Raw genomic sequence first — 230,686 nt, forward strand, 5'->3', positions numbered from 1 at the left:
GTCCTTCGACTTGCCGAAGCAGATCGTCAACGGACCTATCCAGGGCAAGGGTTTCGAGCATCCTGGCGATACGCAGACCTTCATGCACATCGCTTTCGACATGCCGCTCATCGGCCATGTCGAGATTTTTCAGGGCGTGCAGCTGACGCGCATGTGGATGCTCGTTGCGCTGAGCATGGTGTTTTTGGCGCTTGTCGTGCTCAATGGCCTTTTCAAACTCTATATCAATACCTACAAGGGACGTCTGGGCGAGCGCATGCTCCGCCGCATCCGCTTCGAGCTGATCGACCGGGTCTTGCGGTTTCCGCCGTCGCATTTCAAGCGGGTCAAGCCCGCCGAAATCGCCACCATGATCAAGGACGAAGTGGAGCCGATGGGCGGCTTTACGGGCGATGCCTTCGTGCAGCCCGCCCTTCTCGGCGGCCAGGCGGTAACGGCGCTCGTCTTCATCATCATGCAGAATTTCTGGCTCGGTATGATTGCCGCGGCCATCGTCGCCGTGCAGGCCATCGTCATTCCCCGCATGCGCAAGCGGCTCCTGGAGCTCGGGCGCCAGCGGCAGCTGACGGCGCGTGAGCTTTCCGGCCGCGTCGGCGAGATCGTCGATGGCATCGGCACCATCCATGCCAACGATACCACGAACCTGGAGCGCGCCGACATTGCGCACCGGCTCGGATTGATCTTCTCGATCCGTACGATCTTTACCAGTGGAAGTTCCTGGTCAAATTCATCAATAACTTCCTCGCTCAGGTGACGCCGTTCCTGTTCTACCTCATCGGCGGCTTCCTGGCCTTGCAGGGCCGGCTGGACATCGGTCAGCTCGTCGCCGTCATCAATGCTTATAAGGACCTGCCCGGGCCGCTGAAAGAGCTGATCGACTGGGACCAGTCGCGTCAGGACGTCCAGGTAAAATACAATCAGGTAGTCGAACAGTTCAGCGTCGACCATCTGATCGATCCGAAAATCCAGGCGGTTTCGCCCGCGCCCGCCGCCCGCATCACCCATTCTCTCGTCGCGACCAATCTGACCATCGTCGACGACAGCGGTGCGCGCGTGCTGGACCACGTTTCGGTTGAAATTCATCCGGGCGAAAGGGTGGCGATCGTCGGCGACAGCGGTGCGGGCGGCGAATATCTTGCAGAGGCGTTCGGACGCCTGATCTGGCCGGATAGCGGCCGCATCTCGATCGACGGCCACGATATTCTGGAACTGCCGGAATCGCTCATCGGGCGACGCATCGCCTATGCCTCGTCCGAAACGTTCTTCTTTCACGGCACTTTGCGCAGCAATCTCCTCTATGGGCTCAAGCATGCGCCGCTCGTTGCCCCTGTCTACAGCGAGGATGAGGCGGCAAAGGTCAAATGGAGCATGGCCGAGGCACGGCGTGCCGCCAATCCGGAATTCGATCTCAATAGCGACTGGGTGGACTATGCCGCCGCCGGGGCGACGGGGCCGGATGATATCTACTCTGCCATCCGTCCGGTTCTCGATGCCGTCGCCATGTCGCAGGATATTTTCGACATGGCCTTGCGCTCGAATGTCGATGCCACGGCACATCAGGATCTGACGTCGCGCATCGTCGAGCTGCGACAGGCATTGCGATCGCGGCTTGAGGAGGAAAAACTCGCGGATCTCGTGGTTCCCTTCGAGTTCGATGCTTATAATCCGCAAGCGACCGTTGGTGAAAATCTGCTTTTCGGTACGCTGAAGCGGCCGCAGATGACCAACCGCAAACTGGCGGCTCATCCCTATTTCCAGCAGATATTCGCCGAGACGGGTCTGGTATCCGATTTGTACGATATGGGGCTAGAGATTGCCGAAAACGCAGTCGAACTCTTCACGGACCTGCCGCCGGACCATCCGTTCTTCCAGCAGCTGACCTTCATGACGGCGGAAGACATCCCGACGTATGAGGCGCTGCTGCAGAAGCTCAACGGCAAGGGCTATGAGGCGGCGACCGACGATGAGCGTGCGGCCATCATCCGGCTGAGCTTCTCCTATATCGAACCGCGTCACCGCTTCGGCCTTCTGACGCAGGTGCTGATGGAAAAGATCGTGCAGGCGCGCGCGAAGTTCTACGAGAATATTCCGGCCGATCTCGCCAAGGTCATCGAGCGCTACGATCCGGAGCGCTTCACTGCGTCTGCCACCTTGATGGACAACGTGCTGTTCGGCCGCATCGCGCATCAGCAGGCGAACGCGCCGGAGCGCATCCACCAGATCATGTATGATGTGTTCGGGCGTCTTGGCATGCATGATGGCGTTCTGTCGATCGGGCTGGATTTCGACGTAGGCTCAGGCGGCAAGCGCCTGACCAATGTGCAGCGCCAGAAGCTCAATCTTGGTCGCGCTCTTTTGAAACGAGCCGATTACATCATCTGCAATCGCCCGCTGCCGGCGCTCGACCATCGCGTCCAGGATCAGATCGCGAGAGCCATTCTGGGCGAACTCCATAGCGGCGATTATGCACCAGCGATCATCTGGGTTCTCTCCAACCCCAGTTTTGCCGAATTGTTCGACCGTGTCATGGTTTTCGATCACGGCAGCCTCGTCGAAAACGGCTCTACCACCGATCTTTTAGAGAAAAACGGTATGTTCAAAGAACTGTTATCGTAATATCCTATCTCGACAGTGGCGTCTGGGGCCGAACACTGGGGGTACCGAAGCTCATGCTTCTGAAGGACGAAGTTGAAATGCTGAAGCGGGTGCCGATTTTTTCGCGCATTGCACCCGCAAAATTGAAACTCTTGGCGTTTACGTCCGATCGGGTCAGCTACAATGCTGGCCAAACCCTGTTTCATCAGGGCGATCAAGGTGATGCGGCCTATGTTGTTCTTTCAGGAACTGCTGATATTCTCGTCGATAGCCCAGCCGGCGAGATCAAGGTTGCCGAAGTCGACCTCAATTCCATCGTCGGCGAAATTGCCATCCTCTGCGATGTCTCCCGTACAGCCACGGTGAAAGCGACTTCCAGGCTGGAAGCCTTGAAGATCAGCAAGGAGCATTTCCTGAAGCTACTCAGCGATTTCCCGGAGATGGCCGTCGAGATCATGCGCGTGCTCGCAGATCGCCTCAACCACACGACTTCGGAACTGACCGCCGTCCGAAGCCGCCTCAACCAGCCGCAATCGATGTCCACCCATTGAGATTGAGGGGGCAGGGGCTCGTGCATTTGGGAAGCGGGCGCCCCATTTCAATATGGCGAACTCAATTCCGAAATATGCGCGGCCTGAATATGAACGCCGATTTCTTCTCAGCGACATTCCAGATCTTTCCGGTCTAGCATCTCGGCTGATCGAAGATCTTTATCTCGATGACACCCGGCTACGCCTGCGCAAGATCATCAGCGAAGATGGAGACGAGCAATACAAGCTCTGCAAGAAGTACCCCGGCCCGAGCGCCAATCCGCTCGCAATCGTCAATATCTACCTGACATCGCAGGAATATGATCTTCTTTCAGCGCTGAACGGCAAAGGTATTCGGAAGAGGCGGTACAATATCGCCTCGTCCCCGCTTTGCCTCGATGTTTTCGAGGGTCAGCTTGCCGGCCTGGTTCTATGCGAGATCGAGGCGGAGTCCGTCGCGTCGCTCGAAGCGCATACATTGCCTCACTGGATTGGACGGGACGTTTCAGACGATCCGTTTTTCACCGGCGGCAATCTTGCTTCTATCGATGCTGCACAACTGTCGGCGAGACTGGCATCGCTGGGATCTTGCGCTTAGTCGTCAACGATCTCGCCGGCAATGAAGAAGTCCCACGGTAGGCAGCGCGTTCTTACCGTGAAGAATATTGACAATATATGCTACCAACTCCGCAATTGAGGTGGAATGGAAGGATAGTTCCGATGGCGTCGGGTAGCGTTCATGTGAAGGTCAGCGGTGCGCTGCAAGATCACATTCAGCGGCAGATCGGCGATAATGGTCTTTATGATAACGCCAGCGAATATATTCGCGCCTTGATCCGTCGCGACCTTCAAACCCGTAATCAGGCGTGGGGTGCGCTCCAAAAGAGCTTGCGCCGGCCATGCGCGCGGATGACAGCGAGTTTATCGCAGTTTCCGCCGAAGATGTCATTCGCCGCAATACGCGTCGCTGATCATGGTGGTGTATCGCTTTTATCCGCGCGCGGATGCAGCGCAGGACAAGACTTGGCGGGGTACAGGAGAGAAGCAGGCGGTGACGTATATCACCGGCTTGCATACCCGTTTGCAGCGGCTATGCGAGGAAAGGGTGATATGGCGCAAGCTTCCGCAGCGTCTTGCAGTTCCCGCCGACGTGAAACACGAGGCGTATTTCAGCCGCTGCGAGCATCATTATGTCTTTTTCCGGGAGCTCGGTAATGGCGATCTCGGCGTGATGAGCATCTTGCATGAGTGCATGGATCTTCCCGTGCGCCTTGCCGAGGATCTGGCGGCGCTTTCCGGGAGAGCGGGATCTTTCAAGGCGTAGGGTCGGTGTGGCCAATTTGCCTTTGAAGTCTCAGATCAATCCTCGCCGGGCGAGGTTGCGCATCAGATGCGAGGCGCCGAAGGTCCAGGGCGGGCATTCGGTCGACAGCAGCACGCGGTTCTTCAGCGATCCCAGCTTGTCGTTGGAGATGGTGACGATGTCGCCGACCTTGTGGGTGAAGCCTTGGCCGGGCGTGTCGCGATCCTCGACTGGGGCAAATAGCGTTCCCATGAACAGCACGAAGCCGTCGGGATACTGATGGTGACGGCCTATGGTCTGGGAGACGAGATCGAGCGGATCGCGGCTGATTTCCTTCATCGATGAGCGGCCGTGCAGCACATAACCGTCCTCACCTTCGACTTTGAGGTCGAGATCGGCGTTGCGGACGTCATCAAGATTATAGGTCTCGTCGAACAGGCGGATGAACGGCCCGATCGAGCAGGAAGCGTTGTTGTCCTTGGCCTTGCCGAGGAGCAGGGCGGAGCGGCCTTCCACGTCGCGCAGGTTGACGTCGTTGCCGAGGGTGGCGCCCTTCACACGGCCCTGGCTATCGACTGCCAGCACGATTTCCGGCTCGGGATTGTTCCACTTGGAGATCGGATGCAGTCCGACATCCGCACCTTGCCCAACCGACGACATGACCTGCGATTTGGAAAAGACTTCCGCGTCCGGTCCAATGCCGACTTCGAGATATTGCGACCAGACGCCTTCCTCGATCAGCGCTGCCTTGACCTTGGCCGCTTCCGGTGAACCGGCCTTCAAGTTGCGCAGGCTGTCGCCGATCAGCGCCGTCACTTTGCCGCGGATCGCTTCGGCAAGGTCCGGATTGCCGGCAGCGCGCTCCTCGATGACGCGCTCCAGCATCGAGCGGGCAAAGGTGACGCCACAGGCCTTGATCGCCTGCAAGTCGATGGGGGCGAGAAGGTGGATGGCCGCGTGGTCGGCCTTGGCGGTAAGCAAATCGCCGAGTTTGACGATGGCTTCGCCTTTCTGCGTGCGAATGAAAGCCACCGGATCATCTTTTTCCAGAAGGTCGCGCATGGTCGGAGTTTCCTTCGAGGTGATGTCATAGAGCGTGCCATCGCGAACGGTGACGAGAGCAGGGCCTTCCACATCCGGGCGCCAGATGCGGCCGACGAATGTTCCGGTGGTGAATGTGTTCGAGTTGGCCATGTCGTTCGTCTCCTCCAAACTGCGTGTGTTTTCTAACCCAGGCGAAGGTGCTTTGCCATGGGTTATCGAGGCGATATTCGCCCGCATATTGGATTTTCATCTTTTCCTGGAAGCTAAAAATGTAAGGCCCCGCGGCGCCACCGCGAGGCCCTTTGGGCCGCAAGCCGGGAGAGAGGGCTTTACGCGGCCTGAACCTTGCGATTGCCGCGCGCCCATTCCGGCAGCCAGTCGCCGTGGGCTGCCAACAGCTCATCGACCAGCGACCAGATCTGATCGAGATCGAGTTCTGCTGCCGTATGCGGGTCCATCATCGCGGCATGGTAGATGTGCTCGCGGTTCTCGGTCATCAGAGCCTTTACGGTCAGTTCCTGCACGTTGATGTTGGTGCGGATCAAGGCCGTCAGCTGCGGCGGCAGATCGCCGACATAGGTCGGCTGAATGCCGGAGGCATCGACCAGGCAGGCGACTTCGGCCGCGCAATTATAGGGCAGCGAGGTGATGCAGCCATTGTTGCGGACGTTGCCGTAGATGACGGAGGGTTCGCCGGTCCAGACGGAATTAATGATCGAGGAGGCATATTCCTTCGACTGCTTGACCTCGATCTTTTCCGCCGTGCGATATTCCTCGGCCTGGTTCTTCCAGCGCGCCACCTGCTCGATGCAGCGCTTCGGATATTCGTCGAGCGGAATGCCGAACTTCTCGATCAGGTCCTCGCGGCCTTCCTTGATGAAGTAGGGTGTATATTCGGCGAAATGCTCGGAGCTTTCCGTGACGAAATAGCCGAGGCGGGTCAGCATCTCATAGCGCACCTTGTTAGGGCAGCGCGGGTTCCAGCCGGGCTTCGGGGCGCGTCCTTCGCGATAGGCGCGAACGAGATCCGGATAGAGGTTGCGGTAGGAACCATCCGGCTGGCGATGCTCGAATTCGAGATAGAAGGCCATGTGGTTGATGCCGGCCGAGCGGTAGCGGATCTCGTTGTAGGGAATGTCGAGATCGTGCGCCAGTTCCATCGCCGTGCCCTGCACCGAATGGCAAAGACCGACCTGCTTGATCGTCGGGTACTTCTCCCCGATCGCCCAGGTATTGATCGCCATCGGGTTCACATATTGCAGCATGATCGCGTTCGGGCAGACGGCGAGCATGTCCTCGCAAATCTTCCAGAGATGCGGAACCGTGCGCAGGCCGCGCATGATGCCGCCGACGCCGAGCGTGTCGGCGATCGTCTGGCGCAGGCCATATTTCTTCGGCACTTCGAAATCGGTGACGGTGCAGGGCTCGTAGCCACCGATCTGGAAAGCGACGACGACGAAATGCGCGCCGTCGAGCGCCTTGCGCTGATCGGTAAAAGTTTCGACCGTCGCGGAAGTGCCCAGCGTCGAGGCCAGCTTGCGGGCAACGATGGCGCTTTCGTCCAGCCGCTGCGGATTGATATCCATTAGCGCGATCCTGGCGCCGGCAAGGGCGGGCCGCTGCAAGACGTCGCCGATGATATTCTTCATGAAGACGGTCGAGCCGGCGCCGATGAAGGTGATCTTGGGAGTGCCTGTCATTTCAAAATCTCCTGGGATGCTACGAAGCTACTTCGAACGCCGCTCTGACAAGGCGTTCTGTGTAAGCCGTCTTGGGATGGGACAGAACCTCTTCGACCGGCCCTTGCTCCATGATCTTGCCATGCTGCATGACGATGACGCGATGGCAAAGGGCGCGGACGACCTTGAGGTCGTGAGAAATGAAAAGATAGCTCAGACCTTTCTCGTCCTGCAGCTTTCGCAGGAGGTCGATGATCTGGGCCTGAACGGAAAGATCGAGTGCGGAGGTCGGCTCGTCGAGAAGGATGAATTCCGGCTCGAGCGCGATGGCGCGGGCAATGGCGATACGCTGGCGTTGGCCGCCGGAAAACTCGTGCGGAAAGCGCGAGAGAATGTTGGACGGCATGCCGGCGCTGACGAGCGCCTCCTTGACGCGCTCCAGGCGCTCCGCCTTGTTGGAACCGAGATTATTGACAATCAGCCCCTCGCAAATGATCTGGCCGATGGTCATGCGCGGATTGAGCGACGAGAAAGGATCCTGAAAGACGATCTGCATGCGCGAGCGCAACGGCCGCATCTCGGCGCGAGACCGGCCATGGATCGGCTGCCTGTCGAAGAAAATTTCGCCGCCATCGGCATCGATCAGCCGCAGCAGCGCCTGGCCGAAAGTGGTCTTGCCCGAGCCGGATTCACCGACAAGGCCCAGCGTCTCGTGGCGGCGCAGTTCGATATTGAGGCTGTCGACAGCGACGAGTTCGCGCATGTCGGGTTTGAAGAAGCTGCCGTGACGCAGCATGAACGCCACCTTGACGGACTTGCCTTCGAGAATCGTGTCGCAGTTCGGCGGCAGCGGCTTTGCCTGTCCACGTGGCTCCGAGGTCAGCAGGTGCTGCGTATAGGGATGCTGCGGATTGGCGAAGAGTGCTTCGGTCGTATTGTGCTCGCGCATTTCGCCATGCTGCATCACATAGACATAGTCGGAGAACTGGCGCACGACCGTCAGGTCGTGGGTGATCAGGATCACGGCCATGCCCAGCTGCTTTTGCAGGTTGCGGATGAGGTTCAGGATCTGCGCCTGCACGGTGACGTCGAGCGCCGTGGTCGGTTCGTCGGCAATCAGTACGTCCGGGTTATTGGCGAGCGCCATGGCGATCATCACGCGCTGACGCTGGCCACCGGAGAGCTGGTGCGGATATTGCTTCAGCCGCGCTTCCGGATCGGGAATCTGAACCTGCTTCAGGAGGTCGAGCGCCCGCTTTTCCGCGTCGCGGCGGCTGACCTTGCGATGAACCCTTATGGCTTCGACGATCTGGCTGCCGATCGTGTAGATCGGGTTGAGCGAGCTCATCGGCTCCTGGAAGATCATTGAGATACGATCACCGCGCAGCTGCCGGCGCGCGCGTTCGGAGAATTTCAGCACGTTCTTGCCGTCGTAGTGAACAGCGGACCTGTTAGAGACGACAGCGCGCTTGGTCAGGAGGCCCATCACCGTGCGGGCGGTCACCGATTTTCCCGATCCGGATTCACCGACGATGGCGATGGTTTCGCCGCGATAAAGCTGGAAGGTGATGTCCTTGACGGCATCGACCATGCCGTCTTCCACCTTGAACTTGACGGCAATATTGCGGGCGTCGATGACAGGCGCGGCCGTCTTGTTCGCGGCATCGAGCCGCCTGTCAGGAGCGAAGGAATTGACGAGTGCAAGAGCCATATCCGTTCTCCTCTCAATAAGGATCGATCGCGTCGCGCAGGCCGTCGCCAAGGGCGTTGAAGGCGAAGACGGTGACGAGAACGAAGGCGACGGGAGTAAGGATCCAGGGATAGGAGCCGATGACCGAATAGGTCGACGTATCCTGCAGCATCAGACCCCAGGAGATCAGCGGCGGTTTGACGGCAAAGCCAAGGAAGCCGAGGAAGGATTCCAACAGCACGACGCTTGGGATCGCGAGCGTCACGGTCACGATCACGTGGCTCATGACGTTCGGGAAAATATGCTGCAGGATGATGCGCCGGTCGGTCGCGCCGACCGCCATTGCCGCCCGTACATAATCGATCCGCGCGAGAGCCAGCGTCTTGCCGCGCACCTCGCGCGACATCTGCGCCCAGCCGAGCGCCGACATGACGACGATGACGAAGGCGAGGAAGACGTTGGTCGGAGCCGTCACGGGAATCAGTGAGGTCAGTGCCAGGTAGAGCGGCAGTTGCGGGAAAGCCAATACCACTTCGACGAAACGCTGAATCCAGGCATCAAGCGTGCCGCCGAAATAACCTGATATCATGCCGACCGCAGTGCCGACGGCGGTGACGATGGCAACCACCGTCAGGGCGATCATCAGGGAGATGCGCGAACCGTAGATGGCGCGAGACAGCACATCCCGGCCGAATTTGTCCGTGCCGAGGAAATGGACGGGACCGCCATCGGTGGCGCCGAAGAGATGCCGGTTACCGGGGATCAGGCCAAAGAGATGATAGGGGTCACCTTTGACGAAGAGACCAAGCAGGCGAGGGTGATCGTAATCCGGTCCGACGATCGGTTGGAACGTGACCGGATCGAGGTCGCTGGTCTCGGCGAGCGCGTAGACCCGGGGCTGGAGGACGAAATTACCATCCTTGTCGTGAAAGCTGATGACCTGCGGCGGCGCGAAGCCGGTGTCGGTCGCCTTGGGATCGAGCGGTGCGATGAATTCGGCGAAGATCGCCATCAGCAGGAGTAGGACGACGAGGGTAAGGCCACCCATGCCGGTCCAGGAACGCTTCAGGCGACGCCAGACCAGCGCGAGGTAGCTCTCGTTGCCGCTCTTCTGTTTGATCTTCTCTTCGGGTGGCGGCGGGGAGTTGCTGAAGGCTAGCATCAGTGGATCCCTCCTTGTTGACGCACACGTGGATCGAGCAGGGCAAGCAACATGTCGGCGATGATGTTGCCGACGATGAGGGTTGCCGAAAGCACCATCATGAAGGTTGCGGTCACGTAGACGTCGCCGACCGCCATCGAGCCGACGATCGCCGGCCCGACCGTCGGCAGCGTGAAGATGATCGCGGTCTCGATTTCGCCGGTCAGCATATAGGGCAGAACCACGCCCTGATACATGATCAGAGGATGCAGCGCATTCGGCACGGCATGGCGCATGACGACAGCGCTGCCTGAAAGCCCCTTGGCGCGCGCCGTCTCGACATATTGGGCATTCAGCGTATCGAGCAGGTTGCCGCGCATGATGCGCATATTGTAGGCGAGGCCGCCGAAGGTGGCGATCGCGACGACCGGCCAGACATGCTTGACGAGATCGACGAATTTGGCCCAGGACCAGGGCGCGCCGCCATATTGCGGCGAGAAGAAGCTGCCGATCTCCGAGACGTTGAGCTGGAAGACGAGGAGATAGACGATGATCAGCGCCATCAGGAAGCGCGGCACCGTCATGCCGAGAAAGGAGATGCCGGCAAGCAGATTGTCGATCCAGCTATATTGCCGCGTCGCCGCCCATATGCCGAAGCCGATGCCGAGAACGGACGCCAGGATGTGGCATACGAGTGCCAAGGCCAGCGTTCGCGGCAGGCGCTCGCCGACGACATCGGCCACCGGCTTGTTGTAGACCATGCTGTAGCCGAAATCGCCCTTGGTGACGATGCCACCGATCCAGTTGAAATACTGGACGATCATCGGCTTGTCCAAGCCATGTTCCTTGCGATAGGCCTGCGCCTGGGCATCCGCCTGTTCGAAGGACGCACCGCCCTGGTTCATCAGTTGCGAGCGGATGTAATCGGCATAATCGCCTGGCGGCGCCTGGATGATGGCAAACGTCACCACGCTCAGGATCAGGAGCACGGGAATGGCGGAGGCTATGCGAACGAGCAGGAATCGTAACATGGGACGGTTCGCTTCTCTTGATGCTGTCGACTGTCCCATTCTCCAGGAACGACATCGCCAGCGCTTCATTTAACCCGGCGATAGCTGATCGCTGGATGTTTCAGGTCCCATGGCAACCGGCATCATACCGGCTGCCATGGGGTTGGTTGAGACCTTATTTGATCGGGCCGGCGCTGCCTGGGGCACCCGGCAATTCCTCTGGGAACAGCTCGTATTTGCCCTGTTTGTCTGCCGCTACCCAGAGCCGCTCGCGGATGATCGAATCTTCTGCCCAGTTGAACAGGAAGATCGGCGTGCCCGGAGGAACGTTGGAGAAGCGCTTGTTGATGATGAGAGCGCCTGGATATTCGGTCAGGCCAATATTGTAGAGATGCCCGGTCGAGATCTTCTGGAACTGCTTCATCAAGGCCACGCGCTCGTCGTTATCCTTCGACGTGATGAACTTGTTGACGACATCGACCATGTCTTTTTCGAAGGGCATCAGGTCCAGCTGACCGCTTTCCGGGGCGCGGTGGTTCCAGCTGGTACGCGGGCCGACCGGTGCAAGCTGTTCGGTATTCTGCACGACCGAGGCAAGCTCCGTGCTGTTGCGGCGGACCATCCAGTCGAAGCGGCCGCTGTAGTTGGCATCGTCGCGCTTGGGACCAACGAGCGAGTTTATGATCACCCGAAGCCCGAGCTTTTCCATCTGGCTGACGACGCCCTCGGCGAGGCTCTTGTCGGTAGTGTAGTCGCTGTTGACGAGAAGGGTGATCTCGACATCCTTGCCGCCATTGACGCCGGCAGGGAAGTTGACGATGCCGTCGCCATCCGTGTCCTTCAGGCCGGCTTTTGTAAGCTCGGCCTTCGCCGCTGCGAGATCGAACGGGTAGTAAACCGTGGAATTGCGATCATAGAAGCTGCTGCCGGAGGATAGGCCGCCCGGATAGATCGCCGTGAACGGTCCCTTGACAAGCGACTCCCCGAGCGCTTTGCGATCAAGCGCCATGGTCACGGCCTTACGGAAATCCTCGTTGCGATTCAACTCGCGCACCGCCTGGGCACGCTCGTCCGGACTGCCCCAGCCATTTGCGGAGAAATTCATCTGCAGATTATAGCCGATGAGGCGGGGACCGAAGGCGAGACGGGCCGGAGCATCTGGTTGTGCGGCGCGCTTCAGAGAGGCGACGAAGTTTTCCGGCTGCTCGAGGTTCGACAGGTCGCCGGAGCCGGCAACTGCCTGTACGTCGCGGTCTGCCCAAGTCGAGAGCTTGTAATGCAGCTCGTTGAGGTAAGGCAGCTGATTGCCCTTTTCGTCGACCTTCCAATAATAGGGATTGCGGCGCATGACGATGATATCGTCGGAACGGTATTCGACCGGGACCCAGGCACCCATGACCGGCATGTTCATATATTCCGGCGGGAAGGCATTCTTGAACTGGTCGTAGGTGTTCTTGGAATATTTCGGGTGCTGCGGCTTCAAAAGATGCGACGGGCCTGGGCAGAAATTGGGATAGGCCATCGTGTAGAGATATTGCTTCGGGAAGGCGTCCTTGAAGGTCCACTCGATTGTGTAATCGTCAATCTTCTTGAGGGTCGTTCCTTCGCCGAAAGCTTCCGGAGATGCACCGCCGCCAAGCGGCGAGACATTCGGATCGATGACCTCGTCATCCCAGTAGAACATGATGTCATCGGCGTTGAAGGGCACGCCGTCGGACCATTTTGCACCTTCGATCAGGTGCATGGTGAGCTTATGGCCGTCCGGCGACCATTCCCAGCTCTTGGCGAGGTTCGGCAGCGGTTCGGTGTCCTTCGCTTCCACCTGGAAGAGGGGAGCCGTGCGCGTCAGGCACTCCGAAAGGCCGATGTCGATGCCGCCCCAGCCCTGCGTCTGGCCGGCGCCGTAGTTCCAGCCTTCCGGCCGGCCGCCGATGACATGGCGCAGCGTGTCGCCATAGACACCGATGCCGTCGGGCATGTTGCCGGTTTTGAACACGAGCGGCTCTTTCGGCAGGCGATCCTTGACGGGCGGCAGTTTGCCGGTCTTGACGAACTTCTCCGTCATCCAGGTAGGCTCGTGGTATTCCGGCAGCGCCTTGAATTCTAGAATGGAATTGCGCTCGACATATTTGATCTTTCCTTCCGCCGGGAAGACCGGTGGAACGGGCGGCACAGTCGCGTCGGCTGCATGGGCGCTGATCGCGATTGCGGATGTGGCAATCGTCAACGCAGCCAGAAGGCCGATCGGTCGAAAATGTCTCATCTTTTCTCTCTCCCTAAATCGCGAGCGTTCCGTTCGAGACCTCGCGTTCCTCCTTTGAAACGAAAGATGGCTGGTTGAAGCGGGACATCCCCTTAAGATCCCGCCTCAACCTCCACCTTCCGGCCTGCCTGCTCGTCAGCCAGCCTGTTTCAAGGCTGCTTTCTCCGCGCGCAACTCCTCGATCGAGCGAACGTTGCGGCTCGCCGCGCCCTTCCAGTCGCGTGTCTTGACCTTGCCGCGCGACAGGCGCTCCTTCGCCTCGTCCACGGCATGCGCATATTGCGGCAGCCAGCGCGCTTCCGCGACGACCATTTCGTCGACCATCTGCCAGACCTCCTCCGGCGTGGCGACGGCGCCGACCAGCGGGTCGTGCAATACGGCGAGTTTCAAGAGATCGATATCGCCGCTGATGGCCGCATGGACTGACATGCGCTGAACGTTAATCGAGGAAATGCAGGTGGCAGCGCACGCCTCAGGCAAGGTGATGCCCGCCACCATGTTGATGCCGAAGCGATCGACGAAGCCGGGCGACTCGATGATGGCATCATTAGGCAAATTGGTGATGACGCCATTGTTCTTGACGTTGAAATGACCGCGATAGACGCGGTTGGTTTCCAGCGCTTCGAGAATATGGCTGGCATGCTCGTTGGAGCGGCGGGCCGGGTCGATCGGCTGCGAGGCGCTGTCGAGGATCTGCGGGAATTCCGTCTCGAACCAGTTGCGCGTCTCGGTGGAGTGGCGCAGATAGCCGCCGGTCTCGCCGTGGATCCAATCCGACATGTCGATCCACCGGTTGATCTCGTCGGGACGCTTGCGGTACCAGGGCAGGTATTCCGACAGGTGACCGTTGCTCTCGGTCGAATAGACGCCGAAACGCTTCAACACGTCGATGCGTAGCTTTTCCTGCTGCGAATAGACAGGATGCGCCTCGAAGGCGGCGATCAGCTCATCCTTGCCGATCTTGCGGCCGTTGAGGCGGAGATCGACGAACCAGGTCTGGTGGTTGATGCCCGAGCAGATATAGTCGAGTTCGCTCTTGTCCTTGGCGCCAAGCACTTCAGCGATCTGTTCGGCGCCGTGCTGGACGCCGTGGCAAAGGCCGATCGTGTCGACCTTGCCGTATTCGATGGCCGCCCAGGTGTTCATCGCCATCGGGTTGGCATAGTTCAGGAATTTGGCGCCGCTCTCGGCGACCTCGCGGATATCCTTGCAGAAATCCAGAATGACCGGGATATTGCGCTGGCCGTAGAGGATTCCGCCGGCACAGATCGTATCGCCGACGCACTGGTCGATGCCGTACTTCAGCGGAATGCGGATATCCTCGGCATAAGCTTCCAGGCCACCCACGCGCACGCAGCTGATAACGTAGCGCGCGCCTTCCAGAGCCTTGCGGCGATCCGTGGTCGCCGTGACACGCGTCGGCAGCCTGTTGGATTCAACGATCCGGTCGAGGATCGCCTTGATCATCGTCAGATTGTGCTCACTCACATCGGTCAGCGCGAATTCGACGTCGCGGAATTCCGGCACGCAGAGAATGTCGGTGAACAGCTTTTTCGTGAAGCCGACGCTGCCGGCGCCGATAATAGCGATTTTGAAACTCATGATCCTCACCTTCAAGTCGATCAAACAAGCAGCGGCAGGGGAAATCGACGGCATTTTCCTCCAGTGCCGAATCGGCTGCGGAATAGGCCGAAATCGAGATTTTTCCTCCGATCGCCGTTCCTCGCCGGCGAGCATGCGCTGTTTTCTGGCGGGATTATGCCTATAATCGGCGAGGCGAACAGAGAACTATTATGCTTTTGAGGGTAATTTTGTGCTGCAAGAATTGATCGATAACGGACAGGTCATGCGGACGGTTTCCCTGCCGCGTGGACGCCACCGATTGCATGCCATGCCGACCAGTGCCGGATATGAAGTCCGCGAAGACGAACCCTATGATTGGGATGGACGACGACGCGGCCTCACACCATTCACCGTGCTGCAGCACACGATCAGCGGCACAGGTCGGCTGCGCTATGAGAGCCGTAACTATCGCGTCAATGCCGGCGATACGCTGCTCGTTCTCGTGCCGCATAACCACCGCTATTGGCTGGAGAAGGGGGAGCGCTGGGAATATTTCTGGATCTCCATGAACGGCGAGGAAGCGCTGCGTATCCATCGCCTGATACTCGCTGCCGCCGGCCCCGTCCTGAAGCTGCAGCAAGCGACGATCGATCATCTTGCCGATTGCAGCCTTCGGCTCGTGAAGGGCGCCTCGACGCCGGCTTCGGCTTCTGCCATCGCCTATGAGGCCGCCATGGCGCTCTATGACGACGTTTTCGGCTCACATGCCTTTGCCGCCGACCGCTCCGTCATGCAGATCGTCATCGACCACATCAATGCCAATCTCGACAAGCCGCTGCCGGTCGAAGAGCTTGCGAAGGTGGGTGGTCTCAGCCGCGCGCATTTTTCGCGAGTCTTCGCCGAGAGCGAAGGGGTGCCGCCGGCGGAATTCGTGCTGCAACAGCGCATGCAGCGCGCGGCGAAGCTGCTGACGAAGGCTGCCTTCATACCGGTCAAGGAAGTCGCGATCATGTCGGGCTTCGACGATGCCAATTATTTCTCCAAGGTATTTCGCCGCATCTACGGCATCAATCCAACCGAGTTCCGTACCACCGGCATGTATGCCGCGGTGCGCAGTCCGGTCGAGGAGACGAAGAACGGGCGGAGCCGATAGATCCGTGATAGGTCGGCTCCTTGCTATCGCTTGCTTGTCTTGAAAATGGAAATCCGCCAACCGGTCGCATTGCGCAACGGTGGCGAGCCTGTATAGATATCGCCCCGCGGCGTCCCGCCTGCCTCGCCGCGCGCCTGACTTCCCAGCAACATCTGTTCGTCATCCGATGCGACGGGCTTAATCGATAGGATTGAATATGCGTTCTGTTGTCGCCTTCAATGAATCCTGGACGTTTCATGAAGGGTTCTCGCCCGGGGATGCCGCCCGCCCGCAGGATGGACAGCAGGTCACTCTGCCGCATACGGCCGTCGAACTGCCCTTCAATTATTTCGACGAGAAATCCTATCAGCGAGCCTTCACCTATCAGAAAATCGTCAATTGGGATGAGAGCTTCGCAGGCCGTGAGGTATCGCTGATCTTCGATGCGGCCATGGCCGATGCCGTCGTCTATCTTAACGGCGAGGAGATTGTTGCTCATAAGGATGGCTACACGCCGTTCGAGGCGCGCCTGACTGGCCGCCTGCATAAGGGTGAGAACCTGATCACGGTCAAGATCGATGGCAGCGAGAACCCGGAGATCCCGCCTTTCGGCGGCCGGATCGATTACCTGACCTATGCCGGCATCTATCGTGATGTCTGGTTGAAGCTGACCGATCCGGTCTCGGTTGCCAACATCAAGGTCGAAACCGCAGATGTCCTTTCCGACCGCAAATCCGCGACGGTGCGCTGCGACATCTCCAATCCTCAAAATCTCGCTTTCAAGGGTACGGTGACGGTTACTTTGCGCTCTGCCGATGGCGCAGCCATCGCTTCCGGTCAGGCTGACACATCGGGTGAAAGCGTGAAGCTCAGCTTTGCCGCGCTTTCCGGTCTTTCGCTCTGGGAACTCGACAATCCCGTTCTTTATTCGGCCGAAGTGGAGCTTGTGAGCGAGCATGGAGCGGACCGTCACGCCGCGACTTTCGGCTTCCGCGCGGCGAGCTTCACAGCGGAAGGCTTTCTGTTGAATGGCAGGAAGCTGAAGCTGCGCGGTCTCAACCGCCATCAGGCCTTCCCCTATGTCGGCTATGCGATGGGCCGTTCCGCACAGGAGCGTGATGCTGAAATCATGAAGCGCACGCTGAAATGCAATATCGTGCGCACCTCGCACTATCCGCAATCGAAGTGGTTCCTCGACCATTGCGACCGCATCGGCCTGCTGGTCTTCGAGGAAATCCCCGGCTGGCAGCATATCGGCGATAAGGAATGGCAGCAGGAATCGATCCGCAACGTGCGTCGAATGATCGAACGCGACTGGAACCATCCCTCGATCGTCATCTGGGGTGTGCGTATCAACGAATCCCAGGATTCCCATCATTTCTACGCCGAGACGAACCGCCTGGCCCGCGAGCTCGATCCGACGCGCCAGACGGGCGGCGTTCGTTATATCACCGAGAGCGAGATGCTCGAGGACGTCTACACGATGAATGATTTCATCCTCGGCAACGAAGAACTGCCGGGTGCCAACCGGCCGCGCACGCCGCTCAGGCCGCAGCAGGAAAATACCGGCCTTTCCAAGGACGTACCCTATCTGATCACCGAATTCGGCGGCCATATGTACCCGACGAAGATCTACGATCAGGAGCAGCGCCAGGCCGAGCATGTGCGCCGACATCTGGAAGTGCTGAATGCCGCCTATGGCGACCCGTCGATATCAGGCGCCATCGGCTGGTGCATGTTCGATTACAACACGCATAGCGATTTCGGCTCGGGTGACCGCATCTGCTATCACGGCGTCATGGATATGTTCCGCGAGCCGAAATTCGCCGCTTATGTCTATGCCAGCCAGTGCGAGCCTTCCGAAGAGGTTGTCATGAAGCCGGTGACGATCTGGGCGCGTGGCGAGCGCAATATCGGCGGCGCCCTGCCACTGATCGTGCTCACCAATTGCGACGAGATCGAGCTGCGCTACGGTTCTCTGACCAAGCGTCTCGGCCCGGACAGGGAGACTTTCCCGCACCTGCCGCATCCTCCCGTCGTTTTCGATCACCGCTCCTTCACACCGGACGAACTCGGCGTATGGGGGATGGAGTGGGAGGACGTGCATTTCACCGGTTACATCAATGGCAAGCCGGTGGCGCAGCAGCATATGGTCGCCAATCCGCTGCCGACCTCGCTGCAGGTAGAAGCCGATGCAAATATTCTCCGCGCGGATGAGCGTGACACGGTGCGCGTCATCGTGCGTGCCCTCGATCAGGCGGGCTTGCGTCTGGCTTTTCTCAATGAAGCCATTACGGTCAAGATCGATGGCCCGGGCAAGCTCCTCGGACCACAAACGGTGGCATTCCAGGGTGGAACCACGGGTTTCTGGTTGCAGGCAACGGGCAAGGCTGGGACGATCAACCTCGAAATCTCATCCCCGCGCTTTGCCAGCCAAAGCTTGAGCTTTACTGCAAAGTGAGCGAGCAGCCGGCTCTTGCCGTCAGGCGGCAGAGCCGGCAACTTCGCCCGCACCCTGCGGGATCGACTGTAACAGCGTCTGCCGCGCCGAGGCGAGATGCCGGCGGCACGCGGCGTCGATCCTTCGCTGGTCGCGCGATTGCAGGGCCTCGATATAGTCGAGGTGTTCGGTCACGGCGCGGGCATTGCGCTCGCGGGCGAACGTCTTGTTCCACTGATAGTGATAGTGAAAGATGATGGCGATGACGTCGTAGAAATCGGCGATGAAGCGGTTCCCTGAGGCGCGATGGATAAGAAGGTGAAACTTTTCATCGAGACGCGAGAAATCGCGGTAATGCGCATCGAAATCCTCAAGCAGGGCGTGATGCTCCTGTTCGATCGCCTTGAGATCCTCCCAGGCGCGGTGATTGGCGGGCAGGCGGCCGAATTCCGCGGCTGAATGCAGCTCGAACATTTCGCGCACGTCGGCGAGCTCAAGCGCAAATTCGCTGGTGAAGCCCTTGAGGATCCAATGGCTGTTCGGCCGCTTTTCGATCAGGCCGAAGCGGCTGAAGCGAATGAGGAATTCGCGCACGACCGAGGTGCCGGTGCCGATCTCGCGCGCCAGTTCCAGCTCGTTGATCTGCATGCCGGGCTGTGCTTCATCGGACATGATGCGCATCATGAAACTGCGTTCGATGATGTCATGTAGTGAATCGGTCTCTTCCTTCGGGAAGAAGTCGTCCTCCGTCGGCCGGCGCAGAACCGTCTTCTGTCGCTTGTTCCAGAGAATGATGCCGGCGTCACTTAGACGCATGAGGATCGCGCGCGCCGTACTGCGGCTGACGCCGAGTTCGGCGGCGATTTCCGGCTCGCTCGGCAGCTCGGTATCGGGCTTCAGGCGCGCCGCATAGCGATTGTAAGCCTCCTTGAAGAGCGTGTTTTGCCTTGCCATTTCCCCCTCGCGTATCGTCGCCGCTCTTTACCGGCGGCGCTGTCTGAACCATGATCGAATGGCAGTCAATTGCAGGAGTGTTGACGGAGCGCACTGGCCGCCTTCCTCCAAGGCGTCAGGCGATTTGCTCGTTGACACCAAAATGTTTATTGTAGATAAAAAACAAAATCAATTGGGGGATGGACTATCGGGAGCTGACCGCCACCAATGGCGAAGGAGGAATGGGAGCGGCCCGCTTGGATCGCTCCGACAGGGATACAAGAGCGCCGGAAATGCGCTCACCGGAAATTGCGTGGCAGCCATCACAAGGGAGAGGTGATGCAAACAAGAACAATCGGCAGGACGGACCTCAAGGTCACGGAGATCAGCTTCGGCGCTGCGGCGCTGGGCGGCCTCTATCGTGCCTGTCCGCGCGACCAGGCAATGGCGACACTTCAGGCCGCCTGGGACAGCGGTATCCGCTATTTCGACGCTGCGCCCTGGTATGGCTTTGGCCTTGGCGAACGCCGCGTCGGTGATTTTCTGCGAGACCAGCCCGAGGACAGCTATGTACTGTCGACCAAGGTCGGTCGTCTCATGCGCCCGGTGCCGACCGACAAGGTGCCGAATTACGGCTATGTCGATCCTCTGCCCTTCGATGCCGATTACGACTACTCCTATGATGGCATCATGCGCTCGGTCGAGTTCAGCTATGCCCGTCTCGGGCTCAATCGCATCGATATTCTCTATGTCCACGATATCGGCGGCTATACGCACGGCAAAGCCCTGAACGAGCATTACCTTGGGCAGCTCCTGGGGTCGGGATTGAAAGCTCTGGAGGAGCTGAAGTCGTCCGGCGCGATCAAGGCCTATGGTCTCGGCGTCAACGAAGTGCCGGTCTGCCTGGATGTGATGAACGCGGCCGATATCGACTGCATTCTGCTTGCAGGCCGCTACACGCTGCTGGACCGTTCGGCGGTTGCCGAGCTGCTGCCGCTTTGCGAGAAGAAGGGAACGTCGCTCATCGTGGGCGGCGTCTTTAACTCCGGTATTCTGGCGACTGGCCCCGTGCCTGGCGCGCATTTCGACTATCTGCCGGCGACACCGGATATTCTGGCCAAGGTGGGGGCGATGGAGGAGATCGCCCGCAAGCATGGCGTTCCGCTTGCTCAGCCGGCGCTTCAGTTCCCGCTGCGCAGTCCTTGCGTGGCGTCGGTACTGATCGGTACGGCGAAGCCGGAAAGTCTTGTCCGCAACATGCAGCTCGTGGAGCCAAGGCTTCCCGACAGTCTCTATGCGGAGTTCGAAGGTTTGACTGTGGTCGCGCCTCCATTGGGAGACGAGGCGGTCAGAGTCTAGCAGATTGGGAGCTATCGAGCCGTCGGGAGAGACGGCCTCGAAGAGGAGGAAAGCCTGTTTTGGCGTCGGTGGCCTTTCCGCCGCGCGATGCGTGATGCCGCAAGGCGTTGCGATACCAGCCGTAAGCGTTCAACGGCGGGTGTGCAGGAGAACAGAGCGCGTTGAGAGGAGAAGCAGATGAAAATTGCCAAGTCACTTCTGTCCCGCCGCAGCTTTACCGGCCTTGCCGGCGCTGCCATCATAGCGATGGCGATGCCCGTGCAGTCCTTCGCGGCCGACGTGACCATCCCGATTATCGTCAAGGATACGACATCCTTCTACTGGCAGATCGTTCTTGCCGGCGCTCGCCAGGCAGGCAAGGATCTCGGTGTGAAGGTGCCGGAACTCGGCGCACAGTCGGAATCCGACATCAACGGCCAGATCAGCATTCTCGAAAACGCCGTTGCCGGCAAGCCGGCCGCTGTCGTCATTTCGCCGACCGAGTTCAAGGCGCTCGGCAAGCCCGTGGATGAAGCCGCCAAGTCCGTGCCGGTCGTCGGTATCGACTCTGCTGCCGATTCCAAGTCCTTCGTCTCGTTCCTGACGACCGACAACGTCCAGGGCGGCCGTATCGCTGCAGACGGTCTTGCGGCCGCAATCAAGGGCATGACCGGCAAGGAAGAGGGTGAGATCGCCATCATCACCAGCCTGCCGGGCGTCGGTTCTCTCGACCAGCGCCGTCAGGGCTTCCTGGAAGAGGTGAAGAACAAGTATCCGGGCCTGAAGGTTGTTGCCGACAAATATGCGGACGGTCAGGCCACGACCGGTCTCAACATCATGACCGACTTGATCACGGCCAATCCGAAGCTGGTCGGCGTCTTCGCCTCCAACCTGATCATGGCGCAGGGTGTGGGCCAAGCGATTGCGGAAAACAAGCTCGGCGACAAGATCAAGGTCATCGGCTTCGACAATGACGACAAGACGGTTGGCTTCCTGAAGTCGGGCGTTCTTGCCGGCCTCGTGGTGCAGGACCCCTATCGCATGGGTTATGACGGCATCAAAACGGCGCTCGCCGCTTCCAAGAAGGAAAAGGTCGAGGCCAATGTCGACACCGGCGCCAATCTCGTCACCAAGGCGAACATGAGCGATCCGAAGATCGACGCGCTCTTGAACCCGAAGGTCAAGTAAGGCTTGAGGCCGCGCCCCCGCAAAGCGGGCGCGGCCTTTTCGTCTGGCCGCTTCTCCGAGGCGGTCGCGTGGCGATGCGAGAGGGAGGAGACCTCATGACGAGCCTTGAAGAAATCAGCCATCGGCACGACGATACCGTCAAGACGGAAGCAAACCGCATTCCGCCAGGCTCGCCCATCCTGGAACTCAAGGGCTTGCAGAAGCGCTATGGCTTCGTCGAGGCGCTGAAGCCGGCGACCGTCACGTTTCTGGCCGGAGAGATTCATGCGATCGTCGGCGAAAATGGCGCGGGCAAATCGACCCTCATCAAGCTCCTGACCGGCGTCATCACGAGGACGGCGGGCGAAATTTTCTGGTGCGGGCATCCTGTGGCGCTCGCAACGCCGAATGAGGCGATCGCCCGCGGTATCAATGCGGTGCATCAGGAGGTGGTGCTCTGCCCGCATCTGACGGTCGCTGCCAATCTTTTCCTTGGCGATGAAGTCAATCGTTTCGGCCTGATGCGCAAAAAGCAGATGGTGGCGCTGGCGCAAACCGTGCTCGACGATCTCGGCTTCGGACTGCCGGCGGGCGAACTCCTAAGCTCGCTCACCATCGGCCAGCAGCAGCTCGTGGCAACGGCAAGAGCCGCGATGCGCGGCACCCAATTCCTGATTTTCGACGAGCCGACCGCCTATCTCACCCGCCAGGAATCGGCGCAATTGTTCAAGCTGATCCGCCGTCTGCAGGGCGAGGGCGTAACGATCGTCTATATCAGCCATCGCATGGAAGAGGTGTTCGAACTGGCCGATCGCGTCTCGGTCTTGCGCGACGGCACGCATGTCGGCACGCGCACGATCGCCGAAACCAACGAGGACGAGCTGATCAAGCTGATGATCAATCGTTCCATCGAGCAGATCTACCACAAGGAGGAGATCCCGATCGGCGATACCATCCTCGATGCCCGCGGTCTTTCCGGCCCCGGCTTCGAGAATGTTTCGCTCAGCGTCCGTGCCGGCGAGATCGTTGGCCTTTACGGGCTGATCGGTGCCGGCCGCAGCGAATTCGCGCTGGGTCTTTATGGTCGCCAGCCGCTTTCTGCGGGCGAAATCTACTGGCAGGGACGCAAGGTCAACATCCGCAACGAGCGTGACGCGATGGAGCTCGGTATTGCGCTGGCACCGGAGAGCCGACGCGATCAGGGCCTCTGCCTCAACCTACCGATCGGGCTCAACATCAATTTACCCGTGTTCCGGCGGCTGAGCAGCGGTCCGATCATCAATAACAAGAGCGAAGCGGCCAATGCCGACAAGCAGATCCGCGATCTCAGCATCAAGACACCGAGCCGGCGGGTTCTGGTTTCCGCCATGTCCGGCGGCAATCAGCAGAAAGTGGTCATCGGCAAATGGCTGAGCCACGGCGCCAAGCTCTTCATCTTCGACGAGCCGACCGTCGGCGTCGATGTCGGAACGAAGGCGGAGATCTATCGGCTATTTGCCAAGCTGCTGCGCGCCGGCGCCGGCATCATCGTCATTTCGTCCTATCTGCCCGAGGTTTACGAGCTTGCGGATCGTCTGCACGTCTTCCGCCACGGCCAGCTGGTCGCCAGCCATGATTTCCATGCCGCGACGCATGAGGAAGTCCTCGGCGAGGCGATTGGCGTCTGAACAATAAACAAGTCTAAAGAGGGAGAACAAAAATGGCCGCGAATACGACAGAAGGCCCGACCGTTGCGCCGCGGCGCAAGATGAACATCCTCTTCAGCTTGACGCTGATTCTGCTATTGCTGGCGCTCTGGGTCGTGCTCGGACTCTGGACCGACAAGTTCTGGACGCCGCTCAACATCACCAATCTGATGCGTCAGGGCTCGATGACGGCCATTCTTGCGCTTGGGCAAACCTTCGTCATCATCACCGCGGGCATCGATCTTTCCGTCGGCGCGATCGTCGGCTTCTGCACCGTCATCATCGCCTGGCTGCTGCAGGCCGGGTTTCCGGTCTGGGCGGCCATCCTTATCACCTTGCTGTTCGGGGTCTTGATCGGGGCGTTCCATGGTTTCGGCATCGTGCGCATGGGCCTGCCACCCTTCATCATCACGCTCGCGACATTGACATCGCTTCGTGGTATCGGCCTGCTGATTACCAACGGTTCGACGATCAACATCGTCAATGATGATTTCACCAATTTCGCCGTCTCGGATTTTTTGGGAATCCCGAGCCTGTTTTGGATGGTGATCCTGGTGGCGATCCCGGCCGTGATCTTTCTGCATCTCAGCCGTTGGGGGCGCTATCTCTTCGCGGTCGGCTCCAATCGCGAGGCAGCCCGGCTTTCCGGCGTTAACGTCAACTGGATGATCTACCTCGCCTATATCCTTTCAGGGACCTGTGCGGCGTTCGTCGGCATTCTTCTTGCCTCGCGTATCGCCATCGGCAATGCCACGCAGGCCGATGGTTGGGAGTTGCAGGCGATCGCCTCGTCGGTGATCGGCGGCACCAGCTTGTTCGGCGCGGTCGGAACGGTCTACGGCCCGCTGATCGGCGCCTTCATCCTGGCGACCATCAACAACGGCGCCAACCTGCTGAACCTGAATTCCTTCTGGCAGCGCATCATCACCGGCGTCTTGATCATCGTCATCGTTTATTTCGACCAGCTGCGGCGCCGCCGGGCCTAGGGCAGCGACAGAGCGAGGCATGGGGCGACAATCGAGCGGGCGCTACCCGTTTGATTGCCACCATACTTGTCGTCAAGGAAGGTCGAGCGCCGCGGGCATCTGACGTATCTGGGCAAGCTCCGTTTTGGACGCTCGCAGGCAGAAGTAGGCATCAGTCTACCGCACAAGCTACGCCGGAATCGACAAAATGCCCTTTAGGAGACGTGTAAGCATCCGCGAGCGTATGCGCACGGGTTGTGCGGGCGTGGGCCTCAGGCCGGTGAGGGGCGCGATCTCTGCCAGCTCAGGTTCTTCAGCAGATTGCGCAGCGGCTTTTCGACGGCTTCGTAGGCGCAGATGCCGAGAATGGTGCCGATGATGACGCCGACGAAGGTGATGGCGTCCGAGGGTATCTGCATCCGCGCCATCAACTTGACGACCACCGAAATGGCCAATGTGTGCCAGAGGTAGATCGAATAGGAGGCGTTGCCGAGATAGGTAAGGAGCGGAATGGAGGGCAACTTGCCGCTGCGCTCCACCGACACCGTGCCGAGCACGAGGGCAACAGCGAGCGGTCCGCAGGTCACTTCGTTGAAATCCAGGCTCAGAATCTGGATCGCGGCAAAGCCCGACAATGCGACGGCGATCAGGGCAAGACCGAGGCCTGCCCCCGGCACATGTCCGGATAGCCAGAGGCGTCCGAGGATTGCGCCGGCGACGAATTCCAGGATGATCGGCCGCGTATAGGTCAAGAGCAACGACGACTGTGGATCGATGATGCCGCCGGCAAGGACGAAGGCGAGGAAGATCGCCGTCATGCCGGCAAGCCGCAGTCGTTGTGGCAGAAGCAGGCAGGCCGCGAAGATGACGTAGAAGAACATCTCGAAATTCAGCGTCCATCCCTGCACCAGAACCGGCCAGATCTCGCTACCGCCCGTACTTGGCGAGCGGACGGGAATAAACAGCAGCGAGCCGAGAATATGGTTTGCCGTCAGCTTCATGTTCGGAAACAGGCCGATGGCGGCGCCGGCGATCATGATGGCGGTCACGATCCAGTAGGATGGCGCGATGCGCTGCAGCCGATCGAGCGCAAAGCGCAAGGGCGTCACCGGCCGACGCTCGCTCATGGTCCACATGATGAAGCCGCTGATGACGAAGAAGACGTCGACGCCGGCGGCTCCGATGCGGAAATGGCCGCCGCTGCGCTCGGCTGCGTGAAACAACACTACGGCGAGCGCGGCGAAGGCACGGAGATATTGGATGCCGTAGAGTGTCTTCATTGGCCCGTTCGCGGCTCCCAGTTGACGGGTGGCGCGAATGGTATCTGCTCGTCCGTTCGCGACGGCGTGTTCGCCGGCATCCGCGCTCGCATGGAAAGCTTTCCTGCTGTGAAATAGAACAGGAAGGACCCGACATGGTACGGATTGAGAATATCGATCTCGACGAAGGAGCGGATCAGCAACAGGGTCGCGACACCCAGAAGGATGTAGGATTCATCGTTTCTGATGTCGCTTAGAAAGCGGCTGATGTGGCCGATGAAAGCCGTCAGCAGGATCGAGGCTAGCAGGAAGACGCCGATGAGTCCGGTTTCGACCGTCGTTTCGATATAGGTATTATGGAAATGGAAGCCGGCGCGGGAAGCGATAAAAAACTCATCCCACAGTCGCTCGGGCTCGGAGAAACCCTGGACCCAGTAAGCTTGATAGCCGACGCCGAAGAAAGGGTTCTGCTGTGCGGCTGCGATGCCCTGCTGCCAAAGATAGGTACGCCCGGTAAGCGTGGAATCCTTACCAAAGGCACCGAGAACGAGATCGACCGCACCGAGATAGACGCCGGCAACCGCTAGGATGACGCCGGAGACGGCCGCTGTCACAAACAGCCTTTTACGCTGCTTGGGTGACAGATACAGGATGACGCGCAGGCTTATGCACAAGGCTACGACCAGTCCCGTCGTCAGCACCGATGTTGCCGATGCCGAAGCATGGAGGCAATAGGCGGACAGCAGGCCGGCAAATCCTGCACCCAGCATCCAAATCCGACGTTCGCCAAGGACGAAGACGGCTGCGAAGGCGAAATAGATGCCGAGCGAGGCATAAAAGCCGAGCTGGTTCTTGGAATCGAAGGCGCCGACGAAGCTGTAGCTTCCGTCGATCGGATCATAGGCGTAATAGCCGAACAATATCGAATAGATGAGCACGATGGCGGTGCCCGCGATCGCGCCGCGTGTCAGCGTGCGGATATCGAGCGTGCGCATGGCGATCAGGGCGCAGAAGATATGCGTCATGTACTGGATCGCCGCGCGTGCCGTCACGGACGGGACGACCGACCAGAAGATCGAGAGGCAGGTGAAAACGCCGAACGTGAAGAGCCAGAGCTGTCTATTATAACTGCCGAGCACGTTCCGGTAATCCATCATGACGAGCGGAAACCAGAGGGCGTAGTAGAGCAGAATCGAGGGCTGGCCGAAGCGGGAGGAATAGGCAAACACGAAGAAGGAGAGAGCAATCGCCACCGCCCCATAGGTGGCGTTGCTGCCTGGCCGCACAAAGATCGATTTGGCTATCCGCATCGACTTTCCTATCGGATGGCAAGGCCGGTAGTGACCTTGATCAGGTCGCCCGGCAGTACCTGCGTGTTCTCCTGAGCCTGGATTTCCTTCGATTGGCCGTTCTCGTCACGAATGATGGTGTAGGAGATGCTGACACCCGGTCCGCTTGGATCGAGGTTGCTGGCGTCGGCGGATTGGGCCACGGCTTCCTGCATGAGCGATTGGCTGGTCGACAGCTTGAGCTGTAGCGTTTCCAGCTGCGTGTCCGTATCCTGCATGTCCTGGGCCAACGAGCTCTGCCAGTCGTTGTGCAGAGTGATCTCGTCCTGATTGGCCTTGTTGATATCCTGTTTGGCTTTTAGGGACGCGGTTTCCGTATCGAGAAGCGTCGCTTCCAGGTCGGAGGCGCGCTGTTCAGCGGAGATCCTGCGAGAGGCAAGCTCTAGGCCGCGTTCCGTCAGGCTTTCGACTTTGTCGCGGTCGGCCTTGGCCAGATCGAGCTGGCGGCTCTGCGTGTCGTTCTTCTTCGAAAGCGCCTCGACTTCGTTCTGCAGGAGCGCCTTCAGATCTTCCAGTGATTTTAGCTGCGTCGTCATGCGCTTGGCGCGCGTGTCCATCAGCGCTTTCTCGCTTGCGAGCAAACTTGCCGTTTGGGGCAATTGCTTGAGCTCTGGCGGCACTTCGATATCATCCTTGCCAGCCAATTCGGCCAGCAGGCGCGCCTTGCGCATCAACAGGCGACTGCGTTCCGCCATGTAGACGACGGCGTCGCCTTTGGCATTGATGAAATCGCGCGCAAAGCGCTGTCCGGCATCGGCACGGCGCATGCCGCCGCCGAGGCTTACGGCTTTCAGCACGGTCAGGTTGGGCGCGAACGGATATTCACCCGGATTCTGCACTTCCCCTGAAAGGTAGATCGGCCGGAACTGCGACATCTCCACTGAAGCCGATGGGCGATCACGCAGGCCGAACTGCTTCTGCAGCCCGAGGCCGATGGCATCGGCGATCTGATCCGTGGTCTTGCCGACTGCGGGCATGTCCCCGATGAAGGGAATGGATATCGAGCCGGAAGGGCCGACCGTATAGTCGCCCGAAATGGTGGACCAGTCACGAACCGTGCCTTCGGCGGTCTGCCATTCGGCGACGCGCACATGCAGCTTGTCCATGACGCCCAAATGATATCCGGGAAGGTTTTCGGCCGAAGCCGAGACGGAAGCTACGCAAAGGCTGAGAGCAACGATAGTTGCACAGCACAGCGATGTATTGACACGTACAAGCCTCTTGGAAGGCCGAAATTCAATCATGCAGGATCTTCCCTGTTATTGGTAGGCAGCCCGCAAGACGCGGGAAAACCGCAGGAAACCTCCCGCGGTATCTGCCAGTCATCATCAATAGCTGCCGCGCGAGAGGCAGACTGCAGGAATGGTTTTGGCGATGATCACCATGTCGCTGCTAAGCGACCAGTTCTTCACATAATGCGTGTCGAAGGCGACACGGCTTTCATAGGAGACGTCGTTGCGGCCGCTGACCTGCCACAGACCGGTCAGGCCCGGACGGGACTGCAAATAATAGATTGCCGCGGTCTCGTAGCGTTCGAGCTCGTCTTCCACGACCGGCCGTGGTCCGACGACACTCATTTCGCCGCGAATGATGTTGATAAGCTGCGGCAGCTCGTCGAGGCTGAGTTTGCGCAGGACGGCCCCGACGGTGGTGACGCGGGGGTCGTTCTGCAGTTTGCGCGTTGCGCGCCACTCTTCCATTGCTCTCGGATTGGCCTGCAGATGCGCATGCAGCACCTTGTCGCCATCGACGACCATGGTGCGGAACTTCAGGCAACGGAAGGTCTTGCCGTTATGGCCGATACGGCGATGACCGTAGAAAGCGGGGCCGCGGTCTGTAAGTTTCACCAACAGCATCAGCAGCAGAAAGAGCGGGCTGATGAGAATCAAAGCGAGCATAGCGGTAGAGACGTCGAAAACACGCTTCAGTACTCCACCAGTGGGCGGAAAGACGTCGCTTTCCGCGGCGCTGAAAAAAGCCGATGTGGCCGATCTCGTCGCAGACTTCATAGAGAAAACTCCATTCATGTTGACGATTGGTCGGAAATTCTCGGACGCGTAATTAGAGCCGGGATGATCGGAGTGTAGGTTCCGATTTGGACTTTTTAAGCCAAACTTTTGTAGCGATATGACATGGCGGTATACATTTACCGCATCAGTGGTGACTTGGTTTAAATCAGTGATCAATTATAGATGAGTTGTACTGTATCATGTTGCGTATAATGGCACGGTTGATAGCTCTGCCACGTCATAGTCGACGATTTCTAAGGATGTTATAGGCATCGAACGTTAAGTTGTTCATTATCATTGGCTTCGGTAGCCTGTGTTCGGTTTCCCCTCAGCTATATGGCATTCTGATTTCTTCATAGGATATATTGCGCTGCAGCAATATTTTGCGGTGCACATACTGAGATCGGATTTTTCAGAACTTTGTAATAAAAGTTGATTGAATTGATGATGAAACCATGGAGGTGTGGCTGACCTCATGCTTCGCAAAAGTTGCATTATTTCATTATACCTCCATATAATTGCGAAGAGAAAGATGAACAAATTCAATTGTAATTATAATCGACGTGTAGTTTTAACAGGCTGGGGGTTACGGTCGTCTCAAATCGCAACGGATCTGGGTAACTTGGTTGAATCTCAATGAATCATAAAATATATTTAAGACTTAGGTCTGATAAGGGAGGAAAGACCTTGATCATTTTTCATTTGATGGTCGAGCGGGCGGGGTAAGATTATGTATGCGCCCCGCGTTTTCATTAGCATGCTAGGCACGCTGCTCGTATTTGCCATCGCAACATATTTCCTGACGAACTCGCTTTCGACCACCCTGATCGAAACGGTCATCTGTGCCGTCCTTCTGCAGATCGGCTATTTCCTGGGCGTGCTTTACCTTGTCTGGAAAGAGCGCAAGGCGCACGCGGCCCTGTCGAGCGAAGACAAGGTGCCGGCATCGGGCCAGGAGGACACCAAGGTCGCCGGTCTGTCCGCCTCCAGTTTAAAGCGGTCGGAGCCGTTCAACCCCTGAACCGGCTGGACGATTAGATCTTTTGATGATCCGGCGGTTGTCGGATCGTAGCCATGTCCTAAGTCTCCGCCTGAACCATTGGAGGCTGACGTGACCGACAGTGCAGAAAAAAGCGTCTGCGTAATCATTGCCGCAAAGAATGCCAGCGACACCATCGGGCTGGCTGTTGCCTCAGCCCTTCGCGAGCCTGAAGTGGCGGAAGTCGTTGTCATTGACGACGGCTCGACGGATGGGACCGCCTCTGCCGCGGCCCAGGCCGATGACGGCAGCGGCAGGCTGACGATCCAGGAATTCGAAAAGAACCGCGGGCCGGCCGCAGCACGAAATCACGCGATCGACATATCCAAGGCCCCGTTGATCGGCATTCTCGATGCCGACGATTTTTTCTTTCCGGGGCGTTTTGCTGCGCTGCTTGCCGCTGACGATTGGGATTTCGTCGCAGACAACATCGCCTTCGTCAGTGCCGACACCGTTCCTGACGCCCATGCGCGGCTCGATCATTTCGACGCGAAGCCGCGTTTTCTCGATCTTGCTGCTTTCGTTGAGGGCAATATTTCCAAGCGCGGCGTGCGCCGCGGCGAGATCGGCTTCCTGAAGCCCTTGATGCGGCGCTCCTTTCTGGATGCGCATGGCCTGCGCTATAATGAGGCGCTGCGCCTCGGCGAGGACTATGACCTTTACGCCCGTGCTCTTGCCAGGCGCGCACGTTACAAGATCATCCATAGCTGCGGGTACGGCGCGGTCGTGCGCAGCGATTCCCTGAGTGGACGGCACAGGACAGAGGATTTGCGCCGCCTCTATGAGGCTGACCGGACCATTCTTGCCAAGGGCGGGCTTTCTTCAAAAGACGCAGCGGTGATCCGCCGTCATGAGCAGCATATCCGCGATCGCTACGAGCTCAGGCATTTCCTCGACATCAAGTCACAATCGGGGCTCCTGTCTGCCGCGATCCATGCGCTTTCGCATCCCTTCGCCGTCCCGGCGATTGCCGGCGGCATTCTGGCCGACAAGACCGAGCGCTTCCGCAAGCGGAGCGGAGCGCCCATTGCCCATGCCGGTGCAAACGGCCTGCGCTATCTTCTGCAGGCCGCTCCGAAATAGCGGTATCGCAGCTTACAGATAATCGCGGCGAACGCCTTCGATCGCATCGAGGAGGCGCTCCTTGCAGGCCGCAAGCGCGCTATCCTTGCTCAGCTGCGGCCTTGCCTTGCTTGCCTGCCACAGAGCCAGGGCGGAAGGCATGGCAAGTGCCTGCTTTGCCATGATGCGCAGCGTGGTCTGCTCGGGATCGGCAAGCATGACGTTTTCCCCGTAGCGCTGCTTTCCGAGCTCGGCTGCTGCCTGCGTGCTGCGCTCGAAGCCAACGCCCCAGAACTTCGCACCCTTGGCGATCGCCTCGGCGCGGGTCGAAACGGGGATGTGCTTGGGCTGGTAGGTGACGCCGAGCGAGCGAGCCCAGTCGTTCCATTTGAAGCTGTTGATGGAGCGCGAGGAGCTGACTGCAATCCATGGAACGCGGAAGGCATCGGCAAGGATGGCGCCGTGCATGGATTCCGCCACGATCAGTTCGGAGGCGGCAATTTCGCGGATCACGGCCTTCGCCTCGCCGCGGGGGTCAAGATAGGAAAGGCCGACGGTCTTGCAGATTTCAGGCCAGAGACCGGCGGCAGCCGATTCCCAATGCGGAATGAAGGTGCGCTTGCCGTTTTTGGAAATGTTCTGGAATTCGGGCATTTCCGTTACCAGGACGGCGGGATCGACAATGCCCATGATGGCAGGCAAGCCAGCCTTTTCCGCCGTCAGCGGGCCGCGTACGCTGCGGATATCCCATTGCGACGTGTCGCGCATGTCTGGAAGGGAGCCATAACCGAAGCCGCTGCCGATGACGAGTTTGCGTCCCTCGTCGGGCAGGATCTCCGTGTTGAGGACGGTTCCGACTCCGACCAGCAATGTTTCCTGGTGAGCATCGCGAAGGCCGGGAAGTAGGAAATCCCAGAGCCAGAGATTGAGATCGTCACCGAAATTGCCATGGGTGGATTCCCAGTGGAACGGCTTCATACAGGACTCCTTGCTGATCCAAACGATAGCGGGGCATGCCGTGGCTCTTCGATGTGGCATGCGCAGCTCATGCTGCGCTGCAAAATCTAGGGCGCGAGTTTGCCGACGGCAAGCTGCATGACGCTTTGTAAAATCGCCGGGTCGCGCAAGGCCCATTTTGCCAGCAGGCCAAATTGCGGCAGACGCCGCTGCCGCATCTGCCGCGCCTGGCTCCAGAGCGCCTGCCGCCGGGCGCGGTTTTTATAGAGACGGATGGACTCGACATCCTGCGGCCGCCGAGAAAATCTCTGCTCCAGTGTGTTGAGCGCCGTCCATGTGTTGAATTGCTGACGCAGAAATTGCGGGGAATCGTTATCGATGCTGTGAAAGATATTTACGCCTTCGCCACGCAGTGCACCGGCATTTTCACACAGCAATACCCGCTTGGCTGCGAGAATGCAGTCGCAGAAGAACAAGACATCCTCTGCCGCCAGCCGCAATGACGGCTCGAAACGAATCTTTTCGAAGACCGCCCGTCCGATCACCATGCAGGACATGTGCAAAAAGCTCCAATCCTGAAGCATGACACTGGCAATGTTCGGAATTTCGATGACGGCGGGCCTGTCCGACAATCGTATCGTATCGACCGACTTTCCGAGTTCGGCGATGCTGAAATGATAATAGAACTCCTTGCCGCCATCGATGGAGTCCCAGTAGCAATCGGCGTTGTAATGGGTCAGCGTTCCGAAGGCGTTGCTGAGATGCTCCGGTGCCCATTCGTCATCGGAATCCAGGAACGCCACGAATCGGCTCTCGGCGGGCACGCTGTTGAGGCCGGTATTGCGCGCGCCGCCGGGACCCGCGTTGGTCTGACGGATCACACGGATGCGCTTTCTTTCTTCATTGCTCAGCGACTGCAGTTCGTCTTCCGCCGGAAGCGGCGATGCATCATCGACGATGAGGATATCGAAATCCTGAAATGTCTGCCGGGATATTGACCTCAACGCGCGCAATAGAACGCCGCTTTGCTTCTGATAGAACGGAATAACAATTGTGATAGACGCCATTTTCCCGCCTTTACGGTTTTGATTCAGGGGCTTGCGGTCTCATTCCCGAGGGCATGATCATTGGCTTTCCAACGGCATCCGCGGCAATTTTCCGGCCGATTGACCCATAACGGAAGTCGTTGTGACGCCAACAGGTAGCGTCCAATCGGTGTCGAGCAATGTTGAGAAACGAGATTTTCCGAAACTTTATCCCAGCGCGAAAGCATCCAGATCATCCCGCCGAGGGATCCCAGACCATCCCGCGAGGGAACATTGTGACACATAGCGCACCATAATCTGACATTTATGCACTCATGAGGGGAGCAACGTAAGTCGCTTTTCTTATATGGATTGAAATGCTGTCGCATTTTGGTCATGGTTCGCCTACCAAACTCTGCTGCGCTGCAAAAAATCTTCACCTTCCAGTAAAAAAACAACGCGGGTCGAACCCTTCGCCGGAAACCGGCATCGGAAGACCGAGCGGGCGTCTAAGTGCTTTTCACAGAAGAGCTTTTCTCCAATTCAAATCGATTATTCCATGCTCAAAGGCATGCAAACAGGTGTTTTCAGCACTGGTCCGCATATGATTTTTTACTCATTTTTGCTGCGGTGCCATATTCCCTTTCCAAAGAGCGCCCTAGGTTAAGTCTGCGAGCTCTGCTGTGCTCTGTTTGAAATGGCTGCAAGGGGGGATGCAGCACGAAGAAGGGGTGACAGACATCGTGAATGTGACTGCCAACGTGTCTTCGCGGATAAACCTCATGCGTATCGTGCTCATCTCGGGCATAATCTTTGTCCATATACCGTTCGATCCGCATAGCAGCCCATTCAACGGCGCCTATGGCTTTTTCGATTGGCTGCGAGTGTTCCTGCGTGACAGCTTGTTCCGTGTAGGTGTTCCCTGCCTGAGCGTAATCTCCGGATACTTGCTGTTTCGAAATGGAAAGGCACCGCAGAGCTATACGGAGACCATCAGCCGGAAGACAAAGACAGTTATTCTGCCATTCCTGTTGTGGAACAGCGCGTTCTTCCTCTTCGTACTTCTTCTTCAGTATTACGGTATCGGTGATGGATATCTTCCCGATCTGTCGGAAGCTAATCCGCATGTAATATCAAATCTCCTTCTGGCTATCGATGGCGAACCGATAAATCTGCCGCTCTATTTTCTCCGCGATCTTTTTGTTTGCATTTTGCTGTCGCCAGTTCTGGCTTTTCTTATTCGTCGTGCTCCGTTACCGACATTGGTCTTTCTGCTTTTGCTGGCGGCATGGCCCATATCTATCGGGATAGTGTTGCGGAACTCCATCCTCTTCAGCTTCAGCTTCGGAATCTACCTGAGCCTCCATCGTATCGACGTGACGCTCATAGATCGCTATGCCGCCCTGATCGCGCCTGCCTTCATCGCGCTTGCAGCGCTTCTGGCAACGGCTGCCTACATGACAGGGCCTGGATTGCCGTTGTGGCTTGAAGTTTGTCGCAATCTGATGGTGTTGGTGGGTATTCCCGGGTTCTGGGCAGTATCGGCAATCTTCATCCGTAGCCGCATCGGGCAGGGCCTGGCAGGAACCGGCAGCCTCAGCTTCTGGATTTTTTGCGCCCATTATCCGCTGCTCTTCTGTCTGTGGGTTCTTTGGAACCGCGGCGGCAGCGAACTCTATCCGATTTTCTATCTTTTGGCAGCCGCGCTTACCTTGCTGCTGCTGCCCTTGACCAATGGTATGGCGCGTTACGCCCTGCCAAACTTCCACAACCTGCTGACTGGCAGCCGGGTACGCCCGCAAGCCCAAACCAGTGCTGTCCAGAACCGCGCCGCCGAAGATCGGCAAGTGCGTTCGAAGCAAAGGTGATGCCATGACGACATCGAAAAGAAGTTACATGCAAAGACTTGGTCTTGTCTCAATCGCTCTCATGAGCGCGTGCTTCCTGTCACAGGCTGTGTCCGCCCAGGATGATCAGGCGACCGGCCAGTCATTCGTCGACAATTTCGAACGTCTGGATACCGGCCGCTGGTATATTTCCGATGGCTGGAACAATGGGGCGTATCAGAATTGCACCTGGTCGCGGAAACAGGTGAGCGTCAAGGATGGGACGCTGCAACTGCAGTTCACCCAGTCCAAGACCGGTGATCGCAATTATGCTTGCGGCGAAATCCAGACGATGAAACGTTACGGCTACGGCACCTACGAAGCGCGTTATCGCACAGCTAAGGGGCCCGGTCTCAACTCTGCCTTCTTCACCTATATCGGTCCGACCGACAAGAAGCCGCACGACGAGATCGATTTCGAAGTGCTCGGCAAGAATCCCGGCCAAGTCCAGGTCAACCAATATATTTCCGCCAAGGGCGGCAACGAAAAGCTGGTGCCGGTTGCAGGCGGTGCCGACCAGGACTTCAACGATTATGCCTTCGTCTGGGAAAAGGATCGTCTGCGCTACTACGTGAACGGCAAGCTCGTTCAGGAAGTCACCGATCCTTCGAAGATACCGACGAATGCGCAGAAGATCTTCTTCAGCCTCTGGGGCACCGATACGCTCAGCGGCTGGATGGGCAAGTTCGCCTATAGTGGCGAGCCGGCAACCATGGAGATCAAGCGCGTCGCCTTCACCGCGCCGGGAGAGAAGTGCCTGTTCCCGGAATCGATCACCTGCAAGCTCGATTGAACATGGCCGGCCGCGTGGCATCTCGCGCGGTCGGTTGCAATGCCATCATGCAACACCAACCACACAAGGCGCCGGGTCCCGGCCGGGCGCAAAAGCGGAAATTTTGATGCTGCATATACTGTATTTCGTCCATGATCTTGCCGACCCGGCTGTGCGCAGGCGGGTGCTGATGCTGCAGGCCGGCGGGGCACTCGTGACGCTCGCGGGGTTCCGGCGCGATGACAATGCGCTGGCTGCCATCCCTGGTGTCGAACCGATCGAGCTTGGCAAGACGCAGGATGCCCGGTTTGCGCAGCGTATCGCGGCGGTGGCCAAATCGGGTGCGAAACTGCGTGGTGCGCTGCGCTCCGTCGCAAGGCCGGACCTCATCATCGGCCGCAATCTCGAAATGCTGGTGCTGGCCCACCGCGCCAAGTCCATTTTTGGCGGCGATATGCCTGTTGTCTATGAATGCCTCGATATCCATCGGCTGCTGCTGCGCGACGATGTCGTGGGCAGCGCCCTTCGCAGTGCGGAACGCTATTTCGGTTCGCAGGCGGCATTGCTGGTGACCAGTTCGCCAGCCTTCATCGAACGTTATTTCCGCCCGCGCTCCGGGCTGCATGTGCCGGTCATGCTGCTGGAAAACAAGGTGCTGGCGCTTGAGCCTGCGGCGCGCGCCATCGCATCGGCAGCAAGGCCGCCGGCTGCGGGCAAACCATGGAAGATTGGCTGGTTCGGCGCCCTTCGCTGCCGCAAGTCCTTGGCCTTGCTCGATCAATTCTCGCGCCGGATGGAAGGCGGTTTCGAGATCGTCCTGCGGGGCCGCCCAGCCTATTCCGAGTTCGACGACTTCGATCGCACCGTCCGCGATGCACCCTTCATGCATTTTGCCGGCGCCTACAAGAACCCTGAGGATCTCTCGGCGATCTATGGCGAAGTCCAGTTCTCCTGGGCGATCGATTTTTTCGAAGAAGGCTTGAATTCCAGCTGGCTACTGCCAAACCGCCTCTACGAAGGCGGCCTTTACGGCACCGTGCCGATCGCGATCAGGGAGACCGAGACGGCAAGATTTCTCGCGAGCAGAAGGATCGGGTTTACGCTCGACGAGGCTGATGTCGAGCATCTGGCGGCGCTTTTGGGCGAGATGGACACAAAGCGTTATCTCGACGCTTTCGAGGCAGTGGCTTCCCAGGATCGCAAGCAATGGATGATGGATCGCGCCGACTGTCAGGGGCTGGTGCAGCGGCTGGCGTCGCTGACGCGCGCCAATGAGCAGATTGCCGAAGTACAGGCGCTCCCACAACTGCATCGCAATAGAGGTGGATTGCAATGACGACCGAAAGCTCTGGGGATATGCGCTGCATAATCGTTATTCCTTGCCTCAACGAGGAAAAGCATATCGAGCCGCTGATCGGCAAACTCGGGCAGGCTCTGAACGAACTCGACGCCAGGATCGTGGTGGCTGATGGCGGCAGCACCGATCGCACGCGTGAGATCGTCCGGGATATAGCCGTAAGAGATCCCCGCGTTTTGCTGCTCGACAATCCGAAGCGGCTGCAAAGCGCAGCGATCAATCTCGCCATCGAGACGTTCGGCGACGATCATGAGTATTTCATCCGTATCGATGCCCATGGCGATTATCCCGACGATTACTGCCAGACACTGGTGCAAGAGGCCGGTGCGACGGGTGCGGATTCCGTCGTCGTTGCCATGCGCACCATGGGTTTCAGCGCTTTCCAGAAGGCAACGGCCGTCGCGCAGAACTCCAAGCTCGGCAATGGCGGCTCCAAACATCGCGAAGGAGCCAAGGGCCATTGGGCGGAGCATGGGCATCACGCGCTGATGCGCGTTGCCGCCTTCCGTGCAGTCGGCGGCTACGACGAAACTTTCAGCCATAACGAGGATGCCGAACTGGATTATCGGTTGAACAAGGCGGGGTATCGGATCTGGCTGACCGACAAGACCGCCATGACCTACTATCCGCGCTCCAGCGTCCCGACGCTCTTCAAGCAATATCTCGGTTATGGCCGCGGCCGCGCGCGCAATATTCTCAAGCATCGCAGCATGCCGAGCCTGCGCCAGATGCTGCCGCTTGCGGTCGTGCCGATTTTCATCGGTGCCTTCCTGGCGGTCCTTAACTGGATTGCGGTTATTCCGGTTGGTCTGTGGGCTGTGGCCTGCATCGCCTACGGTTTCTGGATCGCTCTCGGCCAGAAGAACCCCTACGGCCCTCTGGCCGCGATCTCCGCCATGGTCATGCATTTCGCCTGGTCCATGGGCTTCTGGATGGAAGTTTTTAGCTTCCGCAATCGCAGGGTCGCGTCATGACACAAGTCCATCGACGCCCCATTAAGATCGACATAGCGGTCTGCACCTATCGGCGAGCAGAGCTCGATCAGACGCTGCTGTCGCTTGCCGTGCTCAACGTCCCCACAGGTGCGGTCATCCGGATCATCGTCGCCGACAATGATGTGACGCCGAGCGCCCGGGGCCGTGTCGACGCCATGCGTTCGGCCGTACCCTTCGAGATCGTCTATGTCCATTGCCCGGCATCGAACATCTCGATTGCCCGCAATGCCTGCCTCGATCATGCAAGCGGCGATTTCCTCGCCTTTATCGATGATGACGAGACCGCTTCGGAAGACTGGCTGACGGAAATGCTCATCATGGCCGACACGACCGGCGCCGACGCCGTTCTCGGCCCCGTGCAGGCGGTTTACGCGAATGTCGCCCCGGCATGGATGCAGCAGGGCGATTTCCATTCGACTCTGCCGGTCTGGGTCGCGGGAGAAATCCTGACCGGTTACACCTGCAATGTATTGCTGCGCCGCGGCGCGCCTTCGCTTGCCGGGCGGCGTTTCAATATCGCGCTCGGGCGCAGCGGCGGCGAAGATACCGAATTCTTCACCCATATGCACAAGGCGGGCGGCAGGATCGCCTATGCCGCGGATGCGCTGGTCTACGAACCCGTTCCCAATGGGCGGGCAACCGTCTCCTGGCTCTCGAAGCGCCGGTATCGCATGGGGCAGACGCATGGCCGCATGCTGCTGGAAGCCAGGGGTGGCTTCGGGCGTTGGCGAGCGATCGCGCTTGCAGGCACGAAATCTGCCTATTGCTTCGTCGCCGCGGCGTTGCTCTCGGCATCGCCCATCAAGCGCCATCGCTATGGCCTGCGCGGCATCATGCATGCCGGCGTCGTCAGCGGCCTCTTCGGAGTTCGCGAAATAGAACAATACGGAAATCTGGAGAAGGCACCGCAATGACGGATTTCATCCCCGATGTCAGCTTCGTCATCGCTGCCTATAATGCCGAGGAAACGCTCGAGCGCGCCATCGACAGTGCACTGGCGCAAGGCGCCGTCAGCATGGAAGTCATCGTCGTCGACGATTGCTCGACGGACGGCACGCGCGAGATCGCCGGCAACCATCCCGATCCGCGCGTACGACTCGTCGCCATGGCCCGCAATGGCGGCCCGGGCGCTGCCCGCAATGCGGGGCTCGATGCGGCTAGGGGCCGCTGGGTGGCCGTGCTCGATTCCGATGATGCCCTGCGTCCAGACCGTATGGCCCGCCTGATCGGCAGGGCGGAAAAGGCCGAGGCGCAGATCGCGGTCGACAATCTCGACGTCATCCGCGAGGACGTGGGCACGATACTGCCGATGTTCCCGGAGGCGATGCTGGCACGCATGCCGACGCTGACGCTGGCAAAGTTCATCGCCTCCAACATGATTTTCCAGTCGGAGCACAATTTCGGCTATATGAAGCCGGTCTTCGAGCGAGCCTTCGTCGAGAAGCATCGCCTGCGCTTCGATGAGACCCTGCGGATCGGCGAGGATTACATTTTCCTCGCTTCCGCGCTCGCCCGTGGCGGCCTCTGCGTCGTCGAGCCGACCGTAGGCTACTTGTATTACATTCGCGATGGATCGATCTCGCGTGTTCTCAGGCAAGACCATGTCGAAGCCATGCTTGCCGCAGACACCAGATTCTTCGCCGAACATCCCTTCGGGGCCGCGGCCCTTGCCGCACAGCGGCGACGCACGCGCAATCTGAAGGACGTCATCGCGTTCCTGAAACTGGTCGACAGCATCAAGGAACGTGAATTGCAGGCGATGCTCAAGATCGCATGCCTCAACCCGCGGGCGGTGCGCCATCTCAGCATGCCGATCTTTGCGCGTTTTCGTCGGTTGGCCGCATCTCTGCGGAGCGGTCGCCAGCCGTCGCCTACCTCCCAACTTTCCTCCCCCCTGCCCAACATGGGCGCAGGCCCTCACTCTAACAAAGGATAGAGCCATGGACCCCAAACGTCGTGTGAGAAAAGCAGTCATCCCGGTTGCCGGCAATGGAACGCGCTTCCTGCCCGCCACCAAGGCGATGCCAAAGGAGATGCTGACGATCGTCGATCGTCCGGTCGTGCAATATGCCGTCGATGAAGCCATCGAAGCCGGCATCGAGCACATCGTCTTTGTCACCAGCCGCAACAAGTCGGCGATCGAAGACCATTTCGACGACACGCCGGAGCTGATTTCTTCGCTGCAAAGGGCAGGCAAGAGCCACCAGGTCAGCGAGCTGGAACGCCTCCTGCCGCGGCCGGGCGCTGTCAGTTTCACCCGCCAGCAGGCTCCGCTCGGCCTCGGCCACGCCGTCTGGTGTGCCCGCGACCTCATTGGCAACGAGCCTTTCGCACTGCTTTTGCCTGACATGCTCTGCTACGGCATTCGCGGCTGCATGGCCGGCTTGATGGACCTCTATAATGAGACCGGCGGCAACATCGTCGCCGTCGAGGAATGCGCTCCGGAAGAAACCTCGAAATACGGCATCATCGGCAAGGGCGAGTCCGTGCGCCATGGCTTTGCCGTAACCAAAATGGTCGAGAAGCCGCATCCGTCCGAGGCGCCTTCAAACTTTTACCTCAATGGCCGTTATATTCTGCAGCCTGAGATTTTCGACATCCTGGCCCGTCAGGAGCGCGGCGCCGGCAATGAGATCCAGCTGACCGACGGCATGCTGCGCCTTTCCGAGACGCAGACCTTCCATGCCCAGGTCTATAGCGGACGCACGTTCGACTGCGGGTCCAAGCACGGTTTCATCGAAGCGAACGTCGCCTTCGCGCTCGCTCGCTCCGATATCGGCAGCTTGGTCTATGACTCGATCCGCAACATGGTCGTCTCGCACGAAGCGCAGATGACCGCCGCTTAAGCCTGTTCACATTGTGGCCTGCGGCCGGTAAGGCCGCGGGCTATGGCTATTGTTCATTCGGGCTTCTCCGACAAGGTGGTCGCCATGCATCAGAAGAACTTCACTTTCCACAGCGCTCTTCCGCAAGCGGAGTCGCAGGATAGCTTTATCGATCTCGATCGGCTCATGGCCGTCGTGGTCCGGCGCATCCGCACCATCATTTTCGCCGTGGCCGCCTTTGTCATCCTGGCCGTCGTCTATCTGTTGACGGCCACCTCGAGCTATACGTCGATGACGCAGATATTGCTCGACGAAAGCATGACGAAATATGCCGAGGATCAGCCGCCGGCGGCAAGCAGCCAGCAGGCGGACATGGAGATCGCCAGCGCGGTCGAAATCCTCAAATCGAACGAGATGGCGCTGCGCGTCGTCGACACGGCAGGCCTTGCGGACAACAATACTCTGCTCAATCCGCCCGTATCTCCGGCGGCCTTGCTCAAATCCGGCGTCAGCCTGATCGTCAGCGTCTTCACGCCTGGTCGCCCGCCTATGACGCCCGAGGAACAGCGGGAAGCCCAGCGTCAGAAGGTTGCTGCCGTTCTGCAGGATAATTTGAAGGTCGAGCGCGTCACGCGAAGCTCGGTCGTAGCCGTCTCCTTCAGTTCGACGGACAAGCGTCTCGCCGCCAAGGTTACGAGCGCTTATGCCGAAGCTTATCTGACCGACCAGCTGAACGCCAATTTCGACGCAACCGAACGCGCTTCCGTCTGGTTGCAGGAACGCTTGAACGACCTGCGCCAGCGCGCTCAGGAGGCTTCGCTGGAAGTCGAGAAATACAAGGCGGACAATGGCCTGACGTCAACCGGCGGCGAGCTGATGTCGGAACAGCAGATTTCCGACCTCAACAAGCAGCTGATCATCGCCCAGGCCGACACGGCCAGCGCCGCCGCCCGTTACAATCAATATAAATCGATCATCGACCAGGGCCCTGACAACGCCGTCAAGAACGCAACCATCTCGTCGAGCTCGACTGACAATTCGGTACTGCAGGATCTGAAAACCCGCTATCTCGCCGTCGAAAAGCGCGAACAGGATGTCACGCAAAATTTCGGCGCCGATCATCCGCAGGCAGTGGCGCTCAAGGCCGAACGGCAAGACATTACCCGGCAGATCTATCAGGTCCTTCAGCAGCTCACTGCCAGCTACAAGAACGAGTATGATGTCGCTCAGTCGCGGGCGGAATCGCTGCGCGAAAGCATCGACAAGGTCGTCGGCAAGAATTCCGAGGCCAACAAGTCGCTGGTTCACCTGAATGAGCTGAACCAGAAGGCATCCGCGCTGAAGACGCTCTATGAATCCTATCTCGGCCGCTTCGAACAGGCGACGCAGCAGCGTTCCTTCCCAATCGCCAAGGCACGCGTCATCTCGGTAGCCGGGGTGCCGACCGCGCCGTCCAGCCCGAAGAAGACGCTCGTCATGGCGCTCTCGGTCATCCTCGGCCTGATGGTCGGCTGCGGTGTTGCCGCGTTTCAGGAATTCCGCGACCGTTACTTCCGCGTCGAGGCCGACGTACGGGCTGCTCTCGGTTTGAAATTCCTGGGCTATCTGCCGCTGCTCGGCCAGCAGAGCAAGGGCAAGAGCAGGAAGAAGTCGCGCAAGGGTGATGCCGGAGCGGAGCCGATAACGGCGGAAGAGGGAGAAAACGGCGTCGCCTTCGAGCGCATAATGCGCATCTCCGTCGAAGCGCCGCGCTCCATCTTCGCCGAGACCTTGAGGAATGCAAAGCTCGCAAGCGATGTGATGCTGCAGGGCCGTGCCGACCGCGTCATTGGCGTCGTCTCGGCACTGCCGGGCGAAGGCAAGTCGACGACGGCTGCCAATTTTGCCGCCCTGCTTGCGAGCAGCGGCAAGCGCACGCTGCTCATCGATGCCGACTTGCGCAATCCGGGCCTCAGCCGGACGCTGAAGACGCCGCCGCAGGCAGGCCTGATCGAGGCTGTGCTTGGCGAGGTGCCCTGGACGAATGCCGTGAAGGTCGACCCGCGCACCAAGCTTGCCATTCTTCCGGTTGCCGTGCGCGATCATCTGCTGCACACCAGCGAGCTTCTGTCCTCGCAGGGCATGCAGCATTTGATGGAAAATGCGCGCAAGATGTTTGATTACATCATCGTCGATCTTGCGCCGCTTGGTCCCGTCATCGACGCAAAGGCCTTCGCGCCGCAGGTCGATGCCTTCCTGCTGGTGACCGAATGGGGCGCAACGCCGACCAATCTGGTACGTGATGTTCTCGAGCAGGAGCCGCAGATCAACTCGCGCATCCTCGGTGTGATCCTCAACAAGACCGACATGTCGGAATTGCCGCGTTACAGCGATTTCGGCGGAACGGAGCGCTACCGGCAGAAATATGTGAGCTACTACACCGAGGTGCAGCCGCGCGCCCAGGTGGATGCTTAGCCCGTCGGTCTCTTACCGGGCTCTCGCCAGCGCATGTTCGCGCCAGATCGTGAATATGCCCGCCGCGACAACGATGAGCGCGCCTAAGATCATGGGCGCGCTCAGCTTTTCGCCGAATATCATGACACCGATAATGGCGGAAAAGACGAGCTGCAGATAGGTCAGCGGCTGGATCACCACCGCGTCCAGCATGTCGTAGGCGCGGATGAGGAAATAATGGCTTGAAACGCCGGTCAGGCAAAGAATGCCCATGAAGATCCAGTCGTGGGGCGCAAGCGGTGTCCAGAAGAACGGCCCGATGCAGGTCATGGCGATCGCGCCCACCACACCCGTATAGAAAAAGCTGGTCATGGCGCCGTCCTCGCGACTGACATAGCGTGTCAGGACGACGTAGAGCGAAAATAGCAATGCGCCGAAGAGCGGCACCAGGAAGCGCGCATCGAAGACGCCGCTTTCCGGCTTCAGGATCAACAGCACGCCGAAGAAACCGAAACAGATCGCCAGCCATCGCCGCCAGCCGACCTTCTCGCCGAGGATGGGGATCGACAGCAAGGCCACCATCAGCGGGCCGGATGAAAAGATCGCCTGCGAATGGGCAAGGCCGACGACGACGAACGACGAGATGGCGACGACGATCTGCGCGGCGAGCAGCAGGCCTCGGGCAATCTGCAGGACGGGGTGTTTGGTCCTGACGTTGCGCTGTAAGCCGCCCGGTGTGCGCGAAGCCATTGCGACGGCGAAAAGCATGAAAGCCCAATAGCGGATCATCGCCACCAAAAGCGGAGGGTAGGCGCTGACAAGGTGCTTGGAGATGCCGTCCTGTATAGCGAATATGCTGATTGCCAACAGCGTGAAGACGTAACCGGTACTATTGGATTTCATGGCTTTCGAAGGAAGACGATGTGCGAGGCCCCGGAGGCGCCGGGACTCGGCACCACATTCACATTAGGTCATTCATCGGTTCAATCATAGGCTCCATGTTTGCGGTCCGGTTCACCCGCAGAGCCACGCATCAGTCCTTTTTGCGATCCGCGACGAAGGCCGTGAAGCCATCGATGAAAGCCGCAAGATTGTGCTTCACTTTCTCGTCGACGATTGCGCCATCGGCATCAAAGACACTGCCGGCACGTGACACCATGAGCCGACCGCCGAACCAGGCTTCGGCGCCGAGCGTGCGCAACACCGTCAACCAGGCGTTCTGGCTGAGGATGGTACCGAAATTGCCCGGCGAAGCTCCGAGGACGGCGATCGGCTTTCCGCCGAAAACCTGAGCGATGTCCGTAGAGGGCCGGCTCATCCAGTCGATTGCGTTCTTGAAAACGCCCGGAAGCGAATTGTTGTATTCCGGCGTAAACAGGATCAGCCCATCGGCTGAAATGGCGAGGTTCTTGAGTTCCTGTACTTTTTCCGGAATGCCATCCGCAGCCTCGATATCGGCGTCGTAAAGCGGCACGCCATGGATGGTGCGAGCGATCAGCTCGACGCCGCTTGGTGCCAATTCGACGGCCGCGTGTAGTAGGGCCGTGTTGAAGGAGCCTTTACGCAGGCTGCCCGATATGCCGAGTATCTTCATCGCTTCCCCCATTTGCCGTGATGGGAAGACATTTATGCTTCGCCGCCCTTCGTCAAGGCCTGACGGAATCTTATGTGGTGAGCAACGACTTCGGCTTGACCGTGTTTACCTCCGGGAGGCGTGATCCGGATCGGCGCCGAAGCCGATGCTGGACGCCGCCGGCATCACGGGCCCTGTTGAGGCCGCCTGGTTTCGGTTGCCGCTCTCAGGGAGTATTGCCTATGTCATCAGCTTTGACTGGGTAGTCCGCGGGCAACTCACCGTCCGCTCAGTCATGCGAATGGGGTTCGAGATGATCTGCACCGTCGTCGGATGGAATGATGTGCAAGTTCCCGAAGCGTACGCCGCGCTGCGTCACGACGCTGTCGGCAAAGGTTTTTATCTCATCCACCTTACCCTTCAGGACGGAGACTTCGAGGCAATCTTGCCCATCGATATGAACATGAAGCGTCGAGATTGAAAGATCGTGGTGATCGTGTTGCGCCGTCGTCAGCCGGCGCGACAGGTCGCGGGTCTCGTGTTCATAGACATAGGCAAGGGCTGCGTAGCATCTCGCTTCGCCGTCTATGGTCGGCTGCGCGCGGGTCACGGCATCGCGCACGAGATCACGCAAGGTTTCAGAGCGGCTTGCATAGCCGCGCTGCGCGCTGATCTTGTCGATCGTCTCCAGAAGATCGTCGTCGATGGTGATGGTAATGCGCTGCATTTCCTGATCCTCTTTTCTCCAACGGCTTGCCGCGATCGACTAGAGGAAATTTCGAGGGGATTTGCAACGGTGTCCGGCGTTATTGGCGGCCACGGAAACGACGCTGATAGGTAGGATCGTAGAGCGAGCTTTCGCGGAAATCGCTGGCGCCAAGCGATGGACCGACAAAGATCAGAGCCGTGCGCTCGATCGGATCGGCGGCCACCTGCGCTTCGATCGTGGCAAGCGTACCCCGAATAATCCGCTCATCGGGCCAGGAAGCCTTGACGACGACCGCAACCGGGCAATCCGCGCCATAAAGCGGCGTCAGATCCTCGACGACTTCCTTGAGCGCATGGATTGCAAGGTGGATGGCGAGCGTGGCGCCGGTCGCGCCGAATTTCGCTAGCGTCTCATTGTTCGGCATCGGCGAGGCACGGCCTGAAACGCGGGTCAGGACAAGGCTTTGAGCCACGGCCGGGATGGTCAGCTCGCGTCCGAGCGCGGAAGCCGCGGCCGCGAAAGCGGGAACGCCTGGGGTCAGCGTGTAGTCGATGCCATGCTGCTCCAACCTGCGGATCTGCTCGGCAACAGCGCTCCAGACCGAGAGGTCGCCGGAATGCAGGCGCGCGACATCCTCGCCTGCCGCATTGGCTTTGAGATATTCCGCCTCGATCTCGTCAAGCGACATCGGTGCGGTATCGATGATGCGGGCGGCGGGTGGGCAATATTGCAGCAGTTCCGGCGAAACGATCGAGCCGGCATAGAGGCAGACCGGGCATTTGCCGATCAGATCCCGGCCGCGCACCGTGATCAGGTCGGCGGCTCCTGGGCCTGCGCCAATGAAATGCACTGTCATCGCTCTACCTCATTCTCAATTATGGCTTGGTCCACGACCATTGCGTTACCGGCATGGCCGGCCGCCAGCCGGTCATGCGGCCGACGGGGGCGGCGCGCGCAATATCGATGCGGATCAAGGAGCCGCTCCGGCGCGCCTGCTCTGCCAGCAATAGCGCTTCCATCTCGGTCGTAACGGCATTGGCAACCAGCCTGCCGCCGCTTTTCAATTGGCCGATGGCAGCTTCGAGCACGCCGGTGTCGCTGCCGCCGCCGCCGATAAAAATCGCATCCGGTGCCGGCAAGCCGGTAAGAGCAGCCGGCGCCTCGCCTTCGACAATCACCAACCCCGGCACGCCGAAATTGCCGGCATTGCGACGGATACGCGCCGTACGCTCGGGCGATGCCTCGATGGCCATGGCGCGCAGCGAGGGATCCGCCAGCATCCATTCGATACCGATCGAGCCGGAGCCGGCACCGATATCCCAGAGCAGCTCACCATAACGTGGTGCCAGCGCGGATAGCGTCATTGCACGGATTTCCCGCTTGGTGATCTGGCCGTCATGCTCGAAAAGTTCGTCGGGGAGGCCCGCGCTTAGCGGCAAAATCCGCGCGCCGGCTTCCGCCTTGACCTCGATGCCGCAGATGTTCAGATCGTTAACGTCGGGGAGGGCAAAGTCAGCCGCAGTTTGTCTGGAGACTTTCTCGTGCGGGCCGCCAAGCGCTTCCAGAACCGTAAGCTCGGACTCTCCGAAGCCGGAGCTTTGCAGCAGGGCGGCCAATTCGGCCGGACCTTTCCCATCGGATGTCAGCGCCAGGATTTTGCGGCCAGCATGCAGATGCGGCCGGATGAGATCGATCGGCCGTCCGTGCAGCGAGAGAACCGTGGTGTCCTGCAGGGGCCAGCCGAGGCGCGATGCGGCAAGGCTGAAGGAGGAGGGCGCCGGAATGACGATCATTTCAGCGGCCGGAATGCGTCGCGAAAGCGTCGCTCCAACGCCGTAGAAGAACGGATCACCTGATGCGAGAACCACAGTCGGTTTGCCGCGCCGGGCAAGCACCGCCTCGACGGATTTTTGGAATGGCGAAAGCCATGCTCGCGTTTCCCCCGATATCAGCGAGCTCATCAACTCGATATGGCGCGTCCCGCCGAAGACGACCGATGATGAGGCGATCCGCCGTTTGGCCTCGTCGCCGATGCCGGCTGGACCGTCTTCGCCGATGCCGATAAGAGTGAGCCAGCGTTGAATTGAAGGTGTCTCAGCCATGGGCAAGGTCCGCATTCTGATCCTCGGCGGCACGACCGAGGCCCGAGCGCTGGCGGCGGCTCTTGCCTCGCGAGCGGATTTCGAGGTCATCCTGTCGTTTGCCGGACGAACAGCCGATCCGGCGCCCCAGCCCGTTCCGGTGCGCAGCGGCGGTTTCGGCGGCGCTGAGGGGCTTGTCCGCTATGTCAGCGACAAAGAGATCGACCTGTTGGTAGATGCCACGCATCCTTTTGCAGCCCGCATCTCGGCCAATGCCGCAGCGGCTGCTGCTCAATGCCATGTGTTCGCTTTCGCGCTGCGCCGTCCCGCATGGGTGCCGGTCGAAGGCGATGACTGGCTTTCCGTGCACAGCGTTTCGCAAGCTATCGCTACACTTGGCGCCAAGCCCTTGCGTGTCTTCCTTGCAACCGGCCGTCAGGAGGCGCATCAGGCGAACGCCGCGCCGCAGCACCATTATTGGGTCCGCAGCGTCGATCCCGTCGAGCCGCCGCTGACGGTGCCGCATGTCAGCTACATTCACAGCCGGGGTCCGTTTCGCCTGGCCGACGAGCTTGACATGCTGCGACAGCATCAGATCGAGGTCGTCGTCGCCAAGAACAGCGGCGGTGACGCGACCTACGGCAAGATCGAGGCCGCAAGGCAGCTTAGCGTCAAGGTGATCATGGTCGAGCGCGCTGAGGCCGCCGGTCTGCCGGTGGTCGAAACGGTGGAGGCTGCGCTCGGTCGGATCGATCATTTCGTCTCTTCTCTGATGAAACGCGGCGTATAGACCAGATCCGGACGTCCTTCGCGGGCGATGATGCGGGTTTCGGTCGAGCCGATGATGACGCAGGTCGCCATATCCGCTTGTGCCGCCTCCGCATCTGCGAGCCGAGCCACCGTCATCCGCTCGTCAGGACGACCGGCGGCCCGGCCGAAGACGACAAGTGTTTCACCGGGCAGTACGGCGCGCAGAATTTCGAAGGCTTTGCCGAGTTGCCAGGGGCGAGCCTTGCTGATCGGATTGTAGAGCGCAATCACGAAGCCTGCTTCGGCGACCGCACGAAGCCGGTTTTCGATCAGCGGCCAGGGCTTCAGATTGTCCGATAGCGAGATGGCGCAAAAATCGTGCCCGAGAGGCGCGCCAATACGCGCAGCGACTGCAAGCATGGCTGTTATGCCGGGCACGACCACGAGGTCGATTGTGCGCCATTCCGCCGGGCCATCATCGATCGCCTCGCAGACGGCGGCCGCCATGGCAAAAACGCCGGGATCGCCGCCAGAGACGACGCAGACATTGACGCCGGCTGCCGCCCTCTGCAGCGCCACCTTAGCGCGGTCCAGCTCCTCGCGATTGTCGGATGCCTGACGGATCTGGTCACTGCGGAGCGTCAGGCGGTCGAGATAGGGACCGTAACCGTAGAATTCATGGGCATCAGCGACGGCAGCCAGCGCCTCCGGCGTCGTTTGCGCGGGATTGCCGGGGCCGGTGCCGATCACATAGAGGCGCCCGCTCATGGCCTGCTTTCCCAGCCAGGAACCAGAACCAGCGAAAAATAGGGTGCTTCAGCATCGTCGCGGCTGGCAAGCGGCGTCATGGCGCCGTTCGCCATCGTGCCGCGCTCGACATAGATCGCCTCTTCCAGCCGGCCAGCGGCATCGAGCGCGCGGCGGATTTTTGGCAGATTGCGGCCGACTTTCATGATGACGGCGGCCTGCGTGTCGCTCAGACGGCGAGTAAGCTCAGCCTCCGCCATCGTTCCCGGCAGCACGGAGAGAACGTCATCTCCCTGCACCATCGGCAAGCCGGCGAGCGACCAGCAGCCGGACATGGCCGTCACGCCCGGAATGACCTCTGTGGGGAAGCGATCGGCGAGGCGCACATGCAGGTGCATGTAGGAACCATAAAACAGCGGATCGCCTTCGCTAAGCACGGCAACCGTCTTTCCCTCACGCAGATGCGCCGCCACCATTTCGGCCGAGGCGTCATAGAAAGCGGTGATCTGACTGAGATATTCCGATGCGTCCTTATCGATCTCGGTGGTGACCGGATAGTAGAGCGGCAGCAATTTTACATCGGCTCTCAGAAGCTCGCCGACGATGGCTTTGCCGTTGCCGCCTCTGCCCTGCTTGGCAAAATAGGCAACCACGTCGGCACGCTCCAAAGCCTTGACGGCCTTGACCGTCAGCAATTCGGGATCGCCGGGGCCGGTGCCGACACCGATCAGACTTCCGTTGGACGGCGCACTCATAAGCCAGGCCTCGCGAGAGCGTTGAGTGCCGCTGCCGTCATGGCGCTGCCGCCAAGCCGGCCGCGCACGATGGCAAAGGGAACGCCGTAGGAGTTTTCGGCAAGGGCATCCTTCGATTCCGCCGCGCCGACGAAACCGACGGGCATGCCGATAATGGCGGCAGGCTTGGGAGCGCCGTCGCGCAGCATTTCGAGAAGATGGAAGAGGGCGGTCGGCGCATTGCCGATGGCAACGACCGAGCCGGCGAGGCGGCCTGTCCAAAGATGCATGGCTGCGGCCGAACGCGTGTTGCCGATGGACTTCGCAATTTCCGCCGTGCGCGGATCCTGCAAGGTGCAGATTACTTCGTTTGCGGCGGGCAGGCGGGCGCGGGTGACGCCACGGGCGACCATTTCCGCATCGCAGAAGATCGGCGCGCCGGCAGACAGCGCCTGCCGCGCCGATGCCACGAAATCAGGGGAGAACACGAAATGCTGAGCTGCTTCCACTAATCCGCAGGCATGGATCATGCGGACGGCGACATCGGCCTCGGCTTCGGGAAAACGCTGGAGATCGGCTTCGCTGCGGATGATCGCGAAGGAGCGTTCATAGATCGCATCCCCTTCGCGGATATAGTCATAGTCAGGCATTTCTATCCCTGTCGTAAGGCCGTCGCGATTGCGTCCCGGCCGAGCCGTTTAAGACACTGCTGTGCCGATTCGCCAGCAGCTTTGTTGTTTCGCACCAGTTCCCCGAGTGCAGCCAGCGCCGATTTCAGGTCTTCCTTATGGATGTAAGCCACGGGCTCCGATGATGCTGACCCATTTACGACAATAGCATAGCCCGTTGCAGCACCGACGATGGTCAGCATCGTTGGAGAGGGATGGGCGCAGCCTTTTGCGCAGCCGGATAGATGCACTTTGAGCGACCCATCAAGCAGTTCGGCGCTTAACTTGATGAGATCGGTGGCGGCCTCTCTCGTCGCATAATATGCGGAAGCGCACGCGCCGGCGCCGGCACAGGGAATTGCATAATTTGCCGGATCACCGGCGCGTGTCTGAAAGCCGGAATCTGCTGCTGCAGCGAGGATATCTTCAATGCGATCGCGAGAAAGCCCGAGCAACAGTAAGCTGTGCTCTGGTCCCGTTCGAATTTCATGCACTCCCGCCAGCTTGGCCACATCGAGAAAGCGGATGAGGTCTTGCGCGTAGATCTGACCGAAGGCTGGTCGCAGGCCAAGGGCTGAATGCTGCTTATTGAGCGGAATGAGACCGACAGGCGAGTCTGGGGCGGTGCTTTCGGCGTGCGAAAAATCGAGTATGGTCGGAAACCGCGCTCGTAATGAGGCAATGTCCAGATCGCGGCCGCGAGCGCGTGGACCGATTGCGGTCAATGCTTTCACCAGCGTGATAACTCCGGGAATTGCTTGCTCGCCGGTCAAGTCGGCAAGCGGCGTAGCCGTCGCCTGCGTTCCGGCAATCGCAAGCCTCCACAGTTGGCTGCCATCTGCGGCATTGACAGCCTTCAGCCTAATATCCGCGGAGATTTCGTCAAGGACGAGCCGGCCGCCGCCGTCGACGATAATGGCGAGCTTTGCAGCGAGCACTGGCTTGGGATGCAGGGAATCGACTGCGTTGCGCAGGCGTTCAGCGAGCCCCCGCGCATCAGCGATCTCCGATGGATCGACGCCGCTGAGCGGCGGGACTTCGATCGTGACGCCGCTCTCCGGCACGATGCCGACGCGATCGATATCGGCGGCCAGTCCAGGCATGCTTTGCGGCGTCATACCACGCAGCTGAAAATTGCCGCGCGCAGTGATCTCGATCAGGCCATTGCCGTGTCTCTCGGCTGCTTCCGCCAAGAGGCGTAATTGCGCGATAGTCAGGCCCGGCGTCGATGGCCGTAAGCGAACGAGAAGACCATCGCCGGTCTGCATCGGCGCGCTCAGCGAGGGGCAGGCGCCGCGAACCATGGAGGGCAGGGGCGATGCAACGCCGTTCCCGGCAGCTCCCCCCTGAGAGAAGCACATTTGTTCCTCCACTGTCTGCGCGTCGATCGCAACCATAAGACTGCCCTTCATAAGGGACATTTCCTTGCATAAACCGGATCGGCGGGCAAACGATTTGGTACTTGGCGCTTATTCGAGATCGTCGAAGTCCCGCCCCTTGCGCATAAGGTAGATATCCATGATCCATCCATGGCGGGCGCGGGCTTCGGCGCGAGTCGCAAGAATCCGCTCGGAAACCTCCGCCAGCCTGCCGGCGATGATGATCTCATCCTTGGTGCCGAGATAGGCTCCCCAATAGATATAGGCGTCCGGATCGTCGATCTTGCTGAAGGCTTGCTCGCCGTCGAGCATGACGACGGCCGTTTCGGCAATTCCGGAAAAGCTTTCGGCCAATCGCCGACCGGTGGTGATCTGAACCGGCTTGCCGACCAGATTGAGGGGGATGCGATGACTTGCCGTCAGCGCTTGGATGCTGGTGATGCCGGGAATAACGCTATAGTCGAGCGCAACATTGCCGCGGGCGACGACACGCTCGAGAATGCGGAGCGTGCTGTCATAAAGGCCGGGATCGCCCCAGATGAGGAAGGCAGCACTTTGGCTTTCCGTCAGATGTTCCAGAAACAGCCGCTCGTAGGTCGCGGAAATCGCGTCATGCCATTCATCGACGCTCCGCACATAGCTGCGGTCCGCCGTCTGACGCGACGGCACGTCGTAATCCACGTAGCGGGTGGCTGGATTGGTGACATAGCGCTGGCAGATCTCGCGCCTGACGTCGGCAAGCTCGCTCTTGGCCGCGCCCTTGCTAGGGATGAGGATAACATCGGCTGCGTTCAGCGCGTTGATCGCCTGCACGGTCAGATGTTCGGGGTTTCCCGTACCGATACCGACGATGTGAATATGCCGCATATGCTTGCCCTCGCTCTTCAGCGCTGTTTGCCGGAAGCGTTCGACCATTTCAAGAGCAGACATTCAAGCCGTTTGCCGGTCGAAGGTCCAGCGGCTGGCCATATAGCTACGCGGCGAGGTGCCGAGCATGCGGCGGAACATGGTGGTGAAGGCCGCCACACTCTCATAGCCCGCCTCGAGCGCGACATTCGTGACGGGTTGACCCTCGGCGAGCTGCGGCAGGCAGGCAAAGACGCTCGCCTGCTGTCGCCATGTGGTGAAGCTGATGCCGGTTTCCTTGCGGAACTGTCGGGTGAAGGTGCGGCGGCTCACCGAAAGCTTGTCGGCCCAATCGTCCAATCTGGCGTTGGGCGATGGCGTGGACAGATAGTCGCGGCAGAGCGCGGCCATCCGACGGTCGGACGGGAAGGGGAGACCAAGGGGCCGTTCCGGCAGCGTCGCGATCTCCTCGACGAGAAGAGATAGGACCAGCCTTGCCTTTCGATGAGTGACCGGCGCCTCCCGTAGCCGAATAGCTTCCAATAGCAGGCTGCGGGCGAGGTCCGTCACTTCGACGACGCGCGGGGCCTCATCCTTCGGCGGCGGGCCGCGCGGTGTCACGTAGACGGATTTCATGCTGACATCGCTCAGGATCTCGATCGAATGTTCCAGCCCGACGGGAATGAAAAGGGCATGGCCGGGTGGCACCATCCAGCGGCCGCGCGCCGTCATGATCAAGGCGACGCCGGCGAAGATGCAAAGCAGCTGGGTGCGGCGGTGGTGATGCCAGGGAACCGTGTAGCCCTGCGGCGGCTCGGCGCTATGGACGAGCACGTCGGCCGGCGATTCCTCCATCCAGCGCATGTTTCGCACATGGTCGTCGTCGAGGGTTGCCAACAACTGTTTCGATAGCTTTTCCATTTTGGCCCAATCGAGAAACTATTGGACCAAAACACGAAAGAAGGACATTCGCAAGCCGTGCTAAAGGCGGATCAAGTCATATCGTCGGCAAGTCTCGCCGGCGCAGGAGGATTCCCCACATGGTTGCGGAAGTTGCGGGTACGCAGGCCCGATATCAAAAGACGACGATGTCGATCGTTATGGCGGTCAGCACCTGTCATCTGCTGAACGATACGATGCAATCGCTGCTGACATCGCTCTATCCGATGTTCAGAGAGAATTACACGCTCGATTTCGTACAGATCGGCCTGTTGACGATGATGTTCCAGATCACCGCATCGCTGCTGCAGCCGGTAGTCGGTATCGTCACCGACAAATGGCCGATGCCCTATTCGCTGCCCGTCGGCATGGTCAGCACCTTCGCGGGCCTGCTGTTGCTCGGTTACGCCGGCAGTTTCGGCGTGCTCCTGATCGCGGCCAGCCTGATCGGCTTCGGCTCGGCCGTCTTCCATCCGGAAGCATCGCGCGTTGCCCGCCTCGCTTCGGGCGGACGTCACGGGCTGGCGCAGTCGCTGTTCCAGCTCGGCGGCAACGCCGGCTCGGCGATCGGGCCGCTGATCGCCGCCTTTTTCGTCCTGCAGAACGGCCAGAAGAGTGTGGCCTGGCTTTCGGTGCTGGCCGTCATCGGCTTCATCGTTCTGAGCTGGGTCGGCAACTGGTTCATCAACCATCGTCGCCAGCAGTCGGCGCGTCCCGCCCCGAGCCGCGCCTTGCCGATCGCGCGCAACAAGGCGATGTGGGCGCTTGCGATCCTCATCCTGCTGACGGCGACGAAGAATGTCTATATGGCGAGCATTTCGAGCTATTTCACCTTCTACGTCATTGACAAGTTCCATCTCGATGTCCGCGATGCGCAGCTGATGCTGTTCCTCTTCCTCGGCTCCGTTGCTGTTGGCACCATCATGGGCGGGCCGGTGGGCGACCGTCTGGGCGCGCGTTTCGTGATCTGGTTCTCGATCCTCGGCGTCATCCCCTTCGCGCTAATGATGCCCTATGCGAACCTGTTCTGGACCTGCGTCCTGACCGTTGTCATCGGCCTCGTGCTTGCCTCGGCCTTCCCGGCGATCGTCGTCTTTGCGCAGGAGCTGATTCCCGGCCGCGTCGGGCTGATCGGTGGCATCTTCTTCGGCTTCGCCTTTGGGGCGGGTGGACTGGGTGCGGCCTGGCTCGGCGATTTTGCCGATGCGCGCGGCATTCCCTTCGTCTACACGCTCTGCTCGTATCTGCCGTTGTTGGGATTATTCACGATCTTCCTGCCACGAATACCGCGGCATTGATCGAAATCGGCGGGTGATAAGCCCGCCGCTTTTCCGGAGCGCTTACGCGCAAGCCTGCGGGTCAGACGTAACGGCTGATGGCGAGATCGGTCGCGTCGATATCAGGCTTGCGGCCGCTGACGAGATCGCTGATGACGCGCGCCGAACCGGAACTCATGGTCCAGCCAAGCGTGCCATGACCGGTATTGAGATAAAGCCCCTTGATCTTCGTCGGCCCGATGACCGGAGTTCCATCCGGCGTCATCGGCCTCAGGCCCGACCAGAAGGAGGCCTTGGCGACATCGCCGCCGGGGAAGAGATCGGTGACGGAATGCTCGAGCGTCCGGCGTCTCGCAAGCCCGAGATCATTGGTATAGCCGGAGATTTCCGCCATGCCGCCGACGCGGATGCGGTCGCCAAGACGGGTGATGGCGATCTTGTAGGTCTCGTCCATGACCGTCGATTCCGGTGCGCGCGACGCATCCGTGATCGGGATCGTCAGCGAATAGCCCTTGACCGGATAAACGGAGAGGCTGATGCCGAGCGGCTTCAGCAGCAGTGGCGAATAGCTGCCGAGCGCGACGACGACCGCATCCGCATCTGCGCGCCCACGATCGGTGATGACGGCGTGCACCTGGCCGCCCGGGACATCGAGCCCTTTGATCGTCGTGCCGTACTGGAACCGGACGCCAAGCTCGACCGCCTTTATAGCAAGCGCATTGGTGAACTTGAAGCAGTCGCCTGTCTCGTCCTTCGGTGTCAGCAGACCGCCGACGATCTTGCCGCGGACATGCCGGAGGGCCGGTTCGACGCGAATGCAATCATCCGGATCGAGCACCTCATATGGAATGCCGTCGGCCGCAAGAGCCTTGACGTCCTTGGCGGATGCATCGAGTTGCGCCTGCGTGCGGAAGAGCTGCAGCGTGCCCTGCATGCGTTCGTCATAGGCAATGCCCGTCTCTTCGCGAACTTGGGCGAGCGAAATGCGGCTGTAATCGGCAAGGCGCAGCATGCGGCTCTTGTTGATCGCGTAGCGCTCCGACGTGCAGTTCGACAGCATCTTGACGAGCCATGAGAGCATGGCGCCATCGACCTTCGGGCGCAGGATGAGCGGCGCGTGATGCATGAACAGCCATTTGATCGCCTTCATGGGAATGCCGGGTGCCGCCCAGGGCGAGCAGTAGCCGAAGGAGACTTCGCCGGCATTGGCAAAACTCGTCTCCAGCGCTGGTCCCTGCTGCCGGTCGATGACCGTGACTTCGTGGCCCGCCTTGGCAAGCTGATAGGCTGACGTCACGCCGATGATGCCGGCACCCAGAACGACGACTTTCATGATGTCCTCAGAGACTTGAGAGATGGGAAGATCAGCGATATTGACGGTGGAAGCGATGGCCGAGACTGGTCAGGATTTCATAGGAAATCAAGCCGGCGTCGCGCGCGAGATCATCCAGGGTCTGATGATCTCCGAGAACTTCCACCACGCTGCCGAAAGAGAGTGCGCCTTCGGGCAAGGCGCTGATATCGATTGTCGTGCTGTCCATCGAGACGCGGCCGACGATCGGCAGGCGAACGCCGTTGTAATAGACCGCGCCGCGATCGCTGAGGCTGCGCGGAAGGCCATCGGCATAGCCAGCGGCGATCGTCGCGAGCCGGGTCTGGCCTTTCGTCACATGCACGCCGCCATAGCCCACCCGCGCGCCCTCTGGAACGGTTCGCGTCTGCACCACGGCAACTTCGAGCCGAACGACGGCCTCCATGGGGTTGGCAACGCCACCGGTCGGAGCGCCGCCATAAAGAGCGATGCCTGGCCGCGCCAGTACGCCATGGAAATCTCCGCCAAGAAAGATGCCGCCGGAATTCGCGAACGAGACATCGTATTGCGGAAACTCTGCCGCAACGCGAGACATTTCGGTAAGCTGATCGCCGTTTTGCCTGCTGTCGGCCTCATCTGCGGAGGCGAGGTGGCTCATGATGAACAGGATATCGATGTCGTCGGATGCCTGCAGATGTGCCGCGACAGCGCTTCTGTCTTCCCGAGGTATGCCGAGCCGCGACATGCCGGTATCGAATTGCAGAACCGCGGGGAGCCTGCGCTGAAGAGAGCGTGCCGTCTGCGACCATTGCTGCAGCTGATCGAGGGAATTGATGACAGGCACGATACCGCCATCGGCGCAAGCTGCCTCGTTGTCGGGCAGCAGGCCGTTCAGGACGAAAATCGTCGCGTCGCCAGGGAGCTGCGGACGCAGCCGCAGCGCCTCAATGAAGTGGGCGACGAAAAAGTGACGGCAACCGTGCTCGTAGAGTGCTTTCGATACCTGATTGGCGCCAAGTCCGTAGGAATCCGCCTTGACCACGGCGGCGGTCTGTGCCGGCGCAACGATGGTAGATAGCTTGTCATAGTTCCGGCACAGCGCGGCCAGATCGATCGTTAGATAGCCACATGCTCCGCTGTCGATTGCTGATTTTAGCACTCGAGAATCCACAATGCCGCCGTCCATGTCCGCCCTCGCTTCTTTAAAGGCAGATTATTGAAAGGATCGTGAAATTGCCTATCAAACAGTGATTGATAATTGTGTAATTGCATCAATATTGAAACGATCTGCGAATTTTTGAAAGAATCCACATGTCAGCTCTCGATGCCATCGACCGCAATATTCTCCGCTTGCTTCGCCTTGATGCCCGAGTCAGCAACTCCAAGCTGGCAAGCGAGGTGGGGCTGTCGCCATCGGCCTGCCTGCGGCGTATCAAATTGATGGAGCAGGCGGGTGTGATCCGGGGCTATACGGCGCTGGTGGACACGTCCCAGGCAGAGGCATCGATCGCCGTCATCATCAACATCACGCTCGAGCGGCAAACGGAGGAGCATCTCGATCGTTTCGAGGCGGCGGTACGCAAACATCCCGAGATTAAGGAGTGCTTTTTGATGACGGGCGGCTCCGACTATCTGCTGCGCGTCGAGGTCGCCAATCCCGGCGACTTCGAACGCATCCATAAGGATATTCTGTCGACCATGCCGGGAGTGCTGCGAATCCATTCGAGCTTCTCGATCCGCAATGTGCTCGCGACGCGGCCGAAGGGGCTGCGTTGAAGCGACCGGGATTGAGCGCCGGGTGCGGCGTTACTCTGCCCTGTCGTGAGCTTGATCCCAGCCGATCCCTGCGGCGGCATCCACCTCGCAGATCAAGCCGCTCGGCTCGTAGCGGACTTGGACCTTGCCGCTCAATTCCGCCGCCAGCAGGTTTTCGATCAAGCGCGAGCCGAAGCCCTTGCGGGTCGGAGGCTTTACGATTGGGCCACCCGATTCCTGCCAGCGCAGTTTGAGGTGATCCGTCCTGCCCGTTTCCAGCGACCACGTGATGGCAACACGGCCATCCGCCACCGAAAGTGCACCGTATTTGGCGGCATTCGTCGCAAGCTCATGCAGCGCAAGCGATATGGAAACGACAGCTCTCGGCGCGAGTTTGATTGCCGGTCCGGAAATTTCGAACCTGTCCTTCGGATATGGGGATAGCGCCTGGGCAATGACGGCGGTCAACTCCGCCTGCTCCCATTGGCCGTGGATCAGCAGATCGTGGGCGCGCGCCATCGAGGAGAGCCGCGCCTCGAATGTCTCGACGGATGCCTTGTCCACATCGTCCCGCCCGAGTGTTTGGCGCGCAATGGCCATCACGGTTGCGAGCACATTCTTGACGCGATGATTGAGCTCGCCCACCAGCACGGTTTGCAGGCGCTCGGCCTCCTTCTTGGCACTGTTGTCATGAGCGATCTTCGATGCACCTATGATACGGCCATAGGCGTCATAGATCGGGGAAACGCTGAGCAGCACATCGACAAGTTCGCCATTCTTGCAGCGCCGCTTGGTCTCGTAGGGTTCGACCTTCTGCCCAGCGCGGATCTGCGCAAGGATTGCCGGTTCCTCTTCACTGCGATCGTCCGGAACGAGCATCATGACCGAGCGTCCGATGGCCTCTTCCGCCGAATGGCCATAAAGCCGTTCGGCACCGGTGTTCCAGCTGGTGATCACCATGTTGAGATCGGTGCTGAGGATGGCATCATCCGACGACGCTATAATGGCCGCGAGACGCTGTTCCACCTGCTGGACTCGCTTGCGTTCGGTGATATCCGTAATGACGCCAGCGACCCGCCGGATGCGCCCTGAATCGTCCCGCAAGCCGGAAACCGAGTCTGCGACCCAGACGAGGCTGCCATCCTTGCGAATATAGCGTTTTTCGATCTCGAAGCTCTCGCCGGTCGCCATCATCGTTTCGAACATGCGGGTGTTCTCCCGCAGATCGTCCGGATAGGTAATGTCATGCATCTTCATGCCGAGAAGCTCGCTCTCGGCATAGCCGACGATCTCGCAGAAGCGCTCGTTCACCAAAACGAAACGGCCATCGAGCTCGCATTGGGCGATCCCCGTTGCCGATTGCGAGATGACGGCGCGAAATCGCTCCTCGCTTTCGCGCAACGCCCGCTCGGACCGGACACGTTCCGTCGTCTCGCTGACGATACAGAAGACGCCTAGCGTCTTGCCGTCCGCATCGCGAACCGGCGAATAGGAAATATCGAAGTAAACCGTTTCGGGATAGCCGTAGCGCTCGATATAGAAGGGCCGATCCTTGGCGGCGACCGTCTTGCCATCGTGAAGAACGGATTGCAGAAGCGGTTCGAGATCGTTCCAGAGCTCGGCCCAGTTTTCGCGCGCGGGACGGCCAAGGGCCTGGGGATGCTTGTCGCCTATCGTCGGCGCATAAGCGTCATTATAAAGCGCAATAAAGTCGTCGCCCCAGAACATTACGATCTGGGCTTGCGCGGAGAGCATTATATCGACGGCAGCGGTAAGGCATGGGGGCCATGCCGATTTCGGGCCAAGGCTGGTCGCTGCCCAGTCGAAGCCAGAGATAAGCGCTGCCATCTCGTTGGTGTGACTTGCCAGTTCGGGCACGATATTCAGGATGCATCCTCTCTTGAGCGACCGCAACCCATAAGGATTGCCCCGTTCCGCTCATGCTTGCGAAAATTCATAACATATTCTCCGTCGTGAAGTGCAGAGAGAAAATCCGCTGATTTCAATGTATTTTAAGTAACATAAGTGAATTTTCGTGCCGAATGTTTCGGGCTGCTCAAAGCGGATCCGGGCGACAGGTCTTTATCTTCGGCGAGCTTCCATTTGACGCCAGTTTGAGGGAGCTGTCAGGTGTCCGGCCTTGCATGCATTTCGGCCGTCAGCCATCTTTCGAGCGCCAGCGCATCCGGCCTTCCGGCAATGTGCGGCGCGATCCAAAGCACCATGCGGCGCGGCCCGGGCAGAAAACCGAAAGGTGCCACCAGCCGCCCGGAAGCAAGCTGATCGAGCACGAGCATCTGCGGCACGACCGCCATGCCGAGGCCACATGCTGCGGCCTGGATCAGCAAATAGAAATGATCGAAGGCCGCCTGTGGTGTCAGACGCAGATCCGTCTGTCCGGCTATGGCCTGCCAGTCGCTCCAGGCTTGCGGTCGTGTCTGCGTGGAGAGGATCGCTGCGTGTTCCATATCATCGGGACGCGAAATGCCGGAGCGGTTCAGATATTCCGGTGAACAGACAGGACCGATGGCCTCGCCGCCGAGCTCCCGGATGATTGCATCCTTCGGCGGATCGATGACACTGGAGCGGATGGCGAGGCTGATCTTGTCCCGGACGAAGTCGACCTGATCGTAATTCATGTTGAACTGAAGGGCGATATGCGGGTGGCGCTCGTGAAACTGGCCGATGCGCGGAATGATCCAGCCCATCATGATCGAGGAAGAGCAGGAGAGCGTCAGCGGGCTTGGGCGGACGCGCTCGACGCTTGCCTGCATCAGGCCGAAAGCGCTCGCCAGCCCTTCCGCAAGCCGCGATCCCTCGGGCGTCGGCTCCGTCGAATGGGCGCGGCGGGTCACGAGGATGACGCCGAGCGTCTCCTCCAGCCCGCGAATGTGTCGGCTGATCGCGCCATGCGTAACGCAGAGTTCGTCGGCGGCAAGCGTCATCGACCTATGCCGCGCAGTTGCTTCGAATGCCTTCAGCGCATTCAAGGATGGAAGAGGGCTGCTCATTCATCGATTCCGCTATCTCATGATGTGATTTTTCCTCACATGACGAGGAGATTAAATCGTTTGCCTGCAACTTGTCCATCCCGCTAGAGATCAAGGTCATTCGAAGGCGCATGCGGCCGAAGGCAGGGACTGGAAGGGAAGTCGGAGTTCCGTTCTGTCAGCGACGCAAGCCGATCGCTGCGTCGTAAAGATTTCAGCACGGGGGGAGGGATTTTCATTGCAGCCCGCAAATCAGGAAATGTCACAGGTCGAGCGCTCGGCCATATCAAAGGTCTCGAAGCGGCTGGTGCCGTTCATCGCCTTGATGTTTTTCATCAACTTCCTTGACCGCACGGCGATTTCCTTCGCCGGGCCGAACGGCATGACGACGGATCTGGCGCTGACGGCGGCGCAGTTCGGCTTCGCCGCGGGTATTTTCTTCTTCGGCTATATCGTGCTGGAGATTCCGAGCAATCTGGCGCTTCACAAATATGGTGCGCGCCGCTGGCTTGCCCGCATCATGGTGAGCTGGGGCATCGTCGCACTCTTGTTCACCTGGGTATCGAGCGCGACGGAGCTCTATGTGCTGCGCTTCCTCCTCGGCGTTGCCGAAGCCGGCTTCTTCCCGGGGGCGATCCTGTTCTTGAGCATGTGGGTGCCGGCCAAGCATCGCAGCAAAATCCTGGCACTGTTCTACCTTGCCCAGCCGTTGACAACAGTTATCGGCGCACCCTTTGCGGCCACGCTGATCCAGATGCATGGCCTCTTCGGCCTGGAAGGCTGGCGCGTCATGTTCTTCGGCGTTGCCATTCCGGCTGTCATCGTCGGCATCATCACCTGGTTCTACCTTGCGGATCGGCCGGATGATGCGAGATGGCTGACCCAGGCCGAGAAGGATTGGCTGAACCGGGCGCTTGCCAGCGAGGAAAAGGCAAAGGCCGCCGCTCATGGCAAGATGACCGGCCTCGCCTTGACGGACGGCCGCGTCTGGCTGCTGTCGGTCATCTATTTCGGCCTGATCTACGGCCTCTATGCGCTGGCCTTCTTCCTGCCGACGATCATTGCCGGCTTCGAAACGAAATTTGGCACCAAGTTCGATGTCTTCGATAAGGGGCTGATTACCGCTATCCCCTACCTGCCTGCGGCTTTTGCCCTCTTCTTCTGGAGCCGCGATGCGTGCAGACGCGGTGTGCGGCCGTGGCACATCGGCATTCCAGCCCTGGTTGGCGCCTTCAGCATTCCGGCCGCGCTTTATATGGGCTCGCCTGAAGCGACGATCGTGATGATCACACTGACGGCTTGCGCGATCTTTTCCGCCCTGCCAAACTTTTGGGCCATTCCGTCGCGCTTCCTGACCGGGCCGGCGGCTGCGGCCGGCATCGCTCTGATCAATACGATCGGCAATATTGCGGGCTTTGCCGCACCCTATGTGACGGGTCTCGTCAAGGATGCGACCGGCCTCTATGAGCTGCCGATGTTCATCGTAGGCGCACTGATGCTGTTGTCGGCCCTGCTGGCCTTCTCGTTGAATGGGCGGGTCCGCGAGCCGGAACTGGTTGCTTACGACAGCAAGGGCTGAAATTGTTCGACTGAAGAATGGACGTGTTTGATGGCGGCTGTAGAAATGGCCGCCATTATCTTTTTTAGGCTGCGCGCAGCAGCATGCCGAAGAGGTCGCGCGGATCGTCGGGGTCGGCGATGATGTCGAGCTTCTGGAAATAGTCCGTGCCGACCAGCTTTTCGCGGACGTAGCGCAGGGCGGAAAAATCCTCGATCGCAAAGCCGACGCTGTCGAACAGCGTGATCTGCCTTTCGCTGCTACGGCCCGGCGCTCGGCCGCTCACGGCCTGCCAGAGTTCTGTGACCGGATAGTCCGCGTCCATCTGCTGGATTTCGCCTTCGATGCGGGTCTGCGGCGGATATTCGACGAAAGTGTCGGAGCGCAGCAGGATGTCGCGGTGGAGTTCGGTCTTGCCGGGGCAATCGCCGCCGATGGCGTTGATGTGCACGCCGGCGCCGACCATGTTGTCGGTGAGGATCGTGGCATACTGCTTGTCGGCCGTGCAGGTCGTGATGATGTCGGCACCTTCGATTGCTGCCTGGGCCGAGGTGCAGGGCACGAGCTTCAGGCCGGTCTTTGCGAGATTGCGAACGGTCTTTTCCGTTGCTCTGGGATCAATGTCGTAAAGGCGGACCTCTTCTATGCCGAGCACCGCCTTCATCGCCAGTGCCTGAAATTCGGCCTGTGCGCCATTGCCGATCAAGGTGAGGCGCCGCGAATTGGCCGGCGCCAGATGTTTGGCCGCCATCGCCGAGGTTGCCGCCGTGCGCAGCGCCGTCAGCAGCGTCATTTCCGTTAGCAGCACAGGGTAGCCGGTTGAGACCTCAGCAAGCAGACCGAAGGCGGTCACCGTCTGCAGGCCCTGCGCCATGTTTTTCGGATGGCCGTTGACATATTTGAAGCTGTAGACCGCCCCATCCGAGGTCGGCATCAACTCGATGACGCCATCATGCGAATGAGAAGCGACGCGAGGCGTCTTGTCGAAAAGGTCCCAGCGGCGGAAATCCGCTTCGATAGCGTCCGTGAGTTCGATGAGCGCGGTTTCGATGCCGATGTGATGGACGAGCCGCATCATGTTCTCGACGCTGACGAAGGGAATGAAAGCTCTTTCCGATGGGAGCGGTGCGGACATTCTCGTATCCTCGATGGAAATCATTTCCCATAGGGTATCAAGCGGATCGATTGACTAAAATCGCAAAACTGTGTCAGTTCTGGTATGGGTTTATACAAATTGCCCAGGATTTTTGACGGAATGGACAAGATCAGGATCATGCGATGACGCTCGCCAAATATATTCCCGATGATCTCGACCGGCGTATCATCGCTCATCTGCGTGCCGACGGGCGGGCTTCGCTCTCCAAACTGTCCGATGTTTTGGGCGTCGCGCGTGGTACCGTGCAGAACCGGCTGGATCGACTGATAGAGACCGGCACGCTGCTCGGCTTCACCGTAAGGGTGCGGGAAGATTATGAGGAGCAGACCGTGCATGCCGTCATGATGATCGAAGTCGTCGGGAAATCGACGACGCACGTCATCCGCAAACTGCGCGGCCTTCCCGAAATTTATTCGCTGCACACGACGAATGGCAATTGGGATCTGGTCGCCAATATCCGCGCGACCAGCCTATCCGACTTCGACCGCGTCTTGCGCGAGGTGCGGATGATCGATGGCGTCGCGAACAGCGAGACCAGTCTTTTGCTGAGCAGCCTGTGAAAGGCATCGCTGGCGAATGTAGCCGATGCGAAGCCGGATACAGCCAGCCATCATGGATACTCGCGCTGCCGAACGGAAGCGCAGACAGGCCGTGCCCCGCAGCTTGAAAACTCACGGCTTGTTGTTATGATTTTCGCATGGAACTTACGCTGCTCGCTTATGCTCTTGCCTGGATCGTGCTCGGTCTGATCGCCGTGACGACGGTCGTTTCGGCCGGGGCGAAGTATCCGCTTATGGCAATGGCGAGCATCGACAGCATCATCCCGTTCGGCCTTCTCGGATTTCTGCTTGTCGTGGCTTACCCGGAAGACCGTCGCATCATTGCTCTCGTATGCATATTAGTTGCAGCTGCAAGCGAGTCGCTCGCGCTCATCCTGCCGCAGAAGTGCCTCAGGATTGAACGCGCGATCTTGAAAGTGCTTGCTACGGTTTCGGGCCTGCTTTTGGGCGCATTATTTATGGAGTGCATGTTGCAGGCATCGTAATTTGCCGACAGCAAGCAGCCCATTCGACCCCCTCTCGCATCATTTGCGCTCTCTCAAAGCGAATGAATGCTCATATCTTCCATATACAACTAACGATCAGATGGTTTGCCGCTTTGGCTCTCCAGCCGATAGCGATGTCCTGGATAAACCAGCCGCGCTGTAGAGACGACGCCGCGCGCCGACCAGGTGCGCCTCCAGATCGTCAGGCAGGGTTCGGTCTTCAGGATCGTCAGCAGCTTGCATTCCCAGGCTTGCGGCATGACGGCTTCGACGACATGTTCCGAGCCGCTGAGCGGGGCAACGGCGGAGAGATAGGCGTTCGGCGTCATGTCGGTAAAGTCCTGCTGCAGGTAATCGGGGGCGGCCTCCGGATGGACATGCCGGTCCTCGATCTGGACCGGCACGCCGTTCTCGCTATGCACGATCAGCGAATGGAAAACCGGTGATCCGATGTCGAGTTCCAATGCGTCGGCAATGTGGGGCGATGCGGCTTCCCGGGCGAGAACGATTACGCTTGCCTGATGGGAATGGCCGCGTTCAGCGATCTCCTCGGCGATGTTGCGGACCTCGAACAGCGCCGATGCCCCCTTGCGCTCGGCGACGAAGGAGCCGACGCCCTGGATGCGAACGAGTTCGCCTTCATTGGCCAGTTCCCGCAGCGCACGATTGGCCGTCATTTTGCTGACGCCAAGTTCGACCACCAATTCGTTTTCGGAGGGAACGCGATATTTGGGCGGCCACTCGCCACTATGAATGCGGTCGAGTATCATTTGCTTGACGCCGGCATAGAGAGGCGCGGTATCATTTTCCGCCAGTTCGCGTTTCATCTCGCCGGAACGCTTCATTGCCTATTCCCTTTGCACCGCGTGAATCTGCCTCGAAAACAACTTTCCCACTTGCATATCATAAATTATCTCATATGGTACCCTATACAACCTCGCAATCAATCCTAAAAATTAATTGGGAAAGCGGGCAAGCCGGCGAAGATCGGTAGGAAGTGCTGCAAGGCCTGTTTCAACCTCAGAGGAGCTCTATACGATGAAATTCAGTGCAATTCTCTTGTCGGGCGTCGTGGCTGCCGCCGCTTTTGCCGTGCCGGCCTTCGCCAAGGACTGGAAGACGGCAACGATCACCCTGGAAGGTGCTTACGCGCCGTGGAACATGACGAATGCTGACGGTACGCTCGGCGGCTTCGAGCCGGAGCTTGCCAAGGTTCTGTGCGAGCGCGCCAAGATCGATTGCAAGCTCGTCGCTTCCGACTGGGATGGCATGATCCCGGCGCTGAACGCCGGCAAGTTCGACGTCATCATGGATGCTCTGTCGATCACCGACGAGCGCAAGCAGGTCATCGGCTTCACCATTCCTTATGCTGCAACGCCCGCCGCTTTTGCGACCGCAAAGGATAGCCCGCTTGCCAATGCTGCCGGCACTGGCGCCACGATCAAGATGACCCCCGGCCAGACCGGCGTCAAAGAAATTGACGTGTTGAAGGAAGCCTTCAAGGGCAAGACGATCGGCATCCAGGCTGCAACCGTTTATGCCAAGTTCGTCTATGACAATTTCGGCTCGATCGCCACGATCCGCGAATACAAGACCGGTGCCGACCGCGATCTCGACCTGCAGAACGGCCGTATCGATCTCGGCTTTGACGACGCCGTCTACTTCGCGAACGCTTTCGCCAGCGCCAATGATTCTCTCGCCTTCACCGGCCCGGAAATCGCCGGTTCCATCTGGGGCGAGGGCGAAGGCCTCGGCATCCGCAAGGCCGATACCGATCTGCGCGACAAGTTCAACGAAGCGATCAAGTCTGCCCTTGCAGATGGCACCATCAAGACCCTGTCGATGAAGTGGTTCAAGGTCGACGTCAGCCCGAATTGATGGGTGCGGCCTTCCGGCTGTTATCATCGGTCTCCGGCTTTGCGGCCGGAGACCATGTGATATCCTGACGCCTGAAACTGCCACGGACAGGGATTGGATCTATGGCAAGCTTGCAATTGCTGGGCTTCGGCTCGAACGGGTGGGGCGCGCTGCTGCTTGTTGCCACCCTGATGACGCTCGCCGTCACGGCGGCCGCCTTGGCCATCGGCGCCGTGCTCGGCGCGGTCATTGCCTTCGCGAAGCTCTCGGGAAGCCTGGTGCTGAAAACGATCGGCAATATCTACACCACCGTCTTCCGTGGTGTTCCTGAGCTTCTGATCATCTATCTGATCTATTTCGGCGGATCCTCTGCGGTGACGTCGATCGGCAAGTGGCTCGGCTATGACGGCTTTCTCGGCCTGCCATCCTTTGCCGCTGGTGCTCTTGCCGTCGGCATCATTTCCGGCGCCTATCAGGCAGAGGTTTTTCGCGGCGCCTATCTCGCCATCTCCAAGGGCGAGCTGGAGGCAGCGTCCGCGATCGGCATGCATCGCGGTCTGCGCTTGCGCCGTATCATCATTCCGCAGGTCTTCCGTTTCGCCATTCCCGGCCTCGGCAATGTCTGGCAGCTCAGCCTCAAGGACTCCGCTTTGATCTCGGTCACCGGCCTTGCGGAATTGATGCGCACCAGCCAGGTCGCTGCCGGCTCGACCCGCCAGTATTTCCTCTTCTTCATCGCCGGCGGCATTCTCTATCTGGTCCTGACCAGTCTGTCGGACCGCATCTTCAACAAGGCCGAACGACGCGCCAATCGCAGCATGCCGGCTGCGACGATCGGCCAGGCTTGAGGAGGACGGCATGGATTTCGATTTCCTTTCGAGCACGATGGTCACGCTGCTGAAAGCGGTGCCGATGACTTTGCTGCTGTTCTTCCTGTCGATCCTGTGCGGCGGCATTCTAGCGCTCGTCATCGTCGCCATGCGCGTCAGCGGCAATCCGATTCTGTCCGGCTTTGCCAAAGGTTACATTTTCGTGTTCCGCGGCTCGCCGCTGCTGATCCAGATGTTTCTGGTCTTCTACGGTTTGGCGCAATTCTCGATCATCCGCTACTCCTTCCTCTGGCCCTTCCTGCGCGAGCCGGTCGTCTGCGCGATCCTGTCGCTGGCGCTTTGCACCGCCGGCTATTCGGCCGAGATCTTCCGCGGCGGCATCCGTGCCGTTTCACCGAAGGAGATCGAAGCAGCACGCTCGATCGGCATGTCCGGCTTCCTGCTGGTGCGCCGCATCATCGCGCCGATCGCCTTCCGGCACGCGCTGCCGGCCTATTCGACCGAGATCGTGCTGATGATGAAATCGACGGCGCTTGCGAGCCTCGTCACGGTCTGGGAGGTCACCGGCGTTGCCCAGCGGCTCATCTCGCAGACCTATCGCACGATGGAAGTCTTTATCTGTGCCGCAATCATCTACCTCGTGCTGAATTTCATCATTCTGCAGGCTATGGCCCTGCTGGAATATTCTCTATCCCGCCATCGCCGCGCCATCCCGCCGGCGCTGAAAGCCTAAAGCTTACTGGAGCAGGCAAATCATGCCAGGTGTCACCCGACTTTCCGTCCGCAACATCCGCAAGAGCTTCGGTACTCATGAAGTCTTGCGCGGCATTTCCCTCGATGCTCAGGATGGCGATGTGATTTCGCTGCTTGGCGCTTCCGGCTCGGGAAAATCGACTTTCCTTCGCTGCATCAATCTCCTCGAAATTGCCACCGATGGCGAGATCTGGGTGGACGGCGAACAGATCCGCATGATCCACAAAAATGGCAAAAGCTATCCGGCGAGCCATAAGCAGGTGGATCATATCCGTTCCGAACTCGGCATGGTCTTCCAGAGTTTCAATTTGTGGTCTCATATGACGATCCTGCAGAATGTCATCGAGGGTCCGGTTCATGTCCTGAAGCGTCCTCGCGCTGAATGCATCGCCGAGGCCGAAGTGCTGCTGGAAAAGGTCGGTATTGCCGACAAGCGCCATGCCTATCCCGCGCATCTCTCCGGCGGGCAGCAGCAGCGTGCGGCGATTGCCCGCGCGTTGGCCATGAAGCCGAAGGTCATGCTGTTCGACGAGCCGACTTCGGCGCTCGATCCGGAACTCGTTGGCGAAGTGCTGCGCGTCATGCGCGCCCTCGCCGAGGAAGGCATGACCATGCTGGTCGTCACCCACGAGATGAGCTTTGCCCGCAATGTCTCAAACCGCGTCGTCTTCATGAAGGAGGGCCTCGTCGAAAGCACCGGCACGCCGGACGAGATGTTCGGCGGCGGCGCCTCGCCGGCCTTCCGCCAGTTCATCGGCCATTTCGGAAACGGGCAATGACCGTCATCGTCGACAAACTATTGTCTTGGCGCGACGTCGCGCGCGTCGGTGGCGGGGAGCCGCTTTCCCTCTCCGATGCCGCCTGGGAGCGAATTGCCAAGGCAAGCCGCATCGTCGAGCGCATCGTCGAAACGGGCGTGCGCGCCTATGGCGTCAATACCGGTGTCGGCGCCTTATCCGATACGGTGGTCGATCGCAATTCCCAGAGCCGGCTGTCGCGCAACATCATCTTGAGCCACGCCTGCGGCGTCGGCCCTTTGCTGCCGGGCCGCGAGGTGCGTTCGATCATTGCGGCGCAGATCGTCAATTTCGCCCATGGCCACTCTGGCGTGAGGCCCGAGATCGTCAGGCATCTGGCTGCGTTTCTCGAGCATGACTGCATTCCGGAAGTCCCGTCCAAGGGCTCCGCCGGTTATCTCACGCATAACGCCCATACGGCTCTCGTTCTGATCGGCGAGGGCAGGGCTGTCGTGAAGGGCAAGCCGATGAGTGGTGCAGAGGCGCTCGCAGCGATCGGTCTGCCTCCCCTGGTACTCGGTGCCAAAGAGGGCTTGAGCCTCGTCAACGGCACGGCATGCGCCACGGGATTGTCGGCGCTTGCTGTCTCCCGTGCCGAACGCCTGCTCGATTGGGCCGATGCCATCGCCGCGCTGACTCTGGAAGCCGTAGGCTGCCAGATGGGGGCTTTCGACGAGAAAGTATTGGCGCTGCGCCCATCGGCTGGCATCGCGAAGGTCGGACGCAGGCTTCGCAGCCGCTTGAATGGCAGCGGTCTTGTCGCTGCCGCCCTTGGGCGGCGGACGCAGGATGCTCTGAGTTTGAGATCGGTGCCTCATGCCCATGGCGCAGCCTGGGATGTCTTCGAGCAGACCGCGCGCATCGTCGATCAGGAACTGGCGTCGGTTACCGATAATCCGGCCGTTTCGGGCACGCCGGAGGAGCCGATCGTCTCCTCCGAAGCCCATGCCGTTGCCCCCGCCCTCGGCCAGGCGGCCGACAGTCTGGCGATCGCGATTGCCCAAATTGCAGCGATGAGCGAGCGGCGGACGGATCGCTTCGTCAATCCGCTGGTCAGCGGCCTGCCGCCGTTCCTTGCCAGCGACGCCGGCAGCCATTCCGGCTTCATGATCGCGCAATATACCGCTGCGGCGCTGAGCAACGACAACCGGCGTCTCGCCGCTCCCGCATCGCTCGATGGCGGCCTGACCTCCGGTCTGCAGGAGGATTTTCTGGCCCATCCGACAGCGGCGGCCAACAAGCTGCTCGCCATACTCGACAATGCCGAATATATCCTGGCGATCGAGCTCATGGCGGCCGCGCAGGCACATGATTTCCTCGTTTCGAAGGGCAAAAGAGCGCCGGGGACTGACCGCCTCTATGCGGCCGTCCGTTCGCGGGTTCCTTTCTATGGAGACGATCGTCCGCTGAATGCCGACATGGAGAGCCTGCGCGAAGTGATCGCTCTCGTTGCGCCGCCTGCGGAAGATGAAACTGGAGCATAATATGTCCGCGCAATACGACATTGCCGTCATTGGTCTCGGCGCAATGGGAAGTGCAGCCTTGTCTTTCGCCGCGGCGCGCGGTGCAAAGGCGATTGGGATCGAGGCGCATTTCCCCGCTCATTCTCTTAGCTCCTCGCATGGCGACAGCCGCCTGATCCGCCTTGGCTATTTCGAAGATCCGTCCTATGTGCCCCTGCTGAAGCGCGCCTATCATAACTGGCGCTTGCTGGAAGAAAGGCTGCGGGCCGAGATCCTGACAGTGACAGGTGTCCTGCAGATCGGCACACCCGATAGCAAGATCGTCAGCGGCACACGCGCCTCCTGCGACATGCATGGATTGCCGCATGAGATACTCGATCGCGACGCGATGAAGCGGCGCTTTCCCGCGTTTAAGCTGGAGGAAGGCGAGATCGGCCTGCTCGACCCGCAGGGTGGCTTTGTGCGCCCGGAAGCGGCGATCATGGGCTATCTGAAGCTTGCCGCAGAAGATGGTGCGGTCCTGCATTTTGGCGAACGCGTCGTCGCGATCGAGCCCGGCGATACGGGCGTGATAGTCATTTCCTCGACGGGACGATATCGCGCCCGCAAGGTGATCGTCGCAACCGGTGCATGGATTGCCGAACTCGTGCCGCAGCTGAAGGCACACGCACAGCCGATCCGCCAGGTGGTTGCCTGGTATCAGCCGAGGGACGGTTTTGTTGCTGAGCCGCAGCGCATGCCCTGCTTCCTGCGGGATGAAGGCGCCGAAGGCTCCTATTTCGGCTTTCCGGCCATTGGCATCGATGGCGTGAAAATCGGTCGCCATGCCCATTTCCGCGAGCCGATCGATCCGACCATGCCCAATCCGCCGGTCAATGACGCCGACACCGATCTGCTCGACAGCTTCGCCCGCAAACGCTTGCCGAATGCCGCGTCATATCGCGTGCGGGCGACGACTTGCCGCTATACAATGCTGTCGAGCGAAGATTTTCTCATCGATAAAGCGCCTGGACAGCCGAATGTGGTGGTCTCGTCAGCCTGTTCCGGCCACGGTTTCAAGTTTACGAGCGTGGTCGGCGAGATTCTCGCCGATCTGGCGCTCCAAGGCGGCAGTGCGCTGCCGACTGCTCTGTTCTCCTTCGAAAAGCACTTTGGCGGCCAACCCGCTTAGCCGCCAATTTCGCAGATGACTTAGCCGATCGTCATGCGTCGCAGAACATCCGATTTGAAATAGAAGTGCTGAGCAAACGCGCCAAATATGTGCAGTACGACGGCGATCCAAAGCAGCGTCTTGATCGGGCCGCCATGGACGAAGGCGGCTGTATCGATACCGAAATAGTAGGCTGCCATTCCCGACAGGGGCATTGCGAAGATCAGTGCATAGAGCAGGAAATGCGTGATGTTTGCGATGTAATGCAGAAATGCGGGCTGATTGTCGGGCAATGCTGGGACATCGGACACCAATCTCAGGCAAAGGCGCACGATGGCAAGCAGCAGGATCGCGATACCGGCATAGGCATGGACATTGGCGCTGGCGACATCGGCCGGTGTTGGCACCTGGCCATGCCGCACAAGACGACGCCACGCGTTCATGCCATCGGGAAACAGGAGATTGAAAAAGATGAGGATGGCCATGAGCCAATGAAGAATGCGTTGCGGAGCAGAGTAGGTCGATCTGGCAGACATCGGGTCTCCTTAAATTGGAATTGTTCTAAAGGTAGAACATGATTCTAACGAGAACCTGAATGCGAGCCTTCCAGCGTACTTCGTTCGGCATCCGCATAGCTTGGCGCATGCCTGCCGGTATCCTGAGGGCGCCAGCCTTCGCGTCCTGCCAGGGAGGTGCCCCGGAAGACCGTTAAGCTCCTCCGGACTCCGGGTTTCCTACATCAGCTGAGCACCGCGCGCGGTTCGAGAAATGATTCCAGGCCGAAGGCGCCGAATTCCCGGCCTATGCCCGATTGTTTGAAGCCGCCGAAGGGTGCAGCCGGTTCATGCGGCGCGCCATTGATGACGACGCGGCCCGCTTCGATGCGGTCCGCCATCCGCTTTGCCCTGTCGACATCAGCGGAGAAGATGTAGGCCTGCAAGCCATAGACGGTGTCGTTGGCGATCTCGAGCGCATGCGTCTCATCGCGATAAGGGATGACGCAGAGCACCGGTCCGAAAATCTCTTCGCGGGCGATCCTCATGTCGTTATTGACGCCGGAGAAGATTGTTGGACGAACGAACCAGCCGCGATCGACCCCTTCCGGCCGCCCTTCACCACCCGCGAGCAGCCATGCGCCTTCTTCTTGGCCGAGACGAATATAGGATTGCACGCGATCCCATTGTTTCCGGCTGACCATGGGGCCGATCCTGACGGTGGGGTCGCTTGCATCGCCCACCTTGAGTGTCGCAACCGCTTGAGCCAGACGATCGTGGATTTCCGCCAGCCGGCCTTCGGGCGCGAGAATGCGTGTGCCGGCGATGCAGGCCTGGCCGCTATTGGCAAATCCGGCCGCCAATACCTGCGGGATGACAAGATCGAGATCGGCATCGTCGAGAATGATGTTCGGGCTCTTGCCGCCAAGCTCAAGCGTCACGCGCTTAAAGGTCGCCGATGCCGCCTGAAGGATCGCCCGTCCCGTCATCGTCGAGCCGGTGAAGCTGATCTTTGCGATGTCGTGGTGGCTGCTGAGAGCGGCGCCCACCACATGGCCGTAGCCGTTGACGATATTGAAAATCCCTTTCGGTAGGTCGGCCGCATGCAGGCACTCGGTGAGGAGCTGCGTCTGGATCGCGCTCATCTCGGAGGGTTTGATGACCATGGTCGCGCCTGCCGCGATGGCTGTGGCAAGCTTGTTGCAGATGAAGCCGTAATTGCTGTTCCAGGGCGTGATCGCGGCTGCGACGCCGGCCGGGCGCATCTCTATCTCCGCATGGCCGATGCGGCGGCGAAATTCATAGGTTTCGAGTGTCTTGGCCATGTTGAGGAATGCGGTGGCGGCATGTGGCACCGAAAAACCGATGAAGGATGCCGGCGCACCATATTCTTCGCGCATGGCGTCGGTGAGGTCCGAGGCTCTGGCTGCAACCGCATCGTGCAGGCTGTGCAGCATGGCGACGCGCTCGGCCTTCGAGCTTTGCGACTGGATCGCAAATGCTGACTTGGCGGCGCTGACAGCGTTGTCGACATCCTGCTCGTCGCCAAGGCATACGGTGCCGATCTGCTCTTCCGTGGCCGGGTTGAAAAGAGGTGCTTCCTCTTTGCCATGGGGCCGAACGAAGCTGCCATTGATGTAAATCGTATCTATCGTGCGCATGAGCGTCTCCTCTATCTTCACGACAGAGGTAAGACGCGGTATCTGTTCGGTGTAGTAGGACAAAGTGGGACAGGCTGATAAGGAAAATCGCGCAATGAAGGCCAGTCTGGCGGAGCTTGAGGCGATCGCGGCCGTTGCGCGCCACGGCGGCTTTCGCGCGGCTGCGCGCGAACTCGGCATGTCCTCCTCCGCGCTCAGCCATGCGGTTGCCGCGCTGGAAGAACGCCTGTGCGTGCGGATCTTCAACAGGACGACGCGCAGTGTCACGCTATCGGATGCCGGCGAGCGCTTCGTGGCGGAAGTGGCGCCGGCGCTCGTGGCAATCGACAGGGCGATCGAGAATGCAGGCCTATCTTCCGGTACGATATCAGGCACGCTTCGTCTCAATATGGCACCCGGCGCAGCGCGCATACTACTGACGCCGCTTATTCTCGAATATGGCCGACGCTATCCCGATGTCGAAATCGAGATCGTCACCGATAACGCCTTGGTCGATGTCATCGGCAAGGGCTTTGATGCCGGCATTCGGATTGCCGAGGCAGTTCCGACAGATATGGTCGCAATCCCGATTATTCCGACGCTGCGTTCGCTCGTCGTCGGCTCACCCGCCTATTTCAGCAACAGGCCATACCCGCTTGTTCCGGGCGATCTCCTGCGACATCGCTGCATCCGTGCCCGCATGGCGAGCGGCAAGCTTTATCGCTGGGAGTTCGAGCGGCACGGCCAGTCCATCCTTGTCGATGCGCCGGGAAGCCTCACCCTCGATGCTTCCGACCTGATGTTAAGCGCTGCGCTCGAGGGGGCGGGGCTGGCCTATATCAGCGAAGCCTCTGTTGCCGGGCACATAGCGGCGGGCAATCTGATCGCGGTGCTGGAGGATTGGAGCCCACCCTATCCGGGGCTCAGCCTGTATTTTGCCCAGCGCCGCCAGATGCCGGCCCGATTGCGGGCCTTGATTGATCTGATCCGTGAGCACAATGCGTTCCGCTGAACGTCGGCGAAAGATTAAGTTTCAGACATGAATCTCCATAGCGCTTGAGTGGCGCCATATCGAGATGTAGCCATATCGCGTGAGATATCATCGAGATGATTGTTTGGAAGGTGAGCGTGTCATGGATCAGAAGATCGAAGCCGTTCTCGAAGCCTATCACGAGCTAATTCGTGAAGAGCAGAGCAAGCCGAGGGAAATGCCGCCGGGCGGGCGTGACGGTGGTCAGGATCGTCGGTTGAGGGCAGTCGGACCGGAGACGGGTCGCTTCATCAACATTCTGGCGAAGAGCTTGAAGGCGCCCACCATTCTGGAGCTTGGCACATCCTTCGGCTATTCCGGCATCTGGCTTGCCGAGGCCGCGCGCGCCAGCGGCGGTAAGCTTATTTCCATGGAGCTGCACGCCTACAAGACCGAATTTGCCAGGGAGATGGCCGAAAAAGCAGGGTTATCGGCGCATATCGATTTCCAGATCGGCGATGCCGTCGAGATGATCAAGGCACTTTCTTCCGGCGTCGATTTTGTCCTCGTCGACCTGTGGAAGGATCTCTACATCCCATGCCTGGAGGCCTTCTATCCGAAGCTCAATGCCGGCGCGATCATCGTGGCCGACAATATGTTCATGCCCGGCAATGAGGATGTGAAACGCTACGGCGAAGCCGTTCGCGCCAGGCCGGGCATTACCTCCGTTCTGTTGCCCGTCGGCTCTGGGATCGAAGTCAGCCGCTACGATCCTGTATAAGGATCAGATGTTGGCGGCGGCCCATTCCTGAGACCGCCGCCTGCGTGAATTTACTTGCCGGCGTCCTTGGCTGCCTTTTCGATGACGGCGGCGACCTTTTCCGGCTGTGAGGCGAAGACGGCATGGCTCGCCTTGATTTCTGTCACGTCGCTGCCGGCGCGCTTTGCCATGTCGCGCTCCAGCTCGGGATTGATGGAGCGGTCGTTGGTCGCGACGACCGCCCAGCTCTTCTTCGCCTTCCAGGCGGGATCGCCGACCTTGGCGGTGAAAGCCGCCTTCGACGCGAAGACCTGCGATTTCGCCAGGAAGCTGGCTTCATCCTTCGGCAGGTCGGCGGCAAAGTCGGCGGCGAAAGTGGCCGGATCGAGATAGAGATACTGGCCGTCCTTGGTTTCGCGGATGTTCATGCTGCCTGCAGGCTTCGAGCTTGCAAGGCTGATCAGGCTTTCGCCCTTATCCGGCTGGAACGCCGCGATATAGACGAGGCCGGCAACGTCAGGACGATTGCCCGCTTCCGTGATGACCATGCCGCCATAGCTGTGGCCAACGAGCAGGCTCGGGCCGTTCTGTAGGTCGAGCACGCGATTGGTGGCGGCGACATCGTCGGCGAGCGAAGTGATCGGTTCCTGCACGACGGTGACGTTGAAGCCGTCCTTTTCAAGGATGTCGGCGGTCTTGCGCCATCCGGAGCCATCGGCCAGCGCACCGTGGACGATGACGATATTCTTGATGTCGGCTGCCTGGGCTGTGAGTGCCATGGTGCTTGCGGCAAGGCTAAGGGCGGCGATGGCGAGAAAGCGGGTCTTCATGGGTGTAACTCCTGTCAGTTGAGGTTCTTGCTTGGGGGTGAAGGGGAAATTTCAGCCGAAGGTGAAGGCGTAGGCCTGCACCCCGGGATCGAGGAAACGGATCTCGAAGTTGCGCGCAGTGACGTCACCGGACTGGCGGACGAGCTGGTAGAGCCGGGTGGCGGTCACGGTCCCGTTGCCGTCGGCATCGATATCGGAACCGTGGTCGGCGCCGGGCGGCTTTCCATCTACGGTTACCTGAAAGCGGATCGGCTTGCCGTCCGCTGAGGGGCCAAGGACGAGGTGCAGGTCGCGCGCACTGAAGCGATAGCTGATGCCGCCATCTGCCTTGTTGAGTGATGCCTGCTCAGACCCGACTGTCCAGGTGCCGGTTAGTCCCCATTGGTTGAGGCCGGGATTGGCAATCGAATAATCGGCGGCGGTATCCGCCTTCAGCCCTTCGGGGGAGACGAAACCTGTAGCCTGGCTGTAGCCGACATAGGTTTCGCCGGAGCGGATGTGGCCAAGGTCGGGGCTTGCTTCCGCACCCCTAGCATTGGGGACGACCGGGCCGCTTTGGGCCATGTCGCTGCCGGCTTCGCGAAGCAGATCCTGGATCGCTTGTTCCGTCTGGCGATAATTGCCTTCGCCGAAGTGCTGGTAGCGGATTTGCCCCTTGGCATCGATCAGGTAATGGGCAGGCCAGTAATTGTTCTCGAAGGCGCGCCAGATGCGATAGTCGTTGTCGATTGCAACGGGGTAGCCGATCTTGAAGTCGGCGATCGCCTTCTTGACGTTGTCGACATTCTTCTCGAAGGCGAATTCCGGGGCATGGACGCCGATGACGACGAGGCCCTGATCCTTATACTTTTCCGCCCAGGCACGAACATAGGGGATTGTGCGGATGCAGTTGATGCAGGAATAGGTCCAGAAGTCGATGAGGACGACCTTGCCGCGAAGCTCGGCCAACGTCAGCGGCTGCGAGTTCAGCCAGGTGACTGCACCATCGAGTGACGGGGCGGGGCCTTCGACAGGCAGGTCGCTATGGAACGGGCGCACCGCGTCTGTCGCAACCTTGATGGCGTTGTTGCTGGCAACTTCGGTTTCCGGGGCTGAGGTCTTGGGGTGCAACTTTTCCAGCAAGGCCTGCTCGAAAGAGCCGGTGCTTGCATAGGAGAGGCGAGCCAGCAATCCGGTATCGAGGCCAAGGGCGATCGCAGCAACGCCGGCGAGAACTGCAGCACCGGCAAACTGCCGGATGCGTTCGCTGACGCCAAGGGACTGTTTCATGCGGGCAAAGATCTTGCCGCCGGCAAAGAGTGCAACGGCAAGCGAGGTGGCAGCGCCGGCGCCATAGGCAAGCAGCAGGAACGTCGTCTGCAGATTGGCGCCTTTCAATGCAGCACCTGTCAGAACCAGCCCAAGGATCGGACCTGCGCAGGGCGCCCAGAGGAGGCCGGTCGCAATGCCGAGCATGAAGGAGCTTTTGACGCTCGCTGTTGCGCGATTGGCGCCGGCAGCGTTGAGGAGATTGTTGCCGAGATCGACGGCTGGCCGCGAAAGCGCGGTCGCTATGCGCGGTGAAATCAGGCTCAGTCCGAAGAGGCCGAGCAGGACGATTGCTGCAAGGCGTCCATATTCATTGGCGCGGATCGCCCACGCACCGCCGACTGCGGCAAGCGTTGCGACCATGGCGAAGGTGAGCGCCATGCCTGCAAGCATGGGCAGCGTACTTCGGACGAAGGGCTGCCCGGCACGGGCAAAGACAAAGGGGAGGATGGGTAGAATGCACGGACTGAGGATCGTCAGCGCACCGCCGAGATAGGCTATGATGAGAAGCGTCATCGTCTTGTTCCTTTAGAAGCGATTGACCGGCTGCGAACGGCGAGGTGCCGTGCCCAGCAGTGGCGCTATCTGCAGTTGGCGACGTATCTCGAATGTGTCTGATCGGGTGACAGAATGTACCGAAACGTCGATGTCTCGGGCTTCGATACATTGCGATACAAATCGGATGGCGGCGATCTGGTTTTCAGCAAGTCCGGCAGGAACAGCGCAATCGCGTGTGAGATGCGACGGTTGCTGCGCAATCCCTTCTCCCCTGGGGGAGAAGGTGCCGACAGGCGGATGAGGGGGATGCCAGGAACACAGAAGCCGGTGAGTCCAAGGCAGCCTACCCCCTCATCCGACCCTTCGTGCCACCTTCTCCTCGTGGGGAGAAGGAGCGGGTTGCGCCGACAGGTCTCATATGTGATCGCCCTGAGCCGGAGGGGCGAATTGTATCACACTGTATCTATGCCGCCTGAAGCTACAAAGGCATTCAAAACGCCACTGGCCGCGACACATCGGCGATACATGTGGCTGGCTTTCCTAAGCTCACGATCCAATCCACAGGAGAGACAGATGTCCGAGGAAATCAACCACACCCGCCGCCGCTTCTTTGGCATGGCCGCCATCGCCGTTGCCGCCGCCGAATTCGGTCTGCCTGCCATCGCCGGCGCGCAAGAAACAAAGGCTTCCGCATCGACCCTGCCTGCCGTCAAGGCCGGCACTCACACCTCCTTCGGCGCGCTGAAGCAGATCAATGCCGGCGTGCTCAATGTCGGTTATGCGGAAGCCGGCCCGGCCAACGGCCCGGTCGTGCTGCTGCTGCATGGCTGGCCCTATGACATCTACAGCTTCGTCGATGTAGCACCGCTTTTGGCAGGTGCCGGCTATCGCGTCATCATTCCCTATCTTCGCGGCTACGGAACCACTCGCTTCCTTTCGAAAGACACACCGCGCAATGGTCAGCAGGCAGCGCTCGCCGTCGACATGATCGCACTTCTCGACGCGCTGAAGATCGAAAAGGTCGTCGTTGCCGGTTACGACTGGGGTGGCCGCACCGCCGATATCATGGCGGCTCTCTGGCCGGAACGCTGCAAGGCGCTGGTTTCGGTCAGCGGCTATCTCATCGGCAGCCAGGAAGTCAACCGCAAGCCGCTGTCGCCAAAGGCGGAGCTTGCCTGGTGGTATCAGTTCTACTTCGCCACCGAGCGCGGCCGTCTCGGCTACCAGGAAAATCGGCACGATTTCGCAAAGCTGATTTGGCAAACCGCCTCGCCGCAATGGGCTTTCGATGACGCTACTTTCAATCGTTCGGCCGCCGCTTTCGACAATCCCGACCATGTGGATATCGTCATCCACAATTACCGCTGGCGGCTTGGTCTCGTCGAAGGCGAGGCGAAGTTCGATGCCTATGAAAAGAAGCTCGCCGCCGGCCCAGTGATTTCGATCCCGACCATCACCATGGAAGGTGACGCCAACGGCGCTCCCCATCCGGAACCTTCGGCCTATCGCGGCAAGTTCTCCGGCAAATACGAGCATCGTACCATCACCGGCGGCATTGGGCACAATCTGCCCCAGGAAGCGCCGCAAGCCTTCGCCCAGGCTGTGATAGATGTTGATCGTTTCTAGTTCGGCGATAGGGTACGAGACAGGGCGCCGGCGCAAGCTTGCGCCCTCGGCCGCTGGCGCCATAAGGGATGAATATTCGTAGCTTGATGCTTACGATGATGAGTGGGAAAATCGAAATGGATCATGTCGACCATATCCTGATCGTGGATGACGATCGGGAAATCCGCGAACTGGTGTCGAGCTATCTGAAGAAGAACGGCTTGCGGGCGACGACGGCCGCCGATGGCCGGCAGATGCGCAGCTTTCTCGAGGCCAACTCGGTCGATCTGATCGTACTCGACGTGATGATGCCGGGCGATGACGGCCTCGTGCTCTGTCGCGAGCTTCGCGCCGGAAAGCACAAGGCGACGCCTATTCTCATGCTGACGGCGCGCAGCGACGAAATGGACCGCATTCTCGGCCTGGAGATGGGCGCGGACGATTATCTGGCAAAGCCGTTTGCCGCCCGCGAGCTGCTTGCCCGCATCAAGGCGGTTCTTCGGCGCACCCGCATGCTGCCGCCTAACTTGCAGATCAGCGAAGCCGGTCAATTGCTGGTCTTTGGCGATTGGCGGCTCGATACGGTCGGCCGTCATCTGCTCGACAAGGATGGAACGGAAATCACGCTCAGCGGTGCCGAATACCGCCTGCTGCGCGTCTTCATCGACCACCCGCAGCGGGTGCTTAATCGCGACCAGCTCCTGAACCTCACCCAGGGCCGCGACGCCGATCTCTTCGATCGCTCCATCGACCTGCTCGTCAGCCGGCTCCGCCAGCGTCTGGGCGATGACGCGCGCGAGCCGATGTATATCAAGACGGTTCGCAGCGAAGGCTATGTCTTCTCCGTGCCGGTGGAAATTGCGGAGCTTCGCCCATGACCGTGGTCGACCTTCCGGGTCACCGGCCATGGTGGCCAAGCACCTTGCGTGCACGCATTTCGCTGATCCTGCTAGCCGGGCTTGCGATCGCCTACGGCCTGTCCTTCAGCGTGCTCTATATAGAGCGCTATATGTCGGCAAAGGCGGTCATGCTCGGTACGCTGGAAAACGACGTTGCCACCTCGATCGCCGTGCTCGATCGCCTGCCGGCCGATGAGAGGGCGAATTTTGTCGATTGGCTGAGCCGCGGCAACTACAATTTCGAGCTGGGGACGGGCCTGCCTGGTGTGCCCGATGCCTCTGCGCATGGCGCGGAGATCGCCGCTAAGATAGAGGATGCGGTCGGCCATCGCTTTCCCATCCGCATGGAATCGATCCCGGGGCCGATATCGCGGCTACAAGCGCATCTCAATCTGAGCGACGGCAGTCCGTTGACGATCGATGTCACGCCCAAAGGTGTCATGCCTATCGCGGCCTGGCTGCCCTATGTCTTTGTCGTCCAGATGCTGTTGATCGTGCTTTGTACCTGGTTTGCCGTGCGACAGGCGACGCGTCCGCTCGCCGAGCTTGCTGCCGCGGCCGATGCGCTCGATCCCAACAACAAGAGCCCGGCCTTGAGCGATCGAGGGCCGAGCGAAGTGGCGCACGCCGCTAGGGCCTTCAACGCCATGCGGGATCGAATCGCGCATTATCTCGAAGAGCGCGTGCAGATCCTTGCGGCAATCTCGCACGATCTGCAGACGCCGATCACCCGCATGCGCCTGCGCGCCGACATTGCCGACGATTCGCCCGAGAAGACCAAGCTGCTGCAAGATCTCGGCGAGATCGAGCGTCTGGTGCAGGATGGGATCGCCTATGCGCGCAGTGCCCATGGCAATGGCGAAAAGAGCGCACGCATCGATCTTGCCTCCTTCATCGAAAGTATCAGCTACGATTATCAGGACACCGGCAAATCCGTCGAGATTCTCGGCCTCATCCAGGGCACGGCGACGACGAAGCCGCATGCGCTGCGTCGCATCCTCACCAATTTCATCGACAATGCCCTGAAATTTGCCGGAGCGGCGGAAATCGCCGTGGAGCGGCGGGATACGGGCCAGATTGCGATCACCGTTCTGGATCGCGGTCCCGGCATTCCGCCGGATCAGATAGAGGCGGCGATGCAACCATTCTTCCGGCTGGAGCAATCGCGCAACCGCAACACCGGCGGCACGGGGCTCGGCCTTGCGATTGCCCAGCAGCTCGCCCAGACGCTCGGCGGCTCCGTCAGGCTCTATAACCGCGAGGGTGGCGGCCTGGCGGCAGAAGTCGTTATTTCCTGATTGTTCCTTCGAAAGACTTTCCGGCAATTTGTAAGCAATTGTATCCGGCTCGTTGGAGCCTACGTTTTGTAACACTTTCGGCGATTCCGGAAACATGCCGGATACGTCGATCCATCAAAAACAACTCCGTCAACAGAGGTTGCCCCACAGCACAACAGAGCGGGCAACGCAACAACGGAGTGTTCCATGACCAAGATCGACAAGGTTCTCTACACCGGCAAGACCCACACCATCGGTGGCCGCGATGGTTTCGCGCGCAGCGATGACAACCAGCTTGATGTCAAGCTTTCGCCTCCAGGCAGCGCCCATGCCGGCACCAATCCCGAGCAGCTCTTTGCAGCCGGCTGGTCGGCCTGCTTCATCGGCGCAATGGGCCTTGCTGCGGGCAAGCGCAAGGTCAAGCTCCCAGCCGACCTTGCCGTCGATGCGGAAGTGGATCTGGGCACCACGGAGGGCGCCTACTTCCTCCAGGCCCGCTTGACCATCAGCATGCCCGGCATTGAGCCGGAACTTGCCCGCACGCTGGTCGAGGAGGCCCACCAGACCTGCCCCTATTCGAAGGCTACCCGCGGCAACATCAATGTCGAACTGAAGCTTGCCTGAGAATCAGCAGCGCATCGATATTGCGCGCCGCTCCGGAAGGTGCGGCGCGCCGAATCGTTAATTTTTTCCCGTTGGACATCAAGCAAGGCAGTCACTGCTTTGCACCTGGAGGATCATATGCGTCCCATCATTCTTCTCCTTGCAGGAGCTGCGATTTTCGCCGCTCCATGCGTCTACGACCCCAGCTCCAACGAGCCTTCGGCGCTTGCGAGCATCGCCGTTTTATGGGGCGGTTCGGGCTCCAATGGAGCCCCGTATTAACCATTTGTTAACCATATCAACGGTACACAAGATCAACGATTTATTCACATAGATGACCAAAGTGCTAACAGACGCTCGTTCGATCCGTATCAAGGGCCGCTCCTTTCTTGCGGTCATGCTTTCGCCGGATCTTCCGCTGGACCAGTGGTTGATCAGACTTGACGACCTCGCAGCCCGTTCGGCCGGCTTCTTTTTGGGACGGCCGGTCGTCCTCGACATCACCGACCTGCCGATCGACAAGGCGCAGCTCAAGGAGCTGATTGCTGAGCTTTCGGCTCGCAATGTCAGCATTATGGGCATCGAGGGCGGTCGTCCGTCGATCGCCGGGCCTGGCATGCCGCCGATCCTGAAGGGCGGGCGTCCGGCTGCCGATTTCGAAGTCTCCGAGGCCGAGCCGGTCGTGGAGCGCCGCAACAGTGAACCCAAGGCGCCGCCTCCGGAAGTTCGTGCAGTTACGCAATCCCTGATCATCCGCGAGCCGGTGCGATCCGGCCAGTCGGTGATCTTTCCCGAAGGTGACGTCACCGTCATCGGTTCGGTGGCGTCGGGCGCGGAAGTCATCGCGGGTGGATCGGTCCATATCTACGGCGCCCTTCGCGGCCGCGCCATGGCGGGCTCAATCGGCAATGCCTCGGCGCGAATTTTTTGCCGCAAGCTCGAGGCCGAGCTGCTGGCAATCGATGGAATTTACAAGATGGCGGAAGACGTATCACCCGGCCTCAGGGGACAAGCCGTCCAGCTTTGGCTGGATGGTGAAACGATCATGGCCGAAAAACTAATCTGAGCCGAAGCCGGCCAAAACAGGAGAGCAAGATGGGCAAGGTAATCGTCGTCACATCAGGCAAGGGCGGAGTTGGAAAGACGACTTCGACGGCCGCATTGGGGGCGGCTCTGGCACAGAGAAACGAAAAGGTCGTCGTGGTCGATTTCGACGTCGGCCTGCGTAATCTCGATCTGGTCATGGGCGCGGAACGTCGCGTTGTTTATGACCTCGTCAATGTCATTCACGGCGATGCCAAGCTGCCGCAGGCTCTGATCCGCGACAAGCGGCTGGAGACGCTCTTCCTCCTGCCGGCTTCGCAGACCCGCGACAAGGACAATCTGACGCCCGAGGGTGTCGAGCGCGTCATCAACGAGCTCAAGAACTATTTCGACTGGGTCATCTGCGACAGCCCGGCCGGTATCGAGCGCGGCGCCACCCTTGCCATGCGTCATGCCGACGTCGCGGTCGTCGTCACCAACCCGGAAGTCTCCTCGGTGCGCGATTCCGACCGGATCATCGGCCTGCTGGACTCCAAGACGCTGAAGGCGGAGCGCGGCGAGCGCATGGAAAAGCACCTGCTGCTGACCCGCTTTGATGCTGGCCGCGCCGAACGCGGCGACATGCTGAAGGTCGACGACGTGTTGGAGATCCTCTCCATCCCGTTGCTCGGCATCATCCCGGAAAGCACTGATGTCCTGCGCGCCTCCAACCTCGGCTCGCCGGTGACACTTGCCGATGCGCGCTGCGCGCCGTCGCTTGCCTATTTCGACGCCGCACGCCGTCTTGCCGGCGAGCAGGTGCCGATCACCATCCCCGGCGAAAAGCGGGGTATCTTCGGCAAGATCTTCGCAAGGAGGGCCGCATGAGCATTTTCGGATTGTTCCGCAAGCAGAGATCTGCACCGATGGCGCGCGAGCGCCTGCAGATCCTCCTTGCCCATGAGCGCGCCTCGATAGGCTCTGATCTCGTATCCGTGCTGAGAGAGGAAATCCTCGCCGTCATCGCCAAGCATGTGCAGGTCGATCGCGACAAGGTGCAGGTGAAGATGGATCGCGACAAGGACGTCTCCATGCTGGAGATCGATGTCGAGATCCCGCGTGACGCGGCCTTGCAGGCCGCTTGACGAGCGGCCAAAGCCTGTCAAATGTGCGAATTCTGTCACATGGAACTCTCATGTGACAGAATTGCTAAAATTTTCGCAGCCGGCTCTTGCAAAGGATGCGATTCGCGATTATCTGCGAGCCATCACCTGTATCGATGGCCTGCCGTGCTGACATTTCTGTGTCGAGCCGGCGTTCGCTGTCCGGGTTAAAAAGCAAGGGCGCTCCCCAGAAATGGGTAGAGCGCCCTTTGCTTTTGTCGTGCTTGCGGCGCTTTTCTTGTTTCATGCGATATGCCAGTTTGCGGCGATGATACGGGGAGGCGGGCTGGCTTGGGCGAATTGAATCATCAATGGAATAAGGTCTTCAGATGGCTGCTCGCCGGCATCTTTGCAGCTATTTGCGCTATCTCCGCTGAGGCGGCGGATAAGACGATCTATCTGACATTCGATGACGGCCCCTTGCCTGGAACGAAGAACATTCTTTCCGTGCTAAGTCAGGAAAATGTCCCCGCCGCCATGTTCATGGTCGGCCAGCATGTCGAGACCATTCCCGCCGGGCGCGATCTCCTGGCAGAAGCCAAGGCCATGCCGCTGGTAACCGTCGGCAATCACAGCTACAGCCACGCCAATAATCGCTACAGACGATACTATTCCAACACCCAAGCCGTCGTCGCCGATATGCTTCATGCCAATGAAGTGCTCGGTCTGACGCCGATCGTCAATGCGCGGCTGCCGGGCAGGGATGTCTTTCGGCTTCCGACCGTATCGAGGGAGGATCTATCCATCAACGTCGCTCAGTGGGAGCGTGAGTGGCTGGACTACGAACTCGTCGCCGAAGCGGGGTTCTATCTCTTCGGCTGGGATTTCGAATGGGTGCATAGCGATGACGGCAAGCCGGTCCAATCGGTGGACCATCTCGTCAACGAGATCGATCACCTTTTCCAGTACGGTCGTTTCACGCAACGGGGCAAGATGATCCTGCTCATGCATGACGAGATGTTTCAGGACCAGTTCAACGGCCGCGAAAACCTGCAGTCGCTGATCCGCATGCTGCGGGATCGCGGCTACACTTTCGGCGACATCAGGAATTACGCGCCCTCGAAGCCGTGAACACTTCTGTGTCTTCAGGTTCGGGTCTGTGATCTCTCGGATATAGCGCGAAATCACCGCGCATGTTTACGCGGCAGGGCGAAGGCTCGGGACACAAGCGATCGTCGTTTTCGAATGTGCTCGCCTTACGCATTCGCGCGGGCGTCATAGTTTTCCTGTGCCTCTTCGATGTGCCGCAGATGGTTGATCGCCCATTCGTAGACCGCGCCGAACGGCACCTGAAGCGTCCGGCCAAGATCGGTGATCGAATATTCCACCGCGACCGGTGAGGTTGCCAGCACTCTGCGCGAAATCAGCCCGTTTCTTTCAAGCCGTCGCAATGCCTGGGTCAGCGCCTTGTGAGTAATTCCTTCCAACCTGCGCATGAACTCATTGAAGCGGGTGGGCTTTTCCTCAAGCACGGTCAGTATCATGACGGACCATTTGTTCGCGACCTGATCGAAGAACGAGCGCGCCGCACAGTCCGCGAAGAAGACGTTGTCCACCTTTCCGGGCATCTGGATATCCTCCGGTATATCTACGCACTTTAAGGTGCGTAATTGATCGTAGATTTACAACATATATCTAGAAGTCACCGAGCAATCAACGCCGGGCCGCCGAGCGGGTAGCTCGCGGACATGCCAGAGATTTCAACGGAGACTACCAGTGGCAGAGAGCAATTTCGACCTATCGCGGCGCGGTCTGATGACCATCCTTGGAATGACGGTGGCGGCGGTTGCCGCCGGCCCCAATCCTGCCCTCGCTGCACCGGCGCGCATCGCTAACCTTTTCTACACCGTTTCCGGAAAGGGTCGGAACATAATGCTGCTGCATGGCTGGACGTGTGATTCCCATGACTGGAGTTGGCAATTGCCCGCCCTCGAAAGCCATTACCGGGTCGTTGCCGCCGATCTGCGTGGCCATGGCCGGTCCGAGATCATGCCGCCCGGCAGCTACATGCCTGGCGACTATGTTCGTGACATCGAAGCTCTGATCGAAAGGAAATTCGAGGGTGAGAAATTTATATTGATAGGACATTCCATGGGTGGGCAGGTCGCCGCGCGCCTTGCGGCAAAGCGGCCGGATCTTGTCGACGCGGTCGTGTCCGTCGATGGCTCTCTCGGATTTGCCGACAGCCTCGGGCCGATCTTCAAGAAAGCCGTCGACGATCTCAAGACCCAGAATCCTGGTGTGGTTGGTCCGGCCCTGTTCGAAAGCGTCTATGACCCTTCGACAGATCCGGCACTCAAGCGCTGGCATGCAAGACGACTTCAGGGAACACCGGAGCATCCCGTTCGAGAATCCTTCGGGCCGCTATTCTTCGGATCTGATCAGGTCGGTCTCGGCAGCAATAGCGAAGCCTTCTGCAAGACCATCACAGTCCCTTTCTATCATCTCTGCCGTGACGAGAGCCAGGCGGCGCGGATGCGTAGATGGTTCTCGAACGAGAAGTCCAAGATCGACGTCTGGAAGAACGCCGGGCACTGGATCATGCAGGACCGCAAGGACGATGTGAACTCGGCGATCGTGTCTTGGGTAGAGTTGCTATGAGCGACGGGGGGCTGAGTGCTCCCTTAATGAAGTTCCAAGCTGATATTAGGAGTCGACGGGATATCGAGGCAGTCAGGAAACCGTTCGTTGAGGCGGCGGTCTGAACGGCACCATACGACGGAGCGCGTTTCCCTTACAACGGGTGTTAGCCTTGCCTCGCCGCAGATCCTGCTGCGACCGTCAGGATGAAATCGTCGAGCTCCTGTTCCAGGCTTTCGATCGGCAAGCCGACGAAACGCCCTTCGAGGCTGATGCTGACGACGCCATGCACGGCGCCGAAAAGCGTTCTCGCCCGGATGGCGCGCGCCGTCTCCGACATGTTCGGCTGCAATTCTGCGAGCGGCTCGGCAATGACGCCCATTAGGAACATATGCTCTTCCAGATGCCATTCCGGGCTCGGGCGGTCATCGGGAGGCCGATGGTCGAACAGCGCCTTCCATAGATTGCGATGAGTGACCGCAAAGCGCAGATAACCGCGCGCCAGATTGCGCAGCCGGTCAGCTGGCGTGTGATCCTGAACCTCCGTCAGCGCGAGCGATGCCTCAAGCGCCTTCAGCGTCGCCGAATTGACGTGAATGACGAGATCGTCGAGATCGGCAAAGACCGTATAGAGGCCACCAAGTGCGCAGCCGACATCCTGGGTGACATCGCGCGCCCTCAGGTTGGAAAGCCCGTCTGCAGCGATGCGATTGCGCGCCGCCTCGATCAGCCTGAGCTTCAGATCCTCGCGCTTTTCCAGGGTTTTTCTCGCCATCAGCTATTCCAATTCGATTTCTTGAACGTTGTTCAAAATTATTCTTGAACAACGTTCATGATTCTGACATACATCGTTTCGTGAACATCGTTCATAAACGGGAGACGACAAATGTTCAATTCAATTCTGACGCTCATTCGCGGTCGGGCCTATGATGCGGAGCAGGCGTTTATCGATCGCAATGCGGTGTCCTTGCTTGCACAACAGATCCGTGAGGCGGCCAATGCCATTCAGTCGGCACGGCGGGCCGTGGCGATTGCCATCGCGCAGAATGAGCAGGAAAAGAACCGGCACGCGGCGATCATCGGCCGTATTGCGGATCTGGAAACGCGCGCCGTTGCCGCCCTGCAGAAGGGAGGCGACGACCTTGCGCGGGAGGCGGCTGAGGCGATCGCCCAGCTCGAAGCCGAGCGGGATGCTTCCGAGAAGGCCCAGGCGCAATTCACTCAGACGATCGGCAAACTCAAGGCGACCGTTCGCACAGCGGAAGCGCGGCTGCAGGAACTGCAGCGCGGCGAACGTCTGGCGCGCGCCACGGAGCAGACGCAGAAGCTCAATGCCGCCTGCGACGACAATTCCGGCCTTGCGACGCTCGACGACGCCGAGGAAACGCTCGCCCGTCTTCAAGCCTACCAGAGCCGCTGCGAGATTGCGGCCTCTGCCATGAAGGAAATGGATGCCGCGAGCCGGCAGGCACATATCATCGAAAAACTCGCCAATGCCGGCTGCGGCGCACCGCGCGGCCCTTCCGCCGACGACGTGCTGGCCCGCCTGCGCCAACGCCTGAATTCAGCAGCCTGAAAAACAAACCCATCAAAACATTAGATAGTTGAGAGGATACCATCATGAACGACAGCTTCCAGAAACATTCCCAGGCTTGGGTCAGCTTCTCCTATATCTCTTTTGCCGCCGCGGCTTTCATGCTCCTCATCGGCCTTTACATGATGCCGATCGATCTCTGGGGCAAAGGCTATCTCGCCATGGGCATCCTGATGCTGGTGCAGACGGCGGTCAACGTCACCAAGACGATCCGAGACAATAGCGAGGCTGACAAACTGATCCGCAAGGTAGAAGATGCCCGTACGGAAAAGCTTCTGGTTAAGTTCAATCGTGACGGTCAGGACTAACCTTTATTAACGACGCCATAGAGTTGTATCCGCGCTCAACCTTTGCGTAACAACTCTATGGCGTCCTGTTGGCCGAATGAGGGATACGCCATGCAAACGCACCTGATGAGATCGAGGAAGTTCGCGCCGCTGTTCTGGACGCAATTCCTGACTGCATTCAACGACAATTTCTTAAAGCAGACTCTGGTTTTCGTCATTCTCGCGCAGATGGCGACGGAGGGTGCGGCGCTGGTCACACTTGCCGGCGGCATCTTCATCGCGCCGTTCCTGCTCCTGTCGGCGATTGCCGGCGAGCTTGCCGACAAATACGATAAGGCCAAGATGGCGGAGCTTTTGAAGCGCTGCGAACTCCTGGTGGCGGCGATCTCCGTTGTCGGCATAGCCTTCTCCTCGATCTGGATTCTAATGCTTGCCCTCTTCGGATTCGGCGTCATTTCCTCGCTGTTCGGCCCGATCAAATACGGCATCCTGCCGGACCACCTGGAAAATCGTGATCTGCCCAAGGCCAATGCCTGGATCGAGGGCGGCACCTTTATCGCCATCTTGACCGGCACCATGGTTGCGGCGGTCGCTTTCCGCGAGGGCGAGAACGTCTGGATCTTCGGCCCGATGATGATGGGGCTTTCCATCCTCTGCTGGTTTGCCGCCCGCATGATCCCGTCGACGGGCTCCAAGGCGCCGGATCTCGTCGTCGACACCAATGTCGTGCGCTCGAGCTACCGGCTGGTCAACGAGCTTCGTGCCGATAGCCGCATCTGGCGGGCGTCGCTGATGAACTGCTGGTTCTGGTTCGTGGGCGCCTTCATCATGTCGATGCTGCCGGTCATGGTCACCGATATTCTCGGCGGCTCGGAAATCGTCGTTCCCGCCTATCTCGCGATCTTCGCCATATCGGTTGCCATTGGTTCGGCCATTGCCGGATGGATGGCCGCCGGTCGCATCGTGCTTCTGCCGGCGCCGATCGGCATGCTGATTGTCGCGCTCTTCGGCCTCGATCTCGGCTGGAACCTGTGGGGTCTGCAGTCGACCAGCCATGCCGAAACCATACTTACCTTCTTCGCCGGACCGAAGACCATTCGCGTTGCCATCGACCTCGCGGGCATGGCGATTGGCGGTGCCTTCCTGGCGGTTCCAACCTTCTCGGCCATGCAGAGCTGGGCGCATGAGGATCGCCGTGCCCGCGTCATCGGCGCCTCGAATGTGCTTTCCGCTCTCTTCATTGCCGTCGGTCTGGCGCTTGTGGCCGTGCTGCAGGCTGTAGGCCTGTCGATTCCTGTCATCATCCTCAGCATCTCCGTGCTCAACATCGCGATCACTTGGCTCATGCTGAAAATGCTGCCGACCAATGCCTCCCGCGATCTGATCTCGATCATCTTCCGAGCCTTCATGCGGCTGGAGGTCGAAGGTCTGGAAAACATCCGCAAGGCAGGCCCCGCGCCGATCATCGCGCTCAACCATGTGAGCCTGCTCGACGGTGCGCTCGCGCTTGCCATCACCGAGGAAGAGCCTGTTTTCGCCATCGACTATGCCTTCGCAAACAAGTGGTGGGTGCGGCCGCTTTTGAAGATGTGCAAGTTCCTGCCGCTTGATCCCACCAAGCCGATGGCGACGCGTTCGCTGATCAAGGTCATCCAGGACGGCAGCCCGGTCGGCATCTTCCCCGAGGGGCGTCTGACCGTCACCGGCACGCTGATGAAGGTTTATGACGGTGCCGCCATGGTCGCCGACAAGACCGGCGCGATGATCGTGCCCGTGCGCATCGATGGTCTGGAAAAGAGTTATGCTTCCTATCTGACGTCGAACCATGTTCGCCGCCGCCTCTTCCCCAAGGTCAAGGTGACGATCCTAGAGCCGGTCAAGCTCGACGTTCCCGCGGAACTCAAGGGCAGGAAGCGCCGCATTGCCGCGGGTGCCGCTCTCTACCAGATCATGTCGGCGCTGATGTTCCGCACCGCCGACACCAACAATACAGTTCTCGGCCGCGTCATCGACAGCGCCCATGAATATGGCGGCAAGAAACTCGCCGTCGAGGACCCGATTGCCGGTAAGCTCTCCTACGCCAAGCTCCTGACCGGGGCTGCGGTGCTGGGTGCGAAGTTCAAGAAGATGTTCCCGAACGAGAAGACGCTCGGCGTCATGCTGCCGAATGCCAATGGCACGGCCGCGACTGTCCTCGGCGTCATGTCGGCGGGCAAGGTTCCGGCCATGCTGAACTTTACCGCCGGTGCGGCCAACATCCTGTCCGCCTGCCGGACGGCCGAGGTCAAGCACGTGCTCTGCTCGCGCGCCTTCGTCACGCAGGCCAAACTCGGTCCGGTGGTCGAAGAGTTGGAAAAGCAGGTGACCTTCGTCTGGCTGGATGAGCTGCGCACGCAGGTGACCTTCCTCAACAAGATCGCCGGCCTCATGCGCAAGTATCGGCCGCTGGTGAAGCGCAGCGCCGACAATCCAGCCGTCATCCTCTTCACCTCCGGTTCGGAAGGGGCGCCGAAGGGCGTGGTGCTGACGCACCGCAATGTCCTCTCGAATGCCGCCCAGGCCGCCTCTCGCATCGACTTCCACCCGGGCGACAAGGTGTTCAACGTCCTGCCAATGTTCCACTCCTTCGGCCTGACGGCAGGTACGATCCTGCCGCTGGTCTCCGGTGTGCCGGTGTTCTTCTATCCGTCGCCGCTGCACTATCGCATCGTGCCGGAACTGATCTACGTCTCCAACGCCACCATCGTCTTCGGCACGGATACATTCCTGAACGGCTATGCCCGCACCGCCCATCCTTATGACTTGCGGTCGATCCGCTACATCTTCTCGGGCGCCGAGCCGGTGAAGGCATCGACCCGCGAGGTCTATATGGAGAAATTCGGCCTGCGCATCCTGGAAGGCTATGGCGTGACCGAAGCGGCTCCGGTGATCTCGCTGAACACGCCGATGTACAATCGCACCGGAACGGTCGGCAAGATCATGCCGGGCATGGAATGGAAGCTCGAGCCGGTTCCCGGCATCGATGAGGGCGGCCGCCTTCTCATCCGGGGTGCCAACGTCATGGCCGGCTACCTGCGCGCCGACAATCCCGGCGTTCTCGAGCCGCTGCCGGAAGGTTGGCACGATACCGGCGACATCGTCACCATCGATGAGGACGGTTTCGTCAAGATCCGCGGCCGAGCCAAGCGCTTCGCCAAGATCGGCGGTGAGATGATCTCGCTTGCCGCAGTGGAAACGCTTGCCGCACAGCTCTGGCCGGGTGCCCTGAGCGTCGTCTCGTCCGTACCAGATGCCAAGAAAGGCGAGCGTCTCGTGCTCCTGACCGATGCGCCGGGTGCGACCCGAAGCGATTTCCTCGCCTTCGCGAAATCGAAGGGTGCCACGGAAATGATGGTCCCCGCCGAAGTGACCGTCGGCAAGGTACCGGTCCTCGGTTCCGGCAAGGTCGATTTCGTCACGGCACGCGCGATGGCTTTGGAAGCTCAGGCGCAGTCACAGGCAGCGTAAGGTCCCTTATCGAAATAATGGAGCGGCCGATGGTTTTAGCCTTCGGCCGCTTTTTCGTTGTTACCGCCAGTTCATGGCCGAGTGCGCCGTTTCAGGCGGTGATGGGAAGGATGATCTGAAACGTCGTCCCATCCTTGCTGCTCTCAAGCAATTCGATGCTGCCCCCGTGGGAAGCGAGCATGGCTCTGACGATGCCGAGGCCCATGCCCGTGCCGCCATCGTCCCGCCGCGTCGAGAAGAAGGGTTCGAAGATGCGATCCCGATTGCCATCGGCAATGCCGCGACCATTGTCGCGAATTTGGATCGATATCCCACGCCCTTCGCCGCTTGCCTTGATTGCAAGGCTTGTGGCGCCATTCTGAAAGGCATTTTCCGCCAGATTGGCGAAAATAATGCCGGCTGCCTCGCCGGGCAAAGCCAGCGTCTCGTCGGCGCTGCCTTCATAGATGATCGTCAGTTGGCGAAACTGCATCTTAAGCTGAGCAATGACATCGCGAAGGCTGCTGGAGCCCTGTTCGGACGGAAGCTCGGCTTTCGCCAATTCGCGCAGGCGCGACAAGAGCCGATCCAGCCGTTCGGTGTCGGCGATGATGTTTGTAAGGAAGCGGTTGCGCTGCTCGTGGCTCATCGGATTGTCGTCGTCGTCGCGAAGCAGTTCTGCCGCTCCCTTGATCGAGGTGAGGGGCGATTTCAGCTCGTGCGAGACATGGGTGGCAAAGGAGCGCACGTAATCGGAATGGTCGACCAACTTGCCGGCGAGATCGAGAAAGCTCTGCGAAAGGGTCGCGACCTCGCGCGTGCCGTAGATTTCGAGCGGCCGGATCGCGGAGCGTCCGCCGCGGGCGATCTCTTCGGTTCGGGCAATTAGGGCATTGATCGGCGTAGTCAGCGTGCGCGTCAGCACATAGGCGACGATGAGGGTGAGGATCAGAACGGCAGCGAGCGTCGCGATCTCCGCCGGCGCCATGGCGCCGGAGGCGGCGCGCACGACCCGAAACCAGATGATCGTGAGCATCGGCAGCGTCATCACCGTCAGAAGCACGGCATAGACGATGAGGGCAAGCGGCGGCCGCCATTTCGGCTTTACCCTTGGCGCGTGCATCAGACGCTTCCTTCTGCTGGTGATGTCAGCTTGAAGCCGATGCCGTGCACCGTGGCGATAATGCCCTTGCCGCCAGCGGCCGAAAGCTTGGCGCGCAGATTGCGAATATGGCTGTCTATGGTGCGGTCGGCGACCTGCATGTCAGCGCCATAAGCCGCTTCCATCAGCTGATCACGGCTGAAGACGATTTCGGGGCGCGATAATAATGTGTCGAGGATCGCAAATTCGAGTGCGGTCAAGGTGAGCGGCACATCGGCGAAACTGGCGGTGCGGCCACCGCGATCGAGCCGCAAAGATCCCACGAACACGGAGCCATTGGCTGCATCCGGCTCCGAGCCATGGCCGCTTCGCTTCAAGATGGTGCGGATCCGGGCAACCAGCTCGCGCGGGCTGAAGGGTTTGGTGACATAATCGTCGCCGCCGATTTCCAGGCCGAGGATCCTGTCGATTTCCTCGTCGCGTGCCGACAGGAAGAGGATCGGAAGGTTCGATGTCTTGCGAATGCGGCGACAGACTTCCAGCCCATCCATGTCGGGCATGCCAACGTCGAGAACGATCAGATCGAGACCGCCTTTGTGAAAGGCCATCATGGCCTCTGTGCCGTTGCGCGCGGTCGTCGTCTTCATGCCGGCGCGGTCGAGCGCGAAGCAGATCACGTCGCGAATATTCGGTTCGTCGTCGGCGACAAGGATGCGCTGGGCCATGCTATAAAGGTCCTGGTTCACCCATTCGTTTTCTTCGTTTCCGCCTGATCTTGCAAGAGTTGTGTCTGCTTGAGGTAGTCGTCGAGGCGGGCGTCGCGATATGTCCAGCTTTGCCAGTCGCGCGGGCGTCCGATGTGCTGCCATCGAAGCGCTTCGCGCACCCTGCGAGCATCCACGTCGGCAGGCAGCGATGCCAGATAGGTATCGAGCGCCGGAATGGCCGCCGAGCCGAGCGTCAAGAGATAATCGAGATCGAGAACGACGCCTTCGCCCGATATCTCGCGACTATGGGCAACGTTGAAGCGGGCGATGAAGGCAGGAATGTCGGCAAATGCGGCGGCATAGAGTGTGAGAACCAGCATCGCGGAGCTTAAGGCGATCAGCCACTCGTTGGAGCGATCCAGCAGGATGCGCAGAAGGATGAGGAAGAGACCGACCGCGACCAGCCCCATCCAGATACCGGCCGCAACGCGCAGCTCCGTCAGCGAATAGACTTCGACATAGAGATCGAGCCGCAGAATGGAGGAAAGACAAAGCAGGATGTTCTGCGCGATCCAGAGGAGCACCGGGCCGCGAAGCAGGAGACTTCTGTCGCCCGGTCCGCCGCGCCGCATGGCGGCAAGCACGAAGATGGCAGCGAGGATTGCTGTCAGCATCAGCGGATAGGCGCCGCGATGGGCGTATTCGGCATGGGTCATATCATCAGGCAGGCTGGCTGCGCCCCAGAGATAGGTGAGATCGAGCAGCGTCTGCACGGCAAACAGCGCGTTGAAGACCAGCAGTGAACGCAGCAGGGCACCATGGCTGAATAGCGCATCTTCAGTCTCGGTTGCGATATCGGGGACATCGCGTCGGCGAGGGCGTCGCCGCATGAGGCGTGGGCGAAGCAGCAGGGACAGGAAGGCTGCAACGGCAAGCCAGAAACCGATGCGCCATATGCTCAACAGTTGCAGCAGGAAGGTAAGGTCGATGCTGCGCAGCGTCTTGTCGATCAGCGGATTGGCGGCTGCGAAGAGGGCAAGAAAGCCTGCAGCAAAAACCAGCGGCATGATCCAGTTGCGAAGATGATGCCGCACGCCGCGCGGTGACGGTTTTTGCAGGCGCTGCAGCCAGCGATAGCTCGCGCGGCGAAAAGGCCGCGCCGGCACGTCCAGAAGGAAACGCAGCAGCACGAGCGGCAGGCGGGTCCATTGCGAGGGGATCAATCCGCTGATGCCGAGCGATATCAAGCAAAGGCTGAGAAGGCTGATTGCGATGCCCATCCAGGAGGCGGCTTCGGCAAGCGGAATGGACGCGACAAGGCCGAGGGCGACAAGCGCCGCGATTTTTTGAATGGATGGTCTTTTTCGGGAGGAGCTGAGCAGACCGACGGCAACGGCATTGGTGAAGATAAAAAGATTGAGGCCGGGCTGTCTGTCGAAAAGGAGAAGGTCTGCCAGGGCGACAAGGGCAATGAATGTGAGGAGTTTGCGATGGGATTTATTTGTGAAGTTTGAGGGAAGGGGCGCTGTATCGGATAGGCTCATCGGCATCGGCTCCGTGCGAGATATTCGGCGAAGGGTATGATCTTGGCCCCTTGAGCGGGCGGATCGGCTTGAGGATGACGATCGTCCCCGAGCCACCAGCCTTCTTTGAGAAGGCTGCGTGGCAAGCGGGCGGGCGGAGCGGTGATGGTCTCGGGCGTGTTGTTCATGGCGCGACGATGGCGCCTGTCTTTGCAGAATCTGTGCAGACGCCGAGGAGCTATTCAGGAAAATGGGTTAGGTTGGAAAGTTCAAATCATCACACTTGTCTGAGATTTGAACAACAATTGCCGTGCGCAAGGCCAATCTTGGCAGGATAAATTTTAGCATTGCGTGAAAGATGTCTCAAAATGGGGCAGTCACTTGTGGAACTTAAGCATATATTTCCCAGCTTCCAGCCGGCCTATGGATTGCGGGTCTGAAAATCGATTTGTTGACGCGGCTGTCGTACTCACCCCTGACGACAGCCGGGAATCTCGGAAGCGGCCGCTCGGCCGCAACCGAGGTTCTCGTCAGAAGATCGCGACGCTCACAGCTCTCCACGCCGCGCGATGCAGACGAGGGTTCGTGCCTGTGCGCCAGGAATAAGCTTTCCACGCTGCATGTTCTCGCTTGATCCCGCGGCTGCTTTTCATAATAGAGGGCTCGGCACGGCGTGTACTTTAGGAGTGCCTGAAAAAGGCGCAGAGGACGGCAGATGAGAATTACCACAATTACGAATTGGGCCTACGGTATCACCGTGGTCCTGACCGTGCTGTCGGCTGTGGCATTCATTCTCTCGGCCCAAAGTGCTGTGCAGGAGCGGCAGGCCGTGGAGCAGCATCTGTTGCTGAACAGCATGGGCGAGGAGCTTGCACTCGGCGCTGAGGAAACGACGGACGAAGCTCGCCTCTATGTCGTGCGCGGCGAGGAGAGACATCTGAATGCCTTCACCGTCGACGAAGGTGAAGAGCGTCGTCGGGATGCGGCCATCAATGCTCTGCGCGGCCCCGGCATTCCGGATGCCGAGCGTCAGGTCATCGAGGAGGTGGCGGTCAATGCGCAGGCGCTCGATAAGGTGGAGGCGGCGGCAGTCGCCGCCTATACCGGTGGCGATCAGGCCGGTGCGCGCGATACGCTGTTCGGCCCTGAACATGAGCGCCTTCAGACGGCACTGCTTAACAGCGTCAATCAGTTTCGCGCCCTGGCGACGACGCGCACTGAGGCGGCTTTCCATTCCGCGCAGGCACGCAGCGATCTCTGGGCCAACATTGCCAAAGTGATGCTGGCCTTGACTGCGGTCATATTCCTCGGCGTGCTCTATTTCATATTGCGGCGCCGGGTGGCGCTGCCGCTGGTGCGCATGACCGGGATCGTCAACCGGCTGGCAAGACAGGATTATGCCGTCGAGGTACCGACCGACCGCCGCCGTGACGAGATCGGCGAAATGAATGATGCCATACAGATCTTCCGCGAGAACGGTCTGGAGCGAAACCGTCTCGACGCCGAGCGCAAGCGCGATCTGGAGACCAAGGATCTCATCCTGCAGATGATGCACCGGCTGCAAGCCTGCTACGCCCAGAAAGAACTTGCCGAAGTCGTTGCGCTCTTCGTGCCGCAGATCTTTCCCGGCGTCGCGGGATGCCTCTACACGATGAACGAAAGCAGGACGGCGCTGAGCGAAGTCAGCCGGTGGCTGGAGCCCGAACATACCGAGCCTTCCTTTGCCGCTTCCGCCTGCTGGGGCCTGCGCCGTGGCCGTCCGCATGTCAGCCACGTGGCGGATACCGATATTCCCTGTCAGCATCTGGATCACTCCGGCGTGCCGGGTCTCTGCGTTCCCCTGACCGCGCTCGGCGAGGCGATCGGCCTGCTTTACTTCGAGGATCGCACGAAGGATGCGACGGCCGCCGATGCGCCGCGACTCTATCTGGAGCTGATCGCCGAGAATATCGGCCTTGCGATCGCCAATCTGCAGCTCCGAGACCGGTTGATCAATCTGGCCGTGCGCGACGCGCTGACAGGCCTGCTCAACAGGCGCTCGCTGGACGAGGCGCTCAACAACCTTCACAGGGATCAATCCGCCCGTACGGTCATCTGCATGATGATCGACATCGATCACTTCAAGCGTTTCAACGACGAGTTCGGCCATGATGCCGGCGACGAGGTGCTGCGGCATGTCGGGCAGATCGTTGCCGACACGGTTGGCGAGGCCGGTACGGTCTACCGCTTCGGCGGGGAGGAGTTAACGGTCATCGCCACGGATATGACCGACGAGGAAGGTTTTGCGCTTGCCGAGAAACTGCGTACGAGTGTGTTCGGCACGCCTTTTTCTTATCGCGCGCGGATTGTTGGGCCGCTTTCCGTCTCCGTCGGCATCGCCTCTTCCCCGGTGTCGGGACCGACTACGACCTTGATCAACCGCGCGGACGGCGCTTTGCTGAAGGCAAAGCTGAACGGCCGCAATAGGACGGTGGCGGCGTTCGTCGTGGAGGCGGACGGTGAATTGGGGGTGGAACGGAGCTGATTTCGATGGGCGTCCGCGGCGGCGAAATGTCGAGTGAGCGCCTTGCCGAATACATGCTTGGATTGTAGCCTGAGCTGAAAGTCGCATAACGGAGGAAGGCGATTTCATGGCCGTGACACTGAGCAATTCACCCTTGTCGTCTGATCAGGAAATCTTGCAGGCCATGGGCTTTGATCCTGGGCTCGGCCGCAAGTTCGAAGCCGGTATCGAATCCGGCCTGCTGCGCGATCTGCATGTCGTGCTTGCCGCTCGTTCCGGGCGTGTATGTCTGGAATATTATGCAGTCGGTTCCGACGAAAATTGGGGAGACCCGCTCGGGGATGTCGCTTTCGACGCGGATACGCTGCACGATCTTCGCTCGGTCACCAAGAGCATTGCCGGTCTTCTTTATGGCATCGCGCTCGATAGGGGATTGGTGCCGTCAACGGATACATCGCTCTACGAGCAGTTCCCGGAATACGGCGATCTCGCTCGAGATCCTGCACGCGCCAAGATCACTGTTGGTCATGCCCTGACGATGACGCTGGGGATGGAGTGGGACGAGGATCGTCCCTATACCGACCCGCTGAACAGCGAAATTGCGATGGAGAACGCGCCGGACCGATATCGTTTCGTCCTGGAGCGTCCGGTGATCGCTGAGCCGGGAACGCGCTGGATTTATTCCGGCGGCAGCGTCGCGCTTGTCGGCGCGCTCATCGAGCGCGGCACGGGCAAGCGCCTGCCTGATTTCGCGCGAGAGGTTCTCTTCGAACCGCTGGGGATTAAAAAATTCCATTGGAACGCCGGGCGTGACGGCGTGGCATCGCCGGCATCCGGATTACGCCTGACTGCCCCGGACTTGCTGAAGATCGGCATGCTTTTCCTGCAGAAGGGCGTGTGGAACGGTAAAAGGATCGTCTCGGAAGAGTGGATCGCGCAATCCCTCGCGCCGGCGATTTCGACGGGGGATGGTCTGAGCTATGGCAGACTGTGGTTCTCAGGCGATGCGCCGGTGCCGGCGTTTGACGGTCCACGGCCGTGGTATGCCGGTTTCGGCAATGGCGGGCAAAGGCTCTGGCTGATGCCCGATGCGGGTATCGCCGCTGTCATCTATTCCGGCAAGTATAATTCCTGGGACGCCTGGATCACGCCCACCCGCGTCTGGCGCGAGATCATCCTTACCAATCTGCTGAAAGCCTGAAGATGGTCCTTTCAAAAGACAAGTTTCCCACACTTGTAACCGAGCGGCTGCGGCTGCGGGAAGCAAGCATGGATGATCGCGACGATTTCCATGCGTTGATTTCGATTCCGGAGGTCACACGATTCTCGAATTGGGTTGATGCGCCGAAAATGGCGCAGATCGAACGTTCCCTGCGATGGATGATCAAAATCTTCCCCAAAGGAGCAGGTTGTTCATGGATCATCGAGGATCGGGTTTCCGGCCAATTGCTCGGGGCCATTCGCTTCAACAGCTTCGACCGGCGTGCCAGATGCGCCGAGCTGGGATATGAATTGCATCCTTCGACCTGGGGCAAAGGGTTGATGAGCGAAGCGGCACGCGCCGTTGTCCGGTGCGGCTTCGACGATTTTTCGCTCAATCGCATCGAAGCATGGACGCTGCCGGGAAACACAGCTTCCGATCGGGTTCTTGAAAAAGCGGGCTTCCAATATGAGGGCACACTGCGCCAGAAGGCGCGATTCAAAGAGGCCTTCCACGATTTCCGCATGTTCGGTTGCCTGGCTGGCGACCGGCAGAACTAGCCCTTAGTCCGTTCCCTGGCTGGTTTCGCCAGTCAGCGTTGCAGATTGAAAATAATCGCGAGGCGAGCGGCCGAGCGAACGCCGGAACATGGCCGAGAAGGCGCTCGGGCTCTCATAGCCACAGTCCAGCGCGACATCGAGAATGGTCCGTCCTTCCGCGAGTAAGGTGAGAGCCTTCAACATGCGTGCTTGCTGCCGCCAGCGACCGAAGCTCAGTCCGGTCTCGCGTTGAAACAGCCGCATCAGTGTCGCCCGGCTCATATGCAGCCCATTGGCCGCCTGTTCGATCGAGGTTGTGCTGGCAAGATCGTCGAGCAAGGTTTCGCAGAACGCCGCAAGGGCCGGATGTTTCGGTAGCGGTAGCTTCAGCGGCTGTGCCGGCAGGAAAGTGAGTTCAAGAAGCAGCAGGCGAATGACCGCATTCGCGACTTCTTTGTGATCGGGTTTATCGACGAGGCCGGCGAGCCGCAGGATGAGCTCGCGCAGAAGCGGGGTGACTTCCACCACCATACACTCTTTCGGCAGGGTATCTCTGCCGTCGGCATCGATCAGCAACGAGCGAAATTGAACGCTTGTATGACTTGCCGTCACATGCTCGAGATGCGGCGGCAGCCAGACCGCGCGGCTCGGCGGCACGACCCAGGTGCCGCTATCCGTGGTCAAGGAGATTACGCCGCTGACGGCGTAGAGCAGTTGCGCCTGCCTATGGCTGTGGCGAGAACTGGTGAAGCGATGATCGTCGTGTGCGATGACGGCGACGCCTCCAGCGACATCGGCGCCGTGCTGCAGATAGGCTTGATCCTTTTGCGACGATGATTGATCCATGCGCGTGAGAATATCAAAGATGCCGGCAGTAAGCTAGAGCTCCTTTCCAGCAGGATATTTCCTTTCGTGTCTGCCTTATCCCACAATCTGCATCGATCGGATCGGCCGCATAGCGCTGCCGCCGCATCGCAGCGCGTGCGGATGGATGCCGGAGCCTCGTCCTGCATATCCTTTTCTCTTCAGCTTTCCGTTGCATTGCGACTTAGCCGCGGTCGTCGGGCCTGACGGCATCCCGGCGGCCGTATTCTGCTGTCCGCTTTCTCCCGAATTGACCGACACGCAACGGAATGGATCATGCTGAAGAATCCTGAAACCAAATATCGCCCCTTTATCTCGCCCATCGAATTGCCGGATCGGCAATGGCCGAACAGGCGCCTCGCCAAGGCACCGCGGTGGCTCTCGACGGATCTGCGCGACGGAAACCAGGCGCTTGCCAATCCCATGGATGTCGAGCGCAAGCTGCGCTTCTACGACATGCTGCTCGCCTCCGGCTTTAAGGAGATCGAGGTCGCCTTTCCATCCGCTTCGCAGATCGAGTTCAATTTCGTCCGTGCGCTGATCGAGGAAGACCGCATCCCCGAGGATGTGACGATCCAAGTGTTGACCCAATCGCGCGCCGATCTCATCGCTCGTACCTTCGAATCCCTCATCGGCGCCCGCAAAGCCATCGTGCATCTCTATAATGCAACCGCTCCGCTCTTCCGCCGCGTCGTCTTTGGCATGGAGCGACACGAGATCGTCGATCTCGCCGTCAGCGGTGTTACCGCAATGCTGGAGGAAAGCCTGAAGCAGCCGGAAACCGACTGGACCTTCGAATATTCGCCGGAAACCTTCTGCTTCACCGAGCCGGATTTCGCGCTCGAAATCTGCGAGCGCGTGCTCGATGTCTGGCAGCCGACTGCGGAGCGCCCAGCCATCCTCAACCTGCCGGCAACGGTGGAAGTGGCGATGCCGAATGTCTATGCCGACCAGATCGAATGGTTCTGCCGCCATATTTCGCGACGCGACGCGGTCGTCATCAGCGTCCATCCGCATAATGATCGCGGTACGGCCGTGGCCTCGGCCGAGCAGGCACTGCTGGCGGGCGCCGATCGGGTCGAAGGTTGCCTGTTCGGCAATGGCGAGCGTACTGGCAATGTCGATCTGGTGACGCTGGCGCTAAACATCTACACGCAAGGCATCGATCCCGGCCTGGCCTTTCCGTCGATCCGCGAGGTGGTGAAGACGGTGGAATATTGCAACGGTCTGCCCGTCCATCCGCGCCACCCTTACGCCGGCGAACTCGTGCACACGGCCTTCTCTGGCTCGCATCAGGATGCGATCCGCAAGGGTTTTGCCGCGCATGAGCGGCGCAATGATGGCGTATGGGAAATGCCCTACCTGCCGGTCGATCCCGCCGATATCGGCGAGAGCTACGAAGCCGTCATCCGCGTCAACAGCCAGTCGGGCAAGGGCGGCGTTGCCTGGGTGATCGAGCAGGACAAAGGCCTGAAGTTGCCGCGCGCCATGCAGGTCGATTTCAGCAGGCGGGTGCAGCTCCTCGCCGATGAGACGAAGCGCGAACTGACGGCCGAGGATATCTGGAAGGCTTTCGTCCAAGCCTATTATGTTGACGATGTCGAGCGCTTCGAACTCGTCGATTACGAGGGTGGTTTTCGCAGGGGAGCCGGTGCGGAGCGCACCTTCACCGGCCGCATTCGCCATGGCAATCGCGATGTTGCCGTCAGCGGTCGCGGCAACGGCCTCGTTTCGGCGGTACTTGCCGCGATTGCCGAGGCTTTCGGAGTGGAACTGAGCGTCATGGATTATCAGGAGCATGCCCTGCGTCGCGGCAGTGATGCGAAAGCGGCTGCTTATCTACAATGCGTCCGGTCGGACGGATCGCAGGTTTTCGGCGTCGGTATCGATGCCGATGTCGCGACGGCAACCGTCAAGGCGGTCCTCAGTGCCGCCAGTGCTGCCGGTTGACGGTCATTCGTTCCGCTCGCGCTATCGGCCACAAGTAGGCCGATAGCTGCTGGCTTGCGGGCGAGGAAGCCGGATTGGGTCATTCGATTGGCTGCAGCCAGCCTCGATAATGAACGACCGGGCCGATGAGCGGCAGGGCAATCGGTACATCGAAGTGGAAGCGGTGGTCCTCCGCCCATTCATGAGCGATGCTTTGGGGCGCCAGAAAGAGCGGCAGCGGAATGCGCAGGAACGACCAGTGTCGCATCTCCATGCTGAGTCCGTCGCCACGGATGGGAAGATCGAACGAAAAGCGGAAGGGACCGAAGCGTTCGACGAGGCCGCCATTCTCTTCGCTCAAATGGCTGAGGAAGCGCTGGCCGGAAAAATCCCGCGTCCATCGCTCGATGCCATTATTTTCCCCAAAGGACACATGCAGAGTATGCTTGCCAGTGGCAGGAAAGCCGAACACATTCGCGATCAGCCGAGCCAGAGGAGAACGCCCACGGGTGACGACTGCCTCGCCCTTCGCGCCACCATCGCCGAAGACATGGTGCATCGCACGTACCGGCTCGGAAAGATGCGCGAAAGCAGGACCCATGACACGCTGATAGAGCGGAGTATAGGGTGCTTCCGTCGTTTCCTCAGTGATTGCCAGATCGCGAAACAAGCTCCGGAAATCCTCAAGCGACAGGAGCCCGCCGGCGTGACGGGCGCCGGGTGAAAGGCGGCCGTCGCGCAAGGCCCGCGCCAGCAATTGCGCCGGAAGCGTGGGGATTTCCACGCCATTGCCATTTTCGGCAATCAGGGTCCAGCGGCGAGCCTTCATGACGTCTTGCTCGATCCCCTTGATCTCAATCGTCACGGCCGAGCGTGCGGTCCCAAGCCTCGCTGTCAGGCGTTGCAGCGGCAGCAGAAAGCGGCTGATCTTTGTAAGCGATGTCAGCCAGCTCCAGGCGACCGGCCAGGACAAAAACCAGAGTGCCAAAGTCTGAAAGGCGAATTCAGGTCCAGCCCGGAAAATGACGCTGGGCCGTCCGGCAACGCGATCGACCAGCAGATCGTGATCCGGCACGTCGGCAAGCGCCACCAACCGGCGCAGAGGGCGTTGGCCGGCGACGGCATAGGTTTCGCGCTTCAGCATGTGCCAGCCCATCGCGTCTTGCCAGCGCCGGCCGCGCCAGAGCCGCACCGGCCTGCCGACATAACTCAGGATCGCCGATGCGACCGAGGCGCCGGCGGTCGCGCGATTGGAGGCGCTGATCGACATTTCTATCGAGCGAACCTCCTCCATGTTCTTGGCAAGGTCGGCAACCACGGCGCCGGAGAGCGCCGGCACGCTCGACGCCCCCGAGATGATAGTGACGCCAGCGGCCTTGGCCTCTTCGTCAAGCGAGCCGATCGCGCCGACGAAATCGCGCGCGTCGGCGAGATCGATGTAGTGAATACCGGCCTCTATGCAGGCTCGGGCAACTCTGTCATCGCTTTGCTGGAAGGGGCCCGCCGCATCGATCAACAGAAAGGGCCGGTGCTCGCTGAGGATCGCGGTGATATCGCCATTTCGATCGGCTTGAAGGGCAATCGCATGCGGCAATCGAGCGGCGAGTGCCTTTGCCGCTTCGAGATTGCGTCCGGCAACCAGAACCTCGAAACCGTCGCCGGCAAGGCGCCGCGACAGCCGCGCGCCGAACCCGCCATAGCCGCCAAGAACGAGGATTCTTTTCAAAGGATGCGGCTCGCCTGCTCTGGTGTCGGTAGCCAGCATGTCTCCCGTTTGCCGAAGAGGCGGTAGCGATTGCGAGCAAGCCAGAGGTAGATCGGATCGCGCAGCAGACGGGGTACGATGCGCAGCACCGAAATCGCCTTCCAGGGCCAGCCGAGACCGGCATAAATGGCCAGCACCGCGTCGCTGTCGCGCAGCACCTTCGCGCCGTCGACGATGATGAGGCTATCCGGATCGGCGGGGTTCATGCCGCAGCGGCGATAGAGGGCGATGCCGGTTTCATTCTGCATGGAAGCAAGACGAAAACGGCCGAGGCGATCATGACGCAGCACGAACTGGGCGTTGGCGGTACACAGGACGCACATGGCGTCGAAGACGATGATCGGCCCTTGATCGCTGATGGTGCTTTTGCTCATGCTGGCGGCATTGTTTTCCGTAGACCCGTCTGGTCATAGCTTTGACCAGTTGCATTGTCGCCGTCAATTGCACGTTTCTGTGGGCTGCCATGTCAAACTGGCAAACGACCGTGAGCTTTGCATCGCAGGGCTGGACAGCGGGAGGATGGAGAGAAGCAAGATTGCTCTGTCGATTGGCACGCGGCCCGATCTATGAGATCGGGCCGCGTGCATCGCGGAAGAGTAGCTAGCGATAACGCCAGCCACCATGCCACCACTCGCGATGCACCCAATAGCGATGCCCATCCCAGTAGCCGCGGCCGGGATAGTAGATGCCATAGGCCGGAACCGCCGGCACGACGACCACGGGCCGTCCATCCGGGCGGCAGTAGCCATACGGGTTGCGATGCCAGCCGATGCCGCATCCATCGCGGGCTTCGGCTGGCGAGATGGCCGCAAAGCAGGCGGTCGCGGCAAAAGCCAGCAAAATAATCTTTTTCATGATGTCCTCATTCGTCCTTGAAGAGCTTCAAGCTGTTATCCCTTCAGCGCTTGAACGAGGGCGAGCAGCAAATCCGTCGCTGCATTGCGACGATTTTGTATTCGGATGCGAAAGGCCGGTGGCATCAGCGGCGCCGAAGCGGACAGGCGATGCGGGCAGGGCTGTCCCCGTTGCGGGATCAGGATCGAATTTCAAGAGCTCTGGATGCGAGGCGAGCCTGAGCCGCGCACGATTTTGCCGCAGGCAGGGTTTTCTTGCCGATGATGGGCATGCGTCGGATCAAAGCGCGCAGAACGGCGAGACTTGCCTTGTATTGTTCCCCAGGACATAAGCGGCCACTGGCATCATAGGCGAAGAGGAGGCGCCGTCGCGCGAATGCGTGCGCCAGCCACAGGGCAAAAGCGACGCCGACACCCCAGCCCATCAGCGTGTCGCTTGCCCAATGCGCGCCAATCCATTGGCGCGACAGGCAGATCAGAACGCCGACAGGCATGAAGACGGGGCGAAGGCGAGGAAAGACCAGCGCCAGCGACATCGCCATGGCGCCGGCCGTTGCCGAATGTCCGGAGGGAAAGGACGCGAAGTCGGCGTGGAAGGCAAAAGGTCGGAAAGAGAAGGCGCCGTTCGTATCCAGGAGTTCCGGCCTGGCGCGACCGATGATGTTCTTGGCGAGCGAATCGACAATGCCGCCGCCGGCGACCGCCAGGAAGACGAAGGCAGCCGCAGTCGCGATGAGATCCGCCCCTGTTCGCATGGATTTCCGCAGTTTGTGCGCGGGCGCGAGGATCGCAAATATCAGCAGCGCTCCGCTGAATGAGAGCACCAGAAGCCCGGTGCCGAGGCTGCTGATCCACTTCGCCGTCCCCCGCAATTGCGCGGGAAACGATTTCATCCAGATGCCCAAGGGATAATCGGCCGCCCACATGACGAGCAATGACAAGGCGAGGAAGATGGCGATGATAACGATCGGGCGCTCCAGAAATGCGCGATTCGCCGGAGGCTTAATGGTCGAGGTGTTGAAGAAGCAGTGAAGGCCGCCAGCCATGCGTCTGCGACCGGTGTCGGCGGAACGCCCCAGCATTTCTTTTATGGCCCCTCGGCCTCGCTGCCATGCCTGCATAAAGCCGACTTTCCATCAATGTCGAGACAGCCGCTCGTGGAGCTGGGCTCACCAATCGCCTTTCGCTCCGTTTCCCTTGAGGAAAGCTGCTACCGCAACACGCTGACAGGCGCCTGAAAGGTCTCGATTGGCGGGTCAGATCTCGGTTGCTTGTGCGCCAAGCCAAAATGCACGGCATCGGCCAGAAAGCTTCGATTGTCGGACTGTGCAGTCATGGGCTGAAAGGCGTGGCGCTGAAAAAGACCGTACCGTCAACAAGGTAGCTGCTGAATTCCGCCATTCGGGGTGAAAGCTGTCGGGAGGATTGCTTCAATCGCCATTTTTAGCGACAATTGGGTTAGCGTTCGGTGGGAGGAGCCAAATGCACGACTATTCCGCACATGCGGATCAGGTTTACGCGTCGGCGCAATCCGCGGCGGCGAGTTCGTCAGTTGCGGCTTCCTGGCGACGGTGCATGGTCATGCATCGCCTTGCGCCGGAGGAGAAGCGTCTGCCTATGCGGCTGACCAGCCAGGAATTTCAAACGGCGCTGGAGCGATCGGAACGGCTGGTTGCCGAAGCTGCCAATGAGTTGGATCGCCTGTTTGTCGCGGTCGGCAAGGCTGGCTGCTGCCTGCTTTTGACCGATCGCAACGGTATCGCGCTGGAACGCCGCGGTGCTGCCGGCGACGACAAGGAGTTCCACGATCTCGGCCTATGGACCGGATCTATCTGGACGGAAGCGAGCATCGGCACCAACGGCATCGGCACGGCGCTTGCCGACGAGCGAGCCGTTGCGATCTTCCGCGACCAGCACTTCTTCTGCTCCAACATCAATCTCAGCTGCACCACGGCACCGATCCGCGATCATCGCGGCCAGCTTGCTGGCGCGCTCGACATTTCGAGCTGCCGCGACGACGTGAATGATGCGACATTGGCGATCCTGTCGCAGACGGTGCGCGACGCGGCAGTGCGCATCGAGCTCAATCTTTTCCGCAGCGCCTTTGCTGGTGCCCGCTTCGTCATGGTGCCGACGGATACCGCGTCCACCTCGGCACTGCTGGCGGTCGACCGCAACGACCTCGTGCTCGGTGCGACCCGCGCAGCCCGCCTTGCATTGAAGCTCGACGATCATCGCATTGCCGCGGGCATTCCAGCTTCCGATGTTCTTCGCGAGCGGCAAGGGGCTGTGGGCGAGGATCTGATCGAGGCAGAGCGCGCTGCCCTGCTTAGGGCTCTTTCGCGCGCCAACGGCAATGTCTCTCAGGCAGCCGCGTCGCTCGGCATGAGCCGCTCGACGCTGCATCGGAAGATGAAGCGGCTCAATCTGCACTGAAGCACAGTCAACGCGCATTCGATCCGGCAGCTGTCGCAGAGTTGCGACACTGTGCGTTGCAGCATGTAAGGCGGCCCCTATCGCCTGCCGCCATATGCCCGCAGACTTCTCCCATCCGGTTCGCTTATCGAACCTGCCGACCAAGGGAGGATGGCATGTTGCATCAAAAGATCGTGGAATCTCCGTTCAAGCTGAAATACGGCAACTACATCGGCGGCCAATGGCGCGAGCCGATCGGCGGCAAGTATTTCGACAATCTCACGCCGATTAGCGGCGGCAAGATCTGCGAGATACCACGCTCCGACGAAAAGGACATCAACGCCGCGCTCGATGCCGCCCATGCGGCAAAGGACAAGTGGGGGCGGACGTCCGCCACCGAGCGCTCCAATATCCTGATGAAGATCGCCCAGCGCATGGAAGACAAGCTGGAAGTGCTGGCGCAGGCCGAAAGCTGGGATAATGGCAAGCCGATCCGCGAAACCATGGCGGCTGACATTCCGCTCGCGATCGATCATTTCCGTTACTTCGCCTCCTGCATTCGCGCCCAGGAAGGCTCGATCGGCGAGATCGACCACGATACCGTCGCCTATCATTTCCATGAGCCGCTCGGCGTCGTCGGCCAGATCATTCCCTGGAATTTCCCGATCCTGATGGCGGCATGGAAGCTTGCGCCGGCGCTTGCTGCCGGCAATTGCGTCGTCATCAAGCCGGCCGAACAGACACCGGCCTCGCTGCTCGTCTGGGCCGAGCTCGTCGGAGATCTCCTGCCGCCGGGCGTGCTCAACATCGTCAACGGCTTCGGCCTGGAGGCCGGCAAACCATTGGCGACCAGCCCGCGCATCGCCAAGATCGCCTTTACCGGTGAGACGACGACCGGCCGGCTGATCATGCAATATGCCAGCCAGAACCTCATCCCCGTCACGCTCGAGCTCGGCGGCAAGTCGCCGAACATCTTCTTTGCCGACGTCGCAGCCGAGGATGATGATTTCTTTGACAAGGCGCTCGAGGGCTTTGCGATGTTCGCGCTTAACCAGGGTGAGGTCTGCACCTGCCCCAGCCGTGCCTTGATTCAGGAGTCGGTCTACGACCGCTTCATGGAGCGGGCCGTCAAGCGTGTGGAGGCCATCAAGCAGGGCAATCCGCTTGATGCCGCGACCATGATCGGCGCCCAGGCTTCGAGCGAACAGATGGAGAAGATCCTCTCCTATCTCGATATCGGCAAGCAGGAAGGCGCCGAAGTGCTGACGGGCGGCGCGCGCGCAGATCTCGGCGGCGAGCTGTCGGGCGGATATTACATCAAGCCGACTATCTTCAAGGGTCACAACAAGATGCGTGTGTTCCAGGAGGAGATCTTCGGCCCGGTCGTCTCGGTGACGACCTTCAAGGACGAGAAGGAAGCGCTCGAAATTGCCAACGACACGCTCTATGGCCTCGGTGCCGGTGTATGGACCCGCGACGGCAATCGCGCCTATCGCTTTGGCCGTGAAATCCAGGCCGGTCGCGTCTGGACGAATTGCTATCATGCCTATCCAGCCCATGCCGCTTTCGGCGGCTACAAGCAATCGGGCATCGGACGTGAGACGCACAAGATGATGCTCGATCACTACCAGCAGACCAAGAATATGCTGGTCAGCTACAGCCCGAAGGCGCTCGGCTTCTTCTAAAGTTCTCCCAACCAAACGAACAAGGCTCCCGGCTGCGGCCGGGAGCCTTCAAGCATTTTCGGGGAGTGATGGAGGATCATCATGGATCACAGTGGATCGGCGCCGCGGGTGCTCGCGACCGACAAGGCGCTCGAGCTTATCCGCGAGATACAGCAAGACCATCCCGATATTCTGTTTCATCAGTCGGGTGGGTGCTGCGACGGCTCTTCGCCGATGTGCTATCCGGCAAGCGAATTCATGATCGGCGACAACGACGTCAAGCTCGGCGAGATCGGCGGCGTACCGGTCTATATCAGCGGCAGCCAGTTCGAAGCCTGGAAGCACACGCAGCTCATCATCGATGTCGTACCGGGACGCGGCGGCATGTTCTCGCTCGACAATGGGCGGGAGAAGCGATTTCTGACCCGTTCGCGCCTCTTCGGCGGTGGCGAAGCCTGCGCGATCCCGGACATCAGCCGCTCGCCGGCGCAATAGGCAGGGTCATAAACGGCGTGTAGTATTCGCCTAATACCCGCTATCGCAGGCGTTTTGCTAGACTGTCGTCCGTTGGTTTTGAGGGAGGATGCGATGCCAGCAGCAAAGATTCTGATGATTACCGGTGATTTCACCGAGGACTACGAGACCATGGTGCCGTTCCAGACGCTGCTTGCCTGCGGCTACACGGTTCATGCCGTCTGCCCGGGCAAGAATGCCGGCGAGACGGTCGCAACAGCCATTCATGATTTCGAAGGTGATCAGACCTATTCCGAGAAGCGCGGTCATAATTTTGCATTGAATGCGACATTCGCCAGCATCCGCGCCGAAGACTATGATGCACTCGTCATTCCGGGCGGCCGCGCGCCGGAATATCTGCGCCTGAATCCAGAGGTCATCAAGGCTGTTCAGCATTTCTTCGAGGCGGACAAGCCGGTTGCCGCCATCTGCCACGGCGCGCAATTGCTGAGTGCTGCCGGTGTCCTCAAGGGACGCACCTGCTCGGCCTATCCCGCCTGCCGTCCCGAGGTGGAGCTATCCGGCGGCACTTATGCCGACATCGCTATCAATGACGCCGTTGCCGATGGCAATCTCGTGACCGCACCGGCATGGCCGGCGCATCCGTCATGGCTGCGTCAATTCATGGCCGTGCTGGATGCCAATGCTTTGTCGGCGGCAAACGCCGCTTGAAACTTAAGGGAGACGCGCATGTGCGAATTGTTCATCAAGGCCGATGCTAGGCTCTGGGAAAGCACCACGCGTTCCCTGCGCATCGACGGTATGGTGACCAGCGTCCGGCTGGAAAATTTCTTCTGGTCGAAGCTGGAGGAAATTGCCCGGCGTGACGGCATGAACGTGGTGCAGCTCATTACCAAGCTGCACCATGAGTCGATCGACGCCGGCCACGATCTCGGCAATTTCACATCGTTCCTGCGGGTCTGCTGCGCACGCTATCTCGACCTGCAGCTTGCCGGCGATATTTCCAGCGATCTTTCCCAGCCGATCGCTGGTGTGGACGCACCCGCCATCCTCGGTCGCGAGCGCCTGAAGTATCATTGAGCGTATTGCTATGCAGCGCCCGAGAGCCGGTTCTCGGACGCCTTTGCATCCGACAATCGTTCGGCAATCAGCCGTGCCGCCGCATCAGCAGCGGTTTCCATGTAGCTCGGATCGCGATGGAGCAGGACCACCGCAAAGGAACCGTCGAGGAGCAGCATGATCTGGCGCGCGAGCGGCAGGGCATTGTTGCCTGCACCCGCCTCCATAAAGACCGATCCCAGCCACTCCTCAACGCGTTTCTTGTGAGCGCGCGCCGCAACCAACGCGGGATGGCCGGGAAGGTTGATGAGTTCCACCGAAGTCCGCAAAAAACCACAGCCCTTCCATTTGGTGCTGCGCGCCGATTGCCCCAGCTGGCGGAAAATGCCGGCAACCTTTTCTGAAATGTCGCCTTCGGTTTCTTCGAACCAGCGTTTGAAGAAGGCAAGGTTCGGCTCGTCGCGCGCCTGCAGATGGGCGGCGATCAGATCGTCCTTGCTGCGGAAATGATAATAGAGCGTGCGCTTGGTGACGCCCGCTTTCTCTGCGATGGCGTCGACGCTGATCGCGCGGATGCCGTCGCTGTGGAAGAGCTTTGCGGCGGCCTGAAGAATGCGCTCGCGTGTCGGCAGGGAACTGTCTCTCATGGCTCAATGTATACCGGGTAGTGAATATACACAACGCGGCGATCGTTCCATCTTGACGCCCATGAGCCAGCAACCTCGACCATCCTTGAATGAAAGCAGTCTTTCGATTTCCATCCCCTGCCGGGATGGCGTCGTTCTCGGTGGCCACCTTTGGCTGGCGGAGAAGAAAAGGCCAGAAGGTAGCGTCATCATCAATCCGGCCACCGGGGTTCTCGCGCGCTATTATCACCGCTATGCGCAATTTCTGGCGCGGCATGGGTTCGATGTCCTGACCTTCGATTATCGGGGCATCGGCCAGTCGCGCCCGCAACTGCTGCGTCGATCCCGTTATCGGTGGCGGGATTGGGGCGAGCAGGATTTCGATGCCGCGCTTCGGCTGATGACCGATCACCGCCGCAACGGTCCGCTTTTGGTGGTGGGTCATAGCGTCGGCGGATTCCTGCCGGGATTGGCTGAGAATGCTCCGGAGATCGACAGGATGCTGACGGTCGGAGCTCAATATGCCTGGTGGGGCGATTACATGCCCAGCAGGCGGGCCGCTCTATTCCTCAAATGGCATGTCGCTATGCCTGCGATGACTGCGCTCTGCGGCTATTTCCCGGGCCGGCGGCTTGGCTGGCTGGAGGATCTGCCGAAAGGCGTGGCAAACGAGTGGAGCTTTCGTGGCCCCAGGTTCGAGCGCAGCCATCCTGTGGGCGAGAGGTGGGAGGTGCTGCGGCGAATGAGCGCCGTCAAAGCATCGATCCTGGCCGTTGCGGTTTCGGACGACGAGCTTGGCACCGTACCGGCAATTCGCCGCACACTGAATTATTATACCGGCGCGCAATGCCAGCCGGTGCTGCTCCGTCCGGCTGATTTCGGTCGGGATGCAATCGGCCATTTCGGCCTCTTTCACGATAGCCATGCTGCCGGTTTCTGGGTCGATACGCTGTCGTGGCTTCGGGAGGGCCGTAATCCCTGGCCGGCAGCCGAGCTGAAATAGCAAAGCCGAGTGTCCGCATCGGCTCCTCGCTCCGTGCTTGTTGCATGGGATGATTGTCTCGGGTAGATGCCGTTCACAGATCGTGAATGAGATGAAAGCCAGGCATTTGCCGGCTTTGGAATGCTCAGGAAACTTGCAGAATGGAGTTTGGCGTGACCAGCCAAAATGACGAATATATCTATGACGAAGTGACCGGCGAGTGGCGACCTGCTGCGGAGATGGCAGCGGCTGCCGCCGCCACGGAGCTTGTCGTTCACGATGCAAGCGGCAACGTGCTTGCCGATGGCGACTCCGTCACCCTCATCAAGGATCTGAAAGTGAAGGGCGCCAATCAGACTTTGAAGCAGGGTACCGTTATCAAGTCGATTCGGCTGACCGACAATCCCGAAGAAGTCGATTGCCGTTACGACGGGATCAAGGGTTTGGTTCTTCGCACCGAGTTCATACGCAAGCGCTAGAACTGTTCCTCACTCTTCGCAATTGCAAAATTGAACGATATCGGGCCGATTATCCGGATTCCCGAATTGTAAAATTGGAAATTGGTGCTTATCTCCTTTGCTGGATGCTTTTACATAACCTACACGGGTATGTAACGGTTGCAGGCCGGCTGGGGGATTATGCATGCATCTTGAAGACTATGCCGCACTCGGCCGCTCGGAGTTGCGCGTCAGTCCGCTTGCGCTCGGGACCATGACTTTCGATAAGGGGTTCATCCGGCATTCGCATGAAAATCAGCCTGCGGCGATCCTGACGCGCTATCTCGAACTCGGTGGCAATTATCTGGATACAGGCAATGGAGCGATGAAAGCGGGCGGCCAGACGGTCGTCGGCAGTTATGTCGCACAAAACTCGATCCAGCGCGATCGTCTTGTCATCGCCGCCAAATTCGATGTCGCGCGACATGGAGAAAGGCTTGGCCGCAAAGCCGTGATCGACGGCTTCGAGGAGACCCTTCGTCGGCTGCGTACCGACTATCTCGACCTCTATTGGCTGAACAATTGGGACATACAGGCGCCTTTGGAAGAAATGCTGGAGGCGCTCCACGATCTCGTTCAGTCAGGAAAGCTGCGTTATTTCGGCATTTCAGATACGCCGGCCTGGAAGGTGGCGCATGCCCATCTCCTGTCGCAGTCCAACGGCTGGGCTCCATTCATCGGTTTGCAGATCGAATATTCGCTTGCCGCACGGCTATTTGAAATCGAGCTCATTCCCTTGGCACGCGGCCTGGGGCTTGGCGTCGTCTCGCATTCGCCATTGAGCGGCGGCCTCATCAGCGGCCGATATACGCGTGCCAACAATACGGGCGCAAGAACAGCACATGCAGCGCAATTGGCGCAAAGGCCCGACGAGCAGGATCTTGAAATCGTCGACGCCCTGTTCCGCGTTGCCGATGAACTCGGTACGACAGCCGCACGCGTCGCCCTTGCCTGGGCAATGGCGCGCCTTGGCGTATCTTCGACGATTATCGGCGTCCATACACTGGAACAGCTCAATGAGGATATGGGTGCGCTCGAAGTCCGGCTTTCGCCCGAACAGACGGCGACGCTGGATGCGCTTACGATCCCCAATCCCGTCATTGCCCTGCCGCTGTCGTTGCAGAATGTCGCGCCCTTGTCCTGTGTAGACTGAGGAACGGCCTCAGGCCGTTTTCCGGCTGGCACCGGCATGTGCTGTCGTCGCAATCGCTTCTCTTATCGGCTGGCCTTCCTATCTAAATCGCCAGTCGTCCATATGAGGCATTGCATGAGCGATGGAATACAGCCGCCGAACGTGAACCGAAACGTCTTGCGCGAACTCGTTGCCGGGTTGAGCGACGGCATCATCCTGCTCGATCCCGAGGGAGAGATTTCCTGGGCAAACAGTGCTGCATTGCAGATGCACAGAATCTCGACCATCGAGGAGCTGGGCGGCGATGCGGCGGGCTACAGGCAGGCTTTCACGCTGCGCTACCGCAACAACCATCTGCTGGAGGAGGGGCAATACCCGATCGAGCGCCTGTTGAAGGGCGAAACGGTCGAGGAGGTGACTGTCGAAATATCGCCCGTTGCCGATCTGGATCTCGTCTGGGTTCACACGGTTCGCAGCCTGGTCATTGCCGATGCCGGCGCCCGTCCGGATGTGCTTGCCCTTATCATTCGCGACGAGACGCCGCTATTTGAGGCGGAGGAGCGTTTCGAGAGAGCGTTCAATGCCAATCCGGCGCCCGGTTTGATCTGCCGCCTCGACGACCTTCGCTTCATCCGGGTCAACCAGGGTTTCGTCGAAATGACGAACTATGCCAAGGAAGATGTCATCGGGAAGTCCGTGGATGAAATGGGTCTGTTTGCCAACTGCGATACGGGCGAGGATGCGTTGGCGAAGCTTGTGGAAGGCCGATTGATCCGCCAGCGCGAGGCGTTGATCCCTTTGCCCGATAGTGGCGACCGGCTCGTTGTCGTCGCCGGCGAGCCCATCGCGGTCGGCGAGGAGGCCTGCATGTTGTTCACCTTTGCCGATCTCGACGCACGAAGAAAGGCGCAGAATGCACTGCGTCAGAGTGAGGAGCGCTTTTCGAAATCATTCCGGCTTTCACCGGCGCCGGCGGCCATTTCGCGCCTCGACGATTTCGTCTTCACCGAGGTCAACGACGCCTTCCTGCAGCTTTGCGGCTACAGCTTGGAGGAGGTCATCGGCAAGGCGGCGGGCGAGCTGCGCCTCTGGGGCGAGGTCGCCGCCCGGCGGGCGATGGAGCGCAAACTGGTCGACAACATCCCGCTTCGCGACGAGCTGATGCGGATGACGCAAAAGGGCGGCGGCGTTGCGGATTGCCTGGTCTCTGCCGAGCGTGTCGAGATCAACGACCAACAATGTGTCATCTGGTCATTGCAGGATGTTACCGAGCGCAGGCGCAGCGAAGCCGAACTGATCGAAGCCATCGAAAGCGTGATGGCCGACACCTCTTGGTTCAGCCGCTCGGTTGTCGATCGGCTCGCGACCCTGCGGCAGGTGTCGAATGGAAAGGTGCCCTCGGCGCAGCTTCTCGATCTCAGCGACCGCGAAAGGGAGATCCTGGCCTTGATTTGCCGAGGTCAAAGCGATGCGGAAATGAGCGAGACACTGCACCTCTCTAGAAATACCATCCGCAACCATGTTGCATCGCTCTATGCGAAGATCGGCGTCAACCGACGCTCGGCGGCTGTGATCTGGGCCAGAGAGCGCGGCTTCACCGGTTTGCCGACGGCCTCGAAGGGGAAGAAGTCGAAATAGACTTGGGCTTTCTGCTTTCAGCCGGCGCCGCCGGTGCACGGAGGCACATCGCAGCCTAAAAAGGCTATTTTCTACTAACGCGAATAGTAGATTCTGCTCTGCAAGGGCGTCCATTGCCGCCCTAATTCATTGTTCATGGCTTCGGCCGATGCCGATGCCTCCTCTTTTGAAACAAAGCTCAAGGAGATCAGAAATGGACAAGAATCGCATCAAAGGCGCAGTCAAGGAAGCAAGCGGCTCTATCAAGAAGGCTGCAGGCAAGCTGACCGGCAATGACAGGCTCCAGGCGGAAGGCGCAGCCGAAAAGGTCGAAGGAAAGATCCAGGCCAAGGTCGGCAAGGCCAAGGACGCTATCAAGAACGCGCTTCGCTAAAGCTTTTCTGCTTGCGAAACATGCTCCCGCGATTTGTCGAGGCTTCCGATGCTTTTTCTAGCCAACCTGTCATCGCTGACGACATCGTCTGATAGCTGCGCAACCTGCGCGGCTATCCGCTGCTTGATCGCTTATGCCGAAGGGCTCGAAGACTCGCATATCGAGGTTGCCGCGACGGAGGGTACAATTGTCCTGTCAGGCATTGCGTCGTCCGACGAAGCTCGTGCGCAGGCACTCGATATTGCCGGCGAATATGCCGGAATTCGCATCATCAACAACATAGTCATCCGCGCCGATCGGGGATCGTGAGATCCGCTCGAACCGGCGCTTAGCCACACGAATGCAGGCCGGAGAGACGGCTGCACTCAAGCTCCTGAAGGAGAAATCATGAAAAGATTGCTCATTGTGGCCGCGACCATTTCCGTTGCCTTTGCCTCGGTTGCCGCCGCTGCTAGCATCCATCATCCGAAGAAGAAATCGTCAGAGATCGCCTCCCAACCGAAGGAGCGTCTCGGCACGCTCTCCTGCGAAGTCGCAGGCGGCGTCGGAATGATCCTTGGCTCCAGCAAGAAGGTCAGCTGCACCTTCAAGCAGCGCAGCGGCAAGGTCGAGCGCTATGCCGGGACGATCGGCAAGCTCGGGATCGATGTTGGGATCACCGGCAAGAGCTATCTGAGCTGGATCGTGGTGAATACCGCTCCGACCCGTATCAGGGACGGCGCTCTGGCCGGCACCTATGTCGGAGCCTCGGCAGGCGCTTCCGTCGGCTTGGGTCTCGGCGCCAATGTCCTGATCGGCGGCAATGCCAAGAATTTTGCCCTCCAGCCGCTGAGCGCGGAGGCCGGTACTGGCCTCAACGTGGCGGCGGGCGTCTCGCGCCTGCAGTTGAGCCCTGCCAGCTGACAGGCGCCGGCAACGGCGACGCCATCCACAGACGCGCCGTTGCCACCTCCATGGTCATTATTAATTCAAAAAATCAGCGGGTCAGCAGATTGCGACCCGCTCCTATAAACTCGTCGCGAGGTCAGTTCCGTGAGTGAATCCGTCAGCTACAATCCCCCTTTCACGACATCCGAAGATATGCCGATCATGCGCCGAACATCCTGGGGCGCGATCCTTGCGGCGAGCGCGGTGGCGCTTGCCGTGCAGATTGTGCTTAGCCTTTTGGGCATCGGCATCGGCGCAGCCATCGTCAATCCTGGCGGTGGCCAGAATGCGCCCAGCCTCACGGCCTCGCTTTCCGGCGCCGCCTGGTTCATCGGTTCAGGCCTGATTGCGTCCTTCGTCGGCGGTTATATCGCAAGCCGGCTTTCGCGATCAATCTCGACCACGATCGGAAGCCTGCATGGGATTGCCTCCTGGGCGGTCTCGACCCTGATTGTCATCTATCTGCTGACGACATCGATCGGAACCGTGGTTGGCGGTGCTTTCAGCGGAGTAACCGAGCTCCTGTCCGGTGCTGGTAAGACAGTTCATACAGTAGCGGTCGGCGCTGCGCCGGCTATGGGCAACATGCCCAATCCCATTGATGCGATCGAGGAGCAGATCCGCAACAGCGGCAATGACCCGCAGGCATTGCGCCAGACGGCGGCCGTCTCCGTTCAAGCCGTGTTGACCGGCGATCCTGCCAAGGCCGATGAGGCACGCGCCCGTGCCGCGGACGCTTTGGCTCGCGCGCAGAATATTCCGGTCGATCAGGCGAAGAACGAGGTGGCTCAATACGAGCAGCAGTACCATCAGGCCATCGATAAAGCCAAGGCTCAAGCTGTTCAGGCAGCCGCGATTGCCGCGAAGCTTGTCTCGGCCGGAGCTTTCGTCGCCTGCTTTGCTCTTGTGCTCGCAATCGCGGCCGCTTGGGTCGGTGCCATCTGGGCCGCTGCCGCCAATCGCGATGGGTATTAGGCGGGAGAAAGCCGCCCCGCTTCGGAAGCGTTGTGAAAGACATGATCCAGGCGCGGCCTGAAGCAAGCCGCGCCCGGATTATAATTCAGCTCACATCAAGCGATGTCGAAGCGGTCGGCGTTCATGACCTTGGTCCATGCCGCAACGAAGTCTTGGACGAACTTCTTCTCAGCATCGGACTGGCCGTAGACTTCGGCGATCGCGCGCAGCTGCGAGTTGGAGCCGAAAACGAGATCGACGCGCGTCGCGGTCCATTTCACGTCGCCGGTTGCGCGATCGCGACCCTCGAAGACGTCCTTGGCATCCGAAACGGCCTTCCACTCCGTGCCCATGTCGAGCAGGTTCACGAAGAAGTCGTTGGTCAGCGTTTCCGGACGCTTGGTGAAGACGCCGTGCTGGCTCTGGCCGACATTGGCGTTCAGTACGCGCAGACCGCCGATGAGGGCGGTCATTTCCGGCGCCGTCAGCGTCAGCAGCTGTGCCTTGTCGATCAGCAGCTCTTCGGAAGAGACGGTGTAGGCCTGCCGCTGGTAGTTGCGGAAGCCATCGACGATCGGTTCGAGAACGGCGAAGGCCTCGACATCGGTTTGTTCCTGCGTCGCATCAGTACGGCCCGGAGCAAACGGTACGACCACGTCATGGCCAGCTTTCTTAGCAGCCTGTTCGATAGCGACCGAGCCGCCGAGAACGATGAGATCGGCAAGCGATACCGTCTTGCCGGTGGTCTGAGCATCATTGAACTTCTTCTGGATGCCTTCGAGCGTCGCCAGCACGGAAGCGAGCTGGGCCGGCTGGTTGGCCTCCCAATCCTTCTGCGGAGCAAGACGGATGCGAGCGCCGTTTGCACCGCCGCGCTTGTCGGAGCCGCGGAAGGTCGAAGCCGAAGCCCAGGCGGTCGAAACCAGCTGCGGGATGGTGAGACCCGATACAGCAATCTCGGCCTTGAGGGCGGCGACATCGCTGGGATCGATCGATGCGGGACCGGCAGCCGGGATTGGATCCTGCCAGATGAGCTCTTCGCTCGGCACTTCCGGGCCGAGATAACGGACGCGCGGACCCATATCGCGATGGGTCAGCTTGAACCATGCGCGGGCGAAGGCATCGGCGAACTCATCCGGATTTTCGAAGAAGCGGCGGGAAATCTTCTCATAGGCCGGATCGAAGCGCAGGGCGAGGTCGGTCGTCAGCATGGCAGGAGCGTGTCGCTTGGACTTGTCGTGCGCGTCCGGGATCGAGCCGGCACCAGCACCATGCTTCGGCACCCACTGATGGGCACCGGCCGGGCTCTTCGTCAGTTCCCATTCATAGCCGAACAGGTTCCAGAAGAAATTGTTGCTCCACTTGGTCGGTGTCGAGGTCCAGGTGACTTCGAGGCCGCTGCCGATCGTGTCACCGCCCTTGCCAGTGCCGAAGCTATTCTTCCAGCCGAGGCCTTGTTCTTCGATGCCGGCTGCTTCTGGCTCAGGTCCGACATGGGCCGCATCGCCTGCGCCATGGGTCTTGCCGAAAGTATGGCCGCCGGCGATGAGGGCGACGGTTTCTTCGTCGTTCATCGCCATGCGGGCGAAGGTCTCGCGGATGTCGCGTGCGGCTGCAAGCGGGTCCGGATTGCCGTTCGGTCCTTCAGGATTGACGTAGATGAGACCCATCTGCACGGCTGCGAGCGGGTTTTCCAGATCGCGATCGCCGCTGTAGCGCTTGTCGCCGAGCCAGGTATCTTCCGCGCCCCAGTAAATGTCTTCTTCCGGCTCCCAGACATCCTCGCGACCGCCGCCGAAGCCGAAGGTCTTGAAGCCCATGGATTCCAGCGCGACGTTCCCGGTCAGGACCAGCAGGTCGGCCCAGGAGATGCTGTTGCCGTATTTCTGCTTGATCGGCCAGAGGAGACGGCGAGCCTTGTCGAGGTTGACGTTATCCGGCCAGCTGTTGAGCGGAGCGAAACGCTGCGTGCCGGAGGAGGCGCCGCCGCGGCCGTCGCCCGTGCGGTAGGTACCGGCGCTATGCCAGGCCATGCGGATGAAGAGCGGACCGTAATGACCAAAGTCGGCTGGCCACCAATCCTGCGAATCGGTCATAAGGGCGGTGAGGTCCTTCTTAAGGGCCTCCAGGTCGAGCTTCTTGAATTCCTCGGCGTAGTTGAATGCCTTCCCCATCGGGCTGGAAAGCGCCGAATTCTGGTGAAGAATCCGAAGGTTCAGCTGATTCGGCCACCAGTCCCGGTTCGAACGTGCGGAAACGCTCGTGTTTCCATGCGGAAACGGACATTTGCCGGCAGTTTCGACTTTTGTATCCATGATACTCTCCCTTACGATGATTTGATTTGTGACGACCGGAGAAGGAGCTTTGCCAGCCCGCCGGGAAATGGCCCGGTTCCAAATTGGGTATGGCAGCGACATGTCAGACGCATGAATCTCTCGTTATTCTGGCCTCGCGTGAAACGGAGACGTGGAAGCAGGCAAAGCTTGGGTCCCCCTGCCTTCCGACCGGCCCGTGCATCGATGAACTGGACGCAGTCAATGCTCTCATATGAGCTTCGTATGACAGGCGGCCGCATCTCATCTCTGCCGCGGCACTATAGCCAAGCCTTTCCATTAATTTAAGTTGGATTTCCTGATTGACGCGATAAGATGCGCTTATGGCAAACTTTACGCTCAAACAGCTTCGCTATTTCGAAGCGCTGGCTCGGCTCGGCCACTTCGGACGTGCGGCCGATCTATGCGCGATCTCTCAGCCCGCTTTGTCGATGCAGATCAAGGAACTGGAGGAGCAGCTCGGCACGGACCTCTTCGAAAGAGGCGCGCGCCAGGTCCGACTGACCAATTTCGGGGAGGCCTTCGCGATTCGCGTCCGCGACATCCTGCGCTCCGTCGACGAGCTGGGAGATCTTGCCCGCGCATCGCACAATCAGCCCGTGGGTCGGCTGAGGATCGGTATCATCCCGACGGTCGCGCCCTATCTTTTGCCGAGCATCATCGGCAACCTCACCCGTATTTATGAGGGGCTTGATATCCATGTGCGCGAGACCCTGACCTCGAAGCTGGTCGAGGAGCTGGAGGAGGGGAGGCTGGATACGGCGATCGTCGCTTTGCCGATCTCCGAAACATCGCTCACTGAAGTGCCGCTGTTTGCGGAAAATTTCGTTCTGGTGCGGCCAAGTGAAGACGAGGGCAAGCCAGTGCCCAACCGCGAGGCGCTTCGCGAAATGCGGCTGCTGCTGCTGGAGGAAGGGCACTGCTTCCGCGATCAGGCGCTCTCCTTCTGCAACATCCATTCAGCCCTGCCGCGGGAGCTGATGGACGGCAGCTCGCTGTCGACGCTGGTGCAGATGGTCAGCGCCGGCATCGGCGTCACCTTGATACCAGAGATGGCGGTAGTCGTGGAAACCCGCTCGGCCTCGGTGTCGACGGTGCGCTTCCAAAGCCCGCAGCCCTCACGCACCATCGGCATGATCTGGCGCAGGACGAGCCCTCTGGCCAAGCAGCTCTTGCAGATTTCCGAAGTGGTTCGTGAGGCGGCCAATGCCATGCGCGAACAACATGATTCGTTCTGGCGCGCGCAAGATCTGGAGCTTGAAAGCCGATTGCAACCGCCGGCTGCTCGCCAAGCTCGCCCTAGTGCCGTGGATGACCCGGCTTTGCGCCCGTAGGCTCGGCAGCTCGCATTAACGCTCTTGGAAACTTTTCCACAGTAGGCGCTATTTCAAACGATTGAAAATATTTTAATCGTTTAAATATTTTAATACCTTGATTTACAAAGAAACTCCTCCATGTCATGCCAGTAACGCATGACAATGGAGGTCGTGATGCAAGAGCTTGAAAGCGTAAGAAATGAAATTCCTACGTATGTCATTGATCGCCTCGAAAATGAGTGGCGGGTAATGCAGACTCAGAATGTGCAGCTGGAAACCGGGCTGGGGACTGAAACGCCTGCAAATACAGCGCCTGCAACGGGCGATAGTCTCGGATCCCTCGATAAGTAGTATTTATAAAAGCAGGAATCGCACCGTGTTCACAGGTCTTGCGGCGCTGTTGAGAGCATCGCATTCCGCCTTTTTCTATGACATCCAGAAAACGGGCCAGCCCCGGCTTATTGCCAGGGCTGTTATTTAATCGTGGCGGCGCCGGCTCCTCGTGCGATCGAGATAAGACCTGGTTCAGCCGTCGAGATAACGCTCGGTCAGACGTGCCCACATAGCCGCACCGACGGTGAGGCTTTCATCGGCGAAATCATACTTGGCGCTGTGGAGGATGGCTGAGTTCAAGCCATTGCCGAGGCGCAGGAAGCTGCCGGGCTTATGCTCCAGGTAGTGGGAGAAATCCTCGCTGCCGGGGATCAGGCCGCAGGTGCTGACCTTCTCAGCGCCGACAAGTTCCTCGGCAACCATCCGCGCGAATTCCGTTTCCTTCTCGGAATTGACGACGACTGGATGGCCGTGGACGTAGTCGATCTCGGCGCTCGCGCCATAGCCGTCTGCGATGGAGGCCGTCAGCTTGCGAATGCGGGCTTCAAGCAGCTCGCGCACCTTCGGATCGAAGGAGCGGACGGTGAGCAGCATCTTCGCGCTCTCCGGAATGACGTTCGAAGCTTCGCCGGCGTGGATGGCGCCGACGGTCACGACAGCCGTCTGCGTCGGGTCGACGCTGCGCGCAACGATCGTCTGCAAACTGACGACGAGGTTGCAGGCGACAACCACCGGGTCGATGGTCAGATGCGGGCGCGAGGCATGGCCGCCCTTGCCTGTGATGGTGATTTCAACTGTGTCGGCGGCGGCCATCAGCGGGCCGGAGCGTAACAGCCAGGTGCCTTCCGGCGCGCTGGGGTGATTGTGGAGCCCGTAAATGACATCGAAGGGAAAGCGTTCGAACAGCCCGTCCTTGATCATCGCCGGAGCGCCACTCACCGCGCCGGCCTCCTCGGCCGGCTGGAAGATCAGGTTCACAGTGCCGTTGAAGCGGCGGGTGCGGGCGAGATATTCGGCAGCCCCGAGCAATATGGTGGTGTGGCCGTCATGGCCGCAGGCATGCATCTTGCCCGGCGTTTTGCTGGCATAGGGGACGTCCGTCTGCTCAGTGATCGGCAGGGCGTCCATGTCGGCGCGGATCGCGATGCTCTTCTTGCCGGCACCGACCGTCATGCGCGCGACGACGCCGTGGCCGCCGACATTGCGGGTGACCTCGTAGCCCCAAGCCTCCAGCTTTTCAGCGACGAAACGTGCGGTTTCCGCTTCCTCGAAAGAAAGCTCGGGATTGGCGTGCAGATGCTGGCGGATGCCCGTCAGTTCGGCCTTCATCGGTTCGAAATCGGAGAGGCGGGCGAAATCGTTGTCGAGGGTCATGGCTATTCCAATGGTTCGCTTGAGCCGCCATTCGCCATAGAGCGTGCGGGCTTCACTGATGATAGGTGTATCGCGCTAGATGAAGCGCGACAGGAAGCTTCTGGTGCGCGGGTGCTGCGGATTGCCGATCACGTCCTCCGCTTTGCCCTGTTCGACGATCTTGCCGCCATCCATGAAGACGACGCGGTCTGCAGCCTCGCGGGCAAAGCCGATCTCGTGGGTGACAACGATCATCGTCAGGCCCTGTTTGGCAAGGTCACGCATGGTGGCGAGCACTTCGCCGACCAGTTCCGGATCAAGCGCGGACGTCGGCTCGTCGAAGAGCATCAGCTTCGGCTTGATCGCCAGCGCTCGGGCGATTGCAACGCGCTGCTGCTGGCCGCCGGAGAGTTGCCGAGGGTAATTGTGAGCCTTGGCTGAAAGCCCGACGCGATCAAGCAATGCCAGCGCATTCTCGGTTGCTTGCTTGCGGCTTTCACCATGGATGCCGATCGGCGCCTCGATGACATTCTGCAGCGCCGTCATATGCGGATAGAGATTGAACTGCTGGAACACCATGCCGATCTTGCGCCTCTGCAGCGCGATCGCATGGTTGGAGAGCTTGACCAGCCGGCCCTTGTTCAGCCGGTAGCCGATCTGCTCGCCATCGACTTCGATCGAGCCGCGATTGATCGCTTCCAGATGGTTGATGCACCGCAGGAAGGTGGATTTTCCTGACCCGGAGGGGCCGAGGATGACGACCACTTCGCCTGGCGCCACTTCGAGGTCGATGCCTTTCAGGACTTCGAGGTTTTCGAAGGACTTGTGGACGTTGCGCGCCCGCACCAGCGGCGATAAGTCGGCAACGGTGCTGATTGGCGTGTTCATCGGAGCGTTCATTGGCACGCCTCCTGAACCGGCAGGAGTGCCGGCGCATCCTCCGTTACCGCCTTGGTCCCACCGGAGCGGCGGTCGGCGCGGCTATAATGGCGCTCGATATAGCTCTGGCCGATATTGAGCACCGAAGTGATCAGCAGATACCAGATGACGGCGACGAGCAGCATCGGGATGACTTCGAAGGTGCGGTTGTAGATCGACTGCACGGAATAGAGCAGGTCTGCCATGGCGATGACGCTGACGAGCGAGGTCGCCTTAATCATGCTGATAAGCTGGTTGCCGGTTGGTGGCACGATGGAGCGCATGGCCTGCGGGATGATGATGCGGCGAAGAGCCCGGCTTCTCGTCATGCCGAAGGCTTCAGCGGTCTCGAACTGGCCCCTATCGACCGAAAGCAGGCCGCCACGGATGATTTCGGCCATATACGCGGCTTCGTTCAGCGCCAGGCCGGCGATCGCCGCCGTCATCGGGCTGATGACGGAATTGGTATCCCAGCTGACGAAGGTCGGGCCGAAGGGAATGCCGATCGATAGCGTCGGGAAGAGCGTCGAAAGATTGTACCAGAAGATCAGCTGCACGAGCAGCGGCGTGCCACGGAAGAACCAGATGAACAGCGAGGCGAGCGTGCTTGCCAGCCTATCCTTCGACATGCGGGCAATCGCCAGCAGCAGGCCAAAGGCGATGCCGAGCGCCATGGCGACGACGGTCAGGCCGAGTGAGACGTAGAGGCCGCTGATGACGACGGGATCGAAGAAGTACTGGGCGACGACATGCCAGCCGAAGTTTTCATTGTGGGCGACCGACCACGCCCAATAGGCTGCAATCGCAAGCGTGACGACCCAAGCGGCCACACGACCCTTCGGGAATGGCGTGTGGGCATTCGCCACATCCCGTTCCGACGCATCGCCAGAAGGCGATGCGTTGTTTCTGGAATTCGTATTCATTTCGGCAATGTCCCGCCAAGATTGATACCGGGTTCCTTGATCATGTTGTTCTCAAGGCCCCATTTCTTCATGATGGCGGCATAGGTGCCATTGTCCATCAGAAGTTTGACGGCATCCTTGAGGATGGGACCGAGAGGCGAGCCCTTCGGCACGACGGCGCCCTGATAGAGATCCTCGAAGCCGTTCTTCTGGCCGACGCCCGTCAGTTCCAGCTGGCCATTCGCCTGCGAGACAAAATAGGTGAGTGGGGCCTGTGAGGAGAAGAAGGCATCGGAGCGCTTAGAGCGAACGGCGAGGATCGAGCTCGGCTGGTCTGTGAAGGACTGAACTTCGATCGCACCCTTGCCATCGGTCTTGCACTTCTCGGCTTGCACCTGGATCACCTTTTCGGCCGATCCGCCGGCCATAACGGCGATGCGCTGGCCGCAGGCGCTGTCGAGCGAGGTGATGCGCTTCGGATTGCCCTTCTGAACGGCGAAGACAACGAATTCCTGCACCCAGTCGACGAAATCATTGGCTTCCTCGCGGCTCTTGAAATCGCCGATCGGGCCGAAGGCGAACTGGTAGCGGCCGGAATTGATGCCCGCCAGGATGGCAGGCAGGCCGCTGACGCTCTCATGCTCGATCTTGACGCCAAGCACCTCGCCGATCGCGTCGGTCAGATCGGCGCTGGCGCCCGTCAGCTTAGTGCCGGTGACGATTTCATAGGGAGGGAAAGAGCCGTTGTTGACGGAAATCATCTTGCCCGATGTACGGATCGCTTCCGGCAGTTTGGCCTGCAGATCCTTGTTGACCGAGAGTTTCGGCAGGCTGGCATCCTCGGCAAAGGCAGCGCCCGACATCATCAGGCTTGCCAGGGCGACGTAGGTCATTTTCTTCAGCGACATGTTCATTCCCCTTTTTGCTTTGTGTCTCTGATTTTTGAGGCGGTGGTCAGGCAGCGCTCGTCCGGCTGCCGTCGACATCGAACGGGAAGAGTTCCTCCGGGGTCATCAGCCGCGGCAGGATACCCTGCACATGCAGCTCCCCGGCGAAATCCGCGATCATCTTGCGGTTGGCGGTAAAGCCGCTCGCATCCCAGCCTTCGGGCAGCTCAGTTGCCGATTTCAACAGTTCGTCGAGCATAAAGGGCGTGGTGTCGGCATATTTGCGCCGCTTGCTGAGCCAGACGCGTTGCGATTCATCGATGAGGGCGCTCAACTCGCCCACGACCCAGGGATGTTCGGCAACAAACGCCGCCTTGAAACCGATCAGGTGCATTCCCGGTACATAGCCTACATCGGCGAAATAGCGATGTTCGGCAGAGCGGAAATCCGGCAGCAACTGGCGGAAGCCGGAGTTGCCGGCGAAATAGCCGTCCGGCATGAAGGGCGTGAAGATCGCATCGAGCTTGCCTTCCTTCAGCAGATCCACCATCGGCCTTTCGCCGGGTGCCGCCTCGATCCGACCGGGGCGGCCAAAGCCGTCGAGGCGATCGGTGATCGGATGGGCTTCGGTCAGGCGGCCGGCATACCACATGGCATCTTCCACGCCGACACCTTCACGACGCAGTGCGGCCCGCGTCCAGGTATTGCCGGAGTCACGCCAGCCGGTGACGCCGATGCGCTTGCCGGGCAGTTGGGCGAAGCTCGTGATCGGGCTGTCCTTGGTGGTGATGACGCAGCGGTGACGGAAGCCGCGCATGATGAAGTTTGGAATGCCGACCACGCTCTCATCGCCGTCGATGCGCATCTGCGTGTAACGGCTGAAGGAGGTTTCGGCGGCATCATAAGTGTCGCTTTTGCCGACATGCGAGATCAGCGTCCCGACCCGGTCCACCCTAATATCGAGCTTGGGGGAGGAGACGTCACCCAGCACCAGAGGGGTCATATAGTCCCAGTCACGAACGGCAAGGCGGAGAGTAAGGGGCATGAAATTCACTCGCGGGAAAACTTGTTTTCTCAACGAGTAAATGTTCAATATCGGTCGATCAAATGTTATTACGTTATTGAACATTAAAAATGGCGCGAAAAAATGAGCGAAGATCGGGACGCGAAATGGTTTGCCAAAAAATTGAGCGATCGGACCATTCGCGGTATCGCGCTGGAGACGAGCGCGCTCATTCGCGCCGGCGCGCTGCCTGTTGGCACCAAATTGCCGCCCATTCGCGATCTCGCTTTTGCCCTTGGGATCAGCCCCGCGACCTTGTCCGAAGCCTGGAGCGAGCTCAGGCGCCAGAAGATCATCAGCGGACGCGGCAGGAACGGCACATGGGTCAGCGGCGACCGCTTTGTCGCCAAGCCGGCACGGCTGGCAAGCGTCGGCGACTACGGTTCCGATGCCCTCAATCTGACGGCAGCCGTTCCTGATGTGCAGCTGCTGCCGAAGCTGGAGGCGGCGATGGCCTACGGCGCCTCGGCGGAAAATCTCAACAGCTACGAGCGCAGCCGCATCCTGCCGGAGCTTGAGCGCGAGGTCAGGAAGACATGGCCCTATGAGCCGGAGGCGTTCCTGGCGACCAATGGCGGCTACAATGCCGTCTACACCCTGATCAACGCTCTTGTCATGCCCGGTGCTGCCGTTGCGATCGAGGACCCCACGGGCATGCGGCTTCTCGATATTCTCGAGGACCGGGGCGCCCGCATCATTCCGGTGAAATGCGATGAAGAGGGCCCGCTGCCGGCCTCGCTGGAGGACGCGCTGAAATATCGCCCGGTCGCCTTCATCTTTCAGCCGCGCATCCATTCCGTCACGGGCCAGAGCGTGAGCCCGGGACGTATGATAGGGATCGCGGAGATTCTTCGCGACAAGGATACTTTGATCGTGGAAGACGATGGTATCGGCGATATCTCGATCGCGCCGCGCCATTCCCTCGGGCATCTCTTTCCCGATCGGGTTATCCATATCCTGTCATTTTCGAAAACGCACGGGCCTGACCTACGCCTCGCGGTCTTGTCGAGCTCAAGGGCGATCGTCGATCAGATCCAGTCCTATCGCAGCTTCAGTTCCGGCTGGACCAGCCGTATTCTGCAGGCGGCGGCTGCTTGGCTGCTGCGCGATCCAGCGACGGCATCGTGCCTGAATCATGCCCGCAGGACCTATCGGGAACGCCGCGCAGGCCTCATCGATGCGCTTCGCGAGCGCGGCGTCGATGCGTGGCATGGAGAAGGACTATGTGCCTGGGTGCCGGTCTCGTCGGAGCCCTTCGCAATGGTGACGCTTGCCGCCCGGGGCATTGCAGTGCATCCCGGTGCCAAGTTTTCGATCCTGCCCAGCAGCCATTTGCGTGTCGCGACGGCCAAACTCTTGGAACGGCGCGAATATGTTGCGGATGCCATCGCACTTGCCGCCGTCCACACGTGAACGGCAATGCTACTGGCTTGAAGTCGCGCCCAGCCTTTTAGGCGCGTCCTTCAAAGAGGACGCGTACTTGACAAGAATAGTCGCAAGCTTGGCCGAGATGAGCGAAATGACGGAAATTGCGACGAGATAGATCGCGATGTAGACGGGCTGCGGCAAGTGGATATTGCGCATCAGATGCCCGTAGATCTCGGTAAAGCCGCGATGGCACATGTAGATCGGGTAGGAGAGATAGCCGAGAAAGATTGCGAGCCGCTGCAGCCTCTCCGGCAGTTCGAGCATGGTGCCGGCAAGGACGATGAGCGGCGAGATCAGGATGCAGAAGATAAGCGCATATTTCAGCGAATAGGTGGGGAGAAACAGCAAGATTAAGATCACGGCAATGGGCAGCAGGGCGGCATAGCTGTTCATGGTCCAGCCAATCGCGGTGCTGCTTCGAAGCCGGTAGATGATCATCCCGAGCGTGAAGGAAAAGAAGACGCGGGCAAGGCCGCCATCCACAGAGTGCCATTCCCAGCCGAGATCGAGCGATTTGTGGAAAAAAACCGAGACGATCAGCATCGCCAGAGATGCGGCGGCAATGAGGATGAGGCTCCGCGTTTTCAGCCTGAACAGCACCAGTGCGAATACCAGATTGGCCAACAGCTCCCAGAACAGCGACCAGGCGGGACCATTCAGCGGGTAGAGCGCCAAGATGTATCCGGCCGACCGCGTCAGAAAGCTTGGAGAAGGCAGCATGAATATGGTCGTAAGGATGCTCGCGGCAAGATCGGCCCGCCCAACACCGGATGCCTGCCAGTGCAGCAGCAATTGCACAAGGCCGTAGACGCTGCCGATGAGGAAGAGCGGATAGAGACGCGCGTAGCGAGCCTTCATGAAGGCCAGCACGGTCATGCCGCTTGCGAGTTTTTCACCATAGGCCCTGGCAATCACGAAGCCGCTGAGCACGAAGAAGAAATCGACCGCGATATAGGCCGAAGGCGCATAGGGCCTGTCGAGGTGATAGACGACGACCGCGAATGCCGCCAGGCCGCGCATCGCATCCAGGGCGGCATATCTGTGTTTCGTCGTATTGGCCGGCATTGGTCGAAACCTCGTTGGGCGGAAAGGATTGCGCTTACGCTATCCGGCGGCGCGCGCGCCGAAGAATTCGCTTCTCAAGTTTCGATCGAGCGGGCGCACCCGCGAAAGATTGCCCAGGAACTGGCGGGGGCTTGTGAGTACCGACCGGTTCAGAAAATGGGTCCTGATCAGGCCGGAGGATTTGCTGTGGGCGCCGGCATGGCCGACCCGATAGATCGCGCCACGGAAGGGCAGCGATCCGAGCGGAGAGCCGGCATCGGCCAGCAGCTTGCCGATGCGCACGTGGCTGCCGAGCATGGATTTGATGTAATCGACCTCGGCATCCTCGAAGGTCGCCGGCAAGCGATAGAGATCGGAGCGAATGATCAGCGACGTTCCGCAATAATTGGCGAAATCATTGTGATGCATAAGCAGCCTGCCGCCTTCGTTCCAGAGATAGCCCCGGTTGATTTTCCAGCCATTGGCATCGATATTTCGAGCTGCGAAATCGACGATGTTGGCGCTGACGAAATCATCGTCGTCGACGATCATGAAGAAACGCGTGTCGCGCGCGGACAACATGCCGCTCAGAACGCGGCGGCCCTTGTCCAGCCGGAACGCATCATAAACTTTTTCGCGGTCAGCGCCATCGATGTCGTGCAGCTGGTTCGGCGGGAAGGTCACGCGTTCCGCTGTAAAATTCGGCGGCAGATCCGGGAGATCGGCGCCTTCATTGGCGACGACCACGCCGCGCCAGTTCTTGTTGGCTTGCCCGGCGATCGATGCGATCGTTTGCGACAGCCGCCGTTTCAGCGCTGGCCAATCGTTGGAATTGGCCTGATGGCGAACGGGAATGATGAACGTAACCAGTGTCATGAGGCGCCTTTCCGACATTTGCTATTGCTACCGCAGGGATCGAAGGCCCCATGTGGAATGCCATGCTTCGATCCGATGGCCACGATTCTTGCTACCGTGCTCTTGCGCGGCGACCTTGCAGTGTCGTCCGCACGAGGAAGAGGACCCTTTCCCTGCATAGAAGAAGGATGAGGCCCGAATAGGCGAGGCCTCCGACCAGGACTTCGCAGACGAGGCGTTCTGCGAGAGGCCGGTCGATCAAGGCCGACGAGATTGCCAAGACGGCGACGAGCATGCCGAGATAGGCGACTATGGGCCGCAGGAACTGGCCGAAATATTCCGCAATGCTGAGGCCGATCAACCGCGAGACCATCCATAGCGTCACCGGCCAAAGCAGCAGCACGCCGACCATGAGCCCGAAGACGACGGCCGCCACGCCATATGGGTGAAGAACGAGTACCGTGAGGATCGAGACGATGTTGCGCACCAGCTGATAGTAGAACCACCAGTCGGATCTGCCCTGGCTGGTGATCAAGGAGGCCTGGATGATGCCGATGCCGGCCATCAGGCCGATGACGCAGAAAAAGCGAACCGGCCAGACGGCGGCAGCCCAGTGCGGCCCGAAGATCAGCGGAATGGCATCGTCGGCGACCGCGGCCAGTCCCATGAAGGCCGGAAAGGACACCAGCGAGCAACCGAAGGTCGCCATGAGGAAGGCTTCGCGCACCTTCTCCCGATCATGCTGCAGTGAGGAGAGCAGCACGTGACTGACCGAATTCAGCCCGCCCGCCACGACATTGTTGAGCATCTCGTAGAGCCGCCGGGCGAAATTATAAATACCGAGAGCGGCCGGGCTTACCAGCGTGCCGATAATCAGCTGGTCGAGATTCATGGTCTGGAGGAAGCGGTTGCCCGAGGCGAAGATGCCGTAATGCAGCAGTTCGCGCAGACTCGAGAGCTTTACCCTGAAGCCAGGCAGCCATTTCGCGCCCCAGAAAGCGGCGATGCAGGCGGCGGCGGGCGCGGCGATCTGGGCGATCGCAAGCGCCCATAGGCCGAAACCGGCGAAAACCAGCGAGAGACAGATGACCGCCGAAACAGAGGTGGCGATCGCGGTGCGGGCCGCAGCAAGATGGAAGGACATCGTGCGGCCGATCAGGGCATTGGGCACGATGATCATCATGTCGAAGAAGATTTTGAGGCCGATGATCAGCAGCAGCTTGACGATATCGTCATGTCCTAGCCAATGGGCGAGAAACGGCGAAAGCAGAAACAGCGCGGCATAAAGGATGGCTGCGGAGACGAAGGATAGCCAGAAGACCGTATCGAGATGGCTGCGCCGAATGGATTTCTGCTGGATCAGCGCCTCGCCGAAGGCCGTCGGGCCGAAGCCGGAGGCGAAACTGACGATGGCGAAGGCGAGCGCTACCAGGCCGAAATCCTGCGGCAGAAGGAAACGGGAGGTGACGACGAAGACAAGGCTGTTGAGTGCCGTCGGGATAAGGGTATCCAGCGCCGACCAGAAAGCGCCCCTCAATGCGGCCCGTGACCGGTTTTCGCTCAGATGTTCAAAGACGACTTCATCCGCTTCGGACGCCAGCAATCGCATACCTCGCCGTTTTAGATCTGCAGCGGATGCCGGAGTCCCGGCGCCCGCCATTGCCGCTTCGCCATCATTCGATGGAGCAGGACGGCGTGTTGGATGCTTGATCTAGGCCAGCCCCTCGATTTGTCTAGGGAGAATTGTTGCATTGCAACATTGCGTTGCTGAAAGTGATCCCGCGATCAAGGGAAACGCGAATTTTATCTCTTCAGGGCGGTGAAAACTGCCGCCTTCACTGCGCGGCCGAACGGACCCTTGGCTCGTCCCATTCGATTTCGGGAGCAGCATCGGCTTCATCCAGAGGCTCGTTCATCTCGTAAAGATAGCCTTCGAGCATGTCGCAGGCGCGTTCGCTGGCGCCGATCTTCGCTTCCGTTTCGCTGATGGCGGTGGCGATCGCTTTGATGCGGGCACGCAGCATGTGGCCGACGACGTCCTTGCCGGGGCGCTTGCCGAGTCGGTCGAGATGAAGGCCGATGCGATTGGAGTGTCGCTCGAGCTCGCTCTTGCTGAAATTCGCCTTACGAATTTCTTCCAGAAGGCTCGCCCGCATCTTGGCGACCGGATCGAATGTGCCGGGTTCCCGCTCGTCCAGCACTATCTCGGTAATCAGCTTTTCAATGGCGACCAGTGCCTGCAAGTCGACGGCATCGGTCAGTTCGACATCATAGCCGGTATCGTCGAACACCTTGCGGCGAACGGGGTCGAGAAGAAGCTCGTAGGCCTTCTGCAGCTGCGCGAAAGCGTCGGTATCGCCGCCGGAATCCGGATGGGCTGCCTTCGCGCGCTTGCGATAAGCCGCCTTGATCTGCTCTTCGCCCGCATCGCGCGCAACGCCGAGAATATCGTATGGATCAGTCACTCCAACTCCTGCCGCCGCTTATTCCTGTTTTAAGGCCTGGCCGCTAATATCGCTCGCGCGGTTTAAACGTCCCGCCCGACCGTTTCAATCGGCTCCGGCGCTATTTGTACCATCACAAAGGCAGAGTTTGGACAAAAAGAGTCCTAAGTCAAAGGCGAGCAGCCTTTTCCGTGGAAATTCAGCGTCTCAGATCGTTCGGTCGAGCGTGACTGCTTGCGCCGGCAGAGTTGGCAATGATCAGCCTTGCGGGACGTCAGCGTCTTTTTGTGACATAACGGCAATCGGCCCGCTTCGTTGAAGGAAGCGGGCCGATCATTCACTGCCTCAGATTTTTAAGCCGCGGAGAACGGCACGGCAACGAAGGTCTTGTTGCCGTCGCGCTCGATCAGGAGCAGCACGGACTTGCGGCCATCCTTGCCGGCTTTCGCAACTGCCGTCTGCACCTCATGGGCGTTGCGCACCGGCTGATCGTTGACCGAGACGATGATATCGCCGGTCTGGATGCCGGCCGCCGCGGCGGGCTTGTCCGGATTGACGCTGGCGACGACAGCGCCCTCGACGCCATGCGGCAGGTTCAGCTGCTCACGCACATCGGGTGTGAGGTTGGCAAGGCCGACGCCGATGCTCGGCTGGTTGGAGGGCTGCACCTTGCCGTCGCCAGCGTCGTTGGCGGCCTGCTTGCTGTCATCATTGCCGCCGATGGTGACATTGACGTCCATGCTCTTGCCGTCGCGCCACAGCGTGACCGAACGCTTGTCGCCGGGAGAAAGATCGGCGACCAGCCGCGACAGATCCTTCGGCGTCTTGACGGCCTCGTTGCCGACGGCGGTTACGATATCGCCGCTCTTGATGCCGGCGCGTGCGGCTGGCGTATCGTCGTTGACGCTGGCAACGAGCGCACCCTGGGTCTGCGAGAGGCCCATGGCATTGGCGATATCCGAGGTCACCGGCTGGATGGCGACGCCGAGATAGCCGTGATCGATCGAGCCGTTCTTCTCGAGCTTGGCGACGATTGCCTTGGCCTCGTCGGAGGGAATGGCAAAGCCGACGCCGACGCTGCCGCCATTTGGCGAGTAAATAGCGGTGTTGATACCGACGACATTGCCTTCGCGGTCGACCAGCGGCCCGCCGGAGTTGCCGTGGTTGATGGGGGCATCGATCTGGATGAAGTCGTCATAGGGGCCGCTGTGCAGGTCGCGACCGCGGGCCGAGACGATGCCGGCGGTAACGGTTGTGCCGATGCCGAAGGGGTTGCCGATCGCCAGAATCTGGTCGCCAAGCTTCAGCTTGTCGGAATCACCCCAGGCGATGGTGGCGAGCGGCTTCGGCGCGTTGATCTTCAGGACGGCAAGATCGGATTTGGCATCGGCACCCAAAAGCTTGGCAGGCAGCTCGGTGCCGTCATCAAGCGTCACCTTGATGTCGACTGCATTCTGAATGACGTGGTTGTTGGTGACGATGACGCCGTCCGGGCTGATGATAAAGCCGGAACCGAGCGCCATCGCGCGCTGGTTCTGTTGCTGATGCGGCATCTGCTTGGGGAACGGGATGCCCTGATTTTCGAAGAATTGCCGGAACTGCTCGTCCATCGGCGAGTTGCTGCTGTCGGCGCTGGTATCGGTCGCCTTCATCGTTGTGGTGACGGTGACGACGGCCGGTTTGTCGGCATCGACGATCGGAGCGAAGGAGCCGCCGGGTGCGATGATGCCGGCCGGCTCTGCAGCCGAGGCGACGGTTGCGGATGTGCTGAAGGCAAAAGGCAGTGCTCCGGCGCCGACGATGATAGCGGCACCGACGATGGCGGCTGTGCGATGTTTGCGGAGAAGAGAAGGCATGGCAAAAAGTCCCTTGCGAGATCGTTGGCGGTTTGCGGCCCGTCCATATCGAGGCTGCGATTGGTCCGCGTCAATTTGCGAGCGACTTTGTTTCCCCGCTTTTACTGCGGGAAGCAAAGTATAGATTGGAATTGGCGCTTGGTGTTAATATGATCCGCCAAGAAACTTTTACAAATTAAATATTGATCATGTTTTTATTGCAAAATTTTAAGATATTACATGAATTTAATGTTGTTCGACCGGAAATTTTCCATATTTAAAGCTGCGCTGCCGGCCAGCGCTTGAGGGCCTCTGTTCCAAGCTCCGTCAGTGCGTAGATGCCGCGGTCGATGCGCTCGAACCAGCCATAGACATTGTCCCTTAGAATTTGCGGGGCCTTCGGTGCCGCCTCGCGCATATCCTTCGGACGTTGCACGCCGTTTTCGATGGCGGCGGCGCAGGCAAGGGCCTGTTGGCGATAGGCGGTCATGATCGGCTTACGGGTGCTGCCGCCGAGTGCCGGGTCGCCCTTGCGCCGACGATGTTCGTCGACAAGGCGTGATCTGCGCCGTGCATTCTTGCGGGGCATAGGCGAGACGGGGCTGACGAGGATGTCGACCAAGTCATTGTCCGATACCGCGAGCATGCCGAAGCCCAGCCTTCGGCAAAGGTCGCGGAACCGGCGATCGCCTTCCCGCCCCTTGCCCTTTGCCGAGACGCGGGCGGCAATCCAAACTTCGTCGCTGGCAGCGGCGCGATCCACCGCCTGCAGGATCAGTTCGAGATTAAAGGTCATCTTCAGTTCGCAGATGACGACGACGGGCGGCTCACCATCAGTCAGGCCGACGAGGTCGCAGCCGCCGATCTCGCCTTTCACCGCATAGCCGGCGGCTTCGAGAAATGACTTGATCGGGAGATAGAGCGCCGTTTCCAAATCCGCCTCCGGGCTTTGCATATCCGGGTGAGCTTAGCCGATTCGGTTAACCAGAAGGTCGATTGCCTGCTGGGCGGCTTAACCAGCCCGCACCAATTTTGCGACGGCACCAAGAAAAAGGATGGCGGCAACGCCCCAGAATACCAGGAGAAACATGTTACGCGATCGATTGGCGAGGCGACCGGCTATCCAACCCAGGGGATACGGCAACAGCATTCCGAAGACGAAGGCGCCAATAATGGCGCCTCCATTCTGAGCAGCCGTCGTTGCATTCGTTTGGCTTGCGGGCATTGCGGCGATCGATGTCACTATCGCGCCAGCCGCGGCCATGACGATGATGGCCAGCCACTGCAGCCAGCCTACACGACTGAAGCGTGTGGTGGACAATTTGGACATTTGAAGGGTTCCGCGACTAACAGAAGATCGACTGTTGAGAGCAGTGTACGGGGCCGCGATCTAGCCCCGTTTCCATTTGCGGCTGGCTCAGGCCTTGAAATCCAGTTGGACGTCGCAGGCGCCGATCGAGGCCGGCAGGAGCGGCTTGCGGCTGCGCTGGCCGAATTGCCGCTTGAAGCCGAAGATGTTGCCGATCAGGCTCTTGGTATAGAGGCCGGGGCCGCTCGAATAGATGCGCCAGCCGCCATCGACGGCGATATCGCCCGCCTTGACGCGGGCCCATTCCGCGGAAGCCTGATAACGATCGTCGAAGGCCGCGTCGCTGCTGCTGAAATAGGTGTTGCGCTGGCGGAGCGATGCATGTTCCACCCTACCGCTGACGGCGATCGGGTTGGCGAGCGCGAGCGCCTGCCACACGGCCTCTGCGTCATCGTCGAGGGCAAGGGCCTCGCAGTAGCGTAGATGTGCGTGCACATACATCAGCCCGATCTCACGACCGAAGAAGGACGAAGATTCGGCGCGGCGGAAGAGCTTTTCCGGACCGCCCGAATAGGTCGCCGGCTTCTCCATCAGTCGCACACCGTCCGGGAACAGCAGGTTCTCGCGGATGATCTTCATGTGGGCATGGCGCTGATCGGGCGTGAACAGGCCGCCAATCATCGGCTGTGTCATCGCGATCAGCGAGTAGTGCAGGCCCGTGCGCGTGTCCTCCGGATGCAGAAGCAATTCGACGCCGTCATGGCTCGGATCGAAGACACCATAGCCGGCGACGATGCCGTCACGCATCAGGAGCCGGTTGAAATCGGCGCGCATGTCGACCGCAGTCGCTTGAAGCGACTGCGCTTCCTCGTTGCGACTGGCAAGCGTCAGGATATTGGCATAGCGCACCAGCTGTTCGTACAGGAGTGAAACGGTCCAGCTGCTGACCATCCAGTCGCGCAGATGCGGGTCGGCCGGCTGCAGGCTGTCGTTCCAGTCGCCTTCGCCGTAGCGGATGAGGCTTGTGCCCGGCACGAAGCGGCTGCGTACGGTGTCCAGCAGTTTTTCGATGTGATCGGAGATCGTCGCGCGTTCCGAAGTCAGCTGCATCGTGTCGTCGGCACGCCACGGCACGGTTTCTGCAAGGAAAGCGATGTCGCCGGTCGCTTCGATATAATCGCAGAGCGCCTTCAGCGGCCAGACGACGATATCGCCGTGAGCCTCGCCGGCGCGGATGTTGGCATAGGGCTCCAGCATAAACCATTGCGGCCAGTCGCCGCGATCGCGATACTGCTCGGAAAAGAGCGTCAAAAGGATCTGCCGGACTTCTTGGTCATGCTCGTAGGAAAGCAGGAATTCGATCGGCCCTTGGCAGACGTCACGCGTGCCCCAGGCAGCCCCCGTATATTGTTCGAGCCCGTGCGGTACGCTCAAATGCACGATGGCATCATGCGCGATCCAGGGCAGCATGATCGCCTGTGCCGCCACATCGCGGCCATCGCCCTCGATGCGGGCGCCCCGCGTCACATGGCTCCAGAAGCGTTGCGCGGGTGCGAGCATCTCTTCGCTGTCGACACCGGTGCTGTAACGCGCGGCAAGGGCTGCCGCCGCATCCGGATCGGTCATCGAGCCCGTGATGGCAAAGCGCAGTGCCTTCGTCGGGTGCGATTTCAGGGCGATGAACGGGCCGTTGCGGGTGGTGCCATCGGTATAAAGCAGCTCATCGCCGCCAACGGCTTCAAACGCATCTGGCGTCGAGGTGACGAGATGGTATCCAGCCTTTGGATATCGATCCCAAAGCCAGGACGGCTGCGGTCGGAAGGAAATACGCTTGGCTGCCGCATCGACGGCGATATTCGCCACGGCTTCATAGTCGCGCTCGCCGAGAACGATATGGCCGAAGACGAGGAAACAGCAGGCTTCGCCCTCCACCGAAACGCTCCATTGCATGGCCGGATCGTCGCCGGAGGCGATTGCCGAAACGATGATGGTGCGACCGGGGAACTTGTAGATCCACTTGGTATCGCTGAGCCCCATTTCGAAGGCGGCGGGCACGCCGAGCAGGCGCCAGCCGTCGCCAAGGTCGACGAGAATGCGCAGGCCGCTCGACCGCGTCAGATTGTAGGGATCGCGCGAGACCGAGAACAGCTTGTGGAAGGAGGTGTTGCCTATGGTCAACTGTGCGGCGAAGATGCCCTGCATCCAGCAGGTGGCAGCCAGCGTCTGCTCATCGAGCAGCATGTTCTGGCCGCTGCGAACGATGGCGCCGTGGCGGCGAGCCACCAAGCGTTCTTTTTCCTGGAGCACGATGTGTCTGTTATGCGATCCATCCGGCACGAAGAAGGAGATCAGCTTTCCATCGGCGCGCTCCTCCAACATCCGCTTCGGATAAAGCGCATCGATGGCGGCCTGATCCAGGCTGCCGCTCTCAGCAAGGGAGGCATCCTGAACGAGACTGCGTGCCGATTGAGCGGCAGCAATCGTGTCGATCGTCAATTCGCTCTGAAGTTTTGGCAGGCCGTCGAGATAGACAAGATCGGCGTCGCTGGACGCGGCCGGATGATCGGCGATGAAGAGGCCGAAGAAGGTCGTCGCGGCGGCGCCACCTGCTGCGAGCGAAAGCGGCTTCGATTGGATTGTCGGGCAGGCGACCTCATGCTGGCGGCGGGCGCTCGGCAGGCTGGCGCCGAAATCCGGCACCATGACGCCATCATTGTTCTTGGAGGGCACGAGGAGCTGGATTGCATCGGTCGCGTAAGCCGCGGCACCCTCAAGGCAGCCTTGCGCGAGCCACGGATTTCGCCCGCCACCCTGCTTCAGGTTCTGCCTGACCATTATGACGGGACCGAAGGCGGCATGGATGGCGATGTGATGGTCGATATATTGCGAAGCATAGGCCTCGCTATTCATCAGGAAGCCGCGATCGCCGAGGCCGACATCCTGAACGAGAATGAGATCGGCCGAAAGCGTCGCGTTGGTGCTGTTTTCCAGCGAAATTTGCCAGAACCATGCGGTCTGGCTCGGATGCAGCCGGAGGCTGACGGTGTGTCGTACGCCTTCCGTTTCGCCGCTCCAGGAAAAGCCGCCCTTGCCATGACCGAACTCTACCGTAGCTTTCGGGCCGACGATTTCGGCCGTCGCCGGCTTGGGCCCGCCGATGCGCAGATAGAGCCGGCCAATACCGCCATAGACAGGCGATCCGAGCACCTGATTGATCATAACGCCGCCCTGCTGGTCGGCGAAATCGATGCTGAACAGCGTGCCGTTCGGCAAGACCGAGGTCGAAAGGCCGGCATTGTTGCCAAGGGTGATGAGGCCAAGTTCTTCGCGGCGGGGCGTTTGAAAGCTGCGATTGGTGTCCGAGGACATAAGCGTGATCTCGCTGATTCATGGATCGGATGAGGGGCACTAGATCACAAGGCGGCGCCCGATCATAGGAGGCAATTCGCCATTCACCAGCGCAATCTTTTGTGACGGCTTACGGAAAATACAGGCCTCGATCCGCCGCAATGCGCCGGATCTTTTCCGTGAGAGAGCACCCGGTTTCAATGATGCGGAAGCTCCGCAACCTGGTTGGCCGTGCGGATAACAGCCGAAAGATCAGCATCGTCGAAGGATTCCTTGGAAATGCCTTTGACCTTGAACATCCTGCTTTCGCCCGGCGCGAGATTGACCAACATGTCGTCGACCTCGGCATTTGGATTGATGCGATCGACGAACAGGCAGACATCCCGCAGGAACGACTGAGCGGTGATGGTGACTGCGACACCGTCCACCATCTGGATGGTCTCGATGTCGAAGCGAGGCTGCGGATATTGCAGCTGCATGTCCTTTTCGAAGAACCACCAGGCTTCGGCATCGCCGAGGCGGGCGCGCAGATATTCGCGGTGCGGATCGCTTGGGGTCGCGACCTCGGCCGGGATCTCGATATCCACATTTTCGAAGCGGTCGCACAGGATGCGCCATACGTGGTGACGGGCGAGCAGCTTGCCTGTGAAGTCGAAGCGTTCGACCGTGAACGGCACGCGCCAGAACAGGGTCGCGTCATTGACGGCAACGGCGGCCACCCCATCGCCGCGCGGCTGGATGGTCAGGAGATGCGGCGTATAGCTATGCTTCAGGGCATACCAGAGCGGCTTCTTCCGGCCGGCGCCATCGACAGCCGCCCAGGAGGTGACCGGCCAGCAATCGTTGAGCTGCCAGACGATGGTGCCCATGCAGGTCGGCCGATGCGAGCGCATATGGTCAATGCCGTAGCTGATCGCGCGTGCCTGGTTCAGCTGCGTGACGAAGAGCCAGTCGTCGAAATTTTGCGGGTGAGGGAACCAGCCTTCCAACCCCTGCAATAGCTTGTCATTGCCGCCGGTTGCCTTCTGGTGATGCAGGACCGCGGGAGAGGCCGGGGCGCGATCCTTCTCGCGAACGGATTGGGCAAGTGTTGCGAAGGTCGGCGGTGCCTGCCAGCCGAATTCGGAGCAGAAGCGCGGGATATAGTTGCGGTAGGTCTCGTAACCCACCTCGTTCCAGACATCCCAGATATGCCTGCAGCCGTGCTCATCGGCATTCGGCGCGATCTCCATCGAGCCGGAATAGGGGCTGCCCGGCCAGTAGGGCCGGGTCGGATCGATCTCGGCCACCAGCTTCGGCAGGAGATCGAGGTAGTAGCCGGCACCCCATGGGCGATTGCCGAGCACGTCCTGCCAGCCCCAATCGAAATAGCCCCAGATATTCTCGTTATTGCCATTCCAGATCACCAGCGAGGCGTAAGGCATGAGGCGTGTGATCGCCTCGCGCGCTTCCGCCTCGATCTCGCTGTAGACCGGTTCTTCCTCGGGATAAGTGGCGCAGGCAAACAGGAAATCCTGCCAGACCATGATGCCTGCTGCATCGCATTCCTCGTAAAACACATCGGTCTCATAGATGCCGCCGCCCCAGACGCGCAGCATGTTCATATTGGCGTCGCGGGCCTGGCCGATCCGCTCGCGATAGCGTTCGCGCGTCACGCGCGGCAGGAAGCAATCGTCGGGGATCCAGTTGGCGCCGCGGGCAAAGACCGGCACGTCGTTGACGACAAGCGTGAAGGCCGAGCCGATCTCGTCCGGTGTCGTATCCAGCCGCACGGAGCGGAAGCCGACGCGCCGCTTCCAGCCGTCGAGCGCCGTCTCATCCGAGCCGAGCAGCTGCAGGTCGAGATCGTAAAGCGGCTGACCGCCCATGCCATGCGGCCACCAGACCTGCGGGTTATCGATGCGGCATTCGATCAGCGCATGGGTCTCGCCTTGCGCGACGCGCACTTCCGCGCGCTTGCCGCCGACGCAGAGCACGAGCGCCACGCTATCCGTGCCCTTGTCGGCCCATTCGATTTCGACCTGCAGGCGTGCGACGCCCTGGCTGCCTTGCAGGGTGATTTCCGGGCGGACGCTGCCGAGACGGGCCTTCGACCAGCTCTCGATGATGACCGGTTTCCAGATGCCCGAAGTGACGACGGTCGGGCCCCAGTCCCAACCAAAATTGCAGGCCATCTTGCGGATGAGATTGCTCGGGCCGGGATAATTCTGGGGGATATCGGCGGCGCTGCCCAGCTGCTTGCGGACTTCCTCGCCATGTTCATAGGCGGATTGGAAATCGACGATCAGCTCGTTACGGCCGCTTTTCAGGTGATCGCCGATGCCGAAGCGGTAGCTGCGATGCATATTGCGGGTTTCGCCAAGCAAACTGCCGTTCAGTTCCAGGCGTGCCGCCGTGTCGAGGCCAAGGCAGGAAAGATCAATGCGCTCGGCGTCTTCGCCATCCCAATCGAAGGCCAGGCGGTAACGCCAGGCGGAACGCCCAATCCAGTCCTGCGAGATCTCGTTGACGTCGAGATAGGGATCGGTGATCAGCTGCGCCGCCATCAGGTCGAGATGCACATTGCCCGGCACGGTCGCGGGGATCGAATTGGGGAGGGCCGGTGCGCGGGAGGGCGCGCGAAGGCGTGAGATGGTCCAGCCGGTGTCGAGCGTCTGTCTTTTCATGTCATGTATCCGTGATGAAATGGATGTCTCAAACAGCCTTTGGCGCAATGAACTGCAGGCCCGCCTGCAGGTGGCGGTTCATATGATAGGCGTAAGCGATTCGATCCCGTTGTTCCAACGCTTCGATAATGGCGCGATGGTCATGATAGGCGCTGTCGACAGCCTCGCGTGAGCGCTTGCCCGCCTCCATCAGCCGCTGCAACAATGGCTGCAGAATGCCATAGACTTGTGACAGGGTCTGATTGCCGGCAAAGCCGACAAGGGCGGCATGAAACCTGAAATCAAGTTCCGCAGCCTCGGTCAATGTCGATGCGGCCTTCATCGCGTCGTTGATGGAGCGCAGCCTGTCGATGGCGGTTTCATCGGCGGCTTCGAACAGAAGATCGCTGAGGTTGACCTCGATGAGGCGACGAAATCCCTGGATATCGAGAAAGCTCTCTGCCGAGATGTCGATAGCGAAGGAGAAGAGGTCCATCAGCGCCTGCTGGCGGCGGTCCGTAATTACCGCGCCGACCTTTTGTCGGCTTTCGACAATGCCATAGGCCTTCAGGATGCGGATCGCTTCGCGCACCGTATTGCGGCTGGCATTGAACATGGAAGCGAGCTCGGCTTCCGAGGGCAGTGCGTCTCCGAGACCGAGATTGCGCTCGCGCATCAGCCGCCGCAGCGCGTCGACCACCTGATCGACTGCGGAACCTCTATCCTCGATATCAGCGGTATCCACCACCGTCTCTCCTCCGTTGTTGAAAGCATATTGTTGGTCAATAGTGGCGTCAAGCGATCAGAGATGATGGACATTTCGCTTTTCAGCGGTATTTTGACCGACAAATGGAGGAGATATCATATGGAAAGCTGCTGGCGTTGGTTCGGTCCGAAAGATCTCGTTCCGCTCTTGCATGCGCGCCAGGCCGGCGCGACAGGCATCGTCACGGCATTGCATGAAGTCTCGCATTCGCGCGTCTGGACGCTGGCCGAAATCGAGGCGCGAAAGGCGCTAGTGGAAGCGGCCGGGCTGCGCTGGGGCGTCTGTGAATCGATACCCGTTCCAAGCGCGATCAAGCTCGGCGGGGCAGGGGCAAAGGCCGCGATTGGTATCTGGAAAGACAGTCTCGCCCATCTCGCCCGCGCTGGCATCAAAACCGTCTGCTACAATTTCATGCCGGTCGTCGACTGGACGCGTACGGATCTACGCTTCGAAATGCCGACTACCGCGCTCGCATTGCGTTTCGACATGGCTGAGTTCGTTGCCTATGACGTCTTCGTCCTGCGCAGGAAGGGTGCGGAAGAAAATTATACGTCGGATCTGTTGCGGCGTGCTGAGGAGCGGCTGAAAGGGCTCTCGCCGGAGGCCGTGCAACGGCTGGAAAATAACATCATCGCCGGTCTTCCTGGCGGCGAAGACAGCTATGGCCGCGATGCCATACGCTCGGCCATTGGCCTCTTCGATGGCATGACGGCTGAGGATCTCCAGGCCAATCTCGAAGCCTTTCTGCGGGAGGTCGTGCCGGTTGCAGCCGAACTCGGCGCCCGGCTCGCAATCCATCCCGACGATCCGCCCATTCCGCTCTTCGGCCTGCCGCGCGTCGTTTCGACGGCGGCAGATTTGCGCCGCATTTTTGGCAGCGTGAATGATCCGGCCAATGGTTTGACGCTCTGTGTCGGATCTCTCGGCTCTCGCGCCGACAATGAGGTGCTTGCTATCGCAATCGAATTCGCCTCGCGCATCAATTTCGCGCATCTGCGCGACGTTGCGCTCGAAGCCGATGGTTCATTCGTCGAGGCCTCCCATTTGGAGGGGCGCAGCGATATGTATGCCATCCTGCGCACATTGCTCACGGAGGAGGCGCGGCGCCGCAAAGAAGGCCGGGAAGACCATATGATCCCGATGCGGCCGGACCACGGACATCTGATCGGCGACGACATCGATAAGCCGACCAATCCCGGCTATTCGCTCATTGGCCGCCTGAAAGGTCTTGGCGAGCTGCACGGCGTCATTCATGCGATCGGCAAGGCGGGGCTTTGAACACCACGGCATTTGCGGTCCCATATCGATGAAACGGGGCGAAGGGAATAAAGCCTGTCGTTGCATATTCGATAGGCTTTTGCCTAAAGTTTAATCTCGTTACTATTTTGATTTTATTTAGTTTTTTCGTCTATCAATGTCCAATTCGCTAATCTTCGAACTCGAATTGGCAAGGTCGACCTTCCTATGAATTCCGTTTGGCCCGACGCCCCGAACGACGATTTTCGGTCACTTTTCAAGACGCATCCGTCTCCGATGTGGGTCTATGATCCCGAGACGTTGAAGTTCCTTATCGTCAACGATGCCGCCCGCGATCTCTATGGCTATAGCCTCGCTGCATTTGCGGTCATGACCGTCCTTGATATCCGGCCTCCGGAAGAGCGCGAACGCATGCTTGATGCGGTGCATCACCGCACCGACATGGAGACAGCGCAACGCTGGACGCATCTGAAGGCGGATGGCGAGACATTCGAGGTTTTGACCTACGGGCGGGAAATCCGTTTCGATGGGAAGCCGGCAATCCTGGCGATCGTGCAGGACCGGACCGAGGTTAATGCGGCACGGCGGCAGGTCGATGCCACCCAGTCCCTGCTCGACAGTATCGTCGATAATCTCCCCGTCGGCGTCTTCGTCAAGGATATGGAGAGGAACGGCCGCTATATCCTGTTCAACGAGGCATTGGGCGGAATCGTCGGGCGGTCGGCGCAGGATATGCTCGGCAAGTCGGACAATGTCATATTCTCCGATGAGCAGACGGCGATTTTCCGGGAGCAGGACAGGCTTGCCTTCGATACCACGGCAACGGTCTACTTCGAGGAAACCATCCACACGGTGGATGGAGTGACACGCATCCTGAAGACGGCAAAACGGGCGCTTCCCGCCCCGGCGGGTCAAGCGCTGCGCTATGTGCTCGGCATTTCCCAGGACGTGACCGAGGAACGTAGCGTCGAGGCGCGGCTTGCGCATCTTGCCATGCATGATTCACTTACCGGCCTTCCGAACCGGGCCTTCTTTTCCGAGAGCATCGTGCGGCAGGTGGCCGCTGCGACGCGCGAAAGGCCGATCGCGCTGCTCTACATCGATGTCGATCATTTCAAGCACATCAACGACAGCAAGGGGCATGCTGCGGGCGACATGCTTCTGCGCCAGGTTGCCGAGCGCCTTCAGCAGCTTACCGAGAGGAACGATCTGGTTGCGCGCCTTGGCGGCGACGAGTTCGCGCTGGTCCTGAGGATGACGGATGCGGGACGGGCCCAGCGCTTCGCCGACCTGCTGCTGCTGTCGCTTTCCGCACCCTTCGATCTCGATGGCGTCCGGGAACATGTGACCTGCAGCATCGGCATCGCCATGGCACCGGAGCATGGCAACGACGCAGATGTCCTCATGCGGGACGCGGATCTGGCGCTTTATGCGGCCAAGGGAGGGGGGCGCTCAACCTATCGCTTCTATCAGACCGAGATGCGGCTTGAGGCAGAACGGCGCCACCAGCTCACGCTGGAGCTTCGGGAGGCCCTTCAGAAGGATGAATTCGAACTCCATTACCAGCCGATCATCCGGCTGGACGAGGATGTGCTTTCCGGCTTCGAAGCTCTGATCCGCTGGCGCCATCCCAAGCGTGGGCTCATTGCGCCGGCGGAATTCATCCCCGTCGCCGAGGAAACAGGTATGATCGTGCCGATCGGCGACTGGGTGCTGCGGGAAGCCTGCCGGGCTGCGATGGAGTGGCCGGAACATCTTAAGGTGGCCATCAACTTGTCCGTCTATCAGTTCCGGCATGCGAGCCTGTTGGCCACGGTCGTCTCGGCACTGAGCGAGACAGGTCTCTGCCCCGGGCGCCTGGAGATCGAGGTCACGGAATCCATCCTGCTGTCCGAGGTCGAGCAAAGCCTATCCCTGCTGCGTGCCCTCAAGGAGCTCGGTATTCGCATCGCGATCGACGATTTCGGCACGGGCTATTCCTCGCTCAGCTATCTGCGCTCCTTTTCTTTCGACAAGATCAAGCTCGACCGCAGTTTCGTCGCCGGCATGGATGCCGATCCCGGCAATCTCGCCATCGTGAGGGCCGTAGTTGGCATAGCCTCCGGCTTCAATGCGGTGACATTGGCCGAAGGCATCGAGACGGAGGCGCAATTGGCGAAATTGCGGGCCGAAGGCTATCACGAGGTGCAGGGTTTCCTGCTTGGGCGGCCAATGTCGCGCGAGGGCGCCCTAGCGCGAATTCTCCGTGAGGCCTATCCCGCCCCGACGTTACGGGTCCGAAAACCAGCGCATGTATGACCGCCGAAACGTTCGGGTGGCCGGCGCAAATAATAGCCAAAAAAATTTGGTGCCTTGTTGTCGGGAAGGGTGGTTGACCAACGTCCTTGGGTTAGTCCCGACAAGGGCGTGACACCCAGAACCGTTCCAAGGAGACCAACATGACCGATGCAACAGAACAAGCCCAGCAGCCGCGCGTGCCGGTTCGCGGCGGCGTCGTAGCCTATCTGACCGTCGATGGTGCCGTGAAGGCAGCCGAATTCTATAAGCGCGCCTTCGGTGCCGAACAGGCCTTCATGTATCCGGTCGACGAAAAGGGCCGGACCATGCATATCCATCTCTACATCAACGGCAGCTCGGTCATGCTCGGCGATGCTTTTCCGGAATACGGTCATGCGCTGGAAAAGCCGCAGTCCTTCACGATGCAGCTTATCGTCGACGATCTCGATTTCTGGTGGAAGCGTGCCGTCGATGCCGGAGCCGAAGTCGTCGTCGAGCCGCAGGTGATGTTCTGGGGCGATCGCTGGGGTCAGCTCCGCGACCCCTTCGGTGTCGCCTGGGCGATGAATGCGCCGGTCAATGGCTGACGATATGATGCCCTCGGTGTTTGTGGCGCCGAGGGCACTTCTTTTGATCCCGCTGCGAAGACGCTATTCTGCAAGCAGGGTCCGCGTCAGAGGATGCTCAGCGTCCGTAAGGCCGTCCAGAACCGAATAATGATGCTTGTCTGGCTCGACCACGACCTTAGTTGCCGCCCCGAGCCCGGTCCAGATATTGGACAACAGCGCATTCTGACGGATGAATTCGGCGCGCTCGGCGCCGCCAACCCAACAGGTGAGTCGAATGTTGTCGACCGGCTCGAGAAGAGCCGGGCTTTCCATCCTTGCTTCGGCGTCATCGATGCGAAGCTGCGCGTTCATGCTGCGCTTCATGATCGGGCGCAGGTCGTGAAGACCGGAAATGGCAAGCACATGCCGGATGCGCTTGAGGATCGCCTCGCCAAGCGGTGACGTCGTCGTCATCATGCGGGCTACGAGCTGACCGCCGGCCGAATGGCCCGTCAGAACGATGGGGCCGCCGACGAGCTCGGCCGCTACCGTGATTGCGGCCGCAATCTCTTTGCCGATCCCGCCGATGCGATTTTCCGGGCAAAGCGTGTAGGACGGGATCGCGACCGCGTATCCTCTGGTAATCGAGCCTGCGGCGAAGTGTGACCAATAGCTTTTGTCCAGTTGCAGCCAGTAGCCGCCATGGACGAAAATCATCAATCCTTTCGGCTCGTCCTCTGGGAGAAAGAGATCGAAGCGATTGCGTGCCGCCAGACCATAGGAGAGATCAAGCTTTGCGCGTCCTGCTGCCATCAGATTGTCGCGGAAGGTTTTCGCCGGCTCGACCCAGGCGGCCGGCCATTGATCGCCGTCGACGATATAGGCGCCGTTCGTGTAGGCGGCGTCCCAATCGGTGACCCTGAAATAGCTCATCTCCGCTTCCCTCTTCCGGCTGCCGATATTCGTATCAGGTCACTGCCGAACGCACTGCAAAGCGTGCTTCCTTCCACGATCCGCTGCCGAGGATCTCTTCCAGCACTGTAGCCGCCCGCCATACGTCATGATAACCGACATAGAGCGGCGTGAAGCCGAAGCGCAATGTCGACGGCGCGCGGAAGTCGCCGATAACGCCACGTTCGATCAGGGCCTGCATGACCTCATAGGCGTTGCTGTGGATGAAGGAGACCTGGCTGCCGCGCTTCTCGCTGTCGCGCGTCGTCTCGAGCTCGACACCATATTGGCCGCATTTGACTTCGACCAAACGGATGAAGAGATCGGTCAGCGCTATGCTTTTCCGGCGCAGCGCGTCCATGTCCACCTCATCCCAGATGGAGAGCGCCCCTTTCAGCGCCCGCAAGGAGAGGATCGGCTGCGTGCCGCAGAGAAAACGCTTGATGCCAACATCGCCGTCGAAGCTTTGTTCGAAGGCGAAGGGACGGGCATGGCTCCACCAGCCGCTGAGCGGCTGGACGATCGAGGCGTGATGACGCTTAGCCGCATAGATGAAGGCTGGCGCGCCCGGGCCGCCATTCAGATATTTGTAGGTGCAGCCGACGGCGAAATCGGCACCGGCACCATCGAGATCGACGGGCAGGGCGCCGGCGCTGTGACACAGATCCCAGATGACGAGTGCGCCCGCTGCCTGGATGCGCTTCGTCAGCGCCACCATGTCGCGCAGTTCGCCGCTCTTGTAGTTGACATGATTGACGAGGACTGCGGCGACGTTCTCATCGATCAATTCCTCGATGGTGTCGGCATCGCGGCCTTCGAGACGCAGCGTGACGCCGGGCCGCGTCGAAACGACGCCTTCCGCCATGTAGAGATCGGTCGGAAAACTGTCGCCCTCCGCCACGATGACGTTGCGATCCGGCCGCATCGCGAGCGCCGCGTGAAGTGTCTTGTAGATGTTGATCGAGGTGGAGTCGGTCACGACAGTCTGGCCCTCGGCAGCGCCGATCAGCCGGCCGATACGGTCGCCGAGTTGCAGCGGCAGATGAAACCATCCGGCGCTGTTCCAGCTGCGGATCAGGCCGTTGCCCCATTCCTCCATGGCGGCCTGGCGGACTTCGGCAAAGACCTCGTGCGAGGCTGCACCGAGCGAATTTCCGTCGAGATAGATGACGCCGGCGGGCAGGGCGAAGCGGCTGCGGAAGACGCGCAGCGGGTCGGCCTCGTCCATGGCCTCGACCGCGGCGAGATCGGGAAGGCTATCCATATGTCGTTGCCTCGTAAACTTATTCGCGAATGGTTTCTCGAGTGACCGCTCCCCCGCGGCTACGGCGGATGCTCGGCAGCGCCAGCATGATCAGCACGAACAGGCCGGTTGCGAGCTTCAGGTTCGGCGGCGGCATGCCGGCGGCAAGGCAGAGCGACACCAGCTGGTAATAGATGATGGAGCCGACGAACGGCGCCAGCAACTGACGCAGGACGGTCTGCTTGCCGGTGAAAGCTTCGCCGATCATCAGCGCTGCAAGGCCGTTGATGAGGATGCCGATACCCATATTGACGTCGGCAAAGCCCTGCGACTGGACCATCAGCGCGCCGCTTGCGGCTGAAAAGGCGCTGGCGATGCCGACGCCGCCGATGGTGGCCGCCCAGACATTGATGCCCTGCGCCTCGGCCATGTCAGGATTGGAGCCGACGGCACGCATGGCCGTACCCTTTTCCGTCTTGAAATAGAGATTGAGGGCTATCAGGACGATAACAGCCAGGATGCCGGCGACGACGATCTTGCTGGTCGGGAAGCCGGCTGCGGCGAACGGCACCCAATCGAACACGGTGGGCGAGCCGAAAACCGACAGGTTCGACTTGCCCATGATGCCGAGATTGACGCTATAGAGCATGGTCGACATCAGGATGCCGGCAAGCAGCGTATGAATGCGGAAGCGCAGGTGAATGAAGGCCGTGCAGCAGCCGGCGGCAAGGCCGACGACGAAGGCGACGGCGATCGCCAGCGGCGGTGCGATGCCAGCGGCAAGCAGAATGCCGCAGACGCAACCGCCGAGCGGAAACGCGCCTTCACTGGTCAGATCGGGAAAGCTCAGCATCCGGAAGGGGATCATGATGCCGAGGACGACGAAGCTCAGGATGAAGCTCTGGGCCAGCGTCACCGGAATGAGCGAGACGAAGCTCGAAACGGTTGATTGAATGAAATCCATCATGTTCTCAGCTCACCAGCAGCATGCGGTCGGTCTTGACGGCGAAGTGGCCGATCAGCTCGGGTACCGTGATGCGTCGCTTGCCGTCCCCGGTAATTTCGAGATGGACGCGGCCGGCATCGAGCATGATGATGCTGTCGCCGAAATCGACGGCGTGCTGCATGTTGTGCGTCACCATCAATGTCGTCAGCTTGAGCGCCTCGACCGTGCGCACCGTTGCCTGCATGACGATATCGGCCGTACGCGGATCGAGTGCGGCTGTGTGTTCATCGAGCAGCAGCACGTCTGGCGAGCCACCGACCGCCATGATGAGCGACAGCGACTGGCGCTGGCCGCCCGAAAGAAGCTCTACCTTGGTGTCCAGCCGGGTTTCGAGGCCGAGGCCGAGAACGGCGAGCCGCTCTTTATAGGCGGCGAGCCGCGCCGTATTCAGGCCGGGCCGAAATCCTCTGGCTTTGCCGCGCAGTTCCGCCAGAAGCATGTTTTCCCCGACCGTCATGCTGGCGGCGGTGCCCTTCATCGGATCCTGGAATACGCGAGCCAGACGCGCGGCGCGTTTGTGGACCGGCATGTTGGTCACGTCATCGCCGTTAATGAGGATCTGACCGGAATCGAGGCTGAGAGCGCCCGAAATCGCATTCAGCATGCTGCTCTTGCCGGCGCCGTTGGAACCGATGACGACGCCGAATTCGCCTGTCTTGAGGGAGAGCGTCAGACCATTAAGCGCGACCTTTTCGTCGGGTTGGCCTCTGTAAAAAACCTTGCGCGCGGATTTGATCTCAAGCATCCGTGCCTCCCCTGCAGTGTAGGGTTATGAAATGGCGGCGTTCCTGACACCGCCATGGATCGGATTGATCCTACCGCGCCGCACGTCGCATATGACGCGCAAAGGTCGCTGTAGCACTTTAAATCTGCTGCATAATTTATCCTTAGATCCACGTCGGTTTAAGGAATTATGCAATAGAAGATGCCGCCTATCACTTCGTGAAGCAATTGCAATCGGCAAGCGAAGCCGGAACTTCGGCGCCGAATGCCTTTAACACGGTCTTGTTGATCAGCGGCGCGTGGTCCTTGTAAGCCGGAACGGAGGGCTTGATGGTCTTCGGATCGGCACCCTTGAGGATCTCAGCGGCGATCTTGCCGGCGTTTTCACCGACCTGCTCGTAGTTGACGGCAAAGCTTGCCGGCACGACGCCGTTGCGGACAGCCGCATCGTCGGAGTTGACGATCGGGATCTGAGCCTGGCGGGCGGCGGCGGCGACGGCGGGGATTGCCGGCTGCAGCAGGTTGGACGCAGGCGTGTAGATGACATCCGCCTTGCCGGCGAGCGAGGCGATGCGCTGCTGGATGTCGTTGACGTTGTCGACGCCGACCGGAACCACTTCGAAGCCCGCTGCCGGAGCGGCGGCCTTGACCTTGTCGATCAGCGCGACGTCGTTGGCTTCGCCCGGATTGTAGGGCACGCCGATGCGCTTGGCGTTGGGAAGCAGCTTCTTGGTGAAGGTGAGGATCGCCGAGATGTCCTGCAGGTCGCTCGAGCCGGTGATGCCTGTGTCACCCGCGTCCCAGGACGGGACGAGCTTGGCGGCGACAGGATCGGTGACGGCCGTAAAGACGATCGGAATGCCGGAGCCGGCCAGCGCCTTCTTGGCAATCTGCGATACGGGGGTGGTCACCGTATACATCAGCTTCGGATGTTCGGATTGCAGCTTGGCGATCATCTGCGGAACGAGCGAGGCGTCGAAGCTCGTGTTGCTTTCGGAATAGACGACATCCTTGCCTTCGACGAAGCCGTTATCGGCAAGAGCCTTTTTGAAACCGGCAATCGATGCGTTGAGCTGCGGATGCTCGCCGAAGTTGGCGATGGCGATCTTGATGGGCTCGGCCGATGCGGTTGCAACGCTTGCTGCGAGGGCGCCGACGACAGCGAGGCCGGCCAGCCATTTGGACGTGGATCTCAGCATATTTTCCTCCCGGATATGACAAGGAGCCGTGTTCCTTCGGCTCTCTTGGGCAGGGATCATAGCGAGTGCTGCAGGCCTGTCAATTTGTGATATATGATATTCACGATGGGCATATATAATATATAATTTCCGGATATGGCAGTTTTATATATAATCTGCGCCTTGGGAGGATCGGGACGAGGGCCATGCAGGACAAGGATGCGCTGAGCAAGACGGAAGCGGCTTACTGGCTGTTGCGGCGCGACATCCTCAATACCAAGCTAAGGCCTGGTGCGTCTCTTCGGTTGAGCGCCCTTCGGGATATCTACGGCCTCGGCTGGACGCCGCTTCGCGAAGCGTTGTCGCGGCTGGAGGCCGAAAAGCTTGTGACTGCGATCAGTAATCGCGGCTTCGCTGTCGCTCCAGTATCGCGGGCCGAATTGGAGGACCTGACGCGGGCGCGCATGGTTGTGGAGCTTCCGCTTCTCGTGGAGTCGATCGAGAAGGGTGGCTCGGATTGGGAATCGGCTGTCGTCACTGCACATTATCGCCTCTCACGCTGCAAGATCGTGCCCGACTCCGCCTCGGAGGAGATGGCGGACGAATGGGATGAGAAGCACAACGCCTTTCACGCTGCACTTGTTAGTGCGGCAACGTCGAACTGGCTCCAGCGTTTCCAGTCCACCATCTCGGATCAGCTTCGCCGCCACCATCGTTTTCTCGGCCTTGCGCCGACGCAGCGCGCGGCGGCCGGCCTTTCGATCGGCTATGAAAAAGCTGTTGCCGCTTTGCAGGACGCCATGGCGATCGAGCATCATACGGCATTGATGGACGCGGCCCTCGACCGGGATCTGGAACGTGCCAGAGCGCTGATGACTGAACACATCGGTTACACGCTGCAGGTTTATATCCGCTCGGAGAATTATGTGAGTTAGGTCGAAACCGGATCATTGGCCAGCTGGAACGCCTGGAGCGCGAGGCATCTCCTCCCGCAGGTTTCATCGATAAGCCGCTCGGCAGGGCCGGCAAGGAAAACATCCTCGCCGGCCCTGCCGTATCGAACGCGAACCGGTGCCCATCGCAGGGTCTTTCCAGCCCGATCCAGTGATTGCAACTCCATCGGTTCAGTTCCCACTAGGAGCGTTCATTTGCGGTCCGCTGGGGGTGCGATCGGTCATTGCCCAAAACGGCTGGGTAGAAAAGAGTATGCGTTGTCACTGATGCGACGTTCCAATGCGTCGAGTACCAGATCCGCCGTTTTCGGAGCTGCCGCGATGCCGACATGCCCGTGGCCGAATGCGGTGATCAGGCTGGGATGGCGCGACAGCGGGCCGATCACAGGGAGCCCGTCGGGCGTGGATGGCCGATGTCCCATCCAGAGACGAAGGTTGGGTGTCTTGTCGGCGGCTAGATAGGGGTAGCTCGCCAGGGCATGCCGTTGCAGCACCTGCGCGCGCTCCCAGTTCGGAGGTTTGTTCACGGTGGCAAGCTCGACCTGACCCGAAAGGCGCAGACCCATATTGGTCGGCGTGTTGGCCATCCGGCCAGTGCTCGGCATTACGGGAATTTCGAAGGGTATTTGCCCCGATGTCACCGTCACATGATAGCCCCGTTCGCTTTGCATCGGAATGCGCACGCCGAGCGGGCGGAGCAGGCGGCCGGAATGTATGCCCGCGGCCACGACGATGCGGTCGGCAGATAGCGTCTCGCCACCCTCCAGCACCGCCTGCGGCGTCACACCGTCCAGAATGGCTGTCACGGCGGACTGGTGGAATTTTACGCCCTTGAGTCGAGCGGCTTCCACGATGCCGGCCACATAGCTTCCGGTGTCGCGACAATGGGCGCCGTTCACCACATGGATGGCGAACCGATAGGGAGGACCGAGAGCCGGAAGCCTTCTCCGGATTTCGGTCTCGTCCCACTCCACATATTCTACGCCATTTTCTCGGCGCAGTTGCCAACTCAGCGCTTCCGCCTCGAAGGAAGCCCGGTCCGGATAGGCGTAGAGCAGCCCTTTTTGAAGAACGAGCTGCTCCTGTCCGGTCTTTCGCGCGAGTTCCAGATGTCGCTCAGGGCCATCATGCAGCAGGAAGTTCAACAACTTCGCCGTCCGGCGTACGCGGGTCTTGCTGGCGCCAGCCCACAAGAATCGCAGGAGCCAAGGCGTCAGTTGCGGCAGCGATCTCCAATCGATCGTCAGCGGCCCGTTTCGATCGAGAAGGAAACCGGGAACCTTCCGCCACAGGCCGGGCATGCTCATCGGAATGATCGACGCCGGGCTGATCCAGCCGCCATTGCCGTAGCTTGCTCCAGCTTCGCTGCCCGGGGCGTTGCCGTCGCAAAGCGCGACATCCCAGCCCGCTTCCGCCAATCTCAACGCAGCGGTGGCACCGATAATGCCCGCACCAACCACGATTACCTTGCCTGTCATTGCCGTTTCGTCCTGCTCTCAGGAAAGTCCGCCATGGAAATGGCTGAGGAATTCTCGCGTTCTCATCTCGCGAGGCTCGTTGATGACCTGGCGCGCATCACCCGACTCGACGACGAAGCCGTCCTGCATGAAGATGACCGTATCGGCGACATCGCGGGCAAAGGCCATCTCATGAGTGACGAGGATCATCGTCATGCCCTGCTCGGCGAGTTGGCGAATGACCGCCAGAACCTCGCCGACCAGTGCAGGGTCGAGCGCAGAGGTGGCCTCATCAAACAACATGACTTCCGGTTTCATGGCGAGCGCGCGCGCGATCGCCACGCGCTGCTTCTGCCCGCCCGAAAGCTGCTCCGGGCGCGCGTCGGCTTTCGCGACCAGGCCGACCTTGGCGAGAAGCTCCATCGCGACGGTCCGCGCGGAATTCCTGTCCTGCTTCAGCACGCTCACCGGCCCGACCATTACATTGTCGATGACGCTCATATGTGGGAACAGGTTGAAGTTCTGAAACACCATCCCGGTATTGGCACGGAAGGCCGCAAGATCCCGGTCGCGCATGGCAACCCGGCCCGCGGAAAAATCCATCCGCCTCCCGCCGATGGTAATGCAGCCGGCATCCGGCAATGACAGCAGATTGAGGCTGCGCAGCAGGGTCGACTTTCCCGAACCGCTTGGCCCGATCAGCGCCACCACATGACCGCGCGGCACCGAAAGGTTGATGTCCTTCAAGACGTCGAGAGGACCGAAGGATTTCTTCAGGCCCACGACCTCGATCATCGGCTCTTCCGCGCGCATTCTCTCTACCTTGCCATTCATGCCTTGCGGCCCTCCAGCCAGTGCGCCAGGCGTGTCATGGGGAACAGGACCGCCAGATAGACGAATGCAATCAAAGTGTAGGTTTCAAGCGGCCGGTAGGTGGCCGAGGTCACGAGCTGACCTTGATAGAGCAGGTCGGGCACGGCGAGCACGGAGAGGAGCGAGGTGTTCTTGAGCTGCAGGACAGACTGGTTGACCAGTGGCGGCACCATCCGGCGCAACGCCTGCGGCAGGATGATCTTGGCCATTAACTGGCCTCGACGCATGCCGATCGCGCGACCGGCATCCCATTGCCCGGCGTCGATCGAGACGATGCCGCCCCGAATGATCTCCGCATAGAATGCAGCGCCGTACATGGTCAGTGTAATGAAGGCTGCCATCGCAGGGGAGATCTGAATTCCGACCAGCATGGGCAGGGCATAGTAACACCAGACCAGTTGCACGAGGACGGGCGTGCAACGAAACAGCTCCACGGTCGTCATGATCGGAACGGTGACGATTTTTAGACCCGAAAGCCGGGCAAGAGCGAAGACCGTGCCGACCAGGATTCCGGAGACGATGGTCAGAACGGTAAAACCGACCGTGTAGCCCAAGCCTTGAAGAAACAGGCCGCGGTACTGCCAAAGGCTGGAAAAGTCCCATTGATATTGCATCACAGCGCGCTTTGTTCGGCCCGGCGGAAAGTCCGGGGAGAGGTTGATGTAAAAAGCCACTCGCCCAATGTCAGGATGTCGAAGACGGGAAGGCCGAGAGCCGTCGCGATCGCCTGCGCAAAGGGTGGCATGTTGGTGCATTCCAGCACGATGGCGCCGACCGACGGATGCTCGGCGACGAGCTTGCGTGCAGCATCGACCACTTCGGCCTCCAGCGCCGCGTGATTGTATGCGGCAGAGCCTTCAATGAGTGCGTGGAATGCCCCCTTGGCGGGCACGCCGCGCACGGGCACAGATGGATCTGCCCCGCAGGCTTCGAATACCTCGGGAACGAGGCTGGCTACGTCATACGTTATCACGCCGGGGCGCAGGCCTGCGCCGAGCGCCATCTCGACCATGGGCAGTTGCATCAGGCTGGAGGCGGCCACCGGCACGCCCAGCGCCTCGGCGAGTTTCCGTTGATGTCGCGCCATGAAGCCGCAGGATGTGATAATCGCGCTGCAACCCTCAGAGATCAGCTCCCGTCCGGCGGCGACGAAATCGTCGACCAGACCCTCGCCGCCCGCACGGACGACGAGGGAAACGGAGGCGCCACGCACCTGGCGGAACCTGACCGGAAAGCGCCATGACGCAGAATGGCCGACATCGCCGGGCGGGCGTTGGAACGTCGTATCCAGCATGATGATGCCCAAGGCACCCGAAGAGACGGACATGATCGTGTCCGTCAGAACGTCAGGCTCGCAGGCAGCGCTGCCTTGTCGACACCCACGAGCGCGAGGCTTTCGACAATCCAGCTCGAGACCTTGCCTTGTCCGCGGCGTTCTGCAAGCCAGGCGTCGACATAGTCGCGGAATTCGCCATTCGGATCACGGCGCACGCCGATCGTGGTCGGCTGGCTTCCATGGGGATCCGGAATGATGAGTTTGATGTTTGGCGCGAGGTGTTTCGTCGTCACGACTGCAAGGAGCGCGACCTGGATGATGGCATCGGCACGACCCGACTGAAGCGCCAGAATGGTCTCATCGGCAGACTTGAGAGCGACCAGCGTGCAGTTCGGCAGGTTCTTACGGGCGAAATTATCTTGCGTCGAGCCGAGGTCGACGGCCACCCGCATCTCCGGTCTGTTCATTTCCTCCCACTTCGTCACCTCCAGATTCTTTCGGGCAACGAGTGTGAAGGTATTGTCCATCAGCGCCTTGGTGAAGTCGACAACCTTGGCGCGCTCCGGACTATTGCTGAGCCCGAACATGATGTCGATCTTGTTGCTCTGCAGATCGATCACGGAGTTGCCCCAGGTCGTCTCGACCAGTTCCAGCTTGACGCCGATATATTGCGCGAGGTCGTGTCCCATCGCGACGCAGAAACCTTCCCATTCTCCGGTTGCAAGATTCTTGTGATAATAAGGTTCGGTGCCTGCAAACACGCCGATCCGCAGCGCGCCCCGCGCCCGGATCGCTTCGAGCGTCGGACCTTCGGTCGCTGCAAGAAGTGCGGAAGATGGAAGTAGCGCAGCAGCGCCTGCGAACAGCACTGCCCTTCCGAAATCACGTCTGTTCATGGTCATATCCCAGTTGATTGCTCGTTCCCTATTGCGCCTTGCGGGCGATCAATGCGTTTTCGCGATTGATTTTGTTGGAAAGCACGACTGAATAGGTCACGCTTTCGATTTCTTCGATCCTGGCAAGCTCGTCGATGAGCGCTTCCAGATCTTCCAAAAAATTGACGTTCACGCGGCAGAGAATATTGGCCGGGCCGCTGATCGCGTCGGCGGTCAGGATCTCGGGATAGCCGCGCAATACTGCAAACAGCCTCTGTGTCGCGCGCAGGGCGGTGGTGATGAAGATATAGGCTGAAACACTTTGATCCATCTCGCGACGGCCGACGATCGCACGATAGCCAAGGATGACGCCACGGCGTTCCAGCCGCTCAATACGCTCCTGAACACTTGAGCGCGCGAGGCCGACGCGTCGCGCCAATTCACTGGCCGTTACGCGTGCGTTTTCCTCCAGTATGCTGAGCAGATTGCGGTCAATACTGTCGCCGTAGTCCATGTCGTTCCCACTTTCTTTTATGGGAAGACTGGGGCCAAATTTTCCCAAAGAAAAGCATTGAAAAATGGGTTCTTCATGACTTTTATTCATGTTGATCAACAGGAGCTTCGTCATGCGCCGTTTTCTGCCGTCCTTGAGCGCCCTGCATGCATTCGATGCATCTGTGCGTCACCTGAGCTTTACCAAGGCTGCCGAGGACATGGGGATCACGCAGAGCGGCATCAGCCGGCAAATCAAGAACCTTGAAGATTTTCTTGGTCTTACCCTGTTCGAGCGAGCCGGCCCGAAGCTGATCCTGACGGAGGAGGGCGCGCGCTATTATGATGAAATTTCGCGCCTGCTCGACAAGTTGGAAGATGCCTCCATCGATGCCGTCCGCGGTCGAAAGGCGCAAAGCATGCTGAAGATCGGCTTTCCGCCGACATTGATGCGGCGCTGGGGTGCTGTGATGCTGACTGCCTTTGCAGCCGCGCATCCTCAAACATGGTTCGAGGTCTATCCCTGTCGTCACGATCTCGATTTCGCGGCATCCGAGCTGGATCTTGCGTTCGTGCGCGGCACGGGCAATTGGAGCGGGGCGCGCAGTCAGTTGCTCTTCGACGAGGAGTTGATCGTGGTTGGAGCGCCGAATCTGGTGCCATTGCAAGGCCTGCCAAACGACGAGGCGCTGCTGGAATATCCGTTGATCCAGAATTCCAGCCGTCCGAGCCTGTGGTTGCATTGGCTGCGAGGCGCGGGCGTGCACTACAAGAGCCGCATCTACGGTCCGCGCTTGCCGAACTTCGATATGATCCTCGAATGCGCCATCAGCGGCATGGGGCTGGCAGTCGTTCCCGAGCTCCATGTGCGCACCGAACTGGCCGCGGGGGTTCTGAAGCCCGCTCTAAACAGGCTTCAGACATCGGGGGAGGGTTTTTATCTCTGTTTCCCACAGGCACGGATGAACTCGGCTAATGTGCGAATCTTCCGCGATTGGTTCGCCACCGAATTCACCCGCCGGCGGCAATTCTTGCCCCCGGTTTTTCCGTTTGATCAAAAATAGGCCTTCTCCACCGGCTGCAGTTCGAGAGGGTCTTCTCCCCGTTTCAACAGCCAGGAGTAGACCGGAGGTACCCGGTCTGCGATGGATTCGACATGTACGTCGATGAAGCACGGCCCGTCGTCGTAGGCAAAGGCGGCTGCGAGCGCGCCATCGAGTTCAGAAGCCGTTTTGGCTGTCCACGCCTTGAGACCATAGGCTTCCGCGATTGCCTGACCGCGGGGTGCCAGAAAATCCACGCCAAAGCACTGATTGTGGCCCTTGAGCCGGTGGAGGCCCTTGATCCAGCCGAATGTTCCATTGTTGAAGAGGATAAGGATTGCCGGCACCTGCAGGCGCACCAGCGTTTCCAGTTCGCCGACCGTCATGCCGAACGATCCGTCACCGAAGAGACCGATCGGCCTCTTGGACGGATCGGCTCGCCAGGCCCCGACTGTGGCGGGAAGCGCCGAACCGAGGCCACCAAAGGCACGTGGTATGGCAAAGCGGGTCTCGCGGTCGTTGATTTTGAGAAAGCGCGTCATGTAGGGGGTCGGCGTTCCGGCGTCGGAGTAAATAAGCGCGGGTTTGCCGGAAGATTGCAGGGCTTGATTGAAAGCACGCACGGCGCGCTCGGGTCGTAGCGGAACGCGTTCGTCGGAAAGCGCCTCCTTGGCGTGCTCCCAAAAGATTTGCCGGCGCCGGTTGAGCTCGCTGACCCAGGCTTCGTGCCGAGAGGGCTCGATGGCCGCTTTCAACTCCAGCAACTCCTTGAGGACCAGCAGAGCATCTCCCTGAATGGACAGCAGATTCTCGTAGTTGTTTGCCATGATCTCGGGCGAGACGTCGATTTGCGCCAGCCGCCTGTTGAGGGTGATCCGCGGGAAGGTCCAGCCGATGGTCACGACCGAGCCGATGCGCGAGCCCACGAACAGCGTGAAATCGGAATGTTCAAGCGCCCAGTTCGCATGCGGATGATATCCGTTGTCGCCGATGACGCCGATCGCAAGGCGATGGTCGTCATCGATTGCCCCCTGGCCGGTCATCGTCGTACACATCGGCATGTTGAATTTCTCGGCAAGCCGGGTGATCTCGTCACCTGCACGGGCGCGGTTCACCCCGCCTCCCGCCACGATCAGCGGTCGCTCGGCCCTGGAAAGAAGTTCCAGCAGCTCTTCGAGTTTTGAGCGCGGCGGCAGCGTGGGATAAGCAGGGAAGGTGCGGCATTCTTCCTCGACATGCAGGGATATCCGGGTCAGGTCTATCTCGGCCAGCAGCATATCCTCGGGGATCTGCAGGTGCACGGCGCCAGGCTTGCCGGAGCAGGCGACACGAAAAGCTCGGCGGATGATTTCGGGCAGCTTTTCCGGCGTCTTTACCTGCACGGACAGCTTTGTGACCGGTTCGAACAGTTTCGCGCAATCCAATTCCGTCAGGACGCCGCGTCCCTCGCCGGGCAGTGGAATGTCGATGGTCAGCAGGATTACCGGCACCGACGATCCGTTCGATTCAGCGACCGGCGGCAAGGAATACATCGCGCCGGCGCCCGATGGGCATTCAAACACGCCTGGCTTGTTGGTGAACCGTCCATAAGCATCCGCCATGAAGCCGGCAGAGCGCTCATCGCGGGCCATCACATGGCGTATCTCGCCTTCGCGGTGCTGGAGCGCTTCATAGAGCGGCACGTTGGTATCTCCGGGGACACCAAAGATCGTATCAACCCCGTATCCGATGAGCATGTCTACCAGAATGTCAGCACCGCGCATTCGTCTCTCCTGTGTCTCGCTGCGATGATCAGGATAACGAGGCGGAGGTTTGCCGGGGACCGGCAAATCGGCGGCTTGAAGCGGCAGGCGCCGGCAATCTGCAGGCTCTGTCCTTGAGATTGCATGGGGCTGCCGTCCGCCGAGTGCATCGCAATCGAATCCGCGCTGCGACTTACCAAGCGAGACGTTATCGATTGCTGTCGTGAGATGGTGAGGCGACCGATCCGCGCTCGATCAAGCCTGTTTTGATGGCGGTTCGCCCGACGGGCAGATCCTTGCCGTTCAGCCGCGAGATCAGGCGCTCGGCCGCCGTCTTTCCCATTTCGTAGACGGGCTGGTCGACGACCGTAATCGGCGGTGTCGTGACGGTCGTCCAGTCCGCATCAAGGAAAGAGATCATCGATATATCGCGCGGCATGGACAATCCCTGTTTTTGCAAGGTCTTGAAGACCCTGAGCCCGACGAGACTGTCCGACGCTATGATGGCGGTCGGGGGCGCTGCATCTTGCAGCAGGCTCTTGACGACATCATCCGTCCTTGACTGGTCGGTCGCGCCGAGCCGCACGTAATATAGCGCGTTCTCGATGCCCGCATCGGCCTGCTCCTTCAACATGCCATCAACGCGTTCTCGCACGGCAGAATTGGAAATGCTGCTGATATCGCCAAGGGGTTCGCTCCTGGCATCCATCGCTGATATATAGGCGATCCGCCTATGCCCGATGCCGAGAAGATGACGGGTTGCGATCATGGCGGCATCGAAGTCATCGCCCGTCACGGCGTCGACGCCGAGCTCCGGAATGTTGCGGTCAAAGAGGACGAGAGGTACGCCGACACGGCGTATGTCCCGGAGATGCTCCATTCGGTCGCAGCGGGCCGGCGTCACGATCAATCCATCGACGCGCTTGCCGATGAGCAGGTCGACCGCCGACTTTTCTGCATCAAGTTCTTCACCGGAATTGGCAATGATCACATTGAAGCCGGCCATGCGCGCGGCATCGCTGATGCCCCGGACGGCAAGGCTGAAGAAGGCATTTTCGATATCGCCGACCACGACCCCGATGATGCCGGATTTGCCTGTCGTCATGCTTCGGGCAAGTTCGTTCGGCCGGTATTCGAGCGCCGCCGCAGCGGCGAGCACCTGCTCGCGAACCTTGTCGCTGACGACGCCATAGCCGCCGAGCACGCGGGCTGCGGTCGCCTTCGAGACCTTCGCGGCCCTGGCAACATCGGCGACAGTTACGGAGCGTTTCGAGGTGAGGGGCTCTTCCATGGGATGACGATTACAAGAGTTGTTGACGGGCGGTCAATCTGAAGTTAACAAATAGCATTGAGACCGGTCTCTTTTTGCATGATACCGGTCTCTTGTCCAGAAAGTCTCTTGCTGCCGCAAGGAGTGGAGATGCGGACGCACATGCATGAATGCCGATAAGAGCATCCTTCAGAGCGGAGAACGAACATGAAATTATCCAGCATTTTCTCGGCCATCGCCGCGCCTCTGCGCGCTGGCGTGCTCGCCTATATCGTCGCAGCAAGCGTCGGCCCGGCCGCCGCTGCCGACAATCCTTATAATCTGATCGATCCGAACGTCATCAGCGTCGGCACGATGGGAGATTCCAAGCCCTACACCTTCACGACGGCCGACGGGCAATTCACCGGCTTCGATATCGAGCTCTTTCTGAACGTCGTTTCCCGCATGGGCTTTCCCAAGGACAAGGTGACGTTTACCGGCCAGGAGTTCTCGGCCTTGCTGCCCTCCGTTGCCAACCAGCGTTTCGACGTCGCCGTGGCGGCGATCGGAACGACCGAGGCACGCAAGAAGACGGTCGACTTCTCCGATGGCTATCTCGCCGGCTATCTCTCGGTTCTGACATCGGATGCCTCGATCAAGGATGCAGCCGGCCTCAAGGGCAAGCGCCTCGGCGTCGTGCAGGGCACGCTGCAGGAGGTCTATGCCACGAAGAATTTCACCGGCACCGATCTCGTCAAATTTCCGGACAACAATTCTGCCGTGGCGGCGCTGAACAACGGCACCATCGACGCGCATTTCCTCGATTATGAAGCAGCCAAACAATATGGTGAGCGCTATCCGGCACTGAAGATTGCCGTGAATATCCCATCCTTCGACGCACCGGCGGGCTTCGTCGTCCACAAGGGCAACGACGCCTTCCGGCTGGCGCTCAACAAGGCGCTGCACGAAGCGATGCAGGACGGCACATGGAAGACGCTCTATGAGAAGTGGTTCCCCGGCTCGCCGATGCCCGATCAATATCTTCCCAAGAAGTAAGGCCGCGCCGCTGCCCGGCTTGCCGGGCGGCGGCATTCACCTGCTTCACGAATTTCATGGGGAATTGAATGGATTGGCTTGAAAATCTCCGTCGCAGCTTCCTCGATTGGGATGCGATGGCAGAAGTCCTGCCGAGCATGATCACGGTCGGACTGAAGAACACACTCATCCTGGCGGCAGCCTCCACCGTGCTCGGCGTCATCATCGGCATGGTGCTGGCCGTTATGGGCATTTCGCAGTCCCGTTGGCTGCGGCTGCCGGCACGCATCTACACCGATATTTTTCGCGGCCTGCCGGCGATCGTGACGATCCTCATCATCGGCCAGGGCTTTGCCCGCATCGGCCGCGAGATCTTCGGGCCGTCGCCTTTTCCGCTTGGCATCATCGCGCTGAGCCTGATTGCAGGCGCCTATATCGGTGAGATCTTTCGATCGGGCATTCAAAGCGTCGAGCGTGGTCAAATGGAAGCCTGCCGCGCGCTGAGCATGAGCTACGGGCAGGGCATGCGGCTGATCGTCATTCCGCAAGGGGTGCGGCGCGTCCTGCCCGCCCTCGTCAACCAGTTCATCGGCAACGTCAAGGATTCAAGCCTTGTCTACTTCCTGGGGCTGCTGGCCTCAGAGCGCGAAATCTTTCGCGTCGGCCAGGATCAGGCTGTGGTGACGGGCAATCTCTCACCTCTGCTGCTGGCCGGCATCTTCTACCTGATCATCACCGTGCCGTTGACGCATCTCGTCAACTATATCGACGCACGTCTGCGCCTTGGACGGCAGGGGCGCGGCTCCGGTGGCACAAGCGGCCTTGTCGAGGTCGGCGAGCTGGAGGCCGCTTCGGGTACCGGGATGCCTTCCGACGCCGCTGCTTCGCGTTTCAAGGGTGGGGCCGTTCAAATTCGCGATCTCAGCATGTCCTATGGCGATCTCGAAGTGCTGAAGGGCATCGATCTCGACATAGCCAGAGGCACGGTAACCTGCATCATCGGGCCTTCCGGCTCCGGCAAGTCGACGCTTCTCCGGTGCCTCAATCGGCTGGTGGAGCCGAAGCGCGGTGATATCGAGCTGGATGGCGAAAGCATCCTCTCCATGAAGCCGGAAAGCCTGCGCCGCCGCGTCGGCATGGTATTCCAGCACTTCAATCTCTTTCCGGATCATACTGCGCTTGAAAACGTCATGCTGTCGCTGACGAAGATCAAGAGGATGCCGAAAGCTGAGGCGCGGCGGATTGCCGAGACCCGTCTTGCGGAAGTGGGACTTGCCGGGCGCAAGGACCACCGCCCAGCCGGTCTTTCCGGCGGCCAGCAGCAGCGTGTCGCCATTGCCCGCGCCCTTGCCATGGATCCGGAAGTCGTCCTCTTCGACGAGGTCACGAGCGCGCTCGATCCGGAGCTGGTCAAGGGCGTGCTCGACCTGATGGCCAATCTCGGGCGCCAGGGCATGACCATGGCGGTCGTTACTCACGAAATGGGATTTGCCCGCAGGGTCGCCGATCAGGTCGTCTTCATGGATGAAGGCCGCATCGTTGAAGCCGGTCCGCCGCAACAGATCTTCGACAATCCGCAAAGCGAACGGCTGAAACGCTTCCTCGCCGAGGTCCTCTGACAAACGGGCCGGCGAGAAATCAGACGGCCCTTCGATCGTAACATTCCCTACTGACAAGGTTTTCCAACATGCATGCTCCCACTCGTTCTTCAAAAGTCGTTGTTGTCGGCGGCGGTATCTTCGGTGTTTCCACGGCCGTTCATCTCGCGCGGCTTGGCGTTCAGACAACGCTGATCAACGACGGCCCACTGGCGAATGGCGCATCGGGCCGCTCGCTCGCCTGGCTCAATTCCGCAAGGCGCCGCTCCGATGCCTATCATCGGCTGCGTCTCGCCGGCATCGACCGCTATCGCACGCTTTCCGCAAGATATCCGGACGCGGCATGGCTACGCTTCGACGGCGGCCTGACCTGGGATGCCGACGAAGCCGATAACGACATTGCCGCCGTCTTCGATTACGAGCGTGACCTTGGCTATCATGCACAATTGCTGACGTCGGGTGAGATTGCGAAAGTGACGCCGGGAGTCGATGCAAGCGCCGTCACGCAGCAGGGGGCAATCTTCAATCCGGGCGAGGGCTGGGTCGATCTGCCGTCCCTGATTGGCGTTCTTGCCGAAGAGTTTCGGGCATTGGGCGGCGAAATCGTCACCGATGCCGGCCGGGCGGCTATCAAGGTGGAGGATGGCTGCGCCCGCGGCGTCACGACTGCGAATGGCGCCCATTGGACCGCCGATGCTGTATTGTTGGCGGCCGGCGGCGAGGTGCCGGCGATCGTTGCGGAAGCCGGTCAGCATATTGGCGACGATACGCCGATCGCTCTTCTCGTCCGGACGAAGCCGGTCAAGCATCCCCTGAAGGCTGTGCTGAATACGCCGAAAGTTGCCATCCGGCCCACTCCTGACGGCGCTTTTGCGCTCGATTCGGCCTGGTCCGAAGAAGAGGTTATCGTAAAGGACGATGGCAGCTATGAAATCAAGCCTTCGACACTCGAAGGGCTGCTGCAGGAAGCCTCAAAGGTCTTGGAAGGGAACCCGAAGCTCGAAATCGGCGACTACGGCGTTGGCCCCAAGCCCATTCCGGGTGATGGCGAGCCGGTTTTCGGCGAATTGCAGGCCATACCGGGCTATTTCGTTGCCTTCAGCCATAGCGGTGCCACTCTCGGTCTGATCGCAGGCGAACTGCTTGCCGACGAGATCGCCACTGGCAAGCGTCATCCGCTTCTGACCTCTTTCCGGCCGGAACGCTTTGCCAGATAGTTTGGTCGGAAAGGCAACCGACAGGTTCAAGGGTGTCCGTGAAGCGCACGCAAGCGATCTTCACGGTCAAACCTGTCGCGCCTGCCGGTATTTCGGCCTTCTCCTGATGTCGAGGATGTTGGCGGCGATCAGGCATGCGGCGGCAAGGGAACGCCTGCCAGTTTGGTCTTGATCCAATCCGAAATACGATAATAGCGCAGCGTCAGCTTCGGACCGTAATTCATATAGAAGGGAGCCGCCGAAAGCGGCTCCAGCTTCAGCGACAGGTCTTTTTCCGGTACGCCTCTGGCCCATTCCGAAAGGATTCCGCCGAGCATGCTGCCCGTTGGTACGCCGCGGCCGGACAGGCCGGTCAGCGCCACGACGCCTGGCGCCAGATCGTAGAGGCGGGGGATGGTGCGGTATTGCATGTCCAGCTCGCCAAACCAGAAATATTCCCAGCGGATCTCCTGTTTGATCTGCGGATGCAGCCATTTCAACCGGTCGCTCATGACCTGCCGCGTATAGTCCATGTCGCGGCCGCGCCGTCCCATCGGGAACATGGAGGCGACGATCCGGCCCTCGGCATTGTATTTGTAGACATAGATATCGCCACGCCCATCGTGGATGGTGGTGTTGCGCGGGAGCACCGACAGCCGCTCGTCGTCGGAAAGCGGCTGGGTAGCAGCCACGAAGACCCTCTGGATCTTGAAGGTCCGATCGAGTTTCGGCCAGCCGCCGACAGTATAGGCGCCCGTCGCGAAGATCACCTTGTCGGCAAAGACCTTCCCCTTCGGCGTGCTGACCGCCCAGCCGCCCGCCACGCGCTCGCATCCCGTCACCGGCGAATCGGTGTGAATAACGCCGCCTTCCTGGATGACAGCGCGTGCGAGACCGCGGGAATAGCCGAGGGGATTAAGATGGCCGGCCTCTTCATGCAGCCAGCCGCCGTGGAAGCGCGGGCTGCCGGTGATCGCTGCAACCTCGTCCCTGCCGATGGCTCGCGTTTTCGCGCCGACGGCATTGTAGGTGCGAACCTTCTCCTCGATTGTCTTCATCAGGCGGGGGTAAAGCGCGCCCATGACATAGCCGTTCTGCTGCCATTCGCATTGGATCTGGTACTGACGGATCATGCTGGAGACACGGTCGTTGGCGCGCGTCTGCCGGGCGATCAATCGCTCGGCCCAGGGCTCGCCCAGCATGGAGCGCAGTTCCGGCAGGCTGTAATGGGTGAAAGTCGGCGTGCAGTGCCCGGCGTTGCGGCCCGAGCCGCCGAAGCCGATTTCCTCCTTTTCGAGAAGCACGACGCTTGTGCCGCTCCTTGCAAGCTCAAGAGCGGTGGTTAGCCCCGTATAGCCGCCACCGACGATGCAGACATCTGCCTTGATCGTGCCTTCCAGCTCCGTTGTATCGGGTGCAGGGGCCGCCGTGGCGTACCACAGGGTTGTTTTGAACGGCGAAAATTTCGTCATCCCGCATCCTCAATGCAGATCGCTGCGGGCATCGAGTGCATCGCGCAGGCCGTCGCCAATGAAGTTGAAGCTGGTGACGGCAAGCGTGATGGCGACACCCGGAACGATGGCCAGCCATGGCGCGCTGGCGAGATATTGCTGGGCGCCGTTCAGCATATTGCCCCAGCTCGGGAGCGGCGGCTGGATACCGTAGCCGAGGAAGCTGACATAGGCTTCGAGCAGGATGGCGCGGGCGACTGTCAGCGTAGCGGCGACGATGATCGGGCCGATGGCGTTCGGCAGCAGTTCGCGAAACATGATCCATCTGTTGGAGAGGCCGAGCATGCGCGCGGCGAGCACGAAATCGCGTTCGCGCAGCGATCGTACTTCCGCCTCGACGATGCGCGCGGTCTCCATCCAGCTCGTCACCGCGATGATGACGGTGATCATGAACGGGCTCGGCTTGATGAAGGCGGCCAGCGCCAGCAGCAGGAAGATGCTGGGAAAGGATAGAAAGGCATCGACGAAGCGCATCAGCAATATCCCGATGCGCCCACCGTAATAGCCGGCGACCACACCGATCACCGTGCCGATCAGGGTGCTGAGCACCATCGCGAAGAAGCCGACGAGGAGCGAAATCCGGCCAGCCATGAACAGGCGTACCGCAACGTCGCGCCCGAGCGGGTCGGTGCCGAAAATATGGTAGCCAGCCGCGAAGGGCGGTGCGAAACGAGCCCGCAGGTCGATATAGAGCTCGTCATAGGGAAGCAGCGACGGCCCGAGCAGGCAGGCAAGGACTATGAGCGTGATCATTGCCACGCCGAGGAGCGCGAGCCTATGGCGGACGAAACGGCGCAAGGTCCGATTTTGCCACCAGCGCGAATGGGCGAATAATGATTGCGAAAGGGTTGCGGGGGAGGAGGAAGACATGGCGTTTCTCCTAACCAAGCCGGACGCGCGGATCGACGAAGGCGACGAGCAGATCCGCAAGCAGATTGCCGATCAGCACGAATATTGCGGAGAACATCAGGAGGCCCATGACGACCGGATAGTCGCTGTAGCCAAGGCTATCGAGGAAAAGCCGGCCCATTCCCGGCCAGGTGAAGACGGTCTCCGCCACCAGAGCGCCGCCGAGAATGGTCGGCAATTGCAGGCCGGCAAGCGTGATCATCGGCAGTAGCGCGTTGCCGACGACATGGCGCATCAGGACGCGCCGGGGCGAGAGGCCCTTGGCCCTAGCGGTGCGTACGAAATCCTGGTTGATGACCTCGAGCGTGGCGGTGCGCATGTAACGGCTCCAGACCGCGATGTTGACAAGCGCAAGCACGAGGCTCGGCATGATCAGATGGATCGCATAGTCACCGAGCGAGCCGTTGCCGACCGTGTACATGTTGCCGGCCGGCAGCCATTTCAGCTTCAGCGAGAAGATATAGATGGCGACGAGACCGAACCAGAAGGTCGGTATCGACAGCGCCACCATGGCGCCGACGGTGGCGCTGTAATCAAAGATCGAATAGCGGCGGGTTGCCCCCTTGATGCCGATCCAGGTGCCGATCGCGATCGAGATCACCATCGATGTGCCCATCAGCAGCAGCGTGGCGAAGAGATGGCCGAAAATGATCGACAGTACCGGCTGGTTGTCGCGGTAGGAGCGGCCCCAGTCGCCCATCAGCAGATGTCTCAGCCAGTCGAGATATTGGATCGGCAGCGGCCGGTCGAGGCCCATCTGTGCGGCGATCCTGTCGAGCGCTTCCTTGGTCATGCCTGGCGTCAGCGTATATTGCGACAGCGGACCGCCGGGAGCGAGGGTAAGGACGGCAAAGCCGATCATCGATACGAGGAGCAGCAGCACCAGGCTCTGCCACAGGCGGCTCAGGAGATAGCGCAACATGGCATTCGTCTCCGATGGTTGCGGAATGTGAAGCGATCAACCCTTCGACGCTTCGGCCGAAGGGCTGGAACAAGCAGCAGCCTATGCCTTGGCCCAATACCAAGTGCCCACATTCCAGCTGTCGATGCGCACGTTGATGTTGGGTGTGACGTTTTCGACCCCCACCTTATGGCCGCGCACGGTCGCATACTGGAATAGCGGCAGGAAGGGCAGGTCGTGGCGCATGATCTCCTGGATCTTCTGGTAGACCTTCTTGCGTTCCTCCGGCACGAAGATCTGGCCGCCTTCCGCCAGGAGCTTGTCGACCTCAGGATTGGCATATTGCCAGGAGTTCTGGCCGGCTCCGCCCTTGGCGGTGATCGCCGTGGAGCGGAAATAATCCGAGGTGTCGGGATCGGAGCCGGTCTGGAAGTTGATGCCGACGATGACGGAATCGAACTTCGACATTGTCCAATAGTCGCCCCACATGACCGCCGGCGGCAGGTTGGAGATGGTGAGCTCCACGCCGATGTCCTTGAACGTCTGCTGCATGAACTGCTGCACCTGTTCACGGATATGATTGCCGGCGGTGGTGGAGTTGGTGAAGGAAAGCTTGACGCCATCTTTCACGCGAATGCCGTCGGGACCGGGCTTCCAGCCGGCGTCGTCAAGGATCTTCTTGGCCTTGTCGGTACTGAATTCCTGCTTCGGCAGGTCTGGATTGTAATAGAAGGACTGCTGCGGGATGTAGCTCTCGGTCGGTGTCGGCAGGCCGTAGTAGAGCGCATCGATGATTGTCTGCTTGTCGATCGCGTAGTAAAGCGCCTCGCGCACCGCCGGATCCTTGAATTGCGGCTTCTCCATGTTGAAGCCGACGGATTCGACCGTGGCGGCCGGAACCACGGCAACAGCCTTCCCATCCAGCCCCTTGGCCTCGTCATAGTGATCCGGGGTGATCCATTGCAGGCCGACGACGTCGATATCGCCGGTCTTGAACTGCGTATACAGCACCGTCAGGTCGGGAACATATTTATAGACCAGGGTTTCGAGATAAGGGCCGGTGCCGAAATAGTCGCTATTGGCCGCGAGCGTGATGTGATCGCCGGGCACGCGCTCGACCCATTTGAACGGGCCTGTGCCGATGGGTGCATTGTTGAAGGGGGCGGTGTTCTTGTCCTTCTCCGCACCAAGGATATGCTTTGGCACGATGAAGGTCATGGCGAGGATCGACGGGTAGGGCGCAAACGGCTTTTCCATCCGCCAGGTGATTTCCGTCGGCGAGACGACGGTCAGGTCGCGCACCAGCTCGTGGCCGGTCTTGCGCCAGCTGCGGAAGTTAGGATCGACCATGAGTTCGAGGGTGAACTTGACGTCTTCGGCGGTAAACGGTGTGCCGTCATGCCACTTCACGCCATCGCGCAGCTTGACCTTCCAATGAAGGCCGTCGGCCGAGATCCCGCCGTTTTCGACTGTCGGGACTTCGGTTGCAAGCGAAGGGGAAAACTTGCCCTCCGGTGTGACGGTAAAGAGCGGATCGAAGACACTGAAATGGATGCCCTCGTCGACTTCGATGTGGATCAGATGCGGATTGAAGACGGTGGGCTCCTGCGAGAAGCCGATGACAAGCTGGCCGGTCGGCTTGGCGGGCGGTGCCGCGAAAGCTTCGCCGCGACCGAGGATATTGGGCATGATCAGCCCGGAGGCGCCGAGCGCCATCATAGTCAATGCCTGGCGGCGGGTTGGTTTCAGGAGGATGGTGTCATTTGCATCGGTCATGATCGTTCCCCTTTTTGTTGGTAGGATTTCGGCTGTTTTTCTCTTTCGTCTCTTTCGTCTTTGTACTGTCTGCCTGGTTCGGAGAGGTCAGAAACCACTGATCAGTTCGATCTTCGAACCGTCGTGGAAGCGGGAAAAGCGGAAGTTCTTGCGGTCGACCACCGGCGGCTTGCCGGTGACGATGTCGGCCATCAGCCGGCCGGCGGCCGGCCCGATGCCGAAGCCATGGCCGGAAAAGCCGGTGGCGATATGAAAGCCCGGAATACTGTCGATCGCATCGATCACCGGCACGGCATCCGGCGTCACGTCGATATAACCCGCCCAGCGCTGAGCGATCTCGGCCTTCTCGAAAACCGGAAAAGCTTTCTTGAGGTTGGCGAGCGCCGCATTCGAAAGCTTGGTGGAGGGTTTGGGGTCGAGGACGCGGCAATATTCGAAGGGGCTTGCCTCGTCCATCGCCCACCGATTGGGAATGCGCGCTTCGTCGAAGAACCGACCGGAAACGCGGAAGTTCAGCGAGCGCCATTCCTTTTTCAGCGCCGGCAGGAACTTGCCGGCGTAGCGGAAGGAACTCGGTACGATGTCCACGATGTTCTCATGGCCCGAAGCGATCGTGTAGCCGCCATCCTGACGCTTGCGCAGGGCAAAGCCGCTCGCCCAGATGGCTTGCTCGGGGCCGCCTTCCAGCGGCTTGGTGCGCAAGACGGAATTCATCACCTTCAACTGCGGCAGATCGAGCCCGAACATGCCGGCAAACAGGCTTGACCAGGCGCCGCCGGCAAGCACGACGGCCTTGCAGGCGATCGGACCACGTTCGGTGATGACGCCGGAGATGCGACCGCCGGCTGTCTCGATGCCGCGCACGGCGCATTCGGTCAGAATGGAGGCCCCCTTATCGCGGGCGGCCTCGGCAATGGCGGGGGCGGCTCGCTGCGGCTCGGCACGGCCGTCGGCAGCGGTAAAGAGCGCGCCCTTGAGCTCCATCTGCGTGCCGGGAAAGAGGTTCTTGAATTCGGCGCCGCTGATCATGCGGCTTTCCAGCTGGTAGCCTTCCAGATTGCGGTTCCAGCGCTCATGATCGGCATATTGCTTGTCATCCGCGCAGGTGAAGATGATACCGGCGCGCTTGTAGCCCGTGTCGCGGCCGGTACGTTTGTCGAGCGTGCTCCAGATGCGCAGGGCCTCCGCCATAAGGGGCACTTCGCGCGGATCGCGCCTGGAAATGCGTACCCAACCCCAGTTGCGGCTTGATTGCTCCTGGCCGATGCCGCCCTTCTCGCAAAGCGCGACCCGCAGACCCCGTTCGGCAAGTTCCAGCGTCGTCGAGGTGCCGATGATGCCACCGCCGATGACGACGACGTCGACTTCCCTGGGCAGTTCCGCATCCCCGTGAACGGGGACAACATAGGGGCCGGGCATGGTCAGAAGGACTCCTCTAACTGGCAATTGATGGTAAATTCGGCAACGCTTGCCTCGTTCGGCAAATCCATCAGCGTGGAAATGATGCGGGCGAGGTCGCGCGGATTGGTCATCTCGCTATCGGGCTTGCTCGTAAGCCCGCGCGCCATGTCGGTCGCGACGAAGCCGGGGCAGATGGCGGTAGCGCGGATGCCTAGATCAAAGCCGGTGTGGCGTATGGCATGGGCCAGCGCGACCGCCGCGAATTTGGAGACGGCATAAAGGCCGGAGTTTGCGGATTTCACCCGCTTTCCCGAAAGCGAAGCGACGATGATGACTCGGCCGCGCCCGCTTGAAGCAAGGGCGCCCCATGCGGATTTTGCAAGTCTTCGGGGTGCCTTGACGTTCACCTCGAGCAGACCGTCGAGGTCGGCATCATCGGCTTCGATCACGCTCTTCGCGATGCCAATGCCGGCATTGGCGACGACCGCATCGATACGCCCGAAGGTGCGAAGCGTCTCTTCCGCCCAGCGATCGGATGCGTCCGCATCGACGGCATCATAGGCAAAGGCGCCAACGCGTGCAGGGTCTGCCCATGCGGGCATTTCGGGACGGCGCATGCCGAGCGAAAGCCGCCATCCGTTGGCGGCAAGTTCCTCGGCGAGTGCCGCGCCGATCCCCCGGCTGGCACCGGATATCATTGCGACACGCTCCTCACTCATGCCCATGTTTGCTCTCCTATGGTTTGCCGGCTCACGATTGCGACACGATGCGCCGGTAAGTCCGTCGCAGTATGTCGATCAGGAGCCTGTGTTCTTCGTCGGTGATGTCGGAAAAGAATTCGCGGGATTGCTTGGTGACGATGGCACGCACGCGTTTTGCCAGTTCGTGACCTTTTTCCGTGATGTAGAGTTCCTGGGCGCGGCTGTCGTCCGCCGACGTCTCGCGCGTAAGGAGATCATGTGCTTCCATCTGTTCGATCAGCCTGCCGGTCGCCGAGCGGTCTTTCAGGATGATTTGCGCAATGGTGGAAGGCCGGATTCCCGGATTGTCGTCGACCAAGAACAGGGTAGTGATCTTTCCCGTTCCGCGGGCGACGTCCAGACCTTCCAGCTTCTCGTCCAGATCGCGCGAGACGGCAAGATTGATGCTGCGGATATAAAAGCTCAGCGTATCCTCCAGGACGTCGATATCAATGTCCTTGACGGAAGTTGGCGGGGCCTTGGTCGGCGGCATGGCTCGGAACCTTTGAAAGGCAACGAAACACCGTTCCCGCCACCGTCATGCCGTGGCAGGCTCATGATCGTTTGCGGCGGATCGTCGCTTGAAATCTCATGCTCATGAAAGGGCGGATAGTGGATAAATGCAACTATTTTTTCGCCCAATCAGATAAAAAATAATCAGCGCCGATGACTGCCTGTTTCTCAGGCATCAATCGCCGCTGGCGCGTGCACGAATGGTGGTAATTAAGCAGAAGCGGGCCGCATTCGGCGCTGCCATGCTTCGTACGATGGACGCTTTAGCCGACCGCTTCCCAGTCGCTGCCGGGGATGGCAGCCAGCAGGCTTTGAGTATAGGCATGCGACGGCGCGCGGAAGATCTGCGAAGGCGGACCATATTCGACGATCTCGCCCTTGTACATGACGGCGACTTCGTCACAGATCTGGCTGGCGACGCGCAGATCGTGAGTGATGAAGATCATCGCGACCTTGGTGTCCTGCTGGATTTCGGCAAGAAGCTTGAGGATTTGCGCCTGGATCGAGACGTCGAGAGCGGAGACTGCCTCGTCGGCCACCAGCAGCACTGGGTCGAACATCAAGGCGCGGGCGATGCCGATGCGCTGGCGCTGGCCACCGGAGAACTCATGGGGAAAGCGGTCAAAGGCACCTTCGTCGAGGCCGACGCGCTTGAGAAGACGCAGCGCCTTCGCCTTGGCCTCACGCATCGACAGGCCGTGCGCCATCGGTCCGACGGTGAGAATGCGGCCGATCGTATGGCGCGGGTTCAGCGAGGCGAATGGATCTTGAAAGATCATCTGCATATAAGGACGCAATGGCCGGAACTCGTCGTCTGACAGCGGAGCGATATCGCGGCCATCGAAGAGAATCCGACCGCTGTCCGAGCTCAAAAGCTTCAACAGGACGCGGCCGAGCGAGGATTTTCCGGAGCCGGACTCCCCGACCACACCCAATGTGCGTCCCTTGCGGATCGAGAAGCTGACGTCGTTGACCGCCTGCACCGTCCGCGATTTCGACAGGAAGCCGCTTCCCGCTTGATAGGTCTTGTTGAGCTTATCGACTTCCAGCACCACGGGCGCTTCGGCAATGGTTTCGCGACCGGCGGTCGTCATGCGGGGAACGGCCGCGATAAGACGCTGCGTATAGGGATGAACAGGCGCATTCAGCACCTGCGCCGCCGGTCCCTGTTCGACGAGGTGACCCTTCTCCATGACGATCACCCTGTCGGCAATCTCGGCGACCACCCCGAAATCATGGGTGATGAACATGACGCTCATCTTCTTGCGCGCCTGTATCTTGCGGATCAATTCGAGGATCTGGGCCTGCGTCGTCACGTCCAATGCCGTGGTCGGTTCGTCGGCGATCAGCACGTCCGGATCGAGCGCCAGCGCCATGGCGATCATCACGCGCTGCCGCTGCCCGCCGGACAGCCGGAAGGGATATTGATGCTGGAGAAGATCCGGATCGGGCAGGCCGACTTCGCCGAGCAGTTCCTTCACCTTCTGCCGCCGGCTTTCCGGCGTGCCGATCTTGTGAGCATCGAGAACCTCGATGATCTGGTCGCCGATCGTCATCAGGGGATTGAGTGCCGAGAGCGGGTCCTGGAAAATGATCGAAACGGCCCGTCCCCTCAGGCTTCGAAGGGTGGCAGCGTCGGCGCTTACGAGGTTCGCGCCCTTGAAGCGGATCATGCCTGCCGTTACCTTTATGATGGATGGCAGCAGGCCCATGATCGCGTTCGCGGTCACCGATTTTCCCGAGCCGGATTCACCGATGATGCAAAGGATCTCGCCTTGCATCAGGTCGAAGGTGATATCCTGCACCGCATGCACGCGTTCCATGTTCTTCGGAAGGCTGACCGTCAGACCGCGTACCGAGAGTACCGGATCGTTCGGCGGGACTCTATTTTGAGTATCGGATGGGATCACGGAAGGCCTCCTTGTTCTGAACCAGCGAACGCGCCCTCTCAGGGAGAGCTCATGAATTGTCAGATGCAAGAAGAATGCCGGTATTGCTGCCCTTAAGGCAAGTAAAGGAAATTCATCGGCGGATTTTTGCTGTCCATCACCCGTGCTTCAAGCGATCAGTCGCCGCGACCTGCGGATATGGAAGTTTCCGCCTATGCACATTCGCTATCGTTCGAACGGTTCGCCGAGTGAGGCGACACCATTGAGCTTCAGGAGCCGGCGATCTACGGAGATGATGCCAAGGACGATGATCGTCACGAGATAGGGCAGGCATGCGAGCAATTGCGAGGAAATTGCGAGCCCGCTGGCCTGCGCCGCAAGACCCATCAGCGACACCGCACCGAACAGGCAGGCACCCAGGAAAATCCTGGATGTCAGCCAGGTTCCAAAGACAACGAGGGCAATGGCAATCCAGCCCCGGCCGGCGATCATGCCGTCCGCCCAGAGCGGTGTATAGATCGTCGAGGCATATGCGCCGGCAAATCCGGCCATCATGCCGCCAAACGTAACTGCCGCGAAGCGGATCGAGACAATGGGATAGCCGATGGCATGCGCAGCTTTCGGATTTTCACCGACGGCGCGAAGGATAAGACCAACTTTGCCATAGGCAAACATCGCCCATATGCCGATCGTCACGACAAGCGAGATCCAGACGACGATATCCTGACTGAAAAGGCCCCCGACGACCGGAATTTGCGAAAGCCCGGGAATTGCGATCTTCGGCAAGGTGGTGACGGTCAGGCTCTCATAACTCTTGCCGAACAGCGCGGAGAGGCCCTGGCCGAGAATGCCGAGGGCAAGACCAGCCGCAACCTGGTTCGCGTTGAAGCCCAGTGTGATACCGGCAAAAATCATGGAGAGGAGCGCACTTCCGAGACCGGCCGCAAGAAAGGCGAGAAGATGACCGCCGCCATGATAAACGACAATGAACGCGATGACGGCGCCAACGGCCATCAAGCCCTCTACGCCGAGGTTCAAGACGCCTGCGCGCTCAGCAACAAGCTCGCCCAGGGCTGCCAGCAGAAACGGCGTTGCGGCTGCCATCATGCCGGCTAGAATGAACTCGACGGCGCTCATGATGCGCTCCGCGCGGGTGTAGGGCGCCAGACGATGCGATAGCGCACGAAGGCGACGGCGATGAGATAGATAAGGAGCAGGCTGCCCTGGAACACGCGGACGGCTGCAATCGGCAGGTTGGCGGAGACCATGGCGTTATCGCCACCGATATAGAGCGCTGCCATGATGATCGCGGAGATGACGATGCCGATTGGATTGAGACCGCCAAGATAGGCAACGATGATTGCCGCGTATCCATATCCGGTCGAGATCGAACGCTGCAGCTGGCCAAGCGGTCCGGCAACTTCGGCGGCACCCGCAAGGCCGGCTGCCGCTCCGCCAATGATCAGCGACAGCCAGATTGCCCAGCTCTCCTTGAAGCCGGCATAGCTTGCCGCCCGGGGCGCCAGCCCGCCGACCTGCAATTTATATCCGGCGAAGCTCTTCTGCATGAAGATCCATGCCGCGATCGATAGGCCGGCCGCGAGGATGAGCGAGACGTTGACGCGCGTTCCTTCGAACAGGATCGGCACCATGGCATCGTACTGGAACATGACGGACTGCGGGAAATTGAAGCCGCCCGGATCTTTCCACGGGCCGAGAAGAAGATAGTTGAGCAATTGCGCGGCAACGAAGCTCAGCATCAATGAGACGAGGATTTCATTGGCGTTGAGCCTAACGCGCCAGAAAGCGGTGAGAGACGCCCATAGAGCGCCACCGAGAGTGCCGAGCAGCAGCATTGCGGGCCACATCCATTGGCCTGTTGCCTGCGGCATCCAGATGGGTATGGCGGAGGCGAAGATTGCGCCGAGAATGAATTGGCCTTCGGCGCCGATATTGAAGACCTTCGCGCGAAAGCCGATTGCGAGACCCTGTGCAATCAGAAGCAGGGGGCCGGTCTTCAGCAATACTTCCGAGAACGAGGCCCAGGAGACGAATGGCTCGATCAGCATGGCATAGATCACCCCCATCGGATCACGACCCATCGCGACATAGAGGCCGAGATTGAGTGCGATGGTGACGATGAGGGCGATCGGCGGCGCGAGCAGCTTTGCGGCGAACGAGGCTCGATCGCGGCGGACCAAGCTGGGAAGGATTGTAGAAAAGGAACGGCTCATGCGAATGCCTTTTCGCCTTGGGGCTGTGCGCCGATCATGTATCGACCGATCTCCTCAGCTTTCGTATCGCGGGTGACGAGTGGCGGGCTCAGCGTGCCGTGGTAAAGGACCTGGATGACGTCGCTGAGCTCGAACAATTCCTCGAGCTCTTCCGATATGACGAGAATTGCCATGCCTTGATTGCGCAGCTCGATCAGCCGCTTGCGAATGGCGGAAGCCGCGCCGACATCGACGCCCCAGGTTGGTTGCGCAAGAAACAGCAGTTTCGGGGCGAGCATGATTTCGCGGCCAACGATGAACTTCTGCAGGTTTCCGCCGGAAAGCGAGCCTGCTTCCGCATCGGGGCCGCGCGTGCGCACGTCATAATTCTGGATGCACTCCTTTGCGAAGTCCGTTGCCTTCGCTTTGTCGAGGAGACCATGCTTGACGAGTTTCAAGGGATGGGCCGTCAGCAGGCTATTGAGCGTTAAAGACATTTCGGGAACGGCGCCATGCCCAAGCCGATCCTCCGGAACAAAGGCAAATCCAAGCTTCCGGCGGCTGGCGGCTTCGAGGGTGCCGACATCCTGCCCCATCATGAAGATCTGATCGCGCTTGTCTCGGGGCAGGGGCGTTTCCCCGGAAATCAGGGCAGCAAGCTCCTTTTGCCCATTCCCGGAAATGCCGGCAATGCCCAGGATCTCGCCGCTGCGCACCGTCAGGCTGATGCTGGAGAGCGGCATGCCAAAGGGGTCGTCCGGGCGGTAATCGAGACCGATGATTTCCAGGCGCTTTTCACCCTCGGCCAAAGTCAAGGCCGGTATCGCTTCCGGCATGTCGCGGCCGATCATCATGCGGGCGAGATCATGGGCGTCGTGCTCGCGCGGATCCACACGCCCGGTCACGCGTCCACCGCGCAGGATCGTGGCTTGGTCGCACAGGGATTGGATTTCTTCCAGCTTGTGCGAGATGAAGAGGATCGAGACGCCGCCATCGCGCAGGCGGCGCAGCGTATCGAACAGTTTCTCGACGGCCTGCGGCGGCAGGACTGACGTTGGCTCGTCGAGGATCAGCAGCTTCGGATCGGTCATCAGGCATCGGATGATTTCCACCCGCTGCCGCTCGCCAACAGACAGTTCGTGCACATGGGCGAGCGGATCGACTTCGAGACCGAATTCATCCCCCAATGTGCGGATGCGTTGCGCAAGTTCGGCCCTGCGGCCCGCCGCGATCAAGCGAATGTTCTCGACGACCGTCAGGTTCTCGAACAGCGAGAAATGCTGAAAGACCATCCCGATGCCGGTACGCCTCGCCTCCGCAGGGGAGGTAAGGCCGAGAGGTTGTCCACGCCAGGCGATGGTCCCTTCGTCCGGCTGTTCGACGCCGTAGATCAGCTTCATCAGGGTCGATTTTCCGGCGCCGTTTTCTCCGAGGATGGCATGGATCGAGCCCTTGGCCACATCCAGGTCGATATGCTTGTTGGCATGGACTTGGCCGTAGCTTTTGGAGATGCCGCGCAGCGACAGCAGCGGGATGGTCATGATTTGATTACTTCGGCAAAGGCGTCTTCACACCTTTGACATGCCAGTCCATCGCGACGATTTGGGCATCCGTGAGTGTTGCGCTCGAAGCCGCTCCTTCGCTTCCATCGGCCTTGGTGATCGGGCCGGTGAATGGCGAGAAGCTGCCGCTAGCGATCTTCGCTTCGACCTCTTTGATCTTCGCCATGGTGTCGGCCGGGATCGCCGGGCTCCAGTCGACCACTTCAACGACCTTGTCAGCAACGCCGAGGAAAGCATTGGCGCCCTTGAAGGTGCCGGCGAGATGGGCGTCGACCGATGTCTTGAAGAAGGGCGACCAGTCTGTGGACACGCAGCCGAGATAGGTTTTCGGCGCATATTTCTTCATCGAGGAATTCAGGTTGAAGGCATAGACACCGGCTTCTTCGCAGGCCGATATGACCGAGGGCGTGTCTTGCGCATTCGAGAAGATCACGTCGCAACCCTGCGAGATCAAAGCCTTGGCCGCTTCCTGTTCCTTGGCCGGATCGAACCAGGAATTGACCCAGACGACCGATACTTCGATGTCCGGCTTCACGGCCTGTGCTCCGAGGGTGAAGGCGTTTACCGATGTGATCAGTTCGGGAATCGCGAAGGCGGAAACCGAACCGAGCTTGCCCGTCTTGGAGACGGCGGCCGCCGCCATACCGAGCAGATAGGTTCCCTGAAAATATTTGGCTGCAAACGGCGAGAAATTCGGTGCGACCTGGAAGCCGGAGGCGTGCAGGACGCTAACCTTCGGATTGCGGCGGGCCACCTGAAGCGCGCCGTTTTGATAGCCGAACGAGCCGGCGATCAGGAAGTGGTTTCCGTCGGCGACCGTCTTGTTCATGATGCGGTCCGCATCCGGGCCTTCGGCGATGTTCTCGATCACCGTTACCTTGACCTTGTCGCCATAGGCGGCCTTGATCGGATCGAGGCCAGCGGCCAGCGCATGGCCCCAGCCGACATCGCCGATCGGCGAGGGCACGACGAGCGTGATGCCGAGCGGTTCGGCAGCGGCAAAGGCGGAGCGACCGGTGAAGGCCGTTGCGAGGCTTGCAACGGCCGCGCTCTTCATCAATGTTCTGCGGGTCAGATTCTTCTGCATCCCAGTTCCCCTTTTTGGTTTTCAGAATTCTACTGTTGCAAGAGCCGCTTCGGCCGCCGCAAACAGCGCGGCCTCGTCCAGTCCGGTGAATTCACCGTTTTGCCAGACGATGCGTCCGTTGATCATGGTCAGATCGGTAGGCATGCCGATCCCGACCTTGGCAATCAGGCTCAGCGGGTCATGCCGCGTCCCGACATAATCCATCCGTCGCGTATCGATCGCGAAGAGGTCGGCGGCCATTCCCGGGGCGAGACGCCCGATATCCGTACGCCCAAGCAGACTTGCGCCTCCGCTTGTCGCGTACTGGAGAAAGTCGAGCGAGGCGGGGGCGGCGTGCTGACGCGTCGAGGCGGTCAGGCACTGCAGCATGTAGGCGGAATGGATGCAGTGCATGAGGTTCGAGTTGTCGTTCGATGCCGCTCCATCGCAACCGAGGCCGATACGCAGTCCGAAGGCCTGCATTGCCGGGATGTCGGTCACTTCGGCGCCGACGAGGTAAACCGGCTCCGGACAATGGGAGACGCCGGTGCCGCTTGCCGCCATCTTGCGCAACTCGTCATGCGTCAGTTCCCAGCAATGGGCGTAGAATGCATCAGGGCCGGCAAAGCCCAATTCGGTGCAGTAATCGACCGTGCGCATGCCATGCCGCGCCTCGATAACGGGGCTTTCGCCTTCGCCGACATGAGTGTGCATCCGCACGCCGCGATCGCGCGCCAGCGCGACCGACTCGAGGAAGGTTTCGCGATAGCAATTGACCGGCTGGCAGGGTGCGACCACTACCTGGCGCATGCTGAAGGGGCTGGCATCGTGATAGCTATCGATCAGCCGGGCGCAATCGGCGATGAATTCATCCGTGGTTTCGAGCATGGCGTCGGGGATCGTCGACCCCTCGGATTTCGGCAGGGTGTTGCCGCCGCGGCCTGCGTGAAAGCGCATGCCGAGAAGGTCGGCTGCCTCGAACTGGCGATCAATCAGGCGTTTGCCCGCATGGCGGGGGAAGCAATATTGATGGTCGAAGGCTGTGGTGCAGCCGTGCTTGATCATCTCGGCCATGGCGGTGACCGAGGAATGATAGAAGCAATCCTCCGTCAGCCGCGAGAAGATCGGATAGATGCGATCGAGCCATTCGATGACCGAAAGCTTCGTCCAGTCGAGGTCGGCCCGGTTGCGCACGAAGCACTGAAAGAAGTGGTGATGGGTGTTGACGAGCCCCGGATAGACGAACCAGCCGGATGCGTCCTGGACGATCGTGCCCTCGGGCAGGGCATTCAGCGACAGGTTCTCGCCGATCGCCTGGATCGCCGGACCTTTGGTGAGCAGGTCGACGTTTCGGCGTACGCTCGGTCCCTTGCCCTCATCGACGATCACAGCGGCGCAATTTTTCAGAAGATAGCCGGTCATTTCATCACGTCTCCGCTGCCGGATGCGGATCGGGTTTCAGCTCGTGCAGACGGTGAATGCCGGGCATTTCGATGAAACCGGGCAGGCTGCGGATGGCGCGCATCCAGAGCCGGATCAAGGGATAGGGATCAAGCGAGATGCCGCCGTCGGGCGCAAGCGCCACATAAGGAAAGCAGGCAATATCCGCGATCGTCGCCCGGTTTCCTGCGAGGAATTGCATGCCGCGTTCGCCCTGCTCGAAGAGGCCTCCTTCCAGCTCGCGCAACGCCGCGATCCCTTGCGCCTGCAATGCCTTTATATTCCCCGGTCGCAGGAGCATTTCGTGGAGCCGCGCACCACCAAGATTGGCTGTCAGGCGATGGGAGAAGGAGAGCCATTGCTGCACGTGAGCCGTTTCCTGCGGCGAACCCTGCCCCAGCCATTCCGGCGCAGCATTGGCAGCGAGATAGGCAAGCATTGCCGAGGATTCCGTGAGCACGAGATCGCCATCTTCGAGGATCGGGATGGAGCCTGCCGGATTGAGCGTCAGAAGCTCCGGCCCGCGATGCTCCGCGCCGGGATGGAAGTCGACCGGCCGGATGTCGAGCTTGATGCCCAAGATCGCGGCCATGAGCCGTACCTTGTAGCAACTCGGCGATAGAACATAATCATAGAGCTTCATTGTGCGACCAACTGTGCGCCGTAGGTATAGTTGTGGCGCTTGAGCCATCGCCGGTAGGCGACCGAGGTGAGGTCGGCCCTTGTCGGAATTTCCATGCCGGGATCGAGCGGAAGAAGCGCGGGTATCTGGTTCTCGAGAATCGAGCGATCCTGCAGGAAGATCGTCTGTTGAAAGTGGATGAGGTCCGTCATCGGCGTTTCGTCATCGAAGAGCGCCATCCAGGGCCATACGTCGCATAGGTCTTCGGCAAGAGGCTGGACGAACAAGGTGATGACGTCCCATTCGCTGGGGCGCGGAGGGCATGTCTTGTAGAGGACGGAACAGGTCGGGGCCGGCACGCGGTACATATATTCGGTCGTAATACCGCCGGTCGCGGATTTTGCAGCCTGCGGCTGGTAGAATTTTACCTGCGTTGCCCAGACTTCATCGACGCTCTCGCGGATCTCGACCTTGTAGTTTTCGACCTCCGTATGTGGCTCCGCGCCGAGGATGTCGGTATGGACAAAGGGAAAATGCGCGATGTCGAGAAAGTTCTCCACGGCACGCAGCGGCGAACAGCGCACGCGAACGACGCCGACATCGACGAAGCGGCGACCCGGCTGGTCGGCCTCCGGAATGGCAAAAAGCTCCTTCTCCGGCGTTCCGAGGGAGGACCAGACATGGCCGTACTGGACGCGAATGGGGAGGGTTCTTCCTTCGGCGGTCGTCACGCGGGCATTGCCATCCTGATCGCGGGCGACCTCGATCGCCTCGCCCATCAGCCAGGTCCTGTTTCCCTTCGCGCTGAGTTGGCTGAAGAGGCCGACCGGATACCATTCATCGATCATCGCGCCGCCATTCATCATGCACTCTCCCTTTGGCGCTCTTCCGCCGTGCGGCGGATGGATTCGACAATCCGGGATGCTGCAACGCGATCTGCCGGGCTGCGATCCCTATCGATCATGAGAAGAATGAGCGTATGCTTTTCCTGTGGCGCCAGCAGCAGCCCGATCCAGGGAAATTCCGGCAGGCGGACCAGCCCCCTCGAGTCGACCTTCACGCCCGTTGCGACCTCGATTGCCGCGACATCCGCCTCCACGCTCAGAGAGCGTAAGGGAACAAGCTCGTCGAGCTGTGGAGGCTGCGTGGTCGGTTGTCCGACGGCTGCCCATAAGATACCGCCCGCTTCTTCGATCTGCTGGACGGCGACGCGGATGGTTTCCGGGGGAAGCAGATCCGGATGGGCGGGAATGCGGACGCATGCACCTGACAGCGAATAGCTCCATCCGTGATAGATGCAGGAGAGTGCCTCGCCGCGGACGAAGCCATGCGACAATCTCATCCCGCGATGCGGACAGCGGTCGGAAGATGCAGTTGCACGACCCGACTGACTGCGCCATAGGGCGATCGGGCCAACCGATGTCCAGGCCGGTATGACGGTTCCTGGTGGCAGATCGGAGGAAAGGGCGACTGGCGCCCAGGATCCAGCCCCATCAAATGGCATGGTCTTAACTCTCTAATTTCACCAATGGCTTAGCGCCGCTGGTCATAGGCAGGCGCCGATGCCTGCATCCCGTAGCGCTTAAAGGTTTTGCATAAATAATTCGCATTGGCAACGATGATTAAATAAAAGGCAATAGATCAGGAATTTCTAAGATGCGATAGCTGCGGCTCATTCATGACCCTACGCTGGATTTCCTCGACCCAGACCTCGATCGGACCGAGTGAGCAGCCCATTTCCAGCATGTCGATCAGTTCCACAGGCCCGGTGACCTCAAGTTCGATCCGGTCCGCATCGGAATGGAAGAATGTATGCGAAAGTCCGAGCTTGTTGGCGTGACGCTGGATCCACAGGACGAATGAGGCTGCGTTAAGGTCGCCCAGTATCGTCATGCGCTCCCGAAATTCACCTTGCGGCACGTGCATTCGCCAATGATCCTTGCCTTGCATCAAGATGACAGAATAACCGCTTCGTGGGTTTGCGAAAGGGGTCATCTTGCAAAGCAATGCTCCGCTGTCCTTGTGGACAACGGAGCTTGAAGCTGTGTCAATTCTTGACCGTATCTTCAAGGAAGAAGCGGCCGAGGGGGTTTTGATGGAAATTATCGATATTCTTGCGCGCGACGTTGATATAGGGGCTGTAATAGAGGTCGATCCAGTTGACGTCGTCCTTCGCCATCTTCTGCAAATCGATATACATCTGCTCGCGCTTCTTCGGATCCAGCTCCAGCCGTGCCTTGGCAACGAGATCCTTTACCGCATCATTCTTGTAGTTGGTCATGTAGTTGTTGTTGGAATCGTGACCGAGAACGAATGTCGTCTTCTGATCCGGGTCGAGAATATCGTTGGTCCAGTAGTTGACGGAAATGTCGTAGTCGCCAGCGATGGTCATGTCCCATTCCTGGCTGGGGTCCACCTTTTGCAGGTCGGCAGTAATGCCAGCCTTGGCGAGTTGCTGCTGGACCAGCACGGCCGTCTGTTCATCCACTTCATCGCCGGCGCGAATGAGGTATTTTAACGTGAGATTGGAGACGCCGGCCGCCGAAAGCATCTGCTTGGCCTTCTCCGGATCGTAGGGGCGTTGCGGATTATCCGCATAGTAATACAAGGCGCCCTTGGGGATGTAGGAATTGGCGACGGTGCCCTGATGGAAGGTAACGGCGTCGACGATCGCCTTCTTGTCGATCGCCATGTCGAGGGCCTGGCGGACTTCCTTCTTGCCGAGGTCGCCATGGGCGTGGTTGATCAGCAGGTGATCCTCACGCGTGGAAGGATCGATCAGCACGTTGAGGTTCGGGTCCTTTTTCAGCTCTTCGACGCGCGAGAACGGAACGAAAATGGCGGTATCGAGCTGGCCGGCCTGCACATTCAGCATCCGGGTGTTGTCGTCCGGTACCGAAATCCATTCGACGCCGTCGAGCTTGACGCGGTCGGCCTGCCAGAAATTCGGGTTCTTCTTCAGGATGATGCGGTCGCCGCGGCGCCATTCTTCAACAGAGAAGGCGCCTGAGGCGATCGGCTTTTCCGCATAGGCATCCGGCCCCATCGATTCCATCCCGGCCTTCGAGATGACCGATGCGTTCGGCAACGCCAGCGTCGAAAGGAAAGGCGCCGATGCATGTTTGAGCTTGATCGTCAGCGTGTGCGGATCAGTCGCGATGGCGGTATCGATCACCTTGTATGAGTCGCTCCAGAGCGATGCCTTGTCGTCGCGGATGCGCAGCAGGCTGAAGGCTGCATCGTCAGCCGTCAGCGGCGAGCCATCGGAAAATTTCGCGTCGCGGATCTTGAAGACATAGGTGAGGCCGTCATCCGAGGTCGTCCAGCTTTCCGCGAGACCCGGTTCCAGCTTCGTCCCCGTCTTGTCGACGCGCACAAGAACGTCGTAGACGTTGGAGAATACCCAATTGTCGATATTCTGCGCCGTCTTGATCGGGTCGAACGTCGTCGAATCCTCACGGCGGCCGATGGTCAGCACGCCGGCGGCTTCTGCATAGCTTGCGCTCAGCGTCAGGCCGGCGAGAATGGCGGCAAGCCCGATTGTCTTCCACTTGTTGGTCATGAATTCGTTCCCTTCGTTGTTATCGCATGCGTTTGGCTGATTGGGTCTGCCCGGCCTGTGCCGCGTCGCGTTCGCCATGCAGGGGCCTGTCCGGATCGATATCGGGAATGGCTGCAATGAGCGCTGCGGTATAGGCATGCTTCGGGCGAGAGAAGATTTCCTGCGAGCGGCCTTCCTCGACGATCTCGCCGCGATACATCACGACGGTCCGCTCACAGAGGTCGCGCACGATGGCGAGATCGTGGGCGATGAAGATCAAGGTCAGGTTCATCCTGCGCGTCAGCTCACGGAAGAGGTCGATGATCTGCGCTTGGATGGTGACATCGAGGGCAGCCACGCATTCGTCGGCGATGATAAGCTTCGGGTCGACCGCAAGCGCCCTTGCAATGCCGGCGCGCTGACATTGGCCGCCGCTCATGCTGCGCGGCTTGCGATCCGCGAATTCGCGCTCCAGCCCGACGAGATCGAGCAATTCGCCTATGCGTGCGGGGATCTCAGCCTTTGCGAGCTTGCCCTGGACTTTCAGCACCTCGGCAAGCGTCTGGCCGATCGTCAGGCGCGGGTTGAGTGCGTTGAACGGGTCCTGGAACACCATGGCGGTTTCGCGCCGGAGCCTTGCGAGGCTGGCGCTCTTCCGCTGGGTCAGATCGACACCGTCGAAAGTGACATGGCCGGAGGAAATCGGGGTAAGGCCGAGAATTGCACGGGCAAGCGTGCTCTTGCCGCTGCCGGATTCTCCCACGATGCCGATGGTTTCGCCCGGCATGATCTGCAGGCTCACGCCGGAAACGGCGCTGACCGTCTTTGCCCCGCTGCCCTTCAAGAAACCGCCACTGACTCTGAAGTCGACACGAAGGTCATCGATTTCGAGAAGTGGCTTGGCTGACCTCTCCGGCCTTGTGGATTCCGGCTGCGTCATCGCCGCTTCGTCAGGCAGGGAAGGGTGGCTGTTGATCAGATCGATCGTATAGGGATTTTCAGGCCGGCTGAGGATCATCCTTTTGGGACCCTGTTCAAGCAGCCGGCCGCTGCGCATGACGGCGATCCTGTCGCAGGTCTGGGCGACGATGCCGAGATCGTGGGTGATGAGAATGATCGAAAGCCCGCGCTTGTCGCGGATGTCAATCAGGAGCCGCAGGATCTGCGCCTGGATGGTGACGTCGAGCGCTGTCGTCGGCTCATCGGCGATCAGGATCTTCGGATTACAGGAGAGTGCGACGCCGATCATGGCACGCTGCCGCATTCCGCCGGAAAACTCGTGTGGATAGCTGTCATACTGCCTTTTTGGATCAGGAAAGCCGACCTGCTCCAGGATCTCGGTTGCGGCTGCGCGCGCCTCGCGTGTTTTGAGACCTTGATGGTAGCGGATGCCTTCGGCGATCTGGTCACCGGTGCGCATGACGGGATCGAGATGGCTCGTCGGATTCTGGAAGATCATACCGATCTCGCCGCCACGCACCTCAAGCATTTCGGCATCGCTGATTTCCGTGAGCTCTCGCCCTTGGAGCTGAATGGAGCCGCTTTCGATTTTCAGAAGCGACGAGGGTAGCAGCCGCACCAGCGAGCGGCACAGAAGGCTCTTGCCCGAGCCGCTCTCGCCGACAAGACCGAGAATCTCGCCCTTGCCGAGATCCAGCGAAACGCCGTCGATCAGTGTGCGGGCACCGTCGTCCAGGCGGGCCTTGACCACGAGGTCGCGGACGGAAAGTAGGGAGTCGCTCATTCATGCACCCCCAGCAGCTCGCCGAGCGCGTCGCCCAGCATGCTGAAGCCGAAGGCGAGGCAGACGATGGAAAGGCCGGGAAACAGCGTGATCCACCAGGCCGTGGTGATGAAGCTCTGGCCTTCCGCAACCATGACGCCCCATTCGGCGAGCGGCGGCTGAACGCCGAGGCCGAGATAGCTGACGGCCGCACCGCTTAGGAGCACGAGTACGGCGTCCGACATGGAAAAGACGATCGAACCGGCAATGGCGTTCGGTAGCAGATGGCGAAACATGATCCGGGGACGGCTGAAGCCGAGGCTGACGGCAGCAACGGCATAATCGCTGCCTTTCAGCACCAGCATCTGCGCGCGGATGAGGCGGGCATAGGATACCCAACCCACGAGCGCCATGGCGATATAGAAGCTGCTCAGTCCCGGTCCCAGAATGGCGATGATCGACAGCATCAGCACCAGGAAGGGGAAGGCCAAGATGATATCGACGATGCGCATGAAGAGCGCATCGACAATGCCGCCGAAAAAGCCGGCGATGGTGCCGACCGTAGTGCCGATGAGAAACGGGAAAAGCACGCCGATCACGGCGATCTGCAGATCGATGCGCGTACCCCAGATGACGCGCGAAAGGATGTCTCGTCCGAAATTGTCAGTGCCGAACGGATGCAGGAACGACGGTGCCTGCAGACGCATGTCGGCATTCTGGAATATCGGGTCATAGGGAGCGACGATCGGTGCTGAAATCGCCAGAAGGAGGAAGAACAGAAGGATGCCGCCGCCGAGCGTCAGCGTGAGGTGCTTCCCAAAAAACCTGTTCCAGCCGAGGGATGCGGTCGCTGTTGTCTCGATGCTCATAGTTTCACCCGCGGATCGACGGCGACCGTGACGATATCGGCGAGGAAGTTGACCAATACCGTGGCGCAGGCGAACACCATTGCAACCCCTTGAACGACCATGTAGTCGCGCGAAAAGATGGCGCGCACCAGCAGTTGGCCCATGCCGGGCAGGGCAAAGACACTTTCGACGACGACCGTGCCGCCGATCAGCCAGCCGATGTTGACCGCAAGCAGGTTGATTGATGGCACCAGCGAGTTCGGCACGACATGCCGCCAGAAGACGATACCCTCCGGCATGCCGCGGGCGCGGGCCGCAGTCGCCACATCCGATTTAAGAGATTCGATCATCGCCGACCGCAGGCTGCGGGTCAGCACCGTCGAAAGCGATAGCGCAACGGTCAGAGCCGGCAGGATGAGATGAGCGATCTTCTCGCCGATCGTCGAGCCGTAGCCCGAGACCGGCAGGATGCCGAGTTGGACGCTGAAGAGGATGATCAGCATCAGCCCCAGCCAGAAGGGCGGAAAGCCGATGCCGAAGGTCGAGACGACGCGCACGATATGATCCGGTGCGCGCCCGACATTGCGCGCGGCAATCGCCGACATCGGCACGGCAATCAGGATCGATAGGATGACGCTCGAGACGACCAGTGCGATCGTCGGCTCGATCCGCGTCGAAATCAGCGGCAGCACGTCGATCTTGTAGAGGATCGATTTACCCATCTCGCCATTGCAGAGGTTTTTGATGAAATAGAAATATTGCAGCCACATCGGCTGATCGAGGCCATATTGCGCGCGAATGCTGGCAAGTGCGGCCGGCGTGGCGCGCGTGCCGAGGATATTGCGCGCGGGATCGCCGGGAATGAGGCGCACCAGAACGAAGGTGATGACGCTGATGCCGAAGAGGACAGGCAGGAACTGCAGCGGCCGTGTCAGTACGAATCTATAGCGATGCATAGCGGCGATCGCCCCCTTGTCGTCGGTGGGATTGGATCACCTTAGCCTGCATCAGCTTGCCCTATGCTGCGACAGGAAATCGAGGAGCGCCGGATAGTAATCCCGCGGGTTCTCGTAGAAAGGCATGTGACTGGCATTGGCGAAGACCTTGAGTTCGGCATCCTTCAAGGCAAGCTTCATCCTGAGTGCACAGGCGGGCGTCAACTCGTCATGTTCGCCCGCCGTGATCAGCACCGGCATGGTAAGCTGCGGAAGGTCCGGAATGCGGTTCCAGTCCTTGAGATTGCCGATGTAGAGAAATTCGTTCGGCCCCTGCATCGTCTCGTAGGGACCCATGTTCCAATCGTCGAGCGAGCGGCGGACCGGTGCCGGCCATTCCGCTAGGCGGCAGACATGGCGATAATTGAGGATGGTGACGGCGGCGAGATATTCGGGGTGATTATAGGTGCCCTGCGCCTCGTGCTTCTGCATCATCGCAACCGTTTCCGGGCCGAGTGCCGCGCGCAGCCGCTCCAGCTCGGAAATCAGGTGCGGCATGTCGGCGACGGTATCTTCGAGGATCAGCGTCTTGAGATTCTCGGGATAGGTCAGGGCGTAGTCGATCGCCAGCCAGCCGCCCCAGGAGTGGCCGAGCATATGGACCTTGCCGAGGCCGAGCGCCTTGCGGACGGTCTCGGTCTCCTCGACATAGCGGCCGATGGTCCACAAACCCTTGTCGGTCGGGCGGTCTGAGGCGCCGGTGCCGAGCTGGTCGAAGGCGACGACCCTGTAACCTCTATCGATCAGGCAGGAATGCGCTTCGCGCAGATAGTCGCAGGGCAGGCCGGGGCCGCCGTTTAGACAGAAGACCGTCTCCGGCCCGCTGCCAAAGCTGTAGGCGACCACCTTGTAGCCATCGACCTCGACGACATGACGCGCCTCCGCCTCAATTTCACGCCACATTGACAACTCCGGCGAAAGATTCTGCTTGCTCAATATTTGAGCATGGCTAAATTTTTACCTTAAACCGCGCTCGGCACCAGCTATAAGAAGTGATAGGTTGGGAGGTCGCAGGCACAGACGGGAACCGCTGCATGTTCGATCAAATCGGAACCATCAGGCGCCAGTTCACGGCGTATCAGACGCTGGACGGCCGCATCGACCATATCTTCGAGAGCATGAAGGCAATCGGTTTCGAGGCTTTGATCTACGATTATTCGCCGGTGCCCTACGACCTTGACGGCAAGATCATGATCCCGTCGCTTCTGAAACTCAGAAACATTTCCGACGACATGTATGAATACTGGTTCGATCGCGGCTATTTCCGCATCGATCCGGTGCAGCAGGTGGCGCTGCGCACTTCGGCGCCGTTCTTCTGGAATTATGATCCTGACGCCGATACGCTGATCAAGCGCTTCATGAGCGAGGACACGGTTCCCGTTGCGCGATACCTAAGCGAGCGCGACATGTCGACAGGTGTCACCGTGCCGGTGCACATGCCGCGCGGCGATTATGCGACGGTCACCGGAATTCGGTTCGGTGCCAACAAGGAATTCGAGCGCGACGCCCTACGCTATATCGCCGATTTCAACCTGCTTGCGCATGTCTTCCACGAGACGGCCTATTCGCTCTTCGACACCGCAGCCCTCAGTGTCGGCAAGATCCGGCTGACGGAACGCGAGAGGGAGTGCCTGCGCTATTCCGCCGAGGGCTATTCCGCGAAGGAGATTTCGCGCATCATCGATCGCTCGGTGCCGACGGTCGTCATGCATTTGAACGCCGCGGCAAAGAAGCTGAGCGCCAAGAACCGCACGCAGGCGGTCGTCCGCGCCACGCATTATCGGCTGCTGGAAGCGCAACCATCCTATAACTTCTGATAGCTGCCGCACCCGTTTCGGTCGCGTTATGGTCTGCTCCATCGAAGCCTGGAGATGGAGAGACACGTGGCCGCAACCCCGACGCAGGAAGGCTTTCTGCCCTTTCGCGAATACCGGACATGGTACCGCATCACCGGATCGCTCGATTCCGTCAGGCTGCCGCTCGTCGTTGCCCATGGCGGGCCTGGCTGCACTCATGACTATGTCGACAGCTTCAAGGACATTGCCGAAATCGATGGCCGCGCCGTCATCCACTACGACCAGCTCGGCAACGGCAAGTCCACGCGACTGCCGGAGGAGGGTCCCGACTTCTGGACGCCGGCGCTTTTCCTGGATGAGCTGGACACGCTGCTGAGGCACCTCGGCATTCAGGATCGCTACGCCTTTCTCGGACAGTCCTGGGGCGGCATGCTGGGCGCTGAACATGCGGTGCGTCGACCGAAGGGGCTGAAGGCGCTGGTAATTGCCAATTCGCCGGCCAACATGCACACCTGGGTTGCGGAAGCGAACCGTCTTCGCGAGGAGCTGCCGCAGGATGTTCAAGATGCGCTGCTGAAGCATGAACAGGCCGGCACGATCGCCGATCCGGAATACATCATCGCCTCCCGCGTCTTCTACGATCGCCATGTCTGCAGGGTCGTGCCTTGGCCGGAGGAAGTTGCCCGCACCTTCGCCACCATGGACGAGGACAATACCGTCTACCGCAACATGAACGGCCCGACCGAGTTTCACGTCATCGGCACGATGAAGGACTGGACGATCGAAGACAGGCTTGCCCTCATTGAGGCGCCGACCTTGCTGATCTCGGGCAAATATGACGAGGCGACGCCACTGGTGGTCAAGCCCTATGTCGATCGCGTCAGGGGTTGCGAGTGGGTGCTCTTTGAAAATTCGAGCCACATGCCGCATGTCGAAGAGAAGGATCTTTGCCTGAAGACGGTCTCGGAATTCCTGACGCGGTATGACTGATCTTTCTGCCGTAACGGGATATCCAATTGCGCTGCTCGCCTCGCTTCTTCCATCGTCGACCACTTCGGTCCCCGATGGAATGGCGCGATCGTTCTAGATCGGTTTGTGGAGCGTAGGGCGGCCGTTGTCGAAGCTCTTGTGCCCCTTTTTCCAGCCGGCAATCACTCGGGCAATCTCGCGTACCGCCGCACCGGGACCGGAGCTGTCGAGGAGTACGATCGTCGCTTCGTCGCCGGCTTGCAGATGTGTGCCGCCGTCGAGTTGGCCCGCTGCCATTCCGCTCACCATGTCGAAAGCCAGGCTCATATCTTCGTCACGCGAAAGCTGGGCGACATTGGCGTAAAGATTGGCCATGCGAATGAGCGAGGCATCGCCATAGGGTGTGAAGGGATTGAGCATATTGTTGGTCGCGATGGACGTGACAACCCCTCTCCCGGCGAGCAGATGGGCCGGCGCGACGCCACGCGGAACTAGGCGATCTTGACCCCGGCCCATGAGGAACAGATCGGTTGCCGGAAGCACCGACATTGCTATGCCGGCTTTTGCCAGGTCATCTGCGATGGCAAGAACCTCCGCCAGCGACATGGCCGACAGATTGGTGACGTGGCCGATCGATACGCGACCCTGCCAGCCATGACGGAGCGTTGCGTCGATCACGTCAGGCAGATCGGTTCGATCCGGATCGAGACTGAAATCGAGATGAAAGTCGACCGCAACATCGTGCTTTGCGGCAAGGGAAAAAATCATGTCCACATGCCGGTCGGGAGAGGGATCCGTATAAGGACAGCCGCCCACCAGATCCGCACCATCGGCAAGTGCTGCGTCGAGCATGTCGTATGTTTGGGGCTCGTTCGTGAGCCCGTCCTGAGCAAAGGCACAAATTTCGATGTCGACCGCGAAAGCATAATCCCCACGGATGCGCTTGATTGCCTCAAAAGAGCGGAAGCCTGCGCGCGGATCGATTTCGACGAAGGTGCGCATCCTCGTCGTGCCGTGCGAAATCGCTTGCTCTACGACGCGTGCGGCGCGCTTATAAACATCGGCTTCTTCAAAGCCGGCCTTGGCTTTGGCGACTTCCCGCACGGCCTCAGTCAGCGTGCCCTCGCAAATCGTGCAGCGATCGAGAATGCAGGCCTTGTCGAGATGAATGTGAGTATCGACAAATCCGCCGAAGGCGAAGCTTTCCCCGCCGTCGACGTCCGATACCGCGTCGCACCGAATGCGAGGTTCTATGGCTGCGATCCGGTCACCCCGCACGCCAATGTCGACGAAATCGCCATCTTCCTCGATGCGGACATTTCGGATGATGAGATCGAATTGTTGATCGCTGGCGCTCAAAGCAGGATCGCGCCTCCGTCGCTCCGCGGATCATGCGCGCCGTCGATCGCCCCGTCTTCGCCGATACGGATAATACCGGCTTGGCCCCCAAGTGGACTGAGCGCATCGATGGTGGAGATCTCATGTCCCATGGCGGCAAGGGCAGAAACCAGTTCGGCGCCAATATTTTCCTCGATCTTCAGGCTATCGCGGCTGTCCGAGAATGTTCGGCCGAGCAAAAAGCGCGGGCGTGCGAGCGCTGCTGCGGGATCAAGGCCGTGATCGATCAGCAGGCTGAGCAGCAGCGACAGCGTCTGCGGCTGGCCATCCGCGCCCTGCGTCCCATAGACCAGATGCGGACGCCCGCTCTTCAGCGCAAGACCTGGATTAAGGGTATAGAAAGGACGCTTTCCAGGCTGGATATAATTGGGGCTTGCTGGGTCGGTGCTGAAGGCTGCGCCCCTGTTTTGCCAGAGGAGGCCGGTGTCGCCGACCACCACGCCGCTGCCCCAATCGAAATAGAGGCTTTGCAGCAGCGACGCACATCTTCCATCGGCGTCCACGGCGGCAAGCAGCGCCGTGTCGCCATGTCGATAGTCTTGCGGCCAAGGCAGGGCTCGTGCCGGATCGATCGCCGCAGCCTTGGCGGCAAGGCGCGTCGGATCGAGGAGGTGTTTCGAGACGTCCTCGGCGAAACGAGGATCGGCGATCGCATGTCGATCGAGGAACGCCTGTTTCACGGCTTCGACCAGCGCATGATAATAGGCCGGACCCTCGGGCCGGAAATTCGCCATCGGCAAATGGTCGAGCACACCCATGATGCCGAGGGTGGTTATCCCTTGTGTCGGTGGGGGTGGAGCAAGAAGTATCGTGTCGCGATACGCCTGCTGGAGAGGAGCCGCCGCATCGGTCCGCGTGGCAGCAAGATCTGCGGCCGAAAGAGGAGAGCCGGCCTCTGCAAGCCCGTTCACAATTCGACGGGCGAGAGCTCCCTCATAAAATTCGCGGGGGCCGTGACGCGCAATGGCTTTGAGCGTCTGCGCCAAGGCGGGCTGGTGCTGGATGCCGCCGGACCGGAAGAGCCCGGTAAAGCCTGGCCAGCTCCTCAGCTCATCACGCCGGAATTCGTACCAGAAGGCTTGCGACCTGCTGACTTCGAAGCCGGCATCTGCCAGTGCGATGGCGTCGTCGAGAAGGGTCGGCAATCGCTCCGTGCCGCCCCATGCGTCGGCGGAATAGGCAAGCACTTTCTCCCAGCTATCCACGAGGCAGGCCGTCGTCAGGGTCGAGGCTGCGCCTCGTAAAGGTATGTCTCTACGCGGAATGTCTGCCGCCGCCTGCCCGATGCCGAGGAAAGTCTGTGCATTGCCTTTCTCGTCCGCCACCAGCCAGACAGCGTCACCGCCCAGCCCGCAGAAATGGGGGTAGGTGACCGATAGAGCAGCTCCGGCCGCAACCAATGCCTCAATCGCATTGCCGCTGCGTCTGAGCACTTTCGCGCCTGCTTCGCTGGCCTGCCAATGCGGTGTCGCAATCATGGCACGGGACGATGCCGAATTGGTTTGAGCGATCTGTCTGGTGGAGGGAGTCATGAAATCAGCGGTCGCACTGATGGCGATGATGTCTTGTTCGGCATTGGTAAATCCCGGCGGCATGGTCTGGAAAGCCGGACATGCAATACCGATGCCATAAGGCGCCCCAGCTGGACGATCATGATTCAAGCCATTGTATCTATTCAGAATAAATCAGTTCCTTGTTACCAAGGCGGCAAAGATGCCAAAGGCCGATCTTGCGTTCATGCCACAGTGAGTGCCCAGGAATTCGCATGTTCGTGTATGGGTGATGGAAAAAGTGGCGGTTCAGTCCCCGATGCGGTCTGGAAGATGCCGCGGATGCCTCCGTCACCGCCTCCTGCAATGAAGACGGTGGTGAATGACTTTTTCAGCCATGAGAGGGATGACAAAGCCGTCCGCTCTCCTATTCTCACGGAGCAGATCATTTCTTTCATATCGGCAGCCGCCGATTTCAATCTTGACCTTGGGAGGACATCATGACGCGCACGGTGATTATCGGTGCAACGGGCCATATCGGCACCTATCTCGTGCCGCGGCTCGTGGAAGCGGGGCATGAGGTCGTGGCGATCAGCCGCGGCCAGGCCAAACCCTATTCGCCGAACAAAGCGTGGAATGATGTGGAGATGCAGGCGATGGATCGCTCCGCCATGGAGAAGGAAGGCAGCTTCGGTCCAGCCATTCGCGCCTTGAAACCGGATATCGTCATCGACATGATCTGCTTCACGCTCGACAGCGCAAGGCATCTGACGGAGGCGCTCACCGATCATGTCGGCCATTTCCTGCATACGGGCACGATCTGGACGCATGGATTTTCGACCGTTGTTCCGACGCCGGAAGAGGCGCCAAAGCGGCCCTTCGGCGATTATGGCATTCAGAAGGCGGCGATCGAAGCGCATTTGCTTGAGGAGGCGCGCCGCAGGGGATTCCCCGCAACCCTGATCCATCCCGGCCATATCGTCGGTCCAGGCTGGGAGCCTCTTAATCCCGCCGGGCATTTCAACTTGTCGGCGTTTTCGACCTTGGCGCGCGGTGAAACCTTCGTTCTGCCGAATTTCGGCCTGGAGACAGTCCACCACGTTCATGCCGATGATGTCGCGCAAATGTTCATGGGCGCTATTGCCAATTGGCGGGTCTCGACGGGAGAGGCTTTTCATGCGGTTTCAGGCGGTGCGTTGACGCTCAGAGGCTATGCAGAGGCCATGTCGCGCTGGTTCGGACATGAGCCAAAGTTGGAATTCCTGCCCTATGGGGCATGGGCCGAAAGCCAGTCGGCGGAAGATGCGCAGGCGACCTGGGAGCACATTGCCAGAAGCCCGAATTGCTCGATTGCGAAGGCTGAAAGACTGCTTGGCTACCGGCCCCGCTACACCTCGTTGCAGGCCGTTCAGGAAGCGGTTGCCTGGCTGATGGAGAAGGGCCGGATCGGCTAAAGCTCAGGCGTTCCGGCTTGGATCAACTGGCCTTGAGCCAGGAATCCATGCCTTTTGCCGCTGCATGCCCGGTCGCAAAGCAGCCCGTCAGAAGATAGCCGCCCGTCGGCGCTTCCCAATCGATCATCTCTCCGGCGACGAACATGCCGGGGAGCTTCTTCAGCATGTATCTTTCGTCGAGCTCATCCCAACGAATGCCGCCGGCAGACGAGATGGCCTCGGCAATGGGTCTCGGCCTCAGCAACGGAATCGGCAAAGCCTTGATCAGGCCGGCAAGCGCTTCCGGATGCGAGAGAACGGCGGGTTCGGCAAGCTCGCGCAAAAGACCCGCCTTGACGCCCTCGATGCCGGCGCCCTTGCGCAGGCGATTGGAGAAACTGGCCTTGGGATCCTGCCGCGCCAGATCGCGCGCCAAACGCTCCTCATTGCGTCCGGGCGCCAGATCGACAATGAGCGAGGCCTCGCCCATTTTTGCCAACCGGTCGCGTAACGAGGCTGCATGCGCATAGACCAGACTGCCCTCGATTCCTGTTTTTGAGATGACGAATTCGCCGGGAAAAATTCCGGCTTCCGATGCTGCCGTCACGGCTTTGAGGGGTTCGCCGGCAAAGCGCTCGCTGAAGGTCGCACTCCAGGTGACATCGAAACCGCAATTGGCTGGCTGGAAGGCGGCGATGTCGATCCCTTTATCGCGCAGCCGGCTGACCCATGCCGCGTCCGATCCGAGCCGGGCATAGCTTGCACCGCCGAGCGCGAGCAGAACGGCGTCATGGCGCACGAGCCGGTGCCCGTTTGGTGTTTCGAAGACCAGACTGTCGTCCTCGAAGCCGCACCAGCGGTGCCGCGTCATGATGCTGACGCCTAGCGTCTCCAGCCTCCCCAGCCAGGCACGTAGCAGCGGCGACGCCTTCATGACTTTCGGGAAGACGCGGCCGGACGAGCCGATGAAGGTTTCTGTTCCCAGGCCTTTCGCCCAGGCTCTGATCTCATCAGGCTGGAAATCGTCAAGCGCCGCGCGCAATAGGGACGAAGCAGCGCCGAAGCGGGTGGCAAAAACACCGTAATCTTCCGAATGCGTGATGTTGAGACCGGATTTTCCGGCCAGCAGAAACTTGCGCGCAACCGTCGGCATGCTGTCATAGACCACGATGTGATGGCCAAGCCTCGATAAGGTCTCTGCCGCCATCAACCCGGCAGGGCCGCCGCCAATGATTGCGATTTGCTTTTTTGTCATGCTCACCCGGTGTCGCTTGCCTATTGTTCTCTAGGGCCGGATGGGGACCGAACGCAAGATCGCTGCCCTGTCCCGGCCCAATCTACCGTCATTCAGAAGGTTACGGCAGCGCTGGAAATTCCACGTTTCTTATCCATATCCTTCGCCATATTCACATTTAAATCGATATAACCATATGGTTACTATTGCCTTCGATTCGCCGGGGGCTGTCAACTTATGCGATGATCGGTTACTTATCGGCGCGAGGGTGGGCCGCATAAGCCTTACGAAATGCCGCCGGGAGCCATGATGTCAGAAGCCAAGACCGTGAAGCGTAGCGCAAGGAATGCAGGCCTTGCGAATGCAGAGAAAACACCCTCGCGCGCAGCTTCGGAACGGCCCCGTCTCAGGGATGCGGAACGCACCAGCAAGGCGATTTTGGCGGCTGCGACCAAGGAATTTGCCGAGCGCGGCTATGGCGGCGCTCGCGTCGATGCCATCGCCGAACGGGCGAAAATCAACAAGCGGATGCTCTATCACTATTTCGGCGGCAAGGATGCGCTCTACGTCGCCGTTCTGGAAGGTAGCTATATCGCGATCCGTTCGGCGGAAGCACGGCTCGATCTCTCGCATCGCTCGCCTGCCGACGGCATGCGGGAGCTGGTCGTCTTCACCTGGCAATATTTTCTGGATCACCCGGAATTCCTGGGGATTCTCAGCACGGAAAACATGCATAAGGCCCGCTTCCTGAAGCGTTCGGCGCGCATTTTCGAGCTGCACTCGCCGCTGGTGTCGGAGATATCCGGCCTGCTTGATCGCGGTGTGGCGACGGGCGTATTCCGCAGCGGCTGCGATCCGGTGAAGATCTATATGAGCATTGCGGCCCTCGGCTCGTTCTTCCTCACGAACCGCTGGACGCTCTCGACGATCTTCCGTCGGAACCTCTCTGACAAGAGTGAGATCGACGCCTGGGGCGAGCATATCGTCGATGTGATTTTCGCCTATCTGCGTCCCTGAAATCCCCGGAGCCACGAGCTCAGCAACGGCAGATGATTGCCGTCGCGGCCATTGACGATGGCCGTTGACAGCATCGGCTCGCCGTGTCAGTTATGTAACTATATAGTTATTTACGGGAGGAAGAAACTCATGGCAACGAAGCCGATCGGCATCATCATGCACGGCATTACCGGCCGCATGGGCTATAACCAGCATCTCGTGCGTTCCATCCTGGCGATCCGCGAACAGGGCGGCGTTCTTCTGTCGAACGGCGACCGCTTGATGCCCGAGCCGCTACTTGTCGGCCGCAATGCCGAAAAAATCGAGGCGATCGCCCGCAAGCACGGCCTGTCGAAGACGACGACGGATCTCGGTGCCGCTCTTGCCGATCCCGGCAATACGATCTTCTTCGATGCCGGTTCGACGCAGATGCGCGTCGAGCTTCTCGAGAAGGCGATTGCCGCCGGAAAGCATGTCTATTGCGAAAAGCCGATTTCCGAGACGCTGGAGGAGGCGCTCTCGGTTGCTGCCTCGGCAGAGCGTCGCGGCGTCAAGAACGGTGTCGTTCAGGACAAGCTGTTCCTGCCTGGGCTGCGCAAGATCGCCATGCTGCGCGACAGCGGCTTCTTCGGCAAGATCCTCTCCGTGCGCGGCGAATTCGGCTATTGGGTTTTCGAAGGCGATTGGGGCGTCAAGGCACAGCGCCCCTCCTGGAACTACCGCAAAAAAGACGGCGGCGGCATGATCCTCGATATGCTGCCGCATTGGCGTTATGTACTCGACAATCTCTTTGGCGAGGTAAAGTCGGTCAGCTGCCTCGGCGCGACGCATATTCCAAGCCGCGTCGATGAGAACGGTAACATCTATGTTGCCGATGCCGACGATGCCGCCTATGCAACCTTCGAGCTCGAAGGTGGCGTTATCGCGCATATCAACTCCTCTTGGGCGGTCAGGGTTCGCCGCGACGATCTCGTCACCTTCCAGGTCGACGGTACCCATGGATCGGCCGTCTGCGGTCTGATGCGCTGCTGGACGCAGCATCGGGTCAACACGCCGAAGCCCGTCTGGAACCCGGATCAGCCGCAGCCGATCAATTTCTTCGATACCTGGGAAGAGGTGCCCGATACGCAGGCCTTCGACAACGGCTTCAAGGCGCAATGGGAGCAGTTCCTGTGCCATGTGGTCGAGGATGCGCCGTGGAAGTTCACGCTGCGCGAGGGCGCTAAGGGTGTGCAGCTGGCAGAGCTGGCACAGAAGAGTTGGGCCGAGCGTCGCTGGGTCGACGTTCCCTCCCTTTCGGCCCGTTAGGAGGCTGATCTCATGGAGAGAAGCCTTCACTTGCCAAGGGCGGATGGTACGATCGCCGCTTTCACGCCCGTCAATGAGCCGTTGATGGCGCCTGTGAAACCGGCGGGCGGTCATCATTTCAATCGCGTGGCCTATGCTGCCGCGCATGTCGTGGTCGATGCGCTTGCCGATAACGATCCCTGGCTTGACCGCAATATAGACTGGGAGCGCACGATCGCTTTCCGCGAGTATCTCTGGGGACTCGGCCTTGGCGTCGCGGAAGCAATGGATACCGCCCAGCGCGGCATGGGGCTTGACTGGACCGGCGCAAAGGAGCTGATCGCGCATGCGCAGTCGGCCGCCCGCGGCCGGCCGGATGCCGTGATCGCCTATGGCGCCGGGACCGATCACCTGCAGCCCGGTCCCAAAGTCACGATCGATGACGTCATCCGCGCCTATGAGGAACAGGTCGCCTATGTGGAAGGGCAGGGCGGCCGCGTCATTCTCATGGCGAGCCGGGCGCTGGCGGCAGTCGCCAAGAGCCCGGACGACTATGTCAGGGTCTACGACCGCATCCTCGGTCAGGTCAAAGAGCCCGTCATCATTCATTGGCTCGGCTCGATGTTCGATCCGGCGCTGGCGGGCTATTGGGGCTCGGCCGACGACATGCTGGCCATGGAGACCGCGACAGCGATCATCAATCAGAATGCGGCCAAGGTCGATGGCGTGAAGATTTCGCTGCTTTCGGCGGAGAAGGAAATCGTCATGCGCCGCCGGCTCGATCCGTCGGTCAAGATGTATACCGGTGACGATTTCAACTATGCCGAACTGATCGCCGGTGACGAGCAGAGCTATTCGCATGCCCTGCTCGGCATCTTCGATGCCATCGCACCGGCGGCGAGCGCGGCTCTCGCAAAGCTTGCTCAAAACGACCTCGACGCCTTCCATGCGATCCTGGCGCCGACTGTTCCGCTATCGCGCCATATCTTCAAGGCACCGACGCGCTTCTATAAGACAGGCGTCGTCTTCCTCGCCTATCTCAACGGGTTCCAGGACCATTTCCAGATGCTCGGCGGCCAGCAGAGCACCCGATCGATCCAGCATCTTTCGGAGCTTTTCCGTCTGGCGGACGCGGCGCGCGTGCTGCGTGACCCCGATCTCGCGGTCTATCGCATGAAGGCGATCCTTGCCACCGTCGGCATCGACTAGCGGACAAGATCGGGGGAGAATCATCATTATGGCTATAGAGGGTCTGTCCATCAATCTGGCAACAGTGCGCCCGCAATATGACATGCGCCAAGCGGTCGAAGCCTGCCTCAAGCAGGATATCGTCGCGATCGCGCCCTGGCGCGATCAGGTGCATAAGATCGGGCTTTCGGAGGCTGCTCGCATCGTCGCCGACAACAAGCTCAAAGTGACTGGCCTTTGCCGCGGCGGCATGTTTCCCGCGGCAAGCGCCGAGGGTAGGGCGGCTGCAATCGACGACAACAAGCGGGCGATCGACGAAGCGGCGGCGCTGAATGCCGATTGCCTGGTTCTCGTCGTCGGCGGTCTGCCGGAGGGATCGAAGGATATCGCTCATGCCCGCGAGATGGTGGCGGACGGTATCGCGGCGATCCTGCCGCATGCGCGTAGCTCCGGCATACCACTGGCGATCGAGCCGCTGCATCCGATGTATGCGGCCGACCGCGCCTGCGTGAACACGCTGGAACAGGCGCTCGACATCTGCGATCTTTTGGGTGAGGGCATCGGTGTCGCGATCGATGTCTACCATGTCTGGTGGGACCCGAAGCTTTATCAGCAGATCGCGCGCGCTGGCGCTGGAGGCCGAATTTTAGCGCATCACATCTGCGACTGGCTGGTGCCGACCACGGACCTGCTGCTCGATCGCGGCATGATGGGCGATGGCGTCATCGACTTGAAGCGTATTCGCGCGGAGATCGAGAAGGCCGGTTTCTTTGGCTTGCAGGAGGTCGAGATCTTCTCTCAGAATAATTGGTGGAAGCGGCCGGGCGAGGAGGTCCTTTCCACCTGCATCGAGCGTCTCCGTAGTGTTTGCTGAGTGGCAGTACCTTATGGATCGACAACAAAAAACCGGGCCAGAAAGTGGCCCGGCTCTATCTCGAAGCGATGACGTAACGGCTTATTCGGCCGAAACGATCTTGCCGCCTTCCCACTTGTAGAGCGAGAAGCTCTGCGAGGTCAGGTCGCCGGTTTCGCCGTAGGTGACCTTGCCGATGGCAGTGTCGACGGGTTCGCCCTTCTTCAGCGCAGCGCCCACGGCTTCGGCATCATCTGCCTTGCCGGCCTTCTCGATGCCAGCCTTTAGCACTTCGACGGCGGCATAGGCGTTGAGCGTGAAGGCTTCGGCCGGAATGTTACGGGCCTTTAGGGCGGCAACGGCGCTCTGCGAAGCCGGGTTCTTCAACGCGTCGGACGCGTTGGTGAAGAGCGTGCCGGCTGCGGAATCATTGGCGATCGCCCAATATTCGGTATTGGACAGGCCGTCGCCACCGATGATCTGCGCCTTGACGGAGATGTCGTGCAGCTGGCGGGCCAGCAGACCTGCTTCCGGATGATAACCGCCGAAGTAGATCACTTCGACGCCGGCCTGCTTCAGCTTTGCCGTCAGGGCGCTGTAGTCTTTCTCGCCGGGGGTCAGCGAGTCATTGACGACCTCAGTGATGCCACCCTTGTTGATCGCAGCCTTGAAGGCGTCCGCCAGGCCCTTGCCATAGGCGCCCTTGTCATTGAGGATCGCGATCTTCTTGTCCTTGAAGTTCTTCACGACATATTCGCCGGCGACGACGGCCTGCTGGTCATCTCGGCCGCAGGTGCGGAAGATGTTCGTGAGACCGCGATTGGTCAGGTCCGGAGCGGTTGCGGTCGGCGTGACCATCAGGATGCCGTTTTCGGCCAACGCGTCTGAAACCGGAATAGCGACACCCGAAGTGACCGGGCCGACGACGAAGCGGATGCTCTCGCCGACAAAGCCGTTGGCGACCGATACGCCCTGTTTCGGATCGCCGGCGTCGTCGCCGAGCTTCAGAACGAGCTTCTGGCCGAGAACGCCGCCGCTCTTGTTGATTTCGTCGACGGCGGTCTGTGCGCCATTCTTGACTTGCTCGCCATAGGCTGCGACCGGGCCGGTTAGCGGCGCGATGAGGCCGATGGTGATGTCCGCATGTGCGAGAGGTGCGAAGGCCAGCGAAGCGACGAAGGTCGCGGCCGTCAATGTCTTCAGACTCATGTTAGCTCTCCTTGGATAGGCGCGGCAGCGCCCTTTGAACCCGTCCGCAATCACCTGTCTCGACGCGCAAACTGCCGTGAGGCGCTCTTTTTAAAGAAACGAGGCTGATATCGAAGCCGATGATCGCCTTCGGACATTTTTTGATCTCGAAAGCGCTCATGAGGGTATTTTGTGTAGGAATATTGCGACGATTCCGCAAGAAAATAACCGTCGCGAAGACAATTTTAGCGTTTTTTCGAAAATTTTGACGAGGGATGGTTGTTGCGCGCTAGCTCCCAAGACCCAGGCGATATGGCGGTAAAGTGAGGTGAATCTAAAAGTGGAAGTTTCGACGCCGCTGACCCACATAGGTAACGGCGCCCGTCATGGCGTGGCCTATGCCGAGGAGATTGATGTCGCGTGAATGAGAGTGACGATTTCAAAGCCTATTTTGACCTCTGGCGGTTGATCCCCGATGGCGCTCCGATCGTGACGCATTCCAGCCGGCTTTTCCCCGTGCGTCGTGATGGTGAGCCGGCGATGCTGAAGATCGCCGACGCACCGGAGGAGAAATCGGGGGCCGAGCTTATGGTCTGGTGGAATGGCATTGGTGCTGCGCGTGTTCTCGAACATCAGGACGATGCTATCCTGCTCGAACGGGCGACAGGCAGCCGCTCACTTGCCGAGATGGCAAGGAATGGCGAGGACGACGAGGCAAGCCGGATCATCTGCGAGGCTGTCGCTGGGCTTCATGCCTCTCGCGGGGGCGGCTTGCCGCAATTGATTCCGCTTGTCCACCGGTTTCGTTCGCTCGAAACTATGGCCCACTGCGAAGGTGGCACTTTCGTACGGTCTGCTGTCACGGCCCGCAAACTGCTGTCGGAACCCCGCGATGTCGTGGCGCTGCATGGCGATGTCCATCACGGCAATATTCTTGACTTCTCAGAGCGCGGCTGGCTTGCGATCGATCCCAAGGGGCTCGTAGGCGAACGCGGCTTCGACTACGCCAATCTCTTCTGCAATCCGGATAACGCCGTCGCCACATCTCCCGGCCGTCTTGCCCGGCAAGTGGCAGTCGTTGCCGAGGCGGCGGGAATGGAGCGCGGGCGCCTGTTGCGATGGATCGTTGCCTGGGCCGGCCTTTCAGCAAGCTGGCTGATCGAAGATGGCGAGGATGAACACGTCGAACCGACGCTGCGTGTTGCCGAAATCGCGGCGGCAGAACTCGCCAGAACCGAAGATTAGGAGATCATGGCCTCGCGCCAGGACTGCCGATAGCGCGCCAACCCCGGCAGTTCCGCGCGAACAGGCGGGCTATCCGCGGCACTGATGGGTCTTATCCCTGCCAGCAAGGCGGCACCCTGGCTGGTACCGGTCGAACTCGCTAGTGCGATGACATCGGTGCTCGTCAAGGCAGAGAGGGCAGTGAGGTAGGGGCGATTGAGCGCAAAGGGACCTTCGACGAAGACCGGTCCTTTGGCGCCGATCAGATCGAGGCAGGCTTCCGTCATCAGCGCGAGATAGAGGCTGACGGCTGCGAGCCGTTCGGCCTTGCTCACGGAGATATCCCCGATCCAGCGTCGCGTCTGGCCGGGAAAGGGTCCCGATCCGTCAACGACGTTGGGCAGTAGCATGAGGCCTTTCTCGATCACCGGTTCCAACGCGGCTTCGATTGCTTCATGGGATGCAATACCGATTTCCGCTGCCAGAATCTCGAACTCGCGGCCACCCATGAAGCGGGAAGACGGCACGGCGCGGCCATAGGCATCGATATTGGCAAGGGTATCGCGAGCGGGATCGAGATGATCGAGATCGCCGCCGACGCCGAAACTGATCACCCAGGTTCCCGTCGAGACGACGGCGAAAGGTGCTTCGTTCTCGACCAGATGCGGCAGCAGTGAAGCGTTGGAGTCGTGAATGCCACAATAGGCGGGCACCGATTTTGTTAGTCCGATCTCTTCGCTAAGTGCTGGCAGGACCGGCCCAAGTGCTTCGAAAGCTGAACGGACCGGCGCCATCAGCCCGCGAATGCCAAGCGCGTCGACCAGAGACGAATAGTTTTGGGTGGTTGGATTCCAGAGATCCGTGTGACAGCCAAGCGAGGTCACCTCGTTGGCGGCAACGCCGGTCAGGCGAAACGTCCAATATTGCGGATAGGTCAGGATCGTCGCGACACGGGCGAAATCCGCCGGGAAAGTAATTTTCAGATAATGGATCTGCGCGCCGACGTTCAGGCCACCGGATAGCCGCGGCGAAAAGGTTTCGGCAAAAGCCGGGCGCACTTGCGCATAGGCATCCTGAACGGCTTGGGGATAGCCATGCTCATAGTCGAGAACCGGCAACGCAAGGCTGCCATCGGCTGAAAGCATCACGGCGGATGCGCCATGGGTGGTGATTGATATGGCATCGAAGCCGGGCGTGGCTGCAAAGCCCTTCAACGCCTCGATGATGAAGCGCCATAGGCTTTCGATATCGTAATGCGGGTAAGGACCTGACTTCAGGACGCTGTTTGCGGTCCTGATGGCCGCAATCTCGGCACCGGTCCCGGCATCCAGCACAACGACTTTGGCGTTGGTCTTGCCGATGTCGATCACGGCGATGTGGCGGTAGACTGTCTCGCTGTTCATGGCAGATGAAAGACCGTGACGAGATCGCTTTGGATGGGCGAATTATCGGGATTGGTCGCCATGATATCCGCCATATGCGCCCACCATTTCTTCATGACGGGATGTGCGGGCAGGCTGGCCATCGTGTGATCTTTCGGCCGGGTCAGCACACCGAAAAGCGTATTCGTCTCGCGGTCGAGATGGATGGAATAATCGCTGACGCCGGCCTGATGCAGCAGATCGACCAGCTCGGGCCAGATTTCATCATGCCGCTTCCGGTATTCCGCTTCCATGCCTGGATTGAGCGTCATCTTGAAGGCGTGGCGTTCGAGAGCAGCGGTCATTTGGAGCTCATGGTCCTGATGCGCCTTGCCACGATCGGCAGCGCGATGGTGATGATGAGGAGGAGGCCGATGAAGATCGACATGACAATGCCGGGAACATTCAGCAGGCCAAGGCCGAAGGTGACGAGGCCCATGACGAAGGCGGCGATGACGACGCCGCCGATCGTCCCCGAGCCGCCGAGGATCGATACTCCGCCGAGCACGACCATGGTGACCACCTCCAGTTCCCAGCCGAGCGCGATCGAAGGGCGCGTCGAGCCGAGGCGCGAGGTGAGGCAGACCGCGGCAATGCCGCTCATGATGCCGGTCAGGAGAAACAGGATGAATTTGACCCGCTCGACCGGAATGCCCGAGAAGCGCGCGGCGAAATCATTGTTGCCGATCGTATAGACCTGACGGCCGAAATTCGTCGCATGCAGCAGGATGGCAAAGGCGATCGCCAGCACGATGAAGAGCACGAATTCGAACGAGAAGACCCAGACGACATAGCCCTGGCCGAAATAGGCAAAACTATCCGGATAGTTGCCATAGGCTTGATCGCCGAGAACGATATAGGAAATGCCGCGAAACAGGCTCATCGTGCCGATGGTGACGACGATCGATGGCAGCTTCAGCACGGAAACGAGGAATCCGTTGAAGATGCCGCAGACGAGGCCGACGCCGATACCGATGGCAACGAGGCCGGGCGTATCGACGCCCAGTTGCGCCGCGGCCCCCATGGCCGTCGAGGCGAGCGCGATGATGGCTGCGACCGAGAGGTCGATTTCGCCAGCGATGACGAGGAGCGCCATGGCAAAGGCGATCATCGCCTTTTCGGTGAAGTTGAAGGTCGCGTCCGAGAGATTGAAGGGATCGAGGAAATAGGGCGAAGCCAGCGAATTGAAGATGAAGATCGCGACCGCGACGCCGAAAAGCAGCGTTTCCCAGCTCGCCATGATGCGCTTGAAAGGCGTGCCGAGGCGATCCGGAATGACGCGCTTTTCCGCGGTTACCGCTTGCGAACCGTTGCTCATGCGTGTGCTCCCTGGCTGGCGGTGTCCTTCGCGGCCTGATCGCGCAGAATGATGCGGCCGCGGTTGCGTTCGCGCCGGGCGTTGAAGACGACGGCAAGAATGATGACGGTGCCTGAAATCGCCATTTGCGTGAACGGCGAGATGCCGATGACCGGAAGTGCGTTCTTGATGACGCCGAGGAACAGGGCACCCAAGACCGCGCCGGCGACCGAACCGACGCCACCGGCGATCGAAATGCCGCCGATGACGCAGGCCGCCACGCTATCGAGCTCGAACCCATTGGCGATATCGACATAGGCCACCGCATAGCGCGAGACCCAGAGATAGCCGCTGAGACCGGCGAGCGCGCCGGACAGAACGAAGGCGAGGAAGCGCGTCCAGCCGACGTCGATACCGGCATAGACGGCGGCAACTGGATTGCCGCCGCTCGCATAGGCCGAGCGGCCGAACTGCGTATAGCGCAGCACCAGATACATCATCAGCACGATCGCGATGCCGATCCAGGCAAGTACCGGCAGGCCGAGAAGCGGCGTGCGCGGCACGTTCAGGAAGATCGGCGTGAACTGGTGCGCGTTGACCCACGCGCCGCCTGACAGAACGAATGCCATACCGCGATAGATCGTCAGGGTGCCGAGCGTGACGACGATCGGCGGGATTTCCAGCGCCCAGACGAGATAGCCATTGATGGCGCCGAGAACCGCACCCATCAGGATTGCCGTGATGACGAGTGCGATCAGCGGAATATCGGGGTAGGCTGCGTTCAGCATCGCAACTGCCATGCCTGTCAGCGCCAGATTGGCGGCAACGGACAGATCGATCGATTTCGTCAGGATGACCGTCATCTGGGCAAGCGCCAGGATGATGAGGATCGAGGTGTCGTTGAAGATATTGGCAAGATTGCTGGGCTCGGCAAAGCCGGCCGCACGCGTTGCGAAACCGGCAATCATTATGACGATGATAACGGCGAGCAGTGTTTCGCGCTTTTTGAGGATGCGTGGCATCCGGCTCTCCTTATGCATTTCCCGTGGCGGCGCGCACCAAGGTTTCCGGCGTCAAACCTTCGCGCTCGAAAAGGCCAGCGGACAGACCCTCCTTCATGACCAGCACGCGATCCGACATGCCAAGAATCTCGGGCAGTTCGGAGGAGATCATGATGATGCTGAGGCCTTCGGCCGCCAGCTCGCTGATGAAGCCGTGGACGGCAGCCTTCGAGCCTATATCGATCCCCTTGGTGGGTTCATCCAGAATGATGATCTTCGGCTGCGTCGCCAGCCACTTGCCGATGACCACCTTCTGCTGGTTGCCGCCGGAGAGCGTTCCCACAGGCACGGAAAGCGCGGCCGCGCGCAAATCCAGCCGTTCAGCGTATTTGCGGGCGAGAGCGAATTCGTTGGCCGCCTTCAGGAAGCCTTTGCGCGAGGTGCGTCCGAGGGAGGGTAGCGACATGTTCTGATAGATCGGCATCGGCAGCGCCAGGCCGTGGCGGCCACGCTCTTCCGGCACGTAGACGATGCCGGCGGCAATGGCATCCTGCGGCGAACGTACCTGGATTTCCTGTCCGTCGAGCGTCAGGCGCCCGGACAGCGGTTTGGTGATGCCGAAGAGCGATTGGCAAAGCTCGGAACGTCCGGCGCCGATCAGCCCGTAGACGCCAAGGATCTCGCCGCGCCGAAGCTTGAAGGAGATATCGCGGAACTCGGTGCGGTGACAGTATTTGTCGACTTCGAGAACGGTGCCGCCGATAGTAACAGGCACTTTCGGGAAAGCGTCCTTGACGTCGCGTCCGACCATCATGCGAACGATTTCGTCCTGCGGCGTCGACTTCAGTTCGCCGTGACCGACGGCACGACCGTCGCGGAAGACGACGAAATTATCGGCGATTTCATAGAGCTCATCGAACTTGTGGCTGATGAAGAGGATCGCTTTACCCTTCGCCTTCAATCCTTCGACGATGCGGAAGAGATCGTCGATCTCCTTGCGGGAAAGGGCTGCTGTGGGTTCGTCCATGATGACGATGCGGGCCTCGATCGACAGAGCGCGTGCGATTGCCACAAGATGGCGCTGCGCGATGGAGAGGTCTTTCAATCGGGTCGTGGGATCGATGGCGCTTTCCAGCGATTGCAGAAGTTCCCTCGAGCGGCTGTTCATCGTCTTCCAGTCGATGGTGCGCCAGGACGTGCGCGGCGCATGGCCGAGGAAGATGTTTTCGGCAACTGTCAACTCGTCGAAGAGTACGGTTTCCTGATGAATAGCCGTGACGCCGGCATCGATCGCGGCTTGTGCATTGGCGAAAGCCGTTGGTTTGCCGTCGACGAGGATCTCGCCTTCATTCGGACGATAGATGCCGGTCAAAATCTTCACGAGGGTCGATTTGCCCGCGCCGTTCTCGCCGATCAGCGCGGTCACCTTGCCGGGATAGAGCGAAATGCTGACGCCATCCAGCGCTTTCACGCCTGGAAAGATCTGGGAAATGCCCCGCATTTCCAGAATGGCCTGATTGTTCGCGGCTGGTGCGTCCGCGATGGAGCGTTGAAGGACTGTGGTCATCAGCAATGTACCGGATCAATGAAACCAGGTCCGGCGGCTGATGCCGCCGGAGAGCTGCGAGTTCGATTTTCGATCAGAAAACCTTGGAGAACTGATCGATGTTCGAAGCGTTGTAGACGAACGGATCGGCCATGGCGGCTTCGCCGTTTTCGCCAACCTTGATCTTGCCCATGCGGCCGGCATTGATCTCGCTGCCGGGTTTGCCGTCGGTCTCGCCCTTGACGAGGCGATAGGCGATCTGCGTTGCGGAATAGCCGAGATCGATCGGGTTCCAGATCGCAAATTCCTTCGTTGCACCGGACTTGATGGCGCCGGCCATTTCGGACGGCAGGCCGAGACCGGTCACGTAGACCTGGCCGATCTTGCCGGCATCCTTGACGGCCTGCGAAGCGGCGAGCACGCCGACCGTCGTCGGAGCGACGATGACCTTGACTTCCGGATGCGAGGTCAACAGGCCTTGGGCTTCACGATAGCTCTTGTCCGAGAGGTCGTCGCCATAGACCGTTGTCACCAGGTTGAGGCCCGGGAAATCCTTCAGCTGCTTCTTCATCTCGCCGATCCAGATGTTTTGGTTCGTCGACGTCGTCGTGGCCGACAGGATGGCGAAGTTGCCCTTGCCGCCGTCGAGGTGATCCTTGGCGAGCGTCAGGCACATCTTGCCGATCAGCTCGTTAGACGAGGGGTTCAGCTGCAGGATGCGGCCGGCCTTGGCGACACCGGAATCCCAGGAGATCACCTTGATGCCGCGCTGGGTGGCCTTCTTGAGAGCCGGGACGACTGCATCGGGGTCATTTGCCGAAATCGCGATGGCATCGACGCCCTGCGCGATCAACGAGTTGATGACTTCGATCTGGCCTTCGGCCGTGGTCGAGGTCGGTCCGGTGTAGATCACCTGCACGCCGCCGAGATCCTTTGCGGCTTCCTGTGCGCCCTTGTTGGCGGCTTCGAAGAAGCCGTTGCCCAACGACTTCACCACGAGGCCGATCTTGATGTCCTTTGCACTGGCCGCGCCGGCGAAAAGCGTGGCGGCAAGCGCGACGCCGATCGCCAGTTTCTTTGCAATATTCATGTCACTTCCTCCCAAAGTTAATAGGCATGCTCACCCCGCCTGAGCCGCGCGTCTCATGCGACCGACGGGGAATCTTCCTCCTCGGCCTGAGCCGAAACATTTGCAATAATGAGCGAAATGCCCGCATCCTCGATCATGCGGACCGTGTCGGCGGAAACGCCGTCATCCGTAATGATGGTCGAGACCTGCTCAAGCGGACAAAGGATCAGGCTGGAGCGCTGACGGAATTTGCTCGAATCGACCATGACGACGAGTTCGTCGGCCTGACGCATGAGCTTCTGTTCGCTCTGGATGACAAGCGCGTCGGCTTCCATGACGCCGAGCGGGCCGACGCCCTGTGCACCAACGAACATGCGCCGCGCATAGAAATTCCGGATCGTATCGTTGTCGAAAGGCGAGAGGATCAGGCTTTGTTCGCGATAGATCGCGCCGCCCGGCACCGTCACGTTGTTCTTCGAATGCTTGACCAGGTGTTCGGCGATGGCAAAGGAATTGGTCATTACCTGCAGCCGGAAGGCCGAGATATAGTGAACCAGCTGGAATGTCGTCGTGCCGCCATTGATGATAATGGCGTCGCCGGGGTTGCAGAGTTCGGCGGCCTTGCGCGCAATTGCGCGTTTCCTATCGATATTGACGGCTTCGGATACACGGAACGGCCGCGCTGCAAGATTGCCGAGCTGTGGGGGATGGATCGATTCCGCGCCGCCGCGCACGCGCCGGATCTTTCCCTGTACATGCAGGGCAGCGATATCACGGCGTATCGTCGCTTCCGAAGCCTCGGTCAGCTCGGAAATATCCTGAATCGTCACGACAGACTTTTCCTGTACGGCGCTCAGAATAATGCGATGGCGTTCACGTTCGTGCATAGGCTCCTCCTTGTCGGCGGTTATTTCGCAAATATGACAACGTGTCAATCATAAACGATCATAAACTTTCATATTGCAGCGCAACATTATCGAATTTGATCGTTTTCGATTGACAAGGTGACTATACGTGAGCGATACCCTGCTCAGAAAGGGCGGCTCCATCATGATCCGGTCTGCCCGAAAGACTTGATTTCAAGGGAGGATGACATGGCGGCTGGCGTTCAGTTTCTGAAGAACCGTTGGGATGATGCGTATGCGGCCGACTTGGATGAGCCGGGCAAGCTGCTTTATCGGTCGAATCTGCTCGGTGCCGACAAGCGTATCACCAACTATGGCGGCGGCAACACCTCGGCCAAGGTCATGGAAACCGATCCGCTCTCCGGCGAGAAGGTTAGGGTGCTCTGGGTCAAAGGCTCAGGCGGCGATGTCGGCACCATCAAGCTCGACGGTTTCGCTACGCTTTATCAGGACAAGCTCGACAGCCTGAAGAACATCTATCAGGGCGTTGCCGACGAGGATCGCATGGTCGGCTTCCTGCCGCATTGCACCTTTAATCTGAATGCCCGAGCCGCTTCGATCGATACGCCGCTGCACGGCTTCGTGCCGTTCACCCATGTCGACCACATGCATCCGGATGCCATCATCGCCATCGCCGCTTCGAAGAATTCGCGCGAACTGACGCGCGAGATCTTCGGCGACGAGATCGGCTGGCTGCCCTGGCGCCGTCCCGGCTTCCAGCTCGGCCTCGATCTCGAAGCCTTCGTCAAGGCGCATCCGAATGCTAAGGGCGTTGTTCTCGAAAGCCATGGTCTCTTCACCTGGGCCAACGACGCCAAGGAATGCTACGAGCTGACGCTCGCGATCATCAACAAGGCGATCGAATGGTTCGCCGCCAAGACGGAAGGCAAGACGATTTTCGGCGGTGCCATTACCCAGAGCCTGCCGCAGGCGGAGCGCCGCGCCATCGCTGCCCGGCTGATGCCTGAGATCCGCGGCCGCATCGGCAAGGCCGAGCGCAAGCTCGGCGATTTCGACGATCAGGATGCCGTGCTCGAATTCGTCAATTCGAAGAGCCTTCGTCCGCTCGGCGCGCTCGGCACCAGCTGCCCGGATCACTTCCTGCGCACCAAGATCCGACCGTTGATCGTCGATTTCGACCCGACCAAGCCCGATGTCGATGCCGTCATCGCCGGTCTCGACAAGGCGCTGGAAGATTACCGCGCCGATTACGCGCGCTACTATAATGATTGCAAGCATGACAATTCGCCTGCCATGCGCGATCCGAACCCGGTGATCTTCCTCGTGCCCGGCGTTGGCATGCTGTCCTTTGCCCGCGACAAGGCGACGGCCCGTATCGCCGGCGAGTTCTATGTCAACGCCATCAATGTCATGCGCGGCGCCTCCACGGTTTCCGAATATCAGGGCCTGCCGGAGCAGGAAGCCTTCGATATCGAATATTGGCTGCTGGAAGAGGCGAAGCTTCAGCGCATGCCGAAGCCGAAGAGCCTTGCCGGCCGTGTCGCTTTCGTCACCGGCGGCGCCGGCGGCATCGGCCGTGCGACGGCGGCACGCCTGGTGGGCGACGGCGCTTGTGTGGTTCTGGCTGACATCGATCAGGCGGCGCTGGAGAGCACACAGGCCGATTTCGCCAAAAGATACGGAGCGGATGCGGTGCGCAGCGTCAAGCTCGACGTGACCAAGGAAGATGCCGTCATCTCCTCCTTTGCCGAGGCTTGCGTCGAATTCGGCGGCGTCGATATTCTGGTCTCAAACGCCGGGATCGCGTCTTCTGCGCCGATCGAGAGCACCGAGCTTTCGATGTGGAACCGCAATATCGATATCCTCGCGACAGGCTATTTCCTCGTTTCGCGCGAAGCCTTCCGGCTGTTCCGCCGCCAGAATCTCGGCGGCAATGTCGTCTTCGTCGCCTCGAAGAACGGTTTGGCCTCCTCGCCGAATGCCGCCGCTTACTGCACGGCAAAAGCCGCCGAGATTCATCTCGCCCGCTGCCTGGCACTGGAAGGTGCTGAAGCTGGCATTCGCGTGAACACGGTCAATCCCGACGCCGTGTTGCGCGGCTCGAAGATCTGGAATGGCGAATGGCGCGAGCAGCGCGCCGCCTCCTCGAAGATCGAGGTGGACGAGCTGGAGGAACATTATCGCAAGCGCTCGATGCTGAAGCTGAATGTGTTCCCGGAGGACATCGCCGAAGCGATCTACTTCCTGGCATCGGACCTTTCCGCCAAGTCGACGGGCAATATCATCAACGTCGACGCCGGCAACGCGCAGAGCTTCACGCGGTAGTTGGCCGCACTTCCTTCTCCCCAGCGGGGAGAAGGTGGCCCAAAGGGCCGGATGAGGGGGAAAACGGCGGACACAATTCTATCTTTCGCTCACGCTCAAGATGGTCGTCGCTTCGCTCCTTACCACCTCATCTGCCCGCTGGGCATCTTCTCCCCGCGGGGGAGAAGAGGGAATAAGCTGATCGAGACGCCGATATTTCGAATGACGTACATGGGAGGAAAGAATGGCCGAATACAGGATCGCGCCCGATCTGGTCGCTGAGGAAAATGACAAGCGTGCCGCCGCGCTGAAATCCGATTATGAGGCGCTCGGTGCCACGCTCGCCCGCCGCGGCATCGATATCGAAGCCGTCACCAAAAAAGTTTCAGAATTCTTCGTTGCCGTTCCGTCCTGGGGCGTTGGCACCGGCGGCACGCGCTTTGCCCGTTTCCCCGGCACCGGCGAGCCACGCGGCATCTTCGACAAGCTTGATGATTGCGCCGTCATTCAGCAGCTGACGCGGGCAACACCAAGGGTTTCGCTGCACATTCCTTGGGACAAGGCCGATGCGAGGGAATTGAAGTCGAAAGGCGATGCACTCGGCCTCGGCTTTGACGCCATGAACTCCAACACCTTTTCCGATGCGCCCGGTCAGGCCCATTCCTACAAGTTCGGTTCGCTGAGCCACGTCGATGCTGCGACCCGCACCCAGGCCGTCGAGCACAACATCGAATGCATCGAAATCGGCAAGGCGCTCGGCTCGAAGGCCCTGACGGTGTGGATCGGCGACGGCTCGAACTTCCCCGGCCAGACCAATTTCACCAAGGCCTTCGAGCGCTATCTCGCCGCCATGACCGACATCTACAAGGCGCTGCCGGATGACTGGCGGCTGTTTTCAGAGCACAAGATGTATGAGCCGGCCTTCTATTCCACGGTCGTGCAGGACTGGGGCACCAACTATCTGATCGCGCAGACACTCGGCCCAAAGGCGCAGTGCCTCGTCGATCTCGGTCACCACGCGCCGAATACCAATATCGAGATGATCGTCGCGCGCCTCATCCAATTCGGCAAGCTCGGCGGTTTCCATTTCAACGATTCCAAGTATGGCGACGACGATCTCGATGCCGGCGCCATCGAGCCCTACCGCCTGTTCCTCGTCTTCAACGAGCTGGTCGATGCCGAACGGCGCGGGGTCAACGACTTCAATCCGGCGCATATGATCGACCAGTCGCACAACGTCACGGACCCGATCGAAAGCCTGATTTCCAGCGCCAACGAGATCCGCCGCGCCTACGCACAGGCGCTGATTGTCGATCGTAAGGCGCTGGACGGCTATCAGGATGCGAATGACGCGCTGATGGCGTCGGAAACACTGAAGCGCGCCTATCGCGCCGATGTCGAGCCGATCCTGGCCGAAGCCCGCCGTCGCGCCGGCGGCGCCATCGATCCGGTCGCCACCTACAGGGCGAGCGGTTATCGCAACAAAGTCGCCGCCGAGCGTCCGGCTTCCGTTGCTGGCGGTGGCGGGATCATCTGAGATGATCGGGTGCTGGTGGCTAATGATGTCAGCACCCGATACCTAGGCTTTCTGCTGAGATTGCTGAAGTTCTGCCTCTCGCCAGGCTGCCCAGCGGCGGCGAAGCTCGCCTGGCCGCAGGCCATGACCTTCATTGAGGATATCGGCCTCTGTAATCCGCTCCGTGCGGAAATGCCGGAAGCCTTGGCGTAGCTCGCACCAGGCCACCAGAATGCGGCTGGTGTCGGAATAGCCGAGGATGACGGGCCAGACGATCCTTGTACTTTCCGCGCCCGCATCCGACCGATAACGCAGCCGAAGTTTTCGCCCTTCGCGGATTGCCGCCCGCAGTATGAGCAGGTCGATGTTTTCCTCTTCGGCTTCCTGAAGAAGCGGCTTGGCGCCGACGCTCGGCTCAACGATGAAGGGACGCAGGTGCTCGGGCACGATGGCGGTGATCTTGGCAACCACATCGCGTGCGGCATTGGCAAGCGCTTTGTCGGCACGACCCGCGACCCATTGTGCGCCGAGGACGACGGCCTCGATCTCCTCCGGCGTCAGCATCAGCGGCGGCATTTCGTAGCCCGGTGAGAGGAGATATCCAAAACCGGCCTCACCCTCGATCGGAACGCGTTGACTCATCAGATCGGCGACGTCGCGATAGACCGTGCGCTTGGAGACTTCGAGCTCATCCGCCAGCGCGGCAGCGGTTATCGGCCGGTTCGACCGGCGCAATATCTGTATGATCTGAAACAAACGGTCGGCGCGACGCATTCCTGCTGACTCCTGCTGCCAGTATGGTGGCAACAGCCTTATGCAACAAGAGCCTTCGAGCCGCCAACGATATGTTCGGCCGGCTTTTTGAAGGAGTATGCGATGAAACTGGCATCCACGCGTCTGATCGCCTCAGACATCAAGAAAATGGTCGGCTTTTATGAGATGGTCACGGGTCAGGCTGCGGAGTGGCTGGCGCCGGTCTTTGCCGAGATCGTCACCCCCTCGGCGACGCTTGCGATCGGAAGCGCCGAGACTGTCGCCCTGTTCAAGGAGGGCAGTGCCGAACCCGGCGTCAACCGATCGCTTGTTATCGAATTCCAGGTCGACGATGTCGATGCCGAATTCGCAAGGTTGAAGGACAAGGTAGAGGTCGTGCACGAACCGAAGCTGATGCCCTGGGGCAACCGGGCAGGGCAGATCCGCGATCCCGAGGGAACGCTCATCAGCCTCTACACGCCTGTTACGGACTTTGCGAAGCAGCGTTTTGCTGATCGCTGAGCGATAAGGAGCCGGCGAGATCCCGCGGAGGAGAGATGCCGTCGGCCTGTCGGCATCTCTCGTCTTCACTCACGCCTTGGCCGCCTTGCGAGCGTGACGAACCGACCCAAATAGCTGGATATTTGTCATGGTCGTCTGGCAGATTTGAAATCACCGTCATGCACGGCAACCGACGATGGTCGAGGCCGTGCTTTGTCGACTTGTATCAGTCGCATGTGCACTTTCGAGTGGCTCGGCAATGGGAATTGAGTATTGTCGATTGCAACGGCTCGCCGTGATTTGGCGGTTGAGGCGAGCTCCAAAATGGGGCCGGGTCTTGATAGGTGAGGAAAGACGATGACGACTGACATGAACGGTTTTGCCGGACGCCTGAAGCGCCGCGAGAATGGCGGCATGATCTCCGGCTGGGTCGGTATTCCTGATCCGATGCTCGTCAACCATCTGGCTCAGGAAGATTTCGATACTATTGTGCTCGATATGCAGCATGGCATGTGGAACATGGAGTCCGCCGCCAACGGGATCGCCTATGTGCGCCTGGCCGGCAAGCCGGCGATTGCCCGCATTCCCGTCGGCGATTTTGCTTCTGCCTCGCGCCTTCTCGATGCCGGCGCCTCCGCCATTATCGCGCCGATGATCAATTCTGCCGATGATGCGCGCGCCTTGGTGCAAGCGACGAAATATCCGCCGCTCGGCGAGCGGAGCTGGGGGCCATCGCTGGCGCTCAATCATTTCGGCCTGCCAGCTGAAGATTATCTGCAGAGCGCCAACAGCCTGACCGCTACCATCGCCATGGTGGAAACCCGCATGGCGCTCGATGCGATCGACGAGATTCTCGCAGTCGACGGCATCGATGGTATCTTCGTCGGCCCGTCCGATCTTTCCATCGCGCTTTCGAACGGCGCCCGTCTTGCACCCGATAGCGCCGCGATCGATCAGGCGCTCGCAACCGCGCTGGCACGCTGCCGTGCCCATGGCAAGGTAATCTGTGCCTTCGGCGGCGATGGCGCACGCGCTGGGGAATATCTGAAGCTTGGCCTCGATCTGGTCATCGCCGGCACGGAAACGGCGCAACTGCGCGCCGGCGCCCGCACGGCCATTCAGGCTGCGCGAAAAGGCGCTGATTCATAATCGGCTGGGATAAAAGCTGCCCGAGGTATCCCAGGGGCAGCAGTGATTGCGCTAGAGCCGGCTGATTTTAGGTCTGTTCGACCTAAAATCTGAATCCGCTTTAGTTCACCAGCTTTACATAGCAGGGCCGGTAGGTCTCGGTACCGCAGCCGCCACCGACGGCTTGCGCCGGCGTGATTGTGTTTTGTATGGCGATTGCCGCGAGCGCGACGGCGATGATTGTCAAAACGGTTTTGGTATATTTGTCCATGATCTTCTCCTAATAATAGAATGGCTGGCGGTATGCATCTTAAAATTGCCTTTCTGAATGCCGGCTGAATACCTATGCTTAAGGTTGTGTCCTAATGTCATGCGACACGATCGGATCGACAGCCCAAAACACGTACCCTCTTCGACTTTGATCGCACCCTGCGCTTGCATCGTTACCCGCCTGCGGGCATTCTCGCGCCGATATGGCGGAGCGGAATGATTTGTCGAAGGTGCAGGGATCGGCGGTAGGACGCGGCTTGCGTCGCGAAGTAGGTCAGCGCGTGACCTTGCGGACCGTGGCTACGGCTCTCGGTCTTTCGGTCACGACAGTCAGCCGTGCTCTCAAGGAAGGCCCGGAGGTCAATCGCGAGACCATCGAACTGGTCAAGCGCGTCGCGGGCGAGCTTGGCTATCGTCCGAATCTCGGCGGCATCAATCTGCGCACCGGTAAAACGCATGCCATCGGCATCGTGCTGCCTTTCGGGCGCGAGGGCGAGATGAACATTGTCGTTGCCTCGCTGATCGAAGGCGCTTCGCGCTATATGAAGGCACGAGGGTACCGAACGACAATCGTCCCGCAGCTCCAGACAGATGATCCACTCGCGACGGTGCGCGATATCGTCGAGGAGAGATCGGTCGACGGCATCATCATTACGCACACGACCCCGCAGGACGATCGCGTCAAATATCTGCTCGAGGTCGGCATGCCCTTTGTCACCTTCGGGCGGACGGAGCTTTTGAGCGTTCATCCGAGCATCGATCTCGATCATGAAATGATCGGAGCGGAGGCTGCACGCCTTCTGCTTGATGCGGGCCACCACAAGCCGCTGTTGATCGCGCCCAGCCAGCAATTCACCTACAGCCTGCAATTCGTAAGGGGCTGGCGCAGGACTTTTGCCGAGCGTCACCTCGACGTGCCTGATGATGGCATCCATTTCACCACGGCCACACCCGACAATGGTCGCGGGATGGCAAAGCATATAGCAGTGCAGAATCCCACGGCGACGGCCGCCTTCATCGCCAGCGAGGAGGCGGCTCTCGGTTTTCTTGCAGGCCTGCGCGATGCCGGGCGGCAGGCCGGCAAGGATTTCGCGCTGATTACCTATGGCGGCACGGCGCTGCCCGATTTCTTCAACCCGCCTTTGAGTACCTTCCACTATTCGAACCACGCCATAGGCGAGCGATTGGCCGCCTTCCTGCATCGGGCGATCGGCGGTGAAAATCCGGCCGATTTGCACGAAGTCGTCCGCGCCGCCTTCGTCGATCATCAAAGCCAGTTACGCCATGCCTGAAGAATGTTGCTGCTTGCAGGATGAGCAGATGCTGAGAAGATATTCGTAACGTTACGAATTTGCAGATTGAACGACGTCGAGCATTCTTTTGGCGAAAAATAGCCGATTGACAGCCTCCATCTTTTCCATAATCGTAACGTTACGAATTGTCGATTTTGAGCGAGGAGGCTCATCGGCAAGGCACATTTGCTCAGGCGTGGAGGCCTCGCCGTGAGCGGCTCTACCATTGCAAGGGAGGATGACGTGAGCGACGGATCGCTTTTTTTCGGATCGCCTATTTGGAGTTTCAATTGGAACCCGCCATATCAGGCGCCGTTGCGGCGGCTCGCCGCGACGGGCTGCAAGGGCTTTGAGCTCACCGCCTGGTCGGTGGACATGCTGAGCTATTACACACCCGAAACCGTCCGCGAGTTGAAGCAGATTGCTGACGGAGAGGGGCTGGTGCTCACCAACTTCTTCTTCAATCTGCCCTTCAGCCGTGTCGCGGGCGCTGCCGTATCGACGGTTGATCTCGAAGGCTACAAGCGCGGCATGGATGTCGCAGCAGCGATCGGCACGCCGATCGTCACCAGCATGACGCCCTATCCGTTTCAATCCGAGGTCAAGCCGATCCTGCAGAGGCCGATCTCGCAGGAGTGGGGCGCGGCGGTCGAACCGCAATGGGATTGGACGGGTGAATATGAAGCCGTGGTCGAGGGTTTTGCCCGGGCTTGCGAGATTGCCGCCGCCGCGGGTCTCAAGGTCGCGATCGAGCCGCATCCCTATCGCTGGGTCAGCTCCGGTCAGGGCATGCTGCGGCTGATCGAGCGCACCGGTGCCGCCAATCTCGGCCTGAACTTCGACCCGAGCCATCTCTTTCCGGCTGGCGACATGCCGCATTACGTCGTGCTGGCGCTCAGCGATCGGATCTTCAATACGCATTTTTCCGATAATGAAGGGCACACCAACGCCCATTGGCGCCCGGGGCGCGGCAAGATCGATTGGAAGGCGATTTTCGCGGCACTCAAGACCATCGGCTATTCCGGCCCGATCACGCTGGAGCTGGAAGATGCGCCGGGTGCATCGCATTGGACCCATTTCCGCGAAGCGACGCCGGAATTCGATGACGAGATGCGCCGTGGCATGAGCTATCTGCGCACCGCTGCCGCCGAACTCGATATCATCATTTCTTAGGGCGGTTCAGCTTTTCACGGAATCTCTGAACCGCTCTATCTCTTTGTTTTCACGCAATTCCGGACGGAAAAACCGCTGCGCACTTTTCCTGGAATTGCTCTCTAGAGGCAAGCCAATGAACAACGAACCCATGAAAGTCGGCATTGTCGGCGCCGGCAATATCAGTGCCACCTATGTCGCGACCCTCCATATGTTTGATTTCATTCGCGTGAAGTCTGTTTACGATCTTTATCAGGAGCCTGCCCGCAAGCTCGCCGAGCAGTTCGGTATAGAGGCCGTTGCGCTCGATACGATGCTTTCCGATCCGGAAATCGGCCTCATCATCAACCTGACGACCCCGGTCTCGCATTATGCCATCAGCAAGAAGGCGCTGCTTGCCGGCAAGCATGTCTATTCGGAGAAGCCGCTTGGCGTCTCCATGGCCGAGGCACAGGAGTTGATGGCGATCGCGCGAGCAGGCGACCTGCGGCTCGGTTGCGCTCCCGACACCTTCCTCGGCGGCGGTCACCAGTTGACACGGCGCTTGCTCGATGAAGGGCGCATCGGCAAGACGATTTCGGCCACCGCCATGCTGCTGTTGCCGGGTCATGAGCATTGGCATCCCAACCCAGCCTTCTTCTATGGCCGCGGCGGCGGGCCGATGCTCGATGTCGGTCCGTACTACGTGACGAACCTCATCGCCTTACTCGGCCCTGTGCGCGAGGTCTTCGGCACTGCGAAGATCACCCGCATCGAACGCACGGTGAAGACCGATCCGCGTCGCGGCGAGACGATCAAGGTACTGGTGCCGACCCATCTGACTGGTGTTATGGAGTTCCATAGCGGTGCGACCGTCACCATTGCCACCAGCTTCGATGTCATCAAACATAAGCACAATCAGATCGAGCTTTACGGCTCGGAAGGCACTATGGTGACGCCGGATCCGAACAATTTCAGCGGCAAGGTCGAGATATTTCGCGATGGTGACGATGCGTGGAGGGAAATCCCCGTCGATCACCCTTATACGGAAGGTGTGCCAGGTCATCTCGGCCTGCGCGGATTGGGCGCGGCGGAGATGGTGGATTCCCTTCGCTCGGAACGCCAGCATCGGGTATCGTCGGAACTGGCTTTCCACGCCCTTGAGGTGATGACGGCATTCGAGCGTTCGGCGCAATCGCGTTCGGTGGTTGCAATCCACAGTAGTTGCGGTCGCCCCGATCCGATACCCCGCGCAATAAATGAGGGACGTTTCTCATTGAGTGCGCTATAGAGTTGAGAAAATGCGGTCCTTTTGGACTGCGGGCTTGACGAAGGGGCAATGCCTGAGGAAGCATTGCTCACTTGCTGCGGGGAGCGGAGGCCCTGCCGCACAGTTTTGGAGGATCAGGAGATTCGGCATCCGGTGTCTGGAGACGGCGGAGGCTGAAGAAAGGCGTTTGAAGAACGCCGTCAAAGGAGGAGGAACGCATGCGCAAATTGATGATGGCATTGGTCGGCGCCACGGCGCTGGTCGCGGCGAGCGTGACCGGCGCTCTGGCCGAAGGCAAGAAGGCCGAAGTTCTGCATTGGTGGACTTCGGGCGGTGAAGCCGCAGCCGTGAAGGAACTGGCCAAGGCCTTCAACGCTGCAGGCGGCGAATGGGTGGATACCGCAATTGCCGGTTCCGGCTCGACTGCTCGTCCGATCGGCATCAACCGCATCATCGGCGGCAATCCGCCGACGGCCATGCAGTTCAACACCGGCACGCAGATGAACGAACTGGCTCAACAGGGCCTATTGCGGCCGCTCGACGATCTCGCCAAGGAGCAGGATTGGAAATCGGTTCTGACGCCATCTTTCTATCAGGCCATCCAGTTCCAGGATCATATCTATGGCGCTCCCATCAACGACCACGGCCAGAACTGGGTCTTCTATTCCAAGGCCGTCTTCACCAAGGCCGGCGTGACGGAAGAGCCGAAGACCTGGGATGAAATGTTTGCCGCGCTCGACAAGATCAAGGCTGCCGGCCTGATCCCGGTTGCCGTCGGCGGTCAACCCTGGCAGCTGCAGTCGATGTTCAACGCCATCCTGCTCGGCGAGGGTGGGAAGGATCTCTATGCCAAGGTCTGGAAGGATCTCGACACGGATGCCGTCAAGTCCGACAAGTTCAAGCATGTGGCGGAAGTCTTCGCCAAGTTGCGCAACTATCAGGACCCTGGCAGCCCGAACCGCGACTGGAACGTCGCGACCGGCATGCTGATCGACGGCAAGGCCGGCATCCAGTTCATGGGAGACTGGGCCAAGGGTGAATTCATCCATGCCGGCCTCGTCGCCGACAAGGATTTCGGCTGCATTCTCGGGCCTGGCGAATCCAACTTCATGATGGGCGGCGACATCTTCGTCTTCCCTGTCCTCAAGGATAAGACGGCCACCGACGCCCAGACACTGCTCGCAACCGTCATCATGTCGAAGGAAGGCCAGCTTGCCTTCAACTCCAAGAAGGGTTCCGTGCCCGTGCGTCTCGACGTCGATACGTCGAAGCTCGACGCCTGCGCCCAGAAGGGCCTGAACGCGCTCAAGGATCCGAGCCGCCAGATCCTGGCGCCCGATGTGCTGACTCCTCAGGATGTCGTCCAGACCGAAGGCGATCTCATTGCTCAATACTGGACGACACCCAGCATGACGGCGGACCAGTTCGCCGCGCAGTTTGCGCAGGTCATCGAACAGGCCAAGTAAGCTTCGATCGACATCCATGCGGCGGCAGGTAAGCCTGCCGCCGATTTCCATGAATGCTGAGGAGGAGCGCGCCCATGAGCAGCCCAAATACGAGCGCCACTGCCGTAAAGGCGGCTGTCGCCCCTGCGAGCGTCAGCCGTAGGAAGATGCATATTTCGCCCTACGTGGCCCTGTTTCCGGCTTTCGCCATCGTTCTTCTTGCCTATGTTGTCACGGTGGTCTGGAACATCTGGATATCGTTTACGGACAGCAAGGTGCTGCCGGTCAACATTTTCGTCGGCACGAAGCAGTATGAGCGGTTGTTTTCGACGGCGCGCTGGCTGCTGTCGCTGCAGAACGTCGTCATCTTCGGTATTCTGTTCATCGCGGGCTGCCTGATCCTCGGCTTTCTTCTAGCCGTCGCGCTCGACCAAAAGGTCCGTTTCGAAAACACCTTCCGAACGATCTTCCTCTATCCCTTCGCTATGTCCTTCATCGTGACCGGGCTGGTCTGGCAGTGGATCATGAACCCGACGCTCGGCTTGCAGAAGGTTGCCGACAGCATCGGCTTCACCTGGTTCCGCTTCGACTGGATCGTCCAGAGCGATCTTGCGCTTTACGTCATCGTGCTTGCGGGTGTCTGGCAATCTTCCGGCCTCGTCATGGCAATCATGCTCGCGGGCCTGCGCGGCGTCGACCGGGAATTATGGAAGGCGACGCGCATCGACGGCATACCGAGCTGGCGGGTCTATCTTCATATCGTCATTCCGATCCTGAGGCCGACCATCATCACCGCCAGCGTCCTTCTGGCGATTGCTGTCGTCAGGGTCTACGAACTGGTGCTGGCGACCACCGGCGGCGGGCCGGGTATCGCGACCGAAGTGCCAGGGAAATTCATCATGGATTACCTGTTCGGGCGTGGCAATATCGGTCTGGCAACGGGGGCATCGACCGTGATGTTCATCACTGTGGTGATCCTGGTGACGCCGTGGCTCTATTATGAATATTTCCGCGAAAAGCCGAGGGGGAACTGATGACGACGCCATCTTCCGTCACTGGTGCCATGCAGGGTCCGACCGGGCGCAAGCCGCAGCATCTGACCCCTGGACGCATCGGCCTCTATCTCTTTCTCGTCATCGCGGCCCTGTTCTTCCTGCTGCCGCTCTATGTGATGCTTGTCACCTCATTCAAATCCATGCCGGAGATCCGTCAGGGCAATATCTTCGCCTTTCCGCAGATGTGGACGGCGGATGCCTGGGTACAGGCATGGAGCACGGCCTGCACCGGGCTTGAATGCGGCGGCATCAGCGTCGGCTTCTGGAATTCGGTGAAGATCCTCATCCCGAGCATGATCCTGTCGATCCTGATCTCGTCGCTGACCGGCTATGCGCTGTCCTTCTGGCGGGTCAAAGGGGCAAACGTGCTCTTTGCCATCCTGCTGCTAGGTGCCTTCATACCGTACCAGGTGTTCATCTATCCGCTGGTTCTGATCTATCGTGACGTCGGCATCTATTCGACGCTGCCCTGTATCATCATCACCCACACGGTCTTCGGTCTGCCGGTGCTGACGCTGCTTTTCCGCAACTATTATTCGAGCCTGCCGATGGAGCTCTTCAAGGCAGCTCGCATCGATGGTGCCGGGCTTTGGCAGATCTTCTTTCGACTGATGATCCCGATGTCGATCCCCATCCTGGTGGTCGCGGCGATCCTGCAGGTGACCGGCATCTGGAACGACTTCCTCTTCGGCGTCGTCTTCGCCGGCCGGGAGAATTTTCCCATGACCGTGCAGCTCAACAACATCGTCAACTCGACCCAGGGCGAGAAGCTCTACAACGTCAACATGGCGGCGACCATCCTCACCGCCCTGGTGCCGTTGATCGTCTATTTCGGCTCGGGTCGCTGGTTCGTGCGCGGCATCACCGCCGGTGCAGTCAAGGGATAGTTCATGGCCAATGTTTCCATTCGCGAACTTGCTATCGATTTCGGCAGCGTCAGCGTCCTGAAATCGCTTAATCTCGAAATACAATCCGGCGAGTTCATCGTGCTGCTTGGCCCCTCCGGCTGCGGCAAGTCGACCCTGCTCAACGCCATTGCCGGGCTGACCGATATCACCGACGGCCAGATCTGGATCGGCGACAGAAACGTCACCTGGGAGGAGCCGAAGGATCGCGGCATCGGCATGGTGTTCCAGTCCTATGCGCTCTATCCGACGATGACCGTCGAAGGAAATCTTTCCTTCGGGCTGCGCATCGCCGGTATGCCGAAAGACGAGATTGCCCAGCGTGTCGACCGCGCCGTGCAGATCTTGCAGATAGACCCCTTGCGCAAGCGGCGGCCGGGCGAGCTTTCCGGCGGCCAGCGCCAGCGTGTCGCGATCGGCCGCGCCCTGGTGCGCGACGTCGATGTATTCCTGTTCGACGAGCCGCTCTCCAACCTTGACGCGAAGCTTCGAACCGAACTGCGCGTCGAGCTGAAGCGCCTTCATAGCGGCCTCGGCTCCACCATGATCTACGTGACGCACGACCAGATCGAGGCGCTGACGCTTGCCGATCGTATCGCCGTCATGAGCGGCGGCGTCATTCAGCAGTTCGCGACGCCGAAGGAGATCTATCGCCGCCCGGTCAATCGCTTCGTGGCAGGTTTCGTCGGCTCGCCCTCGATGAACTTCCTGTCAGGGCAGGTAACGAGCAACGGCGGCGTGCCGGCGTTCATATTGCCGGATGGCCGCGCGATCGACCTCAACGGTTACGAGTTTTCCGGTACGCCCGGCGAGGGCCGCAAGGCGACGCTTGGCGTCCGGCCCGAGCAAATGCAGTTCCAGCCCGCGAGCGGACGGGCTGCCAGCCTGCCGGCGACGTTCACCATCGTCGAGCCCATGGGCTCGGACAATCTGATTTGGGGTCAGGTCGGCAGCGAGACGCTGTCGGTGCGTATCGATGCCGATGAGGATGTCGCGCTTGACACCGAGCAGCCGGTTTATTTCCAGCCGGCGCTCGCGTCGTTGTTCGGGGAAGACGGGCAGCGTCTATAAGATGCGGTGCCGCGTGTTGGATGAAGCGTGCGGCATAATCTTCATGCCCTGACTTCGAAGATCATGTTGAACGGCGTTTCGGTCGCCTTGCGAAAATGCGAATAGCCCGCATCCATGGCAACCTTGCGCAGTTTCAGCTCGCCAGCCTGCGCGCCCAGACCCAGCCCGACTTCCTGCGACAGCGAGGCTGGCGTGCAGATCATCGTTGAAGCCCCATAGTAGACGCGGCCGACCGGGTTGAGATTGTCCTTCAGGCAATCATGGGCGAAGGGCTCGACGATCATCCAGGTGCCGTCATCGGCGAGGGTGTCCTTGATATGTTTGCCTGCACCGACGGGATCGCCCATGTCGTGCAGGCAATCGAACATCGCCACAAGATCGTAGTCAGCAGCCGGGAAGTCCTTGGCGGTCGCCTGTTCGAACGTGATACGGCCAGCAACGCCTGCTTCCTGCGCCGCAGCTTTCGCTCGTTCGATGGACGGGAGATGGTAGTCGAAGCCGAAAAAGGTCGAGTTCGGATAGGCTTCTGCCATCAGGATGGTCGAGGCGCCGTGGCCGCAGCCGACATCGGCGACGATCGCGCCGGCCTCGAGCTTTTCCCGCATGCCGTCGAGCGCCGGTATCCATTCCGAAACGAGATGGCTGTTGTAGCCTGTCCGGAAGAAACGTTCCGTGCCGCGGAACAGGCAGGTGCTGTGCTCATGCCAGCCGAGGCCGCTGCCGGTCTTGAAGGCGTTGACGACCTTTGGCTCGTCGATCCACATGGATTGAACGACATCGAAAGCGCCCGCGAAGAAGGCAGGGCTGTTTTCCTCCGCAAATACCATTGCCTGTTCCGGCGTCAGGTAGAAACGCTCGGTCTTGTCGTCATAACTGACATAGTCGGCGGCTGCCTGAGCTGACAGCCATTCGCGCACATAGCGCTCTTTCACACCGACTTTGTCGGCCAAATCAGCCGAAGTCCTCGGCGTTCCGTCAGCCATGGCCTTGAACAGGCCCAGATGGTCTCCGAGCGTTACCAACACACCTGAGACCGCTGCGCCGAGATCGCCGACCAGGCGCCCGACAAGGGTATCGAGTTTCTGCATATCAGGTTCGCGCATGACATCCTCCCATCAGAATTGATGCAGCGTTCCGTCACGATGTATTCGGATAGGGAAAGATACTCCCAGGCTGGAGGGCAGGCAATTACGCCATCCGGCTGAACACGTCAGGCCCTCGCCCTGAAAGTGGCGCAACCTATTGATGTGATGCGTTATTTTGGAGGCCCAAATGAGAGCGGGCGCCTCAGCCGGCGCGCGCCAGTTCCTTTTCCAGAACCGAGAGCAGGCGCGGATCGTCGGCGGTTACGTCGGGCGCAAAGCGGGCGGCAACCTTGCCGTCGCGGCCAATCAGGAATTTCTCGAAGTTCCAGACAATGCCGCCGTTTTCGCCGGTGTGCAGGCCGCGTTCGGCCAGGCGGGCGCGCATCGGACCGTCGCCGGTCGTCTCGACGCCTGAGGCGATGAGATTGTTATAGAGCGGATGGCGCTCTTCGCCTGTGACGGCGATCTTTGAGAACATCGGGAACTGCACGTCGTAGGTCAGCGTGCAGAAGTCCAGAATCTCTTTGTCTGTGCCCGGCTCCTGGCCCTTGAAATCATTGGCTGGGAAGCCGGCGATAACCAGACCTTCGCCGCGCTTTTCTTCATAGAGCTTTTCCAGCCCTTCGTACTGTACCGTCAGGCCGCATTTGGACGCGACATTGACGACCATGATGACCTTGCCGCGATAGTCGGCAAGCGTCGTCTCGCTGCCGTCGATTCTCTTTACCGGAATATCGAGCGCGTTATCGGTCATATCATTCACTCCAGATCAGATGGAAAAACAGGATGCCGATATTTGACCGGAATTCGGTGGCGTCAAGGTCAGAATACGCCTCAGGCGGCCTCTTCCATTCGAACCAGATGGCCCTGCGAGACTTCCCGGTAGTGTCGCGCGGGTGGCTGATAGCCGACGGGGCGCACCGGGCTCTTCAACTCGTCGACGGCGAGGTTGCGCCGGATGCCGCGCCGTGATGGATCCGGCACCGGGACGGCCGCCATCAGCTTCTTTGTATAGGCATGCTGCGGATTTTCGAACACCGATGCGCGCGGGCCGATTTCGACAATCTCGCCAAGATACATGACGGCGACGCGATGGCTGACACGCTCGACCACGGCCATGTCGTGCGAGATGAAGAGATAGGAGAGTTTGAGGCTTTGCTGCAGATCCATCAGCAGATTGCAAACCTGCGCCTTGATCGAGACGTCGAGCGCCGAGACGCTTTCGTCGGCGACGATCACCTTCGGATCGAGGGCGAGCGCGCGGGCGATGCAGATGCGCTGCCGCTGGCCGCCCGAGAATTCATGCGGGTAACGGCTCATCATATCGGCTTTCAGGCCGACCCGCTCCAGAAGATCGGCAGCCTTTTCGCGAGCCTCAGCGCGCGTGCCCAAGCGATGTTCGATGAAAGGTTCGGCAACCGCGGCGCCGATCGTCATGCGCGGATTGAGACTTGCGAAAGGGTCCTGGAAGATCATCTGGATACTGCGGCGCATCCGGCGCAGGTCGAGTGTATTGAGCTTCATCACATCATAGCCGTCGAGCCGAACTTCGCCGGATTTCGGATTGATAAGGCGCATGATGGAGCGGCCTGTCGTCGACTTGCCGCAGCCGGATTCGCCGACCAGCGACAGGGTTTCCCCCTGAGCGAGATCGAAGGAGACGTTCTCGACCGCATGGATCGCCCCAGTCGGGCGGGCTAGGAGGCCGCCGCGAAGATCGAAGCGGGTGACGAGGTTCTTCACCTCGAGCACCGGTGTCTTGCGGTGATCGACCGTGTCGGCGAGCGCCTTGGGTTCGCTGCGCTCGCCAGTGCTTGCGTCCACGACCGGGAAGCGCAGCGGCTGCGGCTGGTCCTTCATCGAACCCAAGCGCGGCACGGCTGACAGCAGGGCTCGAGTATAGGGATGCTGGCCGCGGTGGAAGATATCGTCGGTCTTGCCCGTTTCCACCGCCTCGCCGCGATACATAACGATGGTACGATCGGAAATCTCGGCAACAACGCCCATATCATGGGTGATGAAGAGGACCGACATGCCTTCCTCTTCCTGCAGCACCTTAATGAGATCGAGGATCTGGCCCTGGATTGTTACGTCGAGCGCGGTCGTCGGCTCATCGGCGATCAGCAGTTTCGGGCGGCTGGCGAGCGCCATGGCGATCATCACGCGCTGGCGCATACCGCCGGAAAATTGGTGCGGATATTCATCGAAGCGCGAGGACGCGTTGGGGATGCGCACTTTTTCCAGGAGGCGGATCGTTTCCGCCTTGGCTTCTGTCTTGGAAATATTGCCATGGCAGGTTAGCGCCTCGGAAATCTGCCGGCCGATGGTGAAGATCGGATTGAGAGAAGTCATCGGCTCCTGGAAGATCATCGCGACATCCTTGCCGCGCACCTTTCGCATCTCGGCTTCCGGTAGTGCCAGGAGATCGCGGCCGTTGAGCCTGACCGCACCCTCGATGCGGCTGCTGGCCCTGGCGAGCAGCCGCATGATCGAAAGCGACGTCACGCTCTTGCCGGAACCGCTTTCGCCGACGATGGCGACCGTCTCTCCCGGCATGACATCGAAGGAAATGTCCTTCACGACCTTGCGCCACTCGCCATCGACGAGAAACGATGTGGTGAGATTGGAGATGGAAAGAACAGGCTGGGCGTCTGGATTGGTCATCTGCGCTGCAACGGTCGGCATGAAGTTCCCTTTTATGATTTTACCATTGGTCAGGCTTCAACTGAATTTACTCACGATG

The 230,686-nt window shown here is 60.0% G+C and carries 207 protein-coding genes and 2 pseudogenes (2 of these 209 only partly in view); 94 read left to right on the plus strand and 115 right to left on the minus strand.

The features are described from left to right. The 5 genes and pseudogenes from PH558_RS06385 to PH558_RS06400 form a co-directional block, all read left to right on the plus strand. A pseudogene (locus tag PH558_RS06385) lies at positions 1-2,616 on the plus strand (ABC transporter transmembrane domain-containing protein); it begins 98 nt to the left of the window's first position. A gap of 53 nt (positions 2,617-2,669) precedes the next feature. Further along, on the plus strand, positions 2,670-3,146 hold the full coding sequence (locus PH558_RS06390; RefSeq protein ID WP_015343447.1) for a cyclic nucleotide-binding domain-containing protein: 477 nt from the start codon (positions 2,670-2,672) through the stop codon (positions 3,144-3,146). A 52-nt stretch (positions 3,147-3,198) separates the two neighbouring features. Then, the gene (locus tag PH558_RS06395) at positions 3,199-3,723 is read left to right on the plus strand and encodes a CYTH domain-containing protein (RefSeq protein WP_285202813.1); all 525 of its coding nucleotides are present in this window, start codon (positions 3,199-3,201) and stop codon (positions 3,721-3,723) included. Positions 3,724-3,845: 122 nt separating this feature from the next. After that, positions 3,846-4,096, plus strand: a pseudogene (locus PH558_RS34205) (ribbon-helix-helix domain-containing protein). A gap of 2 nt (positions 4,097-4,098) precedes the next feature. After that, positions 4,099-4,449 (plus strand): type II toxin-antitoxin system RelE/ParE family toxin, encoded by a 351-nt coding sequence (locus PH558_RS06400; RefSeq protein WP_095437095.1) that lies wholly within the window; start codon positions 4,099-4,101, stop codon positions 4,447-4,449. A gap of 30 nt (positions 4,450-4,479) precedes the next feature. Here PH558_RS06400 and PH558_RS06405 read toward each other — a convergent pair whose 3' ends face one another. From PH558_RS06405 to melA (PH558_RS06435), 7 genes are all read right to left on the minus strand, one after another. Continuing rightward, complete coding sequence (locus tag PH558_RS06405; RefSeq protein WP_285202817.1) at positions 4,480-5,622, minus strand: fumarylacetoacetate hydrolase family protein; 1,143 nt, start codon at positions 5,620-5,622, stop codon at positions 4,480-4,482. Positions 5,623-5,801: 179 nt separating this feature from the next. Beyond that, positions 5,802-7,172 (minus strand): alpha-glucosidase/alpha-galactosidase, encoded by a 1,371-nt coding sequence (gene melA, locus PH558_RS06410; RefSeq protein WP_285202820.1) that lies wholly within the window; start codon positions 7,170-7,172, stop codon positions 5,802-5,804. Positions 7,173-7,191: 19 nt separating this feature from the next. After that, a complete protein-coding gene (locus PH558_RS06415) occupies positions 7,192-8,862 on the minus strand; it encodes an ABC transporter ATP-binding protein (RefSeq protein ID WP_285202821.1) in 1,671 nt (556 codons plus the stop codon). 13 nt (positions 8,863-8,875) lie between these two features. Further along, positions 8,876-10,003, minus strand: a complete 1,128-nt coding sequence (locus PH558_RS06420; RefSeq protein WP_285202822.1) for an ABC transporter permease — start codon at positions 10,001-10,003, stop codon at positions 8,876-8,878. Further along, positions 10,003-11,013: an ABC transporter permease gene (locus tag PH558_RS06425; protein ID WP_095437090.1), complete on the minus strand. Its 1,011-nt coding sequence runs from the start codon at positions 11,011-11,013 to the stop codon at positions 10,003-10,005. Before PH558_RS06425 ends, PH558_RS06420 begins: the two co-directional genes overlap by 1 nt. 154 nt (positions 11,014-11,167) lie before the next feature. Further along, entirely contained in the window at positions 11,168-13,255 is a 2,088-nt protein-coding gene (locus PH558_RS06430; RefSeq protein WP_285202823.1) for an ABC transporter substrate-binding protein, read from the minus strand. 135 nt (positions 13,256-13,390) lie between these two features. After that, entirely contained in the window at positions 13,391-14,857 is a 1,467-nt protein-coding gene (gene melA, locus PH558_RS06435) for an alpha-glucosidase/alpha-galactosidase (RefSeq protein ID WP_285202826.1), read from the minus strand. A gap of 211 nt (positions 14,858-15,068) precedes the next feature. Between melA (PH558_RS06435) and PH558_RS06440 the strand changes: the two genes are divergently transcribed. Beyond that, complete coding sequence (locus tag PH558_RS06440) at positions 15,069-15,971, plus strand: helix-turn-helix transcriptional regulator (RefSeq protein WP_483314132.1); 903 nt, start codon at positions 15,069-15,071, stop codon at positions 15,969-15,971. A gap of 196 nt (positions 15,972-16,167) precedes the next feature. After that, positions 16,168-18,411 (plus strand): glycoside hydrolase family 2 protein, encoded by a 2,244-nt coding sequence (locus PH558_RS06445; RefSeq protein WP_285202832.1) that lies wholly within the window; start codon positions 16,168-16,170, stop codon positions 18,409-18,411. Between the two features lie 21 nt (positions 18,412-18,432). Here PH558_RS06445 and PH558_RS06450 read toward each other — a convergent pair whose 3' ends face one another. Further along, complete coding sequence (locus tag PH558_RS06450; protein ID WP_285202833.1) at positions 18,433-19,344, minus strand: GntR family transcriptional regulator; 912 nt, start codon at positions 19,342-19,344, stop codon at positions 18,433-18,435. A 318-nt stretch (positions 19,345-19,662) separates the two neighbouring features. Between PH558_RS06450 and PH558_RS06455 the strand changes: the two genes are divergently transcribed. From PH558_RS06455 to PH558_RS06470, 4 genes are all read left to right on the plus strand, one after another. Further along, positions 19,663-20,682, plus strand: coding sequence for an aldo/keto reductase (locus tag PH558_RS06455; RefSeq protein WP_095437085.1), 1,020 nt, complete (start codon positions 19,663-19,665; stop codon positions 20,680-20,682). Positions 20,683-20,859: 177 nt separating this feature from the next. Continuing rightward, positions 20,860-21,849, plus strand: coding sequence for an ABC transporter substrate-binding protein (locus PH558_RS06460; RefSeq protein WP_069610312.1), 990 nt, complete (start codon positions 20,860-20,862; stop codon positions 21,847-21,849). A 95-nt stretch (positions 21,850-21,944) separates the two neighbouring features. Beyond that, entirely contained in the window at positions 21,945-23,495 is a 1,551-nt protein-coding gene (locus PH558_RS06465; RefSeq protein WP_095437084.1) for a sugar ABC transporter ATP-binding protein, read from the plus strand. A 32-nt stretch (positions 23,496-23,527) separates the two neighbouring features. Then, complete coding sequence (locus tag PH558_RS06470) at positions 23,528-24,499, plus strand: ABC transporter permease (protein ID WP_069610314.1); 972 nt, start codon at positions 23,528-23,530, stop codon at positions 24,497-24,499. A gap of 251 nt (positions 24,500-24,750) precedes the next feature. Here PH558_RS06470 and PH558_RS06475 read toward each other — a convergent pair whose 3' ends face one another. The 4 genes from PH558_RS06475 to PH558_RS06490 all read right to left on the minus strand — a co-directional run bounded on the left by PH558_RS06475 (position 24,751) and on the right by PH558_RS06490 (position 29,095). After that, positions 24,751-25,758, minus strand: a complete 1,008-nt coding sequence (locus PH558_RS06475; protein WP_285202842.1) for an acyltransferase family protein — start codon at positions 25,756-25,758, stop codon at positions 24,751-24,753. Then, positions 25,755-27,047, minus strand: coding sequence for an O-antigen ligase family protein (locus tag PH558_RS06480; RefSeq protein WP_095437082.1), 1,293 nt, complete (start codon positions 27,045-27,047; stop codon positions 25,755-25,757). Before PH558_RS06480 ends, PH558_RS06475 begins: the two co-directional genes overlap by 4 nt. An 8-nt stretch (positions 27,048-27,055) precedes the next feature. After that, a complete protein-coding gene (locus PH558_RS06485; RefSeq protein ID WP_285202844.1) occupies positions 27,056-28,330 on the minus strand; it encodes a polysaccharide biosynthesis/export family protein in 1,275 nt (424 codons plus the stop codon). An 84-nt stretch (positions 28,331-28,414) separates the two neighbouring features. Next, complete coding sequence (locus PH558_RS06490) at positions 28,415-29,095, minus strand: sugar transferase (protein ID WP_285202845.1); 681 nt, start codon at positions 29,093-29,095, stop codon at positions 28,415-28,417. A gap of 730 nt (positions 29,096-29,825) precedes the next feature. Between PH558_RS06490 and PH558_RS06495 the strand changes: the two genes are divergently transcribed. Together PH558_RS06495 and PH558_RS06500 are read left to right on the plus strand one after the other, a co-directional pair. Next, positions 29,826-30,116 carry an exopolysaccharide production repressor protein gene (locus PH558_RS06495; RefSeq protein ID WP_095437079.1) on the plus strand — a complete coding sequence of 97 codons (291 nt, stop codon included), beginning with the start codon at positions 29,826-29,828 and terminating at the stop codon, positions 30,114-30,116. A 90-nt stretch (positions 30,117-30,206) separates the two neighbouring features. Beyond that, positions 30,207-31,217 carry a glycosyltransferase family 2 protein gene (locus PH558_RS06500; RefSeq protein ID WP_285202846.1) on the plus strand — a complete coding sequence of 337 codons (1,011 nt, stop codon included), beginning with the start codon at positions 30,207-30,209 and terminating at the stop codon, positions 31,215-31,217. A gap of 12 nt (positions 31,218-31,229) precedes the next feature. On the opposite strand, the gene PH558_RS06505 is transcribed toward PH558_RS06500, so the two are convergent. Both PH558_RS06505 and PH558_RS06510 read right to left on the minus strand, forming a co-directional pair. Beyond that, positions 31,230-32,174 (minus strand): polysaccharide pyruvyl transferase family protein, encoded by a 945-nt coding sequence (locus PH558_RS06505; protein WP_285202847.1) that lies wholly within the window; start codon positions 32,172-32,174, stop codon positions 31,230-31,232. Between the two features lie 86 nt (positions 32,175-32,260). Next, positions 32,261-33,220, minus strand: a complete 960-nt coding sequence (locus tag PH558_RS06510) for a glycosyltransferase family 2 protein (RefSeq protein WP_285202848.1) — start codon at positions 33,218-33,220, stop codon at positions 32,261-32,263. A gap of 689 nt (positions 33,221-33,909) precedes the next feature. Here PH558_RS06510 and PH558_RS06515 point away from each other — a divergent pair. From PH558_RS06515 to PH558_RS06550, 8 genes are all read left to right on the plus strand, one after another. After that, positions 33,910-35,046 carry an acyltransferase family protein gene (locus tag PH558_RS06515; RefSeq protein WP_285202849.1) on the plus strand — a complete coding sequence of 379 codons (1,137 nt, stop codon included), beginning with the start codon at positions 33,910-33,912 and terminating at the stop codon, positions 35,044-35,046. Positions 35,047-35,074: 28 nt separating this feature from the next. Next, on the plus strand, positions 35,075-35,857 hold the full coding sequence (gene exoK / locus PH558_RS06520; protein WP_483314133.1) for an endo-1,3-1,4-beta-glycanase ExoK: 783 nt from the start codon (positions 35,075-35,077) through the stop codon (positions 35,855-35,857). 106 nt (positions 35,858-35,963) lie between these two features. After that, positions 35,964-37,172: a glycosyl transferase family 1 gene (locus tag PH558_RS06525; RefSeq protein ID WP_285202851.1), complete on the plus strand. Its 1,209-nt coding sequence runs from the start codon at positions 35,964-35,966 to the stop codon at positions 37,170-37,172. Then, positions 37,169-38,167 (plus strand): glycosyltransferase family 2 protein, encoded by a 999-nt coding sequence (locus tag PH558_RS06530; protein ID WP_095437073.1) that lies wholly within the window; start codon positions 37,169-37,171, stop codon positions 38,165-38,167. The genes PH558_RS06525 and PH558_RS06530 overlap by 4 nt, the downstream gene beginning before the upstream one ends. Continuing rightward, positions 38,164-39,102: a glycosyltransferase family 2 protein gene (locus PH558_RS06535; protein ID WP_095437072.1), complete on the plus strand. Its 939-nt coding sequence runs from the start codon at positions 38,164-38,166 to the stop codon at positions 39,100-39,102. The genes PH558_RS06530 and PH558_RS06535 overlap by 4 nt, the downstream gene beginning before the upstream one ends. Next, positions 39,099-40,124, plus strand: a complete 1,026-nt coding sequence (locus tag PH558_RS06540) for a glycosyltransferase family 2 protein (RefSeq protein WP_285202852.1) — start codon at positions 39,099-39,101, stop codon at positions 40,122-40,124. The genes PH558_RS06535 and PH558_RS06540 overlap by 4 nt, the downstream gene beginning before the upstream one ends. Positions 40,125-40,128: 4 nt before the next feature. Continuing rightward, positions 40,129-41,034 (plus strand): UTP--glucose-1-phosphate uridylyltransferase GalU, encoded by a 906-nt coding sequence (galU, locus tag PH558_RS06545; RefSeq protein WP_095437070.1) that lies wholly within the window; start codon positions 40,129-40,131, stop codon positions 41,032-41,034. 84 nt (positions 41,035-41,118) lie between these two features. After that, the gene (locus PH558_RS06550; RefSeq protein ID WP_285203783.1) at positions 41,119-43,467 is read left to right on the plus strand and encodes a polysaccharide biosynthesis tyrosine autokinase; all 2,349 of its coding nucleotides are present in this window, start codon (positions 41,119-41,121) and stop codon (positions 43,465-43,467) included. Positions 43,468-43,479: 12 nt separating this feature from the next. Here PH558_RS06550 and PH558_RS06555 read toward each other — a convergent pair whose 3' ends face one another. The 5 genes from PH558_RS06555 to cbiE form a co-directional block, all read right to left on the minus strand. Continuing rightward, positions 43,480-44,349: a DMT family transporter gene (locus PH558_RS06555; protein WP_285202853.1), complete on the minus strand. Its 870-nt coding sequence runs from the start codon at positions 44,347-44,349 to the stop codon at positions 43,480-43,482. A gap of 130 nt (positions 44,350-44,479) precedes the next feature. Beyond that, a complete protein-coding gene (locus PH558_RS06560; protein ID WP_285202854.1) occupies positions 44,480-45,040 on the minus strand; it encodes an NADPH-dependent FMN reductase in 561 nt (186 codons plus the stop codon). A gap of 268 nt (positions 45,041-45,308) precedes the next feature. After that, a complete protein-coding gene (gene nikR, locus PH558_RS06565) occupies positions 45,309-45,746 on the minus strand; it encodes a nickel-responsive transcriptional regulator NikR (RefSeq protein WP_285202856.1) in 438 nt (145 codons plus the stop codon). A gap of 79 nt (positions 45,747-45,825) precedes the next feature. Continuing rightward, positions 45,826-46,584 (minus strand): precorrin-4 C(11)-methyltransferase, encoded by a 759-nt coding sequence (gene cobM / locus PH558_RS06570; RefSeq protein WP_095437066.1) that lies wholly within the window; start codon positions 46,582-46,584, stop codon positions 45,826-45,828. Positions 46,585-46,603: 19 nt separating this feature from the next. Next, positions 46,604-47,845, minus strand: coding sequence for a precorrin-6y C5,15-methyltransferase (decarboxylating) subunit CbiE (gene cbiE / locus PH558_RS06575; protein WP_285202859.1), 1,242 nt, complete (start codon positions 47,843-47,845; stop codon positions 46,604-46,606). On the opposite strand from cbiE, the gene PH558_RS06580 reads away from it, so the two are divergent. Continuing rightward, positions 47,829-48,599 (plus strand): cobalt-precorrin-6A reductase, encoded by a 771-nt coding sequence (locus tag PH558_RS06580; RefSeq protein ID WP_285202860.1) that lies wholly within the window; start codon positions 47,829-47,831, stop codon positions 48,597-48,599. The genes cbiE and PH558_RS06580 overlap by 17 nt on opposite strands. Here the strand turns inward: PH558_RS06580 and PH558_RS06585 are convergent. The 6 genes from PH558_RS06585 to PH558_RS06610 form a co-directional block, all read right to left on the minus strand. Then, positions 48,563-49,327, minus strand: coding sequence for a precorrin-3B C(17)-methyltransferase (locus PH558_RS06585; RefSeq protein ID WP_285202861.1), 765 nt, complete (start codon positions 49,325-49,327; stop codon positions 48,563-48,565). The two genes, PH558_RS06580 and PH558_RS06585, sit on opposite strands and share 37 nt — an antisense overlap. After that, positions 49,324-50,061, minus strand: coding sequence for a precorrin-2 C(20)-methyltransferase (locus PH558_RS06590; RefSeq protein ID WP_285202862.1), 738 nt, complete (start codon positions 50,059-50,061; stop codon positions 49,324-49,326). Before PH558_RS06590 ends, PH558_RS06585 begins: the two co-directional genes overlap by 4 nt. After that, on the minus strand, positions 50,058-50,690 hold the full coding sequence (locus PH558_RS06595) for a precorrin-8X methylmutase (protein WP_095437062.1): 633 nt from the start codon (positions 50,688-50,690) through the stop codon (positions 50,058-50,060). The genes PH558_RS06590 and PH558_RS06595 overlap by 4 nt, the downstream gene beginning before the upstream one ends. Positions 50,691-50,692: 2 nt before the next feature. Continuing rightward, positions 50,693-52,120: a precorrin-3B synthase gene (gene cobG / locus PH558_RS06600; RefSeq protein ID WP_285202863.1), complete on the minus strand. Its 1,428-nt coding sequence runs from the start codon at positions 52,118-52,120 to the stop codon at positions 50,693-50,695. Positions 52,121-52,177: 57 nt separating this feature from the next. Then, positions 52,178-52,954, minus strand: coding sequence for a precorrin-6A synthase (deacetylating) (gene cobF, locus PH558_RS06605; RefSeq protein WP_285203784.1), 777 nt, complete (start codon positions 52,952-52,954; stop codon positions 52,178-52,180). A 63-nt stretch (positions 52,955-53,017) separates the two neighbouring features. After that, entirely contained in the window at positions 53,018-53,854 is an 837-nt protein-coding gene (locus PH558_RS06610; protein WP_285202865.1) for an AraC family transcriptional regulator, read from the minus strand. A gap of 119 nt (positions 53,855-53,973) precedes the next feature. Here PH558_RS06610 and PH558_RS06615 point away from each other — a divergent pair, with 119 nt between their 5' ends. Continuing rightward, positions 53,974-55,170: an MFS transporter gene (locus PH558_RS06615; RefSeq protein ID WP_285202869.1), complete on the plus strand. Its 1,197-nt coding sequence runs from the start codon at positions 53,974-53,976 to the stop codon at positions 55,168-55,170. Between the two features lie 61 nt (positions 55,171-55,231). Here PH558_RS06615 and PH558_RS06620 read toward each other — a convergent pair whose 3' ends face one another. Further along, on the minus strand, positions 55,232-56,482 hold the full coding sequence (locus PH558_RS06620; RefSeq protein WP_285202870.1) for a D-amino acid dehydrogenase: 1,251 nt from the start codon (positions 56,480-56,482) through the stop codon (positions 55,232-55,234). Between the two features lie 31 nt (positions 56,483-56,513). Further along, positions 56,514-57,647, minus strand: coding sequence for an alanine racemase (alr, locus tag PH558_RS06625; RefSeq protein ID WP_285202875.1), 1,134 nt, complete (start codon positions 57,645-57,647; stop codon positions 56,514-56,516). A 125-nt stretch (positions 57,648-57,772) separates the two neighbouring features. Here alr and PH558_RS06630 point away from each other — a divergent pair, with 125 nt between their 5' ends. Then, complete coding sequence (locus PH558_RS06630) at positions 57,773-58,237, plus strand: Lrp/AsnC family transcriptional regulator (protein WP_113407444.1); 465 nt, start codon at positions 57,773-57,775, stop codon at positions 58,235-58,237. A gap of 30 nt (positions 58,238-58,267) precedes the next feature. On the opposite strand, the gene PH558_RS06635 is transcribed toward PH558_RS06630, so the two are convergent. Both PH558_RS06635 and PH558_RS06640 read right to left on the minus strand, forming a co-directional pair. Further along, the gene (locus PH558_RS06635; RefSeq protein ID WP_113407792.1) at positions 58,268-60,064 is read right to left on the minus strand and encodes a PAS domain S-box protein; all 1,797 of its coding nucleotides are present in this window, start codon (positions 60,062-60,064) and stop codon (positions 58,268-58,270) included. Between the two features lie 278 nt (positions 60,065-60,342). Then, positions 60,343-61,227: a LysR substrate-binding domain-containing protein gene (locus PH558_RS06640; RefSeq protein WP_095437053.1), complete on the minus strand. Its 885-nt coding sequence runs from the start codon at positions 61,225-61,227 to the stop codon at positions 60,343-60,345. A 238-nt stretch (positions 61,228-61,465) separates the two neighbouring features. Between PH558_RS06640 and PH558_RS06645 the strand changes: the two genes are divergently transcribed. Continuing rightward, positions 61,466-62,785 carry an MFS transporter gene (locus PH558_RS06645; protein ID WP_285203786.1) on the plus strand — a complete coding sequence of 440 codons (1,320 nt, stop codon included), beginning with the start codon at positions 61,466-61,468 and terminating at the stop codon, positions 62,783-62,785. Positions 62,786-62,849: 64 nt separating this feature from the next. On the opposite strand, the gene PH558_RS06650 is transcribed toward PH558_RS06645, so the two are convergent. Continuing rightward, a complete protein-coding gene (locus tag PH558_RS06650) occupies positions 62,850-63,899 on the minus strand; it encodes an ornithine cyclodeaminase (RefSeq protein ID WP_285202880.1) in 1,050 nt (349 codons plus the stop codon). 143 nt (positions 63,900-64,042) lie between these two features. Between PH558_RS06650 and PH558_RS06655 the strand changes: the two genes are divergently transcribed. Continuing rightward, complete coding sequence (locus PH558_RS06655) at positions 64,043-64,480, plus strand: Lrp/AsnC family transcriptional regulator (RefSeq protein ID WP_113407446.1); 438 nt, start codon at positions 64,043-64,045, stop codon at positions 64,478-64,480. A 137-nt stretch (positions 64,481-64,617) separates the two neighbouring features. Next, positions 64,618-64,965, plus strand: coding sequence for a hypothetical protein (locus PH558_RS06660; protein WP_113407447.1), 348 nt, complete (start codon positions 64,618-64,620; stop codon positions 64,963-64,965). An 89-nt stretch (positions 64,966-65,054) separates the two neighbouring features. On the opposite strand, the gene hutC is transcribed toward PH558_RS06660, so the two are convergent. After that, complete coding sequence (gene hutC / locus PH558_RS06665) at positions 65,055-65,810, minus strand: histidine utilization transcriptional repressor HutC (RefSeq protein WP_113407448.1); 756 nt, start codon at positions 65,808-65,810, stop codon at positions 65,055-65,057. A gap of 193 nt (positions 65,811-66,003) precedes the next feature. Between hutC and PH558_RS06670 the strand changes: the two genes are divergently transcribed. From PH558_RS06670 to solA, 6 genes are all read left to right on the plus strand, one after another. Further along, the gene (locus tag PH558_RS06670; protein WP_113407449.1) at positions 66,004-66,843 is read left to right on the plus strand and encodes a transporter substrate-binding domain-containing protein; all 840 of its coding nucleotides are present in this window, start codon (positions 66,004-66,006) and stop codon (positions 66,841-66,843) included. A 101-nt stretch (positions 66,844-66,944) separates the two neighbouring features. Continuing rightward, positions 66,945-67,670: an ABC transporter permease gene (locus PH558_RS06675; RefSeq protein ID WP_113407450.1), complete on the plus strand. Its 726-nt coding sequence runs from the start codon at positions 66,945-66,947 to the stop codon at positions 67,668-67,670. Positions 67,671-67,680: 10 nt separating this feature from the next. Further along, on the plus strand, positions 67,681-68,385 hold the full coding sequence (locus PH558_RS06680; RefSeq protein WP_095437047.1) for an ABC transporter permease: 705 nt from the start codon (positions 67,681-67,683) through the stop codon (positions 68,383-68,385). Positions 68,386-68,407: 22 nt separating this feature from the next. Further along, positions 68,408-69,184 (plus strand): ABC transporter ATP-binding protein, encoded by a 777-nt coding sequence (locus PH558_RS06685; RefSeq protein ID WP_095437046.1) that lies wholly within the window; start codon positions 68,408-68,410, stop codon positions 69,182-69,184. Further along, entirely contained in the window at positions 69,181-70,686 is a 1,506-nt protein-coding gene (locus tag PH558_RS06690) for an HAL/PAL/TAL family ammonia-lyase (RefSeq protein ID WP_113407451.1), read from the plus strand. Before PH558_RS06685 ends, PH558_RS06690 begins: the two co-directional genes overlap by 4 nt. A 1-nt stretch (position 70,687) precedes the next feature. Continuing rightward, positions 70,688-71,836 (plus strand): N-methyl-L-tryptophan oxidase, encoded by a 1,149-nt coding sequence (solA, locus tag PH558_RS06695; protein WP_113407452.1) that lies wholly within the window; start codon positions 70,688-70,690, stop codon positions 71,834-71,836. 20 nt (positions 71,837-71,856) lie between these two features. Here solA and PH558_RS06700 read toward each other — a convergent pair whose 3' ends face one another. Both PH558_RS06700 and PH558_RS06705 read right to left on the minus strand, forming a co-directional pair. Beyond that, on the minus strand, positions 71,857-72,351 hold the full coding sequence (locus PH558_RS06700) for a cytochrome b (RefSeq protein WP_095437043.1): 495 nt from the start codon (positions 72,349-72,351) through the stop codon (positions 71,857-71,859). A 203-nt stretch (positions 72,352-72,554) separates the two neighbouring features. Then, entirely contained in the window at positions 72,555-73,970 is a 1,416-nt protein-coding gene (locus PH558_RS06705; RefSeq protein ID WP_285202885.1) for an aldehyde dehydrogenase family protein, read from the minus strand. A 94-nt stretch (positions 73,971-74,064) separates the two neighbouring features. On the opposite strand from PH558_RS06705, the gene PH558_RS06710 reads away from it, so the two are divergent. Both PH558_RS06710 and PH558_RS06715 read left to right on the plus strand, forming a co-directional pair. Beyond that, entirely contained in the window at positions 74,065-74,961 is an 897-nt protein-coding gene (locus PH558_RS06710; RefSeq protein ID WP_285202886.1) for a LysR family transcriptional regulator, read from the plus strand. A 121-nt stretch (positions 74,962-75,082) separates the two neighbouring features. After that, positions 75,083-75,700 (plus strand): O-methyltransferase, encoded by a 618-nt coding sequence (locus PH558_RS06715; RefSeq protein ID WP_095437040.1) that lies wholly within the window; start codon positions 75,083-75,085, stop codon positions 75,698-75,700. Between the two features lie 50 nt (positions 75,701-75,750). Here the strand turns inward: PH558_RS06715 and PH558_RS06720 are convergent, their stop codons facing one another. Together PH558_RS06720 and PH558_RS06725 are read right to left on the minus strand one after the other, a co-directional pair. Further along, complete coding sequence (locus PH558_RS06720; protein ID WP_095437039.1) at positions 75,751-76,509, minus strand: alpha/beta fold hydrolase; 759 nt, start codon at positions 76,507-76,509, stop codon at positions 75,751-75,753. A gap of 51 nt (positions 76,510-76,560) precedes the next feature. Then, positions 76,561-78,333, minus strand: a complete 1,773-nt coding sequence (locus tag PH558_RS06725) for a cytochrome c biogenesis protein DipZ (protein ID WP_285202892.1) — start codon at positions 78,331-78,333, stop codon at positions 76,561-76,563. 555 nt (positions 78,334-78,888) lie between these two features. Here PH558_RS06725 and PH558_RS06730 point away from each other — a divergent pair. The 7 genes from PH558_RS06730 (at position 78,889) to minE (ending at position 84,867) form a co-directional block, all read left to right on the plus strand. Continuing rightward, a complete protein-coding gene (locus PH558_RS06730) occupies positions 78,889-79,941 on the plus strand; it encodes an alpha/beta fold hydrolase (protein WP_285202894.1) in 1,053 nt (350 codons plus the stop codon). 116 nt (positions 79,942-80,057) lie between these two features. After that, entirely contained in the window at positions 80,058-80,798 is a 741-nt protein-coding gene (locus PH558_RS06735; RefSeq protein ID WP_095437036.1) for a response regulator, read from the plus strand. Continuing rightward, positions 80,795-82,117 (plus strand): ATP-binding protein, encoded by a 1,323-nt coding sequence (locus PH558_RS06740; RefSeq protein ID WP_285202895.1) that lies wholly within the window; start codon positions 80,795-80,797, stop codon positions 82,115-82,117. The genes PH558_RS06735 and PH558_RS06740 overlap by 4 nt, the downstream gene beginning before the upstream one ends. Before the next feature lie 186 nt (positions 82,118-82,303). Continuing rightward, complete coding sequence (locus PH558_RS06745) at positions 82,304-82,720, plus strand: organic hydroperoxide resistance protein (protein WP_095437034.1); 417 nt, start codon at positions 82,304-82,306, stop codon at positions 82,718-82,720. Between the two features lie 313 nt (positions 82,721-83,033). Beyond that, complete coding sequence (gene minC / locus PH558_RS06750) at positions 83,034-83,765, plus strand: septum site-determining protein MinC (RefSeq protein WP_113232848.1); 732 nt, start codon at positions 83,034-83,036, stop codon at positions 83,763-83,765. A gap of 29 nt (positions 83,766-83,794) precedes the next feature. Then, entirely contained in the window at positions 83,795-84,610 is an 816-nt protein-coding gene (gene minD, locus PH558_RS06755; protein ID WP_095437032.1) for a septum site-determining protein MinD, read from the plus strand. Then, positions 84,607-84,867 carry a cell division topological specificity factor MinE gene (gene minE, locus PH558_RS06760; protein WP_069610364.1) on the plus strand — a complete coding sequence of 87 codons (261 nt, stop codon included), beginning with the start codon at positions 84,607-84,609 and terminating at the stop codon, positions 84,865-84,867. The genes minD and minE overlap by 4 nt, the downstream gene beginning before the upstream one ends. Positions 84,868-84,931: 64 nt before the next feature. Here minE and PH558_RS06765 read toward each other — a convergent pair whose 3' ends face one another. Further along, a complete protein-coding gene (locus PH558_RS06765) occupies positions 84,932-85,132 on the minus strand; it encodes a hypothetical protein (RefSeq protein WP_285202896.1) in 201 nt (66 codons plus the stop codon). Positions 85,133-85,176: 44 nt separating this feature from the next. On the opposite strand from PH558_RS06765, the gene PH558_RS06770 reads away from it, so the two are divergent. After that, entirely contained in the window at positions 85,177-85,956 is a 780-nt protein-coding gene (locus PH558_RS06770; RefSeq protein WP_285202897.1) for a polysaccharide deacetylase family protein, read from the plus strand. A gap of 125 nt (positions 85,957-86,081) precedes the next feature. Here PH558_RS06770 and PH558_RS06775 read toward each other — a convergent pair whose 3' ends face one another. Further along, positions 86,082-86,453: a winged helix-turn-helix transcriptional regulator gene (locus PH558_RS06775; RefSeq protein ID WP_285202898.1), complete on the minus strand. Its 372-nt coding sequence runs from the start codon at positions 86,451-86,453 to the stop codon at positions 86,082-86,084. 148 nt (positions 86,454-86,601) lie between these two features. Here PH558_RS06775 and PH558_RS06780 point away from each other — a divergent pair, with 148 nt between their 5' ends. Further along, the gene (locus tag PH558_RS06780; RefSeq protein WP_285202899.1) at positions 86,602-87,486 is read left to right on the plus strand and encodes an alpha/beta fold hydrolase; all 885 of its coding nucleotides are present in this window, start codon (positions 86,602-86,604) and stop codon (positions 87,484-87,486) included. Between the two features lie 145 nt (positions 87,487-87,631). On the opposite strand, the gene PH558_RS06785 is transcribed toward PH558_RS06780, so the two are convergent. Continuing rightward, on the minus strand, positions 87,632-88,240 hold the full coding sequence (locus PH558_RS06785) for a TetR/AcrR family transcriptional regulator (protein WP_285202900.1): 609 nt from the start codon (positions 88,238-88,240) through the stop codon (positions 87,632-87,634). Between the two features lie 111 nt (positions 88,241-88,351). On the opposite strand from PH558_RS06785, the gene PH558_RS06790 reads away from it, so the two are divergent. From PH558_RS06790 to PH558_RS06800, 3 genes are all read left to right on the plus strand, one after another. Then, positions 88,352-89,041: a PspA/IM30 family protein gene (locus PH558_RS06790; RefSeq protein WP_285202901.1), complete on the plus strand. Its 690-nt coding sequence runs from the start codon at positions 88,352-88,354 to the stop codon at positions 89,039-89,041. 44 nt (positions 89,042-89,085) lie between these two features. Continuing rightward, positions 89,086-89,367, plus strand: coding sequence for a YiaA/YiaB family inner membrane protein (locus PH558_RS06795; RefSeq protein WP_069610368.1), 282 nt, complete (start codon positions 89,086-89,088; stop codon positions 89,365-89,367). A gap of 90 nt (positions 89,368-89,457) precedes the next feature. Next, positions 89,458-92,853, plus strand: a complete 3,396-nt coding sequence (locus PH558_RS06800; RefSeq protein WP_285202903.1) for an acyl-[ACP]--phospholipid O-acyltransferase — start codon at positions 89,458-89,460, stop codon at positions 92,851-92,853. Between the two features lie 91 nt (positions 92,854-92,944). Here PH558_RS06800 and PH558_RS06805 read toward each other — a convergent pair whose 3' ends face one another. From PH558_RS06805 to PH558_RS06815, 3 genes are read right to left on the minus strand one after another with little or no spacing between them, the layout of a single operon-like run. Then, positions 92,945-93,955, minus strand: coding sequence for a HAMP domain-containing sensor histidine kinase (locus tag PH558_RS06805; protein WP_285202904.1), 1,011 nt, complete (start codon positions 93,953-93,955; stop codon positions 92,945-92,947). After that, the gene (locus tag PH558_RS06810) at positions 93,955-94,659 is read right to left on the minus strand and encodes a response regulator transcription factor (RefSeq protein ID WP_285202906.1); all 705 of its coding nucleotides are present in this window, start codon (positions 94,657-94,659) and stop codon (positions 93,955-93,957) included. Before PH558_RS06810 ends, PH558_RS06805 begins: the two co-directional genes overlap by 1 nt. A gap of 17 nt (positions 94,660-94,676) precedes the next feature. Then, complete coding sequence (locus PH558_RS06815; protein ID WP_285202907.1) at positions 94,677-96,185, minus strand: DUF4153 domain-containing protein; 1,509 nt, start codon at positions 96,183-96,185, stop codon at positions 94,677-94,679. A gap of 694 nt (positions 96,186-96,879) precedes the next feature. Between PH558_RS06815 and PH558_RS06820 the strand changes: the two genes are divergently transcribed. The 3 genes from PH558_RS06820 (at position 96,880) to PH558_RS06830 (ending at position 100,428) form a co-directional block, all read left to right on the plus strand. Further along, positions 96,880-98,688, plus strand: coding sequence for a diguanylate cyclase (locus tag PH558_RS06820; protein ID WP_095437024.1), 1,809 nt, complete (start codon positions 96,880-96,882; stop codon positions 98,686-98,688). 106 nt (positions 98,689-98,794) lie between these two features. Next, entirely contained in the window at positions 98,795-99,868 is a 1,074-nt protein-coding gene (locus PH558_RS06825; protein ID WP_285202909.1) for a serine hydrolase domain-containing protein, read from the plus strand. A 2-nt stretch (positions 99,869-99,870) separates the two neighbouring features. Then, complete coding sequence (locus tag PH558_RS06830; protein ID WP_285202910.1) at positions 99,871-100,428, plus strand: GNAT family N-acetyltransferase; 558 nt, start codon at positions 99,871-99,873, stop codon at positions 100,426-100,428. Positions 100,429-100,431: 3 nt separating this feature from the next. On the opposite strand, the gene PH558_RS06835 is transcribed toward PH558_RS06830, so the two are convergent. Continuing rightward, complete coding sequence (locus tag PH558_RS06835; RefSeq protein ID WP_285202919.1) at positions 100,432-101,253, minus strand: AraC family transcriptional regulator; 822 nt, start codon at positions 101,251-101,253, stop codon at positions 100,432-100,434. Between the two features lie 294 nt (positions 101,254-101,547). Here PH558_RS06835 and leuA point away from each other — a divergent pair, with 294 nt between their 5' ends. Next, positions 101,548-103,221 carry a 2-isopropylmalate synthase gene (leuA, locus tag PH558_RS06840; RefSeq protein WP_285202920.1) on the plus strand — a complete coding sequence of 558 codons (1,674 nt, stop codon included), beginning with the start codon at positions 101,548-101,550 and terminating at the stop codon, positions 103,219-103,221. 79 nt (positions 103,222-103,300) lie between these two features. On the opposite strand, the gene PH558_RS06845 is transcribed toward leuA, so the two are convergent. The 4 genes from PH558_RS06845 to PH558_RS06860 all read right to left on the minus strand — a co-directional run bounded on the left by PH558_RS06845 (position 103,301) and on the right by PH558_RS06860 (position 106,901). After that, positions 103,301-104,965 (minus strand): saccharopine dehydrogenase family protein, encoded by a 1,665-nt coding sequence (locus PH558_RS06845; protein WP_285202922.1) that lies wholly within the window; start codon positions 104,963-104,965, stop codon positions 103,301-103,303. Continuing rightward, on the minus strand, positions 104,923-105,339 hold the full coding sequence (locus tag PH558_RS06850; protein ID WP_285202923.1) for a thiol-disulfide oxidoreductase DCC family protein: 417 nt from the start codon (positions 105,337-105,339) through the stop codon (positions 104,923-104,925). Before PH558_RS06850 ends, PH558_RS06845 begins: the two co-directional genes overlap by 43 nt. Positions 105,340-105,565: 226 nt before the next feature. Then, entirely contained in the window at positions 105,566-105,820 is a 255-nt protein-coding gene (locus PH558_RS06855) for a GCG_CRPN prefix-to-repeats domain-containing protein (protein ID WP_113329682.1), read from the minus strand. A 178-nt stretch (positions 105,821-105,998) separates the two neighbouring features. Further along, on the minus strand, positions 105,999-106,901 hold the full coding sequence (locus PH558_RS06860; RefSeq protein WP_285202926.1) for a phosphatase PAP2 family protein: 903 nt from the start codon (positions 106,899-106,901) through the stop codon (positions 105,999-106,001). 400 nt (positions 106,902-107,301) lie between these two features. On the opposite strand from PH558_RS06860, the gene PH558_RS06865 reads away from it, so the two are divergent. The 5 genes from PH558_RS06865 (at position 107,302) to PH558_RS06885 (ending at position 111,452) form a co-directional block, all read left to right on the plus strand. Then, positions 107,302-108,255: a helix-turn-helix domain-containing protein gene (locus tag PH558_RS06865; RefSeq protein ID WP_285202935.1), complete on the plus strand. Its 954-nt coding sequence runs from the start codon at positions 107,302-107,304 to the stop codon at positions 108,253-108,255. Between the two features lie 155 nt (positions 108,256-108,410). Further along, a complete protein-coding gene (gene adh / locus PH558_RS06870; protein ID WP_285202936.1) occupies positions 108,411-109,919 on the plus strand; it encodes an aldehyde dehydrogenase in 1,509 nt (502 codons plus the stop codon). 81 nt (positions 109,920-110,000) lie between these two features. Beyond that, the gene (locus PH558_RS06875; protein WP_095437013.1) at positions 110,001-110,393 is read left to right on the plus strand and encodes a DUF779 domain-containing protein; all 393 of its coding nucleotides are present in this window, start codon (positions 110,001-110,003) and stop codon (positions 110,391-110,393) included. A 93-nt stretch (positions 110,394-110,486) separates the two neighbouring features. Continuing rightward, positions 110,487-111,083 (plus strand): DJ-1/PfpI family protein, encoded by a 597-nt coding sequence (locus PH558_RS06880; protein ID WP_285202939.1) that lies wholly within the window; start codon positions 110,487-110,489, stop codon positions 111,081-111,083. An 18-nt stretch (positions 111,084-111,101) separates the two neighbouring features. Continuing rightward, the gene (locus PH558_RS06885) at positions 111,102-111,452 is read left to right on the plus strand and encodes a ribbon-helix-helix domain-containing protein (RefSeq protein WP_004124790.1); all 351 of its coding nucleotides are present in this window, start codon (positions 111,102-111,104) and stop codon (positions 111,450-111,452) included. An 8-nt stretch (positions 111,453-111,460) separates the two neighbouring features. Here the strand turns inward: PH558_RS06885 and PH558_RS06890 are convergent, their stop codons facing one another. Then, positions 111,461-112,078, minus strand: a complete 618-nt coding sequence (locus PH558_RS06890) for a TetR/AcrR family transcriptional regulator (protein WP_095437011.1) — start codon at positions 112,076-112,078, stop codon at positions 111,461-111,463. A 61-nt stretch (positions 112,079-112,139) separates the two neighbouring features. On the opposite strand from PH558_RS06890, the gene PH558_RS06895 reads away from it, so the two are divergent. The 8 genes from PH558_RS06895 to PH558_RS06930 all read left to right on the plus strand — a co-directional run bounded on the left by PH558_RS06895 (position 112,140) and on the right by PH558_RS06930 (position 118,581). After that, positions 112,140-113,060 (plus strand): alpha/beta hydrolase family protein, encoded by a 921-nt coding sequence (locus tag PH558_RS06895; RefSeq protein ID WP_285202948.1) that lies wholly within the window; start codon positions 112,140-112,142, stop codon positions 113,058-113,060. A 140-nt stretch (positions 113,061-113,200) separates the two neighbouring features. Beyond that, positions 113,201-113,518, plus strand: coding sequence for a zinc ribbon domain-containing protein YjdM (locus PH558_RS06900; protein WP_285202953.1), 318 nt, complete (start codon positions 113,201-113,203; stop codon positions 113,516-113,518). 163 nt (positions 113,519-113,681) lie between these two features. Then, the gene (locus PH558_RS06905) at positions 113,682-114,689 is read left to right on the plus strand and encodes an aldo/keto reductase (RefSeq protein ID WP_095437008.1); all 1,008 of its coding nucleotides are present in this window, start codon (positions 113,682-113,684) and stop codon (positions 114,687-114,689) included. 114 nt (positions 114,690-114,803) lie between these two features. Next, a complete protein-coding gene (locus tag PH558_RS06910; protein ID WP_113407475.1) occupies positions 114,804-116,306 on the plus strand; it encodes a helix-turn-helix transcriptional regulator in 1,503 nt (500 codons plus the stop codon). A 193-nt stretch (positions 116,307-116,499) separates the two neighbouring features. Then, complete coding sequence (locus PH558_RS06915) at positions 116,500-116,679, plus strand: CsbD family protein (RefSeq protein ID WP_285202955.1); 180 nt, start codon at positions 116,500-116,502, stop codon at positions 116,677-116,679. Positions 116,680-116,727: 48 nt separating this feature from the next. After that, positions 116,728-116,988, plus strand: coding sequence for a BON domain-containing protein (locus PH558_RS06920; protein WP_113407476.1), 261 nt, complete (start codon positions 116,728-116,730; stop codon positions 116,986-116,988). Between the two features lie 78 nt (positions 116,989-117,066). Further along, entirely contained in the window at positions 117,067-117,582 is a 516-nt protein-coding gene (locus PH558_RS06925; protein WP_285202957.1) for a DUF992 domain-containing protein, read from the plus strand. 129 nt (positions 117,583-117,711) lie between these two features. Continuing rightward, positions 117,712-118,581: a PhnA-like protein gene (locus PH558_RS06930; RefSeq protein ID WP_285202958.1), complete on the plus strand. Its 870-nt coding sequence runs from the start codon at positions 117,712-117,714 to the stop codon at positions 118,579-118,581. A 95-nt stretch (positions 118,582-118,676) separates the two neighbouring features. Here PH558_RS06930 and katG read toward each other — a convergent pair whose 3' ends face one another. Next, positions 118,677-120,875: a catalase/peroxidase HPI gene (gene katG, locus PH558_RS06935; RefSeq protein WP_285202960.1), complete on the minus strand. Its 2,199-nt coding sequence runs from the start codon at positions 120,873-120,875 to the stop codon at positions 118,677-118,679. Positions 120,876-121,216: 341 nt separating this feature from the next. Between katG and PH558_RS06940 the strand changes: the two genes are divergently transcribed. Then, positions 121,217-122,227, plus strand: a complete 1,011-nt coding sequence (locus PH558_RS06940) for a hydrogen peroxide-inducible genes activator (protein WP_285202961.1) — start codon at positions 121,217-121,219, stop codon at positions 122,225-122,227. A 156-nt stretch (positions 122,228-122,383) separates the two neighbouring features. Next, positions 122,384-122,560 (plus strand): hypothetical protein, encoded by a 177-nt coding sequence (locus PH558_RS06945; RefSeq protein ID WP_168192593.1) that lies wholly within the window; start codon positions 122,384-122,386, stop codon positions 122,558-122,560. Between the two features lie 174 nt (positions 122,561-122,734). Here PH558_RS06945 and PH558_RS06950 read toward each other — a convergent pair whose 3' ends face one another. The 5 genes from PH558_RS06950 to PH558_RS06970 all read right to left on the minus strand — a co-directional run bounded on the left by PH558_RS06950 (position 122,735) and on the right by PH558_RS06970 (position 127,647). Next, entirely contained in the window at positions 122,735-123,916 is a 1,182-nt protein-coding gene (locus PH558_RS06950; RefSeq protein WP_285202964.1) for a M20 aminoacylase family protein, read from the minus strand. Between the two features lie 75 nt (positions 123,917-123,991). Then, on the minus strand, positions 123,992-124,795 hold the full coding sequence (locus PH558_RS06955) for an amino acid ABC transporter ATP-binding protein (protein WP_285202973.1): 804 nt from the start codon (positions 124,793-124,795) through the stop codon (positions 123,992-123,994). Next, positions 124,792-125,736, minus strand: coding sequence for an amino acid ABC transporter permease (locus PH558_RS06960; RefSeq protein WP_285202982.1), 945 nt, complete (start codon positions 125,734-125,736; stop codon positions 124,792-124,794). Before PH558_RS06960 ends, PH558_RS06955 begins: the two co-directional genes overlap by 4 nt. Beyond that, the gene (locus PH558_RS06965; protein ID WP_285202986.1) at positions 125,733-126,623 is read right to left on the minus strand and encodes an ABC transporter substrate-binding protein; all 891 of its coding nucleotides are present in this window, start codon (positions 126,621-126,623) and stop codon (positions 125,733-125,735) included. The genes PH558_RS06960 and PH558_RS06965 overlap by 4 nt, the downstream gene beginning before the upstream one ends. 46 nt (positions 126,624-126,669) lie before the next feature. Next, positions 126,670-127,647, minus strand: a complete 978-nt coding sequence (locus PH558_RS06970; protein WP_285202987.1) for a substrate-binding domain-containing protein — start codon at positions 127,645-127,647, stop codon at positions 126,670-126,672. Positions 127,648-127,749: 102 nt separating this feature from the next. Between PH558_RS06970 and PH558_RS06975 the strand changes: the two genes are divergently transcribed. After that, on the plus strand, positions 127,750-129,078 hold the full coding sequence (locus PH558_RS06975; protein WP_285202988.1) for an aminotransferase-like domain-containing protein: 1,329 nt from the start codon (positions 127,750-127,752) through the stop codon (positions 129,076-129,078). Positions 129,079-129,087: 9 nt separating this feature from the next. On the opposite strand, the gene PH558_RS06980 is transcribed toward PH558_RS06975, so the two are convergent. From PH558_RS06980 to PH558_RS07025, 10 genes are all read right to left on the minus strand, one after another. Continuing rightward, positions 129,088-130,158, minus strand: a complete 1,071-nt coding sequence (locus tag PH558_RS06980) for an acyltransferase family protein (RefSeq protein ID WP_285202990.1) — start codon at positions 130,156-130,158, stop codon at positions 129,088-129,090. Between the two features lie 39 nt (positions 130,159-130,197). Beyond that, complete coding sequence (locus PH558_RS06985; protein ID WP_285202991.1) at positions 130,198-131,013, minus strand: galactosyl transferase; 816 nt, start codon at positions 131,011-131,013, stop codon at positions 130,198-130,200. 91 nt (positions 131,014-131,104) lie between these two features. Continuing rightward, positions 131,105-132,601: a lipopolysaccharide biosynthesis protein gene (locus tag PH558_RS06990; RefSeq protein ID WP_285202993.1), complete on the minus strand. Its 1,497-nt coding sequence runs from the start codon at positions 132,599-132,601 to the stop codon at positions 131,105-131,107. A 226-nt stretch (positions 132,602-132,827) separates the two neighbouring features. Further along, the gene (locus PH558_RS06995; protein ID WP_095436994.1) at positions 132,828-133,457 is read right to left on the minus strand and encodes a DnaJ domain-containing protein; all 630 of its coding nucleotides are present in this window, start codon (positions 133,455-133,457) and stop codon (positions 132,828-132,830) included. 332 nt (positions 133,458-133,789) lie between these two features. After that, a complete protein-coding gene (locus PH558_RS07000; RefSeq protein ID WP_285202998.1) occupies positions 133,790-135,292 on the minus strand; it encodes a DegQ family serine endoprotease in 1,503 nt (500 codons plus the stop codon). A 256-nt stretch (positions 135,293-135,548) separates the two neighbouring features. Beyond that, entirely contained in the window at positions 135,549-136,205 is a 657-nt protein-coding gene (locus tag PH558_RS07005) for a DUF2161 domain-containing phosphodiesterase (RefSeq protein ID WP_285202999.1), read from the minus strand. A 78-nt stretch (positions 136,206-136,283) separates the two neighbouring features. Continuing rightward, positions 136,284-136,601, minus strand: a complete 318-nt coding sequence (locus PH558_RS07010) for a hypothetical protein (RefSeq protein WP_113407487.1) — start codon at positions 136,599-136,601, stop codon at positions 136,284-136,286. 87 nt (positions 136,602-136,688) lie between these two features. After that, the gene (locus tag PH558_RS07015; protein WP_285203000.1) at positions 136,689-139,949 is read right to left on the minus strand and encodes a GH36-type glycosyl hydrolase domain-containing protein; all 3,261 of its coding nucleotides are present in this window, start codon (positions 139,947-139,949) and stop codon (positions 136,689-136,691) included. 176 nt (positions 139,950-140,125) lie between these two features. Beyond that, positions 140,126-142,594 carry a glycoside hydrolase family 2 protein gene (locus tag PH558_RS07020; RefSeq protein WP_285203001.1) on the minus strand — a complete coding sequence of 823 codons (2,469 nt, stop codon included), beginning with the start codon at positions 142,592-142,594 and terminating at the stop codon, positions 140,126-140,128. 28 nt (positions 142,595-142,622) lie between these two features. After that, positions 142,623-143,318: a FadR/GntR family transcriptional regulator gene (locus tag PH558_RS07025; protein WP_285203003.1), complete on the minus strand. Its 696-nt coding sequence runs from the start codon at positions 143,316-143,318 to the stop codon at positions 142,623-142,625. Between the two features lie 120 nt (positions 143,319-143,438). On the opposite strand from PH558_RS07025, the gene uxuA reads away from it, so the two are divergent. From uxuA to PH558_RS07040, 3 genes are all read left to right on the plus strand, one after another. Continuing rightward, positions 143,439-144,617 carry a mannonate dehydratase gene (uxuA, locus tag PH558_RS07030; protein WP_285203006.1) on the plus strand — a complete coding sequence of 393 codons (1,179 nt, stop codon included), beginning with the start codon at positions 143,439-143,441 and terminating at the stop codon, positions 144,615-144,617. A gap of 186 nt (positions 144,618-144,803) precedes the next feature. Next, the gene (locus PH558_RS07035; protein ID WP_285203007.1) at positions 144,804-146,894 is read left to right on the plus strand and encodes a putative bifunctional diguanylate cyclase/phosphodiesterase; all 2,091 of its coding nucleotides are present in this window, start codon (positions 144,804-144,806) and stop codon (positions 146,892-146,894) included. Between the two features lie 140 nt (positions 146,895-147,034). After that, complete coding sequence (locus PH558_RS07040; RefSeq protein ID WP_113407493.1) at positions 147,035-147,460, plus strand: VOC family protein; 426 nt, start codon at positions 147,035-147,037, stop codon at positions 147,458-147,460. A 63-nt stretch (positions 147,461-147,523) separates the two neighbouring features. Here PH558_RS07040 and PH558_RS07045 read toward each other — a convergent pair whose 3' ends face one another. The 5 genes from PH558_RS07045 to PH558_RS07065 all read right to left on the minus strand — a co-directional run bounded on the left by PH558_RS07045 (position 147,524) and on the right by PH558_RS07065 (position 152,543). Next, on the minus strand, positions 147,524-148,354 hold the full coding sequence (locus PH558_RS07045; protein ID WP_285203008.1) for an alpha/beta hydrolase: 831 nt from the start codon (positions 148,352-148,354) through the stop codon (positions 147,524-147,526). Between the two features lie 34 nt (positions 148,355-148,388). Continuing rightward, entirely contained in the window at positions 148,389-149,636 is a 1,248-nt protein-coding gene (gene kynU / locus PH558_RS07050) for a kynureninase (protein WP_285203010.1), read from the minus strand. Positions 149,637-149,655: 19 nt separating this feature from the next. Next, positions 149,656-150,579 (minus strand): ABC transporter permease, encoded by a 924-nt coding sequence (locus PH558_RS07055; RefSeq protein WP_285203787.1) that lies wholly within the window; start codon positions 150,577-150,579, stop codon positions 149,656-149,658. Between the two features lie 7 nt (positions 150,580-150,586). After that, a complete protein-coding gene (locus PH558_RS07060; protein ID WP_285203011.1) occupies positions 150,587-151,366 on the minus strand; it encodes an ABC transporter ATP-binding protein in 780 nt (259 codons plus the stop codon). Positions 151,367-151,556: 190 nt separating this feature from the next. After that, positions 151,557-152,543: an ABC transporter substrate-binding protein gene (locus tag PH558_RS07065; RefSeq protein ID WP_095436981.1), complete on the minus strand. Its 987-nt coding sequence runs from the start codon at positions 152,541-152,543 to the stop codon at positions 151,557-151,559. Between the two features lie 185 nt (positions 152,544-152,728). Here PH558_RS07065 and PH558_RS07070 point away from each other — a divergent pair, with 185 nt between their 5' ends. Further along, positions 152,729-153,457 (plus strand): GntR family transcriptional regulator, encoded by a 729-nt coding sequence (locus PH558_RS07070; protein ID WP_113407497.1) that lies wholly within the window; start codon positions 152,729-152,731, stop codon positions 153,455-153,457. A gap of 239 nt (positions 153,458-153,696) precedes the next feature. Here PH558_RS07070 and PH558_RS07075 read toward each other — a convergent pair whose 3' ends face one another. The 6 genes from PH558_RS07075 to PH558_RS07100 are packed head-to-tail and all read right to left on the minus strand — an operon-like array spanning position 153,697 to position 158,584. Next, complete coding sequence (locus PH558_RS07075; RefSeq protein ID WP_285203012.1) at positions 153,697-154,953, minus strand: NAD(P)/FAD-dependent oxidoreductase; 1,257 nt, start codon at positions 154,951-154,953, stop codon at positions 153,697-153,699. An 18-nt stretch (positions 154,954-154,971) separates the two neighbouring features. Then, complete coding sequence (locus PH558_RS07080; RefSeq protein ID WP_095436978.1) at positions 154,972-155,766, minus strand: amino acid ABC transporter ATP-binding protein; 795 nt, start codon at positions 155,764-155,766, stop codon at positions 154,972-154,974. Further along, positions 155,763-156,419 carry an amino acid ABC transporter permease gene (locus tag PH558_RS07085; protein ID WP_285203022.1) on the minus strand — a complete coding sequence of 219 codons (657 nt, stop codon included), beginning with the start codon at positions 156,417-156,419 and terminating at the stop codon, positions 155,763-155,765. The genes PH558_RS07080 and PH558_RS07085 overlap by 4 nt, the downstream gene beginning before the upstream one ends. Next, entirely contained in the window at positions 156,419-157,132 is a 714-nt protein-coding gene (locus PH558_RS07090) for an aspartate/glutamate racemase family protein (protein WP_285203023.1), read from the minus strand. Before PH558_RS07090 ends, PH558_RS07085 begins: the two co-directional genes overlap by 1 nt. An 11-nt stretch (positions 157,133-157,143) precedes the next feature. Beyond that, a complete protein-coding gene (locus PH558_RS07095; protein WP_285203024.1) occupies positions 157,144-157,977 on the minus strand; it encodes a transporter substrate-binding domain-containing protein in 834 nt (277 codons plus the stop codon). A 28-nt stretch (positions 157,978-158,005) separates the two neighbouring features. Next, positions 158,006-158,584, minus strand: coding sequence for an Lrp/AsnC family transcriptional regulator (locus tag PH558_RS07100; protein ID WP_285203025.1), 579 nt, complete (start codon positions 158,582-158,584; stop codon positions 158,006-158,008). Between PH558_RS07100 and PH558_RS07105 the strand changes: the two genes are divergently transcribed. Beyond that, entirely contained in the window at positions 158,583-159,512 is a 930-nt protein-coding gene (locus tag PH558_RS07105) for a LysR substrate-binding domain-containing protein (RefSeq protein WP_285203026.1), read from the plus strand. The two genes, PH558_RS07100 and PH558_RS07105, sit on opposite strands and share 2 nt — an antisense overlap. Here PH558_RS07105 and PH558_RS07110 read toward each other — a convergent pair. Together PH558_RS07110 and PH558_RS07115 are read right to left on the minus strand one after the other, a co-directional pair. Further along, on the minus strand, positions 159,503-161,254 hold the full coding sequence (locus PH558_RS07110; RefSeq protein ID WP_285203027.1) for a thiamine pyrophosphate-binding protein: 1,752 nt from the start codon (positions 161,252-161,254) through the stop codon (positions 159,503-159,505). The genes PH558_RS07105 and PH558_RS07110 overlap by 10 nt on opposite strands. Before the next feature lie 187 nt (positions 161,255-161,441). Further along, positions 161,442-162,524 (minus strand): LacI family DNA-binding transcriptional regulator, encoded by a 1,083-nt coding sequence (locus PH558_RS07115; RefSeq protein WP_285203028.1) that lies wholly within the window; start codon positions 162,522-162,524, stop codon positions 161,442-161,444. Positions 162,525-162,710: 186 nt separating this feature from the next. Here PH558_RS07115 and PH558_RS07120 point away from each other — a divergent pair, with 186 nt between their 5' ends. From PH558_RS07120 to PH558_RS07130, 3 genes are all read left to right on the plus strand, one after another. Then, entirely contained in the window at positions 162,711-163,538 is an 828-nt protein-coding gene (locus tag PH558_RS07120) for an ABC transporter substrate-binding protein (RefSeq protein ID WP_095436971.1), read from the plus strand. 68 nt (positions 163,539-163,606) lie between these two features. Beyond that, positions 163,607-165,136 (plus strand): amino acid ABC transporter permease/ATP-binding protein, encoded by a 1,530-nt coding sequence (locus PH558_RS07125; RefSeq protein WP_285203029.1) that lies wholly within the window; start codon positions 163,607-163,609, stop codon positions 165,134-165,136. 68 nt (positions 165,137-165,204) lie between these two features. Next, positions 165,205-166,332, plus strand: a complete 1,128-nt coding sequence (locus PH558_RS07130; RefSeq protein WP_113407508.1) for an NAD(P)/FAD-dependent oxidoreductase — start codon at positions 165,205-165,207, stop codon at positions 166,330-166,332. A gap of 128 nt (positions 166,333-166,460) precedes the next feature. Here the strand turns inward: PH558_RS07130 and PH558_RS07135 are convergent, their stop codons facing one another. The 22 genes from PH558_RS07135 to PH558_RS07240 form a co-directional block, all read right to left on the minus strand. Beyond that, complete coding sequence (locus tag PH558_RS07135; RefSeq protein WP_113407509.1) at positions 166,461-167,783, minus strand: NAD(P)/FAD-dependent oxidoreductase; 1,323 nt, start codon at positions 167,781-167,783, stop codon at positions 166,461-166,463. 9 nt (positions 167,784-167,792) lie between these two features. Beyond that, positions 167,793-168,692, minus strand: coding sequence for an ABC transporter permease (locus PH558_RS07140; RefSeq protein WP_095436967.1), 900 nt, complete (start codon positions 168,690-168,692; stop codon positions 167,793-167,795). 10 nt (positions 168,693-168,702) lie between these two features. Further along, positions 168,703-169,653 carry an ABC transporter permease gene (locus tag PH558_RS07145; RefSeq protein WP_069614686.1) on the minus strand — a complete coding sequence of 317 codons (951 nt, stop codon included), beginning with the start codon at positions 169,651-169,653 and terminating at the stop codon, positions 168,703-168,705. An 81-nt stretch (positions 169,654-169,734) separates the two neighbouring features. Then, positions 169,735-171,408 (minus strand): peptide ABC transporter substrate-binding protein, encoded by a 1,674-nt coding sequence (locus tag PH558_RS07150; RefSeq protein ID WP_285203032.1) that lies wholly within the window; start codon positions 171,406-171,408, stop codon positions 169,735-169,737. 87 nt (positions 171,409-171,495) lie between these two features. Next, positions 171,496-172,827: an NAD(P)/FAD-dependent oxidoreductase gene (locus tag PH558_RS07155; protein ID WP_285203034.1), complete on the minus strand. Its 1,332-nt coding sequence runs from the start codon at positions 172,825-172,827 to the stop codon at positions 171,496-171,498. Positions 172,828-172,829: 2 nt separating this feature from the next. After that, positions 172,830-173,528 carry an SDR family NAD(P)-dependent oxidoreductase gene (locus PH558_RS07160; RefSeq protein ID WP_285203788.1) on the minus strand — a complete coding sequence of 233 codons (699 nt, stop codon included), beginning with the start codon at positions 173,526-173,528 and terminating at the stop codon, positions 172,830-172,832. 31 nt (positions 173,529-173,559) lie between these two features. Continuing rightward, positions 173,560-174,042, minus strand: coding sequence for a MarR family winged helix-turn-helix transcriptional regulator (locus PH558_RS07165; protein WP_285203035.1), 483 nt, complete (start codon positions 174,040-174,042; stop codon positions 173,560-173,562). Between the two features lie 283 nt (positions 174,043-174,325). Then, positions 174,326-175,969 carry an ABC transporter ATP-binding protein gene (locus tag PH558_RS07170; RefSeq protein WP_483314135.1) on the minus strand — a complete coding sequence of 548 codons (1,644 nt, stop codon included), beginning with the start codon at positions 175,967-175,969 and terminating at the stop codon, positions 174,326-174,328. A gap of 207 nt (positions 175,970-176,176) precedes the next feature. Then, positions 176,177-177,088, minus strand: coding sequence for an ABC transporter permease (locus PH558_RS07175; protein ID WP_113407514.1), 912 nt, complete (start codon positions 177,086-177,088; stop codon positions 176,177-176,179). Then, entirely contained in the window at positions 177,085-178,185 is a 1,101-nt protein-coding gene (locus tag PH558_RS07180; RefSeq protein WP_285203042.1) for an ABC transporter permease, read from the minus strand. The genes PH558_RS07175 and PH558_RS07180 overlap by 4 nt, the downstream gene beginning before the upstream one ends. Next, entirely contained in the window at positions 178,182-179,705 is a 1,524-nt protein-coding gene (locus PH558_RS07185) for an ABC transporter ATP-binding protein (protein ID WP_285203044.1), read from the minus strand. The genes PH558_RS07180 and PH558_RS07185 overlap by 4 nt, the downstream gene beginning before the upstream one ends. Positions 179,706-179,712: 7 nt before the next feature. Beyond that, positions 179,713-180,813 carry a BMP family ABC transporter substrate-binding protein gene (locus PH558_RS07190; RefSeq protein ID WP_269244728.1) on the minus strand — a complete coding sequence of 367 codons (1,101 nt, stop codon included), beginning with the start codon at positions 180,811-180,813 and terminating at the stop codon, positions 179,713-179,715. A 21-nt stretch (positions 180,814-180,834) separates the two neighbouring features. After that, positions 180,835-182,214, minus strand: coding sequence for an amidohydrolase (locus PH558_RS07195; RefSeq protein WP_285203048.1), 1,380 nt, complete (start codon positions 182,212-182,214; stop codon positions 180,835-180,837). A gap of 4 nt (positions 182,215-182,218) precedes the next feature. Further along, positions 182,219-182,875, minus strand: coding sequence for a glutathione S-transferase family protein (locus PH558_RS07200; RefSeq protein WP_285203049.1), 657 nt, complete (start codon positions 182,873-182,875; stop codon positions 182,219-182,221). Then, positions 182,872-183,717, minus strand: a complete 846-nt coding sequence (locus tag PH558_RS07205; protein ID WP_285203789.1) for an aromatic ring-hydroxylating dioxygenase subunit alpha — start codon at positions 183,715-183,717, stop codon at positions 182,872-182,874. Before PH558_RS07205 ends, PH558_RS07200 begins: the two co-directional genes overlap by 4 nt. Further along, positions 183,717-184,358: a Rieske (2Fe-2S) protein gene (locus PH558_RS07210; RefSeq protein WP_285203053.1), complete on the minus strand. Its 642-nt coding sequence runs from the start codon at positions 184,356-184,358 to the stop codon at positions 183,717-183,719. Before PH558_RS07210 ends, PH558_RS07205 begins: the two co-directional genes overlap by 1 nt. A gap of 137 nt (positions 184,359-184,495) precedes the next feature. Continuing rightward, positions 184,496-184,780, minus strand: coding sequence for an acylphosphatase (locus tag PH558_RS07215; RefSeq protein ID WP_285203054.1), 285 nt, complete (start codon positions 184,778-184,780; stop codon positions 184,496-184,498). Positions 184,781-184,901: 121 nt separating this feature from the next. Next, on the minus strand, positions 184,902-186,416 hold the full coding sequence (locus tag PH558_RS07220; protein WP_285203055.1) for an ABC transporter substrate-binding protein: 1,515 nt from the start codon (positions 186,414-186,416) through the stop codon (positions 184,902-184,904). 19 nt (positions 186,417-186,435) lie between these two features. Beyond that, entirely contained in the window at positions 186,436-188,139 is a 1,704-nt protein-coding gene (locus tag PH558_RS07225) for a dipeptide ABC transporter ATP-binding protein (protein ID WP_285203057.1), read from the minus strand. Beyond that, entirely contained in the window at positions 188,136-188,987 is an 852-nt protein-coding gene (locus PH558_RS07230) for an ABC transporter permease (RefSeq protein ID WP_285203058.1), read from the minus strand. Before PH558_RS07230 ends, PH558_RS07225 begins: the two co-directional genes overlap by 4 nt. Then, the gene (locus PH558_RS07235; RefSeq protein WP_285203059.1) at positions 188,984-189,922 is read right to left on the minus strand and encodes an ABC transporter permease; all 939 of its coding nucleotides are present in this window, start codon (positions 189,920-189,922) and stop codon (positions 188,984-188,986) included. The genes PH558_RS07230 and PH558_RS07235 overlap by 4 nt, the downstream gene beginning before the upstream one ends. Before the next feature lie 51 nt (positions 189,923-189,973). Continuing rightward, positions 189,974-190,864: a proline iminopeptidase-family hydrolase gene (locus tag PH558_RS07240; RefSeq protein WP_285203062.1), complete on the minus strand. Its 891-nt coding sequence runs from the start codon at positions 190,862-190,864 to the stop codon at positions 189,974-189,976. Positions 190,865-190,995: 131 nt separating this feature from the next. On the opposite strand from PH558_RS07240, the gene PH558_RS07245 reads away from it, so the two are divergent. Both PH558_RS07245 and PH558_RS07250 read left to right on the plus strand, forming a co-directional pair. Then, positions 190,996-191,778, plus strand: a complete 783-nt coding sequence (locus PH558_RS07245; protein WP_285203063.1) for a LuxR family transcriptional regulator — start codon at positions 190,996-190,998, stop codon at positions 191,776-191,778. 54 nt (positions 191,779-191,832) lie between these two features. Continuing rightward, complete coding sequence (locus PH558_RS07250) at positions 191,833-192,747, plus strand: proline iminopeptidase-family hydrolase (RefSeq protein WP_285203064.1); 915 nt, start codon at positions 191,833-191,835, stop codon at positions 192,745-192,747. Between the two features lie 93 nt (positions 192,748-192,840). Here the strand turns inward: PH558_RS07250 and PH558_RS07255 are convergent, their stop codons facing one another. Together PH558_RS07255 and PH558_RS07260 are read right to left on the minus strand one after the other, a co-directional pair. Then, entirely contained in the window at positions 192,841-194,085 is a 1,245-nt protein-coding gene (locus PH558_RS07255; protein WP_285203065.1) for an amidohydrolase family protein, read from the minus strand. Further along, positions 194,082-195,656 (minus strand): gamma-glutamyltransferase family protein, encoded by a 1,575-nt coding sequence (locus tag PH558_RS07260; RefSeq protein WP_285203790.1) that lies wholly within the window; start codon positions 195,654-195,656, stop codon positions 194,082-194,084. The genes PH558_RS07255 and PH558_RS07260 overlap by 4 nt, the downstream gene beginning before the upstream one ends. A 458-nt stretch (positions 195,657-196,114) precedes the next feature. Here PH558_RS07260 and PH558_RS07265 point away from each other — a divergent pair, with 458 nt between their 5' ends. Next, positions 196,115-197,068 (plus strand): NAD-dependent epimerase/dehydratase family protein, encoded by a 954-nt coding sequence (locus PH558_RS07265; protein WP_095436946.1) that lies wholly within the window; start codon positions 196,115-196,117, stop codon positions 197,066-197,068. 22 nt (positions 197,069-197,090) lie between these two features. On the opposite strand, the gene PH558_RS07270 is transcribed toward PH558_RS07265, so the two are convergent. Beyond that, complete coding sequence (locus PH558_RS07270; RefSeq protein ID WP_285203066.1) at positions 197,091-198,302, minus strand: TIGR03862 family flavoprotein; 1,212 nt, start codon at positions 198,300-198,302, stop codon at positions 197,091-197,093. 288 nt (positions 198,303-198,590) lie between these two features. Here PH558_RS07270 and PH558_RS07275 point away from each other — a divergent pair, with 288 nt between their 5' ends. From PH558_RS07275 to PH558_RS07290, 4 genes are all read left to right on the plus strand, one after another. After that, entirely contained in the window at positions 198,591-199,298 is a 708-nt protein-coding gene (locus PH558_RS07275) for a TetR/AcrR family transcriptional regulator (protein WP_095437652.1), read from the plus strand. A gap of 129 nt (positions 199,299-199,427) precedes the next feature. Next, positions 199,428-200,585 (plus strand): Gfo/Idh/MocA family protein, encoded by a 1,158-nt coding sequence (locus tag PH558_RS07280; RefSeq protein ID WP_285203067.1) that lies wholly within the window; start codon positions 199,428-199,430, stop codon positions 200,583-200,585. A 12-nt stretch (positions 200,586-200,597) separates the two neighbouring features. After that, positions 200,598-201,773, plus strand: a complete 1,176-nt coding sequence (locus PH558_RS07285; RefSeq protein WP_285203068.1) for a dihydrodipicolinate synthase family protein — start codon at positions 200,598-200,600, stop codon at positions 201,771-201,773. Positions 201,774-201,801: 28 nt separating this feature from the next. Further along, positions 201,802-202,626 (plus strand): sugar phosphate isomerase/epimerase family protein, encoded by an 825-nt coding sequence (locus PH558_RS07290; protein WP_285203070.1) that lies wholly within the window; start codon positions 201,802-201,804, stop codon positions 202,624-202,626. A gap of 81 nt (positions 202,627-202,707) precedes the next feature. Here PH558_RS07290 and PH558_RS07295 read toward each other — a convergent pair whose 3' ends face one another. After that, positions 202,708-203,814 (minus strand): branched-chain amino acid ABC transporter substrate-binding protein, encoded by a 1,107-nt coding sequence (locus tag PH558_RS07295; protein ID WP_113407531.1) that lies wholly within the window; start codon positions 203,812-203,814, stop codon positions 202,708-202,710. Positions 203,815-204,213: 399 nt separating this feature from the next. Here PH558_RS07295 and PH558_RS07300 point away from each other — a divergent pair, with 399 nt between their 5' ends. Beyond that, complete coding sequence (locus tag PH558_RS07300; RefSeq protein WP_285203071.1) at positions 204,214-205,038, plus strand: aminoglycoside phosphotransferase family protein; 825 nt, start codon at positions 204,214-204,216, stop codon at positions 205,036-205,038. Here the strand turns inward: PH558_RS07300 and PH558_RS07305 are convergent. The 7 genes from PH558_RS07305 to PH558_RS07335 form a co-directional block, all read right to left on the minus strand. Next, positions 205,035-206,420, minus strand: coding sequence for an FGGY-family carbohydrate kinase (locus tag PH558_RS07305; RefSeq protein WP_285203072.1), 1,386 nt, complete (start codon positions 206,418-206,420; stop codon positions 205,035-205,037). The genes PH558_RS07300 and PH558_RS07305 overlap by 4 nt on opposite strands. Then, positions 206,417-206,743: an L-rhamnose mutarotase gene (rhaM, locus tag PH558_RS07310; RefSeq protein WP_095436939.1), complete on the minus strand. Its 327-nt coding sequence runs from the start codon at positions 206,741-206,743 to the stop codon at positions 206,417-206,419. Before rhaM ends, PH558_RS07305 begins: the two co-directional genes overlap by 4 nt. Continuing rightward, positions 206,740-207,756, minus strand: a complete 1,017-nt coding sequence (locus tag PH558_RS07315; protein ID WP_285203075.1) for an ABC transporter permease — start codon at positions 207,754-207,756, stop codon at positions 206,740-206,742. Before PH558_RS07315 ends, rhaM begins: the two co-directional genes overlap by 4 nt. Then, positions 207,753-208,757 carry an ABC transporter permease gene (locus tag PH558_RS07320; RefSeq protein WP_285203076.1) on the minus strand — a complete coding sequence of 335 codons (1,005 nt, stop codon included), beginning with the start codon at positions 208,755-208,757 and terminating at the stop codon, positions 207,753-207,755. Before PH558_RS07320 ends, PH558_RS07315 begins: the two co-directional genes overlap by 4 nt. A gap of 10 nt (positions 208,758-208,767) precedes the next feature. Continuing rightward, positions 208,768-210,303 (minus strand): sugar ABC transporter ATP-binding protein, encoded by a 1,536-nt coding sequence (locus PH558_RS07325; RefSeq protein ID WP_285203077.1) that lies wholly within the window; start codon positions 210,301-210,303, stop codon positions 208,768-208,770. Between the two features lie 73 nt (positions 210,304-210,376). Then, positions 210,377-211,372, minus strand: coding sequence for a rhamnose ABC transporter substrate-binding protein (gene rhaS / locus PH558_RS07330; RefSeq protein WP_095436936.1), 996 nt, complete (start codon positions 211,370-211,372; stop codon positions 210,377-210,379). Positions 211,373-211,425: 53 nt separating this feature from the next. Further along, positions 211,426-212,238, minus strand: a complete 813-nt coding sequence (locus PH558_RS07335; protein ID WP_285203081.1) for a DeoR/GlpR family DNA-binding transcription regulator — start codon at positions 212,236-212,238, stop codon at positions 211,426-211,428. 207 nt (positions 212,239-212,445) lie between these two features. Here PH558_RS07335 and PH558_RS07340 point away from each other — a divergent pair, with 207 nt between their 5' ends. Then, positions 212,446-214,542, plus strand: coding sequence for a bifunctional rhamnulose-1-phosphate aldolase/short-chain dehydrogenase (locus tag PH558_RS07340; RefSeq protein ID WP_285203082.1), 2,097 nt, complete (start codon positions 212,446-212,448; stop codon positions 214,540-214,542). A gap of 223 nt (positions 214,543-214,765) precedes the next feature. After that, positions 214,766-216,058: an L-rhamnose catabolism isomerase gene (gene rhaI, locus PH558_RS07345; protein ID WP_285203083.1), complete on the plus strand. Its 1,293-nt coding sequence runs from the start codon at positions 214,766-214,768 to the stop codon at positions 216,056-216,058. Between the two features lie 42 nt (positions 216,059-216,100). Here rhaI and PH558_RS07350 read toward each other — a convergent pair whose 3' ends face one another. Further along, positions 216,101-216,811 (minus strand): helix-turn-helix transcriptional regulator, encoded by a 711-nt coding sequence (locus tag PH558_RS07350; RefSeq protein ID WP_285203084.1) that lies wholly within the window; start codon positions 216,809-216,811, stop codon positions 216,101-216,103. 102 nt (positions 216,812-216,913) lie between these two features. Here PH558_RS07350 and PH558_RS07355 point away from each other — a divergent pair, with 102 nt between their 5' ends. Both PH558_RS07355 and PH558_RS07360 read left to right on the plus strand, forming a co-directional pair. Next, a complete protein-coding gene (locus PH558_RS07355; RefSeq protein WP_285203085.1) occupies positions 216,914-217,312 on the plus strand; it encodes a VOC family protein in 399 nt (132 codons plus the stop codon). A 336-nt stretch (positions 217,313-217,648) separates the two neighbouring features. Beyond that, positions 217,649-218,440: an HpcH/HpaI aldolase family protein gene (locus PH558_RS07360; RefSeq protein WP_113407542.1), complete on the plus strand. Its 792-nt coding sequence runs from the start codon at positions 217,649-217,651 to the stop codon at positions 218,438-218,440. Between the two features lie 100 nt (positions 218,441-218,540). On the opposite strand, the gene PH558_RS07365 is transcribed toward PH558_RS07360, so the two are convergent. Then, positions 218,541-218,690 carry a hypothetical protein gene (locus tag PH558_RS07365; RefSeq protein ID WP_015342612.1) on the minus strand — a complete coding sequence of 50 codons (150 nt, stop codon included), beginning with the start codon at positions 218,688-218,690 and terminating at the stop codon, positions 218,541-218,543. 256 nt (positions 218,691-218,946) lie between these two features. On the opposite strand from PH558_RS07365, the gene PH558_RS07370 reads away from it, so the two are divergent. The 7 genes from PH558_RS07370 (at position 218,947) to PH558_RS07400 (ending at position 226,858) form a co-directional block, all read left to right on the plus strand. Then, entirely contained in the window at positions 218,947-219,981 is a 1,035-nt protein-coding gene (locus tag PH558_RS07370) for a LacI family transcriptional regulator (RefSeq protein WP_285203088.1), read from the plus strand. A gap of 243 nt (positions 219,982-220,224) precedes the next feature. Next, on the plus strand, positions 220,225-221,154 hold the full coding sequence (locus PH558_RS07375) for a sugar phosphate isomerase/epimerase family protein (protein ID WP_285203089.1): 930 nt from the start codon (positions 220,225-220,227) through the stop codon (positions 221,152-221,154). A gap of 115 nt (positions 221,155-221,269) precedes the next feature. Next, positions 221,270-222,403: a Gfo/Idh/MocA family protein gene (locus PH558_RS07380; RefSeq protein ID WP_285203092.1), complete on the plus strand. Its 1,134-nt coding sequence runs from the start codon at positions 221,270-221,272 to the stop codon at positions 222,401-222,403. A gap of 197 nt (positions 222,404-222,600) precedes the next feature. After that, on the plus strand, positions 222,601-223,848 hold the full coding sequence (locus PH558_RS07385) for an ABC transporter substrate-binding protein (protein WP_244575412.1): 1,248 nt from the start codon (positions 222,601-222,603) through the stop codon (positions 223,846-223,848). 146 nt (positions 223,849-223,994) lie between these two features. Beyond that, positions 223,995-224,861 carry a carbohydrate ABC transporter permease gene (locus tag PH558_RS07390; RefSeq protein WP_244575419.1) on the plus strand — a complete coding sequence of 289 codons (867 nt, stop codon included), beginning with the start codon at positions 223,995-223,997 and terminating at the stop codon, positions 224,859-224,861. Continuing rightward, on the plus strand, positions 224,861-225,769 hold the full coding sequence (locus PH558_RS07395) for a carbohydrate ABC transporter permease (RefSeq protein ID WP_285203093.1): 909 nt from the start codon (positions 224,861-224,863) through the stop codon (positions 225,767-225,769). Before PH558_RS07390 ends, PH558_RS07395 begins: the two co-directional genes overlap by 1 nt. Before the next feature lie 3 nt (positions 225,770-225,772). Further along, complete coding sequence (locus PH558_RS07400) at positions 225,773-226,858, plus strand: ABC transporter ATP-binding protein (protein ID WP_285203094.1); 1,086 nt, start codon at positions 225,773-225,775, stop codon at positions 226,856-226,858. Positions 226,859-226,899: 41 nt separating this feature from the next. Here PH558_RS07400 and PH558_RS07405 read toward each other — a convergent pair whose 3' ends face one another. The 4 genes from PH558_RS07405 to PH558_RS07420 form a co-directional block, all read right to left on the minus strand. Further along, positions 226,900-227,961: a class I SAM-dependent methyltransferase gene (locus tag PH558_RS07405; protein WP_285203095.1), complete on the minus strand. Its 1,062-nt coding sequence runs from the start codon at positions 227,959-227,961 to the stop codon at positions 226,900-226,902. A gap of 184 nt (positions 227,962-228,145) precedes the next feature. Continuing rightward, complete coding sequence (locus PH558_RS07410; RefSeq protein ID WP_285203096.1) at positions 228,146-228,697, minus strand: glutathione peroxidase; 552 nt, start codon at positions 228,695-228,697, stop codon at positions 228,146-228,148. Positions 228,698-228,777: 80 nt separating this feature from the next. Beyond that, complete coding sequence (locus PH558_RS07415; RefSeq protein WP_285203097.1) at positions 228,778-230,628, minus strand: ABC transporter ATP-binding protein; 1,851 nt, start codon at positions 230,626-230,628, stop codon at positions 228,778-228,780. A 50-nt stretch (positions 230,629-230,678) separates the two neighbouring features. Beyond that, positions 230,679-230,686 carry the 3' end of a DUF1028 domain-containing protein gene (locus PH558_RS07420; protein WP_285203099.1) on the minus strand. It continues 751 nt past the right edge of the window, so only the last 8 of its 759 coding nucleotides appear in the window; its start codon lies off the right edge, out of view; its stop codon occupies positions 230,679-230,681.

Source organism: Rhizobium pantanalense, from assembly GCF_030182525.1.
In the GTDB taxonomy this organism is placed as follows: Bacteria; Pseudomonadota; Alphaproteobacteria; order Rhizobiales; family Rhizobiaceae; genus Rhizobium.

Coding starts and splice junctions, on each gene's coding strand:
- PH558_RS06390 (WP_015343447.1), top strand. CDS start 2,670: ATGCTTCTGAAGGACGAAGTTGAAATGCTGAAGCGGGTGCCGATTTTT.
- PH558_RS06395 (WP_285202813.1), top strand. CDS start 3,199: ATGGCGAACTCAATTCCGAAATATGCGCGGCCTGAATATGAACGCCGA.
- PH558_RS06400 (WP_095437095.1), top strand. CDS start 4,099: ATGGTGGTGTATCGCTTTTATCCGCGCGCGGATGCAGCGCAGGACAAG.
- PH558_RS06405 (WP_285202817.1), bottom strand. CDS start 5,622: ATGGCCAACTCGAACACATTCACCACCGGAACATTCGTCGGCCGCATC.
- melA (WP_285202820.1), bottom strand. CDS start 7,172: ATGACAGGCACTCCCAAGATCACCTTCATCGGCGCCGGCTCGACCGTC.
- PH558_RS06415 (WP_285202821.1), bottom strand. CDS start 8,862: ATGGCTCTTGCACTCGTCAATTCCTTCGCTCCTGACAGGCGGCTCGAT.
- PH558_RS06420 (WP_285202822.1), bottom strand. CDS start 10,003: ATGCTAGCCTTCAGCAACTCCCCGCCGCCACCCGAAGAGAAGATCAAA.
- PH558_RS06425 (WP_095437090.1), bottom strand. CDS start 11,013: ATGTTACGATTCCTGCTCGTTCGCATAGCCTCCGCCATTCCCGTGCTC.
- PH558_RS06430 (WP_285202823.1), bottom strand. CDS start 13,255: ATGAGACATTTTCGACCGATCGGCCTTCTGGCTGCGTTGACGATTGCC.
- melA (WP_285202826.1), bottom strand. CDS start 14,857: ATGAGTTTCAAAATCGCTATTATCGGCGCCGGCAGCGTCGGCTTCACG.
- PH558_RS06445 (WP_285202832.1), top strand. CDS start 16,168: ATGCGTTCTGTTGTCGCCTTCAATGAATCCTGGACGTTTCATGAAGGG.
- PH558_RS06450 (WP_285202833.1), bottom strand. CDS start 19,344: ATGGCAAGGCAAAACACGCTCTTCAAGGAGGCTTACAATCGCTATGCG.
- PH558_RS06455 (WP_095437085.1), top strand. CDS start 19,663: ATGCAAACAAGAACAATCGGCAGGACGGACCTCAAGGTCACGGAGATC.
- PH558_RS06460 (WP_069610312.1), top strand. CDS start 20,860: ATGAAAATTGCCAAGTCACTTCTGTCCCGCCGCAGCTTTACCGGCCTT.
- PH558_RS06465 (WP_095437084.1), top strand. CDS start 21,945: ATGACGAGCCTTGAAGAAATCAGCCATCGGCACGACGATACCGTCAAG.
- PH558_RS06470 (WP_069610314.1), top strand. CDS start 23,528: ATGGCCGCGAATACGACAGAAGGCCCGACCGTTGCGCCGCGGCGCAAG.
- PH558_RS06475 (WP_285202842.1), bottom strand. CDS start 25,758: ATGAAGACACTCTACGGCATCCAATATCTCCGTGCCTTCGCCGCGCTC.
- PH558_RS06480 (WP_095437082.1), bottom strand. CDS start 27,047: ATGCGGATAGCCAAATCGATCTTTGTGCGGCCAGGCAGCAACGCCACC.
- PH558_RS06485 (WP_285202844.1), bottom strand. CDS start 28,330: ATGATTGAATTTCGGCCTTCCAAGAGGCTTGTACGTGTCAATACATCG.
- PH558_RS06490 (WP_285202845.1), bottom strand. CDS start 29,095: ATGAAGTCTGCGACGAGATCGGCCACATCGGCTTTTTTCAGCGCCGCG.
- PH558_RS06495 (WP_095437079.1), top strand. CDS start 29,826: ATGTATGCGCCCCGCGTTTTCATTAGCATGCTAGGCACGCTGCTCGTA.
- PH558_RS06505 (WP_285202847.1), bottom strand. CDS start 32,174: ATGAAGCCGTTCCACTGGGAATCCACCCATGGCAATTTCGGTGACGAT.
- PH558_RS06510 (WP_285202848.1), bottom strand. CDS start 33,220: ATGGCGTCTATCACAATTGTTATTCCGTTCTATCAGAAGCAAAGCGGC.
- exoK (WP_483314133.1), top strand. CDS start 35,075: ATGCAAAGACTTGGTCTTGTCTCAATCGCTCTCATGAGCGCGTGCTTC.
- PH558_RS06525 (WP_285202851.1), top strand. CDS start 35,964: ATGCTGCATATACTGTATTTCGTCCATGATCTTGCCGACCCGGCTGTG.
- PH558_RS06530 (WP_095437073.1), top strand. CDS start 37,169: ATGACGACCGAAAGCTCTGGGGATATGCGCTGCATAATCGTTATTCCT.
- PH558_RS06535 (WP_095437072.1), top strand. CDS start 38,164: ATGACACAAGTCCATCGACGCCCCATTAAGATCGACATAGCGGTCTGC.
- PH558_RS06540 (WP_285202852.1), top strand. CDS start 39,099: ATGACGGATTTCATCCCCGATGTCAGCTTCGTCATCGCTGCCTATAAT.
- galU (WP_095437070.1), top strand. CDS start 40,129: ATGGACCCCAAACGTCGTGTGAGAAAAGCAGTCATCCCGGTTGCCGGC.
- PH558_RS06550 (WP_285203783.1), top strand. CDS start 41,119: ATGCATCAGAAGAACTTCACTTTCCACAGCGCTCTTCCGCAAGCGGAG.
- PH558_RS06555 (WP_285202853.1), bottom strand. CDS start 44,349: ATGAAATCCAATAGTACCGGTTACGTCTTCACGCTGTTGGCAATCAGC.
- PH558_RS06560 (WP_285202854.1), bottom strand. CDS start 45,040: ATGAAGATACTCGGCATATCGGGCAGCCTGCGTAAAGGCTCCTTCAAC.
- nikR (WP_285202856.1), bottom strand. CDS start 45,746: ATGCAGCGCATTACCATCACCATCGACGACGATCTTCTGGAGACGATC.
- cobM (WP_095437066.1), bottom strand. CDS start 46,584: ATGACAGTGCATTTCATTGGCGCAGGCCCAGGAGCCGCCGACCTGATC.
- PH558_RS06580 (WP_285202860.1), top strand. CDS start 47,829: ATGGGCAAGGTCCGCATTCTGATCCTCGGCGGCACGACCGAGGCCCGA.
- cbiE (WP_285202859.1), bottom strand. CDS start 47,845: ATGCGGACCTTGCCCATGGCTGAGACACCTTCAATTCAACGCTGGCTC.
- PH558_RS06585 (WP_285202861.1), bottom strand. CDS start 49,327: ATGAGCGGGCGCCTCTATGTGATCGGCACCGGCCCCGGCAATCCCGCG.
- PH558_RS06590 (WP_285202862.1), bottom strand. CDS start 50,061: ATGAGTGCGCCGTCCAACGGAAGTCTGATCGGTGTCGGCACCGGCCCC.
- PH558_RS06595 (WP_095437062.1), bottom strand. CDS start 50,690: ATGCCTGACTATGACTATATCCGCGAAGGGGATGCGATCTATGAACGC.
- cobG (WP_285202863.1), bottom strand. CDS start 52,120: ATGAAGGGCAGTCTTATGGTTGCGATCGACGCGCAGACAGTGGAGGAA.
- cobF (WP_285203784.1), bottom strand. CDS start 52,954: ATGCGGCATATTCACATCGTCGGTATCGGTACGGGAAACCCCGAACAT.
- PH558_RS06610 (WP_285202865.1), bottom strand. CDS start 53,854: ATGGAAAAGCTATCGAAACAGTTGTTGGCAACCCTCGACGACGACCAT.
- PH558_RS06615 (WP_285202869.1), top strand. CDS start 53,974: ATGGTTGCGGAAGTTGCGGGTACGCAGGCCCGATATCAAAAGACGACG.
- PH558_RS06620 (WP_285202870.1), bottom strand. CDS start 56,482: ATGAAAGTCGTCGTTCTGGGTGCCGGCATCATCGGCGTGACGTCAGCC.
- alr (WP_285202875.1), bottom strand. CDS start 57,647: ATGGACGGCGGCATTGTGGATTCTCGAGTGCTAAAATCAGCAATCGAC.
- PH558_RS06630 (WP_113407444.1), top strand. CDS start 57,773: ATGTCAGCTCTCGATGCCATCGACCGCAATATTCTCCGCTTGCTTCGC.
- PH558_RS06635 (WP_113407792.1), bottom strand. CDS start 60,064: ATGGCAGCGCTTATCTCTGGCTTCGACTGGGCAGCGACCAGCCTTGGC.
- PH558_RS06640 (WP_095437053.1), bottom strand. CDS start 61,227: ATGAGCAGCCCTCTTCCATCCTTGAATGCGCTGAAGGCATTCGAAGCA.
- PH558_RS06645 (WP_285203786.1), top strand. CDS start 61,466: ATGTCACAGGTCGAGCGCTCGGCCATATCAAAGGTCTCGAAGCGGCTG.
- PH558_RS06650 (WP_285202880.1), bottom strand. CDS start 63,899: ATGTCCGCACCGCTCCCATCGGAAAGAGCTTTCATTCCCTTCGTCAGC.
- PH558_RS06655 (WP_113407446.1), top strand. CDS start 64,043: ATGACGCTCGCCAAATATATTCCCGATGATCTCGACCGGCGTATCATC.
- PH558_RS06660 (WP_113407447.1), top strand. CDS start 64,618: ATGGAACTTACGCTGCTCGCTTATGCTCTTGCCTGGATCGTGCTCGGT.
- hutC (WP_113407448.1), bottom strand. CDS start 65,810: ATGAAGCGTTCCGGCGAGATGAAACGCGAACTGGCGGAAAATGATACC.
- PH558_RS06670 (WP_113407449.1), top strand. CDS start 66,004: ATGAAATTCAGTGCAATTCTCTTGTCGGGCGTCGTGGCTGCCGCCGCT.
- PH558_RS06675 (WP_113407450.1), top strand. CDS start 66,945: ATGGCAAGCTTGCAATTGCTGGGCTTCGGCTCGAACGGGTGGGGCGCG.
- PH558_RS06680 (WP_095437047.1), top strand. CDS start 67,681: ATGGATTTCGATTTCCTTTCGAGCACGATGGTCACGCTGCTGAAAGCG.
- PH558_RS06685 (WP_095437046.1), top strand. CDS start 68,408: ATGCCAGGTGTCACCCGACTTTCCGTCCGCAACATCCGCAAGAGCTTC.
- PH558_RS06690 (WP_113407451.1), top strand. CDS start 69,181: ATGACCGTCATCGTCGACAAACTATTGTCTTGGCGCGACGTCGCGCGC.
- solA (WP_113407452.1), top strand. CDS start 70,688: ATGTCCGCGCAATACGACATTGCCGTCATTGGTCTCGGCGCAATGGGA.
- PH558_RS06700 (WP_095437043.1), bottom strand. CDS start 72,351: ATGTCTGCCAGATCGACCTACTCTGCTCCGCAACGCATTCTTCATTGG.
- PH558_RS06705 (WP_285202885.1), bottom strand. CDS start 73,970: ATGCGCACGATAGATACGATTTACATCAATGGCAGCTTCGTTCGGCCC.
- PH558_RS06710 (WP_285202886.1), top strand. CDS start 74,065: ATGAAGGCCAGTCTGGCGGAGCTTGAGGCGATCGCGGCCGTTGCGCGC.
- PH558_RS06715 (WP_095437040.1), top strand. CDS start 75,083: ATGGATCAGAAGATCGAAGCCGTTCTCGAAGCCTATCACGAGCTAATT.
- PH558_RS06720 (WP_095437039.1), bottom strand. CDS start 76,509: ATGAAGACCCGCTTTCTCGCCATCGCCGCCCTTAGCCTTGCCGCAAGC.
- PH558_RS06725 (WP_285202892.1), bottom strand. CDS start 78,333: ATGACGCTTCTCATCATAGCCTATCTCGGCGGTGCGCTGACGATCCTC.
- PH558_RS06730 (WP_285202894.1), top strand. CDS start 78,889: ATGTCCGAGGAAATCAACCACACCCGCCGCCGCTTCTTTGGCATGGCC.
- PH558_RS06735 (WP_095437036.1), top strand. CDS start 80,058: ATGGATCATGTCGACCATATCCTGATCGTGGATGACGATCGGGAAATC.
- PH558_RS06740 (WP_285202895.1), top strand. CDS start 80,795: ATGACCGTGGTCGACCTTCCGGGTCACCGGCCATGGTGGCCAAGCACC.
- PH558_RS06745 (WP_095437034.1), top strand. CDS start 82,304: ATGACCAAGATCGACAAGGTTCTCTACACCGGCAAGACCCACACCATC.
- minC (WP_113232848.1), top strand. CDS start 83,034: ATGACCAAAGTGCTAACAGACGCTCGTTCGATCCGTATCAAGGGCCGC.
- minD (WP_095437032.1), top strand. CDS start 83,795: ATGGGCAAGGTAATCGTCGTCACATCAGGCAAGGGCGGAGTTGGAAAG.
- minE (WP_069610364.1), top strand. CDS start 84,607: ATGAGCATTTTCGGATTGTTCCGCAAGCAGAGATCTGCACCGATGGCG.
- PH558_RS06765 (WP_285202896.1), bottom strand. CDS start 85,132: ATGAAACAAGAAAAGCGCCGCAAGCACGACAAAAGCAAAGGGCGCTCT.
- PH558_RS06775 (WP_285202898.1), bottom strand. CDS start 86,453: ATGCCCGGAAAGGTGGACAACGTCTTCTTCGCGGACTGTGCGGCGCGC.
- PH558_RS06785 (WP_285202900.1), bottom strand. CDS start 88,240: ATGGCGAGAAAAACCCTGGAAAAGCGCGAGGATCTGAAGCTCAGGCTG.
- PH558_RS06790 (WP_285202901.1), top strand. CDS start 88,352: ATGTTCAATTCAATTCTGACGCTCATTCGCGGTCGGGCCTATGATGCG.
- PH558_RS06795 (WP_069610368.1), top strand. CDS start 89,086: ATGAACGACAGCTTCCAGAAACATTCCCAGGCTTGGGTCAGCTTCTCC.
- PH558_RS06800 (WP_285202903.1), top strand. CDS start 89,458: ATGCAAACGCACCTGATGAGATCGAGGAAGTTCGCGCCGCTGTTCTGG.
- PH558_RS06805 (WP_285202904.1), bottom strand. CDS start 93,955: ATGCACGCGCCAAGGGTAAAGCCGAAATGGCGGCCGCCGCTTGCCCTC.
- PH558_RS06810 (WP_285202906.1), bottom strand. CDS start 94,659: ATGGCCCAGCGCATCCTTGTCGCCGACGACGAACCGAATATTCGCGAC.
- PH558_RS06815 (WP_285202907.1), bottom strand. CDS start 96,185: ATGAGCCTATCCGATACAGCGCCCCTTCCCTCAAACTTCACAAATAAA.
- PH558_RS06820 (WP_095437024.1), top strand. CDS start 96,880: ATGAGAATTACCACAATTACGAATTGGGCCTACGGTATCACCGTGGTC.
- PH558_RS06825 (WP_285202909.1), top strand. CDS start 98,795: ATGGCCGTGACACTGAGCAATTCACCCTTGTCGTCTGATCAGGAAATC.
- PH558_RS06830 (WP_285202910.1), top strand. CDS start 99,871: ATGGTCCTTTCAAAAGACAAGTTTCCCACACTTGTAACCGAGCGGCTG.
- PH558_RS06835 (WP_285202919.1), bottom strand. CDS start 101,253: ATGGATCAATCATCGTCGCAAAAGGATCAAGCCTATCTGCAGCACGGC.
- leuA (WP_285202920.1), top strand. CDS start 101,548: ATGCTGAAGAATCCTGAAACCAAATATCGCCCCTTTATCTCGCCCATC.
- PH558_RS06845 (WP_285202922.1), bottom strand. CDS start 104,965: ATGCTGGCTACCGACACCAGAGCAGGCGAGCCGCATCCTTTGAAAAGA.
- PH558_RS06850 (WP_285202923.1), bottom strand. CDS start 105,339: ATGAGCAAAAGCACCATCAGCGATCAAGGGCCGATCATCGTCTTCGAC.
- PH558_RS06855 (WP_113329682.1), bottom strand. CDS start 105,820: ATGAAAAAGATTATTTTGCTGGCTTTTGCCGCGACCGCCTGCTTTGCG.
- PH558_RS06860 (WP_285202926.1), bottom strand. CDS start 106,901: ATGCTGGGGCGTTCCGCCGACACCGGTCGCAGACGCATGGCTGGCGGC.
- PH558_RS06865 (WP_285202935.1), top strand. CDS start 107,302: ATGCACGACTATTCCGCACATGCGGATCAGGTTTACGCGTCGGCGCAA.
- adh (WP_285202936.1), top strand. CDS start 108,411: ATGTTGCATCAAAAGATCGTGGAATCTCCGTTCAAGCTGAAATACGGC.
- PH558_RS06875 (WP_095437013.1), top strand. CDS start 110,001: ATGGATCACAGTGGATCGGCGCCGCGGGTGCTCGCGACCGACAAGGCG.
- PH558_RS06880 (WP_285202939.1), top strand. CDS start 110,487: ATGCCAGCAGCAAAGATTCTGATGATTACCGGTGATTTCACCGAGGAC.
- PH558_RS06885 (WP_004124790.1), top strand. CDS start 111,102: ATGTGCGAATTGTTCATCAAGGCCGATGCTAGGCTCTGGGAAAGCACC.
- PH558_RS06890 (WP_095437011.1), bottom strand. CDS start 112,078: ATGAGAGACAGTTCCCTGCCGACACGCGAGCGCATTCTTCAGGCCGCC.
- PH558_RS06895 (WP_285202948.1), top strand. CDS start 112,140: ATGAGCCAGCAACCTCGACCATCCTTGAATGAAAGCAGTCTTTCGATT.
- PH558_RS06900 (WP_285202953.1), top strand. CDS start 113,201: ATGGAGTTTGGCGTGACCAGCCAAAATGACGAATATATCTATGACGAA.
- PH558_RS06905 (WP_095437008.1), top strand. CDS start 113,682: ATGCATCTTGAAGACTATGCCGCACTCGGCCGCTCGGAGTTGCGCGTC.
- PH558_RS06910 (WP_113407475.1), top strand. CDS start 114,804: ATGAGCGATGGAATACAGCCGCCGAACGTGAACCGAAACGTCTTGCGC.
- PH558_RS06915 (WP_285202955.1), top strand. CDS start 116,500: ATGGACAAGAATCGCATCAAAGGCGCAGTCAAGGAAGCAAGCGGCTCT.
- PH558_RS06920 (WP_113407476.1), top strand. CDS start 116,728: ATGCTTTTTCTAGCCAACCTGTCATCGCTGACGACATCGTCTGATAGC.
- PH558_RS06925 (WP_285202957.1), top strand. CDS start 117,067: ATGAAAAGATTGCTCATTGTGGCCGCGACCATTTCCGTTGCCTTTGCC.
- katG (WP_285202960.1), bottom strand. CDS start 120,875: ATGGATACAAAAGTCGAAACTGCCGGCAAATGTCCGTTTCCGCATGGA.
- PH558_RS06940 (WP_285202961.1), top strand. CDS start 121,217: ATGGCAAACTTTACGCTCAAACAGCTTCGCTATTTCGAAGCGCTGGCT.
- PH558_RS06945 (WP_168192593.1), top strand. CDS start 122,384: ATGCAAGAGCTTGAAAGCGTAAGAAATGAAATTCCTACGTATGTCATT.
- PH558_RS06950 (WP_285202964.1), bottom strand. CDS start 123,916: ATGACCCTCGACAACGATTTCGCCCGCCTCTCCGATTTCGAACCGATG.
- PH558_RS06955 (WP_285202973.1), bottom strand. CDS start 124,795: ATGAACGCTCCGATGAACACGCCAATCAGCACCGTTGCCGACTTATCG.
- PH558_RS06960 (WP_285202982.1), bottom strand. CDS start 125,736: ATGAATACGAATTCCAGAAACAACGCATCGCCTTCTGGCGATGCGTCG.
- PH558_RS06965 (WP_285202986.1), bottom strand. CDS start 126,623: ATGTCGCTGAAGAAAATGACCTACGTCGCCCTGGCAAGCCTGATGATG.
- PH558_RS06970 (WP_285202987.1), bottom strand. CDS start 127,647: ATGCCCCTTACTCTCCGCCTTGCCGTTCGTGACTGGGACTATATGACC.
- PH558_RS06975 (WP_285202988.1), top strand. CDS start 127,750: ATGAGCGAAGATCGGGACGCGAAATGGTTTGCCAAAAAATTGAGCGAT.
- PH558_RS06980 (WP_285202990.1), bottom strand. CDS start 130,158: ATGCCGGCCAATACGACGAAACACAGATATGCCGCCCTGGATGCGATG.
- PH558_RS06985 (WP_285202991.1), bottom strand. CDS start 131,013: ATGACACTGGTTACGTTCATCATTCCCGTTCGCCATCAGGCCAATTCC.
- PH558_RS06990 (WP_285202993.1), bottom strand. CDS start 132,601: ATGCGATTGCTGGCGTCCGAAGCGGATGAAGTCGTCTTTGAACATCTG.
- PH558_RS07000 (WP_285202998.1), bottom strand. CDS start 135,292: ATGCCTTCTCTTCTCCGCAAACATCGCACAGCCGCCATCGTCGGTGCC.
- PH558_RS07010 (WP_113407487.1), bottom strand. CDS start 136,601: ATGTCCAAATTGTCCACCACACGCTTCAGTCGTGTAGGCTGGCTGCAG.
- PH558_RS07015 (WP_285203000.1), bottom strand. CDS start 139,949: ATGTCCTCGGACACCAATCGCAGCTTTCAAACGCCCCGCCGCGAAGAA.
- PH558_RS07020 (WP_285203001.1), bottom strand. CDS start 142,594: ATGAAAAGACAGACGCTCGACACCGGCTGGACCATCTCACGCCTTCGC.
- uxuA (WP_285203006.1), top strand. CDS start 143,439: ATGGAAAGCTGCTGGCGTTGGTTCGGTCCGAAAGATCTCGTTCCGCTC.
- PH558_RS07035 (WP_285203007.1), top strand. CDS start 144,804: ATGAATTCCGTTTGGCCCGACGCCCCGAACGACGATTTTCGGTCACTT.
- PH558_RS07040 (WP_113407493.1), top strand. CDS start 147,035: ATGACCGATGCAACAGAACAAGCCCAGCAGCCGCGCGTGCCGGTTCGC.
- PH558_RS07045 (WP_285203008.1), bottom strand. CDS start 148,354: ATGAGCTATTTCAGGGTCACCGATTGGGACGCCGCCTACACGAACGGC.
- kynU (WP_285203010.1), bottom strand. CDS start 149,636: ATGGATAGCCTTCCCGATCTCGCCGCGGTCGAGGCCATGGACGAGGCC.
- PH558_RS07055 (WP_285203787.1), bottom strand. CDS start 150,579: ATGGATTTCATTCAATCAACCGTTTCGAGCTTCGTCTCGCTCATTCCG.
- PH558_RS07060 (WP_285203011.1), bottom strand. CDS start 151,366: ATGCTTGAGATCAAATCCGCGCGCAAGGTTTTTTACAGAGGCCAACCC.
- PH558_RS07065 (WP_095436981.1), bottom strand. CDS start 152,543: ATGCTGAGATCCACGTCCAAATGGCTGGCCGGCCTCGCTGTCGTCGGC.
- PH558_RS07070 (WP_113407497.1), top strand. CDS start 152,729: ATGCAGGACAAGGATGCGCTGAGCAAGACGGAAGCGGCTTACTGGCTG.
- PH558_RS07075 (WP_285203012.1), bottom strand. CDS start 154,953: ATGACAGGCAAGGTAATCGTGGTTGGTGCGGGCATTATCGGTGCCACC.
- PH558_RS07080 (WP_095436978.1), bottom strand. CDS start 155,766: ATGAATGGCAAGGTAGAGAGAATGCGCGCGGAAGAGCCGATGATCGAG.
- PH558_RS07085 (WP_285203022.1), bottom strand. CDS start 156,419: ATGCAATATCAATGGGACTTTTCCAGCCTTTGGCAGTACCGCGGCCTG.
- PH558_RS07090 (WP_285203023.1), bottom strand. CDS start 157,132: ATGTCCGTCTCTTCGGGTGCCTTGGGCATCATCATGCTGGATACGACG.
- PH558_RS07095 (WP_285203024.1), bottom strand. CDS start 157,977: ATGAACAGACGTGATTTCGGAAGGGCAGTGCTGTTCGCAGGCGCTGCT.
- PH558_RS07105 (WP_285203026.1), top strand. CDS start 158,583: ATGCGCCGTTTTCTGCCGTCCTTGAGCGCCCTGCATGCATTCGATGCA.
- PH558_RS07100 (WP_285203025.1), bottom strand. CDS start 158,584: ATGACGAAGCTCCTGTTGATCAACATGAATAAAAGTCATGAAGAACCC.
- PH558_RS07110 (WP_285203027.1), bottom strand. CDS start 161,254: ATGCGCGGTGCTGACATTCTGGTAGACATGCTCATCGGATACGGGGTT.
- PH558_RS07115 (WP_285203028.1), bottom strand. CDS start 162,524: ATGGAAGAGCCCCTCACCTCGAAACGCTCCGTAACTGTCGCCGATGTT.
- PH558_RS07120 (WP_095436971.1), top strand. CDS start 162,711: ATGAAATTATCCAGCATTTTCTCGGCCATCGCCGCGCCTCTGCGCGCT.
- PH558_RS07125 (WP_285203029.1), top strand. CDS start 163,607: ATGGATTGGCTTGAAAATCTCCGTCGCAGCTTCCTCGATTGGGATGCG.
- PH558_RS07130 (WP_113407508.1), top strand. CDS start 165,205: ATGCATGCTCCCACTCGTTCTTCAAAAGTCGTTGTTGTCGGCGGCGGT.
- PH558_RS07135 (WP_113407509.1), bottom strand. CDS start 167,783: ATGACGAAATTTTCGCCGTTCAAAACAACCCTGTGGTACGCCACGGCG.
- PH558_RS07140 (WP_095436967.1), bottom strand. CDS start 168,692: ATGTCTTCCTCCTCCCCCGCAACCCTTTCGCAATCATTATTCGCCCAT.
- PH558_RS07145 (WP_069614686.1), bottom strand. CDS start 169,653: ATGTTGCGCTATCTCCTGAGCCGCCTGTGGCAGAGCCTGGTGCTGCTG.
- PH558_RS07150 (WP_285203032.1), bottom strand. CDS start 171,408: ATGACCGATGCAAATGACACCATCCTCCTGAAACCAACCCGCCGCCAG.
- PH558_RS07155 (WP_285203034.1), bottom strand. CDS start 172,827: ATGCCCGGCCCCTATGTTGTCCCCGTTCACGGGGATGCGGAACTGCCC.
- PH558_RS07160 (WP_285203788.1), bottom strand. CDS start 173,528: ATGAGTGAGGAGCGTGTCGCAATGATATCCGGTGCCAGCCGGGGGATC.
- PH558_RS07165 (WP_285203035.1), bottom strand. CDS start 174,042: ATGCCGCCGACCAAGGCCCCGCCAACTTCCGTCAAGGACATTGATATC.
- PH558_RS07175 (WP_113407514.1), bottom strand. CDS start 177,088: ATGAGCGCCGTCGAGTTCATTCTAGCCGGCATGATGGCAGCCGCAACG.
- PH558_RS07180 (WP_285203042.1), bottom strand. CDS start 178,185: ATGAGCCGTTCCTTTTCTACAATCCTTCCCAGCTTGGTCCGCCGCGAT.
- PH558_RS07185 (WP_285203044.1), bottom strand. CDS start 179,705: ATGACCATCCCGCTGCTGTCGCTGCGCGGCATCTCCAAAAGCTACGGC.
- PH558_RS07190 (WP_269244728.1), bottom strand. CDS start 180,813: ATGCAGAAGAATCTGACCCGCAGAACATTGATGAAGAGCGCGGCCGTT.
- PH558_RS07195 (WP_285203048.1), bottom strand. CDS start 182,214: ATGACCGGCTATCTTCTGAAAAATTGCGCCGCTGTGATCGTCGATGAG.
- PH558_RS07200 (WP_285203049.1), bottom strand. CDS start 182,875: ATGAAGCTCTATGATTATGTTCTATCGCCGAGTTGCTACAAGGTACGG.
- PH558_RS07205 (WP_285203789.1), bottom strand. CDS start 183,717: ATGAATGGCGGCGCGATGATCGATGAATGGTATCCGGTCGGCCTCTTC.
- PH558_RS07210 (WP_285203053.1), bottom strand. CDS start 184,358: ATGCCATTTGATGGGGCTGGATCCTGGGCGCCAGTCGCCCTTTCCTCC.
- PH558_RS07215 (WP_285203054.1), bottom strand. CDS start 184,780: ATGCACGTGCCGCAAGGTGAATTTCGGGAGCGCATGACGATACTGGGC.
- PH558_RS07220 (WP_285203055.1), bottom strand. CDS start 186,416: ATGACCAACAAGTGGAAGACAATCGGGCTTGCCGCCATTCTCGCCGGC.
- PH558_RS07225 (WP_285203057.1), bottom strand. CDS start 188,139: ATGAGCGACTCCCTACTTTCCGTCCGCGACCTCGTGGTCAAGGCCCGC.
- PH558_RS07230 (WP_285203058.1), bottom strand. CDS start 188,987: ATGAGCATCGAGACAACAGCGACCGCATCCCTCGGCTGGAACAGGTTT.
- PH558_RS07235 (WP_285203059.1), bottom strand. CDS start 189,922: ATGCATCGCTATAGATTCGTACTGACACGGCCGCTGCAGTTCCTGCCT.
- PH558_RS07240 (WP_285203062.1), bottom strand. CDS start 190,864: ATGTGGCGTGAAATTGAGGCGGAGGCGCGTCATGTCGTCGAGGTCGAT.
- PH558_RS07245 (WP_285203063.1), top strand. CDS start 190,996: ATGTTCGATCAAATCGGAACCATCAGGCGCCAGTTCACGGCGTATCAG.
- PH558_RS07250 (WP_285203064.1), top strand. CDS start 191,833: ATGGAGAGACACGTGGCCGCAACCCCGACGCAGGAAGGCTTTCTGCCC.
- PH558_RS07260 (WP_285203790.1), bottom strand. CDS start 195,656: ATGACTCCCTCCACCAGACAGATCGCTCAAACCAATTCGGCATCGTCC.
- PH558_RS07265 (WP_095436946.1), top strand. CDS start 196,115: ATGACGCGCACGGTGATTATCGGTGCAACGGGCCATATCGGCACCTAT.
- PH558_RS07270 (WP_285203066.1), bottom strand. CDS start 198,302: ATGACAAAAAAGCAAATCGCAATCATTGGCGGCGGCCCTGCCGGGTTG.
- PH558_RS07275 (WP_095437652.1), top strand. CDS start 198,591: ATGTCAGAAGCCAAGACCGTGAAGCGTAGCGCAAGGAATGCAGGCCTT.
- PH558_RS07280 (WP_285203067.1), top strand. CDS start 199,428: ATGGCAACGAAGCCGATCGGCATCATCATGCACGGCATTACCGGCCGC.
- PH558_RS07285 (WP_285203068.1), top strand. CDS start 200,598: ATGGAGAGAAGCCTTCACTTGCCAAGGGCGGATGGTACGATCGCCGCT.
- PH558_RS07290 (WP_285203070.1), top strand. CDS start 201,802: ATGGCTATAGAGGGTCTGTCCATCAATCTGGCAACAGTGCGCCCGCAA.
- PH558_RS07295 (WP_113407531.1), bottom strand. CDS start 203,814: ATGAGTCTGAAGACATTGACGGCCGCGACCTTCGTCGCTTCGCTGGCC.
- PH558_RS07305 (WP_285203072.1), bottom strand. CDS start 206,420: ATGAACAGCGAGACAGTCTACCGCCACATCGCCGTGATCGACATCGGC.
- rhaM (WP_095436939.1), bottom strand. CDS start 206,743: ATGACCGCTGCTCTCGAACGCCACGCCTTCAAGATGACGCTCAATCCA.
- PH558_RS07315 (WP_285203075.1), bottom strand. CDS start 207,756: ATGAGCAACGGTTCGCAAGCGGTAACCGCGGAAAAGCGCGTCATTCCG.
- PH558_RS07320 (WP_285203076.1), bottom strand. CDS start 208,757: ATGCCACGCATCCTCAAAAAGCGCGAAACACTGCTCGCCGTTATCATC.
- PH558_RS07325 (WP_285203077.1), bottom strand. CDS start 210,303: ATGACCACAGTCCTTCAACGCTCCATCGCGGACGCACCAGCCGCGAAC.
- rhaS (WP_095436936.1), bottom strand. CDS start 211,372: ATGAATATTGCAAAGAAACTGGCGATCGGCGTCGCGCTTGCCGCCACG.
- PH558_RS07335 (WP_285203081.1), bottom strand. CDS start 212,238: ATGCACGAACGTGAACGCCATCGCATTATTCTGAGCGCCGTACAGGAA.
- PH558_RS07340 (WP_285203082.1), top strand. CDS start 212,446: ATGGCGGCTGGCGTTCAGTTTCTGAAGAACCGTTGGGATGATGCGTAT.
- rhaI (WP_285203083.1), top strand. CDS start 214,766: ATGGCCGAATACAGGATCGCGCCCGATCTGGTCGCTGAGGAAAATGAC.
- PH558_RS07350 (WP_285203084.1), bottom strand. CDS start 216,811: ATGCGTCGCGCCGACCGTTTGTTTCAGATCATACAGATATTGCGCCGG.
- PH558_RS07355 (WP_285203085.1), top strand. CDS start 216,914: ATGAAACTGGCATCCACGCGTCTGATCGCCTCAGACATCAAGAAAATG.
- PH558_RS07360 (WP_113407542.1), top strand. CDS start 217,649: ATGACGACTGACATGAACGGTTTTGCCGGACGCCTGAAGCGCCGCGAG.
- PH558_RS07365 (WP_015342612.1), bottom strand. CDS start 218,690: ATGGACAAATATACCAAAACCGTTTTGACAATCATCGCCGTCGCGCTC.
- PH558_RS07380 (WP_285203092.1), top strand. CDS start 221,270: ATGAACAACGAACCCATGAAAGTCGGCATTGTCGGCGCCGGCAATATC.
- PH558_RS07385 (WP_244575412.1), top strand. CDS start 222,601: ATGCGCAAATTGATGATGGCATTGGTCGGCGCCACGGCGCTGGTCGCG.
- PH558_RS07390 (WP_244575419.1), top strand. CDS start 223,995: ATGCATATTTCGCCCTACGTGGCCCTGTTTCCGGCTTTCGCCATCGTT.
- PH558_RS07395 (WP_285203093.1), top strand. CDS start 224,861: ATGACGACGCCATCTTCCGTCACTGGTGCCATGCAGGGTCCGACCGGG.
- PH558_RS07400 (WP_285203094.1), top strand. CDS start 225,773: ATGGCCAATGTTTCCATTCGCGAACTTGCTATCGATTTCGGCAGCGTC.
- PH558_RS07405 (WP_285203095.1), bottom strand. CDS start 227,961: ATGCGCGAACCTGATATGCAGAAACTCGATACCCTTGTCGGGCGCCTG.
- PH558_RS07410 (WP_285203096.1), bottom strand. CDS start 228,697: ATGACCGATAACGCGCTCGATATTCCGGTAAAGAGAATCGACGGCAGC.
- PH558_RS07415 (WP_285203097.1), bottom strand. CDS start 230,628: ATGCCGACCGTTGCAGCGCAGATGACCAATCCAGACGCCCAGCCTGTT.